This is a genomic window from Variovorax sp. VaC1 (genome assembly GCF_043658315.1).
GTDB lineage: Bacteria > Pseudomonadota > Gammaproteobacteria > Burkholderiales > Burkholderiaceae_C > Variovorax.
Window position 1 is genome coordinate 163,677 of the sequence record NZ_JBIGLT010000005.1, and the last position, 222,448, is coordinate 386,124.

Here is a 222,448-nt window from a genome sequence, read left to right on the forward strand (position 1 = left end):
CGCCGCCCTTTTGCGCAAGGCCCGCCGCATCCTGCGTGACGATGCCCTTGGCCTCGATGTGCGCGGCCATGCCGAGCAGCTGGCCGATGGTGATGACGCCGGTGCCGCCGACGCCCGCCACCACCACGCCCCAGACCTTGCCGCCGTCCAGCGACGGAATCGCCGGCTCGGGCAGCAGGCCGAACTCGGCCGGCGTGGCCGCCTTGTTCTTGCCCTTCTTCTTGAGCTGGCCGCCCTCGACCGACACGAAGCTCGGGCAGAAGCCCTTCAGGCAGCTCATGTCCTTGTTGCAGCTGCTCTGGTTGATGGTGCGCTTGCGGCCGAATTCGGTTTCCAGCGGCTCCACCGAGAGGCAGTTGCTCTGCACGCTGCAGTCGCCGCAGCCTTCGCACACCAGCTCGTTGATGACCACGCGCTTGGCCGGATCGACGGCCGTGCCCCGCTTGCGGCGGCGGCGCTTCTCGGTCGCGCAGGTCTGGTCATAGATGATGGCCGTGGTGCCCGGGATCTTGCGAAATTCGCGCTGGATCTCGTCGAGCAGGTCGCGGTGCTTGACCTGCACGTGGTCGCCGGGGACGTTCACGCCCTCGTACTTCTCGGGCTCGTCGGTGACGATCACGACCTTCTTGGTGCCCTCGGCATGCAGGCTCTCGGCAATCTGCAGCACCGAGTGGCCTTCGGGCCGCTCGCCGACCTGTTGCCCGCCGGTCATGGCGACCGCGTCGTTGTAGAGAACCTTGTAGGTGATGTTCACGCCGGCCGCGATGCTCTGGCGAATCGCGAGCAAGCCGCTGTGGAAGTACGTGCCGTCGCCCAGGTTCGCGAAGATGTGCTGGTCGGTCGTGAAGGGCTGCTGGCCCACCCACGGCACGCCCTCGCCGCCCATCTGCGTGAAGCCGATGGTGGAGCGGTCCATCCAGGTCGCCATGAAGTGGCAGCCGATGCCGCCCATCGCGCGCGAACCTTCGGGCACCACGGTGCTGGTGTTGTGCGGGCAGCCCGAGCAGAACCACGGCTGGCGCGTGGCGTCGGCCACGCTGGTGGAGGCCTGCTGCACCACCATCGAACGCTCCTTGGCTTCGAGGATGGCGAGCTGCGCTTCGATGCGCGCTGTCATGTCGGCGCCTGCAGCGGCCAGCAGGCCGGTCTTCTTCAGACGGCCGGCGATGGCCTTGGCGATCAGCGCGGGGTTCAGGTCGGCGTTGGCGCGCAGCAGCGTGTGGGCCGTCGGGTTGGGCATCGACCATTCGCCGCCCGAGTAGCCCTCGGCCGCGTGTACCTCGCCCTCGTCGAACTTGCCGACCACGTTGGGCCGCACGTCCGAGCGCCAGTTGTAGAGCTCTTCCTTGAGCTGGTATTCGATGACCTGGCGCTTTTCTTCGACCACCAGGATCTCTTGCAGGCCGGTCGCGAATTCGCGCGTGAGCTGCGCTTCGAGCGGCCACACCACGCCCACCTTGTGCAGGCGGATGCCGAGCTGGCGGCAGGCCGCGTCGTCCAGGCCCAGGTCGAGCAGCGCCTGGCGCGTGTCGTTGAAGGCCTTGCCGCTGGCCATGATGCCGAAGCGGTCGTTCGGGCCTTGAATGACGTTGTGGTTCAGCCGGTTGGCGCGGATGTAGGCCAGCGCGGCGTACCACTTGTAGTGCATGAGCCGGGCTTCCTGCTCCAGCGCATGGTCGGGCCAGCGGATGTGCAGGCCGCCGGGCGGCATTTCGAAGTCGGTGGGAATGACGATCTCGACGCGCTCGGGGTCGATCATGGCCGTGGCGCTCGACTCGACGATCTCCTGGATCGTCTTCATACCCGACCACACGCCCGAGAAGCGGCTCATGGCGAATGCGTGGATGCCCAGGTCCAGGATTTCCTGCACGCTCGTCGGGAAGAACACCGGCGTGCCGCAGGCCTTGAAGATGTGGTCGCTCTGGTGGGCGGCGGTCGAGCTCTTGGAGATGTGGTCGTCGCCGGCCACTGCGATCACGCCGCCGAATTCGGTGGTGCCCGCCATGTTGGCGTGCTTGAAGACGTCGGAGCAGCGGTCCACGCCCGGGCCCTTGCCGTACCAGATGCCGAAGACGCCGTCGAACTTGTTGGTGCCCTGCGGCGAGAAGCCCAGTTGCTGGGTGCCCCAGAGCGCGGTGGCCGCCAGCTCTTCGTTCACGCCCGGCTGGAAGACGATGTTCTGTTCCTTGAGGAACTTGCTGGCCTTCCACAGCGCCTGATCGTAGCCGCCGAGCGGAGAGCCGCGGTAGCCGCTGATGAAGCCGGCGGTGTTCTTGCCGGCCTGCTTGTCGCGCAACTGTTGAAGCATGGGCAGCTTCACCAGCGCCTGCACGCCGCTCATGAAGGCGCGGCCGTAATCGAGGGAGTACTTGTCGTCGAGCGTGACGGTTTCTAGCGCGCGGCGAATGTGCTCGGGCAGCGGGGCGTTCATGTTGTCTGTCTCCGTATGGCAGGGCCTTTTGAGCCTGGCTGATGGGGTGTGGGTCTGTGCCCGGTAGGGCGCGAGCCCATGATCACGCAAAGTGTATGCCGGGGTCCGCGACAGGTGTTTGCGTTCTTTGCCCCGGAAAACCCGCTTCCAGAAAGAATCTTGCTTAATATCGATGCCCATGGAAAGCATTGACAAGTTCGACCTCTTGATCCTGCAAGAACTGCAGGCCGACGGCCGCCTCACCAACGCCGAGCTTGCGCAGCGCGTGGGCCTCTCGGCCGCGCCCTGCTGGCGCCGGGTGCGCGCGCTCGAAGAAGCCGGCTTCATCAAGGGCTACCGCGCCGAGATCGATCGCCACAAGATAGGGCTCGGCGTGCTCGCTTTCGTGCGCGTGGACACCGAGCGCGTCACCAACGAGGCGACGCGCAAGCTGGAAGACGCGATCCGCAAGATGCCCGAGGTGGTGGCCTGCCACTACATCAGCGGCACCGGCACCTTCGAGCTGCAGGTGGTGGCGCAGGACCTGAACGGCTTTTCGGCCTTCGCGCGGCAGCACCTGATGAACCTGCCGAACGTGAAAGACCTGCACACCAGCTTCTCACTGGGCGAGGTCAAGGCCAGCAGCGCGCTGCCGCTGGGGCACCTGGCGGTCTAGGGCGCTCGCTCAACGCCGCTCGCCGCGGCTCGCCTCGCGAATGGCGCCGAATTCCGATCCCGCGCCCCACTCTGGCCAACGCCGGCTGTTGGCCAGCGTCTCGCCCACGCGGTAGAGCAACGGCAGATCGTGCGCCATGCCGGTGAAGGACCAGTCGGCCTGCCATTCGTCGGCCGGTTGGTGGTAGCGGTCGGCGGTGTAGGCCTTGCTGGCGGCTTCGCCGGCCGCAAGGCCGCCCGCCACCCAGTCGTTGCCCGAGGCGAACGACAGCGCCGGCACGCCGCGCTTGGCGAACGAGAAATGGTCGGAGCGGAAGAAATGGCCGGCCTCGGGGTGCGGGTCGGGCGCGTAGGCCAGGCCGAAGCCCTTGGCCTGCGCGACCAGCAGGTCCTGCAACTGCGAAGCAGCGCTGCCCGAGGTGCTGAAGTTGCGCGCCGGGCCTTCGGGGCTGAGCGCGTCCATGTTGATGACGGCCACGGTCTTGGCCAATGGATACAGCGGCTTGGCGCCGTAGTACTCGGAGCCCAGCAGGCCGCGCTCCTCGGCCGTCACGGCCAGGAAGACGACCGACCGTTCGGGCTTCTTCGGCGCGCTGGCAAAGGCGCGGCCCATCTCGATCAGCGCGGCAAGGCCGGTGCCGTTGTCGACCGCGCCGTTGTAGATCTTGTCGCCCTTCGCATCGGGCGCGCCCACGCCCAGGTGGTCCCAGTGGGCGCTGTAGATCACCGTCTCGCCAGGGTGCTTGCGGCCTTCGACGCGGCCCACCACGTTCTTCGAGACGATCACCTGACGGTCGATCGCGTACTCGGCCGACAGGCTCGCGTCCTTGAGCACCTGGGGCTGGAACTCGCGCGTTTGCGCCAGCTTCTTCTGCGCCTCGAAATCCAGCCCCGCGCGGCGCAGCAGGTCGACCGCCACGTCGCGCTGGATCCAGGCCTCGAGCTTCGGGTGCACCGCCACAGGCTGATCGCGCTCGATGTCGAACATGGTCGCGGTGTTGGAGTTCTTCACCGTGGCCCAGCCATAGGCGGCCGGCGCGGTCTCGTGCACGATCAGCACGCCCAGCGCACCCCGGCGCGCGGCCTCCTCGAACTTGTAGGTCCAGCGGCCGTAGTAGGTCATGGCCTTGCCGCCGAAGTCGCCGCTGACGCCCTCTCCTGCTTCGAAGTCGGGGTCGTTCACCAGCACCACGGCGATCTTGCCCTTCAGGTCGACGCCCTTGTAGTCGTCCCAGCGCCGCTCGGGCGCGCTCACGCCATAGCCCACGAAGACCAGCGGTGCCTGCTGGATCGCCACCGAGGTCGAGCCGTCGAGCGCCGCGCGCACCGCGATCTGCTCGCCCTGCACCAGCGCATCGCGCTGCGAGCCCACCTGAAGCGTGATCTGCGGCGTGCCGCGAAATTCGGTCTTCACCAGCGGCACGGCCTGCGTCCAGCCGCGCTTGCCGCCTTCGAGGTCGCCACCGGGCACGAGGCCCGCGGCCTTGAACTGCGCCACGAGGTAGTCGACTGTCTTGCCCTCGGCCGGCGTGGCCGGGGCACGGCCTTCGAAGTCGTCGCCCGAGACGGTCTTCACGATCTGCGACAGGCGCTGCGGATCGAAGCGCGGCGCCGGCGGATCGGCCGCCTGCGCGCCCGTGGCGCTCCATGCGAGGCCGATGCCACAAAGAAGTGAAGCAAGCCGGAAGATCGTCATGCAAGGCTCCTGAACAGGGAAGCCCCGGATGCTAGCCATCGGGCCCGGGCCGTTCTCCGATGCCCTTCGTTCCGCCCGGAGAACCTTAGTTAGCCCGCGCATCCGCAGGAACCCAAAGGAACCCATAAAGAAAAAAGGCCGGCCCCGCGAGGGAGCCGGCCCGGCGATCCGTCCGTGGGCGGAGGGCGGACGGAAGCTTGCGTCTTCGCTCAGAAGGTCATGTCCTTCTCGACGTCCTGCAGCTTGCGGCGGGCCAGAGCCAGGTTCGACTTGGCCTTGTCCAGCACGAAGTAGATGAACACGCCCTCGTGCCGTGCCATCGGGCGCAGCAGGTGGTATTGCTTGCCGAGGGTGATCAGGATGTCCTCGATGGCGTCGTTCAGGCCGAGGGCGCGCATCGTCTTGAGCTTGGCGCGCATCACTTCGGTGTTGCCGGCGGCAGCCACTTCGAGGTCGACACCGGTCCCGGCGGAGCCCAGCATCATGCCGCTGGAAGAGTCGACCACGGCCGCGCACAGGGCGCCGTCAGCGGTCAGGAGATTTTCGAGGTTGCTCTGGATCGAAGCCATGTTGAAGTTGTCCTGTAGATCATGCGAATGAAAGGATGAAGCGGAGGCGTCGCATGCAACCCGTCCCCGCCGCTGATTCGGTGGGCCGATCAGGGCGCTTCGAGCGCCCGCACGCAGGCGGCGGTCCGGTACATCACCTGCGCGAGCACGGCGCCGGCGTCGGCGATGACGTTCACCACCAGTTCCGTTTCGCCATTGCGTACCGGGCTGACAAGCGCAAAGCCCTTGTCGGTGGCAACGGTGATGCAGGTGCAGCGGCCCAGCCGTGCCTCTTGCGACACGACGGCACCCATGGCGGAAATCGAACTGGCCATCGCGGCGATGCGCGAAGGCTGGAAGTCGCGCAGATTGGCGCTGGCGATCTCGAAGCCGTCGGGCGTGGCGATCACCACGGAAGCAACGCCGGTCGTCTCGTCGAGCATTCGCCGGGCTTCATCCCCAGCGCGCTGCTTGATGGCATGGGGAATCCTCATGGGGCGACCTCCTCGTCGAGCACCTCGATCTGCATCAGCAGCGTTTCGATCAGCGCGATCACGTCGTCCTTGCGGCGCGGGTCCACCGCGAGCATCGGCAGCACAAGCCCGCGCTGCGCCAGGGCGTGCGCGTAGTCGTCGAGCGTGGGCGACGGGTGCGTGGGCAGGCGGCTCACGCCGAGCGTGCACGGCATTTTTTCGAGCGCGCCGGCGAAGCCGTCGAGGTAGACCGCCAGATCGGCCAACGGATCGGGCCGGCTGTTGTCGATCAGGATCGCGAGGCCCAGCGCATCGCGCACCAGGATCTTCCACACGAAATCGAAGCGGGCCTGCCCCGGCGTGCCGTACAGGCGCAACCGGTCGCCGTTGTCCAGGGTGACCTGACCGAAGTCCAGGCCGACCGTGGTGGTGGCCTTGGCGACCGAGGTGTCCGCATTGGCGACCTCGGTGCTGATCGGCGCGGTTTCGCTGATGGCGGCGATGGCCGTGGTCTTGCCCACGCCCATCGGCCCCGTGAAGACGAGCTTGTAGTCCCTCATGTCGCGCCTTCTCAGGCCAGCCCGAGGCGTCGGCGGATGCGCGAGAGCAGTCCCCGCTTCTCGTGGCCCGCAGCGGTGCCGGCAGATGCGCGGGGCTCGCGGGTTTCTTCGGTCCAGGCCAGGGCGCCTTCTTCTTCCAGCAGGCCCAGGAAGGTGCTGCACACCTCGACATCGACACGGCCCAGCGCACCGAGGCTTTCGGCCGACTGTGCGCTCCGGGACAGGGCCGCCGCGAGCCGTACATAGGCCGGATGGCGCTGCAGGGTCACCTGCGATGGCCAGCGCAGCAGCGAGGCGCGTGCGCGAATCGATCTCGCTGCGGCACGTACCGCATCGCCCTGAGGCACTTTCGGCGAGACCCGGTTGAGCAGGTCGACCAGCTCTTCCGCATAGATGGGGCGCGCGAGCGCGCTGCGCGCCGTGGTGACCTCGCCCCGGGCCACCATCGGCACCACGAAGCGGGCCGGCGGTGCCTGCCGCTCGGCGGCCAGCGAGTCGCCGTCGACCAGCAGCAGATCGCAGGGCTGCGATTCGCTGACGGTCCAGAGCGAGCGGAGATTGGAGCTGAGGCGGACGATGATCCTCAGGAGCTCGACCTCAACCTGAGGGAGCCCCATGACGCCCAAAACGAGTGGCATACCTTCTTCCCTGAACACTTATTTTTAACAACCGCTGGCGATTGTTAACGCTATCGACTGACAAATGATGAAATGTGACTTGCGTGTTCAATCGTTACTTGAAATTCGGACGCGCACCGAGAAGAAATCCACAACATCCGCATGCCGCACCGCACGGATGCGGCACAGGAGCCACCGGGATGTGAGAGGCGGCCATGGCCGGGGAGCCTAAAATCCCGCTCCTTTGCCCTTTTTGGGCGGCCTTAGCCACCACTTCCCGGAGATAACCCCATGAACCGCATCTGGCGCGCCCTGTCGCTCGTTCTTCTGGCCACCAGCGCGGCCTTCACGCCAGGTGCCCAGGCCCAGAACCGGGAACTCACCGTGGCTTCGAGCGCCACCTACGCGCCCTTCGCCTTCGAGAACAAGGACAAGCAGATCGTCGGCTTCGACATCGACATCATCAATGCCATCGCCAAGCAGCAGGGCCTGAAGATCAAGATCGTCAACACGCCCTTCACCGGCATCTTCGGCGCGCTGAACAACGGCGACGTCGACCTGGTGATCTCGGGCGTGACCATCAACGACAAGCGCAAGCAAAGCTACGACTTCACGCCGCCCTACTTCGCGGCCCGCCAGTTGATCGCGCTGCCGAAGAACAGCAAGGTCGCCTCGCTGAAGGACCTGGCCGGCAAGAAGATCGCCGTGGTCAGCGCCTCCACCGCCGACGACATCGCCTCGCGCGAGTTCGGCAAGACCAACCCCGACATCCGCCGCTTCGAGAGCACGCCGCTCATCATTTCCGAGCTGGCCGGTGGCGGCGTCGATGCCGCCATGGGCGACAACGGCGTGATCGCCTACCGCGTGGCGCAGAACCCCGAGCTGAAGACCATCGACGACAAGTCCTTCCCCGAAGAGGGCTTCGGCATCGTCGTGAAGAAGGGCGACAAGGCCCTGCTCGACAAGCTCAGCGCCGGCCTGGCCGCCATTCGCGCCGACGGCAGCTACGTGACGATCTACAAGAAGTGGTTCAACAAGGACCCGAACGTGCGCTGAGCCGCACGGCACCTGTGACCCGATCACGGCCGCCCACGAAGCGGCCGTTTGTTTTTTCAGAGTGATGACGCGAAGGCGATGAATATGGAACAACCGATCCTGCTTTTCGGATGGTTTCGATGGGACATCCTGGTCGAATACAAGGACCTGTTCTGGCAAGGCGCATGGATGACGCTGCGCATGACGGTGGTGTGCGTGCTGCTGGGTTCGAGCTGGGGCCTGTGCCTGGCGCTCGCGCGGCTGGCGCAGCCGCGCCATGCGCCCTGGACCTGGGTCGCGCGCGTCTTCCTGCGCTGGCCGGCCACGGTGTACGTGAGCTTCTTTCGCGGCACGCCGCTGTTCGTGCAGATCCTGTTGATCCACTTCGCGGTGATGCCGGTGTTCATTCACCCGACCTCGGGCCTGATCATCGACGGCGAACTCGCGCGCACGCTCAAGCAGGAGCATGGCGCGCTCATCTCGGGCGTGGTGGCGCTCACGCTCAACTCGGCGGCGTACATCTCCGAGGTGTTCCGCGCCGGCATCCAGTCGATCTCGCGCGGGCAGTTCGATGCCGGCCGCTCGCTCGGCTTCTCGCCCGCGCAGGTGATGCGCTACGTGGTGCTGCCGCAGGCCTTCCGCCGCATGCTGCCGCCACTGGGCAACAACGCGATCGCGCTGCTGAAAGACACCTCGCTGGTGTCCGCCATCGGCCTGGCCGAGCTGGCCTATGCGGCACGCACGGTGGCGGGTGCCTATGCGCGCTACTGGGAGCCGTACCTGGCGATCTCGGTCATCTACTGGGTCATGACGCTGGTGCTGACGACGATGCTGCGCCGCCTTGAAATCCGCCTTGCGCGCAGCGACCGCGGCTGACAGGGTGTGAGAGGAAAAAGGGCCGCGCCACAATAGCGCCACATGCCGCCCATATCCCCCGAAGAGACACCGATTCCGCCCGCGCGGCCGCAGCCCTCGAAGCTCGCCGCCCTCGAGCCCCTGAAGCTCCCCGTGTTCCGCATGCTGTGGAGCACCTGGCTCATCGCCAACATCTGCATGTGGATGAACGATGTGGCGGCGGCGTGGATGATGACCTCGCTCACCACCTCGCCGATCTGGGTGGCGCTGGTGCAGTCGGCCTCCACCTTGCCGGTGTTCCTTCTCGGCCTGCCCAGCGGCGCGCTGGCCGACATCCTCGACCGCAGGCGCTGGCTGGTGGCCACGCAGTTCTGGCTGGCCGGCACTGCCATCGTGCTGTGCGCGGCTCTGATGCTCGACCTGATGACCGCGCCGCTGCTGCTGGCGCTCACCTTCGCCAACGGCATCGGGCTGGCGCTGCGCTGGCCGGTGTTCGCGGCCATCGTGCCCGAGCTGGTGCCGCGGCCGCAGTTGCCAGCCGCGCTGGGCCTGAACGGCATCGCGATGAACGCCTCGCGCATCGTCGGCCCGCTCACGGCCGGCGTGCTGATCGCCAGCGCCGGCACGGTGTGGGTGTTTGCGCTCAACGCGGTGCTGTCGGTCGCCTCGGGCTTCGTGGTGCTGCGCTGGCGGCGCGCGCACACGCCCAATCCGCTGGGCCGCGAAAAGCTCATCAGCGCGATGCGCGTGGGCGTGCAGTTCGTGCGGCAGTCGCAGCGCATGCGCGCGGTGCTGGTGCGCGTGTCGATCTTCTTCTTCCACTCCACGGCCCTGCTGGCGCTGCTGCCGCTGCTGGCGCGCGACCTGCAGGGCGGCGGCGCCGGCACCTTCACGCTGCTGCTGGCGGCCATGGGCTCGGGCGCGATCATCGCGGTACTGTTCCTGCCCCGGCTGCGCCAGGCGATGGGGCGCGATCAGCTGGTGCTGCGCGGGGCGCTGCTGCAGTCGGGTGCCACGGCAGTGATGGCCTACGCGCCCAACGCCTGGGTGGCGGTGCCGGCGATGTTCTTCGGCGGCATGGCGTGGATCACGGTGGCCAATTCGCTCTCGGTGTCGGCCCAGCTTGCATTGCCCGACTGGGTGCGGGCGCGCGGCATGTCGATGTACCAGATGGCCATCATGGGCGCGAGCGCGATCGGCGCGGCGCTCTGGGGGCAGGTGGCCACGGTGACGTCGCTGCAACTGAGCCTGGTCATCGGCGCCATCAGCGGCACGCTGCTGATGCTCGCAGCCCTGCGCTGGGTGACCGATGTGAGCGGCGAAGACGACACCAGCCCAGCCGAAGCCGGTTGGGCCGCCGGTCCGCCGGCCGAGGCACCGCAGGAAGAAGGCCGGGTGGTGATTACGGTCGAGTACCTCATCGAGCCGGCCCGTGCCGCCGCCTTCCACCTCGTCATGCAGCAGACGCGCCGCGCGCGCCTGAGCCAGGGCGCCATCGGCTGGGAACTGCTGCACGACATCTCGCAGCCGGCGCGCTACGTGGAGCAGATCGTCGATGAATCGTGGACCGACCACCTGCGCCGCTTCAACCGCGCCACCGCCTCCGACATGGCGCTGCGCGAGCGGCGGCTGGCCTTCCACCTGGGCGAGTCGTCGCCGGTGATCACGCGCTACGTGGTGCGGCGCTGAGCCCTGCGGCGTCTCGCCGCCGCAACGGTGGCGGGCGCCGTAATTGTTTGTTGATTGTTAATGGTGCCAAATGACCCGGCATCTCCGGCCTGCGGGCCGGCACAAGAAACAACGAGGAGCACGCATGCACATCGAGCGACCGCATCGATTTCCGCGCCACATCCCGATTCCCCTTGTGTCATCTCTCGCGGCCGTGCTTGCCGCGCTGGCCGGCGGCGGCGCGCATGCGGCCTGCAACCCCACCTCCACGCCCGGCACCGGCGACACGGTGGTCTGCGACGGCACCACCACCGGCTCGCCCAGCGTGATCGCGGTGCCGGGCAGCACGGGCGTCAGCATCACGGTGAACAACGGCGCCACGCTGAGCACCAATGCCACCCAGGCCTTGCTCGTGCAAGACAGCAGCAGCATCACCAACAACGGGACGATCACGATGTCGGGCGGCTCGGGCGGTGGGCGCGGCGCGATGGTTTCCACGGGCAACGACAACACACAGACCAACAACGGCACCATCAGCACCACGAGCGTGGGCACCGTGGGCATGCTGGTGACATCGAACAGCAGCACCCGCACGCTGCTGACGAATACCGGCAGCATCACCACCACAGGTGGCCGCTCGCACGGCATTTCCACGCTGGGGCCGGGCAACACCGTGATGAACAGCGGCACCATCGACGTCAGCGGTACCGCGAGCAAGGGCGTCTACCTGCAGGGCGGCAACGGTGTCGCCAACCTGCTGATCAACACCGGCGCCATCCGCGCCACGGGCGCCAACACCTCGGCCACGGGCGGCTTCGCGAGCGCGGTGCACGTGAACACGCTCAGCGCGAGCTTCTTCTCGCAGGTCGAGAACCGGGCCGGCGGCCTGCTCTCCAGCGCCAACGACTACGGCTATCGCGGGCAGAACGGCAACGACACGCTGATCAATGCCGGCACCATCGAAGGCCACGGCGGCACCGCGAACGACGGCGCGATCCTGATGGGCGGCGGCGGCACCGGCACGCTGATCCTGCAGACCGGCTCGGTCATCAAGGGCGCGGCCGATGGCGGCAACGCGAGCAGCGACACTTTTCTCGAAGGCAACGGCACCGTCGACAACGCCTTCCGCAATTTCCAGAACCTCACGATGCGCGGCACCGCGTGGTCGTGGCAGACCGACGCGAGCTTCTCGAACTCGATCAGCATCCAGTCGGGCCGCTTCGACCTGCCCGCGACGCTGACCAGCCCCAGCATCGCCGTGCTCCCCGGCGCCACGGTCGCCGGCACCGGCACCTTCGCGGGCAACGTGACGAACCAGGGCACCTTGCTGCCCGGCCCCAACGACGGCGTCAACTTCGGCGCCTTCACGGTGCGCGGCAACTACTTCGGCGGCAGCGGTGCGCTGGTGCAGGTCAACACCGTGCTGGCCGGCGACAACGCGCCGTCGGACAAGCTGGTGATCGACGGCGGCGCGGCCTCGGGCGGCACCGGCCTGCGCGTCGTCAACCGCGGCGGGCTGGGCGCACCCACGCTGGCCGACGGCATCCTGGTGGTGCAGACGGTCAACGGCGGCACCACCGCCGCCAACGCTTTTTCGCTGACACAGGCGGTCGAGGCCGGCGCCTACAACTACCACCTGTTCCGCGGCGGCGCGGCGGGCAACAACCCGGACAACTGGTACCTGCGCAACAGCGGCTACGTGGTCGACGGCAACGTGGTGGGCACGGTCACCGAGGTCATCGACGAACTGGAGACCCATCCGCCGACACCCGGCACGCCGCCGCCGTCGTTCGAGCCGGTCAAGCTCTACCGGCCCGAAGTGGCGCTGTACAGCAGCATTCCGCTGGTGGTGCGCCGCCTCGGGCTTGCGCAGCTCGGCAGCTTCCATGACCGGCAGGGCGACCAGCAACTGCTTGCCAACGACGAAGGCTCGCAGGCCTCGTGGGGCCGCGTGTTCGGCGAAAGCACGCGGCAGCGCCTGCGCGGCGATGCCGACCCGCAGTTCGACGGCCGCATCTCCGGCCTGCAGCTCGGGCACGACTTCCTGATTGCCACCGACGGCTCGGGCGGACGCAACCGCGCCGGCGTGCTCGGCGGCTACACCCGCGCCAGCGGCGACACCAGCGGCGTGGTGGACGGCAACACCAACGGCGCCTCCGGCCACCTGAGCGTCGAGGGCTACAGCCTGGGCGCGTACTGGACCCGCGTGGCCAGCAACGGCTGGTACAGCGACGCCGTGCTCATGGCCACCCGCTTCAGGGCCGACGCGCTCTCCACGCTCGGACGCGGCGGCCGTCCGCACGGCACCTCGGTCACGGCCTCGCTCGAAGCGGGCTATCCGCTGGCGCTGAGCGACAACGTCACCTTGCAACCGCAGGCGCAGCTGATCTGGCAGCGCAGCTCGATCGACGGCTTCGACGACGGCATTTCGGCCGTGCGCTTCCGGCGCGACAACGCCGTCACCGCCCGCGTGGGCGCGCGGCTCGAAGGCAGCTTCAGCGCCGGCGGCGGCACCTGGAAGCCTTACCTCAAGGCCAACCTCTGGCACATCTTCAGCGGCGACAACGTGATCTTCTTCGGGCCCACCGACCAGGTCGCCAACGGCCGTGGCGCCAGCGCGCTCGAAGTCGGCGCCGGCGTGGTCGGGCAGGTGAACAAGACGCTCGCGGTGTATGGCGGCCTGGCCTACACCAGCGCCATCGGCCGCACCCAACAGACCGGGGTGCAGGGGCAGTTGGGCATGCGGGTGCGCTGGTGATGCACCGCCGTCGCCCTCACTGTCATTGAACCGGTCGATCTGATTTGAGGGGTTGTTACTTCGTCTTTACGAGGCAACCCGGGTAATTGCTAGGTCATCTTTTTTGACCACATGGATAATTTAGACTATCCAACCCGCCGTCAAGAGGTTTGCCACGATGAATCCGGTCCCCCTGCGCAGCCGTTTCTGGTCCGACCTGACCAGCGAAGAGTTCTCCCGTCTCGACCGCGAACGGCTCATCGCCGTGTTGCCGGTGGGCGCCACCGAGCAGCACGGTCCCCATCTGCCGATGTCGACCGACACCGCCACCATCGACGGCATGGTGCGCGCCACGCTCCCGTACCTGCCCGACGACCTGCCGGTGCTCTTCCTGCCCACCGTGCCCTACGGCAAGAGCAACGAGCATTCGCGCTACCCCGGCACGCTCACCGTGTCGGCCAACACGCTGATCTCGCTGTGGAAAGACATCGGCGCCTGCGTCGCCAAGGCCGGCGTGCGCAAGCTGGTGCTCTACAACAGCCACGGCGGCCAGATGAGCGTGATGGACATCGTGGCGCGCGACCTGCGCGAAGAGCACGACATGATGGTCGTGGCCGCCAACTGGTACACGCTGGGCCTGCCCGAGGGCCTGTTCACCGCGCACGAAGGCAAGCATGGCATCCACGCCGGCGACCTCGAAAGCTCGGTGATGCTGCACCTAACGCCCGACTACGTGCGCCGCGACCAGTTCCAGAACTTCAGCTCCATGACGGAGCAACTGGCCGCCGAGAACAAGTTCCTCTCGATCACCCCCAGCGGCAAGCTCGGCTGGCAGATGCACGACATCAACCCCGCGGGCGCCGCCGGCGACGCCACGCGCGCCACCGCCGAGAAGGGCGCCGCGGTGCTCGACCACGTGGGCCGCCGCTTCGTCGAGCTGCTGCAGGAGGTCGACCGCTTCCCGCTCGAACGGCTCGCCAACGTCCCCGCCTGGCGCTAGGCTCGCACGCCATGGACAGCACCCAGACCCCCCCCCTGGTCAGCCTGCGCAACGTCAGCAAGCGCTTTGCCAACGGCACGCTCGCCCTGCAGGGCATGACGCTCGACATCGGCGAGCACGACTTCATCAGCTTCCTCGGCCCCTCGGGCTGCGGCAAGAGCACCGCGCTGCGGTTGGTCGCCGGGCTCACCCGGCTCAGCTCAGGCGAGATGAAATGGTCGGGCGCCAACACCGGCAAGACACAAAGCGACCGCGACCTGGGCTTCGTGTTCCAGGAACCGACGCTCATGCCCTGGACCAAGGTGTTCGACAACGTCTGGCTGCCGCTCAAGCTCGCGGGCATGAGCCGCGACGAGGCCGCGCCGGTGGTGCAGCAGGTGCTGGAGCTGGTCGGCCTCTCGCGCTTTGCCGACGTCTATCCGCGCGAGCTGTCGGGCGGCATGAAGATGCGCGTGTCGATCGCGCGCGCGCTGGTCACGCACCCGCGCCTGCTGCTCATGGACGAGCCCTTCGCCGCGCTCGACGAAATGACGCGCATCAAGCTCAACAACGACCTGCTGGCCATCTGGCGCGAGCATCGTTTTTCGATCGTGTTCGTCACGCACAGCGTGTACGAGTCGGTGTACCTGTCGAACCGCATCGTCGTGATGGCGGCGCGCCCCGGCCGCGTGATCGATGAGATCCGCATCGACGAGCCGTACCCGCGCGGCGAAGAGTTCCGCACCTCGAGCCGCTACAACGCGCATTGCACGGCTGTCTCGCAATCCTTGCACGGAGCCCTGCATGGCCTCGACATCGACCATTGAACCCGTGATGCCCATGGACCACACGACCGACGAAGCCACCCCGTCCGCCGACATGCTGCGCGCGCACGAAGACCGGCTGCGCCGCCGCGAGTCGATGCTGCGCATCGTCGTGCCGGCGGGCATCGTCCTGGCGCTGCTGCTGATCTGGGAATGGACGGTGCGCGCCAACAACATCCCGCACTACATCCTGCCCGCGCCCTCGCTCATTCTTCGCACGCTGTTCGACAACTGGGATTCGCTGTCGAGCGCGCTGTGGTTCACCGTCAAGCTCACGCTGCTCGCGCTCACCGCGGCCATCGTCGGCGGCGTGCTGCTGGCGATCGCGTTCGCGCTGTTCAAGTGGGTCGAGATCGGGCTGTTCCCCATTGCCGTGATCCTGCAGGTGACGCCCATCATCGCGATCGCGCCGCTGATCCTGATCTACGTGTCGAGCACAACAGCCGCGCTGCTGCTGTGCGCGTGGATCGTGGCCTTCTTCCCCATCCTGTCGAACACCGTCATCGGATTGAAGAGCGCCGACAGCAACCTGCGCGACCTGTTCCAGCTCTACAAGGCCTCGCCCTGGCAGACCTTCCGCTACCTGCTCGCACCCAGCGCGCTGCCGTACTTCATGGCGGGCCTGAAGATCGCGGGTGGCCTGAGCCTGATCGGCGCGGTGGTGGCCGAGTTCACCGCCGGTACGGCCGGCAAGGAAACGGGATTGGCCTCGCGCATTCTCGAATCGAGCTTCCGCACCGAGATCCCGATGATGTTCGCCGCGCTGCTGCTGGTGTCGTTGCTGGGCATCGTGATCTTCATCGTGTTCGCCGCCCTGTCGCGCCTGGTGCTGGGCCACTGGCACGAAAGCGAAATGCGCCGCGAGCGTTGATTGAGCCCGTTGCGATGGACGCCATCACCATGACCGAACAACCGGCCACGCACGCCGCCGTCGACTGGGACGCGGTGCGCCGCGAACTGCACGGCCTGAACCTGATCACCGCGCCCAACCAGCGCAAACAGCTGTCGAAAGACTTCTACTGGTACAGCCCCATCCTCACCGCGCAGCTCGCGGGCTGCGTGGCCGACCTCGTCGTCAAGGTCAGCACCGAGGACGACGTGCGCCAGGCAGCGGCCGTGGCCGCGAAGTGGAAGCTGCCGCTGACCGTGCGCGCCGGTGGCACCGGCAACTACGGCCAGTGCGTGCCGCTCGAAGGCGGCATCGTGCTCGACGTGACGCAGATGTGCCGCGTGCTCGACATCGGCGAAGGCCGCATGCGCGTCGACGCCGGTGCGCGAATGCACGACATCGACCTCGCCGCGCGTGAGACCGGACAGGCGCTGCGCATGTGGCCCTCGACCTGGCACGTGGCCAGCATCGGTGGTTTCATCGCGGGCGGCTTCGGCGGCATCGGCTCGTTTCGCCACGGCATCCTGCGCGACCCCGGCAACCTGCTGCGCGCGCGCGTGATGACGGTGGAGCGCGAGCCGCGCGTCATCGAGCTGCAGGGCGACGAGATCCAGCAGGTGCACCATGCCTACGGCACCAACGGCGTGATCCTCGACGTCGAAGTGGCACTGAGCCCGGCCGTCGAATGGGTGCACTGCACGGTGTTGTTCGACACCTACCGCGGCGCGCTCGACTTCGGCATTGCGGCACAGGCGCCCACGCTCGACATCTTTTTGCTGTCGACAGTCGAGGCGCGCTTCTCGCCCTACTACACGGCCATGCGCGACCGCTTTCCGCCGGACCGGCATGCGGTGTTCACCATGGTCTCGCCCGATTCGATGGCCGACTTCCGTGCGCTTGCACAAGCCCACGGCGGCACGATCTCCGTGGCCGGCACCGAGGCCGAATTGCTCGCCGATGGCCTGCCACCCGCTTATGAATGCGCGTTCAACCACACGACGCTGCAGGCGCTGAAGGCCGACCGTGGCTGGACCTACCTGCAGGTGGCCTACGCCCAGCCTTTCGATCCGTCGGTGGTCGAGCGCCATCTCGAAATCTTCGGCGACGACGTGCTGCAGCACCAGGACTTCGCACGCGCCGGCGGCGAGTGCGGCACCTTCGGCATCCTGCTGGTGCGCTGGAAGGGCGAGGCCCACCAGTACGAGCTGATCCGCGAGATCGAGTCGCAGGGCGGCTGCAAGATCTTCAACCCGCACGTCGTGACCATCGAGGACGGCGGCATGAAGACCATCGACACGCAGCAGATCGATTTCAAGAAGCGCAGCGACCCGATGGGTCTGATGAACCCCGGCAAGACGCGGGGCTGGGAATCCCACATGGCCCGCGACCGCTGAACCGTTTAGCCTTCACGTCCTTCGAAGAATCCAACCAGGAGCCCGTCCCCATGCGCATCCCCGCCTTCCAGACCCGCCCGCTCTACAGCGGCCTTGCCCTCGGCCTGGCCCTCATGGGCGCCGCCTTCGCCACGCAGGCGCAGGAAAAAGTGGTGTTCGCCACCAACTGGAAAGCGCAGGCCGGCCACGGCGGCTTCTACCAGGCGCTGGTGGATGGCACCTACAAGAAGTACGGCCTCGACGTGGAGATCATGCAAGGCGGCCCGATGGTCAACAACCGGCCGATGCTGCCGGCCGGCAAGGTCGACTTTTTGATGACCGGCAACCTGCTGCAGTCCTTCGACAACGTGAAGAACGGCGTGCCCACGGTGGTGGTCGCGGCCATCTTCCAGAAAGATCCGCAGGCGATCTTTGCGCACCCCGGCCAGGGCTACGACACCTTCAAGGACCTGACCAAGGCGCCCGTGGCCTTCATCGGCAAGGACGGCCAGTTCAGCTTCTGGCAGTGGATGAAGTCCGAGCACGGCTTCAAGGATTCGCAGCTCAAGCCCTACACCTTCAACGTCGGTCCGTTCCTGGCCGACAAGAAGTCGATCCAGCAGGGTTACGCCATCTCGGAGCCGCTGTCCATCAAGGCGCAGGCCGGCTTCGACCCGGTGGTGCACCTGCTGGCCGACCATGGCTTCTCGACCTACGCGACCACCATCGAGACGCGCGCCGACCTCATCAAGACCAAGCCCGAGACGGTGCGCAAGTTCGTCGAGGCTTCGATCATCGGCTGGAACAACTACCTCTACGGCGACAACAAGGCCGCCAACGAGCTCATCACCAAGACCAACCCCGACTCGACCGCCGTTGCGCTGCAGGGCTCGATCGACCTGATGAAGAAGATGGGCATCGTCGACAGCGGCGACTCGCTCACCAGGGGCATCGGCGCCATGGACGAAGCCCGCGTGAAAGATTTCTACGACAAGATGGTCAAGGCCGGCCTGTACAAGCCGGGCGAGATCGACCTCTCGAAGGTCGTGACCACGCAGTTCGTGAACAAGGGCGTCGGTGTCGACGTCCGCAAGAAGCTCACCGGCAAGTAAGAAGCGCCGGCCAGCCAGAGAAGCATTGTTTTTCCCGTGGGTCGCGCGGGGCTTGCGCCGGGGTCAGATGCCGGCGCCTGGGTTGCCATAAGGCACGCGCGGCCTTTTGCTCCTTGGGCTCTGACCCCGTCTCGCCGATAGGCGAACCGGCCCTTCACCATGAAAACGCTCGTCGTCCACTGCCATCCGAACCCTGACAGCTTCAACCACGCGCTCTACCGCGCCGCCCTCGAGGCGCTCGAACCCCGTCATGCCGTCAAGGCCATCGACCTTTATGCCGAAGGCTTCGATCCGACGCTGACCCGCGAGGAGCGCATCGCCTACCTCGACAACCCCGAACTGATCCGCGAACGCGTGAAACCCCACGTCGAAGCGCTGCTGTGGGCCGAGCACCTGGTGTTCGTCTACCCCACCTGGTTCCATGGGCCACCGTCGATGCTCAAGGGCTGGCTGGAGCGGGTGTGGCTGCCGGGCGTGGCCTTCCTGCCGGCCGAGCGCAAGGGGCAGCTCGCGAAGTCGGGCATGCGGCACATCCAGCGGCTGACGGTGGTGACCACGGGCGGCTCGCCGCGCTGGTTCGTGTTCGCGATCGGCGACCCGGGCCGGCGGCTGTTCACGCGCGCGCTGCGTGCGCTGTTCGCATGGCGCTGCAAGGTGACGTGGCTGCAGCTGCACGACATGAACGCCGCCACCGCAAACGACCGCACCCATTTCATCGCGCGCGTGTCGCGCAAGCTGCAGAGCATCTGAGCCGTTTCGAACAAACAGAAAGAAGAGAGGGCCCGCACCATGAGTCTCGAGCGCACGCTCACTGTCCGCGTCGAACGCATCTCGCGGCAGACGCCGGAAATCCTGGCCTTCGAGCTGGCCCATCCATGGGGCCGGCCGCTGCCGGCCTACGAGGCCGGCGCGCACATCGACGTGCACATGCCCGGCGGCTTTTCGCGCCAGTACTCGCTGGCGCGCGCGCCGTCGGGCAACACGTCCTACGTGATCGGCGTGAAGCGCGAAGTCGGCAGCCGCGGCGGCTCGGCCTCGATGCACGAGCGCGTGCGCGAGGGCGACCTGCTGCCCATCAGCACGCCGCGCAACACCTTTCCGCTGCGCGAAGAGGCGAAGCACCATCTGCTGCTGGCGGGCGGCATCGGCATGACGCCGCTGCTGGCCATGGCCCAGGCGCTGGCGGCGCGCGGCGCGGACTTCACGCTGTGCGTGTTCGCGCGCAGCGAGGAGCACCTGGCCTTTGCCGATGCACTGCGCGCGCCCGCGCTGGCACCGCACCTGCGGCTGCACCTCGACCAGGGCGATGCCTCGCAGCGCATCGACCTGCGCGCGCTGCTCGCCGAGCGCGCGCCGAACGCGCATCTCTACGTGTGCGGCCCCGGCGGCTTCATGCAGGCGGTGCGCGACGCGGCTGCACATTGGCCCGAAGACGCGCTGCACACCGAGTACTTCGCGGCACCGACCGACGCCAACACCACCACCGGCCTGCCCTTCACGCTCAAGCTCGCGCGGCGCGGCATCACCGTGCCGGTGGCGGCCGACCAGACGGCCGTCGATGCGCTGCATGAAGTCGGCATCGACATCCCCGTGTCGTGCCAGCAGGGCCTGTGCGGCACCTGCGTGGTCGAAGGCGACGGCGAGGGCGCCGAGCACCGCGACTTCTGCCTCACCGGCAGCGAGCGCAAGACGCGCGTGGCGCTGTGCTGCTCGCGCGCCAAGGGCCAGGAACTGGTGCTGCAGCTGTGAGCGCACGGCCCATCATCGGCTCTGGCATCGACACCGGCATCGACGAGCGCGAGGCCGAAAGCGAAGCCCCCGCCACGCGCGGGCGTTCGCGCAAGTACACGCAGGTGCTGGGCCTCATCAACCAGGCTGCCATCGAGGTGTTCGCGAGCGAGGGGCTGGCCGGTGCGTCGACGCAGGCCATCGCCGACAAGGCCGGCCTGTCGAAGGCGCAGCTGCACTACTACATCGAAAGCAAGGAAGCGCTGTACCGGCAGGTGCTGCAGGACATCCTGACCGACTGGATCGTGGTGTTCGGCTTCAGCGACGAGGCCTTCGGCCCGCGCAAGGTGCTGGGCGACCTGATCCATCGCAAGATGGTGTTCTCGTTCGACCACCCGCTGCGCTCGCGCATCTTCACGGCCGAAATGATGCGCGGCGCGCCGGTCATCAACAGCATGATGACCACGAGCAAGGCGCGCACCGACCAGGCCGCCGCCGTGATCCAGAACTGGATGAACCAGGGCCTGATGGACAAGGCCGACCCGATGCTGGTGCTGTTCCACATCTGGGCCGTGACGCAGTTCTATGCCGACCACGCCACGCAGGCCGCGTACTACCGCGACGTGGCGCAACAGGGCGACGAGAAAGACCGGCGCTACCTGATCGAGCAGGTGACGGAGTTCTTGCTCAAGGGCGCGGGGGTCAAGTAGCCGCGCGCTGCGGCAGGTACATCGTCGCCTCGACTTCGACGAGCACCTCGTCGCCCGGCAGGAAGCGCGACACCTCCACCACCGTGCTCACCGGCGGCTCGCCCGGATAGAACAGGCCGCGCACGCGGTTGTAGAAAGCGTAGTGCGGCAGGTGGCGGAAGTACTGCACCAGCTTCACCACGTCTTCCATGGTGCCGCCGTGCTCGGCCGCGATCTGGCGGATGCGCTCCAGCACGAACCAGCTCTGCGCCACGATGGGCGCCTCGAACACGTCAACCGACATCTGGCCCGTGGCGTAGCCCACGCCCTGCAGGGCCGTGCGCGCGGCTTCGGGAATCGCGTCGTAGCCCGCGACGGCGCGGCGCGTGGCCGGGTCGACCGCGACCACGCCGCTCATGAAGACGAAATCGCCCACGCGTTTCGCGGCCGCGTAGTTGGCCATCGGCTTGCCCATGCTCATGGTGTTTTCTCCGGATTCGTTTGTTCTTCGAGGATGCGGCCGGCGCGGATCACGGTGCGTTGGCGTCCGCGCGGACCGATGAGTTCGTGTTCGTCGGTGGCCGCGAGCAGCACCAGATCGGCCGGGCAGCCCGGCGCGATGCGCCCGTCCCATGCGAGCCCGAGCGCCTTCGCGGGGCTGACGGTGATGGTGTCGAGCCAGTCGGCAGCCGGCGCCAGGTGCGCCATCTGCACGCCGAGGCCGAAGGTCTCCAGAAGGTCGTAGCTGCCATAGGGGAAGAAGGCGTCCTGCACGTTGTCGGTGGCCAGGCTCGCACGCAAGCCCCATGCCGCCGCTTCGCGGATGCGCGTGATGCCGCGCGCCACCGGCGTGCGGTCCCACGCGCCCTGCAGGTAGAGGTTGGTGGTCGGCAGCGCCACCAGATGAAGGCCCGCGCCCGCGCACAGCGCGAGCGTTTCGTTGGCGACCGCGTCGTCATGCATCGCGAGCGAGCAGGCATGGCCGCAGACCACGCGGCCCTTGAAGTCGCGTGCCCGCACCAGTTGCGCGATGCTGCGCAGGCCGCTGGCCTCCACGTCGAGCCCTTCGTCGACATGGAAGTCCAGGCCCAGCCCGTGCTGCTGTGCGAGGTCGAACACGCGGCCGAGCTTGTGCACGATGCCGTCGTTGCGATAGACGAAGGCACCGAGCGTGCCGCCTGCGCGCTGCACCTCGTGCGCGATGCGTTCGCCGGCCGCGAGGTCGGCGAACAAATCGAGCGGTGTGAGCGAGACGAACTGCAGCTCGATGCGGCCGTGCCATTCCTCGCGCAGCGCTTCGAACACGGGCAGTGCGGCCGGTGGCTCGGCCTGCACCCAGTCGATGTGCGTGCGCAGTGCGCGCGTGCCCGACTGCCACGCGTCTTGCAGCGCGCGCGTCATGCGCAGGCGCAGCGACTCGCCGGTCCAGCTGTCGCGGTGTTTGTTCATGCGGTCGACGGCGGTGAACAGGTCGCCCTGTGCTGCGCCCACGTCCTGCACGGTGTAGTTCTTGTCGATGTGCGCGTGGGCTTCGACCAGTGCGCTCAGCAGGGTGCCGCGCGCATGCTTTTGATCGGCGCTCGGGATGATCGATTCGACCTTGCCGTCTGCCAACGTGATGTCGAACACCTGCGCGTCGCCGGCGTCGAAGCCTCGCAGGGGCAGCGGAATGCGCAGCGCTTCGAGCTTCATGCGCGCTGTCGCCATGCGCGCAGCCAGCCGAGGCCGGCCGAGGTGCCGCCGGGCTCGGAGCCTCGGGCGGGCCGGTACTCGCAGCCGACCCAGCCCTGCCAGCCGCACTGCGCCGACACCTCGTCGATCACATCGAACAGGTAGGGATAGTTCTGCTCGCCGATGTCGGGCTCGTGGCGCTCGGGCACGCCCGCGATCTGCAGGTGGCCGACGCGGCCGGTCGGCAGGTACTTGCGGATCTTCATCGCCACGTCGCCTTCAACGATCTGGCAGTGGTACAGGTCCATCTGCACCTTGAGGTTGGATGCGCCGACCGCTTCGATGATCTCGTGCGCGTGGTCTTGCCGGTTGAGGAAGAAGCGCGGAATGTCGCGCGTGTTGATCGGCTCGATCAGCACGTCACACCCGGCCTTGGCGGCTTCGGTAGCGGCCCAGCGCAGGTTGTCGAGGTAGACCGCCTGCACGGCTTCGCGCTCCAGGCCTTCGGGCACGAGGCCGGCCATGACGTGGATGCGCGGGCAGTCGAGCGCCACGGCGTAGTCGATGGCCTTGGCAATGCCTTCGCGGAATTCGGCGTCGCGGCCGGGCAGGCAGGCAAGGCCGCGGTCGCCGCCGTCCCAGTCGCCGGGCGGGCCGTTGAACAGCACCTGCTTCAGGCCGTTGGCCTGCAGCCGGGCCACGATTTCGTTCTGCGGAAACGCATAGGGAAAGAGGTATTCGACACCCTGGAAGCCGTCTTTCGCGGCAGCATCGAAGCGGTCGAGGAAGGCGAGCTCCGGATAGAGCATCGAGAGGTTGGCGGCGAATTGGGGCATGGGGTGTTTTTACTACCAGCGCGCGCCGAAGGTGCGGCGCAGTTCATCGATCTGTGCGGCGTCCAGCGGCTCGGGCTTCGTTGTGGTGGTGAGCAGTTGGAGCCTGGCGGTTTCTTCGAGTTCTTCGAGGACCGACATGGCGGCGGCGGGTGTGTCGTGCCAGACGTTGGGGCCTAGGCGCGTGAGCATCACGGCGCGGATGGGCGTGCCGGCGTTGCCGTGGCGTTCGATGGCCTGTGCGACCTGTTCGGCCGCCTCGGGGGCGCCGGGGCGGTGGTATGGAATGACCGGCACGTGGCCGACCTTCATGACGAAGTACGGGGTGAGTGCGGGCAGCAGTTCAGCGTCTTGTTGTGGCGTCAACGTGAGCGCGACGCAGTGCGTGCTGTGGGTGTGGATCACGCAGGCCGTATCGGCGTCGAACTTGCGCGCTGCCGCGTAGATGCGCGTGTGCAGTGCGATGGTCTTGCTGGCGCGGTCGCCTGCCGTCTGCTGGCCTTGCGCATCGAGCCTTGCAAGTCGCGCCGGGTCGAGGAAACCGAGGCAGGCGTCGGTGGGCGTGATGAGGAAGCCGTCGTCCAGCCGCACGCTGATGTTGCCGGCCGTTGCATGCACGTAGCCGCGGTCGAACAGGCTGCGGCCTATGCGGCAGATTTCTTCTCGGGCTTGGGTTTCTGTCATGTCGGGTTTTGGGGGCTGTATTGGATGCTGCTCTTCAGGGCGCGTGCACAGGACATCGGGTACTCCCCTCCGCGAATGTCCCCCGCTTCGCTCCTCCTTTATTTCGCTGCGGGGAGCACCCGATGCCCTGCGCACAGTGAGCGCTGTCGTAGTGCCGGCCGATCAACGACTGCACTGCCCAACGCTCACGCTGGCGGGGTGCCTTGCGCAGCGAAATAAAGGAGGAGGGGCGCAGCCCCGGAGGACATTCGCGGAGCAAGGCACCCCGTCGGCGGGAGCGCGCCCTGAACGACATCACTCTCGCAACGGCCACGGATTTCATCCAAGCACTGTAAAGGCCTTGGTGAAAAAATCATCGCTGCCGAAGTTGCCGGACTTCAGTGCGATGTGCACGCCCGCGCCCTTCGCGGCCTCGGCGCGCGCATGGCACCACGGCACGCCGGGGTCGATCTGCGGACCGATCTGCATCTGCGCGATGCCCAGTGCCTGCACGCAGGCGCCTGAAGTTTCACCGCCGGCCACGACGAGTTGACGCACACCCTGATCGACCAAACCACGTGCGATGGCGGCGATGGTTCGTTCGACCATCGCGCCGGCTTCGTCCACGCCGAGGCGGCCTTGCACCGATTTCACGGCGCCCGCTTCGGCCGTGGAATAGACGAGCACCGGCCCTTTGTCGAGCAACGGTGCGGCCCATGCCAGCGCTTCGGCCGCGACGTCCACACCGGCCGCGATGCGCAGCGGATCGATGGCCAGTGCCGCGCCGCCGCGCTGGATGAAGTCGAGCACCTGGCGGTTGGTCGCGAGCGAACAACTGCCGGACACCACCGCCTTGTGGCCTCCGGCCTCGGGCAGCGCACTGGCCTGCGACGAAGGTGCGAGGCCGAAGTTGGCCGGCAGGCCGATGGCGACGCCCGAGCCTGCGGTGACCAACGGCATCTTCGCGAGCGCCGGCCCCATGCGCAGCAGGTCGTCGTTCGACACTGCATCGACGACGGCGATGGAGACACCCTCGCCCTTCAGCTGTGCAATGCGTTCTTCGATGGCTGCAGCACCGCGCGCCACCACTGCGTGATCGATCAGCCCCACCTTGCGCGTGCACTGTGCCTGCAGCACGCGCACGAGGTTCGGGTCGGTCATCGGCGTGAGCGGATGGTTCTGCATGCCGCTCTCGTTGAGCAGCACGTCACCCGCGAACAGGTAGCCCTTGAACACGGTGCGCTTGTTGTCGGGGAAGGCCGGCGTGGCAATGGTGAAGTCGCAGTTCAACGCCTCCATCAGCGCCTCGGTGACGGGGCCGATGTTGCCCTGCGGCGTGCTGTCGAAGGTGGAGCAGTACTTGAAGTAGATCTGCTGCGCACCCTGCGCCTGCAACCAGCGCAGGGCTTCCAGTGATTGCGCGATGGCTTCGGCCGGCGCGATGGTGCGCGACTTGAGTGCGACCACTACCGCGTCGACTTCGGCATCGAGCGGCGTGGCCGGCACGCCGATCGCCTGCACCACACGCATGCCGGCACGCACGAGGTTGTTGGCAAGGTCGGTGGCGCCGGTGAAATCGTCGGCGATGCAGCCGAGCAGCAGCTTCTTCTTTGCCATCGCTCAGTCTTTCGACACGAGCAGCTTGACGGCCTGCGCGTTCTCGCGGACGTAGTCGCGCAGGATGGCGTCGAAGCTGGCGTCGGCCTTCAGGCCCAGCGCTTCCGCACGCGCGGCATGGATGCGGCTGGGCCAACTGGTGACGATCTTTGCGACGGCGGCGTCGGGCTGCCAGTCGATCAGGCCAGTGGCGTCTTTGCCTGCAATGCGTTCGAGTGCCTGCGCCATCTCGCGCACGGTGGTGGTCAATGCGGGCAGGTTGATGGCGGTGCGCGCGCCCCACTCGGCGGCGCTCGCCGTGGCCGCGCGGATGATGCCGGCGACGGTGTTGCCGGGCGAGGCCAATGCGACCGCCGTGTCGGGCGACACGGGGCAGCGTGCGCGTTCGCCGGCCAGTGGCTCGCGCAGCATGCCGCTCAGGAAGCTGGAGGCCGCGCCGTTGGGTCGGCCGGGGCGCACCGACACCGTCATGAGCCGCACGTTGCGGCCCTGCACGAAGCCCTTGCGCGTGAAGTCGGCCACGAGCTGTTCGCCGATGAACTTCTGGATGCCGTAGCTGTTCTGCGGCGTCGGCAACGTGGTGTCTTCGATCACGGCGGGCAGGCGCTGTTCGGGCGAATCGCCGAACACCGCGACCGAGCTGGAGAACACGAACACCGGCGCATGGCCCGCGCAGCGGCAGGCGTCGAGCAGGGCGCGCGTGGTGTCGAGGTTGCTGCGCATGCCGAGGTCGAAGTCGGCCTCGCATTCGCCGCTGACGGCGGCGGCAAGGTGGAACAACGCGTCGGTGTCGGCCAACGGCAGCGCGCCGTTGCCGGCCTGCTCGTACAGATCGCCTTGCACGAACTGGATGCGGGCATCGGCTGCGAGGTCAGCGGGCGGCGGCACGCGGTCGGCCAGCGTGATGCGCGTGACGGGTTGGGCTGCGCCGCCGGCCAGCGCGAGGTTGCCGCCAGCGAGCAGCGTGCGGGCGAGACGGGCGCCGAGGAAGCCGCAGCCGCCGGTGATGAGGATGTTCATGGTCGTCTTGTCTTTCGTTCGTTTGTTCGTTTTTTCAAAGCGCGGGCAGGAAGCGCAGCAACGCGTCGGCCACCGCATCGGGCGCCTCGCGTTGCGGGAAGTGGCCCACGCCTTCGAGCAGTTCACGGCGGTAGGGGCCGCTGAAAAAGTGCTCCTTGCCGGCCGAGGTGTCGGGATGATTGCATGGGTCCGCCGCGCCATGCAGCACCAGCGTGGGCACCGACAGCACGGGCGCGGGGCTGAGCGCGGCATCGTCGGCCGCGTAGTGCGGATCGCCTGGCGCGTGGCCCCAGCGATGGCGGTACGAATGCACCACCACCTGTGCCCAGTCGTCGCCTGCGAAAGCAGCGGCGGTGGCCTCGAACTCGGCGGGCTCGTACCAGCCGGCCGGGGCCCAGGTGTCCCACATCATCCGCGTGAAGGCGATGCGGTCTTCGTGCACCGTGCGTTCGCCGCGCGGCGTGGCCATGTACCAGTGGTACCAGTAGTTGCGCGCCTGTTCGATCGTCATCGGCTGGTCGGGCGCGTTGGTGCCGTAGCCGATGGACATCAGCGTGAGCGCGCTTGCGACGCCGGGCCGCAGCCCGCAGGCATTGCCCACCGCGCGTGCGCCCCAGTCGTGGCCGACCAGCGCAGGCTGCTGAAGGCCCAGCGCGTCGATGAAGTCGAGCAGGTCACGGCCCAGTGCCGAGAGCTGTCCGCTGCGCGGTGTGTCGGCATGCAGGAAGGTCGTGGACGCGAAGCCGCGCAGCGCAGGCAGCAGCACGCGCCAGCCGACTTCAGCGAGCCGGGCGGCCACGCCGTGCCAGCAGCGCGGACTGTCGGGCCAGCCGTGCACCAGCACGGCCGTGGCTTTGCCGGTGGGGTTCCACTCCTCGTAGCTGATACGCAGCAGCGGCGTGTCGACGAACCTGACCCGAGACTCGCTCATGGTGCCTTCTCCTTCGGTGCCGGCAGTTCGATGCCGGGGAATATCTTGATGACGGCGCTGTCGTCCTCGCGCGCAAAGCCTGCCGTGGACGCCTGCATGAACATTTGATGCGCGGTGGATGACAACGGCAACGGAAACTTGCTGGCGCGCGCCACGTCGAGCACGAGGCCCAGGTCCTTCACGAAGATGTCGACGGCCGACAGCGGCGTGTAGTCGCCCGCGAGCACGTGCGCCATGCGGTTCTCGAACATCCAGCTGTTGCCCGCGCTGTGCGTGATGACTTCGTAGAGCGCGGCCGCATCGACGCCTTCGCGCAGGCCCAGCGCCATCGCCTCGGCGGCGGCCGCGATGTGCACGCCGGCCAGCAACTGGTTGATGACCTTGACCTTGCTGCCCGCGCCGGCCGAGTCGCCCAGGCGGTAGACCTTGGCGGCCATCGCGTCGAGCACCGCACCGGCCTTGGCGTAGGCGGCGGGCGTGCCGGCGGTCATCATCGTCATCTGTCCGCTCGCGGCCTTGGCGGCGCCGCCGGAAATGGGCGCGTCGAGGTACAGGATGCCCTGCTTTTCGAGGCGTGCTTCGAGCGCCACGGACCAGTTCGGATCGACGGTGGAGCACATCACGAAGAGGCTGCCGGGCTTCATCGATGCGGCGCAGCCGGGCGTGGTGCCGTCGCCGAACAGCACCGATTCGGTCTGCGCGGCGTTGACGACCACGCTGACCACGATGTCGCACTGCGCGCCGAGCGCGGCCAGCGTGTCGCAGGCCATGCCGCCATCGCGCGCGAAGGCAGCAGCGACGCCGGGTCGCACGTCGAACACATGCGGCGCATGGCCCGCGCGGCGCAGCGATTGCGCCATGCCGCTGCCCATGGCGCCGAGGCCCACGAGGCCGACGACGGGTGTGTTGCTGGAGGTGTCTGTCATGGTGTTGTTTCTCCGGTCAGCGATTGACGAGTTGCTTGGGCGTGAGCCACACGCCGATGGCACCGAGCACGAGGGCCGCGGCCAGCACATACATGCCGATCTGCGTGCTGCCCGTGAGGTCCTTCAGATAGCCGATGAGGTACGGGCTCACGAAACCCGCAAGGTTCCCCACCGAGTTGATGGCCGCAATGCCCGCAGCCGCGGCCGTGCCCGAAAGGAACGCGGTGGGCAGCGACCAGAAGAGCGGCGCGCAGGTCAGCACGCCGGCCGCCGCGAGCGAGAGGAAGGCAAGCGACACGGCCGTGTTCTGCGTGTACGAAGCGGCCACGGTGAAGCCGACCGCGCCCATCATCGCGGGCACGATCAGGTGCCAGCGGCGCTCCTGCCGGCGGTCGGCGCTGCGGCCGAAGAGGTTCATCGCGACGATCGCGCAGACGAAGGGAATCGCGCTCAGCAGGCCGATGTTGAAGTTGCCCTGCACGCCCGTGGCCTTCACCAGCGTGGGCAACCAGAAGGTCAGCGCGTACTGGCCCATGACGAAGGCGAAGTAGATGAGCGCCATCCACCACACGCGCGCATCGCGGAACACCGCGGCCACCGAGTGCGGGCCCTTGGCGCCGTGCGCCTGGTCGCGCTCGACCTCGCGCTGCAGCAGCGCCTTTTCTTCGGGCGAGAGCCATTTGGCCTGCAGGATGCCGTTGTCCAGGTAGAAGAGAACCATCACGCCGACCAGCACTGCGGGAATGGCCTCGATGATGAACATCCACTGCCAGCCGTGCATCGACGAGACGCCGTGGAAGGCGTCCATGATCCAGCCCGACAGCGGATTGCCGAAGATGCCCGCCACCGGTATCGCCGACATGAAGACCGCGATGATCCGCGCGCGCCGGTGCGAGGGATACCACTGGGTCAGGTAGAGGATCACGCCGGGATAGAAGCCCGCCTCGGCCACGCCGAGCAGGAACCGCAGGATGTAGAAGCTGGTGGGCGTCTGCACGAACACAAAGCACGCCGAGAGCAGGCCCCAGGTGACCATGATCCGCGCGATCCACATGCGCGCGCCCACGCGGTTGAGCAGCAGGTTGCTCGGCACCTCGAAGAGAAAGTAGCCGAGGAAGAAGATGCCGGCGCCCAGGCCGAACACGGTTTCGCTGAACCCGAGGTCTTGCCCCATCTGCAGCTTGGCAAAGCCGACGTTCACCCGATCGAGGTACGCGATCACGTAGCAGAGCATCAGGAAGGGAACGAGGCGCCAGAAGACCTTGGCATAGGCGCGCTTCTCGAGCGCGGTGTCGGCTGGCGATCGGGCCGTGGCCGGGGGCGCGCCGGCCTGGAGGGTTGGAGTCATGACAGGGAAGTCCGCTTGCAGCTTTGGATGAAAAGCCTGGGTGAAGAAAGCGAGGTCGTCTCGTCGCCGTGCAGCGCGGCCACCTCTTTATTTGTCAGGTCATCATACAAATTCAAGACAAGTTGGCCGCCCCGGGTAAACCCTCGAGCCACAGCTCGTTTCCTTTCTTCTTGCTTATTTGCCCGCGGGCCAGTCTTCGACCAGCGGTCGCGCGAGTTGCGCGCCTTCCTGCTGCCAGAAGGCCGGATCGGCCTGCTCGATGCGGCGGATGGCGTTGTCCATATGGGACTTGGCGGCCTCGCGGGCGCGCAGCGGGTCGCCGGCCTCGATGGCCTCGACGATCTGCGCGTGTTCCTGAGCGACCTCGCGCGCGAAGTCCGCGCGACGCGCCTCGTTGGCGCGGGTGACGCGCGTGGCGCCGTGCAAAAACTGCCGCAGGTATTGCAGCGTGCCGATCAGGAACGGGTTGCGCGCGGCCTCGGCGATGGCGCGGTGAAAGCGCACGTCTTCGTCGGCGCCGTTGCCGCCGGCAGCCACCGCGGCGTGCAGCGCGTCGATGGCGTCGCGGATGCGTTGCACGTCTTCGGGTGTGCGGCGCTCGGCCGCGAGCGCGGCCACTTCCGCTTCGAGCGCGCGGCGCAACTCGACCATCTGGATCACGGCTTCGCGCGAGGCGACATGCGGCATCTCGAAGCGCAGCGGCTCGACACCGGCAGCGCGCACGTACACCCCGCTGCCCTGGCGCGAATCCACGAGCCCCAGCGACTTGAGCCGCGAGACCGCCTCGCGGATCACGGTGCGGCTCACGCCGAACTGCTCTGCGAGCACCGCTTCGGTCGGCAGCCGATCGCCTTCGGACAGGCGCCCGCTGCGCACCTCGGCCGCGAGCGCATCGGCCACCTGGTCGGCCAGGCGGACGGCGGGGGCGAGGGATTGGAAACGGGCGGTCATGGACGCGAGGGGCGGTGGGGCCTGCGACTCTAACGCAGGCCCGCACGCCATGCCCCGCGCTGCGCTGTGCCGGTTCAGTTCAACGCGTGACGCGCGGCGCGCACGATGCTCGCGGCATCCACGCCGAAGAACTGGCGCAGTGCAGCGCGCGTGTCGCTGCGGCCAAAGCCATCGGTGCCGAGCGTGAGGTAGCGGCGGCCTTCGGGCAGGAAGGCGCGCACGCTCTCGGGCACGGCGCGCACGTAGTCGGTGGCCGCGATGATCGGGGCCTTGCCTTTGCCGAGCTGCTGCGCGACGAACGCGGTGCCGGCGTCTTCGCCGGCCAGTGCACGCTGTTCGCAGGCCAGGCCGTCGCGCGCCAGTTCGCTCCAGCTCGTGACGCTGAACACCTCGGCCTCGATGCCTTCGTCGGCCAGCAATTGCGCGGCCTTGACGACTTCGGTGAGGATCGCGCCCGAGCCCATGAGCGAGACCTTCTTCTTCGCCTTGCCGGAATCCGGCGCATACGTGCCGAAGCGATAGCAGCCGTGCAGGATGTCGCCTTCCGCACCCGCGGGCACATCGGGCTGCGCGTAGTTCTCGTTCATGAGCGTGACGTAATAGAAAACGTCCTTCTGCTCGACCATCATTTCGCGGATGCCCGCATCGACGATCACCGCCATCTCGCCCGCATAGGCCGGGTCGTAGGCCTTGCAGTTGGGGATGGTCGCGGCCACGAGGTGGCTGCTGCCGTCCTGGTGCTGCAGGCCTTCGCCGCCGAGCGTGGTGCGGCCCGACGTGGCGCCGAGCAGGAAGCCACGCGCCCGCTGGTCGGCGGCGGCCCAGATGGCATCGCCCACCCGCTGGAAGCCGAACATCGAGTAGTAGATGTAGAACGGCAGCATCGCCAGGCCGTGCACGCTGTAGCTGGTGGCCGCGGCCGTCCAGCTCGCGATGGCGCCGGCTTCGCTGATGCCCTCTTCGAGGATCTGCCCGTCGGTGGCTTCGCGATAGCTCAGCACCGAGCCGATGTCTTCCGGCGCATAGCGCTGGCCCACGCTCGAATAGATGCCGACCTGCTTGAACAGGTTGGCCATGCCGAAGGTGCGCGCCTCGTCGGCCACGATGGGCACGATGCGCGGGCCCAGGGCCTTGTCCTTCATGAGGTTGCCCAGCATGCGCACGAAGGCCATGGTGGTGCTCATTTCCTTGCCCGCTGCCGCTGTCGCGAACTGCGCGTAGCTGGCGATGTCGGGCTTGGGCACCACGTCGCAGGCGGTCTCGCGGCGCGGCATGGCGCCGCCGAGTGCTTCTCGGTGCTGGCGCAGGTAGCGCATCTCGGCACTGTCTTCGGTGGGGCGGAAGAAGTCCATCGCGGTGGCCTGCGCGTCGGTCAGCGGCAGGTTGAAGCGGTCGCGGAATTCGATGAGGTCGACGTCGCCCATCTTCTTGTGCGAGTGCGTGGTCATCTTGCCCTGGGCCGCGCTGCCCATGCCGTAGCCCTTCTTGGTGTGGGCCAGGATCACGGTGGGCTGGCCCTTGTGCTTGGCCGCCGCGGCGTAGGCGGCATGGATCTTCACGAGGTCGTGGCCGCCGCGCTTGAGGCGGTCGATCTGCTCGTCGGTCATGCCTTCTGCAAGACGCGCGAGTTCGGGGTTCTGGCCGAAGAAGTTGTCGCGGTTGAAGCGGCCGTCTTTCGCGGCGAAGGTCTGCATCTGGCCGTCGACGGTGTTGGCGAACACGCGGGCCAATGCACCGCTCACGTCTTGCGCGAAGAGGCCGTCCCAATCGCTGCCCCACACGAGCTTGACGACGTTCCAGCCCGCGCCGGCGAAGAGCTTTTCGAGCTCGTCGATGATGCGGCCGTTGCCGCGCACCGGGCCATCGAGGCGCTGCAGGTTGCAGTTGACGACCCACACGAGGTTGTCGAGCTTCTCGCGCGCCGCGAGCGTCAATGCGCTCATCGATTCGGGCTCGTCCATCTCGCCGTCGCCGAACACGCCCCAGACCTTGCGGCCTTCGCAGTTCAGCAGGTTGCGGTGCGTGAGGTAGCGCATGAAGCGCGCGTGGTAGATCGAGCTGATGGGACCGATGCCCATCGAGCCGGTGGGGAACTGCCAGAAGTCCGGCATCAGATACGGATGCGGATAGCTGCACAGGCCGCGCGCGCCACTGCCTTCCGTGAAGGCGGGCGCGGTCAGTTCCTGGCGGTAGTGCTTCAGGTCTTCTTCGCTCAGGCGCCCTTCGAGGTACGCACGCGCATAGACGCCGGGCGCGCTGTGCGGCTGGAAGAACACGAGGTCACCGCGATGCGCTTCGCTGCGTGCGTGGAAGAAATGGTTGAAGCCGGTTTCGAACAGGTCGGCCGCGCTTGCATAGCTGGCGATGTGTCCGCCGAGTTCGCCATACGCTTGGTTGGCCTTGGCCACCATCGCGAGCGCGTTCCAGCGCATCAGCGAAGCCAGCCGCTCTTCGATGGCAAGGTCACCAGGGAACGGCGGCTGGTCTTCCACCGCGATGGTGTTGACGTACGGCGTTGCCAGTTCAGGCTGCCAGCCGATGCGCTGCTGGCGCGCGAGGCGGGCCAGCTCCACCAGCATCTGGCGCGCGCGCTGCGGGCCATGCGCTTGCGCCAGCGCCAGGAAGGCGTCACGCCACTCGGCGGTCTCTGCAGGGTCGGGGTCGTGCGAAAGCGGCGTGTCGAGCAGCAATGCGCGCATCTGGTCGGCTGAAATCGGGGCGTTCATATCGGCACTTTAGGCCGGCATGCGGAGAATTAGCTACCGGCGCAGCCAATTCCATGCAGGTGTCACAGCATAAGATGCCGCCATCTTCAATTTGCACGGCATTTCATGCAACTCGACGCCATCGACCTGCGCATCCTGGACGAACTGCAGCGCGACGGCGCGCTGTCGAACGTGGAACTGGCGCGCCGCGTGCACCTGTCGCCCTCGCCGTGCCTGGCCCGGGTGAAGGCGCTCGAAGCCAACGGCGTGATCGGCCGCTACGTGGCGCTCGCGAGTCCCAAGGCGCTGGGGCTGGGTTTGAACGTGTTCATCTCGATCAGCCTCAAGACGCAGAGCAAGCATTCGCTGGCCGACTTCGAGCAGCGCATCGCCGAGCACGACGAGGTGATGGAGTGCTACCTGATGACCGGCGACCGCGACTACCTGATCCGCGTGGCCGTGGCCGACATGGCGGCACTGGAGAAATTCATCATGGAGCAGCTCACGCCGATCCCGGGGATCGAGAAGATCCGCTCCAGCTTTGCGCTCAAGCAAGTGCGCTACAAGACGGCGCTGCCGTTGCCGACGGCGCCGTCCTGAATGAAGAAGCCTTGGCGGCTTACTTCGAGAGCTTCGGCTGGATCGGGTCGGCGGTGAGGTAGCCGACCGCGGCGCTGTAGCGGTCGTTGTAGTTCTTGCGCACCAGCGGATCGAGCGTGCCCTGCACCTTCGAGTGGATGCCGCCCCAGTCACCCGCGTGCTGGAAGTTGCTCATGATGTAGGTCCAGCCGTTGAGCTCGTCCACCGCATGCAGGCCGGTCGACTCGCCGCCAGCGGGGATCGACATGATCCGCGACAGCTTCTTGGTGTCGATGTTGTAGGCCCACAGGAAGTTGTTGACGTGGCTGCTGCTGTCTTCGCCGATGAACAGCGTGCGCAGCTTTTCCGAGAACTTGAGGTTGTCGGGGTTGGCGATTTTTTCGGGGTTGGAGGTGTTGCCCAGTGCGTCGGAAGCAATGTCTTCACCCACGATCAGCGCGCGGGTCTGCGTGGGCACCCAGTCGCTGTTGATGGACTTGCCGTCGGTGTCCTTCTGGCCGCCCGCGAGGTTGTGCGCCATCACGCCGCCGGCGCTGAGCTTCTTGGGCAGTGCGATGTTGGTGGCGACCGACCAGCCCGTGCCTTTCTCGACCATCGAGTCCTGGATGTTCTGCAGCGCGGAGTAGGCCACCTTGTCCTTGATGTTGACGGTGGTGCCTTCCATCTTGGTGAAGGCCATGCTGGCGCCCTTGAGGTTGGCGTAGCGGTGGGTTTCCAGGAAGGCGGCCGCCTTCTCCATGCTGGGCTTCAGCTTGACGTAATTGGCCTTGCCGTTGGCGTACAGCAGGGTGTAGCTGGCGTCGCTCGGATCGCTCGTCTTGACATCCATGATGTCGGCCGGGTTGAGCGTGTTGGCGAGGTTCTCGATCTCGGCGCTGGTCGCATGGCCGAGGTTGATCCACGTGATCTTCGTGGCGGCGGCGGCCGGGTCGATCGAGTAGCCCGCGTCGTACCTGGCGACGTAGAGCGTGCCGGCCGAGAGGTCCTTTTCCTTGTCGGCGACGAACATGAAGAAGCCGCCGTTGGTGTAGTCGTCACCCATGATGGCCGTGCGGTTGTCGGGCATGACCTGGATCAGCTCGTGCGAGATGCGGCCCATGCAGTAGTGCTTCTTGACGCTGCCGGTGCCGTCGGGGTTCACGGTGATCTCGGGCAGGTGGCCGTAGTGGTAGGGCTTGGCGGTGGTCTCGTCGCCGAACACGTTCTTGCTGTAGGCCTTGAACTGCTTGTCGCCCGAAGAACCGGCCGCGGCGAACGCATCGGGTTCGTACTCCTCGCTCGACAGGTGGGTGTTCCAGGGCGACAGGCTCGCGCCGCAGGTGATCCACAGGCCGTGCGCCGACGACATGTCGACGTTGTGGTACTTCACGAGGCTCAGCTTGCCGGTGGTCTGGTCCTGGTCGAGCGTGAGCACGGCGATGGGGGACGGCAGCACGCCGTAGGTATCGGCACCGCTCAGGTCGCGCGTGTTGTATTCGAACTGGACCACGGCAAACACCGGCTTGCCCTTGATGCCGGTCACGGTCGCGTTCGGCAGCGACAGCAGCGACGTGCCGTCGGGGCTGTCGGAGAAGAACTGGCGGTTCTTGCCGGCCACCGAGGTATCGATGATCGGCTTGTTGTTGATGTCGACATAGCCACCCGCCAGGATCTGGCCGCCCTTGCCGTCGGACACCATGTCGCCGGTCAGGAAGAAGGGCTGGTAAGCCAGCTTGTATTCGGTGGAGCTGCCGTTGTCGAACGACACCTTGAAGGTCGAGCCGACGGTGGTGGTGGCCATGGCGGCCGCATCGGCGAGCGTCGGCGCGGGCATGCCCGTGAATTCGGCCGAAGCGAACTTGGCGGCAGGTGCGGGCGCCGGTGCAGGCGCCGGTGCGGGGGCCGGCGGCACGATGGGCGGGAAGACCGCGCCATTGCTGCCACCGCCGCCGCAGGCGGTGAGGAAGGCAACGCCGCCGAGTGGCAGCATCGGGGCCGCGCCCATCAACTTCAGGGCGTGGCGGCGGGAGGCGCTGGGGGCCTTGGTGGAGTCAGTCATTTGTTTTTCCGGGATCGTGGAGGAAGGCGTCGTGAGGCCTAAAGTCAGCCTCCCGTCAGGGACGAGACCATAGAGGGCGACCATGACGAAACCGTGCATCGCTCATGACAAAGCGATGACAACGCACGCCGCAAGGGCGTGCCGATCACTGCGGAAAAACGACCTGCACATCCACTGCGCAGGCGCCAGGTTCATGCACCGGCGAAGCGGCCGGCGATGTTCAGAACGTCAGGGCGCCGGCAGCCCCCGCGGCCACAGCGCCCACAGGCGCAGCGGCTGGTTCACGCTGGCGGCGAGCCGGCCCGCGTCGGGGCCGGTGCCGGCGAAGTAATCGGCCCGCACCGCGCCGAGGATGGCGCTGCCGGTGTCCTGCGCCACCACCAGCTTCTGCAGTTGCGCCGCCGGCCCGATGGACGCCAGCCACACCGGCGTGCCGTACGGGATGCTTTCGCGGTCGACCGCAATGGAGCGCCCCGCCGTGAGCGGCACGCCCTGCGCGCCGCGCGGGCCGAAGGCGGCATCGACCTCGCTCATCGTCTCTTCGCGGAAGAACACGTAGCGCGGGTTGCTCCACAGCAGCTGCGTCACGCGCTGCGGGTTCTGCGCGACCCAGGCCTTGGTGTCGTCGGGCCACTTGCCGACCTTGGTCACGCCCTGGCTCATCAGCCATTGCTGCACGCTGCGGTAGGGCTGCTCGTTGGTGGCCGAGAAGGCCACGCGCACCGTGTGCTGGTAGCCGTTGGCCTCGGTGATACGCAGGCGCCCGGAGCCCTGGATGTGCAGCATCAGCGCGTCGATGGGGTCGGCCATCCAGGCGATCTCGCGGCCGCGCAGCGCGGCTTGGGCCTCGGGCAGGGTCTCGATCTCCTGGCGGGTGTACCAGGGGCGGCGCGGCACGAGGCCATCGGGCGCCTGGTAGAGCGGAATGTTGAAGGTGGCGCTGGGCACGCGGGACGCTTCGTACACCGGCTCGTAGTAGCTGGTGAGCTTGCCTTCGCTCTGGCCGTTCAGGGCCTCGACGCGGTAAGGCTGCAGCCGGTCGGTCATCCACTGGCGCTGTTCTTCGGGCGTGGCGATGGTGAGCTGGCGCACGTCGCGGCACAGGGGCGCAAAGGCCGCATTGGGGCGCGAGCAGTTGGCCAGCAGTGCGATCCACGCTTCATGCAGCGGGTCTTCGCCGAAACCCGGCAACTCGGCCCAGCCGACCGGCACCCAGCGGCTCTTGGGATGCGTGAGCGAGCCGGTCAGGGGCCCCAGGTCGCGCGGCGGGGCAATGACGGAAGGGCGGGTGGGCCCGTCAGGCACGCGGGGGCCGACGGAACAGCCGGCCAGCGTTGCTACGATCACCAGCCCAACCAGCCACAGGAGTCCATTTCTCATGGGTTTGATTCTGCTTGAAGCCCTCGCCGCGGGACTCGTGTTCATCTTGATCATTTGGTGGACCATGTTTTCCGGCCGCAAGAAGGGTGAATTGCACGACGAAACCGATGCCGAAGAGGGCACCAGCGCCACCGATCGGAACCCGCCGCCGAAACCGTGAATTGCTTGTGTAGCCCGATGCCGCACCCGCGTGTCGGACAAGCACCCCATTGCTATTACTTTAGTAGCAATCATCGCAGCATTCATGCGCGATGGCGAAACTTTTCTTATTTTCCGTAGGGCTTTGAGCCCGTACCATCTGGCACTTCCGGGAGCTAAGCTCTGGCCCGCCTGATTCAACCTAGAAAGGTCTCGCCATGAAAAAGTTCGTATTCGCTACCGTGGCCACGGCCATCGTCCTGTCCGGCTGCGCCGGAGGAATGACCGATACGCAGCGCAACACCGGCATCGGCGCCGGCGTTGGCGCATTGGGAGGCGCCGCCATCGGTGCGGCCACCGGTGGTCGCACCGGTGTCAATACGGGCCTGGTCGTCGGTGCCGCGGCCGGCGCGCTCGGCGGCTACCTGTGGTCGCAGCGCATGGAAAACCAGAAGCGCCAGATGGAAGCCGCCACGCAGGGCACCGGCATCGCCGTGACGCAAACGCCCAACAACGAACTGAAGCTGCAGATCCCGAGCGACGTGTCCTTCGACGTGGGCCGCGCCAACATCAAGTCGAACTTCGCGCCGGTGCTCGACCAGTTCGCGAACGGCCTGCGCAACAACCCGAACGCCGAGGTGCGCATCATCGGCCACACCGACAGCACCGGTTCCGACGCCATCAACAACCCGCTGTCGGTCGAGCGCGCCACCAGCACGCGCGACTACCTGGTGGCACGCGGCGTGAACCCTGCCGCCTTCCGCATCGAAGGCCGCGGTTCGCGCGAGCCGATCGCCGACAACAACAGCGACGCCGGCCGGGCGCAGAACCGCCGCGTCGAGATCTACGTGGGCGAGCGCGCACCGCAGGGTTGAGTTCGCTGTCACCACATCGGGGAAACCGGCCACGCTGAACAACCGGTTCCCCTCACCATTCCACTGGTCCAAGAAGAGGGAAAACTCATGAGGAAATTCGTTGTTGCAAGTGCGGCGGCCGCCGCGTTGATGGTCATTGCGGGCTGCGCCTCGCAGTCGACACCGCCGCCGGCCGCTGCCGCGCCCGCCGCGGCGCCGGCCGCTCCTGCCAACAGCTGGACGGCACGCCTGGCCGCACTGAAGAGCGATCTCGAAGCCTCGACCAAGGGCACGGGTGTGGTGATCGAGCAGACCACCGACAACCAGCTACACGTGGTCATTCCCAATGAACTGTCCTTCGACACGGGCCGCGCCAACGTCAAGCGCAACCTGGCGCAGGTGCTGGACAAGGTCGCCGAGGGCCTGAAGACCGCCACCGCCGCCAGCGTGCGCGTGATCGGCCACACCGACAACACCGGCACCGAAGACGGCAACGAGCGCCTCTCGGTAAGCCGCGCCGACAGCGTGCGCAACCACCTGGTGGGACGCGGCGTGTCGACCACCGCCATCACGACCGACGGCCGTGGCTCGCGTGAACCGCTGGCCGACAACGGCACCGCGGCCGGCCGCGCGCAAAACCGCCGCGTCGAGATCTTCGTCGCGGAAAAGGCCTGACCTTTTAAAGGTCCCGAAGCCGGTTCGCCAATTCGACGGCCGACTTCACCTCCATCTTTTCGAACACGCGCGCGCGGTGAACCTCCACCGTGCGCACGCTGATCGCGAGCTGGTCGGCAATCAGCTTGTTCGGCAGGCCTTCGACCACGAGCCGCATCACGTCGCGCTCACGGTCGGTCAGCTCGGCGATGCGCTCGGCCAGGCTGCGGCGCACGCGCTGCGCCTCCAGTTCGCGCAACGACGCGCCCAGCGCCTGCTCGATGCGGTCGACCAGGGCGTTGTCCGAGAACGGCTTCTCGCAGAAATCGAAGGCACCGCGCTTGACCGCATCGACGGCGGTCGGCACGTCGGCATGGCCGGTCAGGAAGATCACCGGCATTGCCGCCAGCAGCCCGCGCTCGGCGAGCCGGTCGAACAGCACCAGCCCGCTGGTGCCGGGCATGCGCACATCCAGCAGCAGGCACAGCGGCTGCTCGGGCAGCGGCCCCTGGTCGAGGAATTGCTCGAAAACCTCGGCGCTGCCGAAGTGCTCGGAGGCCAGGCGCCTCGAGCGCAGCAGCCAGGCGAGCGCCTCGCGCACGCTGGCGTCGTCGTCCACGATAAAGATCAATCCATCGATCAGCGGTTGCATTTCAAATCCAAAAACGAAAACGGGCTCTTCGTAGGCCACCGCGGAGTCGGCTTTGCCGGACCACTGGCGTTGCCCTCGACAAAGGGCATGTAGAAGCGACACGAAGTACGCAAAGCCTGGAGGTGCTTCATGTGCTCGGCAGGGTAAACCGGAAGACGGTGCCGCGCGGGCGATTGGGCTCGAACATGAGCGCGCCGCCGTGCTGCTCCACCACCGTGCGGCACAGGCTCAGCCCGAGCCCCATGCCATCGGCGCGCGTGGTGAAGAAAGGCGTGAAGAGCCGCTCGGCCACTTCCGCGCTGATGCCGCAGCCCAGGTCGGCCACCGAAAACTCCAGCCAGCGGCGAGCGTCTTCCTGCCCCGTGCCGCCTACCGCCACGGCGCGCGCCACGCGCAGCCGCAGCACCCGGCTGCCGACGTTGTCGGGCATGTCCATCGCCTGCATCGCATTGCGCGCCAGGTTGAGCAGCACCTGCTCGACCAGCGTGCGGTCGCACATGGCGGCGGGCAGGCGGTCTTCGAGCACCACTTCGATGATCACGCCAAGCTTGCGCGCCTGCAGCCGCACCAGCGGCAGCACCGCATCGATCAGCGCCTGTGGCGCCACGGCCTCGCGCGTGCGGTCGCGCCGGCGCACGAAGTCGTGCACGCTGCGGATCACCTGGCCGGCGCGATCGGCCTGCTCGGCGATGCGCTTCACGGCCATCGCGACTTCGCCCTGGTCGCCCTTCGCGTTCGGCCCGAGCAGGTTGAGCGAGCCGCTCGCGTAGCTGGCAATGGCAGCCAAGGGCTGCGTGAGTTCGTGGCTCAGCAGCGACGCCATCTCGCCGACGGTGGCCAGGCGCGCGCTGGCCTGAAGGCGCTCCTGGCTGGCACGAGAAAGCTCTTCGATGCGGCGCTGCTCGCTCACGTCGATGAACGCGCTCATCCAGCCGGTCTGCACGCGGTGCGCGTTGATGAGCGGCGCCTCGAAGATCAGCACCGGAAAGCGCGTGCCGTCCTTGCGCATGAAGACCGACTCGAAGCCTTCGCGCGGCGGCATGCCACCGGCCAGACGCCGCGCCTGGCGCTGCTGGTATTCGTGCGCCAGCTCGGTGGGCCAGTAGGGGGCCTCGGTGTTGTCGGCCATGAGTTCTTCGGGGCTGAAGCCGACCATCTCGCAGAACGCCGGGTTGACGTAGGTGATGCGCCCCTGCAGGTCGCGCGCGCGCAGGCCGGTGATGACCGAGTCTTCCATCGCCTTGCGAAAGGCCAGCGCATCGGCCAGGTCGCGCTCGGCGCGCAGCCGCCGCCGCGTGTCGCGCGCCAGCAGCACCAGCACCGACACCAGCGCGATCGAGATCGCCGTGACCAGCGCCGTGAGCATGTTCGGGAACAGGTCGGGCGCGGCGCGCCAGCCATCGACGCGCAGCATCAGCGCGGCGCCGGGCAGGTCGATGAGCTGCTGCGAGGTGAACACGCGCGTGCCGGTGCGGCGCGAGGTGCCGAGCGCCACGAGCCGCGTGCCGTCGGCCTCGGTGAAGGCCACTTCCTGGCCGCGCGTGAGCGTGGGGCCGACCAGCTCGATCAACGCATCGCGCAGCGAATAGCTGGCCACGAGGTAGCCGCCCGCGTCGATGGGCACGCACAGCTCCATCACCTCGACGCCGCCACCGCCGGTGATCGGCACGTAGTGGCTCGGCGAGTAGGCCGATGCGCCGAGCTTGCGGGCCGCCGCGCAGGCGAGCGTGACGTCGGACTGGTCGGGGCCGCGGCTGGCCTCGTCGAGGATGCGCATGCGGTAGGGCGTGTTGACCGCCTCGATGGGGCGCAGCGCGGCATCGCGCCATTCGAGCCGCAGCCATTCGCGGTGCTCGCGCAGCAGCGCGGCGGCGGTGTCGGTCCATTGCGAGCGCGCCACGCCCGGGGCCTGCGTGGCGCGCAGGCTCTGCGCGTTGCGCTGGAAGCCGCTGCGCAAATCGGAGACGGCATCGGCGGTGTCGCGGTCGAGCGAGGCCTGCACCTGCTCGACCTCGTGCCGTCCGGCAAGCCACACCACGGTGACCAGCAGCGCCGACACCAGCACGGCCAGCAGCAGCCACAGAAACCAGCGCTGCCAGAGCGACCGCAGGCGCGCGAACGACAGGGGCGCTTGCCGGCGGTGCGGGGCTTCGGGGGCGGCTTCGGGCGGCAGGGCCGGCACGTCAGAGCACGCGGTGCGAGAGAACGGGGAGCTGCATGCGCGAGCGCTCGACCTGCGCGGCGTCGATGTCGAACAGCACCACGCCTTCTCCGGTGGCCTGCTGCGCCACCACCGTGCCCCACGGATCGACAACCAGCGACTGGCCCCAGGTCTGGCGGCCGTTCTCGTGCGTGCCGCCCTGCGCGGGCGCGACCACCCAGGCGAGGTTTTCGATGGCGCGGGCACGCAGCAGCACCTCCCAGTGGGCGGCGCCGGTGGTGCGGGTGAAGGCGCTGGGCACCAGCAGCAGGTCGGCGCCCTGCTTTGCGAGCGCGCGGTACAGCTCGGGAAAGCGCAGGTCGTAGCAGACGCTCATGCCGATGCGCCAGCTGTGGCCGTCGCGCGAGGGCAGGTCGAACACGACGGGCTCGGTGCCCGGTGCGATCACGCGGCGCTCGTCGTAGCGCTCGGTGCCGTTGTCGAAGAAGAAGAGATGGATCTTGTCGTAGCGCGCCACGCACTTGCCGTCGGGCGAGAAGCACAGCGAGCTGTTGAACACGTGCTCGGCGTCGGTGCTCTCGATGGGCAGCGTGCCACCGACGATCCACAGCCCGAACTCGCGCGCCGCGTCGGCCAGAAAGCCCTGCACCATGCCGGCGCCGGCGGTCTCGCGCAGGCCCAGCTTGTCGGTGTCGCGCGCGCCCATCATGCAGAAGTACTCGGGCAGCACCGCCAGTTCGGCACCGGCTGCGGCGGCCTGTGCGAGCAGGTCGTGGGCACGCGCGAGGTTGGCTTCGCGGGCGATGGCCGACACCATCTGGATGGCTGCAACTCTCATGGGGTGTTCTCCGTTTTCTTGCCTTCTTCGGCGGTCGACGCGCCCGACGCACCGGGCAAACCTGGCAAGCCAGGCAAAGCGGGCAGGCCCGGAAGGGACGGGATGCTCTGGGGCAGCAGTTGCAGCGAGCGCGGCACCTTCGCTATTTTGGGGTCGGCCCAGGTGCCTTCGACATGGAACTCCTGCGTGGCCGCGGCCGACAGTGGCTTGCTCAGCACCCATTGCGCCAGGAAGGTGCCCAGGCCGATGGCCGGGTTGATGGCGGTGGCCACCAGCGCGGCCGTGCCGGCGTTGATCTCGGGCACCACCACCACGCGCAGGTTCTGCGTCTCGCGCACGATGTCGGCCGAGCCATCCATCAGCGCGGCGGCGTTCACGCCCTTCATCTGCAGGTTGTTGGTGCTGGCGATGCCCTTGTTGATCTTCGCGTCGCCGCGGATGAAGTCGAAGGCGAAGCCCTGGCTGAACACGTCGCGGAAGTCGAGCGTGAGCCGGCGCGGCAGCGCCTGCAGGCTCAGCACGCCGAGCAGCTTGGCCAGCCCCGGGTCGGCCTTGAGGAACTGGCCCGATTCCACGTCGACCTGCAGTTGTCCGCCCAGGCTCGGGTAGTCGAGCGAGAAGGGCGAGCCGCGCCAGTTGACGTCGCCTTCGAGCCGCCCCTTGCCGCGCCGCAGCACGCCCGGCATGCCGAAGCGCGCGAGCAGCTCGCCGGCATCGGCGATGTCGAGCTTGAAGGTCATCGCCGTGCGGCGCTGCCCGGCTGGCGCACCCGGAATGGCGGCCCAGCTGCCCTTGGCCGCGAAGTTGGCCTCAGGCGTGGTGAGGGTCAGCTTGTTGAGCGCCCATTCGCGCCCGGCGCCACCGCGGTTGACCGCGTCGATCTCGGCGCGGCCCAGCCGCTTGCCCAGCAGTTCGAAGTCGTCGACCACGATGTCCAGGGCCGGCAGGGTGCCGGGCTGTTCGTCGAGCAGGGCCTCGACCTGCGTGGCCTCGGACGGCGCGATCTTCAGTCGTGCGAGCCGCGCATACAGGCGCCCGGCCTGCGTGTGGCGGTACTCCGCATAGCCGCTCAATTCGGTGGCGTCGATGTTGGCGCGCCAGAGCGCGCCATCGCGCGTGCCGCCCAGCACCACGTTGTGCAGCGTGCGGCCCGCCACGCCCAGCTGCTGCGCGCGCACCGCGATGCGGGTGGGCAGGTAGGCCAGGGCCGGGTCGTCGGCCCGCTCGGTGCTGCCGGCGCTCTCGGAGGCGTTGCTCACGGCCGAACCCAGCAGCGCCTGCCATGCGGAGGTGTCGAGCTTGACGATGTTGACGTTGGCGAACACGCCCTTGTCGGGGAGGCTGGCGGTTTCGCCCGCCGACAGGCCGAAGCCGATGCTGCCGCGCAGCACGCGCGCCTCGGGGCCCGAGATGTCGCGCACGTACTGGATCGCCCCCACGCGGCCCAGGTCGAGCGTGAGCTGGTCTTGCGTGGCGACGCCCGCGCCCTGGCGGGTTTCGCGCGCGATCACCTTCTTCTCGATGCGCAGCGGCATCTGCTCTTCGGCGGTCTTGACCAGCGGCGGTGGCAGCTGCAGCGCCATGCCCTGCAGGCTGCTGGTGAGCGAGAACTCGGGGGCGCCGTCGCGCACCGAGAAGCTGGCCGCGAACGGCGTGCTGCCGCTGGCCTTGCTGGCCAGGCGCGAGAGCCAGTCGACCTCGCGCGCGCCGCGCAGGCCGTCGGCGGTGGCCGTGCCTTGCGCCTTCAGGGCGACCTCGCGGTTGGGGCCGTTGAAGCGGCCCTTGCCTTCGACGCGGATGTCGCCGCCCAGCAGCCGGGCCTGCACGCCGGCCAGCGAGAAGCCGGTCTCGGTGAAGTTCACCGTGCCCTTGGCCTGTGTCAGGGAAGGCGCCTCGGGCACGACCTGCAGCTCGTTGTCGGCCAGTGTCACGCTGGCCTGCACCTTGGCGTTGTCCATGGCCGCAAGCGGCAACTCGAGGTGCAGCTTGTAGTCGGCCGAACCGGTGGCGCGCGCACGCAGCATGATCTCGCCCGTTTCGCCAGCCAGCGGCGCGCCCACGCGCAGCACCTCGGCGAGCGGGCCCTTGGCCTGCGCGTCGACGCGCAGTTGCGGCGCGTGGTGCGACAGCTCGGGGATCTGCGCCTCGGCCTTGGTCACTTCGACACCGTTGGTGCCGGCCAGGCGGCCCCGTGCATTGCGCACCAGCATGCTGTCGCGCTCGAACACCAGCTCGCCCGACAGGCCGGTGAGCGGCGGCCACACCGGGGGCGGCATGCCGTTGCTGCGCGATGGCGTGGGCGGGACATGGGGTGGTGCGTAGGCGTAGTTGACGTCCGCCACCTTGGCCGCGATGCGGAAGTCGCCCAGCTTCGGATCGAGGAAGGGCATGTCGTGCAGGTCGCCGCGCACGCGGAAATCGACGCTGCTGGCCGTGCCCCTGGTGACGGCGTCGCGCACGTAGTCGCGCGTGTGCTGGGGAATGTCGAGCGGGAGGTAGCGGAACACGCGCGTGCCGTCGGCGCGGGTCAGCTTGCCCTGCAGGTCGAGCACGCCGGGGTAGTGGCCCTTGCTGCTGGACGTGGCCGGATCGCTGGTGCGCCAGCTGGCTTCGGCGTCGCCCTCGGCGTCGGCATTGGCGAAGCGCAGCTTGGAAACCTGCAACTGCGCATTGCCGTTGTCGAGCTTCCATTGCAGCTGGGTCGAGAGCCGGTCGATGGGGATGACGGGCTCTTCGAACACACCGGGAAACTCGAGCGTGCCCTGAGCGATCGCCAAGGTGGCGGTGCCACCGGTGTGGGTGGCGTCGAAGTCGACCGTGGCACCGCTCAGGCCGGGCGTGCCGGGGTGGACCTTGGGGTGGGGCGGCGCGGCGCTGTTCGCGGTGGCGACCGTGGCGGTCGTCGTTGCTGCTGTTGCTGGCGGTGTTGCAGCCGTTGTCGCGGTCGTCGATGCAGTCGTCGATGCGGGCGGGCCCGCGGCTGTGTCGGTCGTGCCGGGCTGCGAGGCCACGCGCAAGCCGCTCACGCGGCCCTTGGCCTGGTACCTGTCGGGCGCGCCCAGCGTGCCCTGCCAGGTCACGTCGATGTGCTCGACCAGCCCGCGCGGCGCATAGGCAGCCAGCGCCTTGTGCGTGGCCTCGCCCAGCGGCAGCCGGTCGGCGATGAGGGCCAGCGCCGCGAGGTCGAGCCGATCGGCGCGCAACGCGCCGTGCTCGGGCGTGCGTCCCTTGACCGGCGTGTGCTGCAGCCAGAGGTTGCCACCGGGCCAGCGCATGCCATCGCTGGTATCGAACTGCAACGCGGTGGTCGAAAACTCGAGGGTTTCCGCGGAGAACTGGCCGGCCAGCCGGCCGGTGACGGTACGCAGCACCAGTGGCTGCAGGCCCTTGTCGAGCGAGACGTCGACCCGGTCGAGCCCGAGGTCGGCGGCGGCGCCGACGATCTGGCCATCATCGACGTCGGCCCACACGCGCAACGCGCCGTTGCCCTCGCGGATGCGGGCGTCGAGTGCCACGTAGCGGCCCAGGCGCGTGACGTCGATGTAGGGCAGGTCGGCATAGAGCACGCCGTCCCACGTCTGCCAGTGGCCGCTGCGGATCGACAGCAACGGCTGGCGGAACTGGCCGCGCAGCGTGAAGCGCTCGCCCCAGCCGGCCGGCGGCGTGGCATCGAGCCGCAGGCCGTGGCGCAGGCCGGTGTTGCGCGCAACGAAGCGCACGTCGGTCAGCAGCAGCGGCTCGACCTGGCGCTGCTCGTCGGTCCAGCGCACGGTGCCGCCTTCGATGACCAGCTCGCGCTGGGCGAAAAACCAGTCGGCGGCACGGGTCTCTCCGGTCGTATCGGTCGACATGTGCAAACCAGCCACATGGAGTTTTCCCTGAGCATCGCGGCGCACTTCGAGCTGCGGGCCCTCGATGTAGAGCTGCTCGAAATTCAGCCGCCAGAGCGAACGCGGCGACACGCTGGCCACCACGCGCACGAGGCGCAGCGCCTCGCGTTTGTCAGCGTCCTGCAGCACCACGTCGCGCAATTCGAAGGCCGGGAAAAGCCCTTCGGAGCGGGCGGTGATCGATCCGATGCGGACCGGCACGCCGATGGCCTTGCTAGCCTGTGCCTCCAGAGCGCCGCGAAAATCGCCGATTCGCGGCACAATCCACGCGTGTAGGACAACGACTGACAGCGCCAGAAGAAGCCATGCAGCGATCAGCAAACCCAACAGCCAGCGCGCCGTCACAGCGGTGATTTTGAGCAGACGTGAAGGGGTAGACGCCGTGTCGTTCATTGAGGATCGCGCTGTGTCGGGAATTATGACCGCCAGCATTCAGAGGGGTTCCACGGAAACCGATAGCAGTGTGAACCAGTTGCCAGCCACTTCGACGCAGATCGCGCAGATCGCGTTTTCTTCCTACTCCCGCTTCGTGCAGCGCCTGCGTCGCAGGTATGCGGCCGAACTTGCATTGCTTCCCCCTGGCGCGCCGCGGCGCGAATCGATGACTGTGGCTTTCGAGGCATTGCGCCAACGAGGGGACAGCGTCGGCGATGCACTGCGGATTGTGCGGCAGCTCGTGATGGAGCGGCTTGTAACGCTTGATTGCGACGCGCATGCGCCGCTGGCCGTGGTGACCACCGCCGTCACCGAACTGGCCGAGCTGGCGCTCGACATCGCCTGCAGCGACGCCTGCCACGAACTCGACGCCGTGCACGGCGCGCCGCTCGGCCCCGATGGCCAGCGCGCGCAGCTCTGGATCATCGGCATGGGCAAGCTCGGTGCGCGCGAGCTCAATGTGTCGAGCGACATCGACCTCATCTATCTCTACGACCTCGATGGCGAGACCAAGGGCGACGCCGAAGGCCGTGGGCGCCTTGCCAACCAGGAGTACTTCTCGCGCGCCGTGAAGCGCATCTACGCGCTGGTGGGCGACACCACCGAGCACGGCTTCGTGTTCCGCGTCGACCTGGCGCTGCGACCCAACGGCAACTCGGGGCCGAGCGTGGTCTCGCTCGATGCGCTCGAAGAATATTTCCAGGTGCAGGGCCGCGAATGGGAGCGCTTCGCCTGGATGAAGAGCCGCGTGGTCGCGCCGCGCGAGCTGGTGCTCGCGGGGCACGCACAGGGCCTGCGCGGTGCGGTGCTGCCCTTCGTGTTCCGCCGCTATCTCGACTACAGCGTGTTTGATTCGCTGCGCACGCTGCACCGGCAGATCCGCGAGCAGTCGGCGCGCCGCAGTGCCGGGCGGCCCGAGCGCGCGAACGACGTCAAGCTCTCGCGCGGCGGCATCCGCGAAATCGAATTCACCGTGCAGCTGCTGCAGGTGGTGCGCGGCGGGCAGTTCCCCGAACTGCGCACGCGGCCCACGCTCGATGCGCTGCAGCGGCTGGCGCGAGCCAACCTGATGCCGCAGGAAACCGCCGATGCGTTGGCCGCGGCCTACGAGTTCCTGCGCCGCGTCGAGCACCGCATCCAGTACCTGGACGACCAGCAGACCCACGTGCTGCCGGTGGCCGACGACGACCTGCGCTGGATCGCCCAGACCATGGGCTATGCCGACTGCTGCCCCTTCCTTGCGCAGCTCGACACCCACCGCGAATTCGTCGCGCAGGAGTTCGACAAGCTGCTCGGCGGCGAGAAGCCCTGCAACGGCAAGTGCAACGGCAAGAAGGCCGCGGCACCCGCCGACCTCGCGGACCTGCTCGACGACCTGCCGCCCGCCTTTGCCGAACGCATCCGCGACTGGTGCGAAACACCGCGCGTGCTCGCGCTGCGCGAAGAAACGCGCGGGCGGTTGCGCCAGCTGGTGCAGCGCACCGGCCAATGGCTCAAGGAGCCCGACGGCGACGGCGCGGGGCAAACGCCGCGCCATGTCGATGCCGCCATGCGCTGGGCCGACTGGATCGAGCCGCTGATGCGCCGCGAAAGCTACCTCGCGCTGCTGGTTGAGCGGCCCGCCGTGCAAGAGCGCCTGCTGCGCCTGCTGGGCGCCGCGAAATGGCCCGCGCGCTACCTGATGCAGCACCCCGGCGTGATCGACGAGCTGGCGAGCGACGAGATGCTGTCCGGCCGCTTCGTGGCCGAGGAGTTCGAGCGCGAACTCGAGGCACGCCACACATCGCTCACCCGCACCGGCGAGGCCGACGAAGAGCGCCTTTTGAACCTGCTGCGCCATGCCCACCACGCCGAGGTGTTCCGCACGCTGGCGCGCGACGTCGACGGCCGCATCACCGTCGAGCAGGTGGCCGACGACCTGAGCGCGCTGGCCGACACCACGCTGCGCGTGACTGCCCGCTGGTGCTGGCCGCATGTGCGCAACCGCCACCGCGAAGTGGCGCAGTTCGCGATCATCGGCTACGGCAAGCTGGGCGGCAAAGAGCTGGGCTACGGCAGCGACCTGGACATCGTGTTCGTCTACGACGATGACGACGAGCGCGCCGGCGAGGTCTATGCGGCCTATGTGCGCAAGCTCATCAACTGGCTCACGGTGAAGACGCGCGAAGGCGATCTGTTCGAGATCGACACGGCCCTGCGGCCCAACGGCAACTCGGGCCTGCTCACCACCAGCTTCGCGGCCTACGAGAAGTACCAGCTCGGCCGCGGCAGCAACACCGCGTGGACCTGGGAGCACCAGGCCATGACGCGCGCGCGCTTCGTGCTCGGCAGCGCCGACCACGGCGCCGAACTGGGTGCGCGTTTCGATCAGGTGCGCGAGGCCGTGCTGGTGTCGCCGCGCGACCGCGAGGCGCTGAAGGCCGAGATCATCGCGATGCGCGACAAGCTGCGCGGCGCGCGGCCAGTCAAGGCCGACCGCTTCGACGTGAAGCACAGCCCTGGCGGCATGGTCGATGCCGAGTTTGCGGTGCAGTTCCTGGTGCTGTCGTCGTCGGGCGAGCACCCCGAGCTGATTCCCAACGTCGGCAACATCGCGCTGCTGTTGCGCGCCGAACTGGCGGGCCTGCTGCCCGAGGGCGTCGGCCGCAGCGCGGCACGGGCCTATCGCGAACTGCGGCGCGTGCAGCATCGCGCACGCCTGAACGAAGAACCCACGCAAGTCACCCCGCCCGCACTGGCCGCAGAACGCGAAGCCATGCTGGCGCTATGGAAGGCTGTGTTTGGCTGACGAAGCCCGTACCCGCACGACCACCGCGCTGGCGGCCTGCGCGGTCGCTGTCGCCGTTCTTCTGGCAGGTTGTGCGAGCGGGCCACGCAGCAGCGGCGGCGGTGTAGCCAGCGGACGCGACGGCCCGGGCACGAACATTCCGCCGGACCTCGACCGAGTGCCCGATGCCGAGCCCCGCGTCGAGCCCATCCGCAGCAGCGGCGGCACCAGCAAGCCCTACACGGTGCTGGGCCGGGGCTACGCGCCGATCACCGACGACCGGCCGTTTCGCGAGTCGGGGCTGGCCTCGTGGTACGGGCGCAAGTTCCACGCCGCATCGACTTCCAGCGGCGAGCCCTACGACATGTACGCCATGACGGCGGCGCACAAGACGCTACCGCTGCCGAGCTATGTGCGCGTGCGCAACCCGGCCAATGGCCGCGAGGTGATCGTGCGGGTGAACGACCGCGGGCCCTTCGTCGACGGCCGCATCATCGACCTGAGCTATACGGCCGCGCTGAAGCTCGACCTGCTGCGCGGCGTGGCGCCGGTGGAGATCGAACGGATCACGAACGAGGACATCCGCACCGGCGCATGGCGGCGCGACAGCGGAACGGCGTACGCATCGGCGGCGCCCGTGCCGGTGGCTGCGGCACGCACGCCCTTGCCACGCACGGCGAGTGCGCAACAGCAGCCGGTGCCCGTCCCTGTGCCTGCGCAGTGGACAACGTCGGTTGCCGCGAACAGCAACGACATGCCGCCACCTGCGTCGACGATGCCCGTTGCACCGCAAACGCCGATGGCGACCACGTTGCCGCCGGGCACCGGGGCCGAGCCGGAGTCGGCCCAGTCGCCGCCCTCCATTCCTCCGTCGCGGCCGGCCATCGTGGTGACAGACCTGGCGCCGATGCAGGCCGCGCCTTCGCCGGCAGTACCGCCATCCGCGGGCGCCACGGCGCCTTCCGCGACGTTGCAGGGTTTCTGGGTGCAGCTCGGCGCGTTCCGCGAACGCGACGGCGCCGAGAGCCTGTTGAACCAGGCCGCGCGTGGCCTGCCTTCGCTGGCACCGCAGTTGCGCGTGTTCAGCGAAGCTGGCACGCACCGCCTGCAAGCGGGGCCCTTCCCTTCACGCACCGCCGCCGGCGAGGCTGTCACGCAGTTGCGCGATAGCCTGCGGATCGCACCGATGGTGGTGGAGCGCCGCTAGGCATCACTCGCACGCGCCTTGTCAGGCCAACGGCTTGGCAGCGACGGGCACCCGCATGCCGACGTTGAGGCGGTTCCAGGTGTTGATCTGCGAGATCGCAATCGTGAGCTCGACGATTTCGAGGTCGCTGAACTGCGCCTTCAGGGCTTCGAATTCGGCATCGCGCGCGTCGTGGTTGTCCGCCAGCCGCGTGAGCGACTCGGCCCACGCGAACGCTGCGCGCTCGCGCTCGCTGTAGAAGCCGGCTTCGCGCCAGGTCGGCAGGCTGTTGATGCGCTGCCAGTCTTCGCCTTCCTTGCGCAGGTCGCGCACATGCATGTCGAGGCAATAGGCGCAGCCGTTGATCTGCGAGACGCGGGCAAAGACCAGGTCGACCAGCTTCTTGCCGAGCGTGGTCGATTCAAGGGTGCCATTGACGGCGAGGATGGCCTCGAAGGACTTCGGGGCGAGCTTGAACCAGTTGAGGCGGGCGGTGGTGTTCATGGGTTTCTCCAGTGGGTTGACGATGAAATCTGCTGTCTGCCCACTGAAGACGGGCGATGCGCTCGCCCTGTGACACCCGCGCCGGTCTATTTCGAAAAAAGCTGCGCGATGCGCGCGAGCTTGTCGGGATTGCGCTGCGCGCGGATGCGCACGATGAGGTCGTTTTCGATCTCGAAGGTCTGGGCCGATTCGAGTTCGCCGTCGAGAAAGCGCAGCATGCCGGGCTCGCCGTTGATGTCGACCAGCTCCATGCGCACCCCCGCGCCCATGCGGCGCCAGAGCGAGAAGTAGAGCTGCGCCAGCCGCTGGCTGCCGCGCAGGATCTTGTCGAAGGTCTGGACCTTGCCACCGCCATCGCCCAGAAGCTCGACGTCTTCCGCCATGAGCGCCTTCAGGTCCTGCAGGCTGCCGCGCGCGGCGGCATCGGCGAAGGCACGCAGCAGGCGCTGGTGGGTTTCGCGCGGCACGTTGAAGCGCGGGCGCGCCTCCTGCACCTGCAACTTGGCGCGGTGCACCAGTTGCCGGCAGGCGGCCTCGCTCTTGCCCAGGGTCTGGGCCACTTCGTCGTAGTCGGCATCGAACACTTCGCGCAGCAGGAAGGCGGCGCGAGCCTCGGGCGCCAGGCGCTCCAGCACGGTGAGGAACGCGACCGAAACGCTGTCCGCGCGTTCGAGCAGCTGCTCGGGGGTATCGGGTGCCTCGGTCAGCATGGGCTCGGGCATCCAGGTGCCGATGTAGTGCTCGCGCTGGACCTTGGCGGCGCGCAGCCGGTCGATCGACAGGCGCGTGACGACGGTCACGAGCCAGGCTTCGGCGCTGTCGAAGCTGTTCTTGTCGGCGTCATGCCAGCGCAGCCATGCGTCTTGCACGACTTCTTCGGCTTCGGCGACGGAGCCGAGCATGCGGTAGGCGATGCCCTGCAGGCGGCGCCGGTGACTGTCGAAGGTGAGGGTGGGGTCGTCCATGTGGGGCTAGACGGCTGGCACCTGCGGTTTGTGACACCCCGCCCAAAAAAACGCCCCGGCATGCGGGGCGAGTTTTTTGCTTATGCGCCCTGGTATTCGGGCTTGGGCCCCAGGGAGGCGGTGATTTCCTTGCGGTAGCGGTTCAGCTCCTGCACGGTCTTGAAGCTGCGGTTCATGAGCAGGCTCAGGTTGTGCAGGATGCGCTCGCCGACCTTGGTTTCCCAGACGGCGTCGAACTTGATCTGCTTGTCGAGCCAGTGCTCGAGCCAGTCCGGGTCGGGCATGCGGCTCTGGATGGTGTCGTTCGGGAACAGCGACTTGTTGACGTGCAGGTTGGTCGGGTGCAGCGCCTGGGCGGTACGGCGCGCGCTGGCCATCAGGACGCCGACCTTGGTGAACGCGGCACGGGCCTCGTCGCCGAACTTTTCCATGGCGCGCTTCATGTAGCGCAGGTAGGCGCCGCCGTGGCGGGCTTCGTCCTGGCTCAGCGTGGTGTAGATGTGCTTGATGACCGGCTCGGTGTGCCACTGGGCGGCGCGGCGGTACCAGTGGTTCAGGCGGATCTCGCCGCAGAAATGCAGCATCAGGGTTTCGAGCGGAGGGGCCGGGTCGAAGTCGAAGCGCACGTCGTGCAGCTCCTGCTCGGTGGGCGCGTGCTTGGGGCTGAAGCGCTTGAGGTACTCCATCAGCACCAGCGAGTGCTTTTGCTCCTCGAAGAACCAGATCGACATGAAAGCCGAAAAGTCGCTATCGTGGCGGTTGTCGCGCAAGAACATCTCGGTGGCCGGCAGCGCCGCCCACTCGGTGATGGCGTTCATCTTGATGGTTTGCGCCTGCTCTTCCGTCAGCAAAGAAGCGTCGAACGACTGCCAGGGAATGTCTTTGTCCATGTCCCAGCGGACGGATTCGAGTTGTCTGAAGAGTTCCGGATAGAGCATCAATGTCTTTCTATGGCCGCCGATTTTAGTCGGCCCGTTTGGCGCGACCATGACAGACGCGCGATGATGCGAATACGCGCGCCCTTGCGGCACGGATGCACACCCCCCTTTTGAACCAGGAGTCCGCCATGCGAACCCACTCCCGATTGTCGACGCTCTTGCGCTGCACCCCGGCTATTTCCCTCGTGGCGAGCCTGTTTACCGCCCTTCCCGCAAGTGCCCAAAGCGCCCCTGCCGCACCCGCCCCGGCCGAGGCGGCAGGGTGCCCGGCCATCCTGCAACACACCTTCCCGCGGCTGCAGGATGAAAAGCCCCAGACTCTGTGCCAGTACTCGGGCAAGGTGGTCCTGGTGGTCAATACGGCCAGCTTTTGCGGCTTCACCCCGCAGTACAAGGGGCTGGAGGCATTGGACATGAAATACCGCGCGCGCGGTCTCGTGGTGCTGGGCTTCCCGTCCAACGACTTTGCGCAGGAATCGGGCTCCAACAAGGAAATCGCCGACTTCTGCGAGAGCACCTTCGGCGTGAAATTCCCGATGTTCGCCAAGTCGTCGGTGCGCGGCACGGAGGCCAACCCGCTGTTCAAGCAGCTCGCACAGGCGTCCGGAACCACGCCGAAATGGAACTTCTACAAGTACCTGATCGGCCGCGACGGCAAGGTCGTGCAGGCGTGGTCGAGCATGACGGCGCCCGATGAAAACGGCTTCGTGAGCGTCATCGAGAAGCAACTCGGACCCAATTGAAAACTGAACAGTTCACAAAAATACGGATCGGTAATATTATTTACCGATGCGTGCAGACCCATGTGAACCCGGCGAAACAAACGTTTACCAATCCAACGGGAACCGTGCCGCGGAGGTCGCGCTCCTAACTTGCGTGGGCAGTGATTGCCCAGCAAGTTTCATGTTGCGAGGTCTTCCGGGCGCCTGCCGTCCGGTCGAAATCCCGAGGCGATTCTTCTCCTCCTCCCTCCCTCCCTCCTTCGCGTCGGGGCGCCTCGCAGCATTTTTATATTCCCGCCGGGCGAGGGCCGCGCAATGACGCAGCCTCCTCGCATCGCCGTCATCGGCGCCGGCATCTCGGGACTGGCCGCCGCGCATTCGCTGCGCGACATCGGCCCTCTCACTCTCTTCGAAGCCAGTGACTACTTCGGTGGCCACGCGCATACAGCAACGATCGAGCTTCCACGCTCCGCCATCGACAGCACCCGCATCGGGCATGGTGTCGACACCGGCTTCCTGGTCTACAACGACCGCACCTACCCCCATCTGATCCGCCTCTTCTCGGAATTGGGCATCGACACCGCGCTGTCGGAAATGTCGTTCTCGGTCCAGGCCACGCGCGACGACGGCGCGCCCCTCGAGTGGAGCGGCAACAACCTGGGCACCGTGTTCGCCCAGCGGCGCAACCTGCTCGACGGCCGGTTCCTCGGCATGCTGCGCGACCTGTTGCGCTTCAACCGCCTGACCACGCGCATCGCGCAGGCCGGAACAGAAGGTGAACTGGCCCAGCCGCTCGGCGAGTTCCTCGACGCCCATCGCTTCGGCACGGCATTCCGCGACTGGTACTTCCTGCCGATGATGGGCTGCATCTGGAGCTGCTCGACCACGCAGATGCTGGCGTTCCCGGTCGCGACCATGATCCGCTTCTGCCACAACCACGGCCTGATCCAGATCGCCAACCGGCCGCAGTGGCGCACGGTGCGCGGCGGCTCACGCCACTATGTCGAGAAGCTCGTCGCCACCCTGGCCGACAAGCGCCTGAACACACCCGTGCGCCGCATCACGCGCAGCGACAACGGCGTGCAGCTAGCCACCGATGCCGGCACCGAGCATTTCGACCACGTGGTGCTCGCCACCCATTCCGACCAGTCGCTCGCCATGCTCGGCGACGCCAGCCCGACCGAGGCCGCGGTGCTGGGTGCGATCCGCTACCAGGCGAACCACGCCGTGCTCCACACCGACGCTGGTGTGCTGCCGCAGCGCCGTTCGGCCTGGGCCGCCTGGAACTACGAGCGCGCGGCCGCCGGCGACCGCGAATCGGGCCGCGTGTGCCTACACTACCTGCTGAACAAGCTGCAGCCGCTGCCCTGGGAACAACCGGTCGTCGTTTCGTTGAATCCGGTCCGCGAGATCCAGCGTAGTCAGGTCATGGCCGAATACGACTACGACCACCCGGTGCTCGACCTTGCCGCGATCCGCGCGCAGGCCGAGGTGCCCGCCTTGCAAGGCCAGCGCAACACCTGGTTCGCGGGCGCGTGGATGGGCTACGGCTTTCACGAAGACGGCCTGAAGGCCGGGCTGGCCGCGGCCCAGGGCCTGCGGGCCCGCCTGTCGACCACGCCCGGCGACGGCGCCACGAGGCACGCGCCATGACACCCGCGCAGGCCGTGCCGCTGATGGGCTTCGGGGAAGTCCGCCACACACGCCTGCGCCCGGCACGCAACGCCTTCGTCTACCCGACCTACTTCCTGATGCTGCCGATGCGCACCCTGCGCGCGCGCGGCAGCGGCACGCTCGCCCTCAACCGCCGCGCCGCGCTCTCGTTCTTCGACATCGACCACGGCGACGGCCGCACGCCCGCACAGGGCGGCGCGCTGGCCTGGCTCGACGAGCTGCTGGCCGCCCACCAGATCCACGACGCCGGCGGCGAAGCCTGGCTGCACTGCTACCCGCGCGTGTTCGGCTACACCTTCAAGCCGGTGAGCTTCTGGTACTGCCACACGCCCGAAGGCGCACTGCGGGCGATCGTGGTCGAGGTCAACAACACCTTCGGCGAACGCCACTGCTACCTGCTCGACCGGCCCGTGTACGGCGTGGAACTCAAGGCAACCAAGGCCTTTCATGTCTCGCCGTTCTGTCAGGTCAGCGGCGACTACCGCTTCCGCTTCTTCGTCGATGCCGACTTCACGCGCACCATGGTGCGCATCGACCACGACGACACCGACGGCCCGCTGCTGCAGACCAGCGTGAACGGCGATCTCGTGCCCATGACCGCGGCCAGCGTGCGGTGCGCGCTGTGGCGCTACCCCGCGATGACCTTCGGGCTGATCGCCCGCATCCACTGGCAGGCCGCGAAGCTGTGGCTCAAGCGCGTGCCCTTCGTTGCCAAGCCCGCGCCGCCCACGCACTTCGTTTCACGCGGCAACCCGCAGCAAGTTCACGCCGCCGTACGCAGCACGAAGGTACTTCCATGACGTCCACCACCACCGCGTCCCGCTTCTCGCTGCCGCAAGACGCGCCGGCCGCCGCGCGCACCGTGCTCGGCCTGCTGCAGCGGCTGGCGTATGGCTCGCTCACCGTGCGCCTGCCCGACGACTCGGTGCGGCACTTCGGCGCCACGCCGGGCAGCGGCCCGACGGCCTCGCTCACGCTGCGCAACTGGAACGCCTGCAAGGCCGCGCTCAAGTCGGGCGACATCGGCTTTGCCGAAAGCTACATCGCAGGCGACTGGACCACGCCCAACCTCACCGAGCTGATCAAGGTGTTCATCGCCAACCGCCGCGCCATCGAGGACGTGGTCTACGGCAACTGGTTCGGCCGCGTGCTCTACCGCGTGCGGCACCTCATGAACCGCAACAGCAAGGCCGGCAGCTCGCGCAACATCCACGCGCACTACGACCTGGGCAATGCGTTCTACGCGCTCTGGCTCGACGAGACGATGAACTATTCATCGGCCTGGTTCGAAGGCCAGCTCGACAAGCCAATGCCCGAGGCGCAGCGCGCCAAGGTGCGCCGCGCGCTCGAACTGGCGGCCGTGAAGCCCGGCGACCGCGTGCTCGAAATCGGCTGCGGCTGGGGCGCGCTGGCCGAGATGGCGGCCACCGACTTCGGCGCCTCGGTGACCGGCGTGACGCTCTCGACCGAACAGCTGGCGTTTGCCCGCCAACGCACGGCGGGCCTGAAGACCGACCTGCGCCTGCAGGACTACCGCGACATAGACGACGCCCCGTTCGATGCCGTCTGCTCCATCGAGATGGTGGAAGCCGTGGGCCGCGAATACTGGCCGACCTACTTCGCCAGCGTGAGCCGGCTGCTCAAGCCGGGCGGCCGCGCCTGCGTGCAGAGCATCGTGATCGACGACGAGCTGTTCGACCGCTACATCGATTCGACCGATTTCATCCAGCAGTACATCTTTCCGGGCGGTTGCCTGCCGTGCCCGCGCGAATTCCGCCGCGAGGCCGAGGCCGCGGGGCTGGAGATGGTGGACGAATTCGCCTTCGGTGCCGACTACGCCGAGACGCTGCGCCGCTGGCGCGAGAGCTTTCTTTCGCAGCGCGGCCAGATCCTGCAGCTCGGCTTCGACGAGCGCTTCATGCGCATCTGGGAGTTCTACCTAGCCTACTGCGAGGCCGCGTTCTCGCAGGCCAACATCGACGTGGTGCAGTACACGCTGCGCAAGCGCTGAAAAAAGAAAAAGCGCCTTGCGGCGCCTTTTCATCAGGGCTTGGTGTCGATGAAGCTGGGCCGCAGCATCAGCTTGTCGTAGAGCTTCGCGAGGTTCGCATGCTCGCCGCGCCAGTCGATGTCGGGAAAGCGAAGGTCGAGCCAACCCAGCGTGCAGCCCACGGCGATGTCCGACAGGCTCAGGTGGATGCCGCTGCAAAAGGGCTTGTCGCCCAGGCCCTTGGACATGGCGGCCACGCCGTCCTCGACCTTGGTGCGCTGGCGTTCGATCCAGGCGGCGCTGCGCTCGCCGTCGCCACGGCCGGGCCAGGTGGCTTCGAGGCGCCAGAGCACGCCGGCGTCCATCACGCCATCGGCCAGCGCTTCCCAGGTCTTGACCTCGGCGCGCTCGCGGCTTTGCTGCGGAATGAGCTTGCCCACGGGCGACAGGGTGTCCAGGTATTCGACGATCACGCGGGAGTCGAACATCGCCTCGCCGCCTTCCATGATCAGGCAGGGCACCTTCCCCAGCGGGTTGGAACTGGCGATGGTGGTGTCGGCAGACCAGACGTCTTCGATCACGAACTGGTAATCGAGCCGCTTTTCGGCCAGCACCACGCGCACCTTGCGCACATAAGGGCTGGCGGCCGATCCGATCAGTTTCATGAAGGCTCTCTCCCTTTGCTTTGACAACATTTGTTCATAATCATTTTAGGTGAACGGGAAAACCAGAGGCCCGGATCGACCCCAATGTGTCGGGGCCGCCCCACGGACCGGCGGCCGCCTAAAATTCGGGCATGAGCTTTTCCACCGTTTCCGCCCTCTCCCCCCTCGACGGTCGCTACGCGACCAAACTCGCGGCCCTGCGACCGCTGATGAGCGAACAGGGCTATATGCACCGGCGCGTGCAGGTCGAAGTGGCGTGGTTCATTGCGCTGTCGGACTGCGGCTTCGCCGAATTCAAGCCCCTCACCGGCGGTGCCCGCAAGTACCTGCTGGGCCTGGTGTCCCACTTCTCCGAGGCCGACGCACTGGCCATCAAGGAGATCGAGAAGACCACCAACCACGACGTGAAGGCCGTCGAATACTGGATCAAGTCCAAGTTCGAAGCCCGGCCCGAGCTGTTGGCCGCCGCCGAGTTCGTGCACTTTGCCTGCACCAGCGAAGACATCAACAACACCAGCCACGCCCTGCAGATCCAGGCCGCCCGCGAAAAGGTGCTGCTGCCGGCCATCGACGGCCTGATCGCCAAGCTGCGCGAAATGGCGCACCAGTTCGCCAATGTGTCGATGCTGTCGCGCACCCACGGCCAGACGGCCAGCCCGACCACCGTCGGCAAGGAAATCGCCAACGTGGCGGTGCGCCTGTCGAAGGCCCGCGCGCAGATTGCCTCGGTGCAGCTGCTGGGCAAGATGAACGGCGCGGTCGGCAACTACAACGCCCACCTGGCGGCCTGGCCCGAGTTCGACTGGGAAGCCTTCAGCCGCAAGGTCATCGAGACGCCCGCGCCGCTGGGCCTGGGCCTGAGCTTCCAGCCGTACAGCATCCAGATCGAGCCGCACGACTACATGGCCGAGCTGTTCGACGCCGTGGCGCGCGCCGACACCATCCTGATCGACTTCTCGCGCGACATCTGGGGCTACGTGAGCCTGGGTTACTTCAAGCAGCGGCTGAAGAAGGGCGAGATCGGCTCCTCGACGATGCCGCACAAGGTCAACCCGATCGACTTCGAGAACGCCGAAGGCAACCTGGGCCTGGCCAACGCACTGCTGCGTCACCTGAGCGAGAAGCTCCCCATCAGCCGCTGGCAGCGCGACCTGACCGACAGCACGGTGCTGCGCAACATCGGCGTGGCCTTCGGCTACGCCACGCTGGCCTACGCGAGCCTGGCCACCGGCCTGGGCAAGCTCGAACTCAACGAAGAAGCGCTGGCCGAAGACCTCGATGCCTCGTGGGAAGTGCTGGCCGAGCCGATCCAGACCGTCATGCGCCGCTTCGGCGTGCAGGGCGCCTACGAGCAGCTCAAGGAAGTGACGCGCGGCAAGACCGTCACGGCCGAGGCGCTGCATGGACTGATCCGCTCGCTCGACATTCCGGAAGAGGAAAAAACCCGCCTCCTGGCGATGACGCCAGCCAGCTACGTCGGCAAGGCTGCCGAGCTGGCCACGCGCGTCTGATGGCTCTCAAATCCACCATCTTCAAGGCCACCCTCGCGGTGGCCGACATCGACCACGGCTACTACGCCGACCATGCGCTGACCCTGGCGCGCCACCCGAGCGAAACCGACGAGCGGATGATGATCCGGCTGGTGGCGCTCGCGCTGAACGCGCACCAGCTGCAGGACCTGTGCAACGGCGACGGCACGTTGGCCTTTGGCGCGGGCCTGTCGAACGTCGACGAGCCCGACGTGTGGCTGCGCGACTTCACGGGCGAGGTCAAGATCTGGATCGAGGTCGGCCAGCCCGAAGACAAGCCGATCATCAAGGCCTGCGGCAAGGCCGACGAAGTGATCGTCTATTGCTTCAACCACGCCGCCGAAATCTGGTGGCGCGGCATCGAGAACAAGCTCACGCGGCCGCAGAACCTGAAGGTCTACCGCGTGCCGACCGACGCCTCGCAGGCCCTGGCCGCGCTCGCGCAGCGCAGCATGCAGCTGCAGGCGACGATCCAGGAAAACACGCTGACCCTGGGCGACGGCACGAACAGCATCGACATCGAGCTGCTGCGCTGGAAGTAGGGCTCGCCCCCAGGCTGCGCGCACTTCGTGTCGCTTCTCCTTCCCCCTGCCGGGGGCAACACCTGAGGCCCGGCGAAGCCGGTTCCTCGGTGTTTCACGAAGGGAAGGCTTTCTCTTTCTAGATCGCCGGCATCATCTCGCCGCACTGCCAGCACTGCTCGAAGCCGCCTTCGACCTGCTCGCCGCACACGCATTGCCAGCTGCGCTGCGGCCGGTGCTGCGCGGCATGCAGCACGCGCTGGGCCAGCTCGAACTGGGTGTCGTCGTCGATCCAGATTTCAGGCAGGCACTGGTCGGGCGGCAGCTGGCCCATGACCGCGCCGAGGAACTCGCGCTGCACGGTGGCTTCGATGCCCTCTTCGCGCAGGGCGTGGGCCCACAGCGTTGCGATCGCGAGGTTGGGGGCTTGGGCCAGGCGGCGCATGCGGTCGTGCCTGCCGTTCAGGGCGTGTCGTCGGGGCCGAGCGGCTCGGCGGGATCGTCGGGCCACTGCGGTGGCGCCTCGGCTTCGCGGGCGCGCTCCGCGTAGCGGTTGAAGCGCCAGGCCGAGTCTTCCATGGTGATGCGGCGCCAGGTGGCGCGCTTTTCGACCGGCGTCATGGCCGGCCAGAACTGCACTTCGTCGAAGCTGCGGCCGCAGCCCTTGCATTCGTCGTCGCCCTGGCTGGTGGAGCAGATCGCGATGCACGGCGTGTCGGGCGTGCTCTCGTACCAGGCCATCCAGGCAGCCCAGGCCTTGGGAGGGAAGCCGACCTCGTCGACCTCGTCCTCGTGGTGAAAAATCATGAGCGCGTAGACCTCGGCCAGCGCGCGCAATTCGGGTCCCAGCGTGACCCCGTCGGGCGAGGGAGTCTTCTCGCGCCAGTGGTTGATGGCGGCCTCGATGTCGGTGATGTGTATGGCGGCCATGAAGAGTGGAAAAAGCAGCGAGCGGCGATCATAGTCCGCCAATGTCCCGTGATCTCAAAGGGCCTTGATCGCTATAAATAACAGAGCGCCATGCGCCCTATTCATGCGGGCTTCAAGGCATTTCCCTTTGAATTCATGAAAACTTTCGGTTGCCACGCGAAGGCCTTCGATGCTCTAATTCCGCCCACGAAGGGGAGTAGCTCCCGAGCGCTGTCCATGGCAGCGTGAATCGCCAGGTCGTCAATACGAAGCAAAACACTTCCGGCCTGTCGGACAACGTGCGTGCACTGGTGCGCGCGCTGTCGAGCAAGACCTTCGATTTGAACCTGTGCAGGTTTGGTCGAAGCGTTCTCGAGTCCCCGGTTTCCCCCGGTTTCTTCATTTCCACGCTTTCGACCAGCCCCGTGCGGGATGAATCGAAACGCATCGGTATGCGCCTGCTCGTCGTCGTCCCACCCAGGAGAGACAGGCGGGGCGCGAAGACAAAGAGGAATCTATGGAACTGTTCATGACCCCGGAGTTCTGGGTCGCTGTCGGTCAGATCATCATGATCGACATCCTGCTCGGTGGCGACAACGCCGTCGTGATCGCGCTGGCCTGCCGCAAGCTGCCGCCCGCACAACGCACCAAGGGCATTCTTTGGGGCACCGCGGGCGCCATCATCCTGCGCGTGATCCTGATCTTCTTCGCGCTCACGCTGCTGGCCATTCCGTTCCTGAAGCTCGTCGGCGCCATCCTGCTGGTGTGGATCGGCATCAAGCTGCTGGCCCCCGAACATGACGACGCCCACGGCAACATCACCGGCAGCGACAAGCTCTGGGGCGCGGTCAAGACCGTGATCATTGCCGACCTCGTGATGAGCGTGGACAACGTCATCGCCATCGCCGGTGCCGCACAGGGCGCAGGCGCCGAGCACCAGATGCCGCTCGTGATCTTCGGCCTGCTCGTGAGCATCCCGATCATCGTCTGGGGCAGCCAGCTCGTCATCAAGCTGATGGACAAGTTCCCGATGATCATCACGCTGGGCGGCATGCTGCTGGGCTGGATCGCAGGCACGATGGCCGTGTCGGACCCGGCGCTGGCGAACCCCGCCGCCTGGACCTGGGTGCCGAAGGCGCCGCAGACCGACCTGGTCAAGTACGCAGCCGGCATCGGCGGTGCACTGCTCGTGCTGGTGATCGGCAAGTGGGTCGCGGCCCGCAACAAGCCGGCAGCGGCTGCGGCGCAAAGCTGAGCGCCGCCACAGCGCTCGCCCGACGTTTCCTGTACCCCTGTCTCTGTCACTCTAACTACCTGAAGGAGCACCCATGGAAAAGATCATTCTTTATGTCGACGACGTCACCTACGCCTGTGAGCAGTTCGCCGAACTCGCGCCGGACGCCAACAACGTCGTGGCGCGCCATTGGGTGCTTGTGGCCTGCGCGCCGCGCATGACGCATCGCATCAGCAAGTGGGTGAGCCACAGTGCACGCGAGAACTGGCGTGCCAAGTGGTTCAGCAAGGTGCAGGCGCAGATGCTGCCGCTGCTGGAGCGCAACGGCGGCCAGGTGACGCCGGTGCTGGCCAAGGGCCCGCTGGCCGAGCTGACGCTGCAGCTCAAGCGCGAGCATGCGGCCGTCCACGTGGTCGATGCGCGCCGCCCGAAGATCGGCGTCGACCTCGAACCGGTGACGCCCGACCAGAAGCCCGCGAATCAGACCGGCTGGGCCTTTCCCGGCGCAGTGATGGGCATGGGCGCGCTGCTGGTGCTGGCAAACGAGCTGGCCGAATAAGAAGACTGCAAGACAGACAGGCCCACGGGCCTTCACGACGAGCCCCGGTGCGGCAACGCACCGGGGCTCGTCGTTTTGGGGGCTCTGGAGTATCCTGCGCCGCATGCGCATCATCATCAAATGGCTGCTCAGCGCCGTGGCGCTGCTGGCGGTCGCTTATCTCTACAGCGGTGTCCAGATCAACAGCTTCGGCTCCGCGCTGATCGCGGCGGCGGTGATCGGCCTGCTCAACATGATCGTGCGGCCCATCCTGGTGGTGCTGACGCTGCCGGTCACCATCGTCACGCTCGGGCTGTTCCTGTTCGTGATCAATGCGCTGCTGTTCTGGGCTGCCTCGGGGCTGCTCGGCGGCTTCCACGTCAACGGCTTTCTGGCTGCGCTGATCGGCTCGCTGCTCTATTCGCTGCTGGGGCTGCTCATCGAATCGGCGCTGGGCGGGCTTCTGTCGCGGCGCTGAACTGCGCCGCCTCCGTCATTCGTTCACTTCAGCGGCGGCTCTTCAGCCTGCTGCTTCACCAGCGCATCCACCGCCCGCGCGCGGGTGTCGATGATCGACGCTTCGTAGTGATCGACCGACTTTCCCGACTGCCGCATCAGCTCCTGCGCTGCCTTGAAGCGGTCGCGGGCGGCCGGGTAATCGAGGATCGCCACATTGGCTTCGGCGTCGGCACGCACCGCGCGCACCGTGTCGTTCTGCGCACCATAGAGATTGGCCAGCGTGCGCCACGCCGTCGCGTCGCGCGGGTTCGCCGCCACCCAGTCGCGCAGGACGGGAATCATCGGCGCAGGCTGGTGCATTGCCGTCGCGGCTTCGGCCGAGAGCAGCATCTCGGGCCGCTCCTTTGACTTGGCATCGAGCAGCGCGGCCGCCTTGGGCGCCGCACCCGCGGCGAGTTCAATTTCTGCGCGCAGCCAGCGCGCCTGCTTCGCCGCTGCCGCGTCGTCAGCGGTGAGCGTCACCAGCCGCTCGGCCATCGCGCGCGCCGTTTTGTAGTCGCGCATTTCCTTGGCCGAGAGCGCGGCCGCGTAGAGCGTGCCAGCCTGCTGCACCGGCGTGCTCTTCGCGAATTCGCCGGTCGACGCGGAGTCGATCCAAAGCCGCAACACATCCACGCCCGGCTGTGTCATCACGCGGGCGCGCGAAGCGATCATGGCGTGGTCCATCACCGGCGGAACCGGCGGCGCCGCGTCCATGCGGAACTGGAACCGGCCCTGCATGTCGGAGATGCGCTCCGTGGTCAGCGGATGGCTGCGCAGATAGGGGTAGGAGCCGTTGTCGTTCAGGCGCGAGGCGTACTGCAGCTTCTCGAACATGGCCGCGGCGCCTTGCGGTGCAAAGCCCGCCTGCGTCATCACGCCGAAGCCGATGCGATCGGCCTCGCGCTCCATGTCGCGCGAGAAGTTCAGCTGGTTCTGCGCAAACAACGCCTGGCTGCCCATGATCATGGCCTGGCCGGCGTCGCCGTTGCGGCTCTTGCTGGCCGCGATCATCCCGAGGATCAGGCCTGCCAGCATCAGCGGAAACTGCTTGCCCTGCTTGTCCATGATGCGCGCGATATGACGCTGCGTGACGTGCGACAACTCGTGCCCCAGCACCGTCGCCAGCTCATCGCGGCTGCCCACGACCGCCACGAGGCCCAGGTTGAGGCCCAGATAGCCCCCCGGCAAAGCGAAGGCGTTGATGTTGCGGTCGCGCCCGAGAAGAATCGTCCAGGCGAAGCGCTCGTCGAGCTCGGGCGTGAGTTCGCCACGCGCCCGCGCCGCAGCCAGCAGGCGTTGCCAGATCTCCTGGACGTAGGCGGCGATCACCGGGTCGTCGACATAGTCCGTGTCGCGGTAGAGCTCGCGGGCGATCTGGTCGCCGAGGTGCCGCTCGGCACTGGCCGTCATCTCGCCCCCGTCGCCCATGCCGGGCAGCATCTGCATCTGGGCCAGCGCGGGCGCTGGCAGCAGGACCTGGGAAGCTATTAAAAAAGTAGCGCACAACGTCCGCAGGACGGGCGTAAGCTGGCTTTTCTTGTGGGGATCGGGAGTCAAGCGCGGCATTCCTCGTCAGTGGCTCGGGCTCTTATGATGCATCTCCAAACCGAACGTTCACACATGAAGTCTCTCACCCATTTTGACGCCCAGGGGCAGGCCCACATGGTCGACGTCGCCGCCAAGCCCGCCACCCACCGCGTGGCCGTGGCCACCGGCCGCATCGAGATGCAGGCGGCAACGCTGGCGCTGATCGAGTCCGGCACGGCGAAGAAGGGCGACGTGCTGGGCATCGCGCGGATCGCGGGAATCCAGGCAGCGAAGAAGACCAGCGATCTGATTCCGTTGTGCCACCCGCTGGCCCTGACGCGGGTGGCGGTGGCATTTGCCCTGGCCGAGGGCGGGGAAGCCCCGCAGGTGGCATGCACCGCGACAGTCGAGACCGTCGGGCCGACCGGGGTGGAGATGGAGGCGCTGACGGCGGTGCAGGTGGCGCTGCTGACGATCTACGACATGTGCAAGGCGGTAGACCGGGGGATGCGGATCACCGATGTGCATGTTTTGGAGAAGCATGGGGGGAAGTCGGGGAGCTGGGTGGCGGAGTGAGCCCCTGGTTATCGAGTCATGGCGCCGGCATGGCATCTGGCGTGTCGTCGAGCCATCGGGCGAAGTCCGAAGGGAAGGCAATGCGGAAACGCTCGGCTTGCGACCGCGCCTCGTCCTCATGTCCAAGCATTTCAGCGCTTTCGATCAGCTTGACGATGACCCGTGGCTCGGGTGAAAAGTGCAGCACACGTTCGGCAAGCGCGTGCACGGCCGCCGCATTTGCAGGTGTGACTGCCGTAAGCGTCAACTCGGCAAAGTCCACCTGACGCGCGAAAAGCCAGGAGCCCTTCGCCTTGGCGAGGGTGTCGTCTGCGTACATCGGCAACCGCTCGTCGTGCGGCAGGTAGAGCTGGCTGATGCGGGTGTAGTCCCAGCCTGCATAGCAGACGATGGCCACCAGGGCTGCAGCCACGACAGGCGTCTGCACAAGCGAGAACTTCCGCCACTTCGCCCTGAGCGCTGAACCTTCCAGCCTGGAAGGCCAAAGGATGCCAAGGCACAACCCGAACACCAGTTGGAACGGCCCGTACCACAGGGGATATTCAAGCAGGCTGTGCAGAACGATCATGCCGAGCGTGCCCCACGCCATGAGACGGGTCGGGTCGCGTTCGCGCCAAGGCTGCGCGGCGATCACCATCCACACGAACCCGCCACAAATCAGCACCGCCGCAGGTATGCCCAGCTCTACGGCCAGATGCAACGGCAGGTTGTGGGCGTTATCGAGAATCTCGACGAACCGCGGGCCTTGATACAGCGTCGTGTAGTGCGCAAAGCTCAGTTCGCCCCAGCCCCACCCCGTCCAAGGGCGCTCTGCGATCAAGGCGAGCACGTTGCGCCAGAGGATGAGTCGGCTGTGGTCTTCAGGGGCGCCAGTTTGCAGACGCTGGAGCATGCCCTCGACGCCGGTGCCTGCAAGCCGCGGCAGTACCCATGCAATCACAAAATAGAGCGGGACGACTGCCAGCAATGCAAGCGGCGCCGGCAACCTCAGATGACGACGCTGAGCTGCATGCAAATTGAGATTGCGCCGCTCGCGCCACGCGATCAGGCTCGCCACGCCCACGATCGACAGCAGCTGCAGCAAGCCCGTCCGCGAGGTTGATGCCGCGGCCGCGATCAGCAGGAGCAGCCCCGAAATCACGAGTCCGACGCGAATCCGTGGTGATGCATGGCTGGCATACAGCCACAACGCGTCAACGAGTGCCATGCTGATCAACGTGGCGAACTGATTGCGTTGGCGAAGGTTGCCATAGGCTTGGCCCAACTCGGGCGAGGTGGTCCAAGGAGCCAGCGGGGCGGCGAAGCCGTAGTACTGAAGCACCCCGAGGACGGCGCTCACAAGCCCTGCGGCGAGCAGTCCCAGCGCCAGCGCGGCGGCTCCGTCTCGCGCCATTCCCGCGCCCAGGCAAGCGGCTGCCGCAACGCCGGCGAGCACCGGGAAAACAGGCACATCGGATACGCCCGGACCATCGAGGACGGACATCGCCAGGGCGACTGCTCCCACTGCCAGCCAAAGACAGATTCGGCGCGCAACAGGCGCCGCGGTGCTGATGCTCAGCAAGGCGGCAAGACACGCCGCCGACACCAGCATTTGCCAGGCATTGACCGACGGGCCGGCGACAAGCGGGCAAAGAAAGGGCAGCGCAACAAGGCCCGCGCGGACAACACCGACACCCTTGACGGAAGAAACGGACGCCTCGAGAGGTACGGCATGGGAAGGCATTCCGTTCATTGTGCCAACCGGTCCGGCCGATGAGTGGTCACTGAAGGCAGACGAGTGGTTTTGCAAAAAGACACATTTGAAGACATTCTTTGACAACCATTTTCAATAGTTGCCGACCGTCTGGCGCGCAGGCCTGCTGAGGCCGAAAGGTGTCTTTTCAATGAAACAACAACCCGTACTGCGGAGAGCCGGCAGGGGCCAGCGTTACTCGGCAGGCTTCACCCTGATTGAGCTGATGGTCACGGTCGTCGTCGTGGCCATCTTGGCATCGATCGCCTATCCGAGTTACACGGACTACCTGCGGCGTGGGCAAGCACAAGAAGCGCCAAGGGCTCTGTCTGACTTCCGAACTCAGATGGAACAGTACTACCAGGACAACCGCAACTACGGCTCAGGTACCGGGTGCGGCGTACCTGCGCCGACCCTGAATAAGTTCACTTGGCTTTGCACCAACTCAGGCCAAGGCTACTCGGCGACGGCCACAGGGACCACGGGCGGCTTGGTCCAAGGCCTTGCATACAGCATTGATCAAAGCAACAACCAAACAACCACCTGCACCAGTTGCGCCTGGGGCTTCAGTGGCACCCCGGCCTACTGGGTTCTTCGGAAGCCATGAACTCCATCGTGCACCGTCGAATGAAGGGCTTCACCCTTGTTGAAATGATGGTGGCCATTGCGCTATTCGCTCTACTGGTCGCATTCGCATATCCGAGCTACACGAGCTTCATTCAGAACGCCCAGATTCGCACCGCCGCTGAGTCAATCATCAATGGTCTGCAGCTTGCCCGCGCTGAAGCTATCCGCCGCAACAGCAATGTCGAGTTCCGATTGCTCAACACATCCACTGGCGCTGCCGTCACGGGTGGGACGGACTGGAGGATCATGGCCGCGGCCGCAAACACCCCAACCACACTCGATCAAGAAGTTCAGACCCGCAGGGAAACCTCCCCGTCATCCAAGGCTCGCGCCCAAGTTGCGACGGCCGTGGGGGCCACCGCAGCAAATCCAGGAGCGGGCATGCCTGCGACCATTGCATTCACAGGGCTAGGGCGCTTGAGCCCTGCGACCACTATCCGCCAGATCGATATCACGGGTGCAAGCGGTGGACGCAGGCTGGCGATCAGCCTAGCACCGGGGGGGGACGTCAGGCTCTGTGATCCATTGCTCGCCCTTGCGACCAATCCTCAAGGTTGTTCATGAAGCAGAAGCCTCTCCACCAAGCCGTGGACTCGCGGCCTCATTCAGAGCGCGGTGTCATGCTGATTGAAGCACTCGTTGCAATCGCGATTTTTTCCTTTGCGATCCTGGGAATCATGGGCTTGCAGGCAACAGCCATCCGCACGGTGCGCGATGCAGACTATCGCGTAAAGGCCAGTCTGTTCGCTCACCAAATCGTCGGGCAGATGTGGGTCGATCGCTTCAATGTGCCAACCTATGCCTTGAATGCGGGCAATGCAGTTTGCGTCGCAGGATCGAATAGCACGTCTAACGCAGCCGTGACCACTTGGCTCAATGGCTTAAAGGATGCGACCAACCAGGGCTCACTGCCCGGCGCAGCCAGCTACCAACAGCAAATCCTCGTAGAGGCAAACAACGTTGTCACAGTGACGCTGTGCTGGAAAAGCCCGCAAGACAGCGGCCCTCACAACTTCGTCCTGAAGACGCAGATTCAGGGCTGATCCATGTCATCACTCGAACACACCCGGCGCCAGCGAGGATTCGGCCTCGTCGAGATTCTTGTCGGCATGGCAGTCGGCCTTGTCGTCACGCTCATCATCTACCAGGTGATGTCCACGTTCGAAGGCGTCAAGCGCTCAACCACCACCGGCGCGGACACCCAGCAAAACGGCATCTTCAGCCTCTCGACCATCGAGCGAGACCTTCGAGCCGCGGGCTGGGGCATTCCGACCGCGGACATCATGCCCTGCACCACGTACTTCACCTACATCAGCGACGGAACGCTCAATGGCCCTGTGCCCAATTTCCCAGGTGCTCCGGTGCAAATCACCGATGGCGGCACTGCAGCGGGAGCCTCCGACAGCATCACAATGCTTTGGGGATCTTCGGTGCGCGCCAATGTACGCAACGCGCTTTTGCAGAACGTCACGGCCAACCCCACCGGCACAGCCGCATCCAATCTTCAGCCGACCACAAGCGTTGCGTTGTCGACCGTCGATGGCTTCGTCTCGTTGACGGACGACATCGGCAATTGCGCGCTGACGCGCATCACAGCATCCGTCGCCAATCCGGCCAGTCCCGGCACCGTCATCCTTTCGCACGACCCTGGAACGGGCACGGCCACGAAGCCCGTCTACAACCCGCCAGCGAACTACATGACTGCGAAGGGCTGGCCTGCCAGTTACAGCACGAACCCGCGCATCTTCGACCTGGGCTCACTCATGCAGCGCAGCTACTACGTTGCCGCTGGTTCGCTGATGTCGCAAGACTATTTCAGCTCGACCACCCAGGCTCAGATTGCCAACAACGTCGTCGGCTTCAAGGCTCAGTACGGCATCAGCGATGCGGGCAGCCAAGTCGTCAACAGCTGGGTCAGCGCCACGGGCAGCTGGGCCGCGCCCGCGGTACTGGACCGCAAGCGTATCAAGGCTGTGCGCATCTCAGTGGTCGTTCGGAGCCCACTAAAGGAGAGGCCCCCGCTCGGCGCCAGTGCCTGTGTGATCACGACGACAGCACCGGAGAGTTGGCCAGGAGGCCCCACCATCGATCTGAGCAATGACCCCGATTGGCGCTGCTACCGCTACCGCTCGTTCGAGACCGTCGTGCCTCTTCGCAACGTTCTTTGGGCCAATCTGTCATGACACCTGTTTCCCTCGTCCGTTCCGCAAAGGGACATGCCTTTGCGCGACACCGCCATCGCGCCAAGAGACAAGATGGCGTCATCGTCTTCATCGCACTGATTGCGGTGCTGGTTCTTTCGCTGGCGGCCGCGGCACTGCTGCGGTCGACCGATACCGCTGGCGTGATCTCGGGAAATGTGGCATTCAAGGAGGCGGCCACAGCAGCAGCAGACACTGGTGCAGAGCGCGCTTTCAACGCGCTGCCAACACTGGCCACGAACGATGTGGATGTCGCCAACACCTACTTCCGGCTTATGCAAACGGTGGACGCCAACGGCGTTCCCAACACGATCAATTGGGCTAACGTGCCCTGCTACGACGCCATAAGCGGCGCCGCCACGGTCTGCAACGGAAATGAATCGCTCTATCGGGTGCAGTACGTCATCGACAGGCTTTGCAGCGTCGCACCCACGACAACCGACCCCTTGACCTTGCTCACCAGCAAGTGCGTGGCTGGCCAGCCGTTTTCCGCAGGGGGGGATGCTGCAGGCAGCGACAACAACAGCCATGCGCAGACCACCAACGTCTTCGGCAGCCTGACCCCTCCGCCACCCACACGTCCCACGATTCACTATCGGGTGACCGTTCGCGTTCTGGGACCACGCTCTACCGTCAGCATTGTCCAGACAACGATCGAATTGCCTTTCGGTTGAATTCGACGGCATCAACAACGAGCATCACCATGTACTCAGAACTCAAAAATACAAAGCGCAGCATCATCGCGATGATGGTGGTGTCGCTGATTGCGCAGCCCTTCGCGGCTTTTGCAGCCACCGATCTGACGGATGTACCTTTGGTCGTGCAAAGCGGCGTGAAACCCAATGTCCTGTACACGCTGGATAACTCTGGCAGTATGGTCTGGGGTTCGATCACGGGGACCGATGCGACGGATGAGTACACCAGCGGCAATAAGGACATGCGCGCCTACTATTCGCCGACTTTCAATCAGCTCTACTACAACCCGGCGATCACTTACTTGCCGGCTGTGAAATACGACAGTACTGCGACAACGACTAACTACACCTCATCGATGGGAGGCAGCCCCATCAAACTCGCGCGAATCGATCCCTTCTCTACAACAGGAGGCGTCAAAGGTACCGTTGACCTGACGCAGTTGTGCTACGCCCCCTCAACGGTTCCCGCGTTGCCACTTTACGATCCAAGTTCCTTTGCGCTCAATACCAGCGTCTGCGCCACTTCTTCGAGCAAGTGGAACCCCACGGCATATGCGCTCTACGCCTTCTACTATGTATGGAAAGGCACGGGAACGGAAGACGGAAGCTGGGGACAAGACTCGGACACCAACTACACCCGAGTGGAAATACTGAGCACTACGTCCACCTATTCCAAAGCGGCAACGCGTACAGATTGCGGCACAGGGGCGACCTGTACTTACGCGCAAGAAATACAGAATTTCGCTAACTGGTTTACCTATTATCGAACCCGTATCCAAACCGCAAAAACTTCATTGGGCCTCGCCTTTTCCGTTCTTGATTCCAAGTCGCGCGTCGGCTTCTCAACGATCAACGATAACAATTCGAACAACAACACCAAAGCGACGAATTTCGTTCCACTCGCGGACTTCGGCAGCGCTCAGAAGCAAACTTGGTATTCCAAGGTCTATGCGATTCGCCCGAACGGCGGCACGCCGCTGATTCCAGCCTTGGACCGAGCAGGTCAGTATTTCAAGACCGGGACCATGCCAGGTGGAGCGTCCACAGATCGGACCATCACGGTTCCTCTTGCCTGCACACCCAATTACACGATTCTTTCAACGGACGGCTATTGGAATGGAAACGCGAGCGCGTCGGTGGGCGACCAAGATACAACGGTTCCGACCTTGCCCGCCAATGTTTATTGGAACCCGGACACCAAAACCGCGATCAATGATCCCATTGCAGGAGTTCCTTTGGTAGCGGGGCAAAAATTCCCTGCCCCGTTTTACGACGGAAGCAAGGCTTCAAACACGCTCGCTGACGTGGCGATGAATTACTGGATCACCGACCTCACAGGCTCTTCCGCAGGCCAGGTGGCCGCAAACAAATTCGACCCCGCGACATGGCAACACATGGTGACCTACACCATTGGCCTAGGCGCTGCGGGCACGGTTTCCAGTGTGCCAACCGGCACAGGCACCTGGCCAACACCGAAAGCCGACAGCGCCACCGCCATCGACGATCTCTGGCACGCAGCACTCAATGGCCACGGCCAGTACTTCAACACAAAGGACCCCGCCAAGCTGCAAACCGCGCTAGCCTCCATCCTCAACGACATCGTCAACCGAACAGGTGCGGCGGCCTCGGTGGCCGTCAGCAATCCGAACGTAAAGTCTGGCGACAACACGGCCTACGCTTCCAGCTTCAATTCGGGTTCCTGGTACGGCGACCTCCAAGCCTATGCGATTGATCTGACCACAGGCTTGCTGGCGGACACCCCACTGTGGTCCGCCCAGTCATTGCTGGACAAGCAGGCTGTCAGCTCGCGCTACATCGCCAGTTTCGACGGCGGCACAGGCGTGCCCTTCACCACCAAGGGCCTCGCCGCCACCCAGTTGTCGCGCCTGGATTCACCGGCCAGCCCCCCCGGCCCGAGCGACAGAGCCGCTGTGATTGCCTATTTGCGGGGCGATCGCACGGGAGAAGGCAACGGCAGCAATAGCGCACAGCCCTACCGCACTCGTACGCATGTGCTAGGGGACATAGTGAACGCCGAGCCGACCTATGTATCGGCCCCGCGCTCTGGCTACACCGACGCAGGCTACGCCACCTTCAAGGGCGGTGCGGCCGCCAATCGCACCAAGGTCGTCTACCAAGGCGCCAACGACGGCATGCTCCATGCCTTCGATGCAGGCACGGGCAACGAACTGTGGGCCTATGTACCTGGTCGCCTGTTCGACACCAACCTGTCCACAAGCTACACCTCGACCAGTGCACTGGTAGGGCTGACGCAGCAGTCACTGTTTCAGCACCGCTTCTACGTAGACGGCACGCCCACGGCCACCGACGTCGACCTTAGCAATACCAGCGCCAACCAGCCCACGCCTCCTGCCGCCAACTGGGCCACGGTGCTCGTCGGCAGCCTGGCCAAAGGCGGAAGAGGCTACTACGCCTTGAATGTGACTGACCCTTCCGCCAGTTCGGATGCCACCGTGGCCAGCAAGGTGATGTGGGAGTTTCCGAACGCCAGCACCACCAGCGCTGTCGCCAAGAATGTCGGCTACACCTATGGCTCGCCGCTCAATGTGAAGACCAAAGCGGCCGGCTGGGTCACGCTGGTGACCTCGGGCTACAACAATGGCTCGGACACTGGCGGTGATGGTGCCGGCCATCTCTTTGTCTTGGACACGGCAACGGGCAAGTTGATCAAAGACTTGAGCACCGGCGTTGGCACGAGCGCGGCTCCCAGCGGGCTGGCAAAGATCAGCGCCTTCCTCACGAACCCCGGCGTCGACGATACGGCGGACTATGTGTACGGCGGGGACCTGCTTGGCAATGTCTGGCGTTTCGACCTATCGGATGCGTCGAGCACCAACTGGAATGTCAAGCAGTTGGCGACGCTGGTAGACAGCAGCGGCAATCCCCAACCCGTCACGGGAGCACCCGAATTGGGTGTGGTGAAGAACAAGCGCATGGTCTTCGTCGGCACCGGTCAATACCTCGGCACCACTGACATTCCAGGCACCACGGGCGCCAACACCAATGCAACGCAGGCGCAGTCGTTCTACGGCCTTCTGGATGACAAGTCTGCCACCCCGACAATCACGCCGTTGCGCACGCAGCTTGTCCGACAGACGGCCACGTTGGCGGATCCAAACATCAATGTGACCAGCAATCCGCTGGATCTCACGGCCAAGAAGGGCTGGGTGTTGGACTTTGCGACAACTCCAGCAGGTGAACGTGCTTACACGAGCCCCGTGCTGTTCCAAGGTGTACTCGCCTTCACGACCAACATACCGTCAAGCGATCCTTGCTCGCCAGGAGGAAGCTCGAATCTTTACTTCCTGAATTACGCCAACGGCGGGGCCATACCGAACCTGAGCAGTCGCGTCATAGGCAAGGTGCTGGCGAGCCGTGTGCAGCCTGAAGGATTGCCGAATGGGGCGGTGAAGATCCTTGTGCGTACGTCTGATGGAAAGACCAAGGCCTATGACGTGGCGGTGCCGTCTTCGACCACGCCGACACGCATCATGTGGCGGGAAGTCATCACGAACTGAGTGCCCCAGCCTTGCCACAGGTCCCATAAAGGAAACGGCGTTGGCGATAGACGCCCAATGATGAGACTCATTGGGCATTTTCAGATTGCTCGGTCGTTCCTGTGAATCTGCGATGAACGGACTTCATCGACACGGGCGATCCCCATTGCCGCCCGCGCAGCTTCAAGCCCTGCTCGCACGCACGCTCATGAGACAGCATCTCGGCTTCCCGCGGCAGATCGGCCGCGATCTAGAGCACGTGCTTCCGATGCTTCTCGCCACCTATTGCTGTCGCCATGGCTGCACCGCAGCCGCGAATTCAACTGCGCCAGCTTGTTTTCGGGGAGGTTCCTTGCGCGGGGCCGGTCGCACAGCCCTGCATACGGCCAACGGCTTCCTTGCGCATGAGCATAGGAGAGCATCCACTTGGCTGCATGACGTGATGCACACGGAAACGAGGCAGGTCAAGGCGGCACTCGCAGTCCCGATACTCGCTCGCGAGCAATCTTCACCTTCGCGTTGTCTCTAATTGAGAGGCTGCCATAAGGGGTGTTCATGTACGCAGCCCTGCACGGCCAAGACAACTGAAGTTGTCACAAAAAGCCAGCAGAGAAAGAAAAAGCAAACGAGAGCGCAAACAGCATGGTTTGCTCGCTGCCTTACCTGAAGCACGAATTCATTTCAGGCCATGTGTTACCTTCGATGAAAAACATCCAGGATGAAAAACCGATGGACAAGCTTAAATCAGAATTCTGCCCCTTAATTTCCAAAGAGGTGTTGCAGGCCAATGCAAGCAGGCTGGCCGCGCAGCCTTGGCACTCAGGTGTCAAGCGGCGTGGGCCCCCTTCGCAGCATCAAGCATCTGATCCTAAGCAACGCTCGATTGCTACATGAGCGGAGCACGCGCGGAGCTCAGCCTGGCAGTGATGGTCTACAACTTGAAACGGGCTTTCAACATGAAAGGCACAACCTGGATGCTGCAGGCACTTCGGGGTTGAAGCCCTTCGCGCAGTCCTTCGCGCGCCCAAATGAAAAATGCCCCGCTATCACGGGGCATCTCGAACTTGGCGACAGGCAGACTATTTACACAGCCTCTGCAAAGGCGGCCTCAATAGTTCGCTGAAGACGCGATTTAGATCGGGGAGCCAGCAGCACCACAAGTCTTGGGACGAATCGAGACGTCGACAGTGGATTCGCAGGTCCACTTAGACGAATTGACGGCATAGAGCAGCTTGTAGGTAACAGTCTTGCTGACAAGTTTCGGGTTGACTCCAGTGGCATTGAAGGTCACGACAACGGTGCAGCCGCCAGTTGCAGTTGCAGCTCCACCTGCGGTCGTCTTGAGGACGTACTTGCCAGCAATGCTGGTGTCTTGGCCGATATCACCAACCACACCGCCAGAGTTGTCGGGACAGGTGTTGTCCTGCGGGAAGCTCAATTCGATGTTCTTCTTCACACCGTCGGCAAGCGTCGTTGCTTCGGTCAACTGAGCCTTCGCCGTGTAGTCTTGATACGCCGGCAGAGCCACAGCAGCCAAAATACCAATGATCGCCACAACGATCATCAATTCGATAAGGGTGAAACCCTTTTGCACATTGCGTGCGATAGAACGACGGTTCATTCATTAACTCCAGGTTGGTTTGTAGAGCCCGGGAACCAGCCCGGAGCGCAGTACCTTCCGCAGCATCCGTGCCACCCACTCCCTGGGGCCAACACCGCCCAAACCCGTCACCTTTGTCCACCTTGGCGTTACACCAAGTGACACAATTTGCGTCAAGATGCTACAAGCAGTGACAAATTTGTCATGCCATCGCATCGCGAGCCGTCAAAAAGTCAGAATCCCATCCGCCTTCAGCCAGCGTATATCCCGCTGCGCCAAACCCGCCACCTGATGGTCGGCCAGCGCGCCGATCTGGCTCATGATTTCGTCGGTTTCCGCCGGCTTGGTATGGGTGATGTAGATCGGGTATTGCTTCCCCGGATCGATGTGCGTCAGCTCGTCCGCCAGCACCGCGGGCGACAGGTGCAGGCTGCGCTCGGCCAGTGCCTGCTCGCGGCTGCTGAAGGCGGTCTCGATCACGAGCATAGCCACCTCGATTGCATTGACGCGATCCCAGAACGGCGCGTTGCGCTCGGTGTCGCCGCTGAAGACCCAATGCGCCCCGCCTGAAGCCCTTCGCACCGCGAAACCGCAGGCCGGCACGGTGTGCACGGCCGGCAGCACTTCGATGAGCTTGGGCGCACTGCTGCCCAGCTGCAGCATCTGCCCCACGGCAATGTCGTGAAAGCTCACGAAGGGCGCTTCAGGGCTCGGAATGCTCTCGAAGTCGGGCCAGATGACGTTGTTGAACACGTGCGCGCGCAGCGCTTCGATGGTGGCGCGCAGCGCATGCACACGGAGCGGCTGCGTGCGGCGGCTCCCCACGGCATCGAGCATCAAGGGCAGCGCGGCGATGTGGTCGAGATGGCTGTGGGTCAGCACGACGTCGTCGATGCTGGCCATTTCGTCGAGCGTGAGGTCTCCGACACCGGTGCCCGCATCCACGAGCAGATCCGTGTCGACCAGAAACGAGGTGGTGCGGCAGTCTTTGGCGATGGCGCCCGAGCAACCCAGCACACGAACCTGCATTGTGAGAGACCCCTTGTATGTGTCTGTCGTCATTTGGTTTCGAACCGGGTTGCGCCGTCCCAGTTCGGGTCTTGCGGGCGCAACGCCATCGAGGCTAATCGCTGGGCGTAGAGCTGGTAAAGGACTTTTTTGGCATCGGCAGCGAGCAGGGGAGCCAGCAAGTTTCGGCCCACCGCCCAGTCCTGCCGGCGGTAGGCCGCGAGCACGCCGGCCCAGTGTTCGAGCTGCTGTTGCGTCTGCTGCACCGCACCAGCCGTGCGTATGCCCAGAGGCGTAAAAACAGAAACGATCTGCGCTTTTCCCTTGACGCGCACGCTGTCGAGTTCCTGCCAGATGAAGTCGGGCGCCGACTCGCGGGTCGCGCCGCTGGTCACGATCTCGACGCCGTAGTGCCCGCTCAGACCCTCGAGGCGCGACGCGAGGTTCACCGCATCACCGACGACGGTATAGCTGCGGCGTGCGGTCGAGCCCATGTCGCCGACGCTCATCACGCCGCTGTTGATGCCGATGCCCACGCTGATCTCCGGCCGCCCGCTGGCGCGGTGCATGCTGTTGATGTCGCGCAAGGCATCGGCCATGTCGAGCGCCGCACGCACGGCAAGCGCCGCGTGATCGGGCGTGTCGATCGGTGCGCCCCAGAAGGCCATGACGCAATCGCCCATGTATTTGTCGACGGTGCCGCGGTGCGCACTGATCACGTCGGTGAGCCGGCTGAAAACGGTATTCAGAAAAGCTTGCAGCTCGGCCGGTGCCATCTGCTCCGACAGGCGGGTGAAGTCGCGCATATCGCAGAACATCACGGTCATCGGCTTGCTCTCGGCGCGCATGCTGTAGCGGTCGGGGTGCACGAGCATTTCGTTGACGAGTTGCGGCGGCACGTAGGTGCCGAAGAGCCGAACCAGACCGCGCCGCGCGCGCGACTCGACGAAATAGCCCCAGCTCATGTTGAGCACGAAGGCGAGCGCCGTCGTGGCGAGCGCCGAGGCCAGCGGCAGCACGAGGCTCTCGCCCACATAGAGCCAGACGTTGATGCCGATCAGCGCGGCGCCCGTGCCTGCCGCGAGCAACACGGCGCGCGATGCCGACAGCAGCGACAGCCCGAACGCCAGCACGAGGCCCGCGACCAGGATGGTCAGCACCTCGTAGCCGGGCGCGTAGTCGGGCACCGCGAGCAGGCGGTGGTCGAGCAGGCCCGACACGATGTTGGCGTGCACCTCGACCCCCGGAAACGCCGCGCCCACAGGCGTGGCGCGCAGGTCCTGCAGGCCGGGTGCCGTGGCGCCCACGAGCACGATCTTGTCTTTCAGCTCGCCCGGCGCGAGGCGGCCTTCGAGCACGTCCGCGGCCGCGACATAACGGAACGACCCCGCGCCCGCACCGCCCGGTCCGCGAAATGGCACCTGCATGCTGGCCGACTGATCGACCGGAATGCGCAGGGGGCCGAGCCGCAGCGATTCGAGCCGCAACGCCCCTCCACCAGATGCGAAGGCCGGGCGCACCGGCGGCGAGCCGTTCGCCAACCGGTAGACCGCAAGCGCCAGCGACTCGTAATAGCCGGGCTGCGCCTGCCCGCCTTCGTAGCGCGCGATCAGCGGCACGCTGCGAATGACGCCGTCGCCATCGACGCCGACCAGCGTGTTCAGGAAGCCTGCGGCAGGCGCGGCCTTTGCCAATTCCGGCAGGCTGGCGCCGAAGCCGTTCCAGCTCGTGCCGTAGACCTCGCCCGCGGGAAAGGCGTCGGGAGACAGGAGCGGTGCAGCGGGCAGCTGCCCCTTGGCACTGGGGCTCGTTGTTCGCGTGAAGTAGTAGCCGAGCGCAACCCGCTGGCCGTGCAGGGCCTCGGCAAAGGTGGCGTCGTGGTCCAGCGTGGGCGCGAGGCGCTCGATCTCGGAAGCAAGGCCCGGCATGTTGCGCAGCGGCCCGGCGGCGATCTGGCGCAGCCTGTCGAGGCCGGCGCTTCGGTCGGCCTCGAGGAACATGACGTCGAAGCCGAGCACCGCCACCTGCTGGCGCGCCAGGAGTTCCGTAGTCAGGCGGGCGAGCTTGTCGCGCGGCCAGGGCCATTGGCCTTCGCGCGACAGACTGACGTCGTCCACGTCGACGATCACGACGCGCGTGTCGAGCGTGCCCGGCATGGTGGCACGCAGCCGGATGTCGTAGATCAGTCGGTCAAGGCGCTCGAATGCGCTTTGCGGCCACAGGTCGGTGGCATGCGCCAGCGCCAATAGCACTGGCAGCAACGTGATGGCAATGCGCGGCCAATGCCGCCGCAGCGCGCTCATCATGGCGCGCCACCCGGGCGACGAAGGTCGCCGTTGCGATCAGGAAAAAGGAGACGCTCAGACCCGCACGAACTGCATGCGCGTCTTGTCGCCGAGCTCGAGCACGTCGAGCTCCTGCAGGGAGACGGCGTCGGTGCCCAGCAGCACGCCATTGAGCGTGACGCCACCCACGACGCTGGCCGCCACATAGCCTTGCCGGCGGCGCGTGACCACGGCCACGGCGACGCCGGGCTTGCCGATGGTGGTGACCACTTTTTGCAACGGGACGTCCTGCCCCTCGTTCGCGCCGGACAGCACGCGCAGCACCGGGATGCCAAGCTCGACCAGCGCGCCCGATTCCGTGGGCGCGGACGAGAGCGGCATGGATGCGGAGAATTCGCCGGACGCCGTGCGGACCGAACCCGGCCCCATCGCCAGGTTGCTGCGCGCGCGGAAATGGATGCGGCAGCCCCCGACCTCGATGACATCGTTGTCCTTGAGCGCCTGCTTCTGGATGGCGAGCGCATTGACGTAGGTGCCGTTGGTGCTGTTGAGATCTTCAATTTCGACTTCGCCACCGCTCATGTGCAGCACGGCGTGTTCGCCGCTGACCGCCAGATTGTCGATCACGATGTCGTTGTAGGCACGCCGTCCCAGCGTCGTGCGGTCCTTGGCGAGTGCCACTTGCCCGATGACAACGCCATCGACCGAAATGATCATCTTCGGCATTGCCGACTCCCCGAATGCAAAGCTTTAACGACGGCAAGCGGGACGGCGTGCAGCCGTCGGGGCCTGTTACCTGGCCGCCCGGGGCACTTCGGCAACGCCCGCTCTTGCCAGAACAACCGAAATGTTGTCCCGGCCGCCATTGTCGTTTGCAATTGCAACCAAAAGTGAAGCTTTTTTCTGAAGCCCGACATCGTGTTCTAAAAGCGTGAAAAGCTGCCCATCCGAAACCATCTCGCTCAACCCGTCGGAGCAAAGCATATAGAGGTCGCCGGGTCTTGCGCTGTGCTCGTGCATCTCCAGCAAGACTTGGGGCTCCACGCCAACGGCCCGCGTCACCAGGTTGCGGGTTGGCGAATTGAGGGCTTCCTCGGCGGTGATCGCACCGGCGTCGAGCTGTTGCTGGCGCAATGAATGGTCGCGCGTGAGCAGTTCCAGCTTGTTGTTGCGCAGGCGATAGCAGCGCGAATCGCCGATGTGCCCGACGACCACGCGTTGCGGGCGGAACGCGGCCAGCACCAGCGTCGTTCCCATGCCCTGCAGCTCCGGGTTGGTGGTGCCGGCATGCAGGATCGATCCGTTGGCTTCATCCGTGGCGGCCTGCAGCGCCCGCCGGACCACGCGGGCCGGTGCCTGCATCCCGGCCTGGGCAAACCAGCGGCCGAAGCTGGCGTGCAGCAGCGAGACGGCCATGGCGCTCGCCACCTCGCCGCCCTTGTAGCCGCCCATGCCGTCGGCCAGCAACGCCAGCCCGAGCGCGGCATCGACGTGCACCGCATCTTCGTTGTGGGCGCGCAGCCGGCCGACGTCGGTCAGCGCGGCGAACTCCCAGGTCAGCGGGGGACGGGTCGAGAAGAGGGAGACGCCGACACTCGCCATGGTTTGCCAGCGCCGACTTCGCTAAAACTCAGTGTGCAGCGGCGTGCGCGCGCCGTTGCATCAGGCGGCCAGCGGCCACGACGAACACCGCACCCGCGGCAGCCGCCGCGTAGTGCAACCAGGGGTTGGCCGCCAGCGTGTCGCGCAGCGCGACGTCGCTCACGATGGTCTCGCCGCCGACCCAGCCGATCAGCGCGGCACCCAGCATGACGATGATCGGGAAGCGTTCCATGAGCTTGATCATGAGCGTGCTGCCGAAGATCACCAGCGGAATGCTGATCGCCAGGCCCAGCACCAGCAGCACCATGCTGCCCTGCGCGGCGGCCGCGACGGCGATCACGTTGTCCAGGCTCATCACGAGGTCGGCCAGCAGGATGGTGCGCACGGCCGCCATCATGCTGCCGTATTCCTTGCTTTCTCCTTCGCCATCATCGTCTTCGCTCAGCAGCTGCAGGCCGATCCACAGCAGCAGCAGGCCGCCGATGATCTGCAGGTAAGGCAGCGCCAGCAGCTTGGCCGCCACCACCGTGAGCACGATGCGCAGCACCACGGCCGCGCCCGAGCCGAAGAGCACGGCTTTTTTCTGTTGCGCGGGTGGCAGCGAGCGCGCGGCCATGGCAATGACCACGGCGTTGTCGCCCGACAGGATGATGTTGATCCAGACGATCTTGAGAAGACCGATCCAGAAGTCTGTGCTTTGAAGGAGTTCCATGTCTCTGATCCCACTGTGTTTTATTGAAAAAAGCGCCCGCAATCCAGTGCGGGCGCTTTTTTATTTCTGCGTGGTCCTCTCATGACCCGGCTCTGCGGCCGGTGTCGTGGAGCCGTCTCTTACAGCTTGGCCTTGAGCAGCTTGGCCAGTTCCGAGAAGTTGCGCGTCACGGTGAAGCCGCACTCTTCCATGATGGCGAGCTTGGCTTCGGCGGTGTCGGCACCGCCCGAGATCAGCGCGCCGGCGTGGCCCATGCGCTTGCCGGGAGGGGCGGTGACACCGGCGATGAAGCCGACGACCGGCTTCTTCATGTTGTCCTTGCACCAGCGGGCTGCGTCAGCTTCGTCGGGGCCGCCGATTTCGCCGATCATGATCACGGCGTCGGTTTCGGGATCGTCATTGAAGGCCTTCATCACGTCGATGTGCTTCAGGCCGTTGATCGGGTCGCCGCCGATGCCGACTGCCGACGATTGGCCCAGGCCGATTTCCGTCAGTTGAGCCACGGCTTCGTACGTCAGCGTGCCCGAGCGCGAGACCACGCCGATGCGGCCCTTGCGGTGGATGTGGCCGGGCATGATGCCGATCTTGATTTCGTCGGGCGTGATCAGGCCGGGGCAGTTCGGGCCCAGCAGCAGGGTCTTCTTGCCGCCAGCCGCTTCCTTGGCCTTCATCTTGTTGCGCACTTCGAGCATGTCGCGAACCGGAATGCCTTCGGTGATGCAGATCGCCAGGTCCAGATCGGCTTCGACAGCTTCCCAGATGGCGGCCGCGGCGCCTGCCGGCGGCACGTAGATCACCGACACGGTGGCGCCGGTCTGCGAAGCGGCTTCCTTGACCGAGCCGAAGATCGGGATGTTGAAGATCGACTCGCCGGCCTTCTTCGGGTTCACGCCGGCCACGAAGGCGTTCTTGCCGTTCGCGTATTCCTGGCACTTCTCGGTGTGGAACTGACCGGTCTTGCCGGTGATGCCTTGCGTGATGACTTTGGTGTCTTTGTTGATGTAGATCGACATGACTTGTTCCTTAGGCCTTCTTGACTGCTGCCACGACCTTCTGGGCCGCGTCCGCCATGGTGTCGGCGCTGATGATCGGCAGGCCCGAATCGGCCAGCAGCTTCTTGCCTTCGACTTCGTTGGTGCCCTTCATGCGAACGACCAGCGGCACCTGCAGGTTCACGGCCTTGCAGGCCGCGATCACGCCGGTGGCGATGGTGTCGCACTTCATGATGCCGCCGAAGATGTTCACGAGGATGGCTTCCACGTTCTTGTTCTTCAGCATGATCTTGAAGGCTTCCGTGACCTTCTCGGGGGTGGCACCGCCGCCCACGTCCAGGAAGTTGGCCGGCTCGCCGCCGAACAGCTTGATGGTGTCCATGGTGGCCATGGCCAGGCCGGCGCCGTTCACCAGGCAGCCGATGTTGCCGTCCAGCGAGATGTAGGCCAGGTCGAACTTCGAGGCTTCGACTTCGGCCGCGTCTTCTTCGTCGAGGTCGCGCAGGGCCACGATTTCGGGGTGGCGGAACAGCGCGTTGCTGTCGAAGTTGAACTTGGCGTCCAGCGCCATGACGTTGCCCTTGCTGTCACGGTTGAGCGGGTTGATCTCGACCAGCGAGGCGTCCGTCTCCATGTAGCAGGTGTAGAGCTTCTTCAGGATGTCGACCGTTTGCGCGGTCGAATCGGCCGGCATGCCGATGCCGTCGGCGATCTGCTTGGCCTGTTCGTCGGTCAGGCCCTTTTGCGGGTCTGCGAACACGGTGATGATCTTCTCGGGCGAGGAGTGGGCCACTTCCTCGATGTCCATGCCGCCTTCGCTCGAAGCGATGAACGCGACCTTCTGGGTCGCGCGGTCGGTCACGGCCGAAACGTAGTATTCCTTGTTGATGTCGGCGCCATCTTCGATGTAGAGGCGGCGCACCTTCTGGCCTTCGGGGCCGGTCTGGTGGGTCTTGAGCTGCATGCCGAGGATCTCGCCAGCCAGCTTCTTGACGTCTTCGATCGACTTGGCGACCTTGACGCCGCCGCCCTTGCCGCGGCCACCCGCGTGGATCTGGGCCTTGACGACCCAGACCGGGCCTCCAAGTTTCTGGGCGGCCTCGACCGCCTCCTGGACCGTATAGGCCGGGATGCCGCGCGGCACCGGCACGCCGAACTTGGCAAGGATTTCCTTGCCTTGGTACTCGTGAATCTTCATGAGGGATGTCTCTCGGAAGGAGGAGGTTGAGAACGGGAGATTTGGGGGTGAGAGTGTTTGTGCTCTGTTGTTCGCGGGCGACGGCAGCCTGACGGCTGGGGGCGGCGAACAACCGCGGACTGTATCATGGTGCGCCGCACCAATACTGTACGTAGGGTTGCGGGCAATACGTACTTTCTTCTAGCTACCCCGGGGCACACTCCATCATGGCCAAGGTTTTCATCGACGGCGAGGCCGGCACCACCGGCCTGCAGATTCGCGAACGGCTCCAGACGATGCCGCAGATCGAACTCGTGAGCATCGCGCCCGAGCTGCGAAAAGACGTGAACGCCAAGCGCGACCTGATGGCCGGCGTCGACCTCGTGGTGCTGTGCCTGCACGACGACGCGGCCCGCGAGTCGGTCGCGCTGATCGACCAGCTGCCCGGCAAGAAGCCCAAGATCATCGACGCATCCACGGCGCACCGCATCGCCCCCGGCTGGGTGTTCGGTTTCCCCGAACTGGTGGCCGGCCACTGGCAGGCCGTGGCCCAGGCCGACCGCGTCGGCAACCCCGGCTGCTACGCCACCGGCGCCATCGCCATGGTGCGCCCGCTGATCGACGCGGGCCTGCTGCCGGTCGATTTCCCGATCTCGCTGCCCTCGGTGAGCGGTTATTCGGGCGGCGGCCGGACCATGATCGAGGCCTACGAAAAGAACGACGCGCCGCTTTTCGAGACCTACGCGCTGGGCCTCAAGCACAAACACATCCCCGAAATCATGAAGTACACCGGCCTGACCCGCCGTCCGGTCTTCATTCCGTCGGTGGGCAATTTCAAGCAGGGCATGCTGGTCCAGCTGCCGCTGCACCTCGACCTGCTGCCCGGCAAGCCGAAGGCCGGCGACCTGCAGGACGCGCTGGCCGCGCACTACGCCAAGAGCAACACGCCCGAACAGTTCGTGAAGGTGCTGCCGCCCACCGAAGACGGCAAGCTCGATGCGCTGGCGCTCAACGACACCAACCAGCTCGAGATTCGCGTGTTCCCGAACGAAGACCACCACCATGCCGTGGTGATCGCGCGCCTGGACAACCTCGGCAAGGGCGCCAGCGGCGCCGCGGTGCAAAACCTGAAGTTGATGCTGGCGCTCTGAGGCGCCAGGCTTTCCGGCTTCAGCGCCTGTCGGCCGATCAGCTCACCAACCACAGGCCCACGCCCAGCAGGGCCGCGTGCGCGCCCAACGCGATGTAAAGCGGCTTGCGCGATGGCGCCGCCAGATCCTGCAGCGTCTCGTTGATGCGGCGTGCGAGCAGCGCACGCAGCGCCGGGTCTTGCGCGACAGCGCCTTCGCCCGCCACCGGCTCGCTGTGCGCGGCGCGGCTTTCCTGCCACTCGGTAAGCATCTCGCTCATCGGCAGCCGGTTCAGCACGAAAGCAACCACCGAGCGCACCGCCTTGCCTTCGCCCAGCACCGGCGCGAGCTGCTTGCTCAATGCGTCGACCGACAGCCAATCGGCCGCGCGCTGCAGCGTCCCGTGGGTGCGCGGCATGGCCTCGATGCGGCCCGCGATCGCGCCACCCAGCTTCTGGGCCACGGCTTCGCCGCGCGCCGCCACCAGATGCTGCATGGCCCGTGCGCGGCCTTGGGCCACGCCCAATGCCACGTAAACGCCCACGAACAAGAGCAGCAGAACGGCCACCAGCAGCGACGGCGAAGTGAGCAACGCCAGGATGGCGCCGACCCCGCCGGCACGCGCCGCCGTATTGCCCGGCCCCTGCAGCTGGCTCACATAGAAGATGAAAGCGCCGCCGCCCAGGACAAGCCCGAGCAGGCCGCCCTTGATGACCGAGCCTGCAAAGGCAAGGCCGGCCTTGGCGCCTGTGCGAACGAGGGACGGCTCGCTGACGGGATCAGATGACATTGAAAAGCTCCTCCGGTTTTTTTAAGGCCGCCCCGTGCGAGGCCGGTCGCGAATGATCATGCCATCGGCGCCCACACCATAATCGCGCTCCTACCAACACGAGGAGGACTTCATGGCCGTCAAATTCCAGAAACCGACCGGAGCGTTCGTCGCCGCATCCTGGGCCGCACTTCTCGTCGGCGCCATCGTCTACCTGATCGGGCTGTGGAACGCCACCATGCAGCTCAACGAAAAGGGCTACTACTTCACCGTCCTGATGTATGGCCTCTTCGCCGCCGTGTCGCTGCAAAAGACCGTGCGCGACAAGCTCGAGGGCACCTCGGTCACCGCCATCTACTACGGCCTGTGCTGGATCTCGCTGCTGCTCTCCGTCGCGCTGCTTGCCATCGGCCTGTTCAATGCCACGCTGGCCAACAGCGAAAAAGGCTTCTACGGCATGGCCTTCCTGCTGAGCCTGTTCGGCGCGGTGGCGGTGCAGAAGAACGTGCGCGACATCGCGGCGTACAAGAACGAACACCCCACGGCCGACGACATTCCCGACGCGGGCTGAAGCCCCTGTAGCTCCTCTTTGCGCCAGCCGCGCTACTCGTTGTCGTTGTAGCCGCTGGCGCCCATCAGCGCCGACAGGCGCGCCGCGATGCTGCCGGCGATCTCCCGCACCTGCGCCACGTCGGGGCCGGCTTTCTGGTCGATGCGCTCCAGGTGCGGCACGTTGATCGCCGCGATCACGTGGTTGGCCACCCCCATCACCGGAAAGGCGATGTTGGTGATGCCCCGGATCTGCCGGCTCGGCATCGCCGCATGGCCACGCTCGCGAACGTCCTTGAGGATCGCGAAAAGCTCGCCCGGGTCCATGTCCTGCTCGCCCTCGACGCGGATGTGCGTGCCCAGCATGCGGGCGCGGTCGATCTCGTCGCGAAAGGCCAGCAGCACGTGGCCGGACGAGGTGTCGGTCAGCCCCATCATCACGCCCACCTTGAGCCCGAAGGACCAGCGCTCCGGGCTCTCGACCTGCGCAATCACCACCACCCGCCCGCCCTGGTACATCGCCAGGTGGCACGACTGGCGTGAACGATTCGCCAGCTCGCGCAGCAGCGGCAGCGCCGCGCTCACCAGGCTCTTGAGCGGCTGCTGGCGGTGCGCCAGCTCGAACATCCGCAGCGTGAGCGTGTAGCGGTCGTTCTCGTCGACCTGCACATAGCCGCGCCGCTGCAGCGTCACCGCCATGCGGAAGATCTCGCTGACCTTGCGGCCCACCTTCTGCGCCAGCTCGTTGAGCGTGCAGCCGGTGACGCTGTCGGCCAGCACCTCCAGGATGTCCAACCCCTTTTCAAGGGCCGGCGCCGAGTAGCGCGGCCCGGCGTCCAGCCCGTCTTCCGGCTCGGAAGACGGGGCTTCGATCGATGGCTCTGTGAGGCTGCTCGGCATCTTTGGATTCATGGCGCGTCAAGCGTACACGCACGGCAAACCGGCTTCGGGTAGCGCCGGCCTGCTATGCCTTGGTGCCTCAGTTCGACCAGCCGCCGTCGATCATGTGGATGGTCCCGGTCGTGAAGGCCGATTCGTCCGACGCCAGGTACACCACCAGCGCGGCAATTTCTTCCGGCCGGCCGACGCGGCCCAGTGGCTGGCGTGCGACGAACGCCGCGCGCACCGTGGCCTCGTCGGCACCGGCCTGCTCGGCCTGGGCCGCGATGCGGTCGCGCAGCGAGGGTGATTCGACGGTGCCCGGGCAGATCGCGTTGCAGCGGATGCCTTGCTGGATGAAGTCCGCCGCCACCGCCTTGGTCAGCCCGATGACCGCCGCCTTCGACGCACCGTAGACAAAGCGGTTGGGCACGCCCTTCACGCTCGACGCGGCCGAGGCCATGTTGATGATCGAGCCGCCGTGTTCCAGCATCGCGGGCAGGAAGGCGCGGATGGTGCGATACATCGACTTCACGTTGAGGTCCATGCTGAAGTCCCAGTCGGCTTCCTCGCAGGCCAGGATGTTGCCGCTGTGCACGAAGCCGGCGCAGTTGAAGAGCACGTCCAGCCGGCCGGCGGTCTGTGCGAAGGCCTGCAGCGCGGCGCTGTCGCGCACGTTGAGCGATGCGGTCTTGAGGCCCGCCAACCCTTCCTCGCGCGCCAGTGCGGCGAGTTCGGCCAGCGCGGCTTCGTCCACGTCGGTGGCCCACACGGTGGCGGCGCCTTCACGGGCCAGTGCGAGTGCGCTGGCGCGGCCGATGCCCTTGCCTGCGGCGGTGACGAGGATGTTCTTGCCCTGAACGCGGTTGCTCATGTTGCGGTGTCCTTGGTTTGATTTGAGTACTGATGAAATTTCTATTTCATGTATGAAATCAAATGTACGTCAAGGCTTCCGGATTTGGAGCGCCTGAAAGACGCCAGACCACGCCTTTCTCATCGGTATTTACCCGTAAACAGGCGCAAACCCCAGCGCCAAAACCGGCCTGCCCTGTTAGCCTAAATGCTGAAATCAAGTTTTATCTAAGAAAACAGAGACATGACCACCGCGACTGACTTGCTGCTGCCCCGGTTGCAGGCCTGCTACACCGGCATCCTTCACGACGTCATGCGCGCCGCGGGCCTGCGCGACTTCACGCTGCCGCCCACGCTGCGCCCGCTGATCGCCGGCAAGAAGATCTGCGGCCCGGCCTTCACGGTGAGCGGCCGCGTCGACCCCACCGCCGACCCGCACGAAACGCTGATGGCCTGGACCGGCTTTTTGTCGCGCGCCAAGCCGGGCCACATCGCGGTGATCCAGCCCAACGACTCGACGGTCTCGCACATGGGCGAGCTCTCGGCCGAGACGCTCGGACGCAAGGGCGTGCTGGGCGTGATCGCCGACGGCGGCGTGCGCGATGCCGAATTCATCATCGCGCAGGGCTTCCAGGTCTGGCACCGCTACTTCACGCCGCGCGACGTGGTCGGCTACTGGCTGCCCGACGCGATGGACGTGCCGGTGCGCATCGGCGACGTCACGGTGAACCCCGGCGACCTGCTGCTGGCCGACACCGACGGCGTGATCTGCATCCCGCTCGCGCAAGCCGACGCGCTCATCACCGAGGCCGAACACATGATGGGCCGCGAGAACCTCGTGCGCACCGCCATCCTCGCGGGCACCGACCCGCAAGAGGCCTACCTGAAGTACCGCAAGTTCTGAGGCATCGAACGGTGAGCGCCACGCAACCCCTCGACGCCCGGCTCGTGCTGCTGTCGCCCGAAGACAACTGCCTGATCGCCTGCACCCACCTGGCCGCCGGCGCGGTGGTGCAGCTCGAGGGCGGCAGCGCCACGCTGCCGCGCGACATCGGCCTGGGCCACAAGCTCGCGCGCCGCGCCATCGCCGCGGGCGAGAAGGTGCTGAAGTACGGCGCCGTCATCGGCAGCCTGCGCGTTCCGGTCGAGGCCGGCGCGCACATCCACACGCACAACCTCGACAGCGACTACACACCCACCTACACGCTGGACGAAGGCAAGACCTTCGTCGGCCATGCCTGAAGCGACGACAAGACCCGCCATGCGCTCAACGAACCCGCTCCAACTCCACGGCTACCCGCGCGCCGACGGCCGCAAGGGCATCCGCAACGTGGTGGTCGTGGCCTACCTGGTCGAATGCGCGCACCACGTGGCGCGCGAGATCACGCTGAACTTCCGCCAGCAGCAGGGCGATGTCGAGGTGCACCTCGTCGGCTTCCCCGGCTGCTACCCCAACGCTTACGCCGAACGCATGATGGAAGCGATCACCACGCACCCCAACGTGGGCGCGGCGCTGTTGATCTCGCTGGGCTGCGAGAGCATGAACAAGCGCAAGCTCGAACAGGCCATCGAGGCCTCGGGCCGGCCGGTGCACACGCTGACGATCCAGCAGAAGGGCGGCACCCGCAGCACGATCCGCGAAGGCACCGAGTGGGTCGAATGGGCGCTGGCCGAACTCGCGCAGCAAGAGCGCGTGCCGATGGCCATGAACGAGCTCATCGTCGGCACCATCTGCGGCGGCTCCGACGGCACCAGCGGCATCACCGCCAACCCGGCTGTGGGCCGCGCCTTCGACCTGCTGATCGCACAGGACGCGCGCTGCATCTTCGAAGAAACCGGCGAGCTGATCGGCTGCGAGTTCCACATGAAGCGCCGCGCCGCCACGCCCGAACTCGGCGAGGCGATCGTCGAGTGCGTGAACAAGGCCGCGCGCTACTACAGCACCATGGGCCACGGCAGCTTTGCGCCGGGCAACGCCGACGGCGGCCTCTCGACCATCGAGGAAAAATCGCTCGGCGCCTATGCCAAGAGCGGCGCCTCGCCGATCAACGGCATCGTCAAGCCGGGCGACGTGCCGCCGCAGGGTGGCCTGTACCTGCTCGACGTGGTGCCCGATGGCGAGCCGCGCTTCGGCTTTCCGAACATCAGCGACAACGCCGAGATCGTCGAGCTGATCGCCTGCGGCGCGCACCTCATTCTGTTCACCACCGGACGCGGCTCGGTGGTGGGCTCGGCAGTCTCGCCGGTCATCAAGGTCTGCGCCAACCCCGACACCTACCGCCACCTTGCCGAGGACATGGACGTGGACGCCGGCCGCATCCTCGAAGGGCGCGGCACGCTGCAGGAGGTGGGGCAGGAAATCTTCGATGCGGTGCGCGACGTGGCCAACGGCGCGGCCAGCAAGTCCGAAGGGCTGGGCCACCGCGAGTTCATCCTGACCTACAAGGCCTTCGAGCCCCTGGGCCCTTCGTGCCTGCCGCTGCGCCCCATGGCACACGCGGCCTGAGCCGGCCACTCCTGCGAACGATTCCCCGAAGGAGATTTCTTGAACTACCAGTTCGATTTCGCCCCCGTGCTCGCGCAGTGGCCGCTGCTGCTGGAGGGCGCATGGACGACGATCCAGTTGTCTTTCATCGCCACCCTGCTGGGCTTTGCGCTGGGCACGGTCTGCGCACTGGGCCGCAACAGCCGGCACGGCTGGCTGCGCGGCCTGACGGGCGCTTATGTGGAGGCGATCCGCAACACGCCGCTGCTCATCCAGAGCTACTTCCTGATCTTCGGCCTGTCGAGCGCGGGCGTGACCATGCCGATATTGGTGGGCGCGGTGCTCGCGCTGGTGGTGAACATCGGCGCGTACAGCTGCGAGATCATCCGCGCCGGCATCGAGTCGATCCACAAGGGCCAGCTCGAAGCCGCGCAGTGCCTGGGCCTGTCGAAGCTGCAGGTGTTCTGGCACGTGATCCTTCGCCCGGCCGTGGAACGCGTGTACCCGGCGCTCGCCAGCCAGTTCGTGCTGCTGATGCTGGCCTCCAGCATCATGTCGTCGATCGGCGCGGAAGAGCTGTTCGGCGTGGCCAACCGCATCCAGTCGGACACCTTCCGCAACTTCGAGATCTTCATCGTGCTGTGGGTGGTTTACCTCGCGCTGTCGTACGCCATGCGCCTGGGCTTCTGGCTGCTGGGCATGCTGATCTTTCCGCGCCGGCGCAAGCTCGGCACGCCGCTGTGAAGGGAGCCGCGCCATGACATTCATGCCGGCCGATCACTTCGGCTTTCTCCTGTTGGGTGCATGGGGCACGGTGCAGCTTTCGGCGCTCGCCTTCGTCGGCGGCGGGCTGATCGGGCTCGCCGTGGCGCTGGCCCGCGTATCGCCAGTGAAGGCGGTGCGCATGGCGGCCGCGGGCTACATCCAGGTCATCCAGGGCACACCGTTGCTGGTGCTGATGGGCGTGTGCTTCTTCGGTCCCAACATCGCCGGCATCGGCTCGGTGCCCGCGATCGTCGCGGCAGCACTGGCCATCACGGTCTACGCGAGCGCCTTCCTCGGCGAGATCTGGCGCGGCTGCATCCAGGCAGTGCCGCGCGCGCAATGGGAAGCCGCCGAATGCCTGGCGCTCACGCGCTGGGAGCGCATGCGCCGCGTGATCCTGCCGCAGGCGCTGCGCATCGCGACGCCACCCACCGTGGGCTTCCTGGTGCAGATCATCAAGAACACATCGATCGCGTCGCTGGTGGTCGGCTATGCCGAGCTGTCCTACAACGCGAAGGTGCTGAACAACTCGACCTTCCAGCCCTTCCTGTATTTCGGGTGTGCGGTGGTTCTCTATTTCATTCTTTGCTACCCGCTCTCGCGGTGGAGCCGCGCCCTCGAAAGGAAGCTCAATGCAGCCCGTGGTTGAACTCAACGACGTCCACAAGCACTTCGGCAAGCTGCATGTGCTCAAGGGCGTGTCGTTCTCGGTGACGCGCGGGCAGGTGGTCGCCATCATCGGCCAGAGCGGCTCGGGCAAGAGCACGGCGCTGCGCTGCATCGACCGGCTGGAGACCATCGACAGCGGCACCATCCAGTGCTGCGGCCATGCGGTGCACGACGCGGCACCGAACCTGCGCGAACTGCGCAAGGACGTGGGCATCGTGTTCCAGAGCTACAACCTGTTCCCGCACCTCACGGTCAAGCAGAACATCACGCTCGCGCCGCAGTCGGTGAAGAAGCTGCGCGCCTCCGAAGCCAACGCGCTGGCCATGGAAGTGCTCGAGCGCGTGGGCCTGGCCGAGAAGGCCGACGCCTACCCCGAGCAACTGTCGGGCGGCCAGCAGCAGCGCGTGGCCATCGCGCGCTCGCTCGCGATGAAGCCGCAGCTCATGCTGTTCGACGAAGTGACGTCCGCGCTCGACCCGCAGCTCACCGGCGAAGTGCTCAAGGTGATGGAAAAGCTCGCGTCCGAAGGCATGACCATGATCCTGGTCACGCACGAGATGGCTTTTGCGCGCGGCGTGGCCGACAAGATCATCTACATGCACCAGGGACTGGTCTGGGAAGAGGGCGACGCCAGCATCCTCAGCAACCCGCAGACGCCCGAGCTGCAGCATTTTCTCGGCACCGGGCTTTGAGACCCGCGCCCACCTTCACAACTCCAGGAGACCTTCGATGACCCGCTCTCTCTTTGCCAAGCGCCGCGGCGCACTGATTTCCGCCCTCGCGCTGGCCCTGCCGCTCGTCTTCATCGGCGGCGCGGCGCATGCCGACCAGCTCGACACCATCACGGCCGCCAAGAAGATCCGCGTGGCCATCGACCTGGCCGTGCCGCCCTATGGCCTGAAGGACGAAAAACTCAACGCCACCGGCTCCGACGTCGAGACCGCGCGCCTGCTGGCCAAGAGCCTGGGCGTGGAGCTCGAGATCGTGCAGACCACCGGCGCCAACCGCATTCCGTTCCTGCAGACCGACAAGGCCGACATCGTGATCTCGAGCATGTCGGTCACGCCCGAGCGCGAGAAGGTGGTCGACTTCTCGATTCCCTACGCCGCCATCCTGGCGGTGGTCGGCGCGCCCAAGAGCATGGCGATCAGCGGGCCCGCCGACCTGGCCGGCAAGAAGGTGATCGCCACGCGCGGCACCACCAACGACCAGGAGCTCACCAGGGTCGCGCCGGCCGGCACGCAGATCGTGCGCTTCGACGACGACGCCACCTCGATCACGGCCGTGATCAGCGGGCAGGCCGACATCTTCGCGACCGCGCCGCCGTTGCTGAAGACCATCAACGAGAAGAACCCCGCCAAGCAGATGGAGCCCAAGTTCACGATGAAGGTGAACATGCTGGCGATCGGCCTGCGCAAGAACGAACCCCGGCTGAAGGCCAAGCTCGACGACTTCGTGAAGGCGCAGCTCAAGAGCGGCGAGCTCAACACCATCTACAAGAAGTTCCATGGCGCCGACCTGCCCGCCGACGTGATGCGCAACGGAGCCTGAGCATCATGGCGAAGATCGACCAGGTCGAGATCGCGCAGATCGACATTGCGCCCAAGGTCAAGCGCACCGACGCCATCCAGTCCTTCGTGACGCAAGAGACCGTGATGGTCACGGTGCGCTGCGACGACGGCTCGGTGGGCACGGGCTACACGTACACCATCGGCACGGGCGGCTCGTCGATCGTGGCGCTGCTGCACGACCACCTGGTGCCGCGCCTGATCGGGCGCGATCCGCAGCAGTACGAGGCGATCTGGCGCGACCTGTTCTTCCACACGCATGCCACCGCGGTCGGCGCCATCACCAGCCTGGCGCTGGCCGCCATCGACACCGCACTGTGGGACCGCAATGCGCGCGCGGCCAACCTGCCGTTGTGGCGACTGGCCGGCGGTGCGCAGTCGCGCGTGCCGGTCTACACCACCGAAGGCGGCTGGCTGCACATCGAGCCCGCGCAGCTGGTCGAGCAGACGCTCGCGGCCAAGGCCGATGGTTTTCTCGGCGCGAAGATCAAGGTCGGCAAGCCGCATGTGGCACAAGACATCGCGCGCCTGTCGGCCGTGCGCGAAGCAGTCGGCGCGGATTTCGAACTGATGGTCGATGCCAACCAGAGCTTCACCGTGGCCGAGGCCATTCGTCGCACGCGCCAGTACGCGCCGCTCGACCTTGCATGGTTCGAGGAGCCGATGCCGGCCGAGCATGTGCGCGGGCATGCGCAACTGCTGGCCAGCACCAGCGTGCCGATCGCGGTGGGCGAGTCGATGTACCACCCGTCGCAGTTCGCCGAATACATCCAGCAGGGTGCCTGCTCCATCGTGCAGGCCGACGTGGCGCGCGTGGGCGGCATCACGCCGTGGCTGAAGATCGCGCACCTGGCCGAGGCCCACAACATCGCGATGTGCCCGCACTTCCTGATGGAGCTGCATGTGAGCCTGTGCGCGGCGGTGCCGAATGCACGCTGGGTCGAATACATCCCGCAGCTCGACGACCTGACGACGAGCCGTCTGCGCATCGAGGACGGCCATGCGGTGGCGCCGGAGACGCCGGGGCTGGGCATCGAGTGGGATGCGGATCAGCTCAAGGCGCGGCGCAAGTTCGAGCCGCTTGTTGTGCGCGGCTGAGAAAGCCTGCTTGCGGTCTGTTTGGCATTGGGGCGCTGCTGTTCAGGGCGGTGCCCACGCCGACGGCGTACTCCCCTCCGCGAATGTCCCCCGCTTCGCTCCTCCTTTATTTCGCTGCGGGGAGCACACCGCCAGCGTGAGCGTGTTCAGAGCAGTCGTTGATCGGCCGCACACCGGCAGCGTGCCCTCGTGCGAATGGCATCGGATGCTCCCCGCAGCGAAATAAAGGAGGAGGGGCGCAGCCCCGGGGGACATTCGCGGAGGGGAGTACCCGGTGTCATCCGCACGCACCCCGAATCAACCGCAGTCACACCACGCGGCCACTGAGTAGCCCGCGAACAGATCAGAAGGCCCAGTCAGCCAGCTTCGAGCAAACGCTGCAGCGACTGCAGATCGCGCGCGATCCATTCCGCGTCGCGTTCGAAGGCCGCATCGTCCATATGCGGCTGGCGCAGCAGCGTGAACTGCAGTTCGCAGACGCCCGGCGCCACGCCGATCACACGGAACGGCACGTAGACCTCGGGCACGTCTTCGGGTGCGACCCAATGGTCGAGCACGCCGAAGTCGTTGGGCGGCGCAAAGCGCATGCGGGCATCGCCGCTCTCGGGGGTGCGCACGATCCAGTAGTCGCCCTGCGGCAGCACCGCACTCCTGGAAAGCCCGCTGGCCCACTCGGGCAGGCGCGCCGGATCGGCAGCAACCTTGTATGCGCGGCGCCAATCGCAAGCCACGCGCTGCGTGATGACGCGCGAGGGCGCGCCATGCGTTTCACTCGTCTGCTGCTTCATCGAAGTCGCTCCGGAGAACCTTGGACACGACAGCACCCGAAAAGCCGCGCGCCATCAGGAACCGCATCTGCCTGGCCCTTTCCTTCGCATCGGCGGGCGGTGCGTCGAAGCGGCGGCGCCACAGGGCCGTGGCGCGCTCGACCTCGGTGTCTTGCAAGCCGGCCACCGCCTCGGCGATGGCCTCGGGCGCGATGCCCTTGGCCTGCAGTTCCTGGCGCACCCGCAATGCGCCCGAGCGGGCCGCGCGCTGGTTGAGCACCGAGGCCACGACGCGCGGCTCGCTGATGAAGTCCTTGGCGGCAAGCTCGTCGAGCGCCTTCGCCAGCGTACCGGGCTCTTCTTCGTGCCGGGCCAGCTTGCGCTCCAGCTCCGCGCGCGAATGCTCGCGCTGGCTCAGGAGGCGCAGTGCGCGGCCTTTGAGGGAAGGGGCACCGAAAGCCATTCGAAGAAAAAAGTCGTTCGCGCGGCCCCGCGAAATTCGCAAAGAGGCCGCGCCATCGAACTTACAGCTCGGCGGCCTTGTCGGCCTTCGGTGCCTTGGCAGGCTTCTCGGCCTTTTCAGGTTCCGAGCCGGCATCGGCGGCCAGCAGCGGAATGCCCAGCGACTCGCGCACCTTGTTCTCGATCTCGCGCGACAGCTCGGGGTTCTCGCGCAGGAACTCGCGGGCGTTGTCGCGGCCCTGGCCGATTTTTTCGCCGTTGTAGGCGTACCAGGCACCCGACTTGTCGACGATCTTGGCGGTGACGCCCATGTCGATGATCTCGCCTTCGCGGCTGATGCCTTCGCCGAACAGGATGTCGAACTCGGCCGTCTTGAACGGGGGCGACACCTTGTTCTTGACCACCTTCACCTTGGTTTCGTTGCCGATGGCTTCGTCGCCCTTCTTGATGGTGCCGATGCGGCGGATGTCCAGGCGCACCGAGGCGTAGAACTTCAGCGCGTTGCCGCCGGTGGTGGTTTCGGGCGAGCCGAACATCACGCCGATCTTCATGCGGATCTGGTTGATGAAGATGACCATGCAGTTGGTCTTCTTGATCGTGGCGGTGAGCTTGCGCAGCGCCTGGCTCATCAGGCGGGCTTGCAGGCCGGGCAGCGAGTCGCCCATTTCGCCTTCGATTTCGGCCTTGGGCGTGAGCGCGGCGACCGAGTCGACCACGATCAGGTCGACGGCGCCCGAGCGCACCAGCGAGTCGACGATTTCAAGGGCTTGCTCGCCGGTGTCGGGCTGGCTGATCAGCAGGTCGGACAGGTTCACGCCGAGCTTCTGGGCGTACTGCACGTCGAGGGCGTGTTCGGCATCGACGAAGGCGCAGGTGCCGGCCTGCTTCTGCATGGCGGCGATGACCTGCAGCGTGAGCGTGGTCTTGCCCGACGATTCCGGGCCGTAGATTTCGATGACGCGGCCGCGCGGCAGGCCGCCGACGCCCAGCGCGATGTCCAGGCCCAGCGAGCCGGTCGAGACCACCTGGATGTCTTCCAGCGCCTCGCCTTCGCCGAGCCGCATGATCGTGCCCTTGCCGAACTGCTTTTCGATCTGGGCCAGCGCGGCCTGCAGGGCCTTGGCCTTTTCACTGTTGGCGACCGAGATGCTTGCGCCCTTGACGACTGCGTCCATGTGGAAACTCCTTGAAAATCAACGGTTTGTGTTGGGTTTCATCCATCTGCTTTTAACCACAGGCTGGATGCTTGAACAGTAGTGTAGGGGCTCATGGATTTGAGTAAACCCATTTTTTGGTCAGTTTGCTTTACCATTTCCCGCCATGGCCGACGCCGCTTTCCCGACCGATCCCGATGCCTGGCGACAGACGCACCTGGGCCGCCTGCTGGGCCACGCCATGCGCCGCTTCGACGAGCGCGTGCTGGCGCTGATGGCGCACGACCTCGACGTGCCCCTGGCCCTGTCGAACCTCGCCGCGCGCGCCCAGGTAAGCGCCGCGCACATCCACATCACGCGGCACCTGGCGCGCGAGGGCTCGCGCCTGACCGAGCTGGCCGAAAGCGCCGGCATGACCAAGCAGGCGATGGGCGCACTGGTCGACCAGTGCGAGGCCTGGGGGCTGGTCACGCGCGGGCCCGATCCGCTCGATGCGCGCGCGCGCCGCGTGCTGTTCACCGCCGACGGGCTGGCCTGGCTCGATGCCTTCCGCAGCGCGGTGACGCAGGCCGAGCGCGAGTTCCGCAGCAGCGTCGGCGATGACATTGCCACCGTGGTAACCATCGGACTGGAAGCCTACACAGCGGGCTAGACTCCGCCAGGGAGAGACAAATGTGAACGGCGCCAGCGCGGCGCCTGAACCGGCCGGAGGTGGCGCATGAGAATTCTGATTGCCGAAGACGACCAGGTGCTCGCCGATGCCCTGCTGCGCAGCCTGCGCACTTCGGGCGCGGCGGTCGACCACGTGGCGAACGGCTCGCAGGCCGACACCGCGCTCATGACCCATGACGAATTCGACCTGCTGATCCTCGACCTCGGGCTGCCCAGCCTGCACGGCATCGAGATCCTGAAGCGCCTGCGCGCACGCGGCTCGCAGCTGCCGGTGCTGGTGCTCACGGCGGCCGACAGCGTGGAAGAACGCGTGAAGGGCCTGGACCACGGCGCCGACGACTACATGGCCAAGCCCTTCAGCCTGCAGGAGCTCGAAGCGCGCGTGCGCGCCCTCACGCGGCGCGGCATGGGCACCACCAGCAACGCGATCCGCCATGGCCCGCTGGTCTACGACCAGGCCGGCCGCGTGGCCACCATCGACGGCAAGATGATCGAGCTGTCGGCGCGCGAACTCGGCCTGCTCGAAGTGCTGCTGCAGCGCGCCGGCCGGCTGGTCAGCAAGGACCAGCTGGTCGATCGCCTCTGCGAATGGGGCGAGGAGGTGAGCCTCAACGCCATCGAGGTCTACATCCACCGCCTGCGCAAGAAGATCGAGAAGGGGCCGGTGCGCATCGCGACGGTTCGCGGACTGGGCTACTGCCTCGAAAAGATCCAGTCCTGATGTACCCATGCGTGCGGGAAATGCCGTGCAACCGGCTTCGCCGGGCCGCAGGCATTGCCCCCGCTGAGCGGTTGGCGAAACGGCACGAAGTGCGCAAGGCCTGGGGGCACGCCAAGTGAAGCTCTTCCAGCGCGCGCAGCGCTCCCTGTTCGGCGAGATCCTCGACTGGATGCTCACGCCGCTGCTGCTGCTGGTGCCGGTGAGCATCGGCGTCACGTGGCTGGTGGCGCAGGGCATTGCCAACGCGCCCTTCGACCGGGCGCTCGAGCACAACGTGAAGGCGCTGGCCGAACTGGTGACGGTGAAAGAGGGCGAGCCCCGGTTCACGTTGTCGCAATCGGCGCGCGAGATCCTTCGCGCCGACGACACCGGCCATGTGTACTACCAGCTGGTCGACGGCCACGGTGTGTTGCTCAGCGGCGAGCGCGACCTGCCGCACCCCAACGTCGACGACCCGCCGGGGCCCAACGTCGTGCTGCTGCACAACAGCGAGGTCCACGACAAGCCGGTGCGCGTGGCCTCGCTCTGGATCGCCAGCGACCGCGAGGACGTGCCGCCCAGCCTGCTTCAACTGGCGGAGACGCGCGAGAAGCAGTCGGTACTCGCGGCCGAGATCATCAAGGGCGTGCTGCTGCCGCAGTTCGCCATCCTGCCGCTGGCGGTGCTGCTGATCTGGCTGGCGCTGGTGCGCGGCATCAAGCCGCTGTCGGTGGTGGAGGCGCGCATCCGCGAGCGGCGGCCCGGCGACCTGAGCCCGCTCGACGAATCTTCCGTGCCGCTCGAAGTGGTGCCGCTGGTGTCGTCGGTGAACGAACTGCTGAACAAGCTCAACGATTCCATCGACACGCAAAAACGCTTTCTGGCCGACGCGGCGCACCAGCTCAAGACGCCGCTGGCGGGCCTGCGCATGCAGGCCGACCTGGCGCAGCGCGAAGGCGCCAATGCCGACGAGCTGAAGCAGTCGCTCAAGCAGATCGGCCGCGCGAGCGTGCGTGCCACGCACACGGTGAACCAGTTGCTGTCGCTCGCGCGCGCCGAAGGCACCAGCGCGATGACGCACCAGCAGCCCTGCGACCTGGCGCGGCTCACCATCGAGGTGGTGCGCGAAGCCGTGCCGCGCGCGATCGAAAAGCGCATCGACCTGGGCTACGAAGGCGCACAGGCGGGCGCGCCGGGCGTGGTGTTCGACGGCAACCCGACGCTGCTGAAAGAGCTGGTGCGCAACCTGGTCGACAACGCGCTCAACTACACGCCCTCGGCGCCCGAGCGGCCCGGCCGGATCACCGTGCGCGTGCTGGCCGACCCGTTCGGCCATGTGCTGCTGCTGCAGGTGGAAGACAACGGCCCCGGCATCGCGGAGACCGACCGCGAGCTGGTGTTCGAGCCCTTCTACCGCGTGCTCGGCAACGAGGCCGATGGCTCGGGGCTGGGGCTGCCGATCGTGCGCGAGATCGCCAACCAGCACCGCGCGCAGGTCAAGCTGGAGGACGCGCATCCCGGCAAACACCCGCCGGGGGCGCTCTTCACGGTGCGCTTCGAGGGCGAGCACCTGGAGTGACGTGAAGCGAAGCGAAGGGCCCGCTGAACAGGGCCGGCACGGCGCATGTTCGCGCGCGCGGCCCGATGACCCACGTGGGTCAGGGTGCGGGCGCGCCGGCCTTGGGTTCCTTGCGGATCTGCAGCCACTCGGGCCGGATCTGCCGCGCAAGGCGTTGCGGCTCGCGCTCGTTGAGCCCGGCCGGCGCCAGCCCGAAGCCGACGAGATCGCCGCGCGCCCACAGGAAGTAGCCGGCATTGGCCAGCAGCAAGACGATGAGTGCCAGGCGCAACTTCATCCGCGTCAGAAGGACATGCCGCGAGGGCGCACGCTCACTTCGTCGCTGGTGATCAGCTGCAGGCCGGCGTCGGTGCGCACCTGCAGCTCACCGCCCCAGGCCACGCCTTCGCACAGACCGGCAGTGCCGTCGCTCAGCGCCACCTCGCGCCCGCGCAGCACGTCGCGTGCAGCAAAGCGTTCGGCAAAAGGCGCGAAGCCGCCGGCCTCGAAAGCCAGCACAGCGCGCACCAGCGGCTCGGCCAATTCGCGCAACACCTCGGGCGCGCTCGCCTCGGGCCGCCATTGGCGCATCCACGCGGGCGGCGTGCGCATGCCGTCGCCTTCGCGCGCGCCGATGTTGATGCCGATGCCGATCACGACATAGCGCTGCCCGTCTTGCCGCGCGGTGTGCGGCATCGCGGTCTCGATCAGGATGCCGACCAGCTTGCGGTCGTTGACCCACACATCGTTGGGCCACTTGAGCCCGACCTTGTGTTCGCCCGTGGGATCGAGGCCCTCGGCCACGCTGACACCGACGGCCAGCGACAGGCCCGACCAGTCGGCGGGCGCCAGCGGCAACCCCAGCGAGAAGGTGAGCGAGGCGGCAGGTTCCTGCTGCGGCGCGCTTTGCCACGGGCGACCGAGGCGGCCGCGCCCCGCGGTCTGGCGCTCGGCCACGAGCAGCACGGGCTCGGTGCGGCCGGCGCGCGCACGGCGCATCAGCTCGGTGTTGGAAGAATCGATTTCGGCCACGGCCTCGACCGTGAAGCCCGGCAGCAGCGGGGTGACGGATGCGGCGATCCGGTCTTCGAACCAGGTGGCCGAGGTGCCGCTGTTGCTGCTCATGCTCAGTCCTTGCCGGACTTGTCTTTCTTGGCGGACTTCTTTTCCGCCTTCTTGCCGTCGGCCTTCTTCTCGGCTTTCTTCTTGTCGGCCTTCTTGGCTTCTTTTTTCTCGGCCTTTTTCTTGTCGGCCTTTTTCCTGGCCTTCTTCTTTTTCTTCTTCTCTTCGTCTTCGTCCTTGGGCGTCAGCAGCGTGCCGCGGCACTGCTCGGAGCCGCACCAGCAAGGAAATTCGGACAAGAGCTTCGGCGTGTAGGGCTCGTCGATGATCAGGCCGTAGTCGTAGTTGAGCTCTTCGCCCGCGGCGATGTTGCGCAGCGCCTTGATATAAACGCGCCCATCGACTTCGTCGGCTTCGCAGTTCGGCTCGCACGAGTGGTTGATCCAGCGCGCGTCGTTGCCCTTGACGTTGCCGTCGATCACACGCCCGTCGTCGATGTGGAAGTAAAAGGTGTGGTTCGGCTGGGCCGGGTCGTGCGGATGGCGGCGCAGCGCCTCCTTCCAGCTGATGACCTCGCCCTTGTATTCGATCAGCGTCTCGCCTTCGGCCAGGTCCTGCACGGCGAACACGCCGTTGCCATGGACGTCGGAGCGTCGCATCTGGATGCGGCGGCGGGTCCGTCCCGGGGCGGAGCGCTCTTCTTCACCTTCGGGGGATTGAAGAGTGTCCCTGTCGCGGCCAGCTGAAATGGGGGATTTGGAAGGCATCGCCGAAGTCTGTTAGTTTGAATATGCACACATGCGCGTGTGCGCGTGCGCACGCGGGAAGCCGCAGATTGTATGTGGCCCCCACGCTCTCGCACGGCGTGTCGTCGCTGCCCCCGAGGGGGCCGCAGGCCGCTTGAGGCGGCCCGGCGCCGGCCAGAACTTTTTTAGGAATTGTTGATGAAGACGTTGGTAATCGCAGAAAAGCCGTCGGTGGCACAGGACATCGTCCGTGCACTCACGCCGGTGGCCGGCAAATTCGACAAACATGACGAGCATTTCGAGAACGACAGCTATGTCGTGACCAGCGCTGTCGGTCACCTGGTCGAGATCCAGGCGCCCGAGGAGTTCGACGTCAAGCGGGGCAAGTGGAGCTTTGCCAACCTGCCCGTGATCCCGCCGCACTTCGACCTGAAGCCGGTCGACAAGACCAAGACGCGCCTGAACGCGGTGGTCAAGCAGGCCAAGCGCAAGGACGTGACGCAACTCATCAACGCCTGCGACGCGGGCCGCGAGGGTGAACTGATCTTCCGCCTGATCGAGCAATACGCCGGCGGCAAGCACCCGCTGGGCAAGCCGGTCAAGCGCCTCTGGCTGCAGTCGATGACGCCGCAGGCCATTCGCGACGGCTTCGATGCGCTGCGCACCGAAAAACAGATGCAAGGCCTGGCCGACGCCGCGCGTTCGCGCTCCGAGGCCGACTGGCTGGTGGGCATCAACGGCACGCGCGCCATGACGGCTTTCAATTCGCGCGACGGCGGCTTCTTCCTCACGACCGTGGGCCGCGTGCAGACGCCCACGCTGTCGGTGGTGGTCGAGCGCGAGGAGCAGATCCGCAAGTTCGTCTCGCGCAACTACTGGGAAATCCACGGCAACTTCGCGGCCGAGGCGGGCGAATACCCCGGCAAGTGGTTCAACCCCGACTGGAAGAAAGCCAACGCGCCGCTGCTCGCCAATGGCGAGCCCGATGCCGAGCAGCGCGCCGACCGCGTCTGGCACGAACGTGATGCGCTGGAGATCGCGCTGGCCGCCCAAGGCAAGCCCGCTACCGTCACCGAAGAAAGCAAGCCGACCACGCAGGCGTCGCCCGCGCTGTTCGACCTGACCTCGCTGCAGCGCGAGGCCAACGGCCGCTTCGGCTTCAGCGCCAAGACCACGCTTGCGCTGGCGCAGAGCCTGTACGAACGCCACAAGGCGCTGACCTACCCGCGTACCGATTCGCGCGCGCTGCCGGAAGACTACCTGCCGGTCGTCAAGCAGACCATGGGCATGCTCGCCGAGAGCGGCATGAAGCACCTGGCGCCGTTCGCCCAGCAGGCGGTCGACGGCAACTATGTGAAGCCCAACAAGCGCATCTTCGACAACGCCAAGGTGTCGGATCACTTTGCGATCATCCCGACGCTGCAGGCGCCGAGCGGCCTGAGCGAAGCCGAGCAGAAGCTCTATGACTTCGTGGTGCGGCGTTTCCTGTCGGTGTTCTTCCCGAGCGCCGAGCACCAGGTGACCACGCGCATCAGTACGGTCGAGCAGAACGGCAAGAAGTACCCGTTCCGCACCGACGGCAAGGTGCTGGTCAAGCCGGGCTGGCTCGCCATCTACGGCAAGGAAGCGCAAGACGACGAGAAGGAAGACGACAAGGACGGCAAGCGCCTCGTGCCGGTGAAGCCGGGCGAGATCGTGCGCACCGAGTCGGCCGACATCAAGGGCCTGAAGACGCGCCCGCCGGCACGCTACTCCGAAGCCACGCTGCTCGGCGCCATGGAAGGCGCCGGCAAGACCATCGACGACGACGAGCTGCGCGAGGCCATGCAGGAGAAGGGCCTGGGCACGCCAGCCACGCGCGCCGCCACCATCGAAGGGCTGATCGCCGAGAAATACATGCTGCGCGAAGGCCGCGAGCTGATCCCGACGGCCAAGGCCTTCCAGCTCATGACGCTGCTGCGCGGCCTGGGCGTGGAAGAACTGTCGAAGGCCGAGCTGACCGGCGAGTGGGAATACAAGCTCGCGCAGATGGAGAAGGGCGCGCTCAGCCGCGACGCCTTCATGCGCGAGATCGCGGCGATGACCGAGCACATCGTCAAGAAGGCCAAGGAATACGACCGCGACACCGTGCCGGGCGACTACGCCACGCTCGAGACGCCGTGCCCCAACTGCGGCGGCGTGGTGAAGGAAAACTACCGCCGCTACGCCTGCACCGGCAAGAGCGGCACCGGCGAAGACGCTTGCGGCTTCTCGTTCGGCAAGTCGCCGGCCGGGCGCACCTTCGAGGTGGCCGAGGCCGAGGCGCTGCTGCGCGACAAGCACATCGGCCCGCTGGACGGCTTCCGCTCCAAGGCGGGCTGGCCCTTCACGTCCGAGATCGTCATCAAGTACGACGAGGAAGCCAGGAACTGGAAGCTGGAGTTCGACTTCGGCGACGACAAGAACGCCGAGAGCGGCGAGATCGTCGACTTCAGCGATCAGGACACCGTGGGCCCGTGCCCGGTGTGCGGCGCGCCGGTGTTCGACCACGGCAGCAACTACGTCTGCGAAAAATCGGTGCCGACCAACGCGCAGCCGACGCCCAGCTGCACCTTCAAGACCGGCAAGATCATCCTGCAGCAGCCGGTGGAACGCGCGCAGATGGAAAAGCTGCTCGCCACCGGCAAGACCGACCTGCTCGACAAGTTCGTGAGCATGCGCACGCGCCGCGCCTTCAAGGCCTTCCTGACCTGGAACGCCGAAGAGGGCAAGGTGACCTTCGAGTTCGCGCCGCGCGAAGGCGGCAGCAAATTCCCGCCACGCAAGACCTTCGGCAAGCCGGCGGCAAAGACCGCAGCGGCCAAGAAGGTGGCGGCGAAGAAGACGCCCGCCGCCAAGAAGGCACCGGCCGCGAAGAAGGCGGCCACGCCGCGCAAGCCGGGCGCGGGCCTCAAGCCCAGCGACTCGCTGGCGGCCGTGATCGGCGCCGAACCGGTGGCACGCACCGAGGTCATCAAGAAGCTGTGGGACTACATCAAGGCCAACGGCCTGCAGGACGCGGCCAACAAGCGCGCGATCAATGCCGACGCGAAGCTCAAGCCCGTGTTCGGCAAGGACCAGGTGACGATGTTCGAGCTGGCCGGCATCGTGGGCAAGCACCTCTCGGCGCCCGACGCGGCCTGACACGGCATGCAGCGCCGACACCTCGCCGCCGCGCTGGCCACAGCAATGCTGCTGGGCGGCGCGGGCCTCGCCCACGCTGCCGCGTGGCCTGACAAGCCCGTCAAGCTGGTCGTGCCTTTCCCGCCCGGACAGGCCACCGACATCTTTGCCCGTGCGCTCGCCGAACAGCTCGGCAAGCGGCTGGGCCAGCCCGTGATCATCGACAACAAGGCCGGCGCGGGCAGCAACATCGGCACCGAGTTCGTGGTGCGCGCGCCGCCCGACGGCTACACGCTGGTGGTGGCCGGCAGCGCGATGGCGGTGAACCAGACGCTCTACGCCAAGCCGGGCTTCGATCCGCGCAAGGACCTCGTGGGCATCTCGCTGATCGCGAAGGTGCCGCTGGTGTTCCTGGCCACGCCCGAAAGCGGTATCCGCACGCTGGCCGACCTCACGGCGCGCGCCAAGGCCGAGCCCGGCCGGCTGAGCTACGCAAGCGCCGGCATCGGCGGCACGCAGCACCTGTCGGGCGAGATGTACAAGTCGGCGGCGCATGTGTTCATCACGCACATTCCGTACCGCGGCAGCGGGCCGGCGCAGTCGGACTTCCTGGGCAACCAGATTCCGCTGATGGTCGATTCGGTGACGGCCGCGCTGCCGCACATCAAGTCGGGCAAGGCGATTCCGCTCGCGGTGACCTCGGCCACGCGCTCGTCGCAGTTGCCCGATGTGCCCACGGTGCGCGAGTCCGGCGTGGCCGGCACGAAGAACTTCGAGGCCGTGGGCTGGCTCGGCCTGATGGCGCCGCGCGGCACGCCGCCCGAGATCGTGGCGCGGCTGAACCACGAGGTGACCGACATCCTGAAGGGCGAACAGATGGCGCGCTTCATCCGCGAGCGGGGCTCCGAGCCGGCGCCCACAAGCGGCCCCGAGTTCGACCGCTTCGTGGCGAGCGAGATCGGGCTCTGGGGTGCGGCGGTGAAGGCTTCGGGCGCCAAGCCCGAATAAGCAAGCGCGAAACGCGCGCCGGTCAGGGCAGGGCCGGCGCTGCAGCCTCCCCGCTGCGGTCGACTTCGGCCAGCAGCCAGTTGCGAAAGTGATCGAGCGTGGCGAGCTGGCCGCGCCCTTCGGGGTAGCAGAACCAGTAGCCCTCGTTGCCCCGGTAGCCGCCGTTGGGCAGCGGCTCGTCCACCAGCCCCGAGGCGATCTCGTCCTGCACCAGGCAGCGCGGCACCAGCGCCACGCCCATGCCGACCATCACCGCGCGGATCATGGTCTGGAACTGGTCGAACTGCGGGCCGGCCAGCGGATCGAGCCCGCGCACGCCATGCGTCTCGCGCCATTGCACCCACGATTGCGGCACGCTCACGTGGCGCAGCAGCGTGCAGCGCGCGACGTCTTGCGGCGACTGGATGACGACCTCGGCCTGCGTCGCGCGCGGCGCGATCAGCGCCACGTCCTGCCCCGCAAGGTAATGCGAGCGGGCGCCGGGCCAGTGGCCGTCGCCGAACAGGATGGCGCAGTCGAGCTCGGGCCGCTCGAAGTCGTAGCCATGCACGAAGGGCACGAAATGCAGCGTGATCTGCGGATGGCGGCGCTGGAAGTCGGGCAGCCGCGGAATCAGCCACTTGGCGCCGAAGGTGGGCAGGGCGGACAGGTGCAGCGCGCCGCCGCCGTCGCCGCTGGTGATCAGCTCCAACGTGGCCGCCTCCAGTTGCGCGAGCAGGGCGCGCACGGCTTTCTCGTAGCGCTCGCCCGCCGGCGTGAGCGTCAGCCGCTTGCGGCTGCGCTCGAACAGCGGCGCGCCGATCCAGCGTTCGAGCTCTTGCACCTGCTTGCTGACCGCGCCCTGCGTGAGGTGCAGCGCCTCGGCCGCGCGCGAGACGCCGCCGAAGCGCACCACCGTCGAGAAGGCGCGCAGCAGGTTCAGGGGCGGATTGAGACGGCGCAGCGACATGGCGGGATGCCCATTAAAACATTCCAGATTAGAATGTTAGCGGGTATATCCTTTGCTTCAAGTGATGCAGCAAATCGCTCCATCGCTCCCTGCTTCATTGGAAGAATCCCATGCAACGTCGTCATTTCATTTCTTCACTGGCCGCCGTTTCCATCGCGCCAGGAATATCTTTTGCCCAAGGCAAGCCGATCCGCCTGGTCGTGCCCTTCCCGCCCGGCGGCGCCACCGACATCACCGCCCGCGTGCTCTCCGAGCCCCTGGGCAAGATCCTCCAGCAGCCCGTGGTGATCGACAACCGCGCCGGTGCCGGCGGCTCCATCGGCATGGCCGAGCTGGCCCGCGCCACGCCCGACGGCCTGACCTTCGGCGTGGCTACGCTGTCCACGCACGGCGTCAACCCGGCCGTGTACGCCAAGCTGCCCTACGACCCGATCAAGGGCTTCGTCGCGGTGAGCGAACTGGTGAAGGCGCCGGGCGTGGTCGTCATCAACCCGGCCGTGCTGCCAGTCGCCAACTTCGCCGAGCTGGTGAAGTACCTGAAAGCCAACCCGGGCAAGGTGTCGTACGCCTCGCCGGGCAACGGCACCATCGGGCACATGTGGGGCGAGCTGTTCAAGAGCAGCACCGGAACCTCGATGGTGCACATCCCCTACCGCGGTGCGGGCCCGGCCATCAACGACGTGCTCGCAGGCCAGGTGCCGGTGTACTTCGACCAGGTCGCGTCGTCGCTGCCGCACGTGAAGTCGGGCAAGCTGAAGGCGATGGCCGTGTCCTGGCACGGCCGGCTCGACGTGCTGCCCGACGTGCCGACCTACGGCGAGCTGGGCTACGCGGCCAACAACGACCCGTCGTGGTTCGGCATGGTCGCGCCCGCCGGCACCTCGCCCGAGATCGCGCTGCGCATGCAGCAGGCCGTGGCCACCGCGCTGAAAGACAGCTCGGTGCGCGAGCGCCTGGCGCTGCAGGGGCTGTACGCCTCGGGCACCACGCCGGCCGAGTTCACGAAGCAGATCGCGAACGAGATCGAGAAGATGAAGAAGGTGGCCGCTTTCGCGCGCATCCGATTGGACTGAACGACACCTGCCTATGCATCCAGTCCTGAAACTGATTCAAACCCGCGCCCAGGTGACGAGCGTCGCCGGGCATACGCCGCTGGTGCTGGACTCGCCGCACAGCGGCACGGTCTACCCCGAGGACTTCCAGCCGGTGTGCGACCTCGCCACGCTGCGCCGGGCCGAGGACACGCACGTCGAGAAGCTCTACGCCTTCGCGCCCGCGATGGGCGCGGCCTGGGTCGAGGCGCACTTTCCGCGCAGCTACCTCGACGCCAACCGCGACATGACCGAGATCGACACCACCATGCTCGACGGCCCATGGGCCGGCCCGGTGTCGAGCGACCCGCGCGTGCTGTCGAAGGTGCGCCTGGGCAAGGGCCTGATCTGGAAGCTCACCGACGAGGGCCTGCCGATCTACGACCGGCCGCTCACGGTGGACGAAGTGCGCCAGCGCATCGACCTGTGCTGGCAGCCCTACCACGCGGCGGTGACGCAGGCCATCGACGACGCGCATGCGCGGCACGGCTACAGCATCCACATCAACTGCCACTCGATGCCGGCCATCGCGGGCAGCCACGCCACCGACTTCCCGGGGCTGGCACATGCCGACTTCGTGATCGGCGACCGCGACGGCAGCACGGCCGACCCGGCGCTGTCGCACAAGCTCTGCGAGCACCTGCGCGGCTTCGGCTACAGCGTGGACTACAACCACCCGTACAAGGGCGTGGAGCTGGTGCGCCGGCATGGCAAGCCGGCCGAGAACCGGCACAGCATCCAGGTCGAGATCAACCGCAAGCTCTACATGGACGAGGCCACGCTGGCGCTGAGTGAAGCCGGTGCCGCGCGGCTGCAGGAACATCTGCAGTCGATGGTCGCAATGCTGCTGGCCACCGACCCACGCTGATCGACAGCCTGCCGGCGCCGGGTTGTGCAAACAACCCTGCTGCCGGCGGGCATGTTGTTACAGGGCGGAAAAGAGCGGCGGCCTATAGTGGCCGCAGTCCCACCATCCCCTGGAGTTTTCCGTGAAGCCATTCATTGCTGCCGTTTTCGCCATCGCGATGGGCGTGCTGGTCTCGGGCTGTGCCGGCACCGCGTCGCCGGGCACGTCGTCTTCATCAGCCTCGTCGCCCTCGTCGGGCAGCGGCGTCACGGTGTTCGGCACCATCGACGCCAGCGTCAGCGGCTACAAGACGCAGTCGTCGCGCTGATCTCACTGATCTCACGAATCCCGCTGACCTTTCAGGCCACGCCGGCCAGGTAGCCATGCAGCGCGCCACGCAACTGGCGTGACAGCGCCTGCAGGTCGGGTCGCCCGCCCGTGCCGATGTGGGTGTGCGCGACCAGGCCATAGATGATGGTCTGGCACACGCGGGCCGCTTCCTTCTTCGGGCAATCGGCCGCCAGGTCTCCGGCGGCATCGAGCACGCCCACCCACTCGGCCACGAAACGGTCGTACATCTTGCGATAGGCCTCGGGGCTGGAAAGGTGCCGCTCCAGCAGGTAGTGCGCGCCCCAGGCCAGCGGCTGCTCGCGGTGCGCGTCGAGCTGCGCATCGATCACCGCATCGACGATCTCCCGCAGCGGCCGGCCCGCATACGCGGTAACGGCCGCGCGCATGTCCAGCAGCAGCGCCTTGGAGCGCAGGTGCAGGCACACGCGCGCCAGGTCGTCCTTGCTCGCGAAGTATTCGTAGAAGCTGCCGAGCCCCGTGCCGGCCACGGCCACGATCTCGCGGATGGTGATGGCCGCATAACCCTTCTCGACCAAAAGCCGAACAAAGGCTTCCTGCAGCGCCTGCGAGGTGTGGCGCGCGCGGGACTGGCGCGGCTTTCTCCTCGGGGCGGCGGCCGGTGCGCGGGTGCTCGTCACCACCGCCGAACCCGAACACCTTGCGGGCGGGTTGTTCCTAGAATTTTTGGACCCATCGAACGGCATTCTGCAATGACCCACACCGACCACGCCCCCGAGGATTCGCGCATCGCCGCCTTCGTCTACACGGGGCAAGGCGACGCCTGGCAACCGAGCGAACTGTCGCGCGGCCCGTGGGACCCGCGCGCGCAGCACGGCGGCGCGCCCTGCGGCCTGCTGGCGCATGTGGCGGAGCGTGCCGCGCCCGGGCCGGACTGGCTGCTCGCGCGGCTCACGGTCGAGCTGGTCAAGCCGGTGCCGGTGGCGCCGCTGGTCACGCGCGTGCAGGTGCAGTCGTCGCGCGCCACGGTGCGCGTGGGCATCGACCTGCTGGCGGGCGATGTGGTCGTGGCGCGGGCGCACGCGCTGCTGCTGCATCGGCAGCCGCTGGCACTGCCAGCCGATCTGCCGGCCGACTTTCCCTGCGCATCGCCGCGCCAGTTGCTGCCATTGCCGCAGGACTGCCGCGAGCAGGTGCGCATCCCCGGCCTGCCCGAAGGGGTTTCGTTCTATCGGAACGCCGTGGAATCGCGCGTGGCGCAAGGCGACACGAGCCAGCCGGGCCCGTCGGCCGCATGGTTCCGCCTCGCGGTGCCGCTGGTGCATGGCGTGCCCAACTCGCCCGCCATGCGCGCGGCGGCCGCCGCCGACTTCGGCAACGGCCTGAGCTGGGTGCTGCCGGCCGATCGCTTCCTGTTCGCCAACGCCGACATGAGCCTGAACCTGTTCCGCACGCCCGAGGGCGAGTGGATCGGCCTGCGCTCGGCCACCGAGGCGCACGGCGACGGCGCGGGCCTGACCGTGTCGCACCTGTACGACGCGCGTGGCCCCATCGGCCTTGCCACCCAGACGCTGGTGCTGCGCGAACGCGCAGCCGCCTGAACCTGTTCACCGACCCGAGAGAGACATCCATGACCACCATCGGCATCCACCCCGACAACCAGGTTCCCGAACTCAAGGACTACAACGTCTACACCAGCGACCCGGCCCTGCGCCGCGCGGTCGCGCGCGGCGGTGCCGCATGGCGCGACGACGAGCTGGTGCGCCAGGGCGCGGAGTACGGCGCCGAGGCCACGCTGCGCGCCGCCGAGGACGCCAACCGCCACGAGCCCGAGCTGCACACGCACTCGCGCATCGGCGAGCGCATCGACCAGGTGCAGTTCCATCCAGCATGGCACACGATGATGTCGATCGCCCGGCGCAACGGCATCGCCAACCTGCCCTTCTTCGACGAGCGGCCCTCGGCCTGGGTCGGCTACGGCGCCTCGCTCTACATGCACAGCCAGATCGAGTCGGGCTCGACCTGCCCGACCACCATGACCAAGGCCTGCATCCCGGTGATGCGCCGCAACGCCGCGCTGTACGGCGACCTGAGCGCCAAGCTCGCGTCGAACGAACACGACGCGCGCGACATCCCGCTGGGTGGCAAGACCTCGATGACCGTCGGCATGGGCATGACCGAGAAGCAGGGCGGCAGCGACGTGCGCACCAACACCACGCGCGCGGTGCCCGCAGGCAGTGGCCCATGGGGCGACGAGTTCCTGATCACCGGCCACAAGTGGTTCTTCTCGGCGCCGATGTGCGACGGGCACCTGGTGCTGGCCAAGACCGACGAGCATGGTTCGTCGTGCTTCTTCGTGCCGCGCTGGCGACCCGACGGCAGCAAGAACGCCATTCACATCCAGCGGCTGAAGGACAAGGTCGGCAACCGCTCCAACTCCAGCAGCGAGGTCGAATTCAAGGAAGCATGGGGCGTGCGCGTCGGCGACGAAGGCCGCGGCATCCCGACCATCATCGAGATGGCGACCGTGACCCGCCTCGATTGCGCGCTCGCCAGCGCGGGCTTCATGCGGCAGGCCTTCGCACAGGCCGCGCATTACGCGCGCAACCGCTTCGCCTTCGGCAAGGCGCTGGTCGACCAGCCGGTGATGACCGAGCTGCTGGCCGACATGGCGCTCGAATCCGAAAGCGCCACGTTGCTGGCGATGGAGCTGGCCTCGCGCTTCGGCTCCGCCGCGCCGCTGGACACGGCCTGGCGCCGGCTGCTGACGCCCGCCGCCAAGTTCTGGAACTGCAAGCGCGCGGTGGCCCTCACCGGCGAGGCGATGGAAGTGTTCGGCGGCAACGGCTATGTGGAAGACGGCCCGATGGGCCGGCTGTTCCGCGAGGCGCCGGTCAACTCGATCTGGGAAGGCTCGGGCAACGTGATGTGCCTGGACGTGCTGCGCGCCGTCTCGCGCAACCCGGGCGACGTGCAACTGGTGCTCGACCAGCTGCAGGACATCGCCACCGGCGAGCCGCGCCTGCAAACCGAGATCGACGTGCTGCGCCGCATGGTGCAGCTGCCGCCGCAGGAGCTGGAGCGCCAGGCGCGCCGCTTCACGCAGCGGCTGGTGCGCGCGACGCAGGCCTGCCTGATGCTGACGCATGCGAGCGTCGAGGCCTCGGCCGCCTTCGTGTCGAGCCGCTTCGACCCCGACTGGGGCCCGGTCACCGGCATCAGCGCCGGCACCAGCGACCCGGCCGCGCTGGTGCGCGCCGCCTGGCACTGAGGACGGCACGGATGGATTTCGTTTCCCTTCTCGACCAGCACGCCCGCATCCAGCCCGACAAGGAATGCCTGCGCCTGGCGGGCCGCGCCTGGACCTATGCCGCGCTGGCCGACCTCACGCGGCGCGCGGCCACCGTGCTGCGCGCGCAGGGCATCGGCCCCGGCGACAAGGTGGCATTGTTGTGCTTCAACTCGCCGGGCTTCGTCATCGCAATGTTCGGGGCCTGGCGCCTCGGTGCGGCGGTGGTGCCGGTCAACCACAAGCTGCAGGCGCCCGAGATCGACTACATGCTGGCCCATTCGGGCGCGCGGCTGTGCGTGTTCGACGGCACGCTCGCAACGCTGACCGCGCGCGTGCAGCACCGCTGCGGCTGGATCGCGACCGAGAACCCGGCCGAGGGCATGCCGCTGCTCGAAGACCTGCTCGCGCAGGCCGCGCCGCTGGCCGGCGAACCGGCGCCCGCAGGCGACGTGCTGGCGCAGGTCCTCTACACCTCGGGCACCACCGGCAAGCCCAAGGGCTGCCTGCACAGCCACCAGAACGTGTTCATGTCGGCGGTGTGCACGGCCGCCGGCATGTCCCTCTCGCGCAACGAGCGCACGCTGATCGCGATGCCGGTGTGGCACTCGTCGCCGCTCAACAACTGGCTGCTGGGCACGCTGCTGATGGGCGGCACCGTGGTGCTGCTGCGCGAGTACGCGCCCAAGGCTTTTCTCGACACGCTGGCGGCCGAGCGCATCACCTTCACCTTCGGCGCGCCCATTGCCTTTCTCGCGCCGCTGTCGGTGGTGCCCGACGTGGCCGGCTACGACTTCAGCGCGATGCGCCTGTGGGCCTACGGCGGCGGCCCGCTGGGCGCCGACATGGCGCGCAAGCTGGCCGAGAGCTACCGCAGCGACCGCTTCGTGCAGGTCTACGGCATGACCGAATCGGGCCCGCTGGGCACGGTGCTGTACGCGGAAGACGCGATCGCGAAGGCCGGCTCCATCGGCCGTGCGGGCGTGCCCGGTGTGGCGGTGGAAGTGCGCCATGCGGACGGACGGCGTTGCGCGGCGGGCGAGGTCGGCGAGATCCACCTGCGCTCGCCGGCGGTGATGCAGGGCTACCTCGACAACCCGCAGGCCACGGCCGAGGCCTTCGACGCGCACGGCTGGTACCGCACCGGCGACCTGGCGCGGGTGGACGAAGACGGCTTCCTGTTCATCGTCGACCGGCTGCGCGACATGATCATCACAGGCGGCGAGAACGTCTATTCGAAGGAAGTGGAAGACGTGCTCGGCGCGCACCCCGACGTGCAGGACGTGGCCGTCATCGGCCGACCGCACCCCGAGTGGGGCGAAACGGTGACGGCGGTGTTGGTGGCGCGGCCGGGCCGCGCGCTCGACGCGGGCGCACTGGCCGGCTTTCTCGAACTGAAGCTGGCGCGCTACAAGATCCCGCGCGTCTACGAGGTGCGCGAGGCGCTGCCGCGCACGGCCACGGGCAAGCTGCTCAAGCACCTGCTGCGCGAACCGGCCTGAAGGCCACCCGCACTGCGCGGGCTCGCTCAGGAAGAAGCGTTCAGCGCCGCAGCAGCGCCTGCCGCAGCACGCGCGCCGCGCGGTCGCGGATCTTGCCGCTGTTGGAGCGCAGCGAGGAGCGCGGCGCCACCTTGGCGGTGGCGCAGGCCCACAGGAAGTCGTGCAGGATCGGCGTGTCGTCGACCGTCTCGGTGCTGCCGTACTTGTGGAACTCGGGGTGCCACTGGGTCGCGGCGATGTAGCTGCGGCCCCTGTCGGGCCGGCGGCGGATGGCCTCGGGCACGCGGTCGGGCAGGCTCCAGGCCTCCACGTCGAAGCCGGGCGCGATGTCTTTCACGCCCTGGTGGTGGATGCTGTTGACGCGCGCCGTCTCTACCTGCGGAAAGAGCTTCGACAGCCGCGTGCCCTGCACGATCTCGATCTGGTGGAAGTTCTGGTCGTAGGTCACCGGGTCGCGGTGCTTCAGCGTCTCGGGGTGTCCGTGCTGTTCCTCGATGTCCTGGTAGAGCGTGCCGCCGAAGGCCACGTTGATGAGCTGCAGCCCGCGGCACACGCCGAAGATGGGCTTGCCGGCCTGCTCGAAGGCCTCGACCAGTGCGAGGTCGTACAGGTCGCGGATCTGGTCGCCGATCCACGCGTCTTTCAGCGGCACCTCGCCGTAGCTGCCGGGCCAGACATCGGCGCCGCCGTGCATCACCACGCCGTCGAGCCACTCGGCGTAATGCGACAGCTTGGTGTCGCCGCGCGCGGTTTCGCCGGTGGGGCAGGGCACCATCACGACCATGGCGCCGGCCGACATGAGCCAGTGCGCGATCGATTGCTCGACGTACTGCAGCGTCTTGTTGGTGAAGAGCGAGCGGGCCGGGTCGGCGTGCGAGAAGCAGGCGGACAGGCCGATCTTGAGCCGGGCGGAAACAGGTTGTGTCATCGCTTGGCGGTCAGCGCGAACTGAACGAGTGGTGCGAAAAGGAAAATCCATTGTGGCGCGTTGGCCTCTCGCACGGGGTCGGACGACACGCCAAGTATGCTTTCAACGCCGCCCCAACGAATAAGGAAGACAAGCCGATGAAGACCATCAAGGGCCCCGCCATTTTTCTGGCCCAGTTCGCGGGAGACACCGCGCCCTTCAACACGCTCGACGGCATTGCCGGCTGGGCGGCCGGGCTGGGCTACAAGGGCGTGCAGATTCCCAGCTGGGACGCGCGGCTGTTCGACCTGCAGAAGGCCGCCGAAAGCAAGACCTACTGCGACGAGGTGAAGGGCACGCTCGCCAGGCACGGGCTGGAGATCACCGAGCTCTCAACCCACCTGCAGGGTCAGTTGGTTGCGGTGCACCCGGCCTACGACGCGGGCTTCGACGGCTTTGCGGCACCCGAGGTGCGGGGCGACCCGGTCAAGCGGCAGCAATGGGCCGTGCAGCAACTGCACTTCGCGGCCAAGGCATCGGCCAACCTGGGCCTCACCGCGCACGCGACCTTCTCGGGCGCGCTGGCCTGGCCCTACCTGTATTCGTGGCCCCCGCGCCCGCCGGGACTCATCGAGGAAGCCTTCGACGAACTCGCGCGCCGCTGGCGCCCGATCCTCGATGCCTTCGACGCGGTGGGCGTGGACGTGGGCTACGAGATCCACCCCGGCGAAGACCTGCACGACGGCGTGAGCTACGAGATGTTTCTGGAACGCGTGGACAACCACCCGCGCGCCTGCCTGCTGTACGACCCGAGCCACTTCATGCTGCAGCAGCTCGACTACCTGGCCTACATCGACCACTACCACGAGCGCATCAAGATCTTTCACGTGAAGGACGCGGAGTTCAACCCGACCGGCAAGCAGGGCGTGTACGGCGGCTTCCAGAGCTGGATCAACCGCGCCGGCCGCTTCCGCTCGCTGGGCGACGGGCAGGTGAACTTCAAGGCCATCTTCTCGAAGATGGCGCAGTACGACTTTCCGGGTTGGGCGGTGCTGGAGTGGGAGTGCTGCATCAAGCACCCGGAAGACGGCGCACGCGAGGGCGCCAGGTTCATCGCCGACCACATCATCCGCGCGGCCGACCGCGCCTTCGACGACTTCGCGGCCGGCGGTGTCGACGTGGCGGCCAACCGGCGGATGCTGGGTCTGGGCTAACTCGCGTCGCGGATCGCGCTGTCGAGAATCTCCAGGCCGCGATCGATCTCTTCGGCGCTCACGTTCAGTGGCGGTGCAATGCGCCACACCGCCGCCATGCCGCCGACGGCCACGATGTTCATGCTCAGGCCGCGCGCCATGCAGGCGTCGGTGATGGCGCGACCGCGTTCGGCGTCGGGCTCGCGCGTCTCGCGGTCCTTGACCAGCTCGACGCCCTGCAGCAGGCCGTGGCCGCGCACGTCGCCGATGACCTCGTGCCGCGCCTTCAGCGTCTGCAGCCCCCGGCTCAGGCGCTCGCCCATCTCCACCGCGCGCTGGTTGAGCCCTTCTTCCTCGAGCACGTCGAGCACCGCCAGCGCCACCTCGGCCGGCAGCGGATCGGACACGTGCGAGGTGGCGTGCACGAAGCCTTTTTCGTGGCAGGTCTGCTCGATGGCCTCGCTGGTGATGGCGGCGCCGATGGCCACGCCGCCGCCCAATGTCTTCGACACCGTGAGGAAGTCGGGCACCACATCGGCCTGCTCGAAGGCGAAGTTGCTGCCCAGGCGGCCGAAGGCGGTCTGGGCCTCGTCCAGGATCAGCAGCATGCCGCGCTCGCGGCACTTGGCGGCGAGCTTCGGAAAGTAGCCCTTGGGCGGCACGATCACGCCGCCCGAACTGAGCACCGGCTCGGCGATGAAGGCTGCGAGCGAGCCGCTGGATTGCGCATCGACCATGTCGAAGCCGACGTCCAGACAGGTGGTGTCGCAGGCATCGCGGCAGTGGCGAACCGGGCAGCGGTAGCAGTTGGGCGCGGGGATCGACATCGTGCCGGGCTTGCGCGGCCCGTAGTCCACGTGGTGCTTGCCGGCGAAGGTGAGCGAGGCCATGCCGCCGGTCACGCCGTGCCAGCCACCGTTCAGCCCGACGATCTCGTAGCGGCCGGTGGCGACGCGGGCCATGCGCGCGGCGGCTTCGTTGGCCTCGCCGCCGGTCGAGAGAAAGATCGACTTGGACAGCGACGGCGGCAGCATCGCCGCCAGCCGCCCGGCCAGCGCGGGCACGGCCGGCCCGACGAAGCCGCTGTACAGGTGCAGCGCGCCCTGGCAGGCCTTCTCGATGGCCGCGACGATGCGCGGATGGTTGTGGCCGATGGTGGCGCACATCTGGCCCGAGGTGAAGTCGAGAATCTCGCGCCCGTGCTGGTCCCACAGCGTGGCGCCGCGGGCCTTGACGATGACATGCGGGCTCAGCCCCATGCCGTAGCGCACGAGGTGCTTGGCGACCACGGGGTCGTAGGTTGCGCCTTCGGCCATCGGATGCTCCTTGTTCAACGTGGAAGCCCCAGCGTAGCCAGAGGGCGGGAAATCGGATGTCGTTGTGGGGCCCCGAAAGCGCAGTCGATTGCGTCTTCGTTGCGCCACACTGGCGGCATGAAAACCGGCACCCTCGATCGCATCGACCAATGCATCCTGGCCGCGCTGCAGGCCGATGCCAGCCTGCAGAACCAGACGCTGGCCGAACGCGTGAACCTCTCGCCCTCGGCCTGCCTGAAGCGCGTGCAGCGGCTGCGTCGCGCGGGCGTGATCCGCCAGGAAGTGGCGATATTGGACGCCGCGCGCGTGGGCTTTCCGGTGCTGGTGATCTCGCGGGTGTCGTTGCGCAGCACGGCGCGCGAGGCGATCCAGGCCTTCGAGCGCAAGGTGCAGGCGCTGCCGCAGGTGCTGCAGTGCCACTGCGTGGCCGGCGAAACCGACTTCGTGCTGGTGATCTGCGCGCGCTCGCTGCCCGAGTACCAGGCTTTTGCGCAGCAACAGCTCGGCGATGCGCTGGAGCTGAAGAGCTATTCGAGCGACGTGGTGCTGTCGACGACCAAGTTCACCACGCAGTTGCCGCTGGGCACGGCGCGGCCCGTGGGCGCCTGAGCTGCCTCGCCCTGAAGGAGGCTAGAGAAGACGCACGAGCCGGCTGATCGCGCCGTCGATCTGCGATTCGCCGATCAGGCCATAGCCGAAGGCCAGCCCGTTGGGCACGCCGGGCGCCTGCGGATCGACCGCGAAACGCGAGAGCGGCGGCAAGGTGATGCCGGCCGCGGCGGCGCGCTCGACCACGGTGTCGGCCCGCGTGTCGCCGCGCAGCCAGGCCGACAGGTGCAGCCCCGCATCGGACGGGATCGGCACCAGCCGCCCCGCACCATGCCGCACCAGGGCCGCCAACAGCGCGCTGCGCCGCGCGCCATAGAGCTTGCGCATCTTGCGGATGTGGCGTGCCAGGTGCCCTTCGGCGATGAAGGCCGCGAGCGCCTCCTGGCCGAGCACCGGGCCGTGCCAGTCGGCCAGCTCGCGCGCCCGCACCAGCGCCGCGCGCGCCCACGGCGGCACCACGACAAAGCCCAGACGCAGCGCAGGGAACAGGCTCTTGGAGAAGGTGCCCACGTAGAAGACCGACTCGGCGCGATCAAGCGTCTGCAGCGCGTCGAGCGGGCGGCCGGCAAAGCGGAATTCGCTGTCGTAGTCGTCCTCGATCACGACCGCGTTGCGGGCCCGCGCAAAGGCCAGCAGCGCGGCGCGCCGCTGCGGCGACATCGCCACGCCGGTCGGGAACTGGTGCGAGGGCGTCACGCAGATCACGCGCACCTCGGGCGGCAGGCACTCCACGCACAGGCCCTCGGCGTCGGTCGGCACGGTGACCACCTTCGCGCCGGCGGCCAGCATCGCTTCGCGCAGCGACGGGTAGAACAGTTCTTCGACCGCGACCACCGTGCGCCCCGGCACGACGAGGATGCGCGCCAGCAGGCCGAAAGCCTGCTGCGCGCCGGCGGTGACGACGATGTCGTCGGCGGTGCAGCCGACCGCCCGCGTGAACGACACGTGTCGGGCGATGGCCTCGCGCAGCGCGGCCTGGCCTTGCGGGTCGGCGTAGTCGGCCGGCTCGCGGGCGATGCGGCGCAGTGCGCGGTCGGACAGGCGGCGCCAGATGTCGAAGGGAAAGGGGCCGACGTCGGGCAGGCCGATGCGGAAGTCGTCGCGCGAAGGCTGGGGCTGCAGGGTGGGTGCGAGGTCGGCGCCGGGCACGTGCAGCGGCACCAGGCGCTGATCGCGCCTGGCGGCCGTGCCCCTGGCGGGGCGGCCGCGCCGCGACTGCGGCAGGGTGTCGGCCACATAGGTGCCGGCGCCGGGGCGCGCCAGCAGGTAGCCCTCGCTCAGCAGCAGGTCGTAGGCCGCGAGCATGGTGTTGCGCGACACGCCCAGGCGCAGCGCCAGCGCGCGCGTGGCGGGCAGGCGGGCGCCGGGCTGGAGCCGGCCGTCGAGGATGGCGCTGCGCAGCTGGCGGTGCACCTCGCGCAGCAGGTCGCGCGAGCCGCTGTCGGGCAGGCGGATGGCGAGTTCGAAAAGTGGCTCCATGATGTTCGCCAATTGTGGATCTTTTGAAGAGCCACTTGCAAACCTATTCTGGAGGCCTTGGAACATCAACGCCACGGAGTCCTTCATGAACACCGAACCCGCAATCCCGCAGCCACCCACCGAACGCCTGCCGTTCGGCCTGGCCTGGCTCGCACTGGGCGCCTTCGCCATCGGCACCGAAAGCTTCATGGTCGCCGGCCTGCTGCCGCTGCTGGCGGCCGACCTGCAGGTCAGCGCCACGCGGGCCGGCCAGCTGGTGCTGCTGTTCGCGCTGAGCTACGCCATCGGCTCACCGCTGATGGCCGCGTTGTTCGCACGCGTCGGCCGGCGGCCGCTGCTGATCGCCAGCCTTGCAGCCTTCTCGGGCCTGACGCTGGCGGCGGCGATGGCGCACGGCTTCGCGCAACTGGCGCTGGCACGCGTGGCGCTGGGCCTCGTGGCGGGCGTGTTCCTGCCGACGGCCAGCGCGGTGGCGGCGGCCATGGTTTCGCCGGCGCTGCGCGGACGGGCACTGGCCATCGTGACCGGTGGCGGCACGCTGGCGGTGGCGCTCGGCGTGCCGCTGGGCGCCTGGATCGCGGGCTGGGGCGGCTGGCGCACGGCCTACCTGCTGATCGCCGCGGTGGCGGCGCTCGCGACCTGGGGGTTGGTGCTGGGGCTGCCGCGCAAGCTGGCGCTGGTGGCGACACCGGCGACCACGACAACCGAACGCACGTCGGCTTTTGCCGTGGCGCGGGCACCGGGCGTGCTGCCGGCGCTGCTGGTCAGCATGCTCTGGTCCACGGGCGGCTTCAGCTTCTACACGTATGTCTCGCTGTTTTTGTCGGGCACGCTGGGCTTCGGGGCGCAGGGCGTGAGCGCGGTGTTCTGCGCCATCGGCGTGGCGGCGGCCTTCGGCACCGCGGCCGGCGGCTGGGCCACCGACCGTTTCGGCGCCGACCGCATGGCGCAGGGCTTCGCGCTGATGCTGGTCGTGATCCTGGGCGGGCTGTCGTTCTCGGCGCAAATGCTGCCGCACGGGCTGGCGCTGCCGCTGATCGTGGGCCTGTCGACGCTGTGGGGTTTCGCGGGCTGGGGCTTCGGCCCGGGGCAGGCCGTGCGGCTGATTCGCCTGGCACCGGAGCGCGCACCGATGACGCTGTCGCTGCACGCCTCGGCGATCTACCTCGGCATTGCGGCGGGCTCGGCGCTGGGCGGCGTGGCCATCGACCTGTTCGGCGTGAGCGCGGTGGGATGGGTGGGCAGTGCCTGCCAGTTCGCGGGGCTGATGCTGCTGTTGCGCGCGGCGCACAAGAGGGCACGGCCGGCCGATTCGCTGCCGACGACGCCGGCAGCGGCCTGAGCAAGCGCCGAATTACTATATTTTTGATAGCAAACAACGCTTGAATGACGCCCGCTGGAGGCCTGGATCATTCAAGCGTTGTTTTTAAGACAAGCAACTGTCATGCCCCGCAAGCTATAATGGCGGGTTCGTTTCGATACCACGACGAAGCACTTCGTCATATTGCCGGCTGACCTGCAACTGTCCCTTGGATTCTTCAGGCCCCCACACTTTCAGCCGGCTCCCCAGTGTGTTGGAGCGCCAGACCGGGCGCCCATGATTGCCACCACTGCCTTCGTTTTTGTTGAAGCGAATAGCGCGTCCGCCGCGCCATTCCGGCCGGCCCACGCCCGTTTTCAATTATTTTTCAGGCGCTTCGCGTTGTTCTACATTCACGCGCTGCGCCAAGGCTTCATGGACATCATTCAACACAGTATCGCGGTGGGCAAGTACCTTGTTTCCCCGCTCATTCGACACCAGGACGACGGCAATTTCGCCGCCTCCGTCTCGATCCGCTCCGGCCACGGCAGCGGCATGCACGACCGCGTGATGCGTTTCACGCCGCGTTTTGCCAGCCACGCCGCCGCCCTGCGCTATGCCGTCGACCAAGGCCTTTGCTGGGTGCGCGAGCGCAACACGCGCCAGGCACCGCTCGCCTTGCCGTGCGCAGGCTGAAACAATCACGCCCATCTTCATATCCAACACACATCGAACGAGATTCAGAGGTAACCACACATGCCCAAGGAAGAACTGATCGAAATGAACGGCGCAGTGACCGAAGTCCTGCCCGACTCGCGCTACCGCGTCACGCTGGACAACGGCCATCAGCTGATCGCCTACAGCGGCGGCAAGATGCGCAAGCACCACATCCGCATCCTGGCGGGTGACAAGGTGTCGCTCGAACTCTCGCCCTACGACCTGACCAAGGGCCGTATCACCTTCCGTCACCTGGAACGTCGCGGCCCGCCGCCGACCAACTCCGGCAACAACAACGCACCTCGCCGCTGATCCGCGACTGACGAAGGGCCTTGCGGCGCCCCGCGACGGGCGCCGGCAAGGCTTTTGTTTTTTGCGCTCTCCGGCTGCTGAACGATGACCACACCCAATCCCACAGCCGGCGGCACCCCAGCCGACAACGGCTTTGCCGCGCTGGCACTCTCGCCCCAGATGCTGGCCAACCTCACGCAGCTCGGCTACACGCAGATGACGCCGATCCAGGCGGCCGCGCTGCCGCCGGCGCTGCTCGGCAAGGACCTGATCGCCCAGGCCAAGACCGGCAGCGGCAAGACCGCCGCCTTTGCCCTGGCGCTGCTCGCCAACCTCAACGCACGCCGCTTCGCCATCCAGGCGATGGTGCTGTGCCCGACGCGCGAGCTGGCCGACCAGGTCACGACCGAGATCCGGCGCCTGGCGCGCGCGGAAGAAAACATCAAGGTGGTCACGCTCTGCGGCGGCGTCGCGCTGCGCGGGCAGATTGCGAGCCTAGAGCACGGCGCGCACATCGTGGTGGGCACGCCCGGCCGGATCATGGACCACCTGGAGCGCGAGAACCTCGACCTCTCGGCGCTCAACACGCTGGTGCTCGACGAAGCCGACCGCATGCTGGACATGGGCTTCTTCGACGACATCGTGAAGGTGGCGCGCCAGTGCCCTTCGGCCCGCCAGACGCTGCTCTTCTCGGCCACGTACCCCGAAGGCATCGCCAAGCTGGCACAGCAGTTCATGAAGAGCCCGCAGCAGATCACGGTGCAGGCGCAGCATGAAGGCAGCAAGATCCGCCAGCGCTGGTACCAGGTGAAGGACAGCGACCGGCTGCACACCGTGAGCCTGCTGCTCGACCATTTCCGCCCCGTGAGCACGCTGGCCTTCTGCAACACCAAGCAGCAGTGCCGCGACCTCGTCGAGGTGCTGCAGGCGCAGGGCTTCAGCGCGCTGGCGCTGTTCGGCGAGCTGGAGCAGCGCGAGCGCGACCAGGTACTGGTGCAGTTCGCCAACCGCAGCTGCTCGGTGCTGGTGGCCACCGACGTGGCCGCGCGCGGCCTCGACATCGCGCAGCTCGAAGCGGTGATCAACGTCGACGTGACGCCCGATTCCGAAATCCACATCCACCGCGTCGGCCGCACCGGCCGCGTGGGGCAGTCTGGCGATGCCGAAGGCCTCGCGCTGAACCTGGCCAGCATGAACGAGATGGGCAGCGTCGGAAAGATCGAACAGCTGCAGGGCCGCGAGTCCGAATGGCACGAACTGGCCGAGCTCACGCCCGGCAAGGGCGCACCGCTGCAGCCGCCGATGGCCACGCTGCAGATCGTGGGCGGCCGCAAGGAAAAGATCCGCGCCGGCGACGTGCTGGGCGCGCTCACCGGCGACTGCGGCTATGCCAAGGAGCAGGTCGGCAAGATCAACGTCAACGAGTTCTCGACCTACGTGGCGGTGGACCGCGCGATCGCCGAAGAAGCGGTGCGCAAGCTGTCCAGCGGCCGCGTGAAGGGCAAGTCGGTCAAGGTCCGGCTGCTGACGCTGCAGGACCTGTAGCCGCCCCGGCTTGCGGCGTGGCGAGCGCCGATGCAGGCGCCACCGGTGCGTCGAGCACCGGCGCCGGCGCCGAGGCCGCATCCGGTGCCTCTTGCCGCGCCAGCTTCGCGGCCAGCCGGAACGCCACCACCACCGCCAGCAAGCCGAAGATCGACGAGCCCACGGCCTGCCCGATCAGCACGCCGGCCGCACCATGGTGCGAGCCCCACCAGGCGAACGGAATGGTGCCCAGCGTGGCACGCCCCCAATTGAACGCGGTCGACAGCAGCGGATGCCCGAGGTTGTTGAACGAGGCGTTCGCCACGAACAGCCCGCCCGCAAAAAAGAAGCTCGGCGCCAGCCAGCTGCAGAACAGCGAGATCAGCTGCGCCGCCAGGCCATCGGCCGAGAACGCGCGGATCAGCACGCCCTGCCCCAATGCCAGCACCAGCCACGCCACGGCCACCGACGCCACCATGAACAGCAGGCTGTCGCGCAGCCCTTCCTGCACGCGGCGGTATTGGCCCGCGCCCAGGTTCTGCGCCAGGATCGGCCCGACCGCGCCGCTGAGCGCATAGACCAGCCCGAAGGCCACCGGCGTCAGCCGGTCGATGGTGGCCGCGCCCGCCACCGCCGAAGGCCCGAACTGCGCGACCGCATGCGTGACGAAGGCTGCACCCACGGGCGTGGCAAGGTTCGTCAGCACCGCCGGCCCCGCCACGCCAGCCAGTGCACGCGCATCGCCGCCGAGCCGCGACGGCTCGAAGCGCCCGAGCATGCGGTGCTTCACCAGCACGCCGTGCAGCCCGATGGCCGCCAGCACCATGCGCGAGACCACCGCGCTGATGGCCGCGCCGTCGAGCCCCAGGCCAAAACCGAAGATCAATATCGGATCGAGCACCGCCGTCACGAAGGCCGCCGCGAGCGTGACCACCATCGAGCGGCGCGCATCGCCGACCGAGCGCAGCAGCGCCGAACTCGCCATGCCGATGCCCAGCAGCGGCAGGGTGTGCACCGTCACCGACAGGTAGCGCTGCGCAAGCCGCGCCGTCTCGCCTTCGGCACCGAGCGCATGCAGCGCGGAATGCAGGAAGATCGCCGTGCCGCTGCCCGCCACCACCGACAGCGCCGCCATCAGCACCAGGCTCGCCGTGGCGATGCGGCGTGCGTCGCCAGTGCGGCCCGCGCCCACCGTGTGCGACACCACCGCCGCGATGCCGATGGTCAGCCCGATACACAGCGACGCATGAAAGAAGCCCACCACGCCCGCGAAGCCGACCGCCGCGGCCGTCGCTTTCTCTCCGAGCAGCGAGATGTAGAACAGGTTGATCAGGTCGACCGCGAACACCGCGATCAACCCGATGGCACCGGTGCCGGCCATGACGCAGACATGGCGCAGCAGCGAGCCCGAAACGAAGCGCGGACGCTCGACGGCACCCGCCGTTTCGGTTATTGGCATGTGAAATCCTCGATGTGGCCTAATTGCGGGTTCGAACATTACTTTTACCCGAGCTTTTCATGCCCAAGACATTCCGTACCGAAGCCGAACGCGTTGCCACCCCGAAGCCGACGCCGCTGCCCGGCTACACGCTGCCCAAGTCGGGTGGCGGCCAGAAGGTCAGCCTGGAACGCGGCACTGCAACGCGCAGCAAGAAGAACCCCGGCAAGCGCGCCAAGAAGGGCGGCTGATCCAGCCCCCGTTGGCTCGCCAGAGCCGCGACGAACGCGCCCTCGGGCGCGTTTTGTCATTGGGCGAGCCCCAAGACTGAAACCGCGATGTCCGACGACAACCAGATCTTCATCCCGCCCTCGTTCTTCGCGGTCTACAGCGATGCGCGCCAGCGCCTGTGCGAACCGATCGGCGTGGTGCGCGAGCGCTACGAGATCTGCGAGGACCTGGCCAACCACCTCGTGGGCCACGCGCAGATCCAGCACCACACCGAGGTGCCGGTCGAAAGCGAGATCCTGCGGCGCATCCACGCGGGGCTGGCGACGGCGGAATCCGGTGTGTCGTCCGCCGAAGCCGGATGGATCGTGCAGCGGCTGGCCGAGCTGCTGGGCTGGGAAGGCCCGGAGCCGGCGCCCGCTGAAGACTGACTGAGCCACGGGCGCGGCCATGCAACGCGCTGCCGCGGCATTGCTCCTGCTTTCGCTGCTTTCGCTGCTTGCGCTTCCCGCGCTGGCCGGCCGCATGCCGGTGTCATGCGCGCTGGGCAAAGGGCCCGATGCTGTCGTGACGCTCTCGCGCGACCATCCCATCGCCGACACCGCCGTCTATCACCTAGCGCAGGGCCGCGACGCGCGCCACCCGCTGTTCGGTGGCGAGCCCGACGATTCGCGCGGTTCCGGCGTGCGCGTGCAATGCGCGGGCGCCCGCCAGCGCGCGATGGTGGTGCAGGGCGAGTTCATGTCGGCCGGCTATCCGAGAGGGCTGGTCGTGCTTCGCGAACCGCGCACGGGCCGCTTCGTGCAGCTCGCCTTCGCGGAGCGCAATGCGCCCGGCTGGCTGTACCTCGGCCCCAAGGACCGCTTGCTGGTGTTTCCGCCCGGCGGACGGATCGAAACGCGCAAGCGCTACCTCGTCTACCGTTTCGCGACCGGGCAGGAAGATGCGGAAGAAGTGGTCGACACGCTGCCCGACGCGCGCGGCTACGAGGTGATCCGCCTCCAACGCGGTCAGCGCGACGAAGAAAACCGCTCGACCAGGAAGTCGACAAAGACACGCGTCTTGGCCGCCAGGTGACGCGAAGGGTAGACCGCGTAGACCGGCGTCCTGTCGGCCTCCCAGTCGCCCAGCACCGCCTCGAGCCGGCCCTCGGCCAGCTCCTGCTCGACATAGATGCGCGGCACCAGGCTGAGCCCGAAGCCGGCCAGCAGCGCGTCGCGCACGGCGATGCTGGAGCTGACCTTGTAGCGCCCGTCGATGGCCACGGCCACGCTGCGGCCGGCGCGGCTGAAGGTCCATTTATTCGCATGGCCCGACAGCGTGAACTGCACGCAGTTGTGCGCCTTCAGGTCTTCGGGCTGCGCGGGCCGGCCGGCGGCGGCGAAGTACGCGGGCGCGCCGCACAGCACGTGCGTCATGGTCATCAGCTCGCGCGCGACGAGGCTGGAGTCTTCGAGCCGGTCGCTGCCGCGGATCGCCAGGTCGTAGCCCTCGCCGATGAGGTCGGTGCGGGTGTCCTGCAGGTTCAGCTCCAGCCGCAGGTTCGGGTAGCGGTCCATGAAAGCGGGGATGTGCGGCGAGATGCAGGTCAGCGCGAAGGTCAGCGGCGCGCTCACGCGCAGCACGCCGCCGGGGCTGCTGCCCATGGGCGCGAGCGCGGCATCAGCCTCGCTGAGGTCGTCGAGGATGCGCGACAGCCGCTCGTGGTACGCGGCGCCCGCTTCGGTCAGGCTCATGCTGCGCGTGGTGCGGTTGATGAGCCGCACCTTCAGGTGCGCTTCCAGCTCCGCGATGTTCTTGCTGATGGCCGCGGCCGACAGCCCCATCTGCCGCGCGGCGCCGGCAAAGCTGCCGGTGCTCGCGGTGGTGCGGAAGACCTTGAGGGCGGTGAGATGGTCCATCGTTGATTCACGACTGAAGGTAAATGATCAATTCATTATTTGGTCATTCACAACCCATGGTCAATTGACTAGATTTGACGGCACACACGTACCGCCATTCGAAGCAAAGAGAGCCCGCCATGACCCGCCGCGCCACCGACGTCCTTCTTACCGCTGCCGCGCCGGCCATCTGGGGCAGCACCTACATCGTCACCACGCAGATGCTGCCGGCGAACTACCCGCTGACGGTGGCGCTGCTGCGCGCGCTGCCGGCCGGGCTGCTGCTTCTGCTGATCGTGCGCAAGCTGCCCGAGCGGGCGTGGTGGGGGCGCATCTTCATCCTGGGGGCGCTGAACTTCTCGATCCTGTGGGCGATGCTGTTCCTTGCGGCCTACCGGCTGCCGGGCGGCGTGGCCGCGACGATCACCTCGGTGCAGCCGCTGCTCGTGGTGTTCCTGGCGAGCGTCTTCCTGGGCTCGCCGGTGCGTGCGCTGTCGGTGGCGGCAGCGGTGGTCGGCATCGGCGGCGTTGCGCTGCTGGTGCTCACGCCGAACGCCGCGCTCGATGGCATCGGCATCGCCGCCGCGATTGCAGCGGCCGTGTCGATGGCCTTCGGCACCGTGCTCAGCCGGCGCTGGCAGCCGCCGGTGTCGGCGCTGGTGTTCACCGCATGGCAACTGACGGCCGGCGGCCTGTTGCTGCTGCCGGTGGCACTGCTGCTGGAGCCGCCGCTGCCCGCGCTCAGCCTCACCAACTGGATCGGCTTTGCCTGGCTCGGACTGGTCGGTGCCGCGCTGACCTACATCGTGTGGTTTCGTGGCGTGGCACGGCTGGAGCCTTCGGCCATCGCGCCGCTGGCCTTCCTGAGCCCGGTGACGGCGGTGATCCTCGGTTGGGCGTTGCTGGGGCAGAGCCTGTCGGTGCCGCAGATCGTGGGCATCGCCATCGTGATCGCGAGCATCTGGCTCAGCCAGCATGCGCAGCGTGGCGCCCAGCCGCTGGTGCGCGCGGTGCCCGCGGCCCGCTGACGAAGCGGGGTCAGGCGGGCTGGGGCGAGGTCGCGCGCTTGAGCAGGCTCAGGTAGCCGGGTTGCACTTCCATCCGCGCCGTCGCGCCCTGGCGCTGCAGCAGGCGGTGCGCCTTCGGCAGGCTCCAGCAGGGCAGGTTGGTGAACATGTGGTGCTCGCAGTGGTAGTTAACCCAGTAGGGCGCCACGAAGATGCGTTCGAGCCAACCTGCGTGCGTGGTGCGCGCCTGGCGCAGCGGATCGGCCTCGTTCTGCGCCACCAGCGCATGCTCGGCGATGTTGCGCACGCGGCTCACGAGCGGCAGCCATGTCGCCATCGGCAGCAGCCACATCAGCAGCCAGGCCCACCAATAGCCGGCCAGCGCGAACGCCAGAAAGCCGAGGCCGTTGGCAATGAGAAAGCGCCGGTCTTTCGCGATCTCGCGGCCGAACACCTTCAGCGCGGACTCGCCCGGCGCACGCTTGCGGATGCCTTCGGCGATGTGGCCGAAGCGCTGCTTGTAGAAGGTCTGCCCGCTCAGGTCGCGCACGACCTTGCGCCACATCGATTCACGCGTGATCGGGAAGGGCGCCGACAGCACGAGGTCGGGGTCTTCGGTCTGCTGCACGAAGCGATGGTGCTGCAGGTGGTACGGCCGGTAGTCGCGCAGCGTCGACGAGCACAGCCAGTACCCGACCCAGTCGTTGACCTTGCGGTTGCGGTGCAGGCCCGCGTGCGCGGCGTCGTGCATGAGGATGAACAGGCCCAGCTGCCGCGTGCCGACGATGGGCACCATGAGCGGAATGGTCCACGGCCACACGATGCCCGCCAGCATCGCCGCGCCGATCACGCCCCAGCAATGCACCACCAGCCAGAGCCCCTTCCATGACGAGCGCGTGGTGAGCGCCTGCCACTCGTCGGTGGAAAAGAAATCTTCGGGTTGGGCTCGGGGTGCGGCGGCCATGCGGGCCAGTATGCGCCGCATGGGTGCGCGGGAACACGCGGAATTCCCCGAAGTGCACGCTTGGCAGAATCGCCCGCACCTGACTTGCCATCGACCCGTTGGAGGACTCCCGCCATGCCCCTCGTGACCATCCGCCTCGCGCGCCGGGAACAGCCCGCCACGCGCGAACAGAAAGCCGCGCTCATCGCCGGCGCCACGAAGCTGCTGCAGGAGGTGCTGGGCAAACGGCCCGACGACGTGACCGTGCTGATCGACGAGATCGACCCCGACAACTGGGGCCAGGGCGGAGAAAGCGCGACGGTGCTGCGGCAACGCCGGCAAAGAGCGGGCGGCTAGCCGGCGCTCACTTGTCGATGATCTTGCGGGCGAAGAGCTCGAGGTAGTCCATGAGGCGGTTGGCGCCCGCGACGGCCGCCGCCTCGTTGCCCGTCGCGATGCCCTGCGCCAGTTCGAGGTGCGCGTTGGCGCCTTCCACGATCTCGCCCTCGTGCTGGTAGGCGTACCAGAAGCGGCGGCATTGCACGATGAGCGGCACCACCGCCTTCACCGCCGAGTCGTTGTGGCTGGCCTGGTGGTTGACGAGGTCGAGCGCGCGGTCGGCCTGCATGTAGTCGTTGAGGTCGCCACGGCCCGCCGCCTCGACCATGGCCTCGGCGCAACGCACGATGGCCGTGCGCTGCGGCGCGGTGGCGCGGCGCGCCGAGCAGGCGGCAATCAGCCGTTCGAGCACGCGCCGGGTCTGGATCACGTCGAGGTGGTCGGCCAGGTCGATGGTCGACACCAGCAACCCACGGCGCGGCTGCTGCACGATGAGGCCGATCGACACCATGCGCATCAGCGCCTCGCGCACCGGCGTGCGGCCGAGCCCCGTGCGCTCGGCGAGGTCGGCCTCGGCGATCTGGCTGCCGGGTTCGAGCTGCATGGTCGACAGCAGCGTCTCGATGGCGTCATAGGCCACGTCGGCGGCGCGGCGCTTGGGCGGGGGGCGGGGAACGGTCTTCTTCGGGGCGGCCATGGGTTTCTTCTGCGGCGGATGCCGCTGCTGCGGCGTCATTGTCGGGCCTCCTCTTGGCCCGCCAGCGTGGCGATGCGGACGGGCGACAGCGGCGGGCGTGGCACGGGCGGCGTCCACCCGAAGAGAAACTGCGCGGCATCGCCACACACGCGGCCCTGGCAGGCGCCCATGCCGCAACGGCGATGCAGCTTGGCATCGGTCCAGCCGCTGCAATCCGAGAGAGAGGACAACGGCACGTCTTCGCAGCGGCACACGAGCGTGTCGGGCTGCGGCATCTGCCGGAGGTCGGGGGCCAATGCAAAGCTGCGATGCAGCCGTGCGGCGAAGGCGTTCCATCGAGCACGTTCGCCCTCGTGCGCTTTGGCGGCGGGCTCGTTGCCCACGGCTGCGTAGCCAGCGATGGTGCCCTGGGCCAGTGCGCGTTCGCTGCCGCCGAAGCCGGTGCATTCGCCAGCCGCATAAATGCCGGGGACGCTGGTGGCTTGCCGCGCATCGACCGCCAGGGCCTGAACGCCGAAGCCCGCGGGCGTGAGCGCGCAGCCGAGCAACTGCCCCAACTGCGTGTTGGGCGTGAGACCGAAGCCGCAGGCCACGCGGGCGCATGCGATCTCGACCTCGCCATCGCCTTGCCGAAGCCGCACCGATTCGACCTGCGTTGCGCCTTGTACCGAGACGATGCGTGACGACGTGCGGTACTGCGGATCGGCCAGCGTCGCCGCCTGCGCTGCCTTGCCCGGCCAGCGCAGCAGGCTCGCGCCAAAACCCGCGACCGACGCGAGCGATGCCTGCTCGGCGATGCGCAACACCTTCGCCCCCGCCGCGCGCGCCGTGGCCGCGGCGGCCAGCAGCAAGGGCCCGCTGCCCGCGATGACGACGCGTTCGCCCTCGACCGGCATGCCCGCCTTGATGAGCGCCTGCAGGCCGCCCGCACCGGTCACACCGGGCAGCGTCCAGCCCGGAAAGGGCAGCAGCAGTTCGCGCGCGCCGGTGCAGAGGATGAGCTTCTTCCACTGCATGCGCGTGGCGCGCTCGGCATCTTCGAGCAGCAATTCATTGGCGGCGGGCACGGCGACGATGCGCGTGCCGCTGCGCACGCGGATGTTGGCGTGGCGTGCGAGCGCCTCGCGCCATTTGCGCGCCGCCGGTGGCAACGCCGCGCCGGGTCCGTCGCGCCAGATCTGGCCGCCGGGCGCGGGGTTGTCGTCGATGACGACGATCGATGCGCCACCCGGCGCCGCAGCCACCGCCGCGGCCATGCCAGCCGGACCCGCGCCGACGATCAGCAGGTCGCAATGTTCGTGCGCCGTGCCGCTCATTCGGTCGTCTCCACGCGCATGCCTTCGCCGCAGACGGTCTGGCAGGCGAGCCTGCGCCGGCCATCGACCAGCACGCGGCATTCCTGGCACACGCCCATGCCGCAGAACGGCGCGCGCGGCTGGCCACCGACGGAGGTGCGCGCCACGCCCATGCCGCCCGCAACGCGCAGTGCAGCCGCGACCGAGCTACCGCTCTTCACGCGCACGAGGTGGCCGTCGATGTGCAGCAAGGTGTGCTCGCTCATGCTGCCTCCAGCAAGCCGCGCGGCGCGTAGGGCGCGGCGTCGAAATCGGGAACGGCGCCGGTCATCAGGGCAGCGAGCAGGTGCGCGCTGCCCGGCGCGGTGGTCACGCCCAAGCCTTCGTGTCCGACCGCCAGCCAGAGCCTGTCGCGCCACGGATGCTTGCCCAGCAGCGGCAGGCCATCGGGTGTGGCGGCACGCATGCCGGTCCACGAACGCACGGCATTCAGATGGGCCAGCCCCGGCAGGTAATCGAGCGTGCGCTGGAGCATGCGCGCGAGCATCGGTGCTTCGACCGCCGGGTCGGTCGTGTCGAACTGGCGCGACGAGCCCACCAGCAGTTGCCCCGTGGGGCGCGGCTGCACGTTGAACGCAACCGAGTCGCCATCGCTGTGGTGCGCGCTGGTCACATAGCCGAGTTCGACGAGTTGGTGATGCACCGTGCCCGGATAGCGGTCGGTGATGAGCAGGTGGCCTTTCTTCGGGCGTATCGGCAGTTCGGGGCAGAGCGTCGTCGCCTGGATGCCGTTGGCCAGCACGACCTGCGGCGCGGTGCGGCGGCTGCCATCGGCCAGTCGCAGGGTGCCATCGTCTTCGATGGCCTCGACCTTCGCCTGCTCGACGCGGATCGCATCGCCGCCTTCGTCGATGAGCCAGCGCGCCGCGTTCGGCGCATAGAGGATGCCGTCGCCCGGCACTTCGAGCGCGCCCGAGAGGCCCCGGCGCAATGCGGGCTCGGCCTGCGCCAACGCGGCCGCGTCGAGCAGCCGGCTGTCGATGCCGTGTGCGCGCAGCCGTTGCTGTTTGCGTTCGGCCTCGGCCATTTCTTCTTCGTTCGCTGCGATCCAGAGCGTGCCGCAGGGGCTGTACGCGCAGTCTTCGCGCATGCGCGGCGCAAGGGCGCGCCAGCGCGCGATCGAATCGCGGCTCAGCGCGAGTTCGGCCGGGTTGTCGTCCATCACCACGAGGTGGCCCATGCCGGCACCCGTGGCGCCGCCGATGCGGGCATCGAGCACCAGCACCCGGCGGCCGGCCTGTGCCAGCGCGTGGGCACACGCGGCACCGACGATGCCGGCGCCGATGACGATGACATCCGCGTCCATGCCGCCCGGCACTAGAGCCGTATGCCCCAGCCGAACGGGTCTTCGTCGTCGATCAGCAGCGTGGCTTCGGCGCTGATGTGCGCGCGGCCGCGCAGCGTGGGAATGACCTTGTCGCCGTCCATCGCGTAGCTGGCCTCGAACACGCTGCCGATCACGCTGGCCTGCTTCCACACTGCGCCCGGCGCGAGCTTGCCGTCGGCCGCGAGGCAGGCGATCTTGGCGCTGGTGCCGGTGCCGCAGGGCGAACGGTCGTAGGCATTGCCGGGGCACAGCACGAAGTTGCGGCTGTCCGCGCCACCGCCTTCGTCGCTGGCGAAGAGTTCGATGTGGTCGATCTCCGCGCCGTCGGCCCCGGTGATGCCTTGCGCGGCCAATGCGCGGCGCAGTGCCGCGGTGTAGTCGGTCAGCGCGGCGAGGTTGTCGCTCGCCACGCGCTGGCCGTGTTCGCTCACCAGGAAGAACCAGTTGCCGCCCCAGGCCACATCGCCGCGCACGGTGCCGTGGCCGGGCAGATCGACCGCCACCTGGTGCAGGTGCCGGTAGGCCGGCACGTTGCGCACGCTCACCGAGCCATCGGCATGCAGCGTGGTCGTGACGGTGCCCACGGGCGTTTCGATCTTGTGCTCGCCGACGCCGATGCGCCCCATGTGCGCCAGGCTCGCGACCAGCCCGATGGTGCCGTGGCCGCACATGCCGAGGTAGCCGGCGTTGTTGAAGAAGATCACGCCGGCGGCCGCGTCCTTCGACACCGGTTCGCACAGCAGCGCACCCACCACCACGTCGCTGCCGCGCGGCTCGAGCACGGCGGCCGCGCGCCACTTGTCGTGCCGCTCGGCCAGCAGCGCGCGGCGCTCGGCCATGCTGCCGCCACCCAGATCGGGAAAGCCGCCGATGACCAGGCGCGTGGGCTCGCCGCCGGTGTGCGAGTCGATGATCTGGATGCGGTGCATGGTGTCTTCGGGCTCAGTAGCTGGCGAGGGGAACGGGCGCTGCGTTCTTGAAGGTGAACACCGTGATCGGCGCCTGCTTCATGTTGCCCTTGTCGTCGTAGGCGTAGGTTGCGGCCACGCCCTTGTAGGTGGTCTTGTAGAGCTCGGCGCCGACCTTGTCGGGGTCGATGGAGTTGGCCTTCTGCATCGACTGGCCGATGAACATGACCTGGTCGTAGTACGAGGCGGCGTAGGCGTCGGCATCGACGTTGAAGCGCTGCTTGAACTTGGCCTTGAAGGCCGGGCCGCTTTGCGCCTTCTCGAGGATGGAGCCGCCCTGCGCGCAGAACACCAGGTCGTTGACCGCATCGCCGCCGAGCTTGCCGGTGGCGGGGCTGCAGACGGTGTCGCCGCCCAGCAGCTTGCCGGGCACCGCGAGCTGCTTCATCTGGCGCGCCATGGGCGCGGCCTGCGGCGCATAGCCGCCGAAGAAGATGGCCTCGGGCGCCTTGGCCTTCATGTTGGTCAGGATGGCGGTGAAGTCGACCGCCTTGTCGGTGGTGAACTCCTGGCCGACCACCGTCAGGCCCTGTGCCTTGGCTTCCTTGCTGAACTCTTCCGCCAGGCCCTGGCCAAAGGCGGTGCGGTCGTCGATCACGCCGACCTTCTTGACCTTGAGCACCTTGGCCGCATAGACCGCCATGGCGCCGCCGATCTGGTTGTCGCTGGCGATGATGCGGTACAGGTTCTTGTAGCCGCCCTGCGTGACCTTCGGGTTGGTGCCCACGGTCGACAGCAGCACGCCGCCGTCGCTGTAGATGCGCGACGCCGGAATGGCCACGCCCGAGCAGTACGGGCCCATGACGAACTTGACGCCGTCGTCCACGAACTTCTGCGCCACGCTCACGCCGGTCTTGGCGTCGCACTGGTCGTCTTCGGAGACCAGCTCGAACTTCAGCGTCTTGCCGCCGACGGCGATCTTCTTGGCGTTGAGTTCCTCGATGGCCAGGCGCACGCCGTTTTCATTGTCCTTGCCCGCGAAGGCATTGGGGCCCGACAGCGGACCGCTGTGACCGATCTTGACCACCTGCTCCTGCGCATACGCCTGGCCAGCAACGGCGAGGGCCACGAGGCTTAGAAACGGAACCATGCTTGCTTTTGTCTTCATGCTTCTTCCTAGGTTGGGGACGATGAAAAGGGCTGTTGTTGTAAGCGATTACATGACCGACTGGTACTGGGCAGGACGCGTAGCGAGCGCCTTCTTGACGACGCCTTCGATGAAGGCACGCTCCTCGCCGATCAGCGGCAAGCGCGGACGGCGCATGTGCTCGGAACCCACGCCCACCAGCACGTCGATGAGCTTCAGGTTCTGCACGAGCTTGGTCGACACGTCCAGGTGCAGCATCGGCGTCATCCACTGGTAGAGCTTGAGCGCTTCGGCAAACTTGCCCGCCTTCATCAGGTCGTACAGCGCCACCGTCTCGCGCGGGAACGCGCAACCGACACCGGCCAGCAGGCCATCGCAGCCCAGCGCCAGGCCTTCGTAGGCCAGGTCGTCCACGCCCAGGAACAGCTGGTAGCGGTCGCCCACGGTGTTGCGCAAGTCGGTGATGCGGCGGATGTCGTCGGTACTCTCCTTGATGGCCGCGATCCATTCGCAGTCGGCCAGCTCGACCATGTGCTGCGGCTTCAGGTCGACGCGGTAGGCCACCGGGTTGTTGTAGACCATGATCGGTTTCTGCGCCGCGTTGGCGATGGTGCGCACATTGAGCATCGCCTCGCGCGCATCGGCCACGTAGATCACCGAGGGCATCACCATGAAGCCGGCCACGCCGAGCTTGTTGGCGCCATCGACATAGCGCAGCGCCTCGCGCGTGCTGGTTTCCGACACGTTGGCCAGCACCGGGATGCGGCCATCGGCGGCATCGAGTGCGATCTTGGCGACCTGCAGCTTTTCTTCGAGCGTCAGCGTGCTGGCTTCGCCGAGCGAGCCGCAGGTCACGAGGCCGTGGATGCCGTTGCGGATCTGGAAGTCGATGTGGCGGGCCGTGCCCTCGGCGTCGATGCTTTCGTCGGCGTGGAACTTGGTGGTGATGGCGGGGAAGATGCCTTGCCAGCGGGGATTGCTCACGTTGTCGCTCCTGTGGGATGTGCGGGGTGGAAGCGCCGCATTTTAAATATATTAAAGATATATCCAAAAGATGCCCGTGGGGCAAGCGCTCTTCCGGGTGGGCTGTTTGTGTGATATCCGGGGGCGGCGCGAGCCCACGAACCCGCGGGCTCGCGGGGTTCTGGCGCCTACTTGCGGCCGTCCGCCGGGCGCAGCTGGTTGCCCTTGAGGATGACCGGCTTGCCGATGGGCGGCGCGCTCCGGGTCTCGACGGTGCGCAGCGTGCCGTTCTGCATGCGCACGCCGACCTCGTAGACCGTCACCGTGCGCACATGCTTCTCGATGGCGTTGCCCGCGAAGCCGCCGCCGACCGCGCCCAGCACCGTGGTTGCCGCGCGTCCGCCGCCGTGGCCGAACTGGTTGCCGACCAGGCCGCCCACCACGCCGCCGGCCACCGCGCCAACACCCGTGGTGCGTTGCTCCCGCTGTACCGACCGCACCGATTCGACGCGGCCGCAGACTGCGCAAGGCGGTGGCGCCGGGCCGGGCTGAATGGCCTGCATCGGGGCCGGCTCCGGCGCCCTGGCGGGTGCCGGCATCGGCGCGGCAGCCATGGCCGGCGGTGCCGCGCCTGCGCCCGTGGGCGGTGCAACGGGCGCCGCGGGCATGGCTTCCGGCTTGAAGTCGTCCGGCGCACGGGGCGATGCGGCGGCCAGCACGGCGGGCGGCGGCGCACTGGCGCTGGTGTCGCCGCCCTGCTTGTGAATCAACACGCCGGCAAGCGCCACCACGACTGCCGCCAGCACGCCGATCACGGCCCACAACGCCTTGGGCGACTTGCTCACTTGCTGCCCCGGCGCGGGGTCGAGCGGTGTCGTCGAGTCCATGAAAAAGTCCCTTTCCGTCCGATGCCGGATGCATCGGAATCCATCAGGGAGCATGGCCGAGGCCGGCGCGTTGTCAATTGACTGGCGTCCTACACGGCCCGCCAGCCGTCGCACCTTGTCAGTCGATCTTTGCGCCTGACGCCTTCACCACCGCGCCCATCGCGTCCCAGTCGGTGCGCAGCAGCTTCTGGAATTCTTCCGGGTTCTGGCTGCGCGGCTCCACGCCCAGGCGCTTGAAGCGCTCCTGGATCGCCGGATCGGCCAGCACCTTGTTGGCCGCGATGTTGATGCGCTCGACTTCGGCCTTGGGCGTACCGGCCGGCGCGAGCAGGCCGATCCACGAATCGAAGGCGTAGCCCGGCAGGCCGCTTTCGGCCACGGTCGGCAGCTTCGGCAGGAAGGGGCTGCGCGACTGGCCGGTAGAAGCCAGCAGCTTCACGCGCGCATCGTCCTGAAAGCCGATCACGCCGATGCTCGACGAGATCACGGCCTGCACGCGGCCCGCGAGCACTTCGTTGACGGCCTCGCCGGTCGACTTGGTCGGGATGTGCGTCATCTGCAGCCCCGCCTTCGCAAGAAACGACGCCATCGCCAGGTGCGTGGCGCTGCCGTTGCCGGCCGAGGCGTAGTTGTACTTGCCGGGGTGGGCCTTGACCTCCTTGATGAAGTCGGCCGTGTTCGACACGTTGAGCCCGCTGGCCACCGCCAGCACGTAGCCCGCGTTGCCGACGTTGGCCACGCCCACGAAGTCTTTCAACGGGTCGTAGCTGAGCTTGTTGTAGAGAAAGCCCGCGATGTTGTGGCTGGCGGCTGCAAGGAGCAGCGTGTTGCCATCGGCCGGCGCGCGCGCCACCAGGGCCGCGCCCACGGTGCCGCCCGCGCCCGCGCGGTTCTCGACGATGGCGCTGGCGTTGAGCGCGGCGCCCAGTTCGTTGTTGAAGGCACGCGCCACCGTGTCCTGCACCGCGCCCGTGCCGAAGGGCACGACGATGTGCAGCACGCGCTGCTGCTGCGCGTGGGCCGGTGCGATGGCACAGAGCGCAGCGGCCGTGGCGAGCGCAGCGAATGCGGAAGACACGGAAAAGGAACGCCGGGTGAGCAGGGTCGAAGGCATCGTGAGGACCGCTTTCTTTTTCATCGTCGTCGACACAGGGAAGGAATGTCAGGCACCCGGCGCCAGCCAGCGCTGCGCCAGCTTCACGAAGTAGCTGGCACCGATCGGGATGATCTCGTCGTTGAAGTCGAACGAGGTGTTGTGGATGATGCAAGGGCCGGGCCCGTGGCCGTCGAGCCGATGGTCGCCGTCGCCATTGCCGAGGAACGCATAGCAGCCGGGCCGCGCGAGCAGCATGTGCGCGAAGTCTTCGGCACCCATTACGGCGGGAAAGTTGTCGGTGACCATGTCGTCGCCCACCACCTCGCGCATCACGCCCGCCGCGAAGCGCGCCTCGGCCGGATGGTTCACGGTCGGCGGCGAAGAACGGTTGAAGTACACCTCGGCCGTGCAGCCATGCGCCGCCGCCACGCCGGCCGCCACTTCGCGCAGCCGCCCCTCGAGCTTGTCGATGGCTTCGATGGAGAAGGTGCGGATCGTGCCGCCGACCGTCGCCACGTCGGGAATCACGTTGGGCGCATCCGAGCCCTGCAGTTGCGTGACCGCGAGCAGTGCGCGCTCGGTGCTGGGAATGGTGCGCGCCACGATGGTCTGCAGTTGCTGCGCCAGCGTGACCACCGCGGCCACCGGGTCGATGCCGGTGTGCGGCATCGAGGCGTGGGTGCCGCGCCCATGCACGGTGATCTTGTAGGTGTTGCTCGACGCCATCAGCGCACCTTCGTTGAGCGCGAAGCGGCCGACGTCGCCGACGGGGAAGTTGTGCAGCCCGAAGACCGCGTCGCACGGAAAGCGCTCGAAGAGGCCCTCGTCGATCATCTTCTTGGCGCCGGCCTTGCCCATCTCTTCGGCGGGCTGAAAGATGAAGTGCACGGTGCCGTCGAAATCGTCGGGCCCCTGCTGCGACAGGTGCCACGCGGCGGCCAGCAGCATCGTCGTGTGGCCGTCGTGGCCGCAGGCGTGCATGCGGCCGGGGTTCGTCGACTTGTGGGCGAACTCGTTGGCCTCGTGCAGCGGCAGCGCGTCCATGTCGGCGCGCAGGCCGATGGTGCGGCTGCCGGTGCCCTTGCGCAGCACGCCCACGAGCCCCGTGCCGGCAATGCCGCGGTGCACCTCGATGCCCCATTCGGTGAGCAGGCCGGCGACCTTCTCGGAGGTGCGGTGCTCCTCGAATCCGAGTTCGGGGTGGGCGTGGATGTCGCGTCGGATGTCGACGAAGCGGGCGACGTTGCTGGCGAAGGAATCGACGATGTTCATGGCGGGGCTGCGGTGGCAGAAGTCGTTCTCGAAGCGAACGATTCTGTCGCAGGCCGGCGCCGCCTGCCTGCCGTGCTCAGACCAGCACGCCGCCGCCGTCGACCACCACGGCCTGGCCCGTGGCGTAGCGGTTGGTCATGAGGTAAAGATAGGTCTGCGCGATGTCTTCGGGCTCGCCCACGCGGCCCACCGGCAGGGCCGCGCCGCGCTCGGCGTACATGGCCTCGCGCTGGGCCTCGGGAATGCCGGCCCACAGCGGCGTGCGGACAAAGCCCGGGCTCACGAGGTTGACGCGGATCGGCGCCAGCTCCACCGCCAGCGCGCGCGTGAAGGCCTCCATGGCGCCGCAGATGCTCGCGCCCGCCGTCCAGCCCTTTTGCGGCCGCAGGCTGGCGACGCCACTGGTCAGCACCACCGAGCCGCCGGGCCGCAGGTGCGGCGCCGCGTGCTTCACGGCGGCGATGGCGCCGAAGACGCGCACGTCGAAGGCCTTGCGGATCGCGTCGATGCCGGTCTCGGCCAGCAGGCCGATCTGCAGCGATTCGCCGGCGCTGTAGACGAGGTGGTCGAAAGACCCGAGCCGCTCGAACAGGCCGCGCACCGCGGCCTCGTCGGCGAGGTCGACCGCGTGGCCCTCGGCGCGCTCGCCGAGCACGGCCAGGGCCTCGGCCACACGCTGGCTGCGCGAAGACACGACCACCACCGAAGCACCGGCGGCCAGCGCCGCCTGCGCCGTGGCAAGGCCGATGCCCGAGGTGCCGCCCAAGAGGACGACGCGTTGGTTCTGGAGAGGGAATGCGCTGGATGCGATGGTCATGAAAGGCCCCGTGCAGGTGATGAATGGAACGACAAGGCCACGACTATCATTCCGCACACTCGTTTGATAAACGGGCCAACTCTTCGATCACTCCTTAACAAGACTTGCGAATGGACCGCCTCACCAGCATGGCGATGTTTGCGCGCGTGGTCGAGCGCGGCAGCTTCGCCGCCGCCGCCGAAGGCAGCGGCATGACGCCCACCATGGTCGGCAACCACGTGCGCGAACTGGAGCGGCGCCTGAAGGGCCGGCTGATCAACCGCACGACGCGGCGCCAGAGCCTGACCGAGCTTGGCAAGCGCTACCACGCACGGTGCGTGGAGATCCTCGCGCTGGTCGATTCGGCCGAACTCGACGCCCGCGAGATGCAGGCCAGCCCGCGCGGCCGGCTGCGCGTGAGCTGCCCCGTCACCTACGGCACGCGGGCGCTAGTGCCGGTGCTCGCGAGCTACCTGGACCGCTACCCGGACGTGCAGGTGGAGCTGTCGCTCAACGACCGCTTCGTCGACCTGGCCGAAGACGGCTTTGACGCCGCGATCCGCGCAGGCGAGCTGCCCGATTCGGGCCTGATCGCGCGGCCGCTGCGACCGTCGCCGCGCGTGGCCTGTGCGTCGCCCGCCTACCTGGCGCATCACGGGCATCCGCAGGTGCCCGCCGACCTGGCGCAGCACAACTGCCTGGCCTTCCTGTTCGCCACCGGGCCCGAGCGCGACTGGCGCTTTCCCCGGCCCGACGGCAAGGGCGCCGAGCGCATCACCGTGCGCGGCCGGCTCGACGTGAACGGCGGCATGGCGCTGCGCGAGGCTGCGCTCGCGGGGCTGGGCGTGATCCTGCAGCCCGAGCTGATGCTGAAAGACGACCTGGAGGCAGGGAGGCTCGTGCGCCTCTTTCCCGACTGGCCGGCGCCCACGTGGCCGGTGCATGTGGTGCATCTGCCCGACACCCACATGCCGCCGAAGCTGGAAAGCTTCATCGCCTTCCTGCAGCAGACGCTGGGGCGCGGCACCTGAAGGGCCGCGCCAGGGGGCTTGCGCCAGCAAGCGTCAGCCGAGCCGCCCTTCCTGCCGCAGCTTCGCGCCGATGCGGCGGATCTCGGCCTCGCCCTGGTCGAGCGTCGCGCGGCTCGTGTGCACCGAGTAGTGGCCCATCACCAGTTCGTGCGGATGCTTCACCGCCGAGCCCAGCACGAAGGACGTGTCGCCATGCGCCACGAAGTCGAGGGCCGCGTCCGATTCCTCGAACACCGCCAGCTCGCCGGCACCGACGGGGCCACCGGCGCTGTAGCCCGCGCCGAGCCGGCCCGCGTTGACCGCAACCCAGCCCACCGTGTGGCCGGCGGGCGGCGTGTAGCGCCAGTGTTCGCCGTCTTTCAGTTGCACGGCCAGGTAGTTCATCGGGGACGGCGCCGGAATGGCGCTTTGCGCCGCGCCGTAGCGCCCGAGCAGCACGCGCGCCGGGCCTTCCTTCGGCACCTGCGAGGGCGCGAGGTAGATGCTCTGGGCCGGTGCGTTTTCTTCCGAGGCCGGCAGCGCCACCCACAGCTGGAAGCCCTCCACGCGCTGGACGCCCGGCGCGGGCGCGCCGGTGTGCCACACGCCATTGCCCGCGCGCATCCACTCGACGCCGCCGCCCAGCAGCACGCCCTGTTCGCCGGTCGTGTCTTCGTAGAGCGTGTCGCCCTCGATCAGCCAGGTGAGCGTGGCAATGCCCGAATGCGGATGCAGCCCGAAGCCCTTGTGGCCGCCCTCGGTGTTGAAGCCGAACAGGTCGAGAAACACGAAGGGCTTGAGGAACTCGCCCAGGTCGCCCGGGCTCACGAGCCGCGTGATCGCTCCGTGCTTCGAGCCGCGCGTGCGGTAGACGATGGCGCGGGCCTCGGTGTCGGTCGCCGTGCCGGTTGCAGTTGCAGTGGCGGTGGTCATGCGGCCTCCCTCGCGGTCTTCAGCGCCTTGGCCCACCACGTGATGTCGTCCAGCATGCCCTTGGCGGCCTGCGCCAGATGCGGGAAATCTTCGAAGGTCTTGCCCTGCTGCCAGATGCCCATGAACTCGACCATGCCGATGTGCACGGCGTTGCGCACCGGCGCCATCTGCATCTCGACCGCGACCAACCGCAGCTGCTCCACGGCCCGCGCCGCACCCACGCCGCCGTAGCCCACGAAGCCTATCGGCTTGCGGACGAACTCCTTGTAGGCCCAGTCGATCGCGTTCTTCAGCACCGCGCTGGGGCCGTGGTTGTATTCGGGCGTGACGACGACCAGGCCGTCGAAGGTGGCCAGCTTGGCCTGCCAGCGCTGCGCAGCCTCGTTCTTCACCGGGCCCCAGGCGGGCGCGCCGGCTTCGTTGAAGAAGGGCAGCGGATGGTCGCGCAGGTCGACCAGTTCGAAGGCAAGGTCGGTGCGCTGCTTCGCGATGTCGTGGATCCACTGCGCGGGCTTTTCGCCGAAGCGGCCTTCGCGGGTCGAGCCGAGGATGATGCCGATGCGGGGTTGTTGTTGCTGGGTCATGGGGTGCTCCAAGAAATTGAAAGAAAGAGGTCAGGCCGCCGTGACGGCCAGCCGGGACACGGGACGAAGGCGCCAGGCGACGAAGCCCGACAGCAGCGCCAGCACCGCCGCCGGCGCGGGGTTGCCGCCGATCAGCACCAGGTGCGTGGCCACGCCGCAGACCATCGTCACGGCCAGCAGCAGACCGCCGAGGAAACCGGTCGCCGGCACGAGCAGCAGCACGGCACCGCCGACTTCGACCAGACCGGTCACATAGCGGAACCACTGGCCGAAGCCGATGGCATCGAAGACCTGGACCATCTGCGGCACGCCGGCCAGCTTGGATGCGCCAGCCGCGCCGAAAGCCAGCGCCAGAAGGATGCGAACGCCCCAGACGATGCGACGCTGGGTGGGGGAGGCAAGGGGTGTTGAAGAAGTCATGGGCAGAAGGTTAGGCACGCACCCACTGATCGACTAGACGGTAGAGTCGGATTGCACTCGTCCAAAATCCGAAGGAATCAACCCGCCATGCTCGACCTCAACGACATCGCCATGTTTGTGCAGGTGGTGCGCCACGGCAGCTTTGCCGAGGCCGGCCGGCGCCTGGGCCTGCCGCCCAACACCGTGAGCCGGCGCATCCAGCAGCTCGAGGCGCAACTGGGCACCCGGCTGATGCAGCGGTCGACGCGCAAGCTGACCTTGACGAGCGCGGGGCAGGAATTTCATGACCGCTGCGCCGGCGCGGTCGATGGGCTGGTCGCGGCGGGGCAGGAACTGGTGGCGGGCGGCCAGGCGCCAAGCGGGCTGGTGCGGGTGGCCGCGCCGGCGGACTTCTTCGACTTCTTCCCGATGGAATGGATCGCGGATTTCCTTGCGGCCCATCCGCTGGTCAAGCTCGACTTCGTGCTCAGCGACGCCCCCGCCGACCTGATCGCCGAGCGGATCGACGTGGCGTTCCGTGGCGGCGTGCTGCGCGATTCAGGCTACATCGGCCGGCGGCTGGCCACGCGCAGCGGCGGCTTGCTGGCAAGCCCCGCCTACATCGCGCGACGCGGCCAGCCCGCCAGCCTGCAGGACCTGGTGAACCACGACTGCGTGACCCCGCCGCACCCCACCGGCCACACCACCTGGCGGCTCGCCGGCCCCGATGGCGAAGAAGAAGTGCAGGTGACGGGCCGCTTCACCGGCAACACCGCGCAGGCGCTGCGCAAGGCCGCGCTGGCCGGGCTGGGCATCACGCAGCTGCCGCCGTCGATGGCCACGCGCGACGAGCAGGAAGGCCTGCTGGTGCCGGTGCTGCCGCAGTACCAGTACACCGGCCGAGGGCTGAGCGTGGTCTACCCGAGCCGCAAGCACCTGCCGCTGGCAGTGTCGACCTTCATCGACACCGTGATCGGCAAGCTGGGCCAGATGGATGTGCTGCAGGAGCCCACCCCGCCGGGGAAAGCCTAGCCGCCAGCGCCTTTTCGGTTTCCACTGAAAATGCGACCCCATGAAAATCGAAAAAGACACCGTCGTCACCATCAAGTACAAAGTCTCGGACGCGCAGGGCAAGCTCATCGAAGCCAGCCCCGAGCCGATGGCCTACCTGCACGGTGGCTACGAGAACACGCTGCCCAAGATCGAGGAAGCGCTCGATGGCAAGGAAAAGGGCTTCCAGACCACGCTGAACCTCTCGCCCGAAGATGCCTTCGGCCAGCGCGACGAGGCGCTGGTGCGCACCATTCCCAAGACCGAATTTCCACCGGGCGTGAAGGTCGGCGGCCAGCTGCAGGGACGGCTGGACGACGGCACGCAGCATGTGTTCACCGTGACGAAGATCAAGGGCCCGGTCGTGCTGCTCGACGGCAACCATCCGTGGGCCGGCAAGGCACTGCGCTTCAGCCTGCAGGTGACGGACGTGCGCGCGGCGCTGCCGGTGGAGATCGAACACAGGCACGTGCATGGGGCGCACGGGCACCATCACTGACCTGTAGCCCAGGCCATGGATTTCCCCAACGCTTCCAACATCTCCAGCGTTTTCGGCGTCATCACCCCGCTGCTCTTCGCGGGGGCCTTCCTCTGGGTGGTGCTGCGCACGGAGTCTCGTCATGTGCTGATCAGCCGGCTCTGGCAATTGGTATATGGGAAGCAGGAAATCTCAGACCCCCAGGTTCGTGCGTTCGTCGACGAACAAACGAGCCTGATCTCTTTTCGCATGTTTGCGGGCGTCCCGGTTGCCAGCCTGCAGGAAGCGCATCAACTGATTGAGTGGGCGAAGCTGAACGGGGTGGAGATGCGCACGCTGAGCATGTGCGGCGAACTCTTTGATTCCAATCTTTGCCAGGTCAAGGTTCACAAGCTGCCGTCTCGGTTTGCGCAGGCGTGGAGACTGTTCGGGCTCTCCATCGCCTTGGCGGTCGGCGTCCTCAGCGTGGTGAGCCTCTTCTCATCTCAATCGCTTCTCTCGCTCAAGAGCACGGACCGGTATTTCTGGGCCAGTCCAACAGAGGTGAAACCGCTCTGGCCCCTTGGTGCGGCGGTACTCGGAGTCGCCCACTGCTCACAAACTGCAAGCGAAAACGCCACGCGCACGACGTTCACCGAACAGGAAGTCGGCATCCTTTGTGACGTTCTGAAATCGGCGAGCACACCCGAGTTCATGAAGAAGGCGTTGAGCGATCAGCGCTGGTCTCTGGCGATGCTGATCGCGTTCACTCTGTGGCTCTCGTGGATCGGCTTCTTTGCATGGGCTGCCGGATTCGCCGCGCACAGCCTGGCCAAACGCCACATCGATCCGTCGCTCCCAGGCGCTCAATTGAGTCTGGATCTTGGCGATTAGCTGCGCTTCTTCCAGAACCGCGGCGCGCCTTCGATCTTCTCCAGGGCCTTGCGACAGGCCTTCGCGCCAGCCGCGTGGCGCGCGCTGAACCAGCCCACGGCGAACCACGCACGTGCATCGCGCGCTGTGGCCTCGCGGTACAGGGCCAGCGCCACGGCTTCGTCATTGAATTCGCCCAGCGCGTCTTGCGCGGGGCGCAGCGCTTTCAGGTAGCGCTCCGCGGCGTCCTTGTCGCGGCCCTTGTCTTGTGCCTCGAACAAGGGCGCGACGAATTCGGCGAGGTAGCGCAGGCGCTTGAGGCGCTTGCGCACGCGGTGCTGGCTTTCGGTGTCCAGCGCCTCGAAGCGCGCGCCGTCGCGCGCGGCCTGCTTGTGCAGTTGCTGCAGGCGCTTGCGCAGCAGGCGACGGGCCGCGTCGGCACTCATCGGACGAGGGGCTGACGGGATGGTCTCGACCGTTTCTTCCTGAGCGCTGCTCGCCGGTGCGGCTTCTTCCGGTCCTGCGGCGGTGAATCCGATCAGCGAGACCAGCACGTTCTGGAACGCCGACGCACGCACCACGTCGCCGGGCGATGGCGCATGGGCTGCCGCGTCGTCGCCGGCCAGCGGATCGAAGTCCGGTGCACCCGCGTCGCGCAGTTGCGGCTGCGCGAGCTTCACGACCTGCTCGCGGTCGCGCAGGGCGCCGAGCGCGCGGAAGGCATCGATCAGCGGCGGCTCCCATCCGCCCGCATCGAGCAGGCCCGAGGCCGCATCGAGCCCCGCCAGTTCGCGCAGCGCGGTGCGCAGGCGTCGGATGCCGATGCGCAGTTGGTGAATCTGCTCTTCATCGGTGCTGCCGGCGGCGATCTCGCTGGCGTTGGGCAGCATCTGCGCGAGGCAGGATGCGATCACGGCCTGCTGGATGGCACGGCCGTCGGGGTGCTGCACGGCGAAGCGGGGGGCCTCGGCTTTCACGGCGGGCACGCTGTCTTGCGCGGCCAGCAGGCGCGCGCCGCGCTCGGCCTTCGAGATGGTGCTGAACCACAGCCCGTGCTGCTGCGACCAGCGGCGCGCGAGCGACACCAGCCCCTGCACGTCGCCGCGCTTGAGTTCCAGCTCCAGCTCGCACACGGGCGATTCGCGCTGCTCGGGCGTGCCCGCGTGGGCGACGACCTTGCCGACGTCGAGCGCCATCTCGACGACCGCGCCGCCGGGCCCGGTGACGCGCACGTCACGCGTGAGCCGCACGATGTCGGTCGATTGCCGCTCGACCAATGGCACAGCGCCATCGGCCAGCAGTTTGGCGAGGCGCTCGCCGACGGGTGTGCCCTGGTGGCGCAGCGGGTCGATGCCGGGCGCCGCGCCGGCCGCGCCCAGGTCGACGTTGTGCTCCAGCCGGTGCAGCGCGTTGTCGCCCGTGGCCTTGACGGTCTGCACCCAGCGCCGCCCCTCCTTGCGCAGCCGTAGCACCATGCCGTGCGCGGCGAGTTGCTGGTCGACGGTGTCGAAATAGCGGGCCTGAAGGCGGGTGCGGACCACGGTGCCGCGCCGCAGGGCGGCCTCGACGGCCTTCAGGCGGCCGGCGGGAATGCAGAACTTGAACTCGATTTCCATGGCGGCCATGATGCCCCGTCTTTTTTCCCTCATGCAACGCGGGCCGCATCGAGCACACCGGGACACGCCATTCCCGCCCGCCATCGCCAGAATGACCGCATGCCGATGCCGACACCCACGCCGCCTCCGTTCGCTGCCACGGCCCCAGCCGGTGCCGCAAAGGCCTCGGTGCGCTATCTCGATCTGCTGTCGCGCGCGGCGGCGCACGTGGAAGCGAACCTCGACGCGGCGCTGGACGCGGACCTGCTGGCGCGGCAGGCGGCGATGTCGCGGCATCACTTCCATCGCGTGTTCCATGCGTATTTCGGGCTGACGGTGGGCGGCTACGTGACGTGGCGGCGGCTACGGCGCGCCTGCGAGCTGCTGGCCGCGCGGCGCTCGACCCCGGTGCTCGAAGCGGCACAGGCGGTGGGCTTCGAATCGGCGCAGGCGTTGGCGAAGGCGATGCGGCGCGAGCTGGGCACGACGCCGACCGCCGTGCGCGACGGCGGCGAGCCGGCATGGGCGCGGTTCTTTGCGCAGCGCCACATTCCCGATGGCAACGGGGCGACAGCGGAGGCGGACATGCGTCCGCTGCAGCCGCGCTGGGTCGAGGCACCCGCGCTCGACGCGCTCACCACCACCGGCCGTGGCATGACGCAGGGCACGATGATGCGCGCGGCGCAACAGGCGTTCGGCGAGCTGTGGCCCGCGCTGCTGGCGGGTGGGCTCGCGGCGCAGGTCACGCACACCATCGCCACGATGCCGGAGGAGCCGCAAGGTCCGGAGGACGCGGACTGCCGCATCCTGGTGGGCGCGCTGTTCGGCCACTCGCTGCCCGACGGGCATGGCAAGCCGACGCAGCCGCCGGTCGCACTGGACGGCAGCCTTGCGTGGTGGCATCTGCCGGCAGGGCGCTATGCGGTGTTCACGCACACGGGGCCCTACACCGGCCTTCACACGATGTGGAAGGCCATCTACCGGCATTGGCTGCCGGCCACCGGCTACGCGACGCGCGATGTGCCGGGTTTCGATCTCTACCTGGACGATCCGCGCAGCACGCCCGAGGCGCGGCTGCGCACGCACCTGTATCTGCCGCTGCAGTAGCGGCAAGAAGGAGATTCATCATGGCGACGACAGTGATGGCGGCAGCGACGAACCCGGTCGATCTTCTGTCCGCGGGTGCCGCGCAGTCGGCGCGGGCACTGGCGGCGGGGCAGGTGAGCGCTGTAGCGCTGTGCGAGGCGGCCATCGGCCGCATCGAGGCACTCGACGGCGCGCTCCACGCGGTGGCGGTATGCGATTTCGCCCGTGCCCGCCACCAGGCGGCCGAAGCCGATGCGGCACTGGCGCGCGGCGAACGCCGGCCGCTGCTCGGCGTACCGATGACGGTGAAGGAGGCATTCAACGTCGCCGGCCTGCCGACCACCTGGGGCCTGCCGCCGTTTCGCGACTTCGTGCCGACACAGGATGCGGTGGCGGTGCAGCGGCTGAAGGCGGCAGGCGCGGTGATCCTCGGCAAGACCAACGTGCCGCCGGCACTGGCCGACTGGCAGTGCGCGAACCCGCTCTACGGCCGCACGGTGCATCCGCTCGACGCGGGGCGCACGCCGGGTGGATCGTCGGGCGGTGGCGCGGTGGCCATTGCCGCGGGCATGGTCGCGCTCGAACTGGGCACCGACCTGATGGGCTCGCTGCGCATTCCCGCGGCCTTCTGCGGCGTGTACGCACACAAGCCGAGCCACGGCCTGCTGCCGACGCGCGGCTTCGCGTTTCCGGGCACGCAGGAGTCGCCGGCAGGACTGCCTTCGGTGATCGGGCCGATCGGGCATTGCGCAGAAGACCTCGGCCTGGCGCTGGATGTGCTGGCCGGGCCCGACACGGCGCGCGCCGCCGACGCACGCACCGCGCTGCCCGCGGCGCGCCATGCGTCCGCGAAGGACTGGCGGGTGCTGGTCGTGACATCGCATCCTCAAGCCGCCGTGGCCGCCGAGGTGCGCGCCGCCGTCGATGCCGCAGGGCAGCGGCTCGCGAAGGCCGGTGCACAAATCGCCCACGCGAGCGATCTGCTGCCCGATCTGGCCGAGGTCAACGACACCTACCAGCAGATCGTGCAGACGGTGCTCGCCCACGCCGAGCCGGGCGGCCAGACGTCGATGCCGCTGCGCGCATGGTTCGACCTCCTCGCCACGCGCACGCGCATCCGGGCCCAGTTGCGCGTGCTGTTCGAGGCGTTCGACGCGGTGCTGTGCCCCGTCTTCGGCTGCGCCGCCTTTGCGCACGTGACCGAGCCCGACTGGGGCAAGCGCACGCTCGCCATCGATGGCCGCGCCACGCCTTACGGCGCGCAGGGCGCCTGGGCCAGTCTGGCGAGCCTGGGCGGCCTGCCGGCCACGGTCGCGCCGGCAGGGCGCAGCGCGGAAGGGCTGCCATTGGGGGTGCAGATCGTCGGGCCATACGGCGAAGACCGCAGCACGATCGCGCTGGCCGGAATCCTGGCCAGACTGGCAGCCTGAAAAATCATGTGGACGCCGTCCATTTTCTTTGATATCTTTTGTGGACGGTGTACACAACACATCGGAAACACCCACCGTATCCACCTTCATCCCTACAGGACAACCTCATGGCCAACAAGCAGATCTTCGTCAACCTTCCCGTCAAGAACCTCGAAAAGACCAAAGCATTCTTTGCCGCGCTGGGCTACACCTTCAACGCGCAATTCACCGACGCCAACGCCGCGTGCATGGTCATCCAGGAGGGCAGCATCCACGCGATGCTGCTGGTCGAAGACTTCTTCAAGACCTTTACCACCAAGAGCCTGACCGACACCAGCAAGAGCACCGAGGTGCTGCTGTGCCTGTCGTGCGAGAGCCGCGCCGAGGTCGATGCGCTGGTCGCCAAGGCGGTGGCCGCCGGCGGCACGACGCCGCGCGAACCGCAGGACTACGGCTTCATGTACAGCCACGGCTTCCAGGACATCGACGGCCACCTTTGGGAGCTGGCGTACATGGACCCGAACGCCATCGTGACCCATCAGAACCCGTAAACAACGCCACGCGGCTGAAGACCCGAACGATGCCCATCGTTCCATACGCGCTCTTCACTGTTGCAAGGACGGCGCCTACCGGAAGGCGGCGGCGCCCCGATATTCCTTCCACTGGCACGGCATCATCGGCCGCGCCCCATCTGGAAAGGAATAGCCCCATGTCCGACAACAACAAGAGCCCCGAGAGCCCCATCGTCCGGGTCGCACCGCTCGGTTTTCCGTGGCAGACGATCGACCCGTTCCTGTTCTGCGTCTACCACGACGACGCCTACCCGAAGGCCAACGGCCAGATGGGCCCCGAGGCCTCGCTGGCCGGCCGCCAGATCGGCCAGGACTTCAGCCGCAAGGACGGCTGGAGCATGTACCACGGCGACACGGTGCCGGGCTTTCCCTCGCACCCGCACCGCGGCTTCGAGACGGTGACCATCGTGCGCAAGGGCCTGGTCGATCACTCCGACTCGCTGGGCGCCACCGCGCGCTTCGGCGGCGGCGACGTGCAGTGGCTCACGGCCGGCAAGGGCATCGTGCATTCGGAGATGTTCCCGCTGCTCGACACGGGCGCGCCGAACCCGCTGGAGCTGTTCCAGATCTGGCTCAACCTGCCGGCCCGCAACAAGATGGCCGAGCCGCACTTCACGATGTTCTGGTCGGACGCCATCCCGCGTTTTGCCTCCGACGACGCCAAGGGCGGCCGCACCGACGTCGCGGTGATCGCCGGCAAGCTCGACGACGGCGCGAACGGCCAGGACCCGATCCAGCCGCTGGCGCCGCCGCCCGATTCATGGGCTTCGCAGGCCGACGCCGACGTGGCGATCTGGACGATCAAGATGACGCCCGGCGCCCAATGGACGCTGCCCGCCGCCACGGGCGAAGGCACGCGGCGCATGCTGTACTTCTTCAAGGGTGCGGTGGCGCACATCGCCGGCCAGCGCGTGGAAGGCCCGGCAGCCATCGAACTGCGCGCGAATGCGGCCATCGAAATGGCCAACGGCAACGACGAGGCGAGCGAGTTCCTGGTGCTGCAGGGCCGCCCGATCGCCGAGCCGGTGGTGCAGTACGGCCCCTTCGTGATGAACACGCAGGCCGAGATCAGCCAGACCATGGCCGACTACCGCCGCACCCAGTTCGGCGGCTGGCCCTGGGACGATTCGGCGCCGGTGCACGCGCACGACGCGGCGCGCTTTGCCCGGCATCCGGGCGGGCGCGAGGAAATGCCGGCGTAAGCAGGGCCGACCGGCCTCTGCGTGCCTTTCAGAACGTCTTGAGCACCTCGACGCTCAAGGCGGTCATGCTGGGAATGAACTCGATCACGTCGGTGCGCGCGACGCCGTTCTGCACGAACGGATCGCGCGCCAGCACCGCCTCCAGCCCCTCGCGGTCGCCCGACCGCGCCAGGATCACGCCGCCCTTGCGCGGCACCTGTCGACCCGAGGCCACGAACAGGCCGCTCGCGTAGTGCTTCTTGAGCCAGGTGAGGTGCGCGTCCATCAGCGCGTCGAGTTCCTCGAGCGGGCGGATGTAGGTGAGGGTGACGATGAACATGGCGGGATCGCGGGTAGTGCGGAAGCCCCGATCCTATGGCCTGCGCGGGGCCGTTGCGGGGCGCGTGTGTGTCTGCCGGGTAACTGTGCCTACGGTGGTTGACCGAACCCCGTTCAGCCGCCGCCCGCGAGCACCGATCCCACCAGCCATACGTTGGCCGCACTGATCACACCGAACAGCAGCCACGCCAGCCCCTTGAGCAACGGCCCGTTGGCAAAGCCGCCCATCATCGCGCGGCTGCTGGTGAAGCGGATCAGCGGCCACATCGCGAACGGCAGCTGGAAGCTCAGCACCACCTGGCTGAGCACCAGCATCTTGCCCACGCCGCCGTCGCCGAACCACCACACGCCCAGGAAGGCGGGGCCCAGCGCCAGGGCACGCGTGATGAGCCGGCGCTGCCAGCACGGGATCTTCAGGTTCAGGAAGCCTTCCATGATGATCTGGCCCGCGATGGTGCCGGTGAAGGTCGAGCTTTGCCCCGAGGCCAGCAACGCAATGCCGAACAGCGTGGCCGCGAGCGCGCTGCCGACAATGGGCTCGATGAGCCGGTAGGCGTCGTCGATCTCGGTCACTTCGCGGTGGCCCGTGGCATGGAAGGCACTGGCCGCCAGCACCATGATCGCCGCGTTGACCAGCAGCGCGAGCGACAGCGACACCACCGCGTCGAGCGTGCAGAAGCGCACCGCCTCGCGCCGGGCCGCGTCGGTGTCGGCGATCAGCCGCGTCTGCACGATGGACGAATGCAGGTACAGGTTGTGCGGCATCACCGTCGCGCCGACGATGCCGATGGCCAGGTACAGCGCGCCCGGCTGCTGCAGCCGTTCCAGGCTGGGGCCGAAGCCCATCGCCACGCCGAACCAGTTGGGCGGCGCCATCGCCAGCTCGACGATGAAGCAGCCCGCGATGGTGCCCACCAGCCCGAGCACGATGGCCTCCACACGCCGAAAGCCCGCGCCCTGCAGGCCCAACACCAGCAAGGTGTCGAAGGCCGTGATCGCGATGCCGACCGGGATCGACACGCCGAACAGCAGGTGCAGCGCCAACGCACTGCCCAGCACTTCAGCGAGGTCGCAGGCCACGATGGCCAGCTCGGCGCCCAGCCACAGCAGGCGGTTGACGCGTGGCGAGTAATGCGCGCGGCAGGCGCGCGCCAGGTCCTTTTGCGTGATCAGCCCGAGCCGCACGCACAGCGTCTGCAGCAGCATGGCCGCAAGGCTTGCCAGCAGCACCACGAAGAGCAGGCCGTAGCCGAACTTCGAGCCCGCTTCGATGTCGGTGGCCCAGTTGCCCGGGTCCATGTAGCCCACCGACACCAGCAGGCCCGGACCCGCGTAGCGCAGCAGCTTCCTGAAGAAGGGCAGCTCCTGCGGCACCGCCACGCTGCCCTTCACCTCGGAGGGGCAGAAGGGTGCGGTGGCCGTGCGGGGCAGCGGGAAGAACATGCGCGCGATGATAGGGGCGCGTCGCGAATCGAAGGGGCGGTGCGGTTGTCGCGGACCGGACCCACGCGCAAGCGCCGAATCTCTTAGATTCGACGACGGCCATCCATCCATCGATCCGTACATCGATTCATTCACTCACCTGCACCGGAGACTTTTTCAATGATCCACGTCGTTGCCGTCATCACCGCCAAGCCGGGCCAGCGCGCCGCACTGCTCGAAGCCTTTGCCGCCAACCGCGCGGCCGTGCTCGCCGAAGCAGGCTGCATCGAATACGGCGCCACGGTCGATGCGGAGGGCATTCCGCTGTCGAAGGCCAGCTTCGGCCCCGACACCTTCGTCGTGATCGAGAAGTGGGAAACGCTGGCGCACCTGCAGGCGCATGCGGTCGCACCGCACATGGCAGCGCACAGCGCGAAGACGAAAGAGCTGACGGCCGCCAAGCTGATTCACGTGCTCGAACCGGTCTGAACGTTGGAAACACGCCCATCGGCGTGATGAAGTGCCGCACAGATGCCGTAACCCCATGTTACTGTCGCGCCTCCAACAACCAACGAGGAGGAGAGCATGGCGATCACTCGCATGCATGGTGTTGCCTTCTGTGCCCTGGCCGTTCTTGCAACGGGCTGCGCGCAACTGAAGGCCCCGCCCTACGCGGCGGACTACGAAGCCCTTGACAAGCTCAAGGCGAGCAAGCCGGCCGCGGTAGCGGTGGTGAAAGTTCAACCCACCGACCCGAACGACCCGGTCAACAACCTGTCGCTGCGCGGCGCGCGCCTGACGTCGCCCAGCGGCACGTTCGCCAAGTACCTCGAAGACGCGCTGATCGGCGACCTCAAGGAGGTCTCGGCATACGACGCCAAATCCCGCACGCGGCTCGACGCACGCATCCTCAGCAACGAGATCAGCGTCGGCAACATCGTCACGGGCACGGGCGTGATGGAAGTGCAGATCGAAGTCACGCGCGAAGGCGTCCAGCGACTCAAGAAGAACTACAAGGCGAACACCAGCTTCGAGTCCAGCTTTGCGGGCATCGTCGCCATCCCTGCAGGCCAGGCAGCCTATTCGGACCTCGTGCGCACGCTGCTGCGGCAGGTGTATTCCGATCCCCAGTTCGCCGTCGCCCTCGGTCAATAAGAAAACAAAACAGCATTCGGAGAAGAAATTTCATGTCGCTCATTTCCAGAACCCTCCGCGCCGGCATGGCGCTCGCATTTGCAGCCGTGCTCGCCGGTTGCGCACATCCCATCAACGTCGGCACCGACACGGCGCCGCCGCGCGTCGAAGCCAACCTGGTCCAAAAGAAGGTGGCCTACACCATGACCGACGCCCAGCGTGCCCTGCAGGCCGTGACGCCCGGCGGCGGCGGCGACCGCATCAGCTACTACCCCTACCGCGACCTGGAGAAGTCGATTCGCGACGCACTGCGCGCCGTCTACCAGGACGTGGTCGTCCTGAAGTCCGCCGCCGACGCCAATGCAGTCCAGGCTTCGGGCGCCGCGCTCGTGTTCACGCCCGAGATCAAGACCGACTCGGGCTCCCCATCGCCCTTCACCTGGCCTCCTACGTATTTCACGACCGAGGTGTCGTGCGTCGTGACCGATCCGGCCGGTGTCGAAGTCACGCGCGTCAAGGCATCGGGCCGGGGAGAGGCGGAGTTCAGCGAGTTCAAGAGCGAACTCGGCCTGTCCGCCAAGCGCGCGGCGACCAACATGTCCACGCAGCTCGCCAGCGAAATCCAGAAGAACGAAAAGCTGCGCTGATGCGCATCGCGGTCTTCCGACCGCCCATGAAAAAAGCGCCCGAGGGCGCTTTTTTCGTTTGAGCCGCGAAGCCTTACTTCGACACGACCTTCACCATCTCCAGGCACTTGTTCGAGTAGCCCCATTCGTTGTCATACCAGCTCACGAGCTTCACGAACGTGCCGTCCAGTGCAATACCCGCTTCGGCGTCGAAGATCGAGGTGCGCGGGTCGCCGCGGAAGTCGGTGGCCACCACCTTGTCTTCGGTGTAGCCCAGCACGCCCTTGAGTGCGCCTTCGCTCTGTGCCTTCATTTCGGCGCAGATTTCCTTGTACGTGGCTTCCTTGACCAGCTCGACCGTGAGGTCGACCACCGACACGTCGGAGGTCGGCACGCGGAAGCTCATGCCGGTGAGCTTCTTGTTGAGCTCGGGGATCACCACGCCCACGGCCTTGGCAGCACCGGTGCTCGAAGGAATGATGTTCTCGAGGATGCCGCGGCCGCCGCGCCAGTCCTTGTTGCTCGGGCCGTCGACGGTCTTCTGCGTGGCGGTGGCAGCGTGCACGGTGGTCATCAGGCCGCGCTTGATGCCCCACTTGTCGTTCAGCACCTTGGCCAGCGGGGCCAGGCAGTTGGTGGTGCAGCTGGCGTTGCTGATGATGGCTTCGCCGGCGTACTTCTTGTCGTTCACGCCGTAGACGAACATGGGGGTGTCGTCCTTCGACGGTGCCGACAGGATCACCTTCTTGGCGCCCGCGTCGATGTGCTTCTGCGCCGTTTCCTTGGTGAGGAAGAGGCCCGTGGATTCGAGCACGATGTCGGCGCCGACTTCGTCCCACTTCAGCTGCGACGGGTCGCGCTCTTGCGTGAGGCGGATCTTCTTGCCGTTGACGATCAGCGTGTTGCCTTCAACCGTCACTTCGCCCTTGAAGCGGCCATGCACCGAGTCGTACTGGAGCATGTAGGCCAGGTATTCGGGCTCGAGCAAGTCGTTGATGGCAACGATCTCGATGTCGTTCTTGAAGTTCTGCACTGCTGCGCGCAGCACGTTGCGACCGATGCGGCCGAAGCCGTTGATACCGAGTTTGATAGCCATCTGACTTGCTCCTAAGGTTGAAAACTTGTTGTGAACGAACGGGAAGAAGAAGCGCCTGCCGCGGCTCAGTCGCGCAGTGCGGCTTCGACCGTGGCGGCGACGTTCTCTGCCGTGAATCCGAAATGCTTGAACAGCTCCGGTGCCGGTGCCGACTCGCCATAGGTGTCGATGCCGACGACAGCGGCGCAGCCGTACTTCCACCAGCCACCGGTGCAGCCCATTTCGACGGCGATGCGCGGCAGCTTCTTGGGCAGCACGGCCTTTTTGTAGGCGAGGTCCTGGCGGTCGAAGGTGGTGGTCGAAGGCATCGACACCACGCGCACGGCGATCTTCTTTTCGGCCAGCAGCTTCTGTGCGGCCAGCGCGAGCTGCACTTCGGAGCCGGTGGCGATGATGACGGCGGCGGTCTTCTTGTTCTTCAGGCCGACGACTTCCGGCTCGGACAGCACGTAGGCGCCGCGGCTGATGTCGCCCAGCTCCGACTTCGGTGCGTAGGCAATGTTCTGGCGGCTCAGCAGCATCGCGGTCGGGCGCGTCTGGTTCTGCAGGGCCACGGCCCATGCCACGGCGGTTTCGGCCGTGTCGCCCGGACGCCAGACGTCCAGGTTGGGAATGAGGCGCAGCGAGGCGGCGTGCTCGATCGACTGGTGGGTCGGGCCGTCTTCGCCCAGGCCGATGGAGTCGTGCGTGAACACGTGGATCACGCGGCGCTTCATCAGCGCGGCCATGCGGATGGCGTTGCGGCTGTAATCGCTGAAGGTGAGGAAGGTGCCGCCGTAGGGGATGTAGCCGCCATGCAGCGCCACGCCGTTCATGATGGCCGCCATGCCGAACTCGCGCACGCCGTAGTTGATGTGGCGGCCGATGGTGCCGTGCGGTGCTTCAGCCGGTGCTTCAGGCTTGGCTTCGCCTTCGGCGGCTTGCTTGGGCTCGGCGGCCGGCAGGTTCATGACCACGGCGCCGGTCTTCGGATCGAAGCGCAGGGCGGGCGTGCTCTTGGTGTTGGTGAGGTTCGAGCCGGTCAGGTCGGCGCTGCCGCCGAGCATTTCGGGCAGCGCGGCGGTGAAGGCTTCGAGCGCGAGCTGACTGGCCTTGCGGCTGGCCACGGTCTCGGCCTTGGTGTGGGCGGCGACCACGGTGTCGAAGGCGACCTGGTGGAAGTCCTTGGGCAGCTCGCCCTTCATGCGGCGGGTGAACTCGGCGGCCAGCTCGGGGAACGCGGCGGCGTAGGCGGCGAACTTGTCGTTCCAGGCGGCTTCGGTCTTCGCGCCTTCGGCCTTGTGGTCCCAGTCGGCGTACACGTCGGCGGGGATTTCGAAGGGCGCGTAGTGCCAGTCGATGGCGTCGCGGGTCAGCTTGATTTCTTCGGCGCCGAGTGCTTCGCCGTGCGCCTTGGCGGTGCCAGCGCGGTTCGGGCTGCCCTTGCCGATGACGGTCTTGCAGTTGATCAGCGTGGGCTTGTCGGTCGATTGCTTGGCCTTGGCGATGGCCTTGGACACTTCCTTGGCGTCGTTGCCGTCGATCGGGCCGATCACGTGCCAGCCATAGGCGTGGAAGCGCTCTGCCACGTTGTCGATGTACCAGGGCTTGACCTGGCCGTCGATGCTGATGCCGTTGTCGTCGTACAGCGCGATCAGCTTGTTCAGGTGCCAGGCGCCAGCCAGGGCGCAGGCTTCGTGGCTGATGCCTTCCATCATGCAACCGTCGCCCAGGAAGGCGTAGGTGTGGTGGTCGACGATGTCATGGCTCTTGCGGTTGAACTCGGCGGCGAGTAGCTTCTCGGCCAGCGCGAAGCCCACGGCATTGGTGATGCCCTGGCCCAGCGGGCCGGTGGTGGTTTCGACGCCCGGCGTCACGTCGACTTCAGGGTGGCCGGCGGTCTTGCTGTGCAATTGGCGGAAGTTCTTGATCTCGCCGATGGGCAGGTCGTAGCCGGTGAGGTGCAGCACCGCGTACAGCAGCATCGAGGCGTGGCCGTTCGAGAGCACGAAGCGGTCGCGGTCGAACCAGTGCGGATTGGCCGGGTTGTAGCGCAGATGGTCGCCCCAGAGTGCGACGGCCATGTCGGCCATGCCCATCGGTGCACCCGGATGTCCGGAATTTGCTTGTTGGACGGCATCCATAGCCAGCGCGCGAATCGCGTTGGCCATCAGGGCTTCGTTTGCCATGGGCATGGGACTTTCGGGGGAAAAGGGTGGGTGGGGGTAGGGGGAACCCGCGATTTTACCGGGCGAGCCCGGGCCGGCGCCGATACAGGCCCAACACCCCGCTGATGTTCTTGTGCGGCAGCCAGACTGCTAGAGTTGCCACCCATGCATGGGCTGCACCTCACCGCCGACCTCCACGACTGCCAATGCGGCCTTCAATGGCTCACCGATGGCGCGGCCCTGGGGGCGGTCTGCACCAAGGCCGTTTCGGCCGCCGGACTGCAGGAGGTGGGCAAGCTGGTGCACGCATTTCCGGCCACGCCGAAGGGCCCGGGCGGCGTGACGGCCACGCTGCTGCTGGCCGAATCGCACCTGTGCATCCACACCTGGCCCGAGCAGCGCGGCGTGACGCTCGACGTGTACGTCTGCAATTTCGGCGGCGACCATTCGGCCAAGGCGCACGCGCTGATGGAATGCCTGGTCGCGCTGTTCCAGCCCCGCCACAGCGAACGCAACGAGCTGCAGCGCGGCCGCGTCGCAGCGTGAATGAAGCTCGCCCCAGGCTTCGCGCACTTCGTGTCGCTTCTCCTTCCCCCTGCCGGAGGCAACACCTGAGGCCCGGCAAAGCCGGTTCCTCGGTGTTTCACGAAAAGACTGACCCATGCACATGACTTCGACCTCCGTGCGGGCCATGATCCTGGCGGCCGGCCGCGGCGAGCGCATGCGGCCGCTGACCGACGCCACGCCCAAGCCGCTGCTCGACGTGCGCGGCAAGCCGTTGATGCAATGGCCGATGGAGGCGCTGGCCGCCGGCGGCTTCACCGATCTGGTGGTCAACACCGACTGGCTGGGCGCGCAGATTTCCAATCGTTTCGGCCCGAATCCGTCGTTGAACAGCGGCCCGGCGCTGTCGATTTCATATTCTGAAGAAGGCCGCGACTTCGGTGGCGCGCTCGAAACGGCGGGCGGCATCGTGCGTGCGCTGCCGGTGCTGGGCGATGTGTTCTGGGTCGCGGCCGGCGATGTGTTCGCACCCGGTTTCGCCTTCACGCAGGCGTCGGTGGACCGCTTCGTCGCCAGCGGCAAGCTCGGGCACCTGTGGCTGGTGCCGAACCCCGCGCACAACCTCAAGGGCGATTTCGGCCTGTCGCCGGAGGGCCTTGCGCTCAATTCAGCCACCGAGAAGTTCACCTTCTCGACCATCGGCCTGTACCGCGCCGCACTGTTCGCGCCGCCGTACTGCGGCATCCCGCCCGGCAACCCGGCCGGCCTCAAAGCCCCGCTGGCACCGATCCTGCGCGCCGCGATGGACAATGAACTGGTGAGCGCCGAGCTCTACACCGGCCCCTGGACCGATGTGGGAACCCCCGAACGGCTTGCCCAACTGAACACGCCAAGATGACCTCAGCAGACACCACCACGATCTACGCCGAGCGCCGCGCGCGCCTCGCTTCGCAACTGGGCAAGGATGGCATCGCGATCATCCCGACCGCACCCGAGCGGGCGCGCAATCGCGACACCGACTTCCTGTACCGCCACGACAGCTACTTCTACTACCTGACCGGCTTCACCGAGCCCAACGCCTGGCTGGTGCTGGCGGGCGACGGCCGCGCCACGCTGTTCTGCGCACCGAAGGACATGGAGCGCGAGATCTGGGACGGCTTTCGCCTCGGCCCCGACGCGGCTCCCGCGGCACTCGGCGTCGACGAGGCCTTCTCGGTCAACGACCTCGACGCCAGGCTGCCGAAGCTGCTCGAGAACCGCTCGACCGTGTGGTTTCCGTTCGCCATCCACAAGGGCCTGGAGACCCGCGTCGACGGCTGGCTGCAGTCGGTGCGCGCCCGCGTGCGCTACGGCGCGCTGTGCCCCGAGGAGCAGCGCGACCTGTGCGGCCCGCTCGACGAAATGCGCCTCTTCAAGGACGCGCACGAGCAGGACATCATGCGTCGCGCCGCGCAGATCAGCGCGCGCGCCCACGTCCGCGCCATGCAGCTGTCGGCCCGCATGCTGCGCGAGGGCAAGGACGTGCGCGAGTACCACCTCGACGCCGAGCTGCTGCACGAGTTCCGCCTGGGCGGATCGCAATACCCCGCCTACTACTCCATCGTCGCGGCCGGCGCCAATGCCTGCGTGCTGCACTACCGTGCCGACGCCGCGCCCGTGCGCAAGGGCGAGCTGGTGCTGATCGACGCCGGCTGCGAGCTCGACGGCTACGCCAGCGACATCACGCGCACCTTCCCGGCCGACGGCCGGTTCACCGGCCCACAGCGCGCGCTGTACGACCTCGTGCTCGCAAGCCAGGATGCGGCCGCGGCCGCCACCAAGGCCGGCAACCGCTTCAACGACCCGCACGACGCGGCCGTGAAGGTGCTGTCGCAGGGCATGCTCGACCTGGGCCTGCTCGACGCCAACAAAGTCGGCAACGTGCAGGACGTGATCGACTCGCGCGCCTACTTCCAGTTCTACATGCACCGCACCGGCCACTGGCTCGGCATGGACGTGCACGACTGCGGCAGCTACGTCGAGCCCACGCAGGTCGGCGAAGTGAGCGAGCGAAAAGATCCGCTGTCGAACGAGGTCATCAAGAACCGGCCGAGCCGCATCCTGCACCCGGGCATGGTGCTCACGCTGGAGCCCGGCATCTATGTGCGGCCCGCCGACGGCGTGCCCGAGCAGTTCCACCATATCGGCATCCGCATCGAAGACGACGCGATCGTCACGGCCACCGGCTGCGAACTCATTTCGCGCGGCGTGCCGGTGAAGGCGGACGAGATCGAGGCGCTGATGCGAGCTTGACGGCGCGCTGCGACACCGGCGGCGGCGCATGCCGCGCCTGCAGGAAGTCGATGAACACCCGCAGCTTGCGCGGCATCTGCGCGCGGCTCGGGTGGTACAGGTAGAAGCCCGGAAAGGTCGGCCACCAAGGCTTGAGCAGCGGCACGAGGCGGCCGCTCTCGAAGTCGTCGCGCACCGCGCCCTCGAAGGCCGAGGTGATGCCCGCACCCGCGCGGGCCGCGGCCAGCAGCACCTCGCTGTCGTTGCTGATCAGCGGGCCGGCGAGTTCGATGTCCAGCACACGGCCGTCCTGCGCATACTCCCAGCGATAGAGGCCGCCCGTGGTCAGGCGGTAATTCAGGCACCGGTGCTCGCGCAGGTCTTCGGGCACGCGCGGCGGCTTGCGGCCCTTCAAGTAGCGCGGCGATGCAAAGGTGACCATGCGCAGCGGGCCGCCCACCGGAACACCCACCACGTCCTGCGCCAGGCTTTCGCCGAGGCGAATGCCAGCGTCGAAGCCGCCTTCCACCAGCTCGACCATGCGGTTGTCGCAGACCAGTTCAAGCGTGATGTCCGGGTAGGCGTCGGCGAAATCACCCATGTGCGGAAAGAGCAGCAGCTCAGCCGCGACGCGCGAGACATTCAGCCGCAGCAGGCCGGCGGGCTTGTCGCGCGCCTCGTCGATGCCTTCGACCGCCTGCGCCAGCGCGGCAAGCCCCGGCTGTGCGCCATCGAGGAACTGCTGCCCCAGCTCCGTCACGCCCACGCGCCGCGTGGTGCGGTCGAGCAGGCGCACGCCCAGGCGCTGTTCGAGCGCGCGCACGGTCTGCGACAGCGCGGAAGGCGACACGCCCAGTTCTTGCGCGGCGTGCGTGAAGCTGGCGTGGTGCGCCACCCGTGCAAAGGCGGCAATGGCGGGGAGCAGATCGGGCGACATGGCGTTCATTATGAAGACTGACTTCATAAAGCATTCGCCCCGGCGGGCTTTTTCCGGGGCAATGCCGCAACTACCTTCAAGGCCTTGGCGATGCAACCGCGCCGCCGCACCTCGAAAGGACATTCACCATGAAGCTCGACAACTACCTCACCCTCGGCCGATCGGGCCTGCGCGTCAGCCCGATGTCGCTCGGCACCATGACCTTCGGCAGCGACTGGGGCTGGGGTGCCGACGCCAGCGAATCGCGCCGCATGTTCGACGCCTACGTGGACCGTGGCGGCAACTTCATCGACACCGCCAACTTCTATACCAACGGCAGCTCCGAGAAGCTGCTGGGCCAGTTCATCGCCGGCAAGCGCGAGTCCGTCGTCGTGGCCACCAAGTACTCGCTGAACATGCAGCCGGGCAACCCCAACGCCGGCGGCAACCATCGCCGCAACATGATCCGCTCGGTCGAAGCAAGCCTGCAGCGGCTGGGCACCGACTACATCGACCTGCTGTACCTGCACATCTGGGACAACCTCACGCCCATCGACGAAGTGATGCGCGCCTTCGACGACCTCGTGCGCTCGGGCAAGGTGCTCTACGCGGGCATCTCCGACACGCCGGCCTGGCAGATCGCGCGCATGCAGACGCTGGCCGACCTGCGCGGCTGGGCACCGCTGGTGGCGCTGCAGATCGAGCACAGCCTGATCGAGCGCACCGTAGAGCGCGAACTGCTGCCGATGGCGCACGAGCTGGGCCTGGGCGTGATGGCCTGGTCGCCACTGGGCAGCGGCGTGCTGACGGGCAAGTACACGCGCGCCGACCTCGGCCACACGCAGAGCGCCGAAGCGGGCGTGACCGGCACGCGCAAGGACGTGGCGGCCGGCAACGGCGCGCTGCAGCCGCGCTCGCTCGACATCGCGGACGTGGTGGCGCAGATCGCGAAGGAGCAAGACCGCTCGCCGGCGCAGATCGCGCTGGCGTGGCTGCTGCATCGCACGGCGCCGACCGTCATGCCGATCATCGGCGCGCGCACCTTCGCGCAGTTCGAGGACAACCTGGGCGCGCTCGACGTGGTGCTCGACGCCGATGCGCTGCAACGCCTCGACGCGGTGAGCGCCGTTGCCAAGGGCTTTCCGCACGACTTCATGGCGCTGCCGATGACGCAGGGCGTGCTGTCGGGCGGCAGCGTGGTGCGGCGCCCGGCATGAAGCGATGGAAGGTGGTGGTGATCGGCGCGGGCGGCACCATCGGCCGCGCCGTGGTGGCGGAACTCGGCGAGCGCCATGAGGTGATCGCGGTTTCGCGCCACGGCACGCCGTTGTGTGTCGATCTCGATGCGCCGGCCACCATCGATGCACTGTTCGATGCGGTGCCCGACATTGACGCCATCGTGTCCACCGCCGCCAGCGTGCCGCTCGCGCCCTTCGGCACGTTGTCGGACGAAGGGCTGGCGCGGGCGCTGCACGCCAAGCTCTTCGGCCAGATCGCGCTGCTACAACGCGCGGCGGTGCACCTGCGCGAAGGCGGATCGGTCACGCTGACGGGCGGTCGCTTCGACGGTGTGTTGCCGGGCGGCAGCGCGGGCGCACTCGCGAACGCTGGACTGGAAGCCTTCGTGGCGCAAGCCGCGCCCGAGTTGCCGCGCGGCCTGCGCGTGAACGTGGTGGCGCCCGGCTGGGTGCAGGAGACGCTGGACGCGCTCGGCCTGCAAGGGCCGAAGGGAACGCCGGCACGCGAAGTGGCGCGGCTCTATGCAGCAGCGGTGGAAGGCACGATGAGCGGGCAGGCGCTGCGTGTCTTCGCCGGATGTCAGGCGAACAGGGCAGCGAGCAACAGCCCGAGCAGCGCGATGGCCGCAGCCGCGAATCCGATCCAGTGAAAGCGGCGCGGCGCGTAGCTCAACAAGCCCACCGTGGCCACCGCTGCAGCCGTGAGCGAGCCCAGCCAGAGCACCCAGCCGATCGTGCGGCCGCTGAACTGCAGGCTGGCACCGAGCGACACGCACAACAGCGCCGCACCGCCCAGCTGCAGCCAGCGACGCCACGGCCCTGGCGTGCTGCCGCGCCCGAAGACGTCTTCGCTGTGCCGGTCCATCGCGAGGCTCAATGCACAGAAGCCGGCCAGCGATGCGGTGAACACCGATCCGAAAAGCAGCGCGTTCATCACCACCTCACGAGCCCTGGCCCGAGGTGGCAAGCCCCGATGGCGGTTGCTTCCTGGCCGCCTGTGCGGCGGCGGTCTTGCGGCGCTTGCGCTCGACGAGCCACGCAGCACCCGCCAACCCGAAGCCCAGCGCCATCACGACCAGATCGAAACCCGCCACCGCGCTCGGCCCCGAGCGCAAGCTCACGGTCAACGGTGCGGGGCCCGTGAACGCATTGAGCACCGGCAGCAGCGAGAACAGCAACGCACCAAGCACGAGTTGCGCCTGCCACATGCGCAGCGTCGGCCGCAGCAGGCCCAGCACGGCCGTCGCGCCCCAGACGATGAAGAACCAGCGGATCTCGGCCTCGCCGCGATCGGCCACATCCAGCGGCAGCAGGCGGTTGGCCCAGAAGAACGAAGCCATCGCCACCGGCAGTCCCGCCACGGCACCGAGGTTGAGCCCGTCGACCAGCCGCAGCCCGAGGCCGATGCGCCCGCCCTGCTTGAGCGTCTTGGCGAACTTCTGGCGCTCTTTCACGGCCCACAGCAAGAGCCCCGTCGCCACCATCAGGCAGCCCGCGATGCCCGAGAGGAAGAACAGCGCGCGCAACAGCGGATCGGCGAAGCGGCCGATGTGCAGCCCATAGAGCACGCCGCGTGTTTCGGCAGCCGGCCTGGGCACGTCACCGAAAGCGCCGATCAGTTCGCCGGTGGCGCCGTTGAATTGCATCGACGGCTGGTCGTACGACAGCTGCGGCCCTTCGGCGCGCGCGATCGACACCACGGAATTCGCGTCGTTCGGCAGATGCACGGTGATGCGGCCCACGGCCGCGCCGTTCCAGTGTGCGGAGGCTTGCGCGACCATCGGCGCGATGGGCGCGAGCGGCGCCTTGTTGCCCGAAGCCTTGAACTGGTCGCGACCGCCACCCGGGAAGGCTTCGGAGAAGAACGCCTGCTCGCCGCCGCGGTCCTTGTAGGCCACCTGCGGGCCCCACGGCATGTACATGAACATCAGCGTGACGAGGCCGGTGTACGTGATCATCAGGTGATAGGGCAGTGCGAGCACCGCCGTCACGTTGTGCGCATCGAGCCACGAACGCTGGCCCTTCTTCGGACGGAAAGTGAAGAAGTCCTTGAAGATGCGCTTGTGCGTGACGATGCCGCTGAAGATCGCGACCAACATGAACATCGCGCAGAAGCCCACGATCCAGCGCGCCCACAGCGCGGGCATGTAGTGCAGGTCGAAGTGCAGGCGGTAGAAGAACTCGCCACCGCGCGTCTCGCGCGCTGCCGTCATCGCCTGGCCCGTGGCCGGGTCGAGCATGGCGCGATCGAAGCGACGGCGTCGCTCGACGGGTGCCGAGCCTGGCGGCGGGGGTGGCTTGAGCCACAGCACGCTGGTCGACGGCTCGCGCTCGGTCGGCAACGTGATGAACCAGCGCGGGGCATCGGCGCCGCGTTGCTGCAGGAAATCCACCGCGGCTTCGGCCGTCTTCGCCTGAGGCGCCGAGGTCTGCGCGATCGCGTGCAACTCAGGCTTCATCCAGAAGGTGATTTCGTCCTTGAAATACGACGCGGTGCCGGCCGCGAACACCATGAAGAGCACCCAGCCGACCAGCAGGCCCGACCAGGTGTGCAGCCACGCCATCGACTGGCGGAAACCTTCCTTCATGCGCCGCCTCCGGTGATTCGGACGAGCAACAGCAAGAGCAGGCCCAGCGGCGCGGCGGCGATGGCGAGGCCGGACCAGGCGCGCCATGCCGTGCGTGCGGCAAAGACCCACAACACGGCGAGCGCGAAGACGAGGAAGGAAGCGAGCGTGCCGGTCATGGCGGCTTCGCTGCGTGCCATGCCGAAGGCGGCGGGCAGGCACAGCGCGAGCACGGCGGCGGAGAGCGCGGCGACGCCGTAGCCGCCGGCGATGGCGGCGATGGCGCGCGAAGCCACGCTGAGGCGGTAGCGAACGGAGGCAGTCACGACACGCGCCGGACGGCGGGCAGGGTCGTTCGGGGATTCATGGGGAGGGGAAAAAGATCGACGAAGATGAGAATGATACTCATCTGTCAATATTCTCTCTTTGAACACCCATCCGCGGTCCCGGGATCTGCGCGCGGTGCGTACGGCCAGTTTTAGCTGCCGCAGTATCGGGCGCCACGACAAAATCCGGGCCGCTGCTAGCGCAGTGGCCCGGACTTTTTCCGTGCTCGTTCTACGGCGCCGGTCCCGCCGGACGCCAACGTCCAGCGTTCGCACGCCATTCATAGAGGCGCGATCCAATCTGCACCCTGTCGCCGTTCGCGACGTTGGCGGGGAACAGTTGGTCGTACGCGCGCAGGCGGTAGCCCAGGAAACTCGCCGAGGCTTCGACGTAGCCGTCGGCCGAAACAACGGCCGCCCCCACGCCCATCAGGGGCGCGGACTGCTGCACAAGGCCGGTGACGTTGGACACGATCGACGCTTGGCCGTCGAACCTGGCACCCTGCGTCATCGCCCCCGCGCCGCTGCGCACGGCAACCAGGCCACCCACTGCGTCCGCGTCCAGCTCAAACAAGCCGACGGATGAAGCCCGCCCCGCGCCCCCTCCCGCCAGGTCGACCGTCGCCGGAAGGTATCCTTTCGCCTCGATGACGAGTGCGCCCGTAAACGGCTTGGCGCCGAATGTCGAGGCACCGAAGGTCAATGCGCCGAACATGCGGCGCTACTCCGTCGGCGCCGCGGGCACGGGCGGCAGTTCGCTGCCGGGCTCCGGAGCGGGCTGGAACGCTAGGAAGTCGCACACTGGCAGCATCGGCAGGAGCTGCTCGACGGTCGGCTCTTCGGCGAGGCCCGCGGTCACCTTGTCCTGCAGCGAATAGCAGAAGTCCCACACCAGCGAGCGCCATGCGCGAAAGGCACGCCCTTGCGCCTGGAACCGGGGCACGGCCGGCTCGTCGGCATAGCTGACTGCCGTCTTGATATCGTCGTATCCATAAGCGGCGGCAGTGAGATCGAGGTGCTTCTGCACTTCATTTCGCAATGCAGTCGCCCGCTCCTCGCGCGTCGGCTCGCGAGGCTCTGGTGGCAGCACAGGTTCTTCCACTGGCGCCTCCGGCAACGGGTGATCGGGAGGAAGTTCCGGCACTGGAATGTCTTCCTCGATCCAGCTGCCGTTGGCCGCCGCGAAGTGCCGCTTGCCTTCGACAGCAGGCGGTGGCGCCATCGCCAGACAGTTGCCTGGAATGAGCCAGACCTCGCCTTCATCGGCCGGCGACAGGTCGCTTTCGTCAAGTTCGACCGGGCCGACGTAGATTCGGTCGGGTCCGAATGAGTAAACGGTCTTGGTTTTCATGGTCAGTACTTGATGCATGCGAGATAGGCGTTGTTGCGCGGGCGGGCTTCGGCTCCGCCGCTGCTGTTCAGCGTGATGCCGGAGGCAACGCTCTTGATGGCAATGCCCGTCGTGGCGCCATAAATGCCGACACCGGTGCCAGCCCCCCCGATGCCCACGTTGTGGCCATGATGACCCGAGCCATCTGTGCCCCAGTTCTCGATGCCATCCGGAATGCTGCCGACGACGCCGATTATTCCGGTGCCGACCCCTGACAGATGGGGACGGGTGTAGTTGTGAGCATGCTCTCCCTGCGCATCCGTCCAGGCACCGTGTGCATGACCCGGGTCGCTCACACCGTGCGCATGGCTGGGGTCTGTGATCGCGTGAGCGTGTCCCGGGTCGCTCACGCCGTGTGCATGCGACAGGTTTGCGCTGTCCTGGTACGAGCCCAACGCGCGTCCTGGATCAAGCCCACGCCCTTCGTCCAGCCCACGATCGAACACGCCCCGCCCGTCGGGCAGGTTGAACGTCGTCGAACCGTCGCCGCTTCCATAGGTCGTGCCGATCTTCGCGAAGAGCCGTGCGTAGGTCGCGCGCGAAACCGCCGCGCCATTGCGCTTGAGGTAGCCCACAGGCGGCGTCGACTGCGCGAAGTAGCAGACCATGCCGGTCTGGTCGAGTCCGAGCGCTTCCTGCCAGTCCGCTTTCAACTGGTCGGTGGACGCCGACAGGATGGTCAGGCCGATCTGCTTCGGCCCTTCCGGAAAGTCAACGGCAGCACCGGCATTGCTCGATGCGATGACCAGCGTCCGTGCGAGCGCTCCGCTGGTCATCGTGGCACGGCCCAATTCGAACAGGCCCGTGGGGCGGCCGACCGAGTCGACCGCGTTGATCATGTAGTGGCAGGTGTCTCCCTCTGCCATCCCGGCGGCGGAGAACGGTCGATAGGCATCGACGGCGCCCTCCAGCGCGAAGGCGCCCAGCCCCACGGAGGTGCTGGATTCCAGGATTCGGTCGGCGGTCTTGTGTGCCATTGCGTCGTGCCGTTCAGACCGTGAGGAATGCGACCTTGGTCGACGTCTTCAGCCGGGGAACCACGCCGGCCTGGATCGGGATGACAGGCGTCAGCGCACCGTGCAGCAGCAGCAGGCCGTTGCCCGCTGCGGCCGTGCCGATACCCAGGTGCGTGGCCGTACCGGTTGCCGTTCCGGCCACTTCCAGGAACTCGAGCGCGTTCACGAGGAAGCCCTCGTTCCCGATGATCGACCATCCGGCCGGGCTGCGCGGCACAGGCATGCGGGCATAGCCTGGGTACACCAGTTCGTTCGTGCTCTGGTTCGAGCCGGCACCGGGCGCAGCCGTGAGAAGGCTGATGTACAGATCCGTCGACGGGCTTACGGAGGCGTTGTCGGCCAGGCCGGCGATCGGTGTCCCGAGAAGAATCAGTTTGATGAAAGCGTTGGCGGATGCGGGTGAATATGCCATTCGTGGCTCCAGGTTGGGTGGGTTATGCAAGCGGTGGGTTGGCGGGCGAGAGGCCCATGAAATCGACCAGATCACAACGGGTCGGAATGTCTTTGTCGGCAAGGCCATCGATGAATGCGTGTGCAGCCCGTTCGGCGCCGAAGCAACGCTGAACGTGGCCAGCAACGGCGCGCGCAAGGGCCTTGGCCTCTTCGAGCGTGAGCGTGATGAAGCCGTCGATGGCCTTGAAGTCGATGGCTTCGAGCCCCCCGACTTCCATGTCGGCCAGTCGCTCGGCGAACGCAGCCCGGTCTTCGCGTCCGGTCTTGATGCGCACGCCACTTGCCAGCGTCAATCCGCCGGTCTCGATGCTCCAGCGTTGTTCCGCCAGCGCGGCCTTGAGCTGCGCCTTCAGTTGAGCCGGCGTGCGCGGGTCATGCCATGCATGCGCTGACCAATCAAAGACGTGGTGTTCGCTCGGGCGTGCAGGCAGCATCTCGGGCATACCGTTGTGGATGTACGAGCCGGGCGCAGCCGCTCCAAGGTAGACGGATTCGCCGGGCCCGGCCTGGGCATGGCACCACTCGACAGTGGCCTGCGTGCCGGTGCAACGGATCTCTCCGGTCCGGGTGTTGTAGACAGTGAAGTTCGGCATGGTTCAGCGGCGCGTGGACAGCGCGTAGATGGAAGAGCCCCCCGTGCCGGCAGGCACCAGGGAAGAGAAGAAGAGGGTGTGCCAACCGGGGTCCAACGCCACCTGGACGCCGCCTGTCACGGTGCTTCCCGCCACACCGGCGCCGACCCAGCGAGGTATCCCATCAACTGTCAGCGTGACCAGAGACATCCCCGACACGAAGGTGGAAGCCAGGATGAAGGTATCCAGCGGCGCGCTCCCCGGTACGAAGTGATTCACTGCAACGGCATTTCCCGCCGAAGCCGCGAAGGACGGCACGGTGACGGACTGCCCGCGCAGATTCAGCGTGTCGATCACGTCCACCTGGTTGATCGTCAGCCCTTCGTTCTGCAGGTTGAAGCCCGGCCCCCAGAGCCTGAAGCGTCCTGTGGCGTTCTGCATCTGCAGGCCCATGCCGTTGCAGTTCAACTCGACCAAGGCGTCACCGCCGGTATGGCGCGCAAGCACCCATCCCCAGCCACCGTCATGGATCCACTTGTTGGTGCTGCGCACGTACCCCCAGCCGCCGACACCGTCTCCCGAGATGTCGATCTGCCCCGCGTTCACATAGCCCAGCCTGGCCGTGATCGCCGACAACCGGTCGACATTGATCGCCCGCGCGAGGATGGTGCCGTCGACAACCAGCGTTCCGTCGATCCCCACCGTCGGTGCGCCCGCCACGGAGCCCACCACGAACGGGTACTTGGTGATGCCACCCGCGGCCTGCTGTGCAATGGCGAACCGGTCGACCAGTACCGTGAAGTTGCTCTCCTGGCCGTCGTTGTTCAGCAGCACGCCCGCCACCTTGTTGCCAGCCACCACCTTCAAGCCCCACTTGGCCGACAGCTTGCCGGTCTCGTCGGCGCGCACCACGGCTTCCTGGTTGATCGCCGCCTCGGCGCCGTTGACCCGCACCGTCAGCGTCGTGCGTGCCGCGGCTTCCGCTGCATCGGCCGCCGCCCGAGCGGTCGCTTCCTCGCGGATGGCCGCCACCGCGCCGCGATCGCTGGCCTCGGAGGTATAGGGCGTGACCGGAAAGCGGCCTTGCTCGACCTTCACGAAGCGAACGCCGATTCCGCCGCCCGATGCATAGCCGCTCCACAGGAAGACGACCTTGCCCGTGACCGCGGCAGCCGGCGCGAGAGCCTCCACGGCGAAGTCGTTGCGCCGGATCTGCTCATTCATGAACCCGTGCCGACCCGCAGTGAGATTGCTCGCGACGCCCAGCGAAGCACCCGCCGCATCGAAGAACTCGAGCGCGAATCCGCTCTGGCCCGCATCGGCCTGGAACATCGAATCACCTGAGCCGGAATACCACGTCCCAGGTCTGGCCGGAAAAGACGCACTGGCCAGTCGGCCGGCTGCCGGAGCCGCCGCTTGAAGTCGTGCCGACGCACCCCAGTCGTCCTCCACGACCTCCCATGCATTGCCCTGCAGCTCCCACTTGTCGAGCGCGAACTCGAACCCGCCGTTGAAGACCAGGTTGGCACGCACATAGCCGACCGCGCGGGCCGAGACGATGTCGATGCGCTGCGCCAGCTGCTCGGCCGTGTCGGTCACCACCTTCTCGACATGCGTGATCGCCGTGCCCCGCTCGATGGCTTCGTCGATCAAGCGTTCGCTGATGCCCGAGTTCACGTTCAGCATATCTGCAACCTGCTCATCGAGGCCTTCTTGCAGCTCCTTGATCGCGTCATCGATGGACGGCAACGACGCCAGTTCGACGTAGCCTGCATCGCCCGGATTGCTCCCCGCATCGAACGCCACCACCCAGTAGATGCGCTTGGCGGCAACCGGCTCGGTGCGCGCGAAATTCAGCGAACTCGTGCGGCCGATCTCGACGGCCTGCGCCAGCGTCGGCCCCACCTTGACGATGTACGCCGCGATGGGCTGCGTGGTACCGCAAGGCTGCCATGCGAGTTCGATCTGCGCGCCCCACACCTCTCCACGCACGATCGGCTGGGCCGGCTGCTGGATGTCGATGGTTGCGGCAACTGGAATGCCCCAGACGCCTTGCGTGTTGGCATGCGCCGCCCACACCTTCTGCGTGCCGGTCTGCAGCCAGCCGATGTTCGCGGACAGCGCCTTGCCCGTGAAGCGTTCGATGGCGGTTTCCCACGACGCACCGACACGGATCTGCGTCGCGCCCCAGTCCAGCAGGTTGAGGCCTGCCGGCGCGGACCAGCGTGCGATCACGCCGGCGGATTCCACCGCCAGGCTCAGGCCAGCGACGTCATCAGGGAACTCGCTAGGGCCTTGCAGCCTGTGCGTGACCGTCGTCCAGCTGCTCACCGCATAGGGCGTGAGGAAACGCACGCGCACCTGGTACTCGCTGTGCACCGCGAGGCCGAGCAGATAGGTCTCCTTTGCGTCCCCGGGCAGGTCCACCGACTGCCACTCGCCGACCGGCGTGATCGTGCGCCATTCCACGCGCACCGCGCCGTTGCGCACCACCGCGGGTTCGGTGGAAGGCGACCAGCTCACCTTCGCACGCACGACCAGGGTGCCGCCCTGTTGCACCAGCTGCTCTTCGCCGCTTTGCACCTGCAGGTCGAGCGGGGCCTGCGGTTGCAGGAACGGGCTCGGCAGATTCGTATTCGGCGCCGCATCGGCCTGCACCTCATCGGCCAGATCGTAGTAGGCCGGCACGTCCTCGATCACCAGCAGCGACAGCGGCGCGTTGCGGGCATAGGTCCAGTCCTGCACGCGGAAGGTCTTGTTGGCAAAGCCGTACAAGGCGCTCGTGAGCACGATGCGGTCGCCGGGCTGCAGGTGCCACGCCAGCATCTTGGGATGGATGCGCAGCACGAAGCCGCCGCGGCTCTGCTCGACCACCACGCGGGCGATCTGGTGGCAGCGCACGTGCGAGGTCGTGAACGCCAGCGCCATGTCAGTGAATTTGTCCTTCGCATCGAGCGCGCGGAAGGTCGCGTTCTGATACGGAGTGAAGTCTTCGCTGACGCCGTTGCGCGCCGCGTTGACGTACGTGCCGCGCATGCCGTTGAAGCGGCTCGTGCCGGGGTTGGCGGTTTGCACCACCGCCGTGGGCGCCAGCATGTCGTCGTCGGTGAGGTTCAGCACCGGCGTGGACCATGCACCGGCCTGGATGCGCCACACACCGCCCGATTCGAGGCTGAAGCCGGCCATCGAATCTTCGAGCTGCTGCCGTGTCGACTCGCGGTCCTGGTCCGAGCGGAACATGCCGTCGCAGACGTACAGCACATTGGAGTTGCCGTAGTTGACCGCATCGACATCGTTGTAGACCTTCTGGTCGCAGGCATTGGCGGCCGCGATCAGCGCGTTCTCGTCGATCTGGTCGGGCGCGGCGAGGTAGCCGGTCTCCGAGCGCAGAAAGTCGGCCAGGCACAGCGCGGGGTTGCGCGAGTAGGCGGTCTGGCCGGTGCGTGGGTCGTACACCTTCTTGCCGCGCAGCCTGGCCGTGATCTCGGGAATGCCGCCCTGGAAGCGCTCGAACAGCAGGTTGAGCGTGACCACGGCATAAGTACATCCGCTCAGCTTGTGTTGCTCGGTCCAGAGGTTGAAGCCCGGAAAGCTCTGGTCGACATTCGCGCGAAGGAAGCCGTCGGCCGTGTCCACGCCGCCCGGCGACGTGTGGAACTGCACGTTCACCGCGGGGCCTTCCGAAGGCCAGCCGTTGAACAGCGGCGGCATCTGGAATTCAGGGCCATCGGTCCAGCCGGTTGGGTTGGGCCGGCCCACCGAGGTGCCGTCGATGAAGATCTCGTCGATGGCTTCGCACTCGTGCGAGGCGAAGACGATCACGATGTGCTTGAACTGGGCCATCGGGCCACTGTCGAGCACCGCGACGATGGCACCGCCGACGCGTGCGGGTGCACCGTAGACGGTGGCCCAAGGCGCTTCGGAGCTGACCAGTGTGGCCGTGCGGTCGCGCAGGTTGGCCACGTCTTCGGCGAACTTGCGGGCAGCGGCTTGCCGGGCTTTTTTCTTGGCTTGCGAGGAGGCGTAAGCCGAGCTCGCAACGGAAACTACGGCCGCAATCGCAGCCCCATAGCTCGTCACAAAGGAGGCAATCGCACCGATGATTCCCGACACCGGCTCGGCATGTGCCGCGGCCGTGAAGCAAAGAAGGCCCAGCAGAACGCCGAGCAGTCGAGTCAGATACGCCATGCGGCCACCCCCTCTGTGATTGGAAGAAATGCCAATCGGTCATTGCCTGGCGCCACCACGTGCGGCCCCGTGCAAACGCCGAAGCTGTACCCGGAAACGCGCCCGATGCGGCCGCCGCTGCGAGCCAAGACGACATCACCGCGTTGTGCCATCCGACCCGGCAACGCCGGACCCAGAAGCGCCGTGGCCGCAGCCTCGAAGCCACCCGCAGCACGCACATGCCGCAGCGCCGTCAGCAACCGCTTGGGCGCCAGCGCGCCGCCTTGCCCGCGCAGCGGCTCGAGCGGATCCGCTCCACGCCGCTCACGCACCCAGTCCGCTGCAATCGTTGCGCAGTCGTGTTCGAAATAAGCGAAGCCGGTGTGGCGTCGCGCGTCGATGAAAGTGTCGAGATCGATGCTCATTTGCTGTGCACGCCAAGGTTCTGTCGATACTGGAGATTGACCTGCAGCCACTTGCCGACCCAGACGGCCGGGTTGCCGATCAGGCTGGTGAGATAGGCGAAGCCCATCTCGCCCGGATGCCGCGCCTGGTGCTGCGCGTTGTTCATGCGCAGTGCGGCGGGGTTGCTTCGCACGTCGTAGCTCGCGGTGCGGCACTCCATGCTGATCGAGGCGGTGTTGCCATCGCGATCGATCTTCATCTGGTCCATCCCCCCCACGAAGCGCAGCACGGGCGAGCCGTTGACCTGCAGCGTGTTGGCGTCGAGCATCGCGATCCACACACGCACGCGCCGGTCCTGGTAGTCGGACGGATCGCCGAGTGCCAGCGCACGCGTGCCGATGTCCACCGGCGAGAGCGTCAGCGTGAGCTTCTCGGCCGCGCCGTCTTCGCTCTCGTGCAGCTCGCCGATCGAGCCGAGGTTGCCCACGCCCTGCCAGGTCTCGCCCATCACCTGGACGCTGAGCGGCCAGTTGGTGAAGCGCGCCGTGCCCGAGCGCAACTGCAGCTCCACCAGGGCCAGCTCGCCATAGGCCGGTGCATTCGCCGCGGCCTGAAAGCCGCTGTTGACAGGTACCGTCATTCCCAGGACTCCATGAGGTCGAGGCTGAAGCCGCCTTGCGTGCGCGACTCCGAAGACCAGTTGTTCTTTGCATCCGTCTTGCGCATGAGGCAGGTCGGACGGTCCCAGACCACCGCGCTGCCTGCGGCAACGGCCACGCGCAGCACCGGCTCGATCTGCACCACGATCAGGCCCGCCGCATTCGCCACGGCATCGGCCTGCACGTGCAGCAGCTGCCGTTGGATCGACCCTTGGTTGACGCCGATCCAGTCGCCCTGCAGCAGCGTCTTGCCTGCCTGGGCCGCACCCATCTGGATCGACAGCGAAGAGGCACCGGCCGCGGCCGCGAGCGCGGTCCACACACCGCGTGCCGTGCCGCGAGGCACCGGCTGCAGCATGTCGCTGACCGCCAGCACGTTGACCTGGCCGCGCAGCGCATGCACCAGGCTGCGCCACATCGCGGCCTCGCTCATCAGCGGAATGCGCTCTTCGCTCACGAGCGCGCACGTGCGGCGCGGCGGTGCCAGCACGGCCACCTGCGACGAACCGGTGTCGCCACTGCTGAAGCTCAGATCGAAGGTCTGGATACCGAAATCCTGGCGCTTGACCGGCAGGTTGGGGGGCAGGGTGACGATGCTCATTGGGGCACCACCCGCAGACGCTTGAGTTGTTCCATTTGGCCCTTGTTGTTGGCTTGAAGCGCGCGGTCCAGATCGGCGAGCACGGCGCCGCGATCGGAGCGCGAATCGATGTTGAAGACGTTGGTCGGCGCGTAGTGCAGCGAGCCGCTGCCACCACCACCGCCGCCTGCGGGTGCGCTCACGCCCAGGCGCCCGTCGGAGCCACGGCGCAGCGGCATGATGGCTTCGGGCCCGGCCTCGCCCATGAGGCCGATGCCGTTGGCGAAGGGGAAGAACGTGGGGCTACCGACGACGCTGTTGGCGTAGGCGTGCAGGCCAGGCGATGCGAAGACGTTGCCCTTCGCGCTGGCGAGGCCCATGAAGCCGATCATCGAACCGAGCGGATCGCTCCCCCCGACGATGTTGGCAAGCCCCGCGGCAGTCGAGCCCGAGAAGCCACCGAAGAGGCTCGACACGGCTCCGAAGATTCCGCCAAGGCCCGACGAGCCTCCACCTGATTTGGAGCCGCCACCAGAGATCGATCCCTTGAGCGCGCCCGTCAACCAACCGGCGAATCCATCCACTGCGTCCTTCAACGTCGCGTCGTAGAAGGCATCGGCCAATGATTGCGTGAGCTTTTTCTTGAGCCCTTTGCCGATCTTGTCAACGGCATCGTTGCCACCGCCTTCGATCAGGTTGACGAAGCCCTCCTTGAACACGCCGCCGATGTCGTCAGCCATCTTCTTCGTCTTTTTTTCCTCTTCGTCCTCGTCCTTTTTCTTTTCCTTCTTTTGTTTTTCGTCTTTCGTTTTCAGGTCCTCCGACCCTTGAGTGGCCGTACGCAATTCCCGCTCCGCTTTCACACGCTCCCGCAGTGCTTCCACATAACCCGGAATGACTTGCTCCGTGGCCTCGAGGTCGTTGATCTGCCGTTCCAGCTGCGCGATGTTCAGCGCCTGTACTGCATCCTTGGACAGGCCATAGACGGCGTTCTGAGCCTCCAGTGCTGTCGCCTGTTCGCGCACGCTCGAAGTGGATCGGCGCATGGCCTCGAGCAACCCGGCTTGCTGTGCCTCGTCTTGACGCGCCGAAGCGCTCTTGGCCTGTTCGCTTTCCGCAGCTTGCGATTGGCTTGCTTTGTTCGCCTGGTCTTTCAGGCCACTCTGATTCTTCTGTTCCGACGTGCCGGCCTTGCATCCGCAAGCCATCACGATGCACGACTGAAGACCATCCCCCTGCGCGTGTTGAATACCGCTCGAGACGGACGCCTGCGCACGCGCAGTACCTCTTGTGACCGCCCGCTTGGTACCAGCATCGGTCCGTGTTCCGGCACTCGGGTTATCCGCTTTCTTTCCCCCATCGCCGGCCTCCCACACTTCCCCGTACGCGGCCGTTCCCTTCCTGACCTTGACCGTGTTTTCCGCTGTCAGCAGCGCCGCCTTCCGATCCTGCCGCTGGCTCTCTTTGAGCGTTTCGAGCTTTTGACGGAGCTCCTCGGCCGACCCTTCTCTGGAAACGAGGTCCATCGGCAATCCCGATCTGCTTCTCCCCCTCGCTTCCATTTCCAGTCGACGTTCGTAGAGCTTCGCAGTCCGATCGATTTCCCGCTGAAGGCTCGTGTCTCGTCCGGTGCCGCGTACGGCGTCATCCAGACGGTCGACCTTGTCCATGGCAAAGGTCAGAGCGCGGTCCGGGAGAATCCTGTTTGCGGCCAGCTCCTGAGTGCGTTGATTCTGTTTTCTGGCAAAAGCGATCTGCGCCAAAGCGCCCGCCGCCTCCACATCGCCTTGCTTTTCGAGCTTGCCCATCGTCTGGAGCTCTTGCAGGCTCAGATAAGGCTTACCTTCCTTGTTGAATTCGATTGATTTTTTCGTAGGCGCGTCGCGCAGACTTTTGAATTGCTCGACGCTTTTTTCGATCGGCACCCCCGTCACCCGATTGAGCGCCATCGTGGCGGCTCCAACCTCGAGCAACGCACCGGGACCGACCTTGCCAGACGCCACCAAGGCCGCAACGACCTCCGAAGCTTGCGCCTGCGTTCCTCCCTTGCGGCTCATCTGGAATGCGTAATCCCCGAGCTCATTGGTCGTGTAGCCAAAAGGATTGCCGGACTCGAGCGTGGCGTTCTTGTACCCCACGACTTCTCTACGGCCTTTGAGGTTGGCGTCACCGAAATAGGCAAGCGCATCGAGACCCGCCTTGGCCAGATTCAGTTTCTTGCCGCCGCCCCCTTCAGCTCCACCGCCAAATGAGGCGAGGCCATCTATCAAGCCTTTGACATTTTTTGCCCCTTCGAGCGCCTTGGGTGCCCCCTTGAGCATGTCCGCAAGATCCACCGTCGGAAGGGGTGCGTTTTTTTGATCGTCAGCCATGTCTGTATGGTCCGTTTGAGAGAAAGAAAAAATAAGGCCGACATCTGCCGGCCCCATGCTTCTTCGATGGCCGTGGGCCCGCGTTGTCGCTAGACGTTCAGCATCGCGATGCCTTCGTCTTCCATCACCTGCAGCTGCAGGAACACTTCACGCTGTCGCGCACGCGGAATACCCAGGCGCCTCATCGCCACGTCGACCGCGCCGAAGTCGAGCCCCTGGAACCACGCGCCCGCTGCCCCCGCGACGACCCGCCACTGCGTTCGGCAGGCATGGAACACCTCGAATGCTTCCTGGTGCTCCGGCCATAGCTCGAAGGGTGGCGGGCCGCCGCCGCTGGCTGTCGAAGAGACGAGCTTCTTCGGGTCGAGACCGAGCGACGCGCACTGGCTGCGGAGCTCGTCGTCCAGCTCGTCGTGGACGCGATGCTCTGCTCCGAGCACAAGGCGCGCGGCGCCTCTCAGTTTTTTACCGCGGCCGGGTAGGCGTGCTCGAAGTAGCTGTAGGCAATGGCGGCTTCGAAGCCGGTCCATTCCTCCACCGCCGCGGCGCGGTTCTCGGCCGTGCAGATGTAGGGCGCGCCGTCGTCGCCTTCCAGGTCCTTCCAGTCGGCCAGCACCATGTCGAGCAGGTCCTTGTCGGTCAGGGTGCGGGCTTCCAGGCGCGATTGCAGCGTGTCGTTCTCGCTCTTGGTCAGACGCTTGAAGACGGCACTGAACCGCACCTCTTCGACCTGGCCGTCACCGGGCACGCGCATCAGCACCGGTGCGACGAAAGTCGGCTTGACGGCGATCTTGAGTTTCTGGGGCATCTCTGTCTGTTCCTCTGTGGTGTGGTGGTGCCGGTGACGAAGCTCAGCGAACGACGATCGACCACTCGTCGTTGCCCGCGCCGGTGGGCACGAACTCGAGCGGCACGGTGGTCATCTGCACGCCGTCGACGTCGCTGAAGGTCGGCTTGCCGATCTGCGCGCGCGGCGACAGGAACTCGACGACGTTGCTTGCGCCCTGGCCATGCTTGAGCGCCAGGTTCACGCGCTGGCTGGCACGCGCCATGCCGATCCAGTCCTTGGTGGCGACCGAGGTGTTCTCGAAGGTGACGGAGCCGGTCGACACGCGCGCGGTGATGTCGACGGCATCGACGGTCATCAGGTCGCGCTTGACGACGGTGTTGCCGGCGTCGAAGGCGAAGGCGTTGGCGGCCACGCCGAGGCCGTCGAGCGTGAGCGTGGTGTTGGCCTTGTTCACGCCCAGCGGGTCCATGAACTTGGTGTAGTCGGCCACGGGCAGCGGTGCGTCTTCGGCGGGCACGAACAGGCCGGTGAACTCGAACTGCCACTTCGGAATGCCCTTGGCATTGATGGTGGCCTTCACGTTGCCGTGCGCGTCGGTCATCTTGTAGACGGTGCCGTCGACGTTGCCGTAGATGGTGAGCGACTCCAGCGCATCCGTGGCCGGCGTGAAGGTGGTGCTGACGCCCGCGGCGGTGTTGACGGCGATGGCACAGCCGCGCATCAGCGCGGCGTAGCCGGGCACGTCGCCCGCTGCTGCAACGCCGGCGATCTCGACCGAGAAGGCGATCTTGCTGTACTGCGTGACCAGCACGGAGCCGCGCGAGCCAAAGTACGGGCGCACGTTGTCGCGCTGGACGACGTCGCCTTCGATGGGGGTCAGCGTGACTTCGCTGACCAGGATCGCATTGGCCGCGCCGGTGGGCAGGGCGTCGGTGCCGCGTGTCGTTTCAGCCTTGGCCAGGATGGCCATCTTGCGCATGAGTTTTGCCATGTCGGCGTTCTCCGTTGGTGGTTGGTTGGGTTGTCGAAAAAAGAAAGAAAAGACCTGCTCGCTGGCAGTCAGAGGTAGCGCCAGGTCCGCAGCTGCAGCGCGACGCCATGACAGCGCACACCGCAGAAGCTGACGAGGCCGGTGCCGTCGACCTGCACGCCGTCGGTGCGCTTGTCGTCGGTGAGCGGTCCGGTGGCGCATGCGCCGCCGAAGGTGAGGTCGGCGCGCACGGCGTCGCGGATGTCTTCGATGAGCGCGTCGAAGACGTGCTCCGAAGCCGCGGCGTCGTCGAACGCGAGATAGCCGTGCACGGTCCAGCTGTCGACGCTCATCGTGCGGCCGCTGTTGACGCTGCGCTCTTCGGTGGCGGTGCGGCGCAGCCACCAGCCGCGCAGTTGCTGGCCACCGCCCGGCAGGTCATGCAGGAAGAGCGCACGCAGCGCGGCTTCGTCGGCCAGGGAACGCTCGCGATCGTGAACGCGGCCGATCTGCGGCACGGCGTTCAGCGTCTGCACGATGGCGCTGCGAAGGGTGTCGAGACGGCTCATGCCTGGGCTCCGTTCGTTGGGTGCGAGGACTGGCGCTTGCTGTTGAGGAAGTGCATCGATCGCTTCGTTGATGGGTGAATGAATGGGTGGGTGAGTCGGTGTATGAACTTTCGCGGCGAAGGCCCGATGGGCTGAGGCCGACATCCGCCGGCCCCTCGCGTCAATTGACACCGGGCCCGTTGCGAAACCACTGCTTGACGGCCTCTGCGAGCAGCGCCGTGCCGATGGCCATCGCGCCGCCCGATGCGGCACCGAACACCGCGGCGCGCTGCTCGACCGAACGCAGCCGGCCATCGAGTGCGTCGAAGCGGGTGTCGAAGCCGTCCATGCGGCGGTTCTGCCGGTCCTGTCCGTCCTTCAGGGCCTGCACCAGGCCGTGGATCTGACCGAGCAGCAGCAGCTCTTGCGTGCGTTCGTGGAGGTCGCTCATGGGGCGGGTCTTTCTGTAAGGAACTCGATCAGCGCGCGGTGCCGGAGCCGGTCCACGGCGCAAGAGCGGGCGTTGATGTCGTGGTTGGTCCAGGCGTCGTCGACCGTGAGGCCGGCATCAGCAGCACAGGCTTCGCTGGAGGTGTCAGCAAGTCCGCAGGCACCCGCGGGTACGTCGGTGCCCGCAAGGGCGCTGTTCCACAGCCAGACAGCAGCAAGGCTGAGGCGATGAGGGCCGCCGACAGCGTCGCGCTGTGCGTCGCCAGGCGGCGCAGCATCCGCATGCGGTCCGGGCGCTGCAGACGGCGCAGCACCGGCAGGCCGCTGAGCGCGGCGATCAGGAACAGCAGGAGGAAGGACAAGAGAAACGCGCTGACGTAGATCATGGGTCGGGCCTTCGAGGGAGAGATAGCGGGCCTGCAAGGCGCTCGCGCCGAGCTGGTATTGCGCCGACGCGGCACGGCCGCGCTCGTACTCGGCCTGCAGGTCTTGCGCGAGTTGCGTTGCGCGCTGCGCTTCTTTCTGCTGCCAGAGGGCGCGCTCCTGCATGCGGCCGGCGCCGTGCAGCGCGAACCCTGCGGCCGCGAGCAGCAACGCCATCACGACACCGGCGAACAGGCCCAGCCAGAGCCTTGCTGTGAGGTTCATGGCGCGTTCCCCATGCACTGCGCATGCAGCTTGAGGCGGTCTTTCCAGATACCGGCACAGGTCTTGTTGCCGGGCGCCGAGCAGTCGGTCTTGCCCACGTACTTCCAGCCGAGGATGGCGTTGCACGCGCCCGCGTAGTCACCGGCGTTGAGCCGCTGCACGAGCACCGACGTGCGGCCCTTCTGGCCGCCGGTGCAGAAGTTGGACGCGCCGATGTTGTAGGCCAGGCTCACGTACGCGTCGTACTCGTGCTGGTGCAGTGGCACCTTCACGCATTGCTTGATCTCGCTCTCGTAGGCCTGCACGTCGCGCAGCGCGCGCTGCAACGCGGGCACGGGCGTGGTGGTGTCGCCCATGCGCACGCCGCCGGTGGTGCCGAAGCCGATGGTCGGCACGGCCGTGCCGTGCACGGGGTCGGGGTACGCCTTGTCGCTGTAGCCTTCGCGCGCGACGATGCCGATCAGCCCCGCCGCGCTGAGCGCGAGCACGGCGAGCAATTGGCGTGGTGCCTGGCCCCGCTCACGCGCGCGGCGCGCATTGAAAAGGAAGGTTCGAGAGGTGTCTTTGCCCATGACCCGAATGGTCGGGCGAAGGGCTCAAATGACTGAGGCCGACATGAGCCGGCCCCTTTTTTTCAGGGCGCGTCGTGCCCCGTAATCCGTGTCTTGCGACGCCTGTCGCGCAGCCTCAGATTTCGCCGCCGTGCCAGACGACGCGGCCGCTGATGTGCAGCTCGGCGGCCTGGTCGGCGCTCAGCACCTGCGGCTTGTACGCGGGGTTGTAGCTGATGATCTGCAGCCCGCCGGTGGAGAAGTCGCGCTGCAGCACCTTCACGTAGTCGTGGCCGTCGAGCTGGATGACGTACACGCCGTCCTGGTCGAGCGACTTGGTGGCGGTATCGACCAGCAGGATGTCGCCGTTGTTGATCTTGTCGGCCATCGAGTCGCCGCGCGCGTGGACGATGCGCGCATGCGCCGGCTTCACGCCCTTGCGCGCCATCCATGAACGGCTGAACGCGAAGCGGCCCATGTGTTCCTGCGAACCGTTGATGGCGCCGCTGCCGGCGCTCACGCGCACGTCGAGCAACTCGACCAGCACGAAGACCTCGTCGTCCAGCCCGCTCGACAGTTCGCTCGGCGGGTTGGCAGGCTGAAACGGGTTGAGCTCGGAAGGATCGACCCCCAGCGCCAGCGCCATCACGTACAGCTGCTCGAGGCTGGCGTCGCTCACGCCGCGCTCGATGCGGCCCACCGTATTGAAGTGCAGCCCGCTGCGCTGGGCGAGGTCGTCGATGGTAAGCCCCTTCTGCTTGCGCAGGTCGCGCACCCGCGCGCCTTGCGCGAGGGCCAGCTCGCCCACGCGGGCCTTCACCAGGGTGTCGTCGGGCGGAGTGTTGATTTGCGACGTCACGATAACTTTGATTTGTGCGAACGCGCACATGCTAGACACACAGAGGTCTTTTTACAACCCATCTTGTGTCTGGCAACGTGTAAATGTTGGTTTTTATGTTCTTCACAGTTGCAAAAACCTGTTTGATGTGCATAATCGAAGCCATAGACACAAAACAAGATATTTTGATGGCTTGGCACCCTGTTCAGGTTAAAGAAGCACTGCAAATGAGTGAAACCAACCCATCCAAGTTGGCAAAAGAACACGGATACGCGCATTTCGATGCAGTTCTGCACCGTCCGCGGGTTGCCGTGCAACGGTCCCTGGTCCGCCCCTCAAGGTTGGCGCACCGCGGGCAAGACGAAGAAACAGGGATGTTTGAAGAGTGCCCGAAGAAGGTTGCGGCCTTCACCGGGCAGGCCAATGAACCGGGCAGTGCCACAAGCGAGGAGAAACGTACGGTGAAAAAGAGCTTTGTCGAAACCGCTGGCCGCGTGCGCCCGGCAGGAGGCGTGTGATGGAAAACAGCACATCCGAATGGTTCGTCGCCAAGGCGCTGATGGCGCTGGCAGACCGCCGCGCCGAAGCGGCCCAGGGCGAAACGAGCACGCCCACCGCCGCCCCCGATGCGGTCGTGCGCCACGCAGATCCGTTCGCCACCCGCCTGTGGAACCTGCTGCGCATCCGCCGCGCGCTGACGGCCGACGAAGCCGCCGCGCTGCTGCTGGCCGACACCGACGACGACATCGCGCTGGGCCGCCGCCAGGCCGGTGCGCTCATGCTGTCCTGGTCGCGGCAATGCCCGCAGGCTGTGCGCGTCGATGCCCGCCGCGTGGATGGGCTGAAGCGCTACGCCCTGTTGCGCGACATCGGTGCCACGCCGCCTGTGCCGCACGGAGGCGCTCGATGACCAGTGCGGCCGAACCTTGCACCACTTCTTATATGAGCGAGCCCTGGTTCGCCCTGCTGCGCAACGCCTGCGCCGAACGCAAGCGCTCCGAGGTCGCCGCGCAACTGCACCTGAGCCCCGCCGCGGTGAGCCAGGTGCTCAACGGCAGCGGCAAATACGGGGCCGGCAAGGCCCGCACCGACCGCATCGCCCGCCGGGTGCTCGACACCTTCGGCGGCCCCGCAACGAACGAGGAAGACGACGCATGAAGACGACACCCGATTCCCCACTGGCCGGCCAGGTGCAGCGCGCCGTTGCCACGCACCTCGAAGCGCACGAGGCCGCCTCCGCGAAGGAGCTCGAAGGCATGCTGGCCCGGTGCGTCGAGGGCTACCAGCCCGAACCCGGCGGCGCGGTGCTGCGCCAGCAACTGGCTAGGCTGGCCGACTGCGGACACGTCCACCGCGTGACGGTCGGCGGCCAGTCGCGCTGGAAGCAGGGCCCCGGCCCGCTGGCCGCACGCATCGCGGCGGCACGCCGGGTGCTGCGCCTGGACACCAGCGTCTACACGCCCGAAGTCACCACGGTCGTTCGCCCCGGCGCGATGGACTTCGCCCGCATCCCGAGCCTGCTGCTCGGCCACCGCAGCGGCTACTGGGGAACCTCGCGATGAGCGGCGGCACGCCGTCCATCGCCACCGCCCGGGCTCCTGCCCGGCAAGTGCAACGCCGCCGACAACGTCAACGCCTGAGAGGACACACCATGCAAGAAGCCGTCGCACACCATCCTGGTTACTGGAAAGACGCCACCCATGGCCGACGCATGGGCACGCCTGAATTCGCAAGCCCCGTGTCGCCGCCATCCCGCGACATCGCGCCGCCACCACCTTCGCCGTCGCAACGAGGCACCGGCCTGCGGCAGGCCGCTGCCGCGCTGGCCACCGAACTGCTGCCGCCCCGGCTGCGCGAGTTCGTGCGGCTGATCGGGCTGCCCGCCACCTTGCGGCTGATCGAGCGCTATGGCGGCCTGCGGATCTACATCCCCGCGCACCCGGCACCCGACCATCCGTTCGCGGGGCTGATCGGCCTCGACAAGCTGCGCGCGCTGAGTGCGGAGTACGCGGTCGACGGCACCGGCCTGCGCTTCGTGCTGCCGAAGGCACAACGCGCCTTCGACGCCATCCGCAACGAGCAGATCCGCACGGACTTCAGCACCGGCAAGTCGGTGCGCGCGCTGGCGGCAGAACATCAACTGGTCGAACGGCAGGTGGCGCGCATCGTCGCGGACATCGCGTTCTAGAACCAGTGGCGGGGCCTCGCGCCGCGTGTGCGTGCGCGGGGCCCGTGGGCTGTGGCCCGTTCGTTACTTCGCCTGCAGCAGCGCGCCCGCTTCGAGCAGCACCAGTTCGTTGTCGTCCGCCTTGTTCGGCTCGCGGCTGCTGGAGAAGGGCAGGTTGTTGTCGTTGCCCACCACGATGTGCGTGGCATCGACCACGTCGACGTTCTCGATCGTGAAGAACGGGAACTTGAGCACGCCGTCGTTCAGCGGCTTGCGCGCGAGCTTGTTCGGATCGGCGATGTTCAGCAGGTCGATGTAGCCGATCTTGCGCACCGGGCCGCCCACGTTCGCATCGGTCAGCTCGACCTTGTAGACGCGCTTGAACCTGGCGATGTCATGGAAGCAGTCGGTGCGCTTCTGGCCTTCGGGGCAGGCCTTGTCGGGCGTGCCTTCGCCGTTGTCGCGCTCGATGATAAGGCCCGCGGTGCCGTCGATCATGTTGAAGTCGCCGATGGCGTTGCCATTCGCTTCGAGCACGTACTTCCAGTGGCGGCCCGTCCACTTCTCGGTGGCCACGTCGAACTCCAGCACGCGAAGCGCTTCCTTGCCTTCGACCTTTTCGTAGTCCTTGGCCTCGGCGTTCCACACCGGGCCTTCGAGCAGCGCATAGAGCTTGCTGCCGTCCTTCGACGCGGCCATGCCCTCGAAGCCCTTGGAGCGCTTGACCTGGAACTCGACCGCACCGCCCGGTGCGCCCGGCGTGGTCACGGCCGGATGGTCGGGCGAGCGCACGGCCTTGCCGTCGACCAGCGTGTCGAACACGGCGAGCACCTTGCCCTTGAGGTCGGCCTTGATGAGGAAGGGGCCGAACTCTTCGCCGATCCACAGCGCGCCGCCGGCAAACTGGAAGCTCTCGGGGTCGAAGTCCGAGCCCGTCAGGTAGCGCTGCTTGGTGCCTTCGTGAACGATGCGAAACGGCACCTTCTTGTCGGGGTCGTGCAGAAAGATCGTGTTCAGGCGATTGAACTTGCCGCTCTTGAAGTCCACCTTGTAGTGGCTCAGGTAGAGCATGAAGTCGGGCGAGTTGGCCTTGGTGCCCGCGCCGTTGTCGGTCAGGATCCAGAAGCTGTCGTCGTCCATCTTCTTGATGCCCGAGTGGCCCTGCAGCGGCTGGCCCTTGAAGGGCAGCGACACGCCGGTGGGCCGTCCGGCCGACAGGCCTTCGACGCTGCCCACCGCCTCGACGCGCTTGGGCGTCGTGAACTTGCCGCTGACCTGCAGGTCGGCCGGTGCGTCCTTCGGTGCGGCCACGAAGCTCTGCGCGGGCAGCACGGCGTGGCCGGCGAGCGTGGAGGGGAAGGCGGTCTGGGCCGTCACGCTGCCGCATGCAAGTGCGGCGGCAAGGGCGATGAAAGAGAGGGAGGCAAGGCGCGTCATGTACGGGAAAGGTGTCAAGTCGAAAACGCGTGACCATGCCGGGAGGGCATGACGCAGCCGTGACATCCTTTCAGGTCAAGGTGCGATGTCGACCGTGACCTCGCGCGACTCCGCGCGCCCCTGGTCATCGACCGCGCGCAGCACATAACGCCGGCCCGATTCCGCAAGGTCGGGCATCCACGTGATGCCTTCGCCCGGTGCGGCACGGCCGATCAATGCATCGTCGGCAAACCAGTAGATCGTCTGCGTGCCGGCCGCGGCCTCGGCGCGCAACACCAGGGGCTCGGGCTTCTTCACGCGCAGCGTGTGGCGCACGCCGCGCAGCGGCGAGGTGATGAGCGGCGCGCTCTCGGGCGCGTTGCCATCTTTCTCGCAGCCGTCGGCCGGTGCGCTCGCGCGCGGCAGGCCGGCCTGGCGGAACAGGCGGCGCATGTCGCTGCCCCATTGCTCCACCACCTGCTGGCGCGCGTTCGGCTGCGGGCCGCAGACCACCTTGCCCGTCGTCTCGTCGACCCACACCGCGCGGTGCAGGTTGCTGACCTGGATCGGCGACTTGCCGGCGATGAACCACGTGGTGGTGCGCACCGGGCACAGCGCATCGGGCAGGCCACCGGTGGCGGCACAGACCTCGACCTGCCGCAGGTCGGGCGGCTGCCGCGTCGCGACCTCGCCGGGGTCGAGCCGCTCGGCACGCAACGCATCGACCATGCGCAGGAACAGCGGCGCGGCCGCGTCGACACCCACCAGCGCGGGGTTGCTGCTGCCATCGAAATTGCCGACCCACACCACCAGCACATGGCGGCCGAACACGCCGGCCGTCCACGCATCGCGAAAGCCCCACGAGGTGCCCGTCTTCCATGCGATGGCGGGGCGCGCGGGCAACGTCGTGTCGGGGCGCGGCGTGTGGCGCAGCATGTCGAGCGTGATGAACGATGCCTCTTCGCTCAGCAGGCGCAACGGCTGCGCGGGCCGCTCGTCGGGCGCGGGCTGCGTGTAGCGGATGGGCTGTGAGATGCCGCCGTTGGCCAGCGTGGCATAGAGGCCCGCCAGCTCTTCGGGCGTGACCTCGCCGCCGCCCAGCACCAAGGCCAGGCCGTAGTGCGATTCGCTCTGCAGCTTCTGCACGCCCGCGAGCCGCATGAAGTCGTAGAGCCCCGGCTTCGAGAGCTTCGCCGCCACGGCCACGGCCGGAATGTTGCGGCTGCGGATCAACGCATCCTGCGCTGACAGGGGCCCGGCGAAGCGATGGTCGAAGTTCTCGGGCGTGTAGGGGCCGAAGGAGGTCGGTGCGTCCTTCAGCATGGTCTTCGGATGCAGCAGCCCCTGGTCGAGCGCCAGCGCATAGATGAAGGGCTTGAGCGTGGAGCCCGGCGAGCGCTTGGCCAGCACGCCGTTGACCTGGCCCGCGATGGCGTCGCTGCGGAAATCGGCCGAGCCGATCATCGCGCGCACCTGCATGGTCGAGGCGTCGAGCAGCAGGGCGCTCGCGTTGGTCATGCCCACGTCGGCGTGCGTGCGCAGGTACTGGGCCATCACGCGTTCGAGCGTGGCCTGCATGCGCAGGTCGAGGGTGGCGTGCACTTCGAGCACGCCGCGCTCCTGCGCGAGCAGCATGTCGGTGGCGTGCGGCGCAAGAAAGGGGAGGCTTCCGCGCGACTGCGCCGACAGCGCGAGCTGTGCATCGGGCGCATGCTGCTTTGCAGTGGGGTCGCGCTCGGCCCACAGCGCCCACAGGCGTTCGCGCGCCGCCTGCAGCTCGGCATTGCGGCCGCGCTCGGCGATGCGCTTGACGGGGTTCTGCGGAATCACCGCGAGCGTCAACGCCTCGGGCAGGCTGAGCTTGGCGGCGTCCTTTCGAAAGTAGATCAGGCTCGCGGCCTGCACGCCTTCGATGTTGCCGCCGTAGGGCGCGGTGTTGAGGTAGGCCTCCAATATCTCGCGCTTGCCGAAGCGCGCTTCGAGCCACAGCGCCGCGCCGATCTGCGCGATCTTGCCCATGGCAGTGCGGCTGTCGATGCCATAGACGCGCCGCGCGAGCTGCATGGTGAGCGTCGAGCCGCCCTGCCGACGCTCGCCACTGGCAATGCGCCATGCACTGCGCACCAGCGCGGCGGGGTTGACGCCGGGGTGCATGTAGAAGCGCCGGTCTTCATAGAGCAGCACCGCGTCGACCAGCGTGGGCGAGATGCGATCGAGCGGCACCCACAGCCGGTATTGCTCGTCGCCCGCGAGCGTGAGGCGCAGCAGCTCGCCGCCCTGCGCGTACACAGCGCGCGAGCTGCCGATGGTTTCGCCGAGCGGCGCGTGCGGCCACAAGCGCAGCAGCGCGAGCAACACGACGACGACTGCGAAGGCGATGACCGTCTTCCTCCCTCTCCCTTTGGGAGAGGGTTGGGGTGAGGGCGGCAACGACGGATCGGGCACGGTGGTCATGGTGGCGCTGCACCCTCACCCTGGCCCTCTCCCGCAAGCGGGAGAGGGGACAAGACCCGGGCACGTCATGATCAATTCCCCACCACCTGGAAGCGCGCGCCCGCCGAGCGCGAGAACACGCGCCGGTCGTACATCGCCTCGCCATAGGCCGCGGGCACCACGAAGTCGCCCACGTTGGTGGCGCGCGCCTTGTAGGTCACTTCGAGCAGGTCCTTGTTGACGCTGCCGTAGAACACCACGCGGTCTTCGCGGATGTCGGCGTACTGCACCTTCCACGAGCCGCCGCCACCGAGCCGCTTCTTCCAGATCGGCGCATCGGCGTTGGCATCGTCGTCGTCGCCCACGGCCTGCAGCACCGGCTCGAGCCCGCCGGGCAGCACGTCGACCAGCGCCACGTCGTTGAGTTGCGCACGCTCCAGGCTGCGCACGCGCACCCGCACCGTGACCTCGTCGCCGAGCTTGACCTTGGTGACCGGATTGCCCTTGGCATCGAGCACCTCATGGAAGATCTCGAGGCCCTGGTTCACCGGCGTGGCGGGCACGTTGCGCTCGAAGCCCTGCTCGGCCCAGCTGTAGTAGAGGTTGAAGTCGCTGTCGTTCGACAGCTTCAGCTTGGCGGTGCCGGCCGGCACGCCAGCGCGCGTGATCGGGTTGACCGCGCCCAATGCAAGCGCTGCCGCCTGGCCCTGCGCATTGACGGTCTGCGCCGTGAGCTTGCCTTCGACGTTCTGCCCCACGGCCTCGAAGTACGAATCGACCGCCAGCAGCATCGAGGCCGACGACAGGCTGTTGTACCAGCCGTCGCGCACCATCGCGCCCATGCGCTCCCACACCGCCGGCTTGAGAGTCTTCAGGCGCGAGGGGAAGTGCCGCGCCACCAGGTGCAGCATCATGCTGTCGTGCACCAGTGGGTCGTAGTAGGCGCCCCAGACGTTGCGGCGCGTGTTCTTCTCGGTGCGCGTGAGCAGGTCGGACCACACCGGATTGAGCAGCTCGTTGGCCACCTGTTCCTGCTTCACGAGCTGGTAGCTCGCGGCAAGGTACACAGCGCCGAGGTCGTCGCTCCAGCCTTGCGTCTGCTTGTTGCGCCAGGCTTCGCGCAGGTTGGCCAGCGCGGCCGGCGCGATGATGCCCTGGCGCGTGAGCAGGTAGGCCGCCTGCGTGCGCTGGCGCCAGCCGTCGAGCGTGGTGTCGCCGCTGCCGAGCCAGCCTTGCAGGTAGGTGTTGGCCTTTTGCAGCAGGTCTTGCGGCACCGGCAGCTTGTGGTCTTTCGCCTCGATCAGCAGGTGCACCGCGTAGAGCGTGGCAAAGGCGTCGGTGCCGGCACCGGGCCACAGCGAGAAGCCGCCGTCGGCGGTCTGCCGTGCGCGCAGTTGCACGAGGTAGCGCTCGAAGGTCTTGCGCGCCTCGGGCATCGGGCCCTGTTCGGCCGTGCGGCCGCGCGCCATTTCCTTGACCAGCTCGGGGCGGCTGCTCAGCAGCACGGCCGGGAAGGTCTGGCTGGTGATCTGCTCGGTGCAGCCGTGCGGGTAGGCCTCCAGGTACTGCATGAGGCCGGTCGCGAAGGCCCACGGCGCAGCCGATACCGCCACATCGCTCTGGCGGAAGTTCGGGTACAGGTCGGCCTGGCTGCTCAATTCGCCCGCGCGCTGGAAGCTGCCGGCCTGCACCAGCGTGACGAAGGGCGATGCGGGCCGCACGCTCACTTCGGTCGACAGGCGCGCGCTGAAGTTCTTGTGCGTCGATGTGAACACCAGCGCGGAAGAGCCCAGCACCGCCTGCTCGCCCGGCTTGGCGCGCACGTTGAACTTGGTGCTGGCCTCGCCGCGCTCGTTGACCTTGAGCGTCTGCGTGGCGTCGCCCACCACTTCGAGCCCGCCCGAGGCGGTGAGCGTGAGCGCGATGGGCGCCTCCTTGCCCGAGCCCACGATGTTGTTGGCAAGGCCCACGCCCACTTCGACGGTGTCGCCGGGCGCCATGGCCAGCGGTGCGTTCGGCAAGATCACCATGTCGCCCCGCACCACGGTGCGGGTGCTCTTGGCAGCGGTGGTCTCGTCGTTCACGGCCACGGCCATCACGCGCAGGCTGCCGTTGAAGCTCTCGGGCACGGTGTAGCTGAACTCGCGGCTGCCGTTGACGTCGACCAGCCCCGACCAGTAGGCCACCGGCTTGTCGCGCTTGCGCTTGAACGGGTTCAGATGCTTGCCGAGTTCGCCTTCGCCGTCACCGCCGGGGGCGGCGCCCTGCATGAGCTTCTTGAACTCCGGCAGGATCAGGTCGAGCGTCTGCAAGGTGCCGACTTCGAGCGCGCGCTTCTGGAAGAAGTGCTTGAGCGGGTCGGGCGTCTTGTAGCGCGCCACCTGCAGGATGCCTTCGTCCACCGCGAACAGCACGGCGCGCGTGGGCTTGTCGCTGGTGAGCTTCATCTTCACCGTCTGCCCCGGCTTCACCAGCTCGGTGCTGGTGAGCTGCAGGTTGGCGGTGCGTTTCGTCAGCGCGGTGGCGAAGGGCACGATGCCGTACGACAGCGGGCTCATGTAGACCTCGTCCGAGGCCGGGTCGCGCACGAAGTGCACGTTGATGTAGCCGGTGCCTTCGAAGTCCTTGGGCAGCGTGATCTTCTGCACCGAGGCGGTCTTGTCGGTCTTGAACCACGCATGGGCGTAGACCTTGTCGCGCTCGATGGTGATGAGGCCGGCACCGACGTACGGCGCGCGGATGCTCACCTCGATCTCTTGCCCTGGCTCGTAGTCCTTGCGGTCGAGCGTGAGCTGCAGCTCGGCATTGCGGTCGAGCGAGCGCGAGACGTTGGCGTTGCCCGCCACGCTGTACTCGACGCGGTTCAGCTCCATGCCTTCGGCGTTGCGCACCACGTAGGCGAAGTTGCCGGGCGCGCCGGTATCGAGCGCCACGGTGTTGCCGTTTGCGGCAAGCGCGAAGGGCTTCGTGTCGATCACGATTTCCTTCTTGCGCGACTCGTAGCGGTACAGGCCGTTGTCCTGCTTGATGAGCACCGACAGCACCTTGCGCTCGACGCGCTCGATCTTCAGGTCGGCCACGGCCGTCTTCTTGGCCTTCGCGTCGATGGCGATCACGGTGGCGTTGCGCGCGGCGCCCTTGCTCACGTAGCTGGTGTCGCCGTCGACCTTCACGCCCACGAGGTAGGGCATGTCGCTCACCAGCGTCTGCGCCTCGGCCGAGACGCTGCGCCCGCCCTCGGGCTCGAAGGCCTTGGCCAGCACGTGCACCTGGTAGGTGGCGGCGTCGAAGCGCGACAGGCGCAGGTCGAACTCGGCCTTGCCGTCGGCGCTGGTCTGCACGCTGCCCAGGTCGTCGACCTGCTTTTCGGTGGCGCGCTGCGGGTCGAAGAAGGCGTAGTCGGTGAAGGCGCGGAACACCGGGAAGCCCGGGCTCAGCGTGAGCGTGCCTTCGACCTTGCGGTCGGGCGCGGGCGTGCCGAAGAGGTTCTGCACATCGATCAGCGCCTTCAAGTCCTTGGGGCTCACCCAGCCTTCGGCGATCTCGCTGCTGAGCTTGGCCACGACCTTGGTGCGGTCGGGCAAGAACTCCTGCACCTTCACGGTGGTGCTGCCGATGAGCAGACCCGCGACCTCGGGCGTGCCTGGCGAAGACTCGCGCGGCAGGTAGAGGTTGACGGTGTAGTTGCCGGTGGGCGAAGTGTCTTGCGTGGTGTGGGCGATTTCCGCCGCGCCGCCGGGGCCGAGCTTGAGCTTCTCGCGGCGCACGCTGAGGCCGCGCGCATCGATGATCTCGGCTTCGAGCGGCAGGTCGCGCAGCGAGGTGCCCCAGTTGCCGGCCTTCACCATCATCGCGATGTGCATGGTGTCGCCGGGGCGGTAGATGCCTCGGTCGCTGAACACGTACGCCGTCATCTGGTTCGGCACGCCGGCCGCGCGCAGGCCGCCGACGTCGAAGCGCGAGATGTCGAGCGTGCGGTCGCTGCGGTTGAAGGGCAGGAAGCTCAGGTCGCCGTCCTTGCGCACGACCAGCACCACGGGCGCCTTCTCGCGCTGGTAGCCGGCCAGGTTGGGCAACTTGGCGGCGCCCGTGGCGTCGGTGGATTGCGACGCGACGATCATGCCGTTGCGGCCCCACACCTCGACCAGCGCACCGGCCACGGGCTGGCCGTTGGCGATGCTCTGCACGAACACGTCGCGCGTGCCGTCGAGCGACTTCTTGGCGACGATGCCCAGGTCGGTGACGAGCACCAGGCGCTGGTCTTTCTGATCTTCGGGGTTGCCGCTCTCGGGGTTGCCCTCATCGTCGGAAGACTGCTGGTCTTCCTGTTGCTGATCTTCCTCGGGTTGGGCCTGCGCGGCATCGCCCTCGGGCTTCTTCTTGGCCTTGGGGTCGTAGCCCTGCACCTTGAGCAGGAAGACGCCGCGCCGGTCGGCCACGTCGCTGCGCAGGTACTCGGCGAAGTCGACGGTTTCGTAGTGCGCCTTGCCGGCGGGGATGCTGAGCGGGATCTCTTTCTGGAAGCGGTCGACGAGGTCGTCCGACTGCAGGCCGCCGTTGAACTGCGGATGCGCGAAGTCGCCGTTGGTCTGCGTGACCAGGTGCTGCAGCTGCTGCGGCAGCAGGCGGCCGATTTCAAGGCGGATGCCCGGCAGGTCGCGCACCAGGATCGGCAGCTTGCGCTCGCCCGACAGCGCGAGCAGCGAGCCCTGGCTCATGATGGTGAGTTCGGGCGCGAAGGTCTTGAGCAGCAGCACGTCTTGCCGCGCGTTGCCTAGCTGGTAGCCACCCGGCGTCTTCAGGCCCTTGGCCACGCGCACCAGCAGGTAGCGCCCGCCCTCGGCCTGGGGCATGCGGAAGCTGACCATCTCGGTCACTTCGCGTTCGCTGGCGATGGGCTGCAGGTTGATCTTCTTTGCGCGGCGCAGCACGGCGTCGGTGATCTTCGAGGAGGCGGCCGACCAGTCGAACTTGTCTTCCGGATCGCCCTTCGGGTCTTCCGTGGCCGGCAGCAGCCAGGCTTGCACCACGCGCGCCATTTCGCGCTCGTGCACGGGCATCGAGGCGGTGACGTGCATCACGTGCTCGGGCTCGCCGTTTTCGCCGGTGACGATGGTGGGCTCGACGCTGGAGATGTCGAGGCTGAAGAGGCCAGGGATGTCGACGGCGCGCGAGACGTCGCCGCGCTGGGCGGGGCCGCCCTTTTGCGCCACCGCGCCGGCCGTGAGGCTGAGCACGACCGGGCGCGTCTTCTCGGGAATCGGCAGGGGCTCCGACTGGACGGTGGCGGCAAGGCGCAGCTTGTCGTAGCTCACGGTGAACTTCTCGCTGGCGCACTTGCCCACGCTGAAGATCGAGGAGCCGCAGGGTTGGTCGTAGGTCAGCACCAGGCGCTTTTCGAACTCGGCGGTGTTGACGGGGTGCGAGAAGCGCACCTGGAAGAGGGCACGGCGCACGTTGGCCTGCACCGGGTCTTGGTAGAACTCGGCGCCGCCGATGCGTGCGCTGAACTCGGGCGAGGTGAACTCGTACTTGCGCAGTTCCATCTCGATGTGCGGCGCGAGCGCATTGCCGGCGAACTGCACCTTGTATGGCTGGCCGATGGGCCAGTCCTGCGCGGGCAGAAACTCGAGCCGGTTCTGCTTGGTCCATGTCCAGCGGCCTGCCACGGCGGGCTCGATGGTGATGCCGGTCGCCTCTTGCCCGATGCGCGCGATGGGCGCCACGGAGGCCGAGAAGTTGATGACGACGGGGTTGGGGCCCTTGTCGTTTTCGATCTGCGTGCGTTGCGGCGGCTCCAGCTTCGCGGTGGCGACGATGGGCTCGACGCGGTCCGGCGTGAGGCCGTGCCACCACTTCAGCAGATGCGGGCTCGCCGCCCAACCGGCCAGCGCCAGCAGCGCGAGCAGCACCAGCCATGCGAGGCGCTGCTGCAGCCATTGCAGGCCGAAGAGAAGGAATGCGCCGATGATGCGCAGCCAGCCCGGGGCTCGCCAGGAGCCGATGAGTCCGCGGGCCAGCGGACGCAGAAAACCGAGCACACGGCCCAGGCCGGTGAAGAGCACATCGCTCAGCGATGCGAGTTTTCGATTGGCGACTTGAAGCATGGAAGCTCCCCCAAGTGTTTTTGTAGGCGTTCGGCAGTGTGCTGCCGATCTGTGAAGAGATGGCGCTGTGTGTGAAGTCTGCGTGAAAACCGCACGCAGGCATTCAGGGCGTGTGCGCAGGGCACCGGGTGCTCCCCTCCGCGAATGTCCCCGGCCCGCGGCCTCCTCCTCTATTTCGCTGCGGGGAGCACCCGGCGCCCTGTGCACGATGAGCGCTGCCGGTGTGAGCGCGCCCCGTCATTCAGAACGAAAGCTGGGGCTTGTTCACCATCAACCAGAAGACGGCGGCCATGGCCACGAAGGCTGGGTAGCCCAGCAACTCCCAATAGAGCTGGTAGCGCGTGTAGAGCGGTGACAGCGGTGCGGCGTCACGGTGCGCCTCGGCCGCGAGGGCCGCCATGCGGATCTGCAGCCACACCACCGGCAGCCAGCAGAGGCCTGCGATCACGAACAGGCCGAGCGACAGCGCCAGCCATGGCGTCGACAACGGCCAGCCCGCCATATGCGCCAGCGCGAAGCCTGTCACCGGCTGGAGGATGACGGTGGGCGTGGTGAACCACCAGTCGGCCCGCACGACCAGGCGGCTCACGACGGCCTGCGCCGGCACGCTGCCGCTGCGGTTGGTGAAGAACATGTAGAAGGCCGACCCCAGCCCCGTGCCGACCATCAGCACGCTGGAGACGATGTGCAGCCACTTGAGGACGAGGTAGGTGTTCATGGCGTCGCGCGTCGGTACAAATGCCAGAGCAGGGCGGCGATGGGCAGGTTCTTGAGCAGCGGGCCGAGCGGGTGCAGCCACAAGGTGGGCTGGAGCACGGTGGCCACGAGGGTCATGACGAGCATCAAGGCAAGGGCGGCTGCGTAGCTGGCACGGCCGGGCCGCAGCCAGAGCGCAAGGCCGACGGCGAGGTCCGCCGCGGCACCGCCGACGATCAGCCACTGCACCAGCCATGGCGGCGATGCGATGCCGGCTTGGGCCAGCACCTGCCGGCTCTGGCCATTCAGCTCCACGATGCTGACGATGGCCGTCACCAGCCACACCGCGACGAGGCTCAGGCGCAGCAGGCGGTCGTCGCTTTCGGTGCGGGTCATGGCGTTGGCGCCGCCTCGTCGATGAGGTCGGTCACCATGCCCCAGCGGGCGAACTCGGGCTCGAATTCCGGCAGGGCGAGCAGGCCCGCGCAAGCGTATGCACCCGTGGGCAATGCATCGCCGCGTGCAAGGCGGCGTGCCAGCAGGATGGCGGCCATGCACGGGATCTCGGGGCCGTGGTTGTCGTCGGATGCGATGTGCCATGCGCGCCGCGCTGCCCGGCCTTGCGCATCGGTGCCCGTCACGCGTACCACCATGCCGCCCAATGCCGTGCCGAGCGCATCGAACACGCGGCCTGCCGAATGCAGCAGCGGTGCCAACTTTTGCGGCGCGGGCAGCAGGCCCACGCGGTGCATGAACGCCATGAAGGCAAAGGCCCGCTGTGCCAGTCCCACTTCGAGCGCCGCGCGGAACATGACCGACTGCACGCCGGCATAGCGCGCAGGAAAAAGCTCGAGGTCGGGGATGTCGCACAAGGCGCCACGGCGCGGCTTCATGCGAGCGAACTGCACCTTCACCGGTTCGGCCCAGCCGGGCTGTTCGTTCCATTGGCCGTTCTGCCAGACGCGGATCGGCTCGCCGCAGTAAGCGAGCACGCCGGCCAGCGTTGCTTCGCCGCGCGGCGCGCCCTGCGCCGGCGCGATGCAGATGTCGATGCTGTGGATGCCTTGCCAGCCGGCAGCGAGATGGTCGACCACCGCCGACGACAGCGCGGGCACGGTGCTCGCGCCGGCCACTGCGGTGCGGCCTGCGCCGCGAAAGGCGGCATCGAGCGCCGCGGGGAAGTCGCAGACGAAGCGACGGCCATCGGCCAGGTCGATGTAGTGCGCGCCGGCTGCTGCGACGGCTTGAGGCACGCGGTAGTCCTGGTTCTGGAACGGGCCTGCGGTGTGGATGACGAGGTCCACGCCCAGGTAGCCCAGCCCTTGCGCGAGGTCGGGCGACTGGGCATCGACCCGAACGCCGCGCGCACGGCCACCCAAGGTTTGCGCAAAGGCGGTTGCCCGTTCGAGATCGCGGCCGCCCACCAGCAGTTCGATGTCGGGGCTCGGTGCCAGCGCGCGACAGATGCGTGCGCCGAAGTTGCCGTAGCCGCCGAGCACCAGCGCCTTCATCATGCCGCCTGGGTCCCCGCGACGTGCCCGCGCGTGAACGCCTCCTCGAAGATCGAATAGCCCGACCAGTCCGCATGCGCGAACGACAGCCGCCCCGCGACGACGCTGCCGCGATGCGCCGCATCCGGCGCGCTGCGCTGCGAGCCGATCTGCGCCAGCAGCCCCGGCCGGGGGATCGACATGGCGTGGCCGTAGCGCGTGATGTCGATGCGCGTGACGAGCGAAGGCAGGTCGGGATGCGGCACCGAGAGTTCGGCGAGCAGGTCGTCGCGCCAGCCGGTCCACGGGCGGTCGAGCAGCAGGCGGCGGCCGTCGGTGGTGTCGTAGCTGCTGGGGCCAAGCGGGCGATACCAACTCAGCACGGTGCCGCGCGGCGTGGGGTCGAGCGTCTGGTGGCGCGCATCGACATAGCCGAGGCCGCGCGTGCCGTAGATCACGTTGTCCCAGCTCGGTGCGGCGCCGGGCTTGTCGATCAGCGGGCCGCGCACGTGCACGTTGGCGACCAGCCACGGCGCGTAGCGCACATGCGCGGCAGCATTCGTGAGCACGGGCGGCGGGTTCTCAACCACGCGCGCGGCGATGAACACCGGCAGCGCCACGATGCAGCGCTCGGCCTGCCAGCGCACGAGGGACTTGGTGGCGGCATCCCACGCATCGACCTCGACGCCGCCGCGCACGTCGGCGATGCGCGTGACGACCTGGCCCGTGTGCAGCCGGTCGCCGAGCGGCGCGGCCAGTTGCCGCGTGAGCCAGCCGTTGCCCTCGGGCCAGGTGAGGATGCCGTCGCGCTCGGGGCTCGAATCGTTGACGCTGCCCGTGGGATCGCCGGGCGCATGAAAGCCGTGCCGGCTCGCGAAGTAATGGATGCCGGCCCAGGCGGAGACGTGGTCGATGCCCGCGCCGTAGTCGTCGCGGCAGCAGTAGTCGAGGTACCAGCGCAGCTGCACGTCGCTGAAGCCTTCGCTGTCGAGCCATTTGGCGAAAGAGAGGGCATCGAGCGCCAGCAGCTCGGGGGTGACCGCGACCTTGAGCGTGGGAATGGCGAAGTGCGCCGCATGCTGCAGCGCATCGATGCGCTGCGCGAACTGGCGGTACTGGGCGAGCGTGGCCTCGCCCACGCCGTGCACGGGCAGCAGGCCGTCCTGCCATTCGCCGTGCAGGTACAGGCGCTCTTGCGGGCTGTGGCAGAGGTTGAATTCGTCGTACGTCCAGCGGCCGGCCACGCGGCGGCGCAGGCCGAGTTCTTCGAGCAGGTCCTGCACCTCGCGCGCGTCGTCGCCGGGCACGGGCAGGTAGTGCGCGCCGAGCGGGCAGGCGATGCCGTTGACCATGCCGCCGCGCGCATTGCCGCCCGCGGTGTCTTCGAGTTCGAGCAGTGCGAAGTCTTCGGTGCCTGCAAGGCGCAACGCGCGCGCGGCAGCGAGGCCGGCGACGCCGCCGCCGGCGATCACGACGCGCGTGCGCTTCACGACGGCGGGCACCTGGCTCTTGAGCGCGCCGTCGCGCATGGCATGGCCGCGTGTGACGTCGATGCCGGTGAAACCGCCTTCGATGGGCGGTGGTGGTGCTTCGCAGCCGGCCAGTGCGAAGGCGCCTGCCGCACCTGCCGCCACGCCGAGGAATTCGCGACGCTGCATGACGCGGCTAGTGCGCCATCACCTTGCCCCACTCCTGCTCATAGGTGGTGACGAGGATCTGGTTCGAGAGGCGGTTCACTTCCGTCGGCACGCGCGCCATGTCGAGCGGAAAGTCGAACATCAGCGGCAAAGTGGCGGGCGAAAGAAAGCGCAGCCCTGCAGGCAGCGCATCGGGCATGCGGTAGGGCCGGCGGCTGGCGATGATGTAGCCCCATTCGCCAAAGCTCGGCACGTGTGCGTGGTACGGCGTCGCAGTCAGGCCGACGGATTCGATGGTGGTCGCCACGGTCCAGAAGCTCTTGCGCGCCACCAGTGGCGAGGTGGTCTGGATCACCGCGTAGCCGCTGGCCGACAGCCGCTTTTCGAGCAGCGCATAGAAGCTGTTGGTGTAGAGCTTGCCGATGGCGAAGTTGGTCGGATCGGGAAAGTCGACCACGATCACGTCGTAGGTGTCACCCGGCTGCTGCAGCCACTGGAAGGCATCGGTGTTGATGATCTTCACCTTGGGCGACGACAGCGAATGGCCGTTGAGCCGCGCCAGCGTTTCGTGCGCGGTGAAGAGTTGCGTCATGTTCGGGTCGAGCTCCACCAGCGTGACCGACTCGACCGAGGGGTACTTGAGGATCTCGCGCACCGCCATGCCGTCGCCGCCGCCGAGCACCGCGACCTTCTTCGGCGCGCCCTGCGCTGCCATCACCGGATGCACCAGGGCCTCGTGATAGCGGTACTCGTCGCGCTCCGCGAACTGCAGGTTGCCGTTCAGGAAGAGCCGGTGCCCGAGCAGCCCGCGCGTGACCACGATGCGCTGGTAGGGCGAGGTGGCGCTGAACACGATGTGGTCCTGGTAGAACTTGTCTTCAGCCAGCGTGGTGATGTGGTCCGCGCCGATGAAGCCACCGAGCAGCACGGCCAGCGACAGAAAGCAGGCCATCGCATGCGCGCCGATGCGGCGCAGCTCATGGCGAAACAGCCACAGCGCCCACACCGCGACCGCAGCGTTCATGAAGCCGAACAGCAGGCCGGTGCGGATCATGCCGAGCTGCGGCACGAGGACCAGCGGGAACGCCACCGACACCGCCAGCGCGCCGAGGTAGTCGAAGGTCAGGACCTGCGACACGAGGTTCTTGAGCACGATGTTGCGCTTCAGGATGCGCATCACCAGCGGGATCTCGAGGCCCACCAGCGTGCCGACGACCATCACGAGGCCGTAGAGCAGCAGCCGGAAGGCGCCCGGCACGTAGGCGTTGGCCAGGAACAGGATGGCCGGCAGCGCGCCACCGATCAGCGCCACCATCAACTCGATGCGAAGGAAGTGCGCGGGCAGCTGGCGCTCGAAGTAGCGCGAGAGCCAGGAGCCCACGCCCATCGCGAACAGGTAGGTGCCGATGATGGTGCTGAACTGCAGCACCGAGTCGCCGAGCAGGTAGGAACTGAGTGCCGCCGCGCTCAGTTCGTAGACCAGCCCGCAGGCGGCAACCACGAACACGCTGGCGAGCAGGGCGATTTCAACAGGCTGCGGGCCTTTGGCTGGCAGCGGACTGGCAGGGGTGTCCATGGATCAGGCGGTTGCCGCCGGTCCGCGCCGAGGCAGACCGCGCCGCCCCTTGGCGGGGTGGCGAACGGCACGTGGCAAAGCGAAGTGCAAGGTCGAAGGGCTAATGGATCGCCGCAGCGACGATGATGCTGATGCCAAGGCTCATTGCGGCAACCACCAGCCCGAGTGCCACGTTCTGCTTCTCGACGATCTCGCCCCACAGGTCATAGGGCGTGATCTTGTCGATGATGAGGAAGCAGAGCCAGAAGATGACCACGCCGATCAGCGCGTACACGAGCGATCCGAGGACCACGCCCGGTTTCAGCCATTCAAATCCCATGGGGACCTCCAGTCGTAGTAGTGAGTGACACCGACATGATGTACTTCATTTGTGCCCGCCGCCGCTCGAATAGCCGCCGTACGAGCCGCCCGAGCTGCGCGAGCCGCTCGAGGAACCACCGCTGCTGCAGGTGCTCAGGATGATCAGCAGGATGATGATCACGACGACGATGATGATGATCGTGCCGCAGCCCAGCTTCGAGGCGGCGGCACTCACGGGCAGCGCATCGCCGCGCTTGAACATGTCCTTCTTGGCGTCGAGCTTGAAGGCCGTGGCCACGACGCCGCTGTCGAGCTTGATGCCCGAGGACCAGGTCAGCTCGTTGGCCGAGCGCTCCATCGACAGCAGCGCGGGGCCGCTGGCGTAGTCGCGGTTGAAGGTTTTCTGCCCGCGCTCGACCTGCCAGTAGAACTCGCCCGCGACGTAGCTGGTTTCGGCGTTGTAGGCGTACTGCTGCTGGTAGCGCTTGTTGAGGTAGGTGGCGGTGCTGCCGTTCTCGGCCATCACCGGCGCGCCGGTGGTGGGCTTGACCAGGCTCCAGCCGTCTTCGGCATCGACCAGGAAGCTGAAGCCGCGCTTGGCGTTGTAGAGCAGGTATTCGTCCCAGCCGAACTGCTCGTCGTCGCCGGGCTCGGTGCCCATGCGGTGCTGGAAGCCGACCACCTGCCACTGCGCGCCCTGCAGCTGGCCCATGGTGCCGAGCGCGATGAGCGGGCGCACGGGCTCGTCCTGCGTCGCGTGCTTGAGCTCGCCGCCGATGCCTTGCGACAGGTCGATGATGCTGTTGCAGGAGCCGCAGGTGATGCTCTTGCTGTCGGCCAGGTTGACGGTGACGGGCGAGCCGCAATTGGGGCAGTTGAAGCTGCGGCCCTTTTCGTCCTTGGCGGATTCGGCGCGCAGGCCGGTGAGCTGCAGGTCGTCGAGCTGCACCGAGCGGCCCAGGTACGCGGTGGGCGTCGCGGTGCCGTAGTCGATGCTGAGCACCAGCCCCTTGTCGTTGCGCAGCTCGACCATCGCGAACGCGCGGCCGAGCTCGGGCAGGTGTGGCAGCTCGCCCTGCGCGGAGGTCAGCGCCACCTGCTCGTTCGAGGTGACGGTGTAGCTCTGGCCCGCGAAGGCGCTGGTGGCACCCACGCGCAGGTCGACTGGTGGCGGCGCGGTGCGCTGCAGGTCGAAGGGCAGGGCGAAGACGTAGGCGCCGTTGTCTTCGCTCAGCACGCCGGTGCGGTCGCCGTCGAGGGCGGCGATCCACTCGGTCCAGCGGCCGCCGGGGTAGGTGTATTGCAGCCGGCCGATCAGCGTGAAGGGCTTGTCCTGGATGCGGCCGGCGGCGAACAGCTGCAGCGGGCTGAAGTCGTCGAACAGCTCGGCCATCTTGCCGGTGCGCGCGAGCGTGTCGCCCTGGCGCACGACAGTGCTCTGGCAATAGGGGCAGACCGCGTGCGTCGATTGCGCCGAGCGGAATTCGACCGGCGCGCCGCAGCCGGGGCAGGGCGCGCGGTAGTAGCGTTGGTTGCCGTTTTCCTCAGCCATGGCGCGCTGCGGAAGAAACGGCGAGCGAGGCGGGAGACACCGCGGAGCCGGCTACGCCGGGCCGCTGGTATCGCCCCCTGCAAGGGGGGAAGAGAGGCGACACGAAGCGCGCGAAGCCTGGGGTTAGACCAGCTTCTTGAGAAGGTCGGCCTTCTTGGCGTCGAACTCTTCCTGCGTGAGGATGCCCTTGGTCTTCAGTTCGCCGAGCTTCTCGAGCGTGGTCATCACGTCGGCCGCGCTCACCACCGCCACGGTGGGTTGTGCGTTGGCGGCTGCACCGGCCGCCGCGGCGGCAGCTGCTGCTGCATTGGCGTTGTTCGGGTTCAGGCCTTGTGCGAGGTTCTGCGCCATCACCTGGCCGAGCGCCACGCCGGCGCCCAGGCCCATGGCGTCGCCGGCAATGCCGCCGCCGCTGGCCGCGCCTTCGGCGAACTTGGGGATCGCCTGCGCCGTCTGGTACTGCATGAACTTGCCCATGTCGTTGCCGACCATGCCCATGCCGATCTTCTGGTCGAGGATCTTCTGCAGCTCTTCGGGCAGCGAGACGTTCTGGACTGTGATGTTCTCGAGCTTGATGCCGATCTTCTCGAACTCGGGCACGAGCTGCGCGGCGAGCGCCTGCGCAAACTGGATCTGGTTGGCCGCAAGGTCGAGGAAAGGCACGCCGCTGGAGGCGATGGCGTTGCTGATGTTCTGCAGCACCAGGCCGCGCAACTGGCCGTCGAGGTCGGCCACGCTGTAGATGTCGCGCGTGCCGGAGATTTCGGTGTGGAACAGCTTGGCATCGCCGATGCGGAAGCTGTAGTTGCCGAAGGCCCGCAGGCGCACGGCGCCGAAGTCCTTGTCACGGATGGTGATCGGCTGGGGCGTGCCCCACTTCTGGTCGACCTGCTGGCGCGTGCTGAAGAAATAGACGTCGCTCTTGAAGGGGGACTCGAAGAGCTTGTCCCAGTTCTTGAGGTACGTGAGCACGGGCAGCGTCTGCGTCGTGAGCTTGTACAGGCCGGGGCCGAACACGTCGGCCACCTTGCCTTCGTTGACGAAAACCGCCACCTGCGATTCGCGAACGGTGAGCGAACCACCGTTCTGGATTTCCATGTCCGCCATCGGGAAACGCCAGGCCAGCGTGCCGTCGCCGGTCTCGGTCCACTGGATGATGTCGATGAACTGTTTCTTGATGAAATCCATCAGGGCCATGGTTGTTCCTCTGCAGGTTTTTTTCAGGTTTTGTCCCAGCCGCGCATATTGCCACATCGCCTTGACGGCGCGCAGTGCGATTGGTCATGCCTTGCTCGGCCATGCGGCGTAGGCCGTCACGGGCCGAGGTCTACAATCGGCGCCCCCAGAAGAAGCGCCACCAGGAGCTACGGCACATGTCCGATTCGAACCCATCGACCTCATCGACTCCCACGCCCGAAGACAAACGCGCCGAGCTGCGCCGTGCCGCCCTCGAGTACCACGAGTTTCCCGTTCCCGGCAAGATCGCCATCGCGGCGACCAAGCAGATGGTCAATCAGCGCGACCTGTCGCTGGCCTACTCGCCCGGCGTGGCAGCGCCCTGCGAGGAGATCGTCAAGGACCCGGCCAACGCTTTCAAATACACCTCGCGCGGCAACCTCGTGGGCGTGATCTCCAACGGCACCGCCGTGCTCGGCCTGGGCGACATCGGCCCGCTGGCGTCCAAGCCGGTGATGGAAGGCAAGGGCGTTCTCTTCAAGAAGTTCGCCGGCGTCGACGTGTTCGACATCGAGATCGACGAGAAAGACCCGGCCAAGCTGGTCGAGATCATTGCCTCGCTGGAGCCGACCTTCGGCGCGATCAACCTCGAGGACATCAAGGCGCCCGATTGCTTCTACGTCGAGCGCGAGCTGCGCAAGCGCATGAAGATCCCGGTGTTCCACGACGACCAGCACGGCACGGCCATCACCGTGGCGGCCGCCATGGTCAACGGCCTGAAGGTGGCGGGCAAGAACATCGCCGAGGTCAAGCTGGTGACCTCGGGCGCGGGCGCTGCAGCGCTGGCCTGCCTGAACCTGCTGCTCAAGGTGGGCCTGAAGCGCGAGAACGTGTTCGTGACCGACCTGGCCGGCGTGGTCTACGAAGGCCGCGAAGAGCTGATGGACGACGACAAGCGCCAGTACATGCAGAAGACCGACCTGCGCAAGCTGTCGGAAGTGATCGTGGGTGCCGACGTGTTCCTGGGCCTGTCGGCCGGTGGCGTGCTCAAGCCCGAGATGGTCGCCAAGATGGCGGCCAAGCCGGTGATCTTCGCGCTGGCCAACCCGAACCCCGAGATCGCGCCCGAAGACGCCCACGCGGTGCGCCCCGACGTGATCATGGCCACGGGCCGCACCGACTACCCGAACCAGGTCAACAACGTCCTGTGCTTCCCGTACATCTTCCGCGGCGCGCTCGATTCGGGCGCGACCACGATCACCGACGAGATGGAAATCGCCGCGGTGCACGCCATTGCCGACCTGGCGCAAGCCGAGCAGAGCGAGCGCGTTGCTGCCGCCTACGTCGGTGAAAAGCTGTCCTTCGGCCCCGAATACCTGATCCCGAAGCCCTTCGACCCGCGCCTGATGATGAAGATCGCGCCGGCCGTGGCCAAGGCGGCCGAGGAAAGCGGCGTGGCGCTGCGTCCGATCAAGGACATGGACGCCTACCGCGACAAGCTGCAGAACTTCGTCTATGCCTCGGGCACGACGATGAAGCCGATCTTCGAAGCGGCCCGCCGCGCCTCGAAGAAGCGCGTGGCGTACTGCGAAGGCGAAGAAGAACGCGTGCTGCGCGCCGCCCAGATCGTGGTGGACGAAGGCGTCGCGCGCCCGACGCTGATCGGCCGCCCGGCCGTCATCGCCCAGCGCATCGAGAAGTTCGGCCTGCGCCTGAAGGAAGAGCTGGACTACGACGTCGTCAACGTCGAGCAGGACCACCGCTACCGCGACTTCTGGCAGACCTACCACCGCATGACCGAGCGCAAGGGCCAGACGGTGCAGACCGCCAAGATCGAGATGCGCCGCCGCCTCACGCTGATCGGCGCGATGCTGCTGCACAAGGACGAGGTCGACGGCATGATCTGCGGCACCTGGGGCACCACGCTGATCCACCTGCACTACATCGACCAGGTGATCGGCAAGCGCCCCGGCGGCTGCCAAAGCACGCCGCAGGACGTACCTGTGTACGCCTGCATGAACGGCCTGCTGCTGCCCGATCGCCAGGTGTTCCTGGTCGACACGCACGTCAACTACGACCCTTCGCCGGAAGAACTGGCCGAGATCACGACGATGGCGGCCGAGGAAATGATGCGTTTCGGCCTGAAGCCGAAGGCAGCGCTGCTGTCGCACTCCAACTTCGGCACCAGCAACGAGCCCAGCGCCATCAAGATGCGCAAGACGCTCGACCTGCTGCGCGTGCAGGCGCCCTGGCTCGAAGTCGACGGCGAAATGCACGGCGACGTGGCCCTGGACAGCAAGCAGCGCGCGGTCGTCATGCCGCACAGCGCGCTGGCGGGCGATGCCAACCTGTTGGTATTTCCGAACATCGATGCGGCCAACATTTCGTACAACCTGCTCAAGACAGCGGCAGGCGGCAACATCGCGATCGGCCCGGTTCTGCTCGGTGCGGCCAAACCTGTGCACATTCTCACGGCCAGCGCGACTGTTCGCCGCATCGTGAACATGACAGCCTTGACAGTGGCTGACGCAAACGCCGAGAGATAGGCCCTTTGGCGAGAGTGGTCGCCAACTTAAAGCGCCACTTTCGCCCCTTGAAACTGCTCAAACTTTGAGCAGTCGCTTGCTATTTTCGCCAGCGTGGTGCACACTCGCGGGCTTGAATTTGCGGGTTAACCCCGAGGTTGAGCGCAATTCGAACCCCCCGCTCTTTTCCTTGTGGTGCCCCATGGCGGCTTACGCCTCGATCACGTCCTCAGTCACTAAGTTTGCGCTCACCGGCCTGATGCTGGCGGCGCTGACGACCGGGGCCGAGGCCCGCGGATGGTTCGGCTCCGGAAAAACGTCCTCCGAGGAATCGATTGCACTGACCGACTTGCCGGTGCAAGGCCAGCGGACCTACCAGGCCATCCTCAACGGCGGCCCCTTCCGGTACGACAAGGACGGCACGGTATTTGGCAATCGCGAGCGTCTCCTGCCACCGGCACGACGTGGCCACTACCGCGAGTACACGGTGACGACACCCGGCTCGCGCAATCGTGGTGCACAACGAATAGTCTGCGGTGGTGAACAGCGCACGACGCCCGAGGCCTGCTGGTACACGGCAGACCACTATGCGAGTTTCAGACGGATTGCGCCATGAGCGATGACAACGACCTGAGCGGCGCCCCGAAGCGCCCCGAAGAAATGATGATGACTATGGAAAGACCAGCGGAGATGACCTTATCCCTTCGTGCCGTACGCCCGAACATCGTGCAATCGATCCGCGCGTTCCGCGTGAACGACCTGCAGGACGCTGCCAATGCGGCCGGCCAGCACTTCCTGTATGCCAACCTGGGCAACGCCCAGACCAAGCAGGACGTGCTCGACCTGATCGCCCAGCAGTTCACGTTCCCGGCGCACTTCGGCAAGAACTTCGACGCGCTGTACGACTGCATGACCGATCCGTTGCATAAATCGGGCCCGCAGCCAGGTTTCGTCATCGTGCTCGAGCAGATCCCGGCCAACGCCAAGTTCGACAAGGAAGCGCGCGAGCAGCTTCTCGACATCTTCCGCGACGCCTCGGACTACTGGGGCGACCGCAAGGTCCCGTTCCGGTGCTTCTATTCTTTTCTGTAGCCCGTTCTGCATCTACCAGCCAAGCAGAACGGGCGAACGAGGCTCAGCCCAACGCTGAAACCCTCGATGGCATCGACGTCAACAACACCACCGCAACCGCAGCGGCCGCCGCCAGCACCGAGCCGGCCGGCGAAAAAATGCCGACCGACAAGCTGGTCGACGTGTCGCCCCTGGCACTGCGCATGAGCAGCCCGTTCAACGCGGGTTACTGGCTCGCGGCAGCGTAAAAGCGAGCGGTCATTCCTCCCATGAAAAAAGCCCGTCGATGACGGGCTTTTTTCATGGGGGAACAGCCTGGGCCAATGCCACGTATTCGGCCACCGGCACTTCTTCGGCCCGCCGCTGCGGGTCGAACTCGCCGGCGAACCCGTGCTCTTCGAGCCATCGGCCGAGCGTGTGCCGCAGGATCTTGCGGCGCTGGCTGAAGGCGACCTGGACGATCTCGCCAAGCCGCGCGGCATCGACGGCGGGCGGCTGTGCCAGCGGCACCATCCGCACCACGGCACTGTCGACGCGCGGGGGTGGATCGAAGCTCTCGGGCGGCACGAACAGCACGTTCTGCATGTCGTAGCGCCACTGCAGCATCACGCTCAGGCGGCTGTAGTCCGACGTGGCGGGCCGGGCCACCATGCGATCGATCACTTCCTTTTGCAGCATGAAGTGCTGGTCGGCCACGAGGTGCGCCGCGCCCAGCAGGTGGAACAGGATCGGCGTGGAGATGTTGTAGGGCAGGTTGCCCACCACGCGCAGCGGCTTTGCCGGGAAGCGGGCGGCCAGTTCCGCGAAGTCCACCTTCAGCACGTCGGATTCGATCACGTCCAGCTGCGGATGCTCGCGCAGGCGCTTGGCGAGGTCGCGGTCGAGCTCGATCACGGTGAGGCGGCCGAGCCGCTCGACCAGCGGCTGCGTGAGCGCCGCGAGCCCCGGGCCGATCTCGACCATCGCATCGCCGGGTTGCGGCGCGATCTCGTGCACGATCGCGTCGATGATCCCGCCGTCGGACAGGAAATGCTGCCCGAATCGCTTCCTGGCGATGTGTGCCATCAGATGATCAGGACTGCGGGGGTTCGCGGTATTCGACGTAGGCGCGGGCGCGCACTTCCTGTGCCCAGGTGTTGAAGGCTTCGTCGATACGTTGATCGCGCAGCGCTGCCCGGGCGGCTTCGCGCTGTTCGCCCTGGCTCAACTTGGCATCGCGGCGAGCGACCACCTGGATCAGGTGCACGCCGAAACGCGACACCACGGGGTCGCTGATCTGACCCGGGGAGAGCCGGTCCATGGCTTCTTCGAACTCGGGCACGAACTGGCCCGGCTGCGACCAGCCGAGGTCGCCGCCGTCCTTGGCGCTGCCATCCTGCGAGTTGTCGCGGGCCAGGCCCGCGAAGTCGGCCGTGCCGGCCTGCAGGCGGCGCTTGAATTCCGCGAGCTGCGCCACCGCCTGCGCCGTGGTGCGCTTGGGGTCGTTGAGCAACAGGATGTGGCGCACTTGCGTCTGCGTGACGGTGGCATCTGCCGAGCCGAGCTGGGCTTTCGCGAGCACCTTGAGCACGTGGAAGCCCGCGCTCGAACGAACGGGACCGGCAATGCCATTCACCGCCGTCGACTGCGTGGCATCGACAAACAGCGACGGATAGCGGTCGGCACTGCGCATGCCCATCGCGCCGCCGTTGGCGCGGTCCGGCGAATCCGAGTTTTCTCGCACCAGCTTGGCGAAGTCCTCGCCGGCACGCGCACGCTGCGCGAGGTCTTGCGCCTTCTTCTGTGCGGCCGCCACCTGGGCATCGGTCGCGTTCTCGGGCACGGCGACGAGCACCTGGCCGAGATTGAGGTTTTCCAGGGCCGTGTTCTTGACAGCGAGGTTGCGCTGGTCGCGCAGGTATTCGTCGGCCTCGGAATCGCTGACCTTGACCTTCGACTCGACCTCACGGTCACGCAAGCGCGTGAGCAGCAACTGGTCGCGCAGGTCGCGGCGGAAATCCGCCAGCGCAATGCCTTCGGCCGCCACGCGGCGATGCAGCTCGGTCACGCTGATCTCGTTCTGGCGGGCCACGGTCTGCTCGGCCTGATCGATGGCGACCTCGTCGACCTTGAGGCCGTTTTCCTTGGCCAGCTGCAGCTGGGCGCGCTCGGAGATCAGGCGCTCCAGCACGAGCCGCGTGAGTTCGGCGCGCGGCACGCGCTGGGCCTCGGCGTTTTCCTTGATCACCCGATCCACCCGCGACTGCACGTCGGTGTTGGTGATCGGCTCGGAATTGACCAGTGCGACGATGAATTCGGCGGAGCGCTGCACTGGCGCCGCGGCGGGCGCGTTCGCCGCGGGGCGCGCGGCCGGTGGGCCCAGGCGCGGACCGGCGCGCATGATGTCCGTGATGCCGCTGCCAGAGCGAAAGCCCTGTGCGCCCGACGTTGCTGCCACTGCTGCAAGGCAGCCCAGGGTGATGATGGAACGGATGTGTTTCATGGCGATGCTCAGTCTGTCGTCTCAGTCGTAATTGGTGAAGCGGCTTGGTGCCTCGCCAGGTTGGCGCAAGGGTTGGTAGCGCTGGATGTTTTGCCGCAAGGCCTGCATCGGGCTCGATCCGACACTGGAGAACCCGACAAACTCGAGCTGGAACATGATGCGGGTATTGGGTTTCACCTGCCCGGTCGTGATGCGTTGCAACACCACGCGCCCGATCCAGCAGCAGCCGTCGTACTCGAAGCCGAGCACGCCGTCCGTGAGCCCCTTGGCCTGCAGGTCGTAGTTCAGGCGGCCCACAGCGTACCAGCGTCCACCGCCCTGGCCCTTGCCGGGGCCGAGGTCCTTGCCCTTGTCGCCCCACAGGTCGTTGACCGGCCATTGCCAGCCCACGTCGATCGACTTGCTGCCGTCATTCGTCGCCGTGGTGTTCGGGTCGGCCGCCTTCGCCGCCAGGTAGGCGGCGCTGGGCGCCTGGTAGCGGAAGGCCACGCTCAGGTTGTGGTACGGCTCGGGGTTGTAGCGCGCGCTGATGGCCGAGCGCGTCGACCGCCTCGTGTCGGGGTTGTACTGGAGCAGAGTGTCCAGGCTCCACTTCGGCGTCCAGTTGATCTGGCCGCCGAGCAACAGGTCGCTGGTGCGATCCGTCACGGGTGCCGCGCCGGGCAGCGTGACCTTCTGGTCAGCGAAGCGGAAGCGCTGGGCGACGCCGAAGCGCACGGCTTCGACGCCGGTGCCGGGGTCGATCAGGCGCGAGGTCACGCCGAGCGTGAGTGCGTTGGTGTCCGAGATGCGGTCGTTGCCCGAGAACGCGTTCTCGGTGTAGATCGTCGCAAAGCTGAAGTCGTTGGCTGCCGTGTCGTAGTTCGGCAGCATGCTCTGGTCGCGGTACGGCGTGTAGACGTAGTACGCGCGGGGCTCCAGCGTCTGACGGAAGGCACGGCCGAAGTAGCTGGCGTCGCGCTCGAAGATCAGGCCGCTGTCGAGGCTGAAGGTCGGCACGGTGCTGGTGCTCGACGTGCCGATGAGCACCGGCGAATTCGAGTTGTAGGGAATGCCATTGACGTAGGTGATGCCGTTGAGCGTCAACTTCGGCAGATTCGCCTGTGGCACGAAGTAGTTGTAGGCGGCCGACTGCACCTGCAGCTTCGGGATCACGAACGAACTCGGCGTGATGAAGGGCCGGCTGATCGAGCCCAGCACGTAGGCACGGTCCCCGTCGGGCTGCGACTGCTGGTTGATGTCGAAGCCGTTCTGCCCGAACAGGATACGCGGCGCACTGAAGTGCGTGTAGTCCGCGGTGAACGCGACATCGAAGCCGTGCCAGTCGTACTTCTTGTAGTTGGCGGTGACCTGCGGCAGGCGGTCGTACGAAGGCGTGATCGGCGACAGCGAGTACTGCAGCGTCTGGTAGGCCAGCGTGCGCACGGTGCCGCTCCAGTCGCCCTTGCTCCAATTGAGCGAGGCGTCGTTGGGCAACTGGCGAATAGCGACCGACGGCGTGCGCGTGAAGTCGCGCCAGTAGTCGTTGTCGCTGACCCGGTTGATGTTGACGCTGGCCGACAGCGAATCGAGCCCCAGCGCCTTGGCGTCGAAATCCTGGTGATGGTTGAGCCAGAGGCCCCAGCGCTTGCTGCTGGTGGGCGGCTGGCCGATGGAGCTGGCCGTGACCGTTCCGTTGGCCACCTGCTGCAGGCTCTCGTTGTAGCGCTGGCCCAGCAGGCGGTCGCTGCCCATCAGGTCAAACCGGATGGAGCCGCCATATTCCTTCTCAAGGTAGCGGAACTCGTTGCTGAAATTGATGCCGCGCTTGGTCATCAGCGTCGGCGTGAACGTGGCGTCGCGATTGGGTGCGATGTTCCAGTAGTACGGCTGCGCGATCTCGATGCCGTTGGTGTTGTCGATACCGACGGTCGGCGGCAGCAGGCCGCTCTTGCGTTCATTCGACAGCGGGAAGCTCACGCTCGGAAGCGCCGGCGTCGAGATGCCCATGAAGCTCAGCCGGGCATTCTTGGCCACGCCTTCGCTTTCCTGAGTGTCGGTCGTGATCGAGGTCGCAGTCAGCAGCCAGGCGGGCATCCAGCCGGGGAAGTCTTCGCGGCGGCAGGTCGTGTAGGTGGCCTGCCGGGCGATCGACACATTGGAATCGACGAAATCGATGCGTTGCGCTTCACCGTGCGCGTCGTTCGCCAGGAAGTGATAGCGAACATTGTTGAAGAAGCCCTCGAAGGTCTCGAGCTTGAGCTGCAGCTCGGGGCCTTCGTACACATTGCCGGCCTGGTTGACCCGCACATTGCCGGTGGCCTTGGCGCGGTCGTCGGGCTGGTAGTACTCGAGGCGATCTGCGGTGATGGCGAGGGCGCCGCGCCGCAGCGTCGCATTGCCTTCAACGATGGTTTCCAGGTCGGGCCGACCGGACATGCGATCGCCGGTGACGAGGCTGGGCAACTGGCCGCGCTCCGTCGGGGGCACGACTTCCGTCAGCAGCGGCGTGCGCTTGAGCGTCAGGGGCCCGTCGAGCCCGCCAGCGGATTGTGCGAAGGCGCCGTGCGCGTGCAACAGCGCCAGGGACAGCACAGCCAGTGGCAGCGGCGGGCCGGAGCGCCGCGAAGCAACACGTCGGCTCATCAAGCCTCCCGCCTGGCCGTTCCGGGGAAAGCCGGCGACGCTCCCGGAAAGGGCAGCGAGCGCACAAGGTGCCAAGCGTGGGGGCGTTGGATCGTAGGCATCGGTTCGGAACGAAGGATATCGTCGGGGAGACGGCGCGGCAGGCCGGCAGGTTGCAGGGGCCGGCAGCAACCCGGTCCGGCCGGAAGCCGGCCCAAGGGGATTGCCGCGCCAGGCGGATTTGTAGAATCGATTATCCATGACAGCACCCTTGCCCCCGGCCACATTGGCCCCACGCCCCGCCGAGACCATTCACTGGACAGATCCACAGCGGGCCGAAGTCTTCCGGGGCTGGCTGACCGGCATTGCCGGCGCCCATCGGCTGCTGCCTGACACGGTCCGCCTGGCCTCGGCCGACGCCAGCTTCCGCCGCTACTTCCGCCTCGACACCACCGACGCGACGGCCCCCACGCGCATCGTGATGGACGCACCGCCCGACAAGGAAAACAGCGACCCCTTCGTACAAGTGGCCAAGCTCATGGCCGACGCCGGCGTGCTCGCCCCCACGGTGCTCGAATGGGACCGAATCAACGGCTTCCTGCTGCTCGACGATCTGGGCCACCAAACGATGCTCGACGTGCTCGATCCGGCCCGTCCGGACACCGGCCGCCCGCTGTACGACCAGGCGATCGACGCCCTGATCCGCTGGCAACTGGCCTCCCAGCCCGGCGTCCTGCCGCCTTACGACAGGGCACTGCTCGAGCGCGAGCTGGCCCTGTTCCCCGAGTGGTACATCGGGCGCCATCGCGGCATCGCCGTCGAGGGCAAGCTCAAGGAGCGGCTGGAGCGCAGCTTCAAGTTGATCGTCGACAGCAACCTCGCGTCGCCCAGCGTGTACGTGCACCGCGACTTCATGCCCCGCAACCTCATGATGAGTGCGGCCCCCACGCTCGGCACCGGCGTGTCCTCGCTGCCTCACAAGGGCGCGCTCGGCGTGCTCGACTTCCAGGACGCGGTCTACGGCCCGATCACCTACGACATCGCCAGCCTGATGCGCGATGCCTTCCTGAGCTGGGACGAAGAGTTCGTGCTCGACATCACCGTCCGCTACTGGGTGGCCGCCCGCAAGGCCGGCCTGCCGGTCGACGAAGACTTCGGCGCCTTCTACCGCGCGGTCGAATGGATGGGCCTGCAGCGCCACCTGAAGGTCGCCGGCATCTTCGCGCGCCTCACGCTGCGCGACGGCAAGCCCCGCTACCTGGCCGACACGCCACGCTTCATTGCCTACATCCGCGCCACCGCGGGCCGCTACATGGAACTCACGCCGCTGGTGCGCGTGATCGACGAAATCGAGGGCACTTCGGCGCTCACCGGCTTCGCCTACGGCCGTGTCTGAAGGAAAGCTGAAAAGCGAAGGGCCTGTGACGGCCATACAACGGTCGTTCCTCGCTCCTTATTTCATAGCATGCCCCGTTTTCACTGCTCCATCCCGCTGACCGCCGGTGCCAGCCTGGCGTTGCCGGCCGGTGCCGCGCGCCACGTGCAGGTGCTGCGGATGCAGCCCGGCGACGCCCTCACGCTGTTCGATGGCGCGGGCGGCGAGTACGCGGCCACGGTCGAACGCATGGGGCGCAGCGACGTCTCGGTGACGGTCGGTGCCCATCTGGCGGTGGAGCGCGAAGCACCGCGCGCCGTGCACCTCGCGGTCGGCATGCCCGCCAACGAGCGCATGGACTGGCTGGTCGAGAAGGCCACCGAGCTGGGCGTGGCGAGCATCCAGCCGCTGGCCACCGCCCACGGCGTGCTGCGCCTGTCGGGCGAGCGCGCCGAGAAGAAGCGGGCGCACTGGGAAGCTATCGCCGTCGCGGCCTGCGAGCAGTGCGGCCGCAACCGCGTGCCGCTGATCCATCCGGTGCGCTCTTTCTCGGGCGCTTCGGGCTGGATCGATGCGCAAGGCGCCAACGCCGAAGCCGTGCGCCTCGTACTGAGCCTCGCCGAAGGCACACGCCGGATCGCCGACATCGCACCAGACGCCCGCGGCGTGCTCGTGCTGAGCGGCCCCGAAGGCGGCCTGAGCGGCAGCGAGGAGCAGGAAGCCATTTCCCGTGGCTTCGCGCCGGTCACGCTCGGCACCCGCGTGCTGCGCGCCGAAACGGCGGCGCTGGCCGCGCTGGTGTCGCTCGCCGGGCTCTAGTCGGCGCAAGGCCGGACGGAAGGGGTGGGTGTTTTCCGCGACGCGCTCGCAGAAAGTCTGGGAAACAATCGTTACCCAGTTAATACAAAAGAAGGACTTTTGCCTCATGCCTCGCCTGTCCAGTGCGCTGCGTCTCGCCCCTCTCGTTCTTGCAGCCCTCTGCGCGGCGCAAAGCGTCCATGCCCAGAACCCCGCCGTCGCCCCCACGCCCGCGCAGGTCAGCCCCGAAGTCGACAAGGCCTTCACGCAGCTGATGGCCTCGCCCGCCATCCAGAAACTGCTCGATGCCGTCAAAGCCGACCACGAGCGCTCGGTCGAAGACCTGAAGATGCTCACCGAGATCGAGGCGCCACCCTTCAAGGAACACAAGCGCGCTGAAGCCTTCCTCGCGCGCATGAAGGCGCTCGGCCTGACGCACGCGAAGATCGATGCCGAAGGCAACGTGATCGGCCTGCGCAAGGGCACGGGCAACGGGCCCAAGCTGCTGATCTCGGCGCACCTCGACACCGTGTTCCCCGCCGGCACCGACGTGAAGGTGAAAGAGCGCGATGGCCGCCTGCACGCCCCCGGCATCGCCGACGACACGCGCGGACTCGCCGTGCTCCTGTCGTGGCTCAAGGTACTGAACGACAACAAGATCCAGACCGTGGGCGACCTGATGATCGTCGGCAACGTCGGCGAGGAAGAGCTGGGCAACCTGCGCGGCATGAAGGCGATCTTTCGCGACAACCTCGACATCGACGGCATGGTCGGGCTGGAGCCCTCCCCGCCGGGCAGCGTACTGGTGCTGGGCACCGCGAGCCATCGCTACGAGGTCACGTTCCAGGGTCCGGGCGGCCACAGCTTCGGCGCCTTCGGCCAGGTACCGAGCGCGATCCATGGCATGGGCCGCGCCATCGCCAAGATCGCCGACATCCGCACGCCGAGCTTTCCGAAGACCACCTTCACCGTCGGCACCGTGGGCGGCGGCACGTCGGTCAACACCATCGCGCCCGACGCGCGCATGGCCATCGACATCCGTTCGGACGACATGGCCTCGTTGCTGGAAACCGAAAAGAAGATCCTCACGGCCATCGACGACGCCGTGGTCGAAGAAAACAAGCGTTGGAACGTGAACACGCTGAGCGCGAGCACCAAGCTGATCGGCGACCGCCCCGGTGGCCGCACGCCACCCGATTCGGTGATCGTCGAGGCGGCCACGCGCTCGAACGCCGCCTTCGGCCACAAGACTCTGCTGCGCGGCGGCAGCACCGATGCCAACGTGCCGATCTCGCTCGGCATCCCGGCCATCATCGTGGGCGGTGGCGGCAAGGCTTCCGGTTTTCACGCACTGAGCGAATCGATCGACGTGACAGATGCATGGAAAGGCGCGCAGAATTCGCTCGTTACCGTGCTGGGCCTGGTGGGGGTGCAAGGGGTCAATCCCGCATTGCTTCCCAAACGGGCTCCGCGCACCAAGTAATTTGTCACGATGCAAGTTTGAAAGTGGATACACCACTTTCTTCTTACGGTCCGCGGCACCGCAAAATGCCAGCGGTTCTGTCACACACCAAGGAAACGGCCATGGGATTGCTCGATTCGGTACTCGGTCAAGTGCTAGGAGGCGCTGCACAACAGCAGCAACCGCAAGGTGGGGGCCTCGGGGGGCTGGGCGATCTCGGCGGCCTGGCCGGCGCGCTGGGCGGCCTGCTTGCCAACAACGGCGGTCAAGGCGGCCTGGGAGGGCTGGTCTCGAAATTCGAGCAGGCCGGGCTGGGCAATGTCATCGGTTCGTGGATCGGCAAGGGAGAAAACCAGCCGGTCACGGGCGACCAACTGCAAAACGCACTGGGCAGCGACACCATCGCCGCCATCGCGTCCAAGCTCGGCGTCAATGCGCAAACGCTGCTGCCGATGCTCGCCACCATGCTGCCGTCGCTCATCGACCAGCTCACGCCGCATGGCAAGGTGCCCGACCAGGGCCTGGGCAACCATGAAGACCTGCTGGGTTCGCTCAGCGGCCTGCTGCAAGGCAAGCAGCCCTGAAACAAGGCAGCTGCCCGTCAAGAATTCCGGCGCCCGCAAGGGCGCTTTTTTTCGTCCGTTCTCTCCCGCTGCGACGGCTTCCGTTGGCCGACAATCCCGCTCGCATCAATTCCGGGGAATGGCATGGCAGGGAGTCGCAAGTCGAAGGGGGACGATGGCCTGGAGGCGCAGCCCGACGGCACCGTCCGGTGGACCAAGGCCATGCGCGAAGCGTTGGCACAGTTCGAAGACCGGCCCTGCAGCAACTGCGGCGGCACGCTCGCAACTGAACGGAGCCTGGCCGACAGCCTCGACTTCTTCCGGCGCCATCGCCTTCCGACCTGGCAACAGCGTCCCGCGCGGCTGCGCATGCTCGAGCTGCACGGCCCCAACGCGGTAGAGCTGTTCCTCGACCCCGCGCCACACAAGAACGCCGTCGCCGATCTGCTGGCGATCCACGATGCCGCCGTCGTGCGCTTCCTCGTCACCCAGGTCAAGCAACTCGACTGCAAGAACGCCCTGATCAGGCAGGCCGCGCGCTGGCCGTTGTTCGTACTGCGCGAGCTGTTGTCCGCCAACCCCGCGCGCCACCAGGCCGGCGCCGCGCTGGTGCTGGAACTGCTGGCCGCGAACCCCGACTGGCAGGCGCCCCTGGAGGCGTCTTGCGATGCCGCCCAGCGCAAGACGCTCGAGCGCCTGCAGGAAGATGGCTCCGAAGGCCTGGTCGATGCCGCACCGGAAGAATGGCCCGCCTTCCTGCGCCATCCGCCCTGGAAGAACCGGCAGGCGCTGCCGGCCATCCCGACGTTGGCATTGCCCCTGCGATGCGAGCCCGCGACGCTGCACTGGGATGGCTTCACCCTCCCACCGCACGTTCCGCACGACCAGACCGAGACCGCCTCTGACTGGTTGAAGCGCGAAGTCGCATCCCGACGCGAAGACTCCGACCGGCGGATGGCGGACTTCGCACGTACCGGGTCCGCCGCGCCGGCCGAGGTGCAGGCGCAGGCCCCGTCATGGGACGCCCCGCGCAAGGCCTTGTGGCTGATGGGCCTGCGGCCCGAGTCGATCGAACCGGTGATGACCGGCCGCCGCATCGAGCCGGAAGACTTCACGACACCGCCGCCGGGCACGTGGGGCCACACCGACTTCCTCTGGCAACTGCCGCCCCCCGTGGCCATCGCGGTGTTCGAGCAGATGCCGCAAGAGGCTCACTACATGGGCGATGCCATGCGCATCCGCCCCGTGCTCCATCACTTCGGCACCGCTGCGCTGCCGGGCCTGCAGCGCTACCTGAAGCAGGGTGCGCGCGCGATGTTCGAGCTGGTCTCGGTCATCGAATGGGACCAGCTCGCCAACTGGGTCGCGAAGGGCTTCCACACCAACCGCTGGGTCCGGCGCGAAGCAGGCGAGTGGCTGACCCACTACCCCGAGACCGCGGCGCGTGGCCTCATCCCCGCCGCGCTGGGCGCGCCCGGGGCGCCACGCGATGCCGCCCAGGCCGCGTTGCGCTGGTTGCAGGACGCTGGCCATGCCGAGAAGGTTCACGTACAGGCCAGCGCCTACGGCCCCGAAGCCGCGAGCGCCATCACGCAGCTGCTGTCCACCGCCCCCGAGGACGTGCTGCCCGAGAGCCTGCCCGCCGTGCCCAAGGCCTTGCCGCTGGCGACGCTGCCGCGCCTCATCCTGAAGGACAGCGGCCACGCGCTGCCGCAGGCCGTCGTGCCCGATGTGCTCATGGCCATGATGCTGAGCAAGTCCGATGCGCCGTACCCCGGCCTGAGCGCGCTGCTTGCGGTACTCGCTCCCGACGCCCTGGCGCGCTTCGGCCGCGCGCTGCTGGCCTGGTGGATCGGCAACGGCCGCCCGAGCAAGGAGCGCTGGGCCTTTGCGCTGCAGGGCCACTTCGGCGACGACGAAACCGCACGCCAGCTGTTCGGCCTGCTGCGCCAGTGGCGCGCCGCGCTCGACCGCGTTCGGGCCTACGACGCGCTCGAGATGCTCGGCGAGATCGGCAGCGACACCGCCCTCATGCACCTGAGCGAGCTGGCCCGCCAAACGCGCTACGACGACCTGCGCACCCGCGCCGACCGCATGCTGGGCGAAGTGGCCGAACAACGCGGCCTCAGCATGGAACAGCTGGCCGACCGCACCGTGCCCGACCTCGGCCTGGACGCACGCGCCCGCCTGTCGCTCGACTTCGGCCCGCGCAGCTTCGAGGTGCGCATGGACGACAACTTCCAGCCCGTGCTGCGCGACAGCGCCGGCAAGCTGCTCAAGGCGCTGCCCAAGCCGAACGCAGGCGACGACGCGGGCAAGGCCACAGCCGCGACCACGCAGCTCAAGGAACTGCGCAAGCTCGCGAAGACCGTCGCCAGCGCGCAGCTCAAGCGGCTCGAAGCCGCCATGTGCGACCAGCGCCGCTGGGCGCCCGACGAATTCGTTCCCTTCTTCGCCAACCATCCGGTACTGCGCGTCTTCAGCCGACCGCTGGTCTGGGGCTTGTTCGATGCACAAGACCAGCTCGAAGGCACCTTCCGCGTCAGTGCGGAGGGCGAACTCACCGACCTGCAAGACGACGCCTTCGCGCTGCCCGAAGACGGCCGCATCGGCATTCCGCATCCGCTGGAGATCGCTGCGCTCGACCCCACGCTCGCGGGCGCGTGGGGGTCGGTGCTGGCCGACTACGAATTGGTGCAGCCCTTCGAGCAACTGATGCGCGAGACCTTCACGCTCGACGAAGCGCAGCGCTCGCGCCGGGGGCTCGATCATTGGGCCGGCCGGTCCGTGTCTAACGCAGGCCTGCTCGGCCTGGAAACGCGCGGCTGGCAGCGCGAGGTGGGCGAGGGTGGCATGGTCAACAGCTTCAACAAGCCGCTGCCTGGCGGACGCCAGATCTGCCTGCAACTTGAAGAGGGCTGGTTCGTGCAGGACAGCCCCGACGGGAAAGACCTGCAGACCGTGAGTGCCGTGGTGCTCGACGGTGCCGATGCAACTCTCGGCGAACTCACTCCGATCGTGCTCAGCGAAATCGAACGCGACCTGAACCGCGTGATCCGGGCCGCCACGCCATGAACCGCAACCTCTGGCTTCTTGCCATCTGTCAGGGCCTGCTCCTGACCAACAACGTCACCTTCATCGCGATCAACGGGCTGGTCGGCCTGGGCATCGCGCCCCATGGCTGGATGGCAACGCTGCCGGTGATGGGCTATGTGGTGGGCGGCGCGCTCAGCACCGGGCTGGTGGCGCGCACGCAGCAGCGCTTCGGCCGGCGTGGCTCGTTCCAGATCGGGTTGGCGGTGGCGTTTGCGTCGGCACTGGTGTGCGCCTATGCCGCCGTCTCGAAGAACTTCTGGCTGCTGTGTTTTGCCACGTTGATCGCGGGCTACTACAACGCCAACGCTGGTCTCTACCGCTTCGCGGCGGCCGAGCTTGCGGCGCCGACATGGCGCGAGAAGGCCGTCTCGATGGTGATGGCGGGTGGCCTCATCGGCGCGGTCGCGGGGCCCAACCTGGCAACCGTCACACGCGACGCGTTCGCCGTGCCATTTGCCGGCGCGTACCTCGCGCTGGCCGCGGTCGCGCTGCTGTCGATGGCGGTGATGCACTTCATCGAATTCCCGGCTACGCCAAAGCGCAACGACGCCGCGGGCGGACGACCGCTGCGCGAGATCGTGCGGCAGCCGGTGTTCATCGTGGCCGCGGCCTCGGGCGCGCTGGGCTACGGCGTGATGAACCTGCTGATGGCCGCCACGCCCATCGCCATGCAGATCTGCAGCCTGCCTTTTTCGGATGCCGCGCTGGTGCTCGAATGGCACGTGATCGGCATGTTCGCGCCGGGCTTCTTCACCGGCCACCTGATCCGCCGCTTCGGCGCGTTGCCGGTGATGGGCGTGGGGCTGGCGCTCAACCTCGGATGCATCGCGGTCGCGCTCTCGGGCGTCGAGCTGCATCACTTCATCGTGGCGCTGTGCCTGCTGGGCGTAGGCTGGAACTTCTTGTTCACCGGCAGCACGACGCTGTCACTCACGGCCTATACGCCCGAGGAGCGCGACCGGGCGCAAGGCGCGCTCAACTTCTGCGTGTTCGCGACGCTGGCACTGACCTCGTTCGCCTCGGGCGTGCTGGTCACGACACAGGGCTGGCAGCTGTTGAACTTCGGGTCGCTGGTGCCGGTGGCGCTGACAGGCATCGCGCTGATCTGGCTGGCGCGCAAGCAGCGAAGCGCCGCTGAGGCGACCGCCGCCTGACGGTCGCAGGCTGTTGCTCAGGCTGGCGGAAAGCGCCGGTCGAGCCAGCGCTGCAGGGCCGCGAACACGGGCGCGGCTTCCAGCTCGTTGAAGAGCTCGTGGTACAGCGACGGGAAGCAGTGCGCCTCGACCATGCCGCTGGGCGCGGCCGCTGCAGCGAATGCGCGGCTTGCGGAGGGCATCACGAGGCGGTCGTCGCCCGCATAGAGAAGCAGGGTGGGCACCGGCCAGTTGGCGGCGTGCTGCTGCACCGCGGCCCCTTCGTAGGCGAGGAAGCGCGCGAGCCGGCTGCCGACGCGATCGTGCGTGAGCGGATCGTCGCGGTAGGCCTGCACCACGGCCTGGTCGTGCGAGAGGTAGTTGTCGTCGAGCCCGTTGCCCACGCGCAGGTTCGGCGCGATGCGCGGCAGCACCGCGAGCAGCGCCTTCTGGAAACCGCTCAGGCCCGGGTCGAGCCCCGGCGACGACAGCACCAGCCCTTCAACCGGCCGCACGCCGCGCGCCACCAGACTCGCCGCAACCAAGCCACCAAGGCTATGCCCCAGCACCACCAAGGGCAGCCCGGGGTTTTCGCGGCGCGCATCGTCGATCACCAGCGCGAGATCGTCGACCAGCCGCAGTTCGCTCGGCAGGCCGCCGCGCGCACCGGTCGATTCGCCGTGGCCGTGGTGGTCATGCGCCCAGACGGCAAAGCCCCATTCGTGCAGGTCTTCGGCGAGTGCGTGATAGCGGCCGGCATGCTCGCCGAGCCCGTGCACCACGACCACCACCGCGCGCGGCTCGCCGGGGGCAGGCAGGCGGCGCAGCGCCAGCGTCTCGCCGTCCGGTGTGGACAGCGACACGCGATGCGGCAAGGGCAGTGCGCTCAAGCCGCCACGGGCTCCACGCTGGCGGCGCGGTGCGCGGCCGGGAGTGCGGAGATCACCTCGGCCACGGCAGCCGTCAGCTTCTTGGCGTAGGGCACGTGCAGGAACTCGTTGGGACCGTGCGCGTTGCTCTTCGGGCCGAGCACGCCGCAGACCATCATCTGCGCCTTGGGGAAGCCCGCACTGAGCATGTTCATCAGCGGGATCGTGCCGCCCTGGCCGATATAGCCGCACGACGCGCCGAAGTGCGCCCGCGAGGCCTTGTTGAGCGCATCCTCGAACCACGGCGTGATGGTCGGTGCGTTCCAGCCGGTGGCGCCGCCGTTGCTCTCGAAAGTGACGCGGGCCTGGTAGGGCGCGTTGTCTTCGAGCAGAGCCTTGAGCGTCTGCACCGTCTCGGCCGCATCGACCAGCGGCGGCAGGCGCAGCGAGAGCTTGAACGCGGTGTACGGACGCAGCACATTGCCCGCATCCTTCAGCGCCGGAAAGCCTTCGGCGCCGGTCACCGACAGCGTGGGCTTCCAGGTGCGGTTGAGCAATGCCTCGACCGGATCGGTGGTGGTCGGCAGCGCGAACATGGTCGAGCCGCCGCAGTCGTAGTGCGCCCACGGGAAGCGCTTGTAGACCTCGTCACCGAGGATGGCGGCCGTGGCCTTGGCTTGCGCGAGGCGGTCGGCCGGCACTTCGCAGTGGAAGCTTGCGGGCAGCAGACGGCCGGTGGCGCTGTCCTCGAGGCGGTCGAGCACCTGCCGCATGATGCGGAAGCTCGACGGCACGAGGCCCGAGGCGTCGCCCGAGTGGATGCCTTCAGTCAGCACCTCGACCTTGAGCGTGCCGCTGGCCATGCCGCGCAGCGAGGTCGTGAGCCACAACTGGTCGTAGTTGCCGGCGCCGGAGTCCAGGCAGATCACCAGCTCGACATTGCCCAGGCGCGGACGCAGCGCGTCGACGTAGGGCAGCAGGTCGTAGGAGCCGCTTTCCTCGCAGGTCTCGATCAAGCCGACGATGCGCGGATGCGCCACGCCCTGGCTCTTGAGCGCCTGCAGCGCGGCGACGCTGGCGTACACCGCATAGCCGTCGTCGGCGCCGCCGCGGCCGTAGAGCAGGCCGTTCTCGTACTTGGGCGTCCACGGGCCGAGGTCGTTGCGCCAGCCGGTGAATTCGGGTTGCTTGTCGAGGTGGCCGTACATCAGCACGGTCTCGGTCATGTCGGTGCCGGTGGCGGGCACTTCGAAGAACAGCACCGGCGTGCGGCCTTCCAGGCGCACGATCTCCAGCTTCAGGCCCTCGACCTTCTGGGCCTCGACCCAGGCGGCGGCATTGCGCAGCACGGTCTCGAGGTAGCCGTTGGCCGACCAGTCCTTGTCGAAGCCGGGCGACTTGGCGGGAATGGCGATGTAGTCGGTGAGTTGCTTGACGATGTCGCCGTCCCAGCGGGCGGTGACGTCGGAGAGGGCGCGCTCGGCATCGAGCAGGCCTGCGGGCATTTCGCGGTGCAGGGGGGCGTTCATCGTGGGTTCTCCGCGGGTGACGAAAAAAACGCATTTTGCGCCTTGGCGCGACCGCGCGTAGAGTGCGGGCGATCTCAACCCGGAGCGCAATGTGAGCAAGGCAGCATCGACTCGGACCAAGGTGGACATCAGGGTGGGCATCGGCGGCTGGACCTACGAGCCCTGGCGCGACAACTTCTACCCCCAGGGTCTCGCGCACGCGAAGGAGCTGAACTACGCGAGCCGCAAGCTGAGTGCCATCGAGATCAACGGCACCTACTACAGCACCTTCAAGCCCGAGACCTTCAGGAAATGGCACGACGACACGCCGGCCGACTTCATGTTCTCGATGAAGGCCTCGCGCTTCGCGACCAACCGCAAGCTGCTGTCGGGCGCGGGCGATTCGATCAAGCGCTTCATCGACAGCGGCGTGGCCGAGTTGGGCGACAAGCTGGGGCCGATCGTCTGGCAATTCATGCCGACCAAGCAGTTCGATGCGGAAGACTTCGAAGCCTTTCTCGAATTGCTGCCGAAGAAGGAGGGCAGCCGCACGCTGCGCC

The 222,448-nt window shown here is 67.1% G+C and carries 212 protein-coding genes (2 of these 212 only partly in view); 99 read left to right on the plus strand and 113 right to left on the minus strand.

The features are described from left to right. A protein-coding gene (locus tag ACGLHS_RS20735; RefSeq protein ID WP_093242718.1) for an indolepyruvate ferredoxin oxidoreductase family protein crosses the window boundary here: on the minus strand, positions 1 to 2,431 show its 5' portion. 1,178 nt of this gene lie to the left of the window's left edge; the window shows 2,431 of its 3,609 coding nt (coding positions 1-2,431); the start codon lies at positions 2,429 to 2,431; its stop codon lies off the left edge, out of view. 178 nt (positions 2,432 to 2,609) lie between these two features. Here ACGLHS_RS20735 and ACGLHS_RS20740 point away from each other — a divergent pair, with 178 nt between their 5' ends. Then, on the plus strand, positions 2,610 to 3,086 hold the full coding sequence (locus tag ACGLHS_RS20740; protein WP_394482790.1) for an Lrp/AsnC family transcriptional regulator: 477 nt from the start codon (positions 2,610 to 2,612) through the stop codon (positions 3,084 to 3,086). Positions 3,087 to 3,095: 9 nt separating this feature from the next. Here the strand turns inward: ACGLHS_RS20740 and ACGLHS_RS20745 are convergent, their stop codons facing one another. From ACGLHS_RS20745 to ACGLHS_RS20765, 5 genes are all read right to left on the minus strand, one after another. After that, positions 3,096 to 4,781, minus strand: coding sequence for a M28 family metallopeptidase (locus ACGLHS_RS20745; protein ID WP_394482792.1), 1,686 nt, complete (start codon positions 4,779 to 4,781; stop codon positions 3,096 to 3,098). 209 nt (positions 4,782 to 4,990) lie between these two features. After that, the gene (locus tag ACGLHS_RS20750; RefSeq protein WP_394482794.1) at positions 4,991 to 5,350 is read right to left on the minus strand and encodes a hypothetical protein; all 360 of its coding nucleotides are present in this window, start codon (positions 5,348 to 5,350) and stop codon (positions 4,991 to 4,993) included. 89 nt (positions 5,351 to 5,439) lie between these two features. Continuing rightward, positions 5,440 to 5,823, minus strand: a complete 384-nt coding sequence (locus tag ACGLHS_RS20755) for a roadblock/LC7 domain-containing protein (protein ID WP_394482797.1) — start codon at positions 5,821 to 5,823, stop codon at positions 5,440 to 5,442. Continuing rightward, positions 5,820 to 6,362 (minus strand): ATP/GTP-binding protein, encoded by a 543-nt coding sequence (locus ACGLHS_RS20760; RefSeq protein WP_394482799.1) that lies wholly within the window; start codon positions 6,360 to 6,362, stop codon positions 5,820 to 5,822. The genes ACGLHS_RS20755 and ACGLHS_RS20760 overlap by 4 nt, the downstream gene beginning before the upstream one ends. 11 nt (positions 6,363 to 6,373) lie before the next feature. Then, positions 6,374 to 7,000, minus strand: coding sequence for a hypothetical protein (locus ACGLHS_RS20765; protein WP_394482801.1), 627 nt, complete (start codon positions 6,998 to 7,000; stop codon positions 6,374 to 6,376). Between the two features lie 270 nt (positions 7,001 to 7,270). Between ACGLHS_RS20765 and ACGLHS_RS20770 the strand changes: the two genes are divergently transcribed. The 12 genes from ACGLHS_RS20770 to ACGLHS_RS20825 all read left to right on the plus strand — a co-directional run bounded on the left by ACGLHS_RS20770 (position 7,271) and on the right by ACGLHS_RS20825 (position 20,889). Continuing rightward, complete coding sequence (locus ACGLHS_RS20770) at positions 7,271 to 8,035, plus strand: basic amino acid ABC transporter substrate-binding protein (RefSeq protein ID WP_093242706.1); 765 nt, start codon at positions 7,271 to 7,273, stop codon at positions 8,033 to 8,035. A gap of 84 nt (positions 8,036 to 8,119) precedes the next feature. Then, positions 8,120 to 8,890, plus strand: a complete 771-nt coding sequence (locus tag ACGLHS_RS20775) for an amino acid ABC transporter permease (RefSeq protein WP_093242704.1) — start codon at positions 8,120 to 8,122, stop codon at positions 8,888 to 8,890. Between the two features lie 42 nt (positions 8,891 to 8,932). Then, complete coding sequence (locus ACGLHS_RS20780) at positions 8,933 to 10,558, plus strand: MFS transporter (RefSeq protein ID WP_394482804.1); 1,626 nt, start codon at positions 8,933 to 8,935, stop codon at positions 10,556 to 10,558. A gap of 124 nt (positions 10,559 to 10,682) precedes the next feature. Further along, positions 10,683 to 13,295: an autotransporter outer membrane beta-barrel domain-containing protein gene (locus ACGLHS_RS20785; protein WP_394482806.1), complete on the plus strand. Its 2,613-nt coding sequence runs from the start codon at positions 10,683 to 10,685 to the stop codon at positions 13,293 to 13,295. Positions 13,296 to 13,452: 157 nt separating this feature from the next. Then, positions 13,453 to 14,274, plus strand: a complete 822-nt coding sequence (locus tag ACGLHS_RS20790) for a creatininase family protein (RefSeq protein WP_394482809.1) — start codon at positions 13,453 to 13,455, stop codon at positions 14,272 to 14,274. An 11-nt stretch (positions 14,275 to 14,285) separates the two neighbouring features. Further along, the gene (locus ACGLHS_RS20795; protein ID WP_093242696.1) at positions 14,286 to 15,080 is read left to right on the plus strand and encodes an ABC transporter ATP-binding protein; all 795 of its coding nucleotides are present in this window, start codon (positions 14,286 to 14,288) and stop codon (positions 15,078 to 15,080) included. Then, the gene (locus tag ACGLHS_RS20800) at positions 15,058 to 15,948 is read left to right on the plus strand and encodes an ABC transporter permease (RefSeq protein ID WP_394482812.1); all 891 of its coding nucleotides are present in this window, start codon (positions 15,058 to 15,060) and stop codon (positions 15,946 to 15,948) included. Before ACGLHS_RS20795 ends, ACGLHS_RS20800 begins: the two co-directional genes overlap by 23 nt. A 14-nt stretch (positions 15,949 to 15,962) precedes the next feature. Beyond that, positions 15,963 to 17,360 (plus strand): FAD-binding oxidoreductase, encoded by a 1,398-nt coding sequence (locus ACGLHS_RS20805; RefSeq protein WP_394482814.1) that lies wholly within the window; start codon positions 15,963 to 15,965, stop codon positions 17,358 to 17,360. 50 nt (positions 17,361 to 17,410) lie between these two features. After that, positions 17,411 to 18,451: an ABC transporter substrate-binding protein gene (locus tag ACGLHS_RS20810; protein ID WP_394482816.1), complete on the plus strand. Its 1,041-nt coding sequence runs from the start codon at positions 17,411 to 17,413 to the stop codon at positions 18,449 to 18,451. Between the two features lie 159 nt (positions 18,452 to 18,610). After that, on the plus strand, positions 18,611 to 19,201 hold the full coding sequence (locus tag ACGLHS_RS20815; RefSeq protein ID WP_394482818.1) for an NAD(P)H-dependent oxidoreductase: 591 nt from the start codon (positions 18,611 to 18,613) through the stop codon (positions 19,199 to 19,201). A 39-nt stretch (positions 19,202 to 19,240) separates the two neighbouring features. Then, positions 19,241 to 20,200 carry a PDR/VanB family oxidoreductase gene (locus ACGLHS_RS20820; protein WP_394482820.1) on the plus strand — a complete coding sequence of 320 codons (960 nt, stop codon included), beginning with the start codon at positions 19,241 to 19,243 and terminating at the stop codon, positions 20,198 to 20,200. Then, a complete protein-coding gene (locus ACGLHS_RS20825; protein WP_394482822.1) occupies positions 20,197 to 20,889 on the plus strand; it encodes a TetR family transcriptional regulator C-terminal domain-containing protein in 693 nt (230 codons plus the stop codon). Before ACGLHS_RS20820 ends, ACGLHS_RS20825 begins: the two co-directional genes overlap by 4 nt. Here the strand turns inward: ACGLHS_RS20825 and ACGLHS_RS20830 are convergent. From ACGLHS_RS20830 to mdeB, 11 genes are all read right to left on the minus strand, one after another. Continuing rightward, positions 20,882 to 21,349, minus strand: coding sequence for a RidA family protein (locus tag ACGLHS_RS20830; protein ID WP_093242688.1), 468 nt, complete (start codon positions 21,347 to 21,349; stop codon positions 20,882 to 20,884). The two genes, ACGLHS_RS20825 and ACGLHS_RS20830, sit on opposite strands and share 8 nt — an antisense overlap. Next, positions 21,346 to 22,575: an amidohydrolase family protein gene (locus tag ACGLHS_RS20835; protein WP_394482825.1), complete on the minus strand. Its 1,230-nt coding sequence runs from the start codon at positions 22,573 to 22,575 to the stop codon at positions 21,346 to 21,348. The genes ACGLHS_RS20830 and ACGLHS_RS20835 overlap by 4 nt, the downstream gene beginning before the upstream one ends. Further along, the gene (otnI, locus tag ACGLHS_RS20840; RefSeq protein WP_394482827.1) at positions 22,557 to 23,375 is read right to left on the minus strand and encodes a 2-oxo-tetronate isomerase; all 819 of its coding nucleotides are present in this window, start codon (positions 23,373 to 23,375) and stop codon (positions 22,557 to 22,559) included. Before otnI ends, ACGLHS_RS20835 begins: the two co-directional genes overlap by 19 nt. Before the next feature lie 12 nt (positions 23,376 to 23,387). Beyond that, positions 23,388 to 24,056: an aldolase gene (locus ACGLHS_RS20845; RefSeq protein WP_394482829.1), complete on the minus strand. Its 669-nt coding sequence runs from the start codon at positions 24,054 to 24,056 to the stop codon at positions 23,388 to 23,390. Between the two features lie 318 nt (positions 24,057 to 24,374). Next, the gene (gene otnK / locus ACGLHS_RS20850; protein WP_394482832.1) at positions 24,375 to 25,652 is read right to left on the minus strand and encodes a 3-oxo-tetronate kinase; all 1,278 of its coding nucleotides are present in this window, start codon (positions 25,650 to 25,652) and stop codon (positions 24,375 to 24,377) included. 3 nt (positions 25,653 to 25,655) lie between these two features. Beyond that, complete coding sequence (gene denD / locus ACGLHS_RS20855) at positions 25,656 to 26,672, minus strand: D-erythronate dehydrogenase (RefSeq protein ID WP_394482834.1); 1,017 nt, start codon at positions 26,670 to 26,672, stop codon at positions 25,656 to 25,658. 34 nt (positions 26,673 to 26,706) lie between these two features. Further along, entirely contained in the window at positions 26,707 to 27,603 is an 897-nt protein-coding gene (locus tag ACGLHS_RS20860) for an alpha/beta fold hydrolase (RefSeq protein ID WP_394482836.1), read from the minus strand. Further along, entirely contained in the window at positions 27,600 to 28,529 is a 930-nt protein-coding gene (gene ltnD / locus ACGLHS_RS20865; protein WP_394482838.1) for an L-threonate dehydrogenase, read from the minus strand. The genes ACGLHS_RS20860 and ltnD overlap by 4 nt, the downstream gene beginning before the upstream one ends. 16 nt (positions 28,530 to 28,545) lie before the next feature. After that, entirely contained in the window at positions 28,546 to 29,877 is a 1,332-nt protein-coding gene (locus ACGLHS_RS20870; protein ID WP_394482840.1) for an MFS transporter, read from the minus strand. A 174-nt stretch (positions 29,878 to 30,051) separates the two neighbouring features. Beyond that, entirely contained in the window at positions 30,052 to 30,828 is a 777-nt protein-coding gene (locus ACGLHS_RS20875) for a FadR/GntR family transcriptional regulator (RefSeq protein ID WP_394482842.1), read from the minus strand. Between the two features lie 74 nt (positions 30,829 to 30,902). Continuing rightward, positions 30,903 to 33,554 carry an alpha-ketoglutarate dehydrogenase gene (gene mdeB / locus ACGLHS_RS20880; RefSeq protein ID WP_394482844.1) on the minus strand — a complete coding sequence of 884 codons (2,652 nt, stop codon included), beginning with the start codon at positions 33,552 to 33,554 and terminating at the stop codon, positions 30,903 to 30,905. 105 nt (positions 33,555 to 33,659) lie between these two features. Here mdeB and ACGLHS_RS20885 point away from each other — a divergent pair, with 105 nt between their 5' ends. Next, positions 33,660 to 34,133 carry an Lrp/AsnC family transcriptional regulator gene (locus tag ACGLHS_RS20885; protein ID WP_394482846.1) on the plus strand — a complete coding sequence of 158 codons (474 nt, stop codon included), beginning with the start codon at positions 33,660 to 33,662 and terminating at the stop codon, positions 34,131 to 34,133. Positions 34,134 to 34,152: 19 nt separating this feature from the next. On the opposite strand, the gene ACGLHS_RS20890 is transcribed toward ACGLHS_RS20885, so the two are convergent. Next, entirely contained in the window at positions 34,153 to 36,171 is a 2,019-nt protein-coding gene (locus ACGLHS_RS20890; protein WP_394482848.1) for a PhoX family protein, read from the minus strand. Positions 36,172 to 36,399: 228 nt separating this feature from the next. Then, positions 36,400 to 37,551 (minus strand): murein transglycosylase A, encoded by a 1,152-nt coding sequence (locus ACGLHS_RS20895; RefSeq protein ID WP_394482850.1) that lies wholly within the window; start codon positions 37,549 to 37,551, stop codon positions 36,400 to 36,402. Between ACGLHS_RS20895 and ACGLHS_RS20900 the strand changes: the two genes are divergently transcribed. From ACGLHS_RS20900 to ACGLHS_RS20910, 3 genes are all read left to right on the plus strand, one after another. Continuing rightward, the gene (locus ACGLHS_RS20900) at positions 37,550 to 37,711 is read left to right on the plus strand and encodes a hypothetical protein (RefSeq protein WP_394482852.1); all 162 of its coding nucleotides are present in this window, start codon (positions 37,550 to 37,552) and stop codon (positions 37,709 to 37,711) included. The two genes, ACGLHS_RS20895 and ACGLHS_RS20900, sit on opposite strands and share 2 nt — an antisense overlap. Before the next feature lie 196 nt (positions 37,712 to 37,907). Further along, complete coding sequence (locus tag ACGLHS_RS20905; protein ID WP_093242657.1) at positions 37,908 to 38,564, plus strand: OmpA family protein; 657 nt, start codon at positions 37,908 to 37,910, stop codon at positions 38,562 to 38,564. Positions 38,565 to 38,651: 87 nt separating this feature from the next. Further along, on the plus strand, positions 38,652 to 39,218 hold the full coding sequence (locus tag ACGLHS_RS20910) for an OmpA family protein (RefSeq protein WP_093242655.1): 567 nt from the start codon (positions 38,652 to 38,654) through the stop codon (positions 39,216 to 39,218). Positions 39,219 to 39,222: 4 nt separating this feature from the next. On the opposite strand, the gene ACGLHS_RS20915 is transcribed toward ACGLHS_RS20910, so the two are convergent. The 4 genes from ACGLHS_RS20915 to ACGLHS_RS20930 all read right to left on the minus strand — a co-directional run bounded on the left by ACGLHS_RS20915 (position 39,223) and on the right by ACGLHS_RS20930 (position 47,131). Then, on the minus strand, positions 39,223 to 39,849 hold the full coding sequence (locus tag ACGLHS_RS20915) for a response regulator transcription factor (protein ID WP_093242653.1): 627 nt from the start codon (positions 39,847 to 39,849) through the stop codon (positions 39,223 to 39,225). A 127-nt stretch (positions 39,850 to 39,976) separates the two neighbouring features. Beyond that, positions 39,977 to 42,022 carry a nitrogen regulation protein NR(II) gene (locus ACGLHS_RS20920; RefSeq protein WP_394483530.1) on the minus strand — a complete coding sequence of 682 codons (2,046 nt, stop codon included), beginning with the start codon at positions 42,020 to 42,022 and terminating at the stop codon, positions 39,977 to 39,979. Between the two features lie 10 nt (positions 42,023 to 42,032). Next, the gene (locus ACGLHS_RS20925; RefSeq protein ID WP_394482856.1) at positions 42,033 to 42,848 is read right to left on the minus strand and encodes a carbon-nitrogen hydrolase family protein; all 816 of its coding nucleotides are present in this window, start codon (positions 42,846 to 42,848) and stop codon (positions 42,033 to 42,035) included. Then, positions 42,845 to 47,131: a YhdP family protein gene (locus ACGLHS_RS20930; RefSeq protein WP_394482858.1), complete on the minus strand. Its 4,287-nt coding sequence runs from the start codon at positions 47,129 to 47,131 to the stop codon at positions 42,845 to 42,847. The genes ACGLHS_RS20925 and ACGLHS_RS20930 overlap by 4 nt, the downstream gene beginning before the upstream one ends. A gap of 25 nt (positions 47,132 to 47,156) precedes the next feature. Between ACGLHS_RS20930 and glnE the strand changes: the two genes are divergently transcribed. Together glnE and ACGLHS_RS20940 are read left to right on the plus strand one after the other, a co-directional pair. Beyond that, a complete protein-coding gene (glnE, locus tag ACGLHS_RS20935; RefSeq protein ID WP_394482860.1) occupies positions 47,157 to 49,961 on the plus strand; it encodes a bifunctional [glutamate--ammonia ligase]-adenylyl-L-tyrosine phosphorylase/[glutamate--ammonia-ligase] adenylyltransferase in 2,805 nt (934 codons plus the stop codon). Further along, the gene (locus tag ACGLHS_RS20940; RefSeq protein WP_394482862.1) at positions 49,954 to 51,147 is read left to right on the plus strand and encodes a septal ring lytic transglycosylase RlpA family protein; all 1,194 of its coding nucleotides are present in this window, start codon (positions 49,954 to 49,956) and stop codon (positions 51,145 to 51,147) included. Before glnE ends, ACGLHS_RS20940 begins: the two co-directional genes overlap by 8 nt. Positions 51,148 to 51,168: 21 nt before the next feature. Here the strand turns inward: ACGLHS_RS20940 and ACGLHS_RS20945 are convergent, their stop codons facing one another. From ACGLHS_RS20945 to ACGLHS_RS20955, 3 genes are all read right to left on the minus strand, one after another. Next, entirely contained in the window at positions 51,169 to 51,630 is a 462-nt protein-coding gene (locus tag ACGLHS_RS20945; RefSeq protein WP_394482864.1) for a carboxymuconolactone decarboxylase family protein, read from the minus strand. Between the two features lie 86 nt (positions 51,631 to 51,716). Beyond that, on the minus strand, positions 51,717 to 52,595 hold the full coding sequence (locus tag ACGLHS_RS20950) for an RNA polymerase sigma-70 factor (RefSeq protein WP_394482866.1): 879 nt from the start codon (positions 52,593 to 52,595) through the stop codon (positions 51,717 to 51,719). Between the two features lie 80 nt (positions 52,596 to 52,675). After that, the gene (locus tag ACGLHS_RS20955) at positions 52,676 to 53,533 is read right to left on the minus strand and encodes a ferritin (RefSeq protein ID WP_093242639.1); all 858 of its coding nucleotides are present in this window, start codon (positions 53,531 to 53,533) and stop codon (positions 52,676 to 52,678) included. A gap of 128 nt (positions 53,534 to 53,661) precedes the next feature. On the opposite strand from ACGLHS_RS20955, the gene ACGLHS_RS20960 reads away from it, so the two are divergent. The 4 genes from ACGLHS_RS20960 (at position 53,662) to ACGLHS_RS20975 (ending at position 57,940) form a co-directional block, all read left to right on the plus strand. After that, the gene (locus tag ACGLHS_RS20960; RefSeq protein WP_394483532.1) at positions 53,662 to 54,276 is read left to right on the plus strand and encodes a glutathione peroxidase; all 615 of its coding nucleotides are present in this window, start codon (positions 53,662 to 53,664) and stop codon (positions 54,274 to 54,276) included. A gap of 294 nt (positions 54,277 to 54,570) precedes the next feature. Next, complete coding sequence (locus ACGLHS_RS20965; RefSeq protein WP_394482869.1) at positions 54,571 to 55,908, plus strand: NAD(P)/FAD-dependent oxidoreductase; 1,338 nt, start codon at positions 54,571 to 54,573, stop codon at positions 55,906 to 55,908. Further along, positions 55,905 to 56,729: a DUF1365 domain-containing protein gene (locus tag ACGLHS_RS20970; protein ID WP_394482871.1), complete on the plus strand. Its 825-nt coding sequence runs from the start codon at positions 55,905 to 55,907 to the stop codon at positions 56,727 to 56,729. The genes ACGLHS_RS20965 and ACGLHS_RS20970 overlap by 4 nt, the downstream gene beginning before the upstream one ends. Continuing rightward, entirely contained in the window at positions 56,726 to 57,940 is a 1,215-nt protein-coding gene (locus ACGLHS_RS20975; protein WP_394482873.1) for a class I SAM-dependent methyltransferase, read from the plus strand. Before ACGLHS_RS20970 ends, ACGLHS_RS20975 begins: the two co-directional genes overlap by 4 nt. Before the next feature lie 32 nt (positions 57,941 to 57,972). Here the strand turns inward: ACGLHS_RS20975 and ACGLHS_RS20980 are convergent, their stop codons facing one another. Further along, positions 57,973 to 58,584: a glutathione S-transferase N-terminal domain-containing protein gene (locus tag ACGLHS_RS20980; RefSeq protein ID WP_394482875.1), complete on the minus strand. Its 612-nt coding sequence runs from the start codon at positions 58,582 to 58,584 to the stop codon at positions 57,973 to 57,975. Between the two features lie 131 nt (positions 58,585 to 58,715). On the opposite strand from ACGLHS_RS20980, the gene purB reads away from it, so the two are divergent. Both purB and ACGLHS_RS20990 read left to right on the plus strand, forming a co-directional pair. Then, complete coding sequence (gene purB, locus ACGLHS_RS20985) at positions 58,716 to 60,095, plus strand: adenylosuccinate lyase (RefSeq protein ID WP_093242628.1); 1,380 nt, start codon at positions 58,716 to 58,718, stop codon at positions 60,093 to 60,095. Continuing rightward, on the plus strand, positions 60,095 to 60,655 hold the full coding sequence (locus ACGLHS_RS20990) for a YaeQ family protein (protein ID WP_093242626.1): 561 nt from the start codon (positions 60,095 to 60,097) through the stop codon (positions 60,653 to 60,655). Before purB ends, ACGLHS_RS20990 begins: the two co-directional genes overlap by 1 nt. A 118-nt stretch (positions 60,656 to 60,773) precedes the next feature. On the opposite strand, the gene ACGLHS_RS20995 is transcribed toward ACGLHS_RS20990, so the two are convergent. Continuing rightward, positions 60,774 to 61,079 carry a putative signal transducing protein gene (locus ACGLHS_RS20995; RefSeq protein WP_394482878.1) on the minus strand — a complete coding sequence of 102 codons (306 nt, stop codon included), beginning with the start codon at positions 61,077 to 61,079 and terminating at the stop codon, positions 60,774 to 60,776. 17 nt (positions 61,080 to 61,096) lie between these two features. Next, positions 61,097 to 61,564, minus strand: coding sequence for a DUF3717 domain-containing protein (locus ACGLHS_RS21000; protein ID WP_093243432.1), 468 nt, complete (start codon positions 61,562 to 61,564; stop codon positions 61,097 to 61,099). Between the two features lie 496 nt (positions 61,565 to 62,060). Here ACGLHS_RS21000 and ACGLHS_RS21005 point away from each other — a divergent pair, with 496 nt between their 5' ends. From ACGLHS_RS21005 to ACGLHS_RS21015, 3 genes are all read left to right on the plus strand, one after another. Then, complete coding sequence (locus ACGLHS_RS21005; protein ID WP_394482881.1) at positions 62,061 to 62,798, plus strand: TerC family protein; 738 nt, start codon at positions 62,061 to 62,063, stop codon at positions 62,796 to 62,798. 73 nt (positions 62,799 to 62,871) lie between these two features. Continuing rightward, the gene (locus tag ACGLHS_RS21010) at positions 62,872 to 63,336 is read left to right on the plus strand and encodes a hypothetical protein (RefSeq protein WP_093242620.1); all 465 of its coding nucleotides are present in this window, start codon (positions 62,872 to 62,874) and stop codon (positions 63,334 to 63,336) included. 103 nt (positions 63,337 to 63,439) lie between these two features. Beyond that, positions 63,440 to 63,793, plus strand: a complete 354-nt coding sequence (locus tag ACGLHS_RS21015; RefSeq protein ID WP_394482883.1) for a phage holin family protein — start codon at positions 63,440 to 63,442, stop codon at positions 63,791 to 63,793. A 23-nt stretch (positions 63,794 to 63,816) separates the two neighbouring features. Here the strand turns inward: ACGLHS_RS21015 and ACGLHS_RS21020 are convergent, their stop codons facing one another. Next, a complete protein-coding gene (locus ACGLHS_RS21020) occupies positions 63,817 to 65,382 on the minus strand; it encodes a M48 family metalloprotease (protein WP_394482886.1) in 1,566 nt (521 codons plus the stop codon). A gap of 54 nt (positions 65,383 to 65,436) precedes the next feature. On the opposite strand from ACGLHS_RS21020, the gene moaC reads away from it, so the two are divergent. Beyond that, a complete protein-coding gene (gene moaC, locus ACGLHS_RS21025) occupies positions 65,437 to 65,919 on the plus strand; it encodes a cyclic pyranopterin monophosphate synthase MoaC (protein WP_093242614.1) in 483 nt (160 codons plus the stop codon). Between the two features lie 16 nt (positions 65,920 to 65,935). On the opposite strand, the gene ACGLHS_RS21030 is transcribed toward moaC, so the two are convergent. Beyond that, the gene (locus ACGLHS_RS21030; RefSeq protein WP_394482888.1) at positions 65,936 to 67,642 is read right to left on the minus strand and encodes a PglL family O-oligosaccharyltransferase; all 1,707 of its coding nucleotides are present in this window, start codon (positions 67,640 to 67,642) and stop codon (positions 65,936 to 65,938) included. Between the two features lie 160 nt (positions 67,643 to 67,802). On the opposite strand from ACGLHS_RS21030, the gene ACGLHS_RS21035 reads away from it, so the two are divergent. The 7 genes from ACGLHS_RS21035 to ACGLHS_RS21065 all read left to right on the plus strand — a co-directional run bounded on the left by ACGLHS_RS21035 (position 67,803) and on the right by ACGLHS_RS21065 (position 75,586). Next, positions 67,803 to 68,258 carry a type IV pilin protein gene (locus tag ACGLHS_RS21035; RefSeq protein ID WP_394482890.1) on the plus strand — a complete coding sequence of 152 codons (456 nt, stop codon included), beginning with the start codon at positions 67,803 to 67,805 and terminating at the stop codon, positions 68,256 to 68,258. After that, positions 68,255 to 68,842 carry a GspH/FimT family pseudopilin gene (locus ACGLHS_RS21040; RefSeq protein WP_394482892.1) on the plus strand — a complete coding sequence of 196 codons (588 nt, stop codon included), beginning with the start codon at positions 68,255 to 68,257 and terminating at the stop codon, positions 68,840 to 68,842. Before ACGLHS_RS21035 ends, ACGLHS_RS21040 begins: the two co-directional genes overlap by 4 nt. Positions 68,843 to 68,898: 56 nt before the next feature. Next, positions 68,899 to 69,321 (plus strand): hypothetical protein, encoded by a 423-nt coding sequence (locus ACGLHS_RS21045; RefSeq protein WP_394482894.1) that lies wholly within the window; start codon positions 68,899 to 68,901, stop codon positions 69,319 to 69,321. A gap of 3 nt (positions 69,322 to 69,324) precedes the next feature. Beyond that, positions 69,325 to 70,461, plus strand: a complete 1,137-nt coding sequence (locus tag ACGLHS_RS21050; protein ID WP_394482896.1) for a PilW family protein — start codon at positions 69,325 to 69,327, stop codon at positions 70,459 to 70,461. After that, the gene (locus ACGLHS_RS21055; protein ID WP_394482898.1) at positions 70,458 to 71,153 is read left to right on the plus strand and encodes a hypothetical protein; all 696 of its coding nucleotides are present in this window, start codon (positions 70,458 to 70,460) and stop codon (positions 71,151 to 71,153) included. The genes ACGLHS_RS21050 and ACGLHS_RS21055 overlap by 4 nt, the downstream gene beginning before the upstream one ends. Before the next feature lie 29 nt (positions 71,154 to 71,182). Continuing rightward, on the plus strand, positions 71,183 to 74,713 hold the full coding sequence (locus ACGLHS_RS21060) for a pilus assembly protein (RefSeq protein ID WP_394482900.1): 3,531 nt from the start codon (positions 71,183 to 71,185) through the stop codon (positions 74,711 to 74,713). Between the two features lie 621 nt (positions 74,714 to 75,334). Then, complete coding sequence (locus tag ACGLHS_RS21065) at positions 75,335 to 75,586, plus strand: hypothetical protein (RefSeq protein WP_394482902.1); 252 nt, start codon at positions 75,335 to 75,337, stop codon at positions 75,584 to 75,586. Positions 75,587 to 75,824: 238 nt separating this feature from the next. On the opposite strand, the gene ACGLHS_RS21070 is transcribed toward ACGLHS_RS21065, so the two are convergent. The 8 genes from ACGLHS_RS21070 to sucC form a co-directional block, all read right to left on the minus strand. Next, positions 75,825 to 76,313: a pilin gene (locus ACGLHS_RS21070; RefSeq protein ID WP_394482904.1), complete on the minus strand. Its 489-nt coding sequence runs from the start codon at positions 76,311 to 76,313 to the stop codon at positions 75,825 to 75,827. 204 nt (positions 76,314 to 76,517) lie between these two features. Further along, positions 76,518 to 77,321 (minus strand): 3',5'-cyclic-nucleotide phosphodiesterase, encoded by an 804-nt coding sequence (locus tag ACGLHS_RS21075; RefSeq protein WP_093242596.1) that lies wholly within the window; start codon positions 77,319 to 77,321, stop codon positions 76,518 to 76,520. A gap of 29 nt (positions 77,322 to 77,350) precedes the next feature. Next, positions 77,351 to 79,603: a CHASE2 domain-containing protein gene (locus ACGLHS_RS21080; protein ID WP_394483535.1), complete on the minus strand. Its 2,253-nt coding sequence runs from the start codon at positions 79,601 to 79,603 to the stop codon at positions 77,351 to 77,353. A 57-nt stretch (positions 79,604 to 79,660) separates the two neighbouring features. Beyond that, the gene (locus ACGLHS_RS21085) at positions 79,661 to 80,311 is read right to left on the minus strand and encodes an FHA domain-containing protein (protein ID WP_394482906.1); all 651 of its coding nucleotides are present in this window, start codon (positions 80,309 to 80,311) and stop codon (positions 79,661 to 79,663) included. A 66-nt stretch (positions 80,312 to 80,377) separates the two neighbouring features. Beyond that, positions 80,378 to 81,187 (minus strand): Stp1/IreP family PP2C-type Ser/Thr phosphatase, encoded by an 810-nt coding sequence (locus tag ACGLHS_RS21090; protein WP_093242592.1) that lies wholly within the window; start codon positions 81,185 to 81,187, stop codon positions 80,378 to 80,380. A 28-nt stretch (positions 81,188 to 81,215) separates the two neighbouring features. Beyond that, positions 81,216 to 81,899 (minus strand): TerC family protein, encoded by a 684-nt coding sequence (locus ACGLHS_RS21095; RefSeq protein ID WP_093242590.1) that lies wholly within the window; start codon positions 81,897 to 81,899, stop codon positions 81,216 to 81,218. A gap of 119 nt (positions 81,900 to 82,018) precedes the next feature. Then, entirely contained in the window at positions 82,019 to 82,912 is an 894-nt protein-coding gene (gene sucD / locus ACGLHS_RS21100) for a succinate--CoA ligase subunit alpha (protein ID WP_093242588.1), read from the minus strand. Positions 82,913 to 82,922: 10 nt separating this feature from the next. Continuing rightward, the gene (sucC, locus tag ACGLHS_RS21105) at positions 82,923 to 84,089 is read right to left on the minus strand and encodes an ADP-forming succinate--CoA ligase subunit beta (RefSeq protein WP_093242586.1); all 1,167 of its coding nucleotides are present in this window, start codon (positions 84,087 to 84,089) and stop codon (positions 82,923 to 82,925) included. A 206-nt stretch (positions 84,090 to 84,295) separates the two neighbouring features. On the opposite strand from sucC, the gene argC reads away from it, so the two are divergent. Next, on the plus strand, positions 84,296 to 85,219 hold the full coding sequence (gene argC / locus ACGLHS_RS21110) for an N-acetyl-gamma-glutamyl-phosphate reductase (RefSeq protein WP_394482910.1): 924 nt from the start codon (positions 84,296 to 84,298) through the stop codon (positions 85,217 to 85,219). 37 nt (positions 85,220 to 85,256) lie between these two features. On the opposite strand, the gene ACGLHS_RS21115 is transcribed toward argC, so the two are convergent. Beyond that, a complete protein-coding gene (locus ACGLHS_RS21115; RefSeq protein ID WP_394482912.1) occupies positions 85,257 to 85,988 on the minus strand; it encodes a hypothetical protein in 732 nt (243 codons plus the stop codon). A gap of 112 nt (positions 85,989 to 86,100) precedes the next feature. Between ACGLHS_RS21115 and yiaA the strand changes: the two genes are divergently transcribed. Further along, positions 86,101 to 86,538 (plus strand): inner membrane protein YiaA, encoded by a 438-nt coding sequence (gene yiaA / locus ACGLHS_RS21120; protein WP_093242580.1) that lies wholly within the window; start codon positions 86,101 to 86,103, stop codon positions 86,536 to 86,538. Positions 86,539 to 86,570: 32 nt separating this feature from the next. On the opposite strand, the gene ACGLHS_RS21125 is transcribed toward yiaA, so the two are convergent. Next, positions 86,571 to 87,428 carry an IclR family transcriptional regulator gene (locus ACGLHS_RS21125; protein WP_394482915.1) on the minus strand — a complete coding sequence of 286 codons (858 nt, stop codon included), beginning with the start codon at positions 87,426 to 87,428 and terminating at the stop codon, positions 86,571 to 86,573. Between the two features lie 67 nt (positions 87,429 to 87,495). Next, the gene (locus ACGLHS_RS21130; RefSeq protein WP_093242576.1) at positions 87,496 to 88,269 is read right to left on the minus strand and encodes an SDR family oxidoreductase; all 774 of its coding nucleotides are present in this window, start codon (positions 88,267 to 88,269) and stop codon (positions 87,496 to 87,498) included. Positions 88,270 to 88,491: 222 nt separating this feature from the next. Between ACGLHS_RS21130 and ACGLHS_RS21135 the strand changes: the two genes are divergently transcribed. From ACGLHS_RS21135 to ACGLHS_RS21170, 8 genes are read left to right on the plus strand one after another with little or no spacing between them, the layout of a single operon-like run. After that, complete coding sequence (locus ACGLHS_RS21135) at positions 88,492 to 89,151, plus strand: RraA family protein (protein WP_093242574.1); 660 nt, start codon at positions 88,492 to 88,494, stop codon at positions 89,149 to 89,151. A gap of 11 nt (positions 89,152 to 89,162) precedes the next feature. After that, on the plus strand, positions 89,163 to 89,489 hold the full coding sequence (locus ACGLHS_RS21140) for a UxaA family hydrolase (protein WP_394482917.1): 327 nt from the start codon (positions 89,163 to 89,165) through the stop codon (positions 89,487 to 89,489). A 19-nt stretch (positions 89,490 to 89,508) separates the two neighbouring features. Beyond that, positions 89,509 to 90,753, plus strand: coding sequence for a UxaA family hydrolase (locus tag ACGLHS_RS21145; protein ID WP_394482919.1), 1,245 nt, complete (start codon positions 89,509 to 89,511; stop codon positions 90,751 to 90,753). Positions 90,754 to 90,792: 39 nt separating this feature from the next. Then, positions 90,793 to 91,476, plus strand: coding sequence for an amino acid ABC transporter permease (locus ACGLHS_RS21150; protein ID WP_093242570.1), 684 nt, complete (start codon positions 90,793 to 90,795; stop codon positions 91,474 to 91,476). 22 nt (positions 91,477 to 91,498) lie between these two features. Beyond that, positions 91,499 to 92,146, plus strand: a complete 648-nt coding sequence (locus tag ACGLHS_RS21155; protein WP_093243426.1) for an amino acid ABC transporter permease — start codon at positions 91,499 to 91,501, stop codon at positions 92,144 to 92,146. Beyond that, entirely contained in the window at positions 92,130 to 92,858 is a 729-nt protein-coding gene (locus ACGLHS_RS21160; protein WP_394482922.1) for an amino acid ABC transporter ATP-binding protein, read from the plus strand. Before ACGLHS_RS21155 ends, ACGLHS_RS21160 begins: the two co-directional genes overlap by 17 nt. 37 nt (positions 92,859 to 92,895) lie before the next feature. Next, the gene (locus tag ACGLHS_RS21165; protein ID WP_394482924.1) at positions 92,896 to 93,717 is read left to right on the plus strand and encodes a transporter substrate-binding domain-containing protein; all 822 of its coding nucleotides are present in this window, start codon (positions 92,896 to 92,898) and stop codon (positions 93,715 to 93,717) included. 5 nt (positions 93,718 to 93,722) lie between these two features. Further along, positions 93,723 to 94,832: a mandelate racemase/muconate lactonizing enzyme family protein gene (locus ACGLHS_RS21170; protein ID WP_394482926.1), complete on the plus strand. Its 1,110-nt coding sequence runs from the start codon at positions 93,723 to 93,725 to the stop codon at positions 94,830 to 94,832. A gap of 356 nt (positions 94,833 to 95,188) precedes the next feature. Here ACGLHS_RS21170 and ACGLHS_RS21175 read toward each other — a convergent pair whose 3' ends face one another. From ACGLHS_RS21175 to recA, 3 genes are all read right to left on the minus strand, one after another. After that, on the minus strand, positions 95,189 to 95,620 hold the full coding sequence (locus ACGLHS_RS21175; RefSeq protein ID WP_394482928.1) for an SRPBCC family protein: 432 nt from the start codon (positions 95,618 to 95,620) through the stop codon (positions 95,189 to 95,191). Then, positions 95,601 to 96,062, minus strand: coding sequence for a recombination regulator RecX (gene recX, locus ACGLHS_RS21180; RefSeq protein ID WP_394482930.1), 462 nt, complete (start codon positions 96,060 to 96,062; stop codon positions 95,601 to 95,603). The genes ACGLHS_RS21175 and recX overlap by 20 nt, the downstream gene beginning before the upstream one ends. A 61-nt stretch (positions 96,063 to 96,123) precedes the next feature. After that, a complete protein-coding gene (recA, locus tag ACGLHS_RS21185) occupies positions 96,124 to 97,236 on the minus strand; it encodes a recombinase RecA (RefSeq protein ID WP_394482932.1) in 1,113 nt (370 codons plus the stop codon). Between the two features lie 145 nt (positions 97,237 to 97,381). Between recA and ACGLHS_RS21190 the strand changes: the two genes are divergently transcribed. The 3 genes from ACGLHS_RS21190 to ACGLHS_RS21200 all read left to right on the plus strand — a co-directional run bounded on the left by ACGLHS_RS21190 (position 97,382) and on the right by ACGLHS_RS21200 (position 100,166). After that, positions 97,382 to 97,867, plus strand: coding sequence for a MarR family winged helix-turn-helix transcriptional regulator (locus ACGLHS_RS21190; RefSeq protein WP_394482934.1), 486 nt, complete (start codon positions 97,382 to 97,384; stop codon positions 97,865 to 97,867). 66 nt (positions 97,868 to 97,933) lie between these two features. Continuing rightward, positions 97,934 to 98,608: a response regulator transcription factor gene (locus tag ACGLHS_RS21195; RefSeq protein ID WP_093242554.1), complete on the plus strand. Its 675-nt coding sequence runs from the start codon at positions 97,934 to 97,936 to the stop codon at positions 98,606 to 98,608. 115 nt (positions 98,609 to 98,723) lie between these two features. Beyond that, positions 98,724 to 100,166, plus strand: a complete 1,443-nt coding sequence (locus ACGLHS_RS21200; RefSeq protein WP_394482937.1) for a sensor histidine kinase N-terminal domain-containing protein — start codon at positions 98,724 to 98,726, stop codon at positions 100,164 to 100,166. 79 nt (positions 100,167 to 100,245) lie between these two features. On the opposite strand, the gene ACGLHS_RS21205 is transcribed toward ACGLHS_RS21200, so the two are convergent. From ACGLHS_RS21205 to ACGLHS_RS21215, 3 genes are read right to left on the minus strand one after another with little or no spacing between them, the layout of a single operon-like run. Further along, positions 100,246 to 100,443 (minus strand): sporulation protein, encoded by a 198-nt coding sequence (locus ACGLHS_RS21205; protein WP_394482939.1) that lies wholly within the window; start codon positions 100,441 to 100,443, stop codon positions 100,246 to 100,248. A 5-nt stretch (positions 100,444 to 100,448) separates the two neighbouring features. Next, complete coding sequence (locus ACGLHS_RS21210) at positions 100,449 to 101,270, minus strand: biotin--[acetyl-CoA-carboxylase] ligase (RefSeq protein WP_394482941.1); 822 nt, start codon at positions 101,268 to 101,270, stop codon at positions 100,449 to 100,451. Positions 101,271 to 101,272: 2 nt separating this feature from the next. Beyond that, on the minus strand, positions 101,273 to 101,974 hold the full coding sequence (locus ACGLHS_RS21215; RefSeq protein ID WP_394482943.1) for an SET domain-containing protein: 702 nt from the start codon (positions 101,972 to 101,974) through the stop codon (positions 101,273 to 101,275). 177 nt (positions 101,975 to 102,151) lie between these two features. Between ACGLHS_RS21215 and ACGLHS_RS21220 the strand changes: the two genes are divergently transcribed. Both ACGLHS_RS21220 and ACGLHS_RS21225 read left to right on the plus strand, forming a co-directional pair. Next, positions 102,152 to 105,115, plus strand: coding sequence for a DNA topoisomerase III (locus ACGLHS_RS21220; protein ID WP_394482946.1), 2,964 nt, complete (start codon positions 102,152 to 102,154; stop codon positions 105,113 to 105,115). Between the two features lie 6 nt (positions 105,116 to 105,121). Then, entirely contained in the window at positions 105,122 to 106,102 is a 981-nt protein-coding gene (locus ACGLHS_RS21225) for a tripartite tricarboxylate transporter substrate binding protein (protein ID WP_394482948.1), read from the plus strand. 22 nt (positions 106,103 to 106,124) lie between these two features. On the opposite strand, the gene ACGLHS_RS21230 is transcribed toward ACGLHS_RS21225, so the two are convergent. After that, the gene (locus ACGLHS_RS21230) at positions 106,125 to 107,051 is read right to left on the minus strand and encodes a LysR substrate-binding domain-containing protein (RefSeq protein ID WP_394482950.1); all 927 of its coding nucleotides are present in this window, start codon (positions 107,049 to 107,051) and stop codon (positions 106,125 to 106,127) included. A 110-nt stretch (positions 107,052 to 107,161) separates the two neighbouring features. On the opposite strand from ACGLHS_RS21230, the gene ACGLHS_RS21235 reads away from it, so the two are divergent. The 3 genes from ACGLHS_RS21235 (at position 107,162) to ACGLHS_RS21245 (ending at position 109,317) form a co-directional block, all read left to right on the plus strand. Then, positions 107,162 to 108,124 (plus strand): tripartite tricarboxylate transporter substrate binding protein BugE, encoded by a 963-nt coding sequence (locus ACGLHS_RS21235; RefSeq protein ID WP_093242538.1) that lies wholly within the window; start codon positions 107,162 to 107,164, stop codon positions 108,122 to 108,124. A 13-nt stretch (positions 108,125 to 108,137) separates the two neighbouring features. Next, on the plus strand, positions 108,138 to 109,010 hold the full coding sequence (locus ACGLHS_RS21240; protein ID WP_394482952.1) for an N-formylglutamate amidohydrolase: 873 nt from the start codon (positions 108,138 to 108,140) through the stop codon (positions 109,008 to 109,010). A gap of 121 nt (positions 109,011 to 109,131) precedes the next feature. Beyond that, on the plus strand, positions 109,132 to 109,317 hold the full coding sequence (locus ACGLHS_RS21245) for a hypothetical protein (RefSeq protein ID WP_394482954.1): 186 nt from the start codon (positions 109,132 to 109,134) through the stop codon (positions 109,315 to 109,317). Between the two features lie 31 nt (positions 109,318 to 109,348). On the opposite strand, the gene ACGLHS_RS21250 is transcribed toward ACGLHS_RS21245, so the two are convergent. Continuing rightward, on the minus strand, positions 109,349 to 109,978 hold the full coding sequence (locus ACGLHS_RS21250; protein WP_394482956.1) for a TetR/AcrR family transcriptional regulator: 630 nt from the start codon (positions 109,976 to 109,978) through the stop codon (positions 109,349 to 109,351). 72 nt (positions 109,979 to 110,050) lie between these two features. Here ACGLHS_RS21250 and ACGLHS_RS21255 point away from each other — a divergent pair, with 72 nt between their 5' ends. The 3 genes from ACGLHS_RS21255 to ACGLHS_RS21265 are packed head-to-tail and all read left to right on the plus strand — an operon-like array spanning position 110,051 to position 114,089. After that, positions 110,051 to 110,899, plus strand: a complete 849-nt coding sequence (locus ACGLHS_RS21255; protein ID WP_394482958.1) for a thioesterase family protein — start codon at positions 110,051 to 110,053, stop codon at positions 110,897 to 110,899. A gap of 29 nt (positions 110,900 to 110,928) precedes the next feature. After that, positions 110,929 to 112,569, plus strand: a complete 1,641-nt coding sequence (locus ACGLHS_RS21260) for an acyl-CoA dehydrogenase family protein (protein ID WP_394482960.1) — start codon at positions 110,929 to 110,931, stop codon at positions 112,567 to 112,569. Positions 112,570 to 112,580: 11 nt separating this feature from the next. Next, on the plus strand, positions 112,581 to 114,089 hold the full coding sequence (locus ACGLHS_RS21265) for a class I adenylate-forming enzyme family protein (RefSeq protein WP_394482962.1): 1,509 nt from the start codon (positions 112,581 to 112,583) through the stop codon (positions 114,087 to 114,089). A 40-nt stretch (positions 114,090 to 114,129) separates the two neighbouring features. On the opposite strand, the gene ACGLHS_RS21270 is transcribed toward ACGLHS_RS21265, so the two are convergent. Then, positions 114,130 to 115,017 (minus strand): gamma-glutamyl-gamma-aminobutyrate hydrolase family protein, encoded by an 888-nt coding sequence (locus ACGLHS_RS21270; protein WP_093242524.1) that lies wholly within the window; start codon positions 115,015 to 115,017, stop codon positions 114,130 to 114,132. Positions 115,018 to 115,154: 137 nt separating this feature from the next. Here ACGLHS_RS21270 and ACGLHS_RS21275 point away from each other — a divergent pair, with 137 nt between their 5' ends. Then, entirely contained in the window at positions 115,155 to 116,210 is a 1,056-nt protein-coding gene (locus ACGLHS_RS21275) for a sugar phosphate isomerase/epimerase family protein (RefSeq protein WP_394482964.1), read from the plus strand. On the opposite strand, the gene ACGLHS_RS21280 is transcribed toward ACGLHS_RS21275, so the two are convergent. Beyond that, on the minus strand, positions 116,207 to 117,505 hold the full coding sequence (locus tag ACGLHS_RS21280; RefSeq protein ID WP_394482966.1) for an aspartate aminotransferase family protein: 1,299 nt from the start codon (positions 117,503 to 117,505) through the stop codon (positions 116,207 to 116,209). The genes ACGLHS_RS21275 and ACGLHS_RS21280 overlap by 4 nt on opposite strands. A gap of 117 nt (positions 117,506 to 117,622) precedes the next feature. Between ACGLHS_RS21280 and ACGLHS_RS21285 the strand changes: the two genes are divergently transcribed. Continuing rightward, positions 117,623 to 118,114 carry an Lrp/AsnC family transcriptional regulator gene (locus ACGLHS_RS21285; protein WP_394482968.1) on the plus strand — a complete coding sequence of 164 codons (492 nt, stop codon included), beginning with the start codon at positions 117,623 to 117,625 and terminating at the stop codon, positions 118,112 to 118,114. Between the two features lie 21 nt (positions 118,115 to 118,135). Here ACGLHS_RS21285 and ACGLHS_RS21290 read toward each other — a convergent pair whose 3' ends face one another. Continuing rightward, on the minus strand, positions 118,136 to 119,593 hold the full coding sequence (locus ACGLHS_RS21290) for a PLP-dependent aminotransferase family protein (RefSeq protein ID WP_394482970.1): 1,458 nt from the start codon (positions 119,591 to 119,593) through the stop codon (positions 118,136 to 118,138). An 85-nt stretch (positions 119,594 to 119,678) separates the two neighbouring features. On the opposite strand from ACGLHS_RS21290, the gene ACGLHS_RS21295 reads away from it, so the two are divergent. From ACGLHS_RS21295 to dbpA, 4 genes are all read left to right on the plus strand, one after another. Continuing rightward, positions 119,679 to 120,935, plus strand: a complete 1,257-nt coding sequence (locus ACGLHS_RS21295; RefSeq protein WP_394482972.1) for an MFS transporter — start codon at positions 119,679 to 119,681, stop codon at positions 120,933 to 120,935. A gap of 393 nt (positions 120,936 to 121,328) precedes the next feature. Then, the gene (locus ACGLHS_RS21300; protein WP_394483537.1) at positions 121,329 to 121,589 is read left to right on the plus strand and encodes a hypothetical protein; all 261 of its coding nucleotides are present in this window, start codon (positions 121,329 to 121,331) and stop codon (positions 121,587 to 121,589) included. Positions 121,590 to 121,649: 60 nt separating this feature from the next. Then, positions 121,650 to 121,922, plus strand: a complete 273-nt coding sequence (infA, locus tag ACGLHS_RS21305; protein WP_015867950.1) for a translation initiation factor IF-1 — start codon at positions 121,650 to 121,652, stop codon at positions 121,920 to 121,922. A gap of 84 nt (positions 121,923 to 122,006) precedes the next feature. Further along, positions 122,007 to 123,446 carry an ATP-dependent RNA helicase DbpA gene (dbpA, locus tag ACGLHS_RS21310; RefSeq protein WP_093242516.1) on the plus strand — a complete coding sequence of 480 codons (1,440 nt, stop codon included), beginning with the start codon at positions 122,007 to 122,009 and terminating at the stop codon, positions 123,444 to 123,446. On the opposite strand, the gene ACGLHS_RS21315 is transcribed toward dbpA, so the two are convergent. Beyond that, on the minus strand, positions 123,412 to 124,884 hold the full coding sequence (locus ACGLHS_RS21315) for an MATE family efflux transporter (RefSeq protein WP_394482976.1): 1,473 nt from the start codon (positions 124,882 to 124,884) through the stop codon (positions 123,412 to 123,414). The two genes, dbpA and ACGLHS_RS21315, sit on opposite strands and share 35 nt — an antisense overlap. A gap of 59 nt (positions 124,885 to 124,943) precedes the next feature. On the opposite strand from ACGLHS_RS21315, the gene ACGLHS_RS21320 reads away from it, so the two are divergent. From ACGLHS_RS21320 to ACGLHS_RS21330, 3 genes are all read left to right on the plus strand, one after another. Beyond that, positions 124,944 to 125,114 (plus strand): hypothetical protein, encoded by a 171-nt coding sequence (locus ACGLHS_RS21320; RefSeq protein ID WP_172672148.1) that lies wholly within the window; start codon positions 124,944 to 124,946, stop codon positions 125,112 to 125,114. Positions 125,115 to 125,201: 87 nt separating this feature from the next. Next, the gene (locus ACGLHS_RS21325) at positions 125,202 to 125,522 is read left to right on the plus strand and encodes a hypothetical protein (RefSeq protein WP_394482979.1); all 321 of its coding nucleotides are present in this window, start codon (positions 125,202 to 125,204) and stop codon (positions 125,520 to 125,522) included. A 19-nt stretch (positions 125,523 to 125,541) separates the two neighbouring features. Beyond that, positions 125,542 to 126,168, plus strand: a complete 627-nt coding sequence (locus ACGLHS_RS21330) for a hypothetical protein (RefSeq protein ID WP_394482981.1) — start codon at positions 125,542 to 125,544, stop codon at positions 126,166 to 126,168. On the opposite strand, the gene ACGLHS_RS21335 is transcribed toward ACGLHS_RS21330, so the two are convergent. Further along, on the minus strand, positions 126,102 to 126,992 hold the full coding sequence (locus tag ACGLHS_RS21335) for a LysR family transcriptional regulator (protein WP_394482983.1): 891 nt from the start codon (positions 126,990 to 126,992) through the stop codon (positions 126,102 to 126,104). The two genes, ACGLHS_RS21330 and ACGLHS_RS21335, sit on opposite strands and share 67 nt — an antisense overlap. A 119-nt stretch (positions 126,993 to 127,111) precedes the next feature. On the opposite strand from ACGLHS_RS21335, the gene ACGLHS_RS21340 reads away from it, so the two are divergent. Next, positions 127,112 to 127,999, plus strand: coding sequence for an EamA family transporter (locus ACGLHS_RS21340; protein WP_394482985.1), 888 nt, complete (start codon positions 127,112 to 127,114; stop codon positions 127,997 to 127,999). 10 nt (positions 128,000 to 128,009) lie between these two features. Here ACGLHS_RS21340 and ACGLHS_RS21345 read toward each other — a convergent pair whose 3' ends face one another. After that, positions 128,010 to 128,942 (minus strand): fatty acid desaturase family protein, encoded by a 933-nt coding sequence (locus tag ACGLHS_RS21345; RefSeq protein ID WP_394482987.1) that lies wholly within the window; start codon positions 128,940 to 128,942, stop codon positions 128,010 to 128,012. Positions 128,943 to 129,056: 114 nt separating this feature from the next. Here ACGLHS_RS21345 and ACGLHS_RS21350 point away from each other — a divergent pair, with 114 nt between their 5' ends. After that, a complete protein-coding gene (locus ACGLHS_RS21350; protein ID WP_394482989.1) occupies positions 129,057 to 129,278 on the plus strand; it encodes a 4-oxalocrotonate tautomerase family protein in 222 nt (73 codons plus the stop codon). 7 nt (positions 129,279 to 129,285) lie between these two features. Here the strand turns inward: ACGLHS_RS21350 and ACGLHS_RS21355 are convergent, their stop codons facing one another. From ACGLHS_RS21355 to ACGLHS_RS21405, 11 genes are all read right to left on the minus strand, one after another. Next, positions 129,286 to 129,996 carry a GntR family transcriptional regulator gene (locus ACGLHS_RS21355; RefSeq protein ID WP_394482991.1) on the minus strand — a complete coding sequence of 237 codons (711 nt, stop codon included), beginning with the start codon at positions 129,994 to 129,996 and terminating at the stop codon, positions 129,286 to 129,288. Then, positions 129,993 to 131,273, minus strand: a complete 1,281-nt coding sequence (locus ACGLHS_RS21360) for an FAD-dependent oxidoreductase (protein WP_394482993.1) — start codon at positions 131,271 to 131,273, stop codon at positions 129,993 to 129,995. Before ACGLHS_RS21360 ends, ACGLHS_RS21355 begins: the two co-directional genes overlap by 4 nt. Then, entirely contained in the window at positions 131,270 to 131,518 is a 249-nt protein-coding gene (locus ACGLHS_RS21365) for a (2Fe-2S)-binding protein (RefSeq protein ID WP_394482995.1), read from the minus strand. The genes ACGLHS_RS21360 and ACGLHS_RS21365 overlap by 4 nt, the downstream gene beginning before the upstream one ends. Next, positions 131,515 to 132,618 carry an NAD(P)/FAD-dependent oxidoreductase gene (locus ACGLHS_RS21370; RefSeq protein WP_394482997.1) on the minus strand — a complete coding sequence of 368 codons (1,104 nt, stop codon included), beginning with the start codon at positions 132,616 to 132,618 and terminating at the stop codon, positions 131,515 to 131,517. Before ACGLHS_RS21370 ends, ACGLHS_RS21365 begins: the two co-directional genes overlap by 4 nt. 11 nt (positions 132,619 to 132,629) lie before the next feature. Beyond that, positions 132,630 to 133,568 carry a 4-hydroxyproline epimerase gene (locus ACGLHS_RS21375; RefSeq protein ID WP_394482999.1) on the minus strand — a complete coding sequence of 313 codons (939 nt, stop codon included), beginning with the start codon at positions 133,566 to 133,568 and terminating at the stop codon, positions 132,630 to 132,632. Positions 133,569 to 133,581: 13 nt separating this feature from the next. Then, on the minus strand, positions 133,582 to 134,715 hold the full coding sequence (locus ACGLHS_RS21380; protein ID WP_093242492.1) for a branched-chain amino acid ABC transporter substrate-binding protein: 1,134 nt from the start codon (positions 134,713 to 134,715) through the stop codon (positions 133,582 to 133,584). Between the two features lie 48 nt (positions 134,716 to 134,763). Continuing rightward, on the minus strand, positions 134,764 to 135,678 hold the full coding sequence (locus ACGLHS_RS21385) for a dihydrodipicolinate synthase family protein (protein WP_394483002.1): 915 nt from the start codon (positions 135,676 to 135,678) through the stop codon (positions 134,764 to 134,766). A gap of 167 nt (positions 135,679 to 135,845) precedes the next feature. Continuing rightward, positions 135,846 to 136,544 (minus strand): glycine zipper 2TM domain-containing protein, encoded by a 699-nt coding sequence (locus tag ACGLHS_RS21390; RefSeq protein WP_394483004.1) that lies wholly within the window; start codon positions 136,542 to 136,544, stop codon positions 135,846 to 135,848. Positions 136,545 to 136,662: 118 nt separating this feature from the next. Further along, a complete protein-coding gene (locus ACGLHS_RS21395; protein WP_394483006.1) occupies positions 136,663 to 137,658 on the minus strand; it encodes a tripartite tricarboxylate transporter substrate-binding protein in 996 nt (331 codons plus the stop codon). A gap of 48 nt (positions 137,659 to 137,706) precedes the next feature. After that, on the minus strand, positions 137,707 to 138,912 hold the full coding sequence (locus ACGLHS_RS21400; RefSeq protein ID WP_394483008.1) for a M20 aminoacylase family protein: 1,206 nt from the start codon (positions 138,910 to 138,912) through the stop codon (positions 137,707 to 137,709). A 76-nt stretch (positions 138,913 to 138,988) separates the two neighbouring features. Continuing rightward, positions 138,989 to 139,729, minus strand: a complete 741-nt coding sequence (locus ACGLHS_RS21405) for an SDR family oxidoreductase (RefSeq protein WP_394483010.1) — start codon at positions 139,727 to 139,729, stop codon at positions 138,989 to 138,991. Positions 139,730 to 139,839: 110 nt separating this feature from the next. Between ACGLHS_RS21405 and ACGLHS_RS21410 the strand changes: the two genes are divergently transcribed. Beyond that, complete coding sequence (locus tag ACGLHS_RS21410; RefSeq protein ID WP_394483012.1) at positions 139,840 to 140,739, plus strand: LysR family transcriptional regulator; 900 nt, start codon at positions 139,840 to 139,842, stop codon at positions 140,737 to 140,739. A gap of 33 nt (positions 140,740 to 140,772) precedes the next feature. Here ACGLHS_RS21410 and ACGLHS_RS21415 read toward each other — a convergent pair whose 3' ends face one another. The 3 genes from ACGLHS_RS21415 to ACGLHS_RS21425 are packed head-to-tail and all read right to left on the minus strand — an operon-like array spanning position 140,773 to position 142,655. Continuing rightward, positions 140,773 to 141,651: a pirin family protein gene (locus ACGLHS_RS21415; protein WP_394483014.1), complete on the minus strand. Its 879-nt coding sequence runs from the start codon at positions 141,649 to 141,651 to the stop codon at positions 140,773 to 140,775. Then, on the minus strand, positions 141,648 to 142,235 hold the full coding sequence (locus ACGLHS_RS21420) for an NADPH-dependent FMN reductase (RefSeq protein ID WP_394483016.1): 588 nt from the start codon (positions 142,233 to 142,235) through the stop codon (positions 141,648 to 141,650). The genes ACGLHS_RS21415 and ACGLHS_RS21420 overlap by 4 nt, the downstream gene beginning before the upstream one ends. A 30-nt stretch (positions 142,236 to 142,265) precedes the next feature. Then, positions 142,266 to 142,655, minus strand: a complete 390-nt coding sequence (locus ACGLHS_RS21425) for a DoxX family protein (RefSeq protein ID WP_394483018.1) — start codon at positions 142,653 to 142,655, stop codon at positions 142,266 to 142,268. An 87-nt stretch (positions 142,656 to 142,742) separates the two neighbouring features. On the opposite strand from ACGLHS_RS21425, the gene ACGLHS_RS21430 reads away from it, so the two are divergent. Genes ACGLHS_RS21430 through ACGLHS_RS21440 form a run of 3 tightly spaced genes read left to right on the plus strand, consistent with a single transcriptional unit; the run spans position 142,743 to position 145,035 of the window. Further along, entirely contained in the window at positions 142,743 to 143,666 is a 924-nt protein-coding gene (locus ACGLHS_RS21430; protein ID WP_394483021.1) for a LysR family transcriptional regulator, read from the plus strand. Between the two features lie 40 nt (positions 143,667 to 143,706). Beyond that, on the plus strand, positions 143,707 to 144,183 hold the full coding sequence (locus ACGLHS_RS21435) for a peptidylprolyl isomerase (protein ID WP_093242471.1): 477 nt from the start codon (positions 143,707 to 143,709) through the stop codon (positions 144,181 to 144,183). Positions 144,184 to 144,198: 15 nt separating this feature from the next. After that, positions 144,199 to 145,035, plus strand: a complete 837-nt coding sequence (locus tag ACGLHS_RS21440; protein ID WP_394483024.1) for a DUF6216 family protein — start codon at positions 144,199 to 144,201, stop codon at positions 145,033 to 145,035. Here the strand turns inward: ACGLHS_RS21440 and ACGLHS_RS21445 are convergent. After that, positions 145,032 to 146,639 carry a CHAD domain-containing protein gene (locus tag ACGLHS_RS21445; RefSeq protein ID WP_394483026.1) on the minus strand — a complete coding sequence of 536 codons (1,608 nt, stop codon included), beginning with the start codon at positions 146,637 to 146,639 and terminating at the stop codon, positions 145,032 to 145,034. The two genes, ACGLHS_RS21440 and ACGLHS_RS21445, sit on opposite strands and share 4 nt — an antisense overlap. A 90-nt stretch (positions 146,640 to 146,729) precedes the next feature. Here ACGLHS_RS21445 and ACGLHS_RS21450 point away from each other — a divergent pair, with 90 nt between their 5' ends. The 4 genes from ACGLHS_RS21450 (at position 146,730) to ACGLHS_RS21465 (ending at position 150,878) form a co-directional block, all read left to right on the plus strand. Then, a complete protein-coding gene (locus tag ACGLHS_RS21450; protein WP_394483028.1) occupies positions 146,730 to 147,716 on the plus strand; it encodes a GyrI-like domain-containing protein in 987 nt (328 codons plus the stop codon). Positions 147,717 to 147,736: 20 nt separating this feature from the next. Continuing rightward, complete coding sequence (locus ACGLHS_RS21455; RefSeq protein ID WP_394483031.1) at positions 147,737 to 149,125, plus strand: amidase family protein; 1,389 nt, start codon at positions 147,737 to 147,739, stop codon at positions 149,123 to 149,125. Between the two features lie 107 nt (positions 149,126 to 149,232). Then, positions 149,233 to 149,655, plus strand: coding sequence for a VOC family protein (locus ACGLHS_RS21460; protein WP_394483033.1), 423 nt, complete (start codon positions 149,233 to 149,235; stop codon positions 149,653 to 149,655). A 158-nt stretch (positions 149,656 to 149,813) separates the two neighbouring features. Continuing rightward, positions 149,814 to 150,878 (plus strand): pirin family protein, encoded by a 1,065-nt coding sequence (locus ACGLHS_RS21465; RefSeq protein WP_394483035.1) that lies wholly within the window; start codon positions 149,814 to 149,816, stop codon positions 150,876 to 150,878. 28 nt (positions 150,879 to 150,906) lie between these two features. Here the strand turns inward: ACGLHS_RS21465 and ACGLHS_RS21470 are convergent, their stop codons facing one another. Together ACGLHS_RS21470 and ACGLHS_RS21475 are read right to left on the minus strand one after the other, a co-directional pair. Beyond that, positions 150,907 to 151,197, minus strand: a complete 291-nt coding sequence (locus ACGLHS_RS21470) for a YciI family protein (protein WP_093242462.1) — start codon at positions 151,195 to 151,197, stop codon at positions 150,907 to 150,909. Between the two features lie 113 nt (positions 151,198 to 151,310). Further along, positions 151,311 to 152,639 carry an Nramp family divalent metal transporter gene (locus tag ACGLHS_RS21475; protein WP_394483038.1) on the minus strand — a complete coding sequence of 443 codons (1,329 nt, stop codon included), beginning with the start codon at positions 152,637 to 152,639 and terminating at the stop codon, positions 151,311 to 151,313. A 159-nt stretch (positions 152,640 to 152,798) separates the two neighbouring features. Between ACGLHS_RS21475 and ACGLHS_RS21480 the strand changes: the two genes are divergently transcribed. The 3 genes from ACGLHS_RS21480 to ACGLHS_RS21490 all read left to right on the plus strand — a co-directional run bounded on the left by ACGLHS_RS21480 (position 152,799) and on the right by ACGLHS_RS21490 (position 154,399). Next, positions 152,799 to 153,107: a putative quinol monooxygenase gene (locus ACGLHS_RS21480; RefSeq protein ID WP_394483040.1), complete on the plus strand. Its 309-nt coding sequence runs from the start codon at positions 152,799 to 152,801 to the stop codon at positions 153,105 to 153,107. Positions 153,108 to 153,203: 96 nt separating this feature from the next. Beyond that, positions 153,204 to 153,773, plus strand: coding sequence for a hypothetical protein (locus ACGLHS_RS21485; RefSeq protein WP_394483042.1), 570 nt, complete (start codon positions 153,204 to 153,206; stop codon positions 153,771 to 153,773). Positions 153,774 to 153,805: 32 nt separating this feature from the next. Beyond that, positions 153,806 to 154,399, plus strand: a complete 594-nt coding sequence (locus tag ACGLHS_RS21490; RefSeq protein WP_394483044.1) for a hypothetical protein — start codon at positions 153,806 to 153,808, stop codon at positions 154,397 to 154,399. Between the two features lie 73 nt (positions 154,400 to 154,472). On the opposite strand, the gene gap is transcribed toward ACGLHS_RS21490, so the two are convergent. Continuing rightward, positions 154,473 to 155,474 (minus strand): type I glyceraldehyde-3-phosphate dehydrogenase, encoded by a 1,002-nt coding sequence (gene gap, locus ACGLHS_RS21495; protein WP_394483045.1) that lies wholly within the window; start codon positions 155,472 to 155,474, stop codon positions 154,473 to 154,475. Positions 155,475 to 155,539: 65 nt separating this feature from the next. Then, positions 155,540 to 157,642: a transketolase family protein gene (locus tag ACGLHS_RS21500; protein WP_394483047.1), complete on the minus strand. Its 2,103-nt coding sequence runs from the start codon at positions 157,640 to 157,642 to the stop codon at positions 155,540 to 155,542. Between the two features lie 144 nt (positions 157,643 to 157,786). Here ACGLHS_RS21500 and speD point away from each other — a divergent pair, with 144 nt between their 5' ends. The 3 genes from speD to ACGLHS_RS21515 all read left to right on the plus strand — a co-directional run bounded on the left by speD (position 157,787) and on the right by ACGLHS_RS21515 (position 160,417). Next, on the plus strand, positions 157,787 to 158,167 hold the full coding sequence (speD, locus tag ACGLHS_RS21505; protein WP_093242447.1) for an adenosylmethionine decarboxylase: 381 nt from the start codon (positions 157,787 to 157,789) through the stop codon (positions 158,165 to 158,167). A 145-nt stretch (positions 158,168 to 158,312) separates the two neighbouring features. Continuing rightward, complete coding sequence (locus tag ACGLHS_RS21510) at positions 158,313 to 159,023, plus strand: NDP-sugar synthase (protein WP_394483539.1); 711 nt, start codon at positions 158,313 to 158,315, stop codon at positions 159,021 to 159,023. Next, positions 159,020 to 160,417, plus strand: coding sequence for an aminopeptidase P N-terminal domain-containing protein (locus ACGLHS_RS21515; protein WP_394483050.1), 1,398 nt, complete (start codon positions 159,020 to 159,022; stop codon positions 160,415 to 160,417). The genes ACGLHS_RS21510 and ACGLHS_RS21515 overlap by 4 nt, the downstream gene beginning before the upstream one ends. On the opposite strand, the gene ACGLHS_RS21520 is transcribed toward ACGLHS_RS21515, so the two are convergent. Beyond that, positions 160,359 to 161,333 (minus strand): LysR family transcriptional regulator, encoded by a 975-nt coding sequence (locus ACGLHS_RS21520; protein ID WP_394483052.1) that lies wholly within the window; start codon positions 161,331 to 161,333, stop codon positions 160,359 to 160,361. The genes ACGLHS_RS21515 and ACGLHS_RS21520 overlap by 59 nt on opposite strands. A 128-nt stretch (positions 161,334 to 161,461) precedes the next feature. On the opposite strand from ACGLHS_RS21520, the gene ACGLHS_RS21525 reads away from it, so the two are divergent. Together ACGLHS_RS21525 and ACGLHS_RS21530 are read left to right on the plus strand one after the other, a co-directional pair. Beyond that, positions 161,462 to 162,529 carry an aldo/keto reductase gene (locus ACGLHS_RS21525; RefSeq protein WP_394483054.1) on the plus strand — a complete coding sequence of 356 codons (1,068 nt, stop codon included), beginning with the start codon at positions 161,462 to 161,464 and terminating at the stop codon, positions 162,527 to 162,529. Continuing rightward, positions 162,526 to 163,200 (plus strand): short chain dehydrogenase, encoded by a 675-nt coding sequence (locus ACGLHS_RS21530; RefSeq protein WP_394483056.1) that lies wholly within the window; start codon positions 162,526 to 162,528, stop codon positions 163,198 to 163,200. The genes ACGLHS_RS21525 and ACGLHS_RS21530 overlap by 4 nt, the downstream gene beginning before the upstream one ends. Here the strand turns inward: ACGLHS_RS21530 and ACGLHS_RS21535 are convergent. The 21 genes from ACGLHS_RS21535 to ACGLHS_RS21635 all read right to left on the minus strand — a co-directional run bounded on the left by ACGLHS_RS21535 (position 163,131) and on the right by ACGLHS_RS21635 (position 181,873). Then, positions 163,131 to 163,484: a DUF3325 domain-containing protein gene (locus ACGLHS_RS21535; RefSeq protein WP_394483058.1), complete on the minus strand. Its 354-nt coding sequence runs from the start codon at positions 163,482 to 163,484 to the stop codon at positions 163,131 to 163,133. The genes ACGLHS_RS21530 and ACGLHS_RS21535 overlap by 70 nt on opposite strands. Before the next feature lie 7 nt (positions 163,485 to 163,491). Continuing rightward, positions 163,492 to 165,138 carry a PepSY-associated TM helix domain-containing protein gene (locus ACGLHS_RS21540; protein ID WP_394483060.1) on the minus strand — a complete coding sequence of 549 codons (1,647 nt, stop codon included), beginning with the start codon at positions 165,136 to 165,138 and terminating at the stop codon, positions 163,492 to 163,494. Continuing rightward, a complete protein-coding gene (locus ACGLHS_RS21545; RefSeq protein WP_394483062.1) occupies positions 165,135 to 165,443 on the minus strand; it encodes a DUF3649 domain-containing protein in 309 nt (102 codons plus the stop codon). Before ACGLHS_RS21545 ends, ACGLHS_RS21540 begins: the two co-directional genes overlap by 4 nt. A 232-nt stretch (positions 165,444 to 165,675) precedes the next feature. Continuing rightward, complete coding sequence (locus tag ACGLHS_RS21550) at positions 165,676 to 166,158, minus strand: hypothetical protein (protein WP_394483064.1); 483 nt, start codon at positions 166,156 to 166,158, stop codon at positions 165,676 to 165,678. A gap of 6 nt (positions 166,159 to 166,164) precedes the next feature. After that, a complete protein-coding gene (locus tag ACGLHS_RS21555) occupies positions 166,165 to 166,794 on the minus strand; it encodes a hypothetical protein (RefSeq protein ID WP_394483066.1) in 630 nt (209 codons plus the stop codon). 2 nt (positions 166,795 to 166,796) lie between these two features. Continuing rightward, positions 166,797 to 167,810: a phage tail protein gene (locus ACGLHS_RS21560; protein WP_394483068.1), complete on the minus strand. Its 1,014-nt coding sequence runs from the start codon at positions 167,808 to 167,810 to the stop codon at positions 166,797 to 166,799. Positions 167,811 to 167,823: 13 nt separating this feature from the next. Continuing rightward, entirely contained in the window at positions 167,824 to 168,261 is a 438-nt protein-coding gene (locus ACGLHS_RS21565; protein WP_394483070.1) for a hypothetical protein, read from the minus strand. A gap of 22 nt (positions 168,262 to 168,283) precedes the next feature. Continuing rightward, entirely contained in the window at positions 168,284 to 168,895 is a 612-nt protein-coding gene (locus tag ACGLHS_RS21570) for a DUF4376 domain-containing protein (protein ID WP_394483072.1), read from the minus strand. A 3-nt stretch (positions 168,896 to 168,898) separates the two neighbouring features. Then, complete coding sequence (locus ACGLHS_RS21575; protein ID WP_394483074.1) at positions 168,899 to 173,062, minus strand: hypothetical protein; 4,164 nt, start codon at positions 173,060 to 173,062, stop codon at positions 168,899 to 168,901. After that, entirely contained in the window at positions 173,050 to 173,466 is a 417-nt protein-coding gene (locus ACGLHS_RS21580) for a DUF6950 family protein (protein WP_394483076.1), read from the minus strand. The genes ACGLHS_RS21575 and ACGLHS_RS21580 overlap by 13 nt, the downstream gene beginning before the upstream one ends. After that, entirely contained in the window at positions 173,463 to 174,086 is a 624-nt protein-coding gene (locus tag ACGLHS_RS21585; RefSeq protein ID WP_394483078.1) for a hypothetical protein, read from the minus strand. The genes ACGLHS_RS21580 and ACGLHS_RS21585 overlap by 4 nt, the downstream gene beginning before the upstream one ends. Then, a complete protein-coding gene (locus tag ACGLHS_RS21590) occupies positions 174,083 to 174,706 on the minus strand; it encodes a hypothetical protein (RefSeq protein ID WP_394483080.1) in 624 nt (207 codons plus the stop codon). The genes ACGLHS_RS21585 and ACGLHS_RS21590 overlap by 4 nt, the downstream gene beginning before the upstream one ends. Beyond that, a complete protein-coding gene (locus tag ACGLHS_RS21595; protein ID WP_394483082.1) occupies positions 174,703 to 177,057 on the minus strand; it encodes a phage tail length tape measure family protein in 2,355 nt (784 codons plus the stop codon). Before ACGLHS_RS21595 ends, ACGLHS_RS21590 begins: the two co-directional genes overlap by 4 nt. Before the next feature lie 89 nt (positions 177,058 to 177,146). After that, positions 177,147 to 177,497, minus strand: coding sequence for a DUF1799 domain-containing protein (locus ACGLHS_RS21600; protein ID WP_394483084.1), 351 nt, complete (start codon positions 177,495 to 177,497; stop codon positions 177,147 to 177,149). A gap of 17 nt (positions 177,498 to 177,514) precedes the next feature. Continuing rightward, the gene (locus tag ACGLHS_RS21605; RefSeq protein WP_093242402.1) at positions 177,515 to 177,865 is read right to left on the minus strand and encodes a hypothetical protein; all 351 of its coding nucleotides are present in this window, start codon (positions 177,863 to 177,865) and stop codon (positions 177,515 to 177,517) included. 43 nt (positions 177,866 to 177,908) lie between these two features. Next, positions 177,909 to 178,838 (minus strand): hypothetical protein, encoded by a 930-nt coding sequence (locus ACGLHS_RS21610; protein WP_394483087.1) that lies wholly within the window; start codon positions 178,836 to 178,838, stop codon positions 177,909 to 177,911. A 68-nt stretch (positions 178,839 to 178,906) separates the two neighbouring features. Continuing rightward, a complete protein-coding gene (locus ACGLHS_RS21615; protein ID WP_394483089.1) occupies positions 178,907 to 179,386 on the minus strand; it encodes a hypothetical protein in 480 nt (159 codons plus the stop codon). A gap of 160 nt (positions 179,387 to 179,546) precedes the next feature. Further along, on the minus strand, positions 179,547 to 179,816 hold the full coding sequence (locus tag ACGLHS_RS21620; RefSeq protein ID WP_256327358.1) for a hypothetical protein: 270 nt from the start codon (positions 179,814 to 179,816) through the stop codon (positions 179,547 to 179,549). Then, a complete protein-coding gene (locus tag ACGLHS_RS21625) occupies positions 179,813 to 180,463 on the minus strand; it encodes a hypothetical protein (RefSeq protein ID WP_394483091.1) in 651 nt (216 codons plus the stop codon). The genes ACGLHS_RS21620 and ACGLHS_RS21625 overlap by 4 nt, the downstream gene beginning before the upstream one ends. Next, entirely contained in the window at positions 180,460 to 181,035 is a 576-nt protein-coding gene (locus tag ACGLHS_RS21630; protein ID WP_394483093.1) for a lysozyme, read from the minus strand. Before ACGLHS_RS21630 ends, ACGLHS_RS21625 begins: the two co-directional genes overlap by 4 nt. Positions 181,036 to 181,150: 115 nt before the next feature. Then, entirely contained in the window at positions 181,151 to 181,873 is a 723-nt protein-coding gene (locus tag ACGLHS_RS21635) for an XRE family transcriptional regulator (protein ID WP_394483095.1), read from the minus strand. 83 nt (positions 181,874 to 181,956) lie between these two features. Between ACGLHS_RS21635 and ACGLHS_RS21640 the strand changes: the two genes are divergently transcribed. The 5 genes from ACGLHS_RS21640 (at position 181,957) to ACGLHS_RS21660 (ending at position 184,040) form a co-directional block, all read left to right on the plus strand. After that, entirely contained in the window at positions 181,957 to 182,370 is a 414-nt protein-coding gene (locus tag ACGLHS_RS21640) for a hypothetical protein (protein ID WP_394483097.1), read from the plus strand. Then, the gene (locus ACGLHS_RS21645; RefSeq protein ID WP_093242387.1) at positions 182,370 to 182,762 is read left to right on the plus strand and encodes a hypothetical protein; all 393 of its coding nucleotides are present in this window, start codon (positions 182,370 to 182,372) and stop codon (positions 182,760 to 182,762) included. The genes ACGLHS_RS21640 and ACGLHS_RS21645 overlap by 1 nt, the downstream gene beginning before the upstream one ends. Positions 182,763 to 182,794: 32 nt before the next feature. Continuing rightward, positions 182,795 to 183,010 (plus strand): hypothetical protein, encoded by a 216-nt coding sequence (locus ACGLHS_RS21650; protein ID WP_394483099.1) that lies wholly within the window; start codon positions 182,795 to 182,797, stop codon positions 183,008 to 183,010. Further along, on the plus strand, positions 183,007 to 183,414 hold the full coding sequence (locus ACGLHS_RS21655) for a hypothetical protein (RefSeq protein ID WP_093242380.1): 408 nt from the start codon (positions 183,007 to 183,009) through the stop codon (positions 183,412 to 183,414). Before ACGLHS_RS21650 ends, ACGLHS_RS21655 begins: the two co-directional genes overlap by 4 nt. A gap of 89 nt (positions 183,415 to 183,503) precedes the next feature. After that, positions 183,504 to 184,040 carry a Mor transcription activator family protein gene (locus ACGLHS_RS21660; protein ID WP_256327355.1) on the plus strand — a complete coding sequence of 179 codons (537 nt, stop codon included), beginning with the start codon at positions 183,504 to 183,506 and terminating at the stop codon, positions 184,038 to 184,040. A 63-nt stretch (positions 184,041 to 184,103) separates the two neighbouring features. On the opposite strand, the gene ACGLHS_RS21665 is transcribed toward ACGLHS_RS21660, so the two are convergent. The 11 genes from ACGLHS_RS21665 to ACGLHS_RS21715 all read right to left on the minus strand — a co-directional run bounded on the left by ACGLHS_RS21665 (position 184,104) and on the right by ACGLHS_RS21715 (position 202,423). Beyond that, a complete protein-coding gene (locus ACGLHS_RS21665) occupies positions 184,104 to 185,456 on the minus strand; it encodes an esterase-like activity of phytase family protein (RefSeq protein WP_394483102.1) in 1,353 nt (450 codons plus the stop codon). A gap of 75 nt (positions 185,457 to 185,531) precedes the next feature. Further along, positions 185,532 to 187,889: a penicillin-binding protein 1C gene (pbpC, locus tag ACGLHS_RS21670; protein ID WP_394483104.1), complete on the minus strand. Its 2,358-nt coding sequence runs from the start codon at positions 187,887 to 187,889 to the stop codon at positions 185,532 to 185,534. A 71-nt stretch (positions 187,890 to 187,960) separates the two neighbouring features. After that, positions 187,961 to 193,975: an alpha-2-macroglobulin gene (locus ACGLHS_RS21675; RefSeq protein ID WP_394483106.1), complete on the minus strand. Its 6,015-nt coding sequence runs from the start codon at positions 193,973 to 193,975 to the stop codon at positions 187,961 to 187,963. Between the two features lie 241 nt (positions 193,976 to 194,216). Beyond that, positions 194,217 to 194,693: a DUF2269 domain-containing protein gene (locus ACGLHS_RS21680; RefSeq protein ID WP_093242370.1), complete on the minus strand. Its 477-nt coding sequence runs from the start codon at positions 194,691 to 194,693 to the stop codon at positions 194,217 to 194,219. Further along, the gene (locus ACGLHS_RS21685) at positions 194,690 to 195,067 is read right to left on the minus strand and encodes a DoxX-like family protein (protein WP_394483108.1); all 378 of its coding nucleotides are present in this window, start codon (positions 195,065 to 195,067) and stop codon (positions 194,690 to 194,692) included. The genes ACGLHS_RS21680 and ACGLHS_RS21685 overlap by 4 nt, the downstream gene beginning before the upstream one ends. Continuing rightward, a complete protein-coding gene (locus ACGLHS_RS21690) occupies positions 195,064 to 196,185 on the minus strand; it encodes a saccharopine dehydrogenase family protein (RefSeq protein WP_394483110.1) in 1,122 nt (373 codons plus the stop codon). The genes ACGLHS_RS21685 and ACGLHS_RS21690 overlap by 4 nt, the downstream gene beginning before the upstream one ends. Further along, on the minus strand, positions 196,182 to 197,819 hold the full coding sequence (locus ACGLHS_RS21695; RefSeq protein ID WP_394483112.1) for an FAD-dependent oxidoreductase: 1,638 nt from the start codon (positions 197,817 to 197,819) through the stop codon (positions 196,182 to 196,184). The genes ACGLHS_RS21690 and ACGLHS_RS21695 overlap by 4 nt, the downstream gene beginning before the upstream one ends. A 7-nt stretch (positions 197,820 to 197,826) precedes the next feature. Then, positions 197,827 to 199,374, minus strand: coding sequence for a polyamine aminopropyltransferase (locus ACGLHS_RS21700; protein ID WP_394483114.1), 1,548 nt, complete (start codon positions 199,372 to 199,374; stop codon positions 197,827 to 197,829). A 100-nt stretch (positions 199,375 to 199,474) separates the two neighbouring features. After that, positions 199,475 to 199,693, minus strand: a complete 219-nt coding sequence (locus tag ACGLHS_RS21705) for a DUF350 domain-containing protein (RefSeq protein WP_019653703.1) — start codon at positions 199,691 to 199,693, stop codon at positions 199,475 to 199,477. Between the two features lie 45 nt (positions 199,694 to 199,738). Beyond that, complete coding sequence (locus ACGLHS_RS21710; RefSeq protein ID WP_394483117.1) at positions 199,739 to 201,226, minus strand: DUF4178 domain-containing protein; 1,488 nt, start codon at positions 201,224 to 201,226, stop codon at positions 199,739 to 199,741. A 123-nt stretch (positions 201,227 to 201,349) separates the two neighbouring features. After that, the gene (locus tag ACGLHS_RS21715; protein ID WP_394483119.1) at positions 201,350 to 202,423 is read right to left on the minus strand and encodes an SPFH domain-containing protein; all 1,074 of its coding nucleotides are present in this window, start codon (positions 202,421 to 202,423) and stop codon (positions 201,350 to 201,352) included. 176 nt (positions 202,424 to 202,599) lie between these two features. Between ACGLHS_RS21715 and ACGLHS_RS21720 the strand changes: the two genes are divergently transcribed. The 3 genes from ACGLHS_RS21720 to ACGLHS_RS21730 all read left to right on the plus strand — a co-directional run bounded on the left by ACGLHS_RS21720 (position 202,600) and on the right by ACGLHS_RS21730 (position 206,019). After that, the gene (locus ACGLHS_RS21720; protein ID WP_093242353.1) at positions 202,600 to 204,948 is read left to right on the plus strand and encodes an NADP-dependent malic enzyme; all 2,349 of its coding nucleotides are present in this window, start codon (positions 202,600 to 202,602) and stop codon (positions 204,946 to 204,948) included. 181 nt (positions 204,949 to 205,129) lie between these two features. Further along, a complete protein-coding gene (locus ACGLHS_RS21725; protein WP_093243409.1) occupies positions 205,130 to 205,543 on the plus strand; it encodes a ribonuclease domain-containing protein in 414 nt (137 codons plus the stop codon). Between the two features lie 50 nt (positions 205,544 to 205,593). After that, positions 205,594 to 206,019: a barstar family protein gene (locus ACGLHS_RS21730; RefSeq protein WP_086011111.1), complete on the plus strand. Its 426-nt coding sequence runs from the start codon at positions 205,594 to 205,596 to the stop codon at positions 206,017 to 206,019. A 279-nt stretch (positions 206,020 to 206,298) separates the two neighbouring features. Here the strand turns inward: ACGLHS_RS21730 and rsmA are convergent, their stop codons facing one another. From rsmA to ACGLHS_RS21745, 3 genes are read right to left on the minus strand one after another with little or no spacing between them, the layout of a single operon-like run. Continuing rightward, positions 206,299 to 207,063 carry a 16S rRNA (adenine(1518)-N(6)/adenine(1519)-N(6))-dimethyltransferase RsmA gene (gene rsmA, locus ACGLHS_RS21735; protein WP_093242350.1) on the minus strand — a complete coding sequence of 255 codons (765 nt, stop codon included), beginning with the start codon at positions 207,061 to 207,063 and terminating at the stop codon, positions 206,299 to 206,301. Positions 207,064 to 207,070: 7 nt separating this feature from the next. Further along, complete coding sequence (locus ACGLHS_RS21740) at positions 207,071 to 208,480, minus strand: peptidylprolyl isomerase (protein WP_394483122.1); 1,410 nt, start codon at positions 208,478 to 208,480, stop codon at positions 207,071 to 207,073. A 21-nt stretch (positions 208,481 to 208,501) separates the two neighbouring features. Further along, a complete protein-coding gene (locus tag ACGLHS_RS21745; RefSeq protein ID WP_394483124.1) occupies positions 208,502 to 211,105 on the minus strand; it encodes an LPS-assembly protein LptD in 2,604 nt (867 codons plus the stop codon). 238 nt (positions 211,106 to 211,343) lie between these two features. On the opposite strand from ACGLHS_RS21745, the gene ACGLHS_RS21750 reads away from it, so the two are divergent. From ACGLHS_RS21750 to ACGLHS_RS21775, 6 genes are all read left to right on the plus strand, one after another. Next, on the plus strand, positions 211,344 to 212,480 hold the full coding sequence (locus ACGLHS_RS21750; RefSeq protein ID WP_394483126.1) for an aminoglycoside phosphotransferase family protein: 1,137 nt from the start codon (positions 211,344 to 211,346) through the stop codon (positions 212,478 to 212,480). A 69-nt stretch (positions 212,481 to 212,549) separates the two neighbouring features. Beyond that, a complete protein-coding gene (locus ACGLHS_RS21755) occupies positions 212,550 to 213,278 on the plus strand; it encodes a 16S rRNA (uracil(1498)-N(3))-methyltransferase (protein WP_394483128.1) in 729 nt (242 codons plus the stop codon). A gap of 106 nt (positions 213,279 to 213,384) precedes the next feature. Beyond that, positions 213,385 to 214,740: a M20/M25/M40 family metallo-hydrolase gene (locus ACGLHS_RS21760; RefSeq protein ID WP_394483130.1), complete on the plus strand. Its 1,356-nt coding sequence runs from the start codon at positions 213,385 to 213,387 to the stop codon at positions 214,738 to 214,740. A 101-nt stretch (positions 214,741 to 214,841) separates the two neighbouring features. Continuing rightward, positions 214,842 to 215,303 carry a YidB family protein gene (locus ACGLHS_RS21765; RefSeq protein WP_218121943.1) on the plus strand — a complete coding sequence of 154 codons (462 nt, stop codon included), beginning with the start codon at positions 214,842 to 214,844 and terminating at the stop codon, positions 215,301 to 215,303. Between the two features lie 123 nt (positions 215,304 to 215,426). Next, entirely contained in the window at positions 215,427 to 218,357 is a 2,931-nt protein-coding gene (locus tag ACGLHS_RS21770; protein ID WP_394483132.1) for a DUF4132 domain-containing protein, read from the plus strand. Further along, on the plus strand, positions 218,354 to 219,532 hold the full coding sequence (locus ACGLHS_RS21775) for an MFS transporter (RefSeq protein ID WP_394483134.1): 1,179 nt from the start codon (positions 218,354 to 218,356) through the stop codon (positions 219,530 to 219,532). Before ACGLHS_RS21770 ends, ACGLHS_RS21775 begins: the two co-directional genes overlap by 4 nt. Positions 219,533 to 219,549: 17 nt before the next feature. Here the strand turns inward: ACGLHS_RS21775 and ACGLHS_RS21780 are convergent, their stop codons facing one another. Both ACGLHS_RS21780 and ACGLHS_RS21785 read right to left on the minus strand, forming a co-directional pair. Continuing rightward, the gene (locus ACGLHS_RS21780; RefSeq protein ID WP_394483136.1) at positions 219,550 to 220,401 is read right to left on the minus strand and encodes an alpha/beta hydrolase; all 852 of its coding nucleotides are present in this window, start codon (positions 220,399 to 220,401) and stop codon (positions 219,550 to 219,552) included. Beyond that, on the minus strand, positions 220,398 to 221,909 hold the full coding sequence (locus ACGLHS_RS21785; RefSeq protein WP_394483138.1) for a M20 family metallopeptidase: 1,512 nt from the start codon (positions 221,907 to 221,909) through the stop codon (positions 220,398 to 220,400). Before ACGLHS_RS21785 ends, ACGLHS_RS21780 begins: the two co-directional genes overlap by 4 nt. 91 nt (positions 221,910 to 222,000) lie before the next feature. Here ACGLHS_RS21785 and ACGLHS_RS21790 point away from each other — a divergent pair, with 91 nt between their 5' ends. Continuing rightward, positions 222,001 to 222,448: the 5' portion of a DUF72 domain-containing protein gene (locus tag ACGLHS_RS21790; protein WP_394483140.1), read on the plus strand. 344 nt of this gene lie beyond the right edge of the window; only the first 448 of its 792 coding nucleotides appear in the window; its start codon is at positions 222,001 to 222,003; the stop codon falls past the right edge of the window.

Coding starts and splice junctions, on each gene's coding strand:
- ACGLHS_RS21565 (WP_394483070.1), bottom strand. CDS start 168,261: ATGGCATATTCACCCGCATCCGCCAACGCTTTCATCAAACTGATTCTT.
- ACGLHS_RS21355 (WP_394482991.1), bottom strand. CDS start 129,996: ATGACGCCGCAGCAGCGGCATCCGCCGCAGAAGAAACCCATGGCCGCC.
- ACGLHS_RS21235 (WP_093242538.1), top strand. CDS start 107,162: ATGCAACGTCGTCATTTCATTTCTTCACTGGCCGCCGTTTCCATCGCG.
- speD (WP_093242447.1), top strand. CDS start 157,787: ATGCATGGGCTGCACCTCACCGCCGACCTCCACGACTGCCAATGCGGC.
- ACGLHS_RS21675 (WP_394483106.1), bottom strand. CDS start 193,975: ATGCTTCAAGTCGCCAATCGAAAACTCGCATCGCTGAGCGATGTGCTC.
- ACGLHS_RS21230 (WP_394482950.1), bottom strand. CDS start 107,051: ATGTCGCTGCGCCGTCTCAATCCGCCCCTGAACCTGCTGCGCGCCTTC.
- ACGLHS_RS20845 (WP_394482829.1), bottom strand. CDS start 24,056: ATGACAGAAACCCAAGCCCGAGAAGAAATCTGCCGCATAGGCCGCAGC.
- ACGLHS_RS21040 (WP_394482892.1), top strand. CDS start 68,255: ATGAACTCCATCGTGCACCGTCGAATGAAGGGCTTCACCCTTGTTGAA.
- ACGLHS_RS21225 (WP_394482948.1), top strand. CDS start 105,122: ATGCAGCGCCGACACCTCGCCGCCGCGCTGGCCACAGCAATGCTGCTG.
- ACGLHS_RS21125 (WP_394482915.1), bottom strand. CDS start 87,428: ATGAATCCAAAGATGCCGAGCAGCCTCACAGAGCCATCGATCGAAGCC.
- ACGLHS_RS21290 (WP_394482970.1), bottom strand. CDS start 119,593: ATGGAGCCACTTTTCGAACTCGCCATCCGCCTGCCCGACAGCGGCTCG.
- otnI (WP_394482827.1), bottom strand. CDS start 23,375: ATGCCCCAATTCGCCGCCAACCTCTCGATGCTCTATCCGGAGCTCGCC.
- ACGLHS_RS20955 (WP_093242639.1), bottom strand. CDS start 53,533: ATGCTCTATCCGGAACTCTTCAGACAACTCGAATCCGTCCGCTGGGAC.
- ACGLHS_RS20950 (WP_394482866.1), bottom strand. CDS start 52,595: ATGGACGACCCCACCCTCACCTTCGACAGTCACCGGCGCCGCCTGCAG.
- ACGLHS_RS21550 (WP_394483064.1), bottom strand. CDS start 166,158: ATGTTCGGCGCATTGACCTTCGGTGCCTCGACATTCGGCGCCAAGCCG.
- ACGLHS_RS21060 (WP_394482900.1), top strand. CDS start 71,183: ATGTACTCAGAACTCAAAAATACAAAGCGCAGCATCATCGCGATGATG.
- ACGLHS_RS20925 (WP_394482856.1), bottom strand. CDS start 42,848: ATGAGAGTTGCAGCCATCCAGATGGTGTCGGCCATCGCCCGCGAAGCC.
- ACGLHS_RS21785 (WP_394483138.1), bottom strand. CDS start 221,909: ATGAACGCCCCCCTGCACCGCGAAATGCCCGCAGGCCTGCTCGATGCC.
- ACGLHS_RS20915 (WP_093242653.1), bottom strand. CDS start 39,849: ATGCAACCGCTGATCGATGGATTGATCTTTATCGTGGACGACGACGCC.
- mdeB (WP_394482844.1), bottom strand. CDS start 33,554: ATGAACGCCCCGATTTCAGCCGACCAGATGCGCGCATTGCTGCTCGAC.
- ACGLHS_RS21170 (WP_394482926.1), top strand. CDS start 93,723: ATGGCGAAGATCGACCAGGTCGAGATCGCGCAGATCGACATTGCGCCC.
- ACGLHS_RS21130 (WP_093242576.1), bottom strand. CDS start 88,269: ATGAGCAACCGCGTTCAGGGCAAGAACATCCTCGTCACCGCCGCAGGC.
- ACGLHS_RS20885 (WP_394482846.1), top strand. CDS start 33,660: ATGCAACTCGACGCCATCGACCTGCGCATCCTGGACGAACTGCAGCGC.
- ACGLHS_RS21270 (WP_093242524.1), bottom strand. CDS start 115,017: ATGACACAACCTGTTTCCGCCCGGCTCAAGATCGGCCTGTCCGCCTGC.
- ACGLHS_RS21415 (WP_394483014.1), bottom strand. CDS start 141,651: ATGACCACCGCCACTGCAACTGCAACCGGCACGGCGACCGACACCGAG.
- ACGLHS_RS21655 (WP_093242380.1), top strand. CDS start 183,007: ATGAAGACGACACCCGATTCCCCACTGGCCGGCCAGGTGCAGCGCGCC.
- ACGLHS_RS20740 (WP_394482790.1), top strand. CDS start 2,610: ATGGAAAGCATTGACAAGTTCGACCTCTTGATCCTGCAAGAACTGCAG.
- ACGLHS_RS21030 (WP_394482888.1), bottom strand. CDS start 67,642: ATGCCTTCCCATGCCGTACCTCTCGAGGCGTCCGTTTCTTCCGTCAAG.
- ACGLHS_RS21070 (WP_394482904.1), bottom strand. CDS start 76,313: ATGAACCGTCGTTCTATCGCACGCAATGTGCAAAAGGGTTTCACCCTT.
- ACGLHS_RS21535 (WP_394483058.1), bottom strand. CDS start 163,484: ATGAACGCGCTGCTTTTCGGATCGGTGTTCACCGCATCGCTGGCCGGC.
- ACGLHS_RS21520 (WP_394483052.1), bottom strand. CDS start 161,333: ATGTCGCCCGATCTGCTCCCCGCCATTGCCGCCTTTGCACGGGTGGCG.
- ACGLHS_RS21215 (WP_394482943.1), bottom strand. CDS start 101,974: ATGCCTTCCAAATCCCCCATTTCAGCTGGCCGCGACAGGGACACTCTT.
- ACGLHS_RS20995 (WP_394482878.1), bottom strand. CDS start 61,079: ATGCGCCGCCTGGCCCAAGCCCCCAACCTCGCGATCGCAACGCTGTGG.
- ACGLHS_RS21430 (WP_394483021.1), top strand. CDS start 142,743: ATGCTCGACCTCAACGACATCGCCATGTTTGTGCAGGTGGTGCGCCAC.
- ACGLHS_RS21015 (WP_394482883.1), top strand. CDS start 63,440: ATGCGCATCATCATCAAATGGCTGCTCAGCGCCGTGGCGCTGCTGGCG.
- ACGLHS_RS21665 (WP_394483102.1), bottom strand. CDS start 185,456: ATGACGCGCCTTGCCTCCCTCTCTTTCATCGCCCTTGCCGCCGCACTT.
- sucD (WP_093242588.1), bottom strand. CDS start 82,912: ATGTCGATCTACATCAACAAAGACACCAAAGTCATCACGCAAGGCATC.
- ACGLHS_RS21515 (WP_394483050.1), top strand. CDS start 159,020: ATGACCTCAGCAGACACCACCACGATCTACGCCGAGCGCCGCGCGCGC.
- ACGLHS_RS21595 (WP_394483082.1), bottom strand. CDS start 177,057: ATGGCTGACGATCAAAAAAACGCACCCCTTCCGACGGTGGATCTTGCG.
- ACGLHS_RS21420 (WP_394483016.1), bottom strand. CDS start 142,235: ATGACCCAGCAACAACAACCCCGCATCGGCATCATCCTCGGCTCGACC.
- ACGLHS_RS20875 (WP_394482842.1), bottom strand. CDS start 30,828: ATGACCGCCCGTTTCCAATCCCTCGCCCCCGCCGTCCGCCTGGCCGAC.
- ACGLHS_RS21195 (WP_093242554.1), top strand. CDS start 97,934: ATGAGAATTCTGATTGCCGAAGACGACCAGGTGCTCGCCGATGCCCTG.
- ACGLHS_RS21400 (WP_394483008.1), bottom strand. CDS start 138,912: ATGAACATCGTCGATTCCTTCGCCAGCAACGTCGCCCGCTTCGTCGAC.
- ACGLHS_RS21190 (WP_394482934.1), top strand. CDS start 97,382: ATGGCCGACGCCGCTTTCCCGACCGATCCCGATGCCTGGCGACAGACG.
- ACGLHS_RS21650 (WP_394483099.1), top strand. CDS start 182,795: ATGAGCGAGCCCTGGTTCGCCCTGCTGCGCAACGCCTGCGCCGAACGC.
- ACGLHS_RS21525 (WP_394483054.1), top strand. CDS start 161,462: ATGAAGCTCGACAACTACCTCACCCTCGGCCGATCGGGCCTGCGCGTC.
- ACGLHS_RS20945 (WP_394482864.1), bottom strand. CDS start 51,630: ATGAACACCACCGCCCGCCTCAACTGGTTCAAGCTCGCCCCGAAGTCC.
- ACGLHS_RS21340 (WP_394482985.1), top strand. CDS start 127,112: ATGACCCGCCGCGCCACCGACGTCCTTCTTACCGCTGCCGCGCCGGCC.
- ACGLHS_RS20860 (WP_394482836.1), bottom strand. CDS start 27,603: ATGAGCGAGTCTCGGGTCAGGTTCGTCGACACGCCGCTGCTGCGTATC.
- ACGLHS_RS21295 (WP_394482972.1), top strand. CDS start 119,679: ATGAACACCGAACCCGCAATCCCGCAGCCACCCACCGAACGCCTGCCG.
- ACGLHS_RS21540 (WP_394483060.1), bottom strand. CDS start 165,138: ATGAAGGAAGGTTTCCGCCAGTCGATGGCGTGGCTGCACACCTGGTCG.
- infA (WP_015867950.1), top strand. CDS start 121,650: ATGCCCAAGGAAGAACTGATCGAAATGAACGGCGCAGTGACCGAAGTC.
- ACGLHS_RS20785 (WP_394482806.1), top strand. CDS start 10,683: ATGCACATCGAGCGACCGCATCGATTTCCGCGCCACATCCCGATTCCC.
- ACGLHS_RS21530 (WP_394483056.1), top strand. CDS start 162,526: ATGAAGCGATGGAAGGTGGTGGTGATCGGCGCGGGCGGCACCATCGGC.
- ACGLHS_RS20775 (WP_093242704.1), top strand. CDS start 8,120: ATGGAACAACCGATCCTGCTTTTCGGATGGTTTCGATGGGACATCCTG.
- ACGLHS_RS21325 (WP_394482979.1), top strand. CDS start 125,202: ATGTCCGACGACAACCAGATCTTCATCCCGCCCTCGTTCTTCGCGGTC.
- ACGLHS_RS21005 (WP_394482881.1), top strand. CDS start 62,061: ATGGAACTGTTCATGACCCCGGAGTTCTGGGTCGCTGTCGGTCAGATC.
- ACGLHS_RS21300 (WP_394483537.1), top strand. CDS start 121,329: ATGGACATCATTCAACACAGTATCGCGGTGGGCAAGTACCTTGTTTCC.
- ACGLHS_RS21755 (WP_394483128.1), top strand. CDS start 212,550: ATGCCCCGTTTTCACTGCTCCATCCCGCTGACCGCCGGTGCCAGCCTG.
- ACGLHS_RS21135 (WP_093242574.1), top strand. CDS start 88,492: ATGACCACCGCGACTGACTTGCTGCTGCCCCGGTTGCAGGCCTGCTAC.
- ACGLHS_RS21725 (WP_093243409.1), top strand. CDS start 205,130: ATGGCGGCTTACGCCTCGATCACGTCCTCAGTCACTAAGTTTGCGCTC.
- ACGLHS_RS21580 (WP_394483076.1), bottom strand. CDS start 173,466: ATGAGCATCGATCTCGACACTTTCATCGACGCGCGACGCCACACCGGC.
- gap (WP_394483045.1), bottom strand. CDS start 155,474: ATGGCTATCAAACTCGGTATCAACGGCTTCGGCCGCATCGGTCGCAAC.
- ACGLHS_RS21075 (WP_093242596.1), bottom strand. CDS start 77,321: ATGCAGGTTCGTGTGCTGGGTTGCTCGGGCGCCATCGCCAAAGACTGC.
- ACGLHS_RS21560 (WP_394483068.1), bottom strand. CDS start 167,810: ATGGCACACAAGACCGCCGACCGAATCCTGGAATCCAGCACCTCCGTG.
- ACGLHS_RS20815 (WP_394482818.1), top strand. CDS start 18,611: ATGAAAACGCTCGTCGTCCACTGCCATCCGAACCCTGACAGCTTCAAC.
- ACGLHS_RS21160 (WP_394482922.1), top strand. CDS start 92,130: ATGCAGCCCGTGGTTGAACTCAACGACGTCCACAAGCACTTCGGCAAG.
- ACGLHS_RS21710 (WP_394483117.1), bottom strand. CDS start 201,226: ATGGCTGAGGAAAACGGCAACCAACGCTACTACCGCGCGCCCTGCCCC.
- ACGLHS_RS21730 (WP_086011111.1), top strand. CDS start 205,594: ATGACTATGGAAAGACCAGCGGAGATGACCTTATCCCTTCGTGCCGTA.
- ACGLHS_RS21605 (WP_093242402.1), bottom strand. CDS start 177,865: ATGCCCCAGAAACTCAAGATCGCCGTCAAGCCGACTTTCGTCGCACCG.
- ACGLHS_RS20970 (WP_394482871.1), top strand. CDS start 55,905: ATGACACCCGCGCAGGCCGTGCCGCTGATGGGCTTCGGGGAAGTCCGC.
- ACGLHS_RS21715 (WP_394483119.1), bottom strand. CDS start 202,423: ATGGCCCTGATGGATTTCATCAAGAAACAGTTCATCGACATCATCCAG.
- ACGLHS_RS21695 (WP_394483112.1), bottom strand. CDS start 197,819: ATGCAGCGTCGCGAATTCCTCGGCGTGGCGGCAGGTGCGGCAGGCGCC.
- ACGLHS_RS21585 (WP_394483078.1), bottom strand. CDS start 174,086: ATGACGGTACCTGTCAACAGCGGCTTTCAGGCCGCGGCGAATGCACCG.
- ACGLHS_RS21280 (WP_394482966.1), bottom strand. CDS start 117,505: ATGGCCGAAGGCGCAACCTACGACCCCGTGGTCGCCAAGCACCTCGTG.
- ACGLHS_RS21510 (WP_394483539.1), top strand. CDS start 158,313: ATGATCCTGGCGGCCGGCCGCGGCGAGCGCATGCGGCCGCTGACCGAC.
- ACGLHS_RS21165 (WP_394482924.1), top strand. CDS start 92,896: ATGACCCGCTCTCTCTTTGCCAAGCGCCGCGGCGCACTGATTTCCGCC.
- ACGLHS_RS21765 (WP_218121943.1), top strand. CDS start 214,842: ATGGGATTGCTCGATTCGGTACTCGGTCAAGTGCTAGGAGGCGCTGCA.
- ACGLHS_RS21615 (WP_394483089.1), bottom strand. CDS start 179,386: ATGAGCCGTCTCGACACCCTTCGCAGCGCCATCGTGCAGACGCTGAAC.
- ACGLHS_RS21255 (WP_394482958.1), top strand. CDS start 110,051: ATGACCCACACCGACCACGCCCCCGAGGATTCGCGCATCGCCGCCTTC.
- ACGLHS_RS21610 (WP_394483087.1), bottom strand. CDS start 178,838: ATGGCAAAACTCATGCGCAAGATGGCCATCCTGGCCAAGGCTGAAACG.
- ACGLHS_RS21350 (WP_394482989.1), top strand. CDS start 129,057: ATGCCCCTCGTGACCATCCGCCTCGCGCGCCGGGAACAGCCCGCCACG.
- ACGLHS_RS21360 (WP_394482993.1), bottom strand. CDS start 131,273: ATGAGCGGCACGGCGCACGAACATTGCGACCTGCTGATCGTCGGCGCG.
- rsmA (WP_093242350.1), bottom strand. CDS start 207,063: ATGGCACACATCGCCAGGAAGCGATTCGGGCAGCATTTCCTGTCCGAC.
- dbpA (WP_093242516.1), top strand. CDS start 122,007: ATGACCACACCCAATCCCACAGCCGGCGGCACCCCAGCCGACAACGGC.
- ACGLHS_RS21620 (WP_256327358.1), bottom strand. CDS start 179,816: ATGAGCGACCTCCACGAACGCACGCAAGAGCTGCTGCTGCTCGGTCAG.
- ACGLHS_RS21045 (WP_394482894.1), top strand. CDS start 68,899: ATGCTGATTGAAGCACTCGTTGCAATCGCGATTTTTTCCTTTGCGATC.
- ACGLHS_RS21085 (WP_394482906.1), bottom strand. CDS start 80,311: ATGCCGAAGATGATCATTTCGGTCGATGGCGTTGTCATCGGGCAAGTG.
- ACGLHS_RS21425 (WP_394483018.1), bottom strand. CDS start 142,655: ATGACTTCTTCAACACCCCTTGCCTCCCCCACCCAGCGTCGCATCGTC.
- ACGLHS_RS21275 (WP_394482964.1), top strand. CDS start 115,155: ATGAAGACCATCAAGGGCCCCGCCATTTTTCTGGCCCAGTTCGCGGGA.
- ACGLHS_RS20750 (WP_394482794.1), bottom strand. CDS start 5,350: ATGGCTTCGATCCAGAGCAACCTCGAAAATCTCCTGACCGCTGACGGC.
- ACGLHS_RS21155 (WP_093243426.1), top strand. CDS start 91,499: ATGCCGGCCGATCACTTCGGCTTTCTCCTGTTGGGTGCATGGGGCACG.
- ACGLHS_RS21055 (WP_394482898.1), top strand. CDS start 70,458: ATGACACCTGTTTCCCTCGTCCGTTCCGCAAAGGGACATGCCTTTGCG.
- ACGLHS_RS21035 (WP_394482890.1), top strand. CDS start 67,803: ATGAAACAACAACCCGTACTGCGGAGAGCCGGCAGGGGCCAGCGTTAC.
- ACGLHS_RS20905 (WP_093242657.1), top strand. CDS start 37,908: ATGAAAAAGTTCGTATTCGCTACCGTGGCCACGGCCATCGTCCTGTCC.
- ACGLHS_RS21490 (WP_394483044.1), top strand. CDS start 153,806: ATGTCGCTCATTTCCAGAACCCTCCGCGCCGGCATGGCGCTCGCATTT.
- ACGLHS_RS21095 (WP_093242590.1), bottom strand. CDS start 81,899: ATGGAACTCCTTCAAAGCACAGACTTCTGGATCGGTCTTCTCAAGATC.
- ACGLHS_RS21455 (WP_394483031.1), top strand. CDS start 147,737: ATGGCGACGACAGTGATGGCGGCAGCGACGAACCCGGTCGATCTTCTG.
- ACGLHS_RS21775 (WP_394483134.1), top strand. CDS start 218,354: ATGAACCGCAACCTCTGGCTTCTTGCCATCTGTCAGGGCCTGCTCCTG.
- ACGLHS_RS21555 (WP_394483066.1), bottom strand. CDS start 166,794: ATGAAAACCAAGACCGTTTACTCATTCGGACCCGACCGAATCTACGTC.
- ACGLHS_RS21575 (WP_394483074.1), bottom strand. CDS start 173,062: ATGGCGTATCTGACTCGACTGCTCGGCGTTCTGCTGGGCCTTCTTTGC.
- ACGLHS_RS20745 (WP_394482792.1), bottom strand. CDS start 4,781: ATGACGATCTTCCGGCTTGCTTCACTTCTTTGTGGCATCGGCCTCGCA.
- ltnD (WP_394482838.1), bottom strand. CDS start 28,529: ATGACAGACACCTCCAGCAACACACCCGTCGTCGGCCTCGTGGGCCTC.
- ACGLHS_RS20755 (WP_394482797.1), bottom strand. CDS start 5,823: ATGAGGATTCCCCATGCCATCAAGCAGCGCGCTGGGGATGAAGCCCGG.
- ACGLHS_RS21465 (WP_394483035.1), top strand. CDS start 149,814: ATGTCCGACAACAACAAGAGCCCCGAGAGCCCCATCGTCCGGGTCGCA.
- purB (WP_093242628.1), top strand. CDS start 58,716: ATGAGCTTTTCCACCGTTTCCGCCCTCTCCCCCCTCGACGGTCGCTAC.
- ACGLHS_RS21050 (WP_394482896.1), top strand. CDS start 69,325: ATGTCATCACTCGAACACACCCGGCGCCAGCGAGGATTCGGCCTCGTC.
- ACGLHS_RS21260 (WP_394482960.1), top strand. CDS start 110,929: ATGACCACCATCGGCATCCACCCCGACAACCAGGTTCCCGAACTCAAG.
- ACGLHS_RS20900 (WP_394482852.1), top strand. CDS start 37,550: ATGGGTTTGATTCTGCTTGAAGCCCTCGCCGCGGGACTCGTGTTCATC.
- ACGLHS_RS21760 (WP_394483130.1), top strand. CDS start 213,385: ATGCCTCGCCTGTCCAGTGCGCTGCGTCTCGCCCCTCTCGTTCTTGCA.
- ACGLHS_RS21750 (WP_394483126.1), top strand. CDS start 211,344: ATGACAGCACCCTTGCCCCCGGCCACATTGGCCCCACGCCCCGCCGAG.
- ACGLHS_RS21460 (WP_394483033.1), top strand. CDS start 149,233: ATGGCCAACAAGCAGATCTTCGTCAACCTTCCCGTCAAGAACCTCGAA.
- ACGLHS_RS20870 (WP_394482840.1), bottom strand. CDS start 29,877: ATGACTCCAACCCTCCAGGCCGGCGCGCCCCCGGCCACGGCCCGATCG.
- ACGLHS_RS21335 (WP_394482983.1), bottom strand. CDS start 126,992: ATGGACCATCTCACCGCCCTCAAGGTCTTCCGCACCACCGCGAGCACC.
- ACGLHS_RS20805 (WP_394482814.1), top strand. CDS start 15,963: ATGGACGCCATCACCATGACCGAACAACCGGCCACGCACGCCGCCGTC.
- ACGLHS_RS21680 (WP_093242370.1), bottom strand. CDS start 194,693: ATGAACACCTACCTCGTCCTCAAGTGGCTGCACATCGTCTCCAGCGTG.
- ACGLHS_RS21475 (WP_394483038.1), bottom strand. CDS start 152,639: ATGTTCTTCCCGCTGCCCCGCACGGCCACCGCACCCTTCTGCCCCTCC.
- ACGLHS_RS20980 (WP_394482875.1), bottom strand. CDS start 58,584: ATGAAACTGATCGGATCGGCCGCCAGCCCTTATGTGCGCAAGGTGCGC.
- ACGLHS_RS20895 (WP_394482850.1), bottom strand. CDS start 37,551: ATGAGAAATGGACTCCTGTGGCTGGTTGGGCTGGTGATCGTAGCAACG.
- ACGLHS_RS21485 (WP_394483042.1), top strand. CDS start 153,204: ATGGCGATCACTCGCATGCATGGTGTTGCCTTCTGTGCCCTGGCCGTT.
- ACGLHS_RS21145 (WP_394482919.1), top strand. CDS start 89,509: ATGCGCTCAACGAACCCGCTCCAACTCCACGGCTACCCGCGCGCCGAC.
- ACGLHS_RS21645 (WP_093242387.1), top strand. CDS start 182,370: ATGGAAAACAGCACATCCGAATGGTTCGTCGCCAAGGCGCTGATGGCG.
- ACGLHS_RS20960 (WP_394483532.1), top strand. CDS start 53,662: ATGCGAACCCACTCCCGATTGTCGACGCTCTTGCGCTGCACCCCGGCT.
- ACGLHS_RS21380 (WP_093242492.1), bottom strand. CDS start 134,715: ATGAAGACAAAAGCAAGCATGGTTCCGTTTCTAAGCCTCGTGGCCCTC.
- ACGLHS_RS21090 (WP_093242592.1), bottom strand. CDS start 81,187: ATGGCGAGTGTCGGCGTCTCCCTCTTCTCGACCCGTCCCCCGCTGACC.
- glnE (WP_394482860.1), top strand. CDS start 47,157: ATGACCGCCAGCATTCAGAGGGGTTCCACGGAAACCGATAGCAGTGTG.
- ACGLHS_RS21450 (WP_394483028.1), top strand. CDS start 146,730: ATGCCGATGCCGACACCCACGCCGCCTCCGTTCGCTGCCACGGCCCCA.
- ACGLHS_RS20795 (WP_093242696.1), top strand. CDS start 14,286: ATGGACAGCACCCAGACCCCCCCCCTGGTCAGCCTGCGCAACGTCAGC.
- argC (WP_394482910.1), top strand. CDS start 84,296: ATGGCCAAGGTTTTCATCGACGGCGAGGCCGGCACCACCGGCCTGCAG.
- ACGLHS_RS20800 (WP_394482812.1), top strand. CDS start 15,058: ATGGCCTCGACATCGACCATTGAACCCGTGATGCCCATGGACCACACG.
- ACGLHS_RS21240 (WP_394482952.1), top strand. CDS start 108,138: ATGCATCCAGTCCTGAAACTGATTCAAACCCGCGCCCAGGTGACGAGC.
- ACGLHS_RS21640 (WP_394483097.1), top strand. CDS start 181,957: ATGTTGGTTTTTATGTTCTTCACAGTTGCAAAAACCTGTTTGATGTGC.
- ACGLHS_RS21375 (WP_394482999.1), bottom strand. CDS start 133,568: ATGCACCGCATCCAGATCATCGACTCGCACACCGGCGGCGAGCCCACG.
- ACGLHS_RS21590 (WP_394483080.1), bottom strand. CDS start 174,706: ATGAGCATCGTCACCCTGCCCCCCAACCTGCCGGTCAAGCGCCAGGAT.
- ACGLHS_RS21720 (WP_093242353.1), top strand. CDS start 202,600: ATGTCCGATTCGAACCCATCGACCTCATCGACTCCCACGCCCGAAGAC.
- sucC (WP_093242586.1), bottom strand. CDS start 84,089: ATGAAGATTCACGAGTACCAAGGCAAGGAAATCCTTGCCAAGTTCGGC.
- denD (WP_394482834.1), bottom strand. CDS start 26,672: ATGAACATCCTCATCACCGGCGGCTGCGGCTTCCTCGGCGCCCGTCTC.
- ACGLHS_RS20770 (WP_093242706.1), top strand. CDS start 7,271: ATGAACCGCATCTGGCGCGCCCTGTCGCTCGTTCTTCTGGCCACCAGC.
- ACGLHS_RS21685 (WP_394483108.1), bottom strand. CDS start 195,067: ATGACCCGCACCGAAAGCGACGACCGCCTGCTGCGCCTGAGCCTCGTC.
- ACGLHS_RS21625 (WP_394483091.1), bottom strand. CDS start 180,463: ATGAACCTCACAGCAAGGCTCTGGCTGGGCCTGTTCGCCGGTGTCGTG.
- ACGLHS_RS21470 (WP_093242462.1), bottom strand. CDS start 151,197: ATGTTCATCGTCACCCTCACCTACATCCGCCCGCTCGAGGAACTCGAC.
- ACGLHS_RS21500 (WP_394483047.1), bottom strand. CDS start 157,642: ATGGCAAACGAAGCCCTGATGGCCAACGCGATTCGCGCGCTGGCTATG.
- ACGLHS_RS21690 (WP_394483110.1), bottom strand. CDS start 196,185: ATGATGAAGGCGCTGGTGCTCGGCGGCTACGGCAACTTCGGCGCACGC.
- recX (WP_394482930.1), bottom strand. CDS start 96,062: ATGGCTTTCGGTGCCCCTTCCCTCAAAGGCCGCGCACTGCGCCTCCTG.
- ACGLHS_RS21010 (WP_093242620.1), top strand. CDS start 62,872: ATGGAAAAGATCATTCTTTATGTCGACGACGTCACCTACGCCTGTGAG.
- ACGLHS_RS20930 (WP_394482858.1), bottom strand. CDS start 47,131: ATGAACGACACGGCGTCTACCCCTTCACGTCTGCTCAAAATCACCGCT.
- ACGLHS_RS20810 (WP_394482816.1), top strand. CDS start 17,411: ATGCGCATCCCCGCCTTCCAGACCCGCCCGCTCTACAGCGGCCTTGCC.
- ACGLHS_RS20890 (WP_394482848.1), bottom strand. CDS start 36,171: ATGACTGACTCCACCAAGGCCCCCAGCGCCTCCCGCCGCCACGCCCTG.
- ACGLHS_RS20990 (WP_093242626.1), top strand. CDS start 60,095: ATGGCTCTCAAATCCACCATCTTCAAGGCCACCCTCGCGGTGGCCGAC.
- pbpC (WP_394483104.1), bottom strand. CDS start 187,889: ATGACCACCGTGCCCGATCCGTCGTTGCCGCCCTCACCCCAACCCTCT.
- ACGLHS_RS20765 (WP_394482801.1), bottom strand. CDS start 7,000: ATGCCACTCGTTTTGGGCGTCATGGGGCTCCCTCAGGTTGAGGTCGAG.
- ACGLHS_RS21480 (WP_394483040.1), top strand. CDS start 152,799: ATGATCCACGTCGTTGCCGTCATCACCGCCAAGCCGGGCCAGCGCGCC.
- ACGLHS_RS21365 (WP_394482995.1), bottom strand. CDS start 131,518: ATGAGCGAGCACACCTTGCTGCACATCGACGGCCACCTCGTGCGCGTG.
- ACGLHS_RS20780 (WP_394482804.1), top strand. CDS start 8,933: ATGCCGCCCATATCCCCCGAAGAGACACCGATTCCGCCCGCGCGGCCG.
- ACGLHS_RS21210 (WP_394482941.1), bottom strand. CDS start 101,270: ATGAGCAGCAACAGCGGCACCTCGGCCACCTGGTTCGAAGACCGGATC.
- ACGLHS_RS20965 (WP_394482869.1), top strand. CDS start 54,571: ATGACGCAGCCTCCTCGCATCGCCGTCATCGGCGCCGGCATCTCGGGA.
- otnK (WP_394482832.1), bottom strand. CDS start 25,652: ATGGCAAAGAAGAAGCTGCTGCTCGGCTGCATCGCCGACGATTTCACC.
- ACGLHS_RS21080 (WP_394483535.1), bottom strand. CDS start 79,603: ATGAGCGCGCTGCGGCGGCATTGGCCGCGCATTGCCATCACGTTGCTG.
- ACGLHS_RS21390 (WP_394483004.1), bottom strand. CDS start 136,544: ATGGACTCGACGACACCGCTCGACCCCGCGCCGGGGCAGCAAGTGAGC.
- ACGLHS_RS21570 (WP_394483072.1), bottom strand. CDS start 168,895: ATGCCGAACTTCACTGTCTACAACACCCGGACCGGAGAGATCCGTTGC.
- ACGLHS_RS21205 (WP_394482939.1), bottom strand. CDS start 100,443: ATGAAGTTGCGCCTGGCACTCATCGTCTTGCTGCTGGCCAATGCCGGC.
- ACGLHS_RS21740 (WP_394483122.1), bottom strand. CDS start 208,480: ATGAAACACATCCGTTCCATCATCACCCTGGGCTGCCTTGCAGCAGTG.
- ACGLHS_RS21440 (WP_394483024.1), top strand. CDS start 144,199: ATGGATTTCCCCAACGCTTCCAACATCTCCAGCGTTTTCGGCGTCATC.
- yiaA (WP_093242580.1), top strand. CDS start 86,101: ATGGCCGTCAAATTCCAGAAACCGACCGGAGCGTTCGTCGCCGCATCC.
- ACGLHS_RS20835 (WP_394482825.1), bottom strand. CDS start 22,575: ATGGCGACAGCGCGCATGAAGCTCGAAGCGCTGCGCATTCCGCTGCCC.
- ACGLHS_RS20820 (WP_394482820.1), top strand. CDS start 19,241: ATGAGTCTCGAGCGCACGCTCACTGTCCGCGTCGAACGCATCTCGCGG.
- ACGLHS_RS21630 (WP_394483093.1), bottom strand. CDS start 181,035: ATGGGCAAAGACACCTCTCGAACCTTCCTTTTCAATGCGCGCCGCGCG.
- ACGLHS_RS21660 (WP_256327355.1), top strand. CDS start 183,504: ATGCAAGAAGCCGTCGCACACCATCCTGGTTACTGGAAAGACGCCACC.
- ACGLHS_RS21330 (WP_394482981.1), top strand. CDS start 125,542: ATGCAACGCGCTGCCGCGGCATTGCTCCTGCTTTCGCTGCTTTCGCTG.
- ACGLHS_RS21065 (WP_394482902.1), top strand. CDS start 75,335: ATGGTTTGCTCGCTGCCTTACCTGAAGCACGAATTCATTTCAGGCCAT.
- ACGLHS_RS21705 (WP_019653703.1), bottom strand. CDS start 199,693: ATGGGATTTGAATGGCTGAAACCGGGCGTGGTCCTCGGATCGCTCGTG.
- ACGLHS_RS21745 (WP_394483124.1), bottom strand. CDS start 211,105: ATGAGCCGACGTGTTGCTTCGCGGCGCTCCGGCCCGCCGCTGCCACTG.
- ACGLHS_RS20910 (WP_093242655.1), top strand. CDS start 38,652: ATGAGGAAATTCGTTGTTGCAAGTGCGGCGGCCGCCGCGTTGATGGTC.
- ACGLHS_RS21345 (WP_394482987.1), bottom strand. CDS start 128,942: ATGGCCGCCGCACCCCGAGCCCAACCCGAAGATTTCTTTTCCACCGAC.
- ACGLHS_RS21020 (WP_394482886.1), bottom strand. CDS start 65,382: ATGCCGCGCTTGACTCCCGATCCCCACAAGAAAAGCCAGCTTACGCCC.
- ACGLHS_RS21445 (WP_394483026.1), bottom strand. CDS start 146,639: ATGGCCGCCATGGAAATCGAGTTCAAGTTCTGCATTCCCGCCGGCCGC.
- ACGLHS_RS21285 (WP_394482968.1), top strand. CDS start 117,623: ATGAAAACCGGCACCCTCGATCGCATCGACCAATGCATCCTGGCCGCG.
- ACGLHS_RS21410 (WP_394483012.1), top strand. CDS start 139,840: ATGGACCGCCTCACCAGCATGGCGATGTTTGCGCGCGTGGTCGAGCGC.
- ACGLHS_RS21370 (WP_394482997.1), bottom strand. CDS start 132,618: ATGGACGCGGATGTCATCGTCATCGGCGCCGGCATCGTCGGTGCCGCG.
- ACGLHS_RS20975 (WP_394482873.1), top strand. CDS start 56,726: ATGACGTCCACCACCACCGCGTCCCGCTTCTCGCTGCCGCAAGACGCG.
- ACGLHS_RS21405 (WP_394483010.1), bottom strand. CDS start 139,729: ATGACCATCGCATCCAGCGCATTCCCTCTCCAGAACCAACGCGTCGTC.
- recA (WP_394482932.1), bottom strand. CDS start 97,236: ATGGACGCAGTCGTCAAGGGCGCAAGCATCTCGGTCGCCAACAGTGAA.
- ACGLHS_RS21000 (WP_093243432.1), bottom strand. CDS start 61,564: ATGGCCGCCATACACATCACCGACATCGAGGCCGCCATCAACCACTGG.
- ACGLHS_RS21220 (WP_394482946.1), top strand. CDS start 102,152: ATGAAGACGTTGGTAATCGCAGAAAAGCCGTCGGTGGCACAGGACATC.
- ACGLHS_RS20830 (WP_093242688.1), bottom strand. CDS start 21,349: ATGAGCATGGGCAAGCCGATGGCCAACTACGCGGCCGCGAAACGCGTG.
- ACGLHS_RS21435 (WP_093242471.1), top strand. CDS start 143,707: ATGAAAATCGAAAAAGACACCGTCGTCACCATCAAGTACAAAGTCTCG.
- ACGLHS_RS21770 (WP_394483132.1), top strand. CDS start 215,427: ATGGCAGGGAGTCGCAAGTCGAAGGGGGACGATGGCCTGGAGGCGCAG.
- moaC (WP_093242614.1), top strand. CDS start 65,437: ATGAAGTCTCTCACCCATTTTGACGCCCAGGGGCAGGCCCACATGGTC.
- ACGLHS_RS21700 (WP_394483114.1), bottom strand. CDS start 199,374: ATGGACACCCCTGCCAGTCCGCTGCCAGCCAAAGGCCCGCAGCCTGTT.
- ACGLHS_RS20760 (WP_394482799.1), bottom strand. CDS start 6,362: ATGAGGGACTACAAGCTCGTCTTCACGGGGCCGATGGGCGTGGGCAAG.
- ACGLHS_RS21320 (WP_172672148.1), top strand. CDS start 124,944: ATGCCCAAGACATTCCGTACCGAAGCCGAACGCGTTGCCACCCCGAAG.
- ACGLHS_RS21265 (WP_394482962.1), top strand. CDS start 112,581: ATGGATTTCGTTTCCCTTCTCGACCAGCACGCCCGCATCCAGCCCGAC.
- ACGLHS_RS21175 (WP_394482928.1), bottom strand. CDS start 95,620: ATGAAGCAGCAGACGAGTGAAACGCATGGCGCGCCCTCGCGCGTCATC.
- ACGLHS_RS20790 (WP_394482809.1), top strand. CDS start 13,453: ATGAATCCGGTCCCCCTGCGCAGCCGTTTCTGGTCCGACCTGACCAGC.
- ACGLHS_RS21315 (WP_394482976.1), bottom strand. CDS start 124,884: ATGCCAATAACCGAAACGGCGGGTGCCGTCGAGCGTCCGCGCTTCGTT.
- ACGLHS_RS21395 (WP_394483006.1), bottom strand. CDS start 137,658: ATGCCTTCGACCCTGCTCACCCGGCGTTCCTTTTCCGTGTCTTCCGCA.
- ACGLHS_RS21115 (WP_394482912.1), bottom strand. CDS start 85,988: ATGTCATCTGATCCCGTCAGCGAGCCGTCCCTCGTTCGCACAGGCGCC.